The following is a 230,686-nucleotide window of genomic DNA, read 5'->3' as shown; positions in this document are numbered from 1 at the left end:
GTAACGATAGGATAAAAAAGTCAAAATAAATAATTTTCGTTATAATTTTACCGCTTAACCGGAAAAAATGTAGCGAAAATACTATTTTGTGTTTGTTATAATTTAATTGAGTTTTTTATGAACTGTATTGTATTTATTCAAGTTCAGTATCTTATTCACTGTGTTTTAAAAAGCATTCACTTGTAATAAAAGTGAATGCTTTTTAATTTGTAGTTCTATTAAAGAGAACTTAATTAGCATGAAACGATTTAAAACCCTATAAAATCGTTTCATGCATATTTAAAGGAGGAAAATCATGATAAACAAAGCAATTGCTGAATGTATTGGTACATTTGTATTGGTACTATTTGGAACTGGAACAGCTGTAATAGGTGGAGGAGTGGAAGGAATCGGTATTTTAGGAATTGCGATGGCCTTTGGATTATCAATTGTTGCTATGGCATATAGCATTGGAACAATTTCTGGTTGCCATGTTAATCCTGCGGTATCTATTGCCATGTTTATAAATAAACGAATGACGGCTAAGGAGCTTGCGTATTATATAGTAGCACAAATCTTAGGTGCTTTATTAGGAACTGTAACCTTAGTAACCATTTTAAAATCATCGGGAATGACATTAAGTAACTTAGGTCAGAATAGTTTTGGAAATTTAGGGGCATCGGGTTCATTCATAGTTGAATTCGTGTTAACATTTGTCTTTATTTTAGTTATTATCGCTGTAACTGGTAACAAGGGGATTACTAATTTAGCTGGAATTGTAATTGGTCTTACTTTAGTGTTAGTGCACTTATTAGGTATCTCATTAACAGGAACTTCTGTTAATCCTGCACGTAGTTTTGCACCAGCATTATTTGCTGGTGGAGAAGCTATTTCTCAATTATGGGTATTCATTATTGCTCCAACCTTAGGTGGAATCGCTGCTGCTATGGTGGGGAAATCTTTATTGAATACTGAGAAATAACATTATCTATTTTTAATAAACACGTTGTCTTATAATGTGATAAAGATAGCTTGATGTGATAATTAATAGTATCCACTTCAAGTAGTAAGAGAAAACGTTATATTTTGCCATGATTTGAAAATGCCTCCAATTGGAATTGGAGGCATTTTCATTTAATATAAGAAAATATGTAGAGTCAATAAAATTCATTAATTTAGTGAGTCTTCTATATAAATACAAAAATAGCCGGTACTCGAATTGAGTATCGGTTATTTTTCCGTGTCATAATATCTATTATTGCTTTCCCATCTTTGCAATTATATTATAACTTAATGGGATTTGTTAAACGTTTTCATTTTTTCCTCTAATAAGGAAATTTAAGAAAACTTATTGAAAAGGATCTGTGTAATAATAATAACTGACAACTAAATAGGTTGTCTCCTTAAAAATTGCAAGAGCAAGATCCCTTATTGTAAACCTCTTCTGCATTCCTAGCCAGAAGAGGTTTCTTCCAATATAAATAGAGAATCTATCTTGCTTCCTCCTTTACTTTTGCTAATATGAAAAACTCAGATATTCGAAATTGATTATTATTAGAATCAATGATGTACCTTTGTGTATTATTAAAAAATGATTTAAAAAATAAGAATAATGTGATGCGAAATTTCCGTATCAAGAGAAAAATCATTAATTTTTTTGAAGAATTACTTTGATAGAATAAATATAAGAAGTTTTTCTTTGGTATTCGTCTCATGTGCCTAAAGAATTTGTATACAAAAAAACAAACATATCCAATGTATGTTTGTTTTTTTTGTAGCTAATTAAGAAATATTTTTGACTAGATTAATAATAGGTATTTAAAATAGGTTCAATACAATTAATGAGAATAGTAATGCTTGAAATATAAACATGCATTTTAACACATAAGGATAAATTTTAGGAAACCTATTTTTGCTTGTAACAGGAAATTTTATATTATTTTTAAAGTTTTTTTCATGAAATAATAGATTTAATCCTTAAGTATCTCCATGTTTTCATAGGAGATGTATACTTTCTGATTATAAGTGTTAGTTTATGAACTGTTTACTAAGAAAACTCCTCAATACTATTGAGGGGTTTTCTATTTAAAAAGCGGGATGTAAACTACTCGCCACTTAGCAAAACTTAAAGTGGGAGCTTCTCAAGTTCCGAGACGAAAGTAACCTTTCGTCTCCCTGAGCGTTACTTCGGGGTGTTCCAACCCTAGATGTTCAACGCATAGGCGCTCTTTTGGTACGGTTGATATTTTACGGAGGAACCGAATGGCTTGGTTTTCGCACTCTATTTTCTTCCTGCAACCTTCTATATCAAGTTATCAAAGAACTTCATATAGCTAATTTATCAAAAGTTTTTGGCTATGCCAAACCGAAACAATTATCCCACCTATCGTTGGGCTACGCTCTTCACATGCTTGAGGAAGGAGAATTCTTTCGGGGAATACTTTAAAAATTAAAGTCTCTATATTCACCATTTTTAATTTGAGAATTAGAACAGATTATACGGTTCTATTGAAATCTAAACGATAATAATTCATTTTAATATCATCGGCAATTCAACTATGTATATAGAAATACAAATGCAATGACTAAAATTATATGTTTTGTTACGCTATAACTAGCTTGATTTGTTTTCAGCTTAAACATAATAAAGCTTATTTGAATATTTTTAGGAGGTTTTTTTGAATGAAGTTATGTAAGGTGAAAACCTGGTTACCACTATCTGCAGCAATGATTACAATAATATCAAATCCAGTAGGGGCTGCAGCTTCAACAGTCTATACGGTTCAAAAGAATGATACTATGGAAGCGATAAGTAAACAATATGGAGTATCCGTACAATTACTTAAACAAGCTAATAGCAAAGCAAATGATCAAATTAATATTGGAGAACGTTTAACAATACCAAGATCGTCAACTGCAAACGAGTATGTTCAAAAGAATACTTCAACAGCTTCAACTAATACATATCAAGCAATTTACCAGGTGAAAAGCGGAGATACATTAAGTTCTATATCACAACAATATAAGGTTTCAATAGAGTCTATAAAACAAAACAATAAAATAGACGGAAATCATATTTTTGTCGGTCAGCACTTAAAGATCAATACTGGTATTTCATTACAAGAAGTGGACTTAATGGCTCGATTAGTAAATGCAGAAGCAGGAGGGGAACCTTATGCAGGGAAGGTTGCGGTTGCAAAGGTAGTGTTAAATCGGGTTAACACTAATGGCTTTCCAAATACAATTAAAGACGTAATTTATGAACCCATTAAAAACGGTTATGCATTTACTCCTGTTACAGACGGTAGGATTAATCAGCCTGCTACTCAGGAAGCAAGAATGGCAGTAGAAGAGGCTCTCACTTCCAAAGAAACAAATTCGGATTGGCTCTATTTCTATAATCCTCAAACATCCACTGACAAATGGATTACAACACGTCAAACTGTGGCACAAATTGGAAATCATCTGTTTGCTAAATAATAAATAATAATTGAAGTTTATTAAACTGTGACTATCTTTCATTTATATGCGTTTGCGTGTTAAAATTCATTTCATTATGTCAAGAATAAACCGACTCACTTTGTTTTTTTGCGTGAGTCGGTTTATTTGGAAGAAAATCAGGGTTTGCTACCCCATGTTGTTATGGCATGAACTTTTAATCAAATAGTAAATCATTAATATCTTGGATATCTTTTTTAGTAATAAATTGATGAATGAAATAAACCGGTGAATCATTAGGGTAAGAAGTTGTTCTATCATTGGTAATTATAAGATCGTATTTTGTTGAATTGTCTAGGTTTAAATGAATATTTATAGACTCTTCAAAGTGTGCCTTTAAAGTCATATTGGCAAGTTTTGCATACGCTGGATTTCCTGAAAAAGAAAATAATACATTCTTTCTGGAATAGGTGGAGTAAAGAATATGAATTGTGTGTTGTGCTAGGTGACTAATGTCATTTTCATTAAATTTATTCTCGTTGATGGTAGTATTCCACTTAGAAATAATAAGATGATTTGTATCATACATTTCTTTTAAGCTGGGAACTAGGTAATCTGGCTGTGTATAAAAGCAGTCCATTGAGAATTTATACTGTTTAGCAACATAAAGTTTATAAAAATAGATACATAATTCCGATTTTAAATAGTCACTTTTGATAGTATGTCTTTTATTATTAGAAATAATCATATCCACAAGCTTTAAAAAATCTTGATAATAGTTTTCGTTTTTTTTCTCAAGATATTTAAGAGTTTTGACTTTTTGTTGCGTAATACTAGTTGAACAAAGAAAGAAAGCAAGATTTAATGTGTCTATTTCGTCCTGAGGTAGGTTCACCATACAGTAATCCTCAATGATCGAAATTATTTCATTGAAACAAAGTGATTGTTCGAATGTAAAAATAACAGGGAACTTAATTTTAGTATCTGCGAAATGCTTGCCAATAATTCTCTGAATAGAGACATAAATAATTACTTTTAATAAATTAGAATCTATTTTTACATTATGCGAATTAAGAGTGTTGTTAATATTTTCCGTTAAATCGTTTGGTAGTGAAATTACATTTGTATACTGTTCTATACTAAAGAAAAAAGCTTTATAAAGAAATCTTATATTGATTTCTTCTCCGTTAATTTTAATCAAGCCTAGTTTAAATTCTAAATTATTGGGAGTTAATATAGATTTTTCAAAATCCTTTAAATTACTCCGTAATGTGGATTTATTTATATATAAAATTTGTGACCACTTTTCTAAAGAATAATACTTATTTATGAATATTTCTGTAAGGATTTTGAAAACCATACTGTCTTTTATGGATGACATAATAATTGGAGAAAGACTGTCAGTTGTTGGTTTTTGTAACATGTAGCCCCTAGATTTTTCTCCGATTATATCCCAAGTTTCAGGAAGCGAAATATTAAGTTCACTAATTTCACTTGTAATAGTCCGATTTGAACAGTTAATTTGTTTTGCCAATTCAATGGAGGATATGGATTTTTGTTCTCCACTTAGTATTTCAAGGATTTGAATTTTTCTTTTTGCAGATTTGTTATAAATTAAGCTTGATACAAGTATATTCATAGATTGTCTCTCCTAAAGCTATTCCTAAAAATTTACATAGCTTTACAAAATACCCTGAATTTATTTTACAAACATAAGATTGTAATGGCTAGTAAAAAATCTTCAATTTATTTATGTTGTAATTTTCGTTTTTTTTATAAATTGTCATATTTTTTATAGTGGAAATTTACAGTTAATTATACTTTTGAAATCTACAAAACTGTAATTACTTTCTTTTATGGGGAAGTGATGTGACTTTATAGAAAGAGTCGCTGAGATTGTGATTCAGAACTGTTTATCTTTTGTGTTGTGTATGTCCTATCATTAAACTGCTTGAAATACCTGATTAGGGGATACGTGAAAAAGAAAGATTTAGAAGAGAAAGGTAATATTAAGTTGCTGTAATGCTTTAGAAAACAATTGTAATTCATCAGAAATCGATAAACTCATACAAAAAACGCGACTCTTTCTGTATATTTCTACAAAAAGAATCGCGTTTTTGTGTTTTATGGATACAATTTTTTAGCTTGATGGAGATGTGGTGGTACCCCATTTATGGAATGAATATGTTTGGTTATCCGGTAATATCGCTGTAAAATATGTGTTAATAATATATTATGTCTAGAAAAGGAGATTGTTTTTTGAAATATATATTAAGAAAAAAAGTTAAGGGTATTTTTATAGGGTTATTAGTATTGGTGATAATTGCTTCCATTTTTGTTTATTATAAATTTTTAACGCCTTCAGCAGATATTAAGCAATACAAGGAATATTATGCTCCAAAGACAATACAAAAAGTATTGAATCAAGGAGAGGTAAAGGTCACATTTTTAGGAACATCATCATTATTATTTGATGATGGTAATACACAATTAATGATTGATGGTTTTATTTCTAGGCCATCTTTACCAAGGATAGTGTTTAGCAGTTTAAAAACAGATGAAGATACTGTAGATAGAGTTTTTAATAGAATAGGGGTTGATAATAATAAACTTAAGGGATTGTTTATCGCACATACACATTATGATCATGCATTTGATTTAGCTTATATTGCTAAACGAACTAATATGTATATGGTTCAGAATCAACAATCAATGTAGGTCTTGGTGGTGGTATAAATAAGAAACAGATGTCTGTATACGAGATAAATAAGGCTATAGAGTTTGGTGACTTTACTATCACTGTCCTTCCGTCAAAACATTCACCAACCTTTGACGAAGGGGAAAAAATAACGAAGCCATTAAAACAACCAGCTAAAGCTTTAGATTATCATGAGGACTCTTCATATGATTTCTTAATTACACATAATAATAAAGCTTTCCTTGTTAAACCAAGTGCTAACTATATAGAAGGGGGATTAGATAATATTCAAGCTGATGTTTTATTTTTAGGAGTAGGGGGATTAGGAAAGCAGGAAAGTACGTTTCTAAATAGGTATTACGAACAAACGGTAGGAAAGGTGCAACCGAAACTTGTTATTCCAATACATTGGGATGATTTCACTAAACCATTGGCAGATACTCTGGAAGTAATGCCTAAATATGCAGATAATGTTAATAATGTATTGGATTTTATAATTCAAAGGACAAAAGCAGATAAAATTGATTTTCAAATACTTCAAGGTTTTCAAAGTATGTATTTCTAAAAGGAGGAGCGCCCATTAATAAAGAAAAAATGTTTTTAAATTTACCTTTAAAGTTTGTTAAAATAGAATTGCTTTTCAATGATGGGTAATTTGCGATATGTTACTTATTTCTTTATGTAGGGAATAACACCACTATCCTATGTGCATAGTGGTTTTGTTTAGTGAGCTATCAAAATTAAAAAAGAATGATAAAATTTATCTATATGACAACGGTACAGAATAATAACATATCGTGACGAGAATATTAAAAGTTACACCTGAACAGTGAAAAGTGATAGAAGATCATGGTAAGACAGAAGTAACTCTTGTGACATGTATATCTGTTTTAGATAATTCGAAGAGTATTATCATAACGGATGAATTGGTACAAGTAAAAAATATAAATTAGTGTAAAGGAAAGGGAAAAACCTTTCCTTTTTATTTTGAGTTTTCTCTAGATATACAGTGATCGCTTGTATGTAAAATACAAATTTTGCACAATTAATGTAAAAAAACATGTAATCAATTGAATAAATTAAAATTCTAATAATAAATTCTATTTTTGCGTATATTAACGAAAAAATAGATAAAAACTCACAGTGTGATTATGCGATAATCGATATATTAAGTTCATTTGAGTCTACAACAAGATGAAAAACATGTGAGATGTCAGCATATTCTTCTGTACGCTGAAAGGTGTTTAAATACCCTACCCTAGTGTATTTATTATACATAGCACTACTTTTGATGAAAAGCTCTGTTTATCCAAGGCAGGGCTATTTATCATTTAAGTCGATTAACTGAGTGCTTTCGTTCTATTTATACTCTTTATAAAATTTGCAATGGATCCTTATGATGGTTATTTTGTTGGAATGAAAGTGTAGAAAAAGTAAGCAACAGAAGAAACTCATTAAACATGTAAGAAATAATAGCTTTTATGATAGTCTAATGTGAGGGTCAAGGGGAAATGAATTTTAGAAACTAATGAAAAAATATGAAGTAGAATTGGATTTGTCAATGATGAGGCTTATATGCACTCAATTGGTGTAGGGAAGTTAGAATAACACCAAACTACTATAAAGATTATCCTAGATGAAAGGATAGAGGAATTTTACGGTGTGATTCACCTATTAACGTATTTATCATAAAAAGTACGAGGAGAGATATTATGGAGAAAGTATTAGATACCTTTAAAAATCGTTTAGGAAAATCAGTAGGTTCATTAATTGTAATCATTATAGGTATTGTGGCGATTTTTGGATTTCAAGAAATAAGAATAGAAACAGTAAAAGGCTTTTATAGCAGTATATTTAATGGCCGGGGAAGTTTAGACATGATGTGGACATTGGCTATAAATCTTTTAAGTTTAGTTTTTAATATTGTAATGATATGGCTATGGTTAAAAGATATATTGAAAGATAACTATGAGGATATGGATCCTACAACTGTAAGAGTTGTATCAATAATTGTAGCAATGATTCATGTTATATTTTCACTTATGTTCATTACCTATGTTTTTTCTAACTTATTGGGAATTGTGGTAGGTATTTTGATCTTCGCTGTAATTATTTGGGTACTTTATTTAGGAGTTAAAAGAAGAAGAAATAAGGACCGAAAATAATGAGGATAATTTCATTATAAGCAGTATACCAAAGAGAACCTAACCGAAACGGAAGGGTTCTTTTTGGTATCCAAAAGTAGATACCTCTATTAGGATGAATCACTTTGAATGGCCATGAGTTTGGTGAATAGATAAAGTTTATTTCATGTTTATAATCGCTATGAAATCGGTATATTAAATAAATAGAATAGCATCTAGGGCAACGGCAGGTAATGGATTTGTGATTGCTCATGGGAATAGTGCAGACGGTATTGCAAAGTTTCAGTCTGGGGATATATAATTTTAAATTTATATAAAAATGAAGAGACACATGAACTGGTTGCTTATGCAGCTGTAATTGATGGTCAGTACTTAGATGGATATGTGAAAATTAAAAAGTCTAGTAACATTTTGATATGAGAGTTAAAAAGAGCAATAGCTATACATTGCTCTTTTTTTTCTATGTATCTCTAACATATGGTGACATGAAGCGAGAGGGAGGATGATTTAGATATACGTTTTGATTAAAAACGGTATTTAGACGAATGCCTTCTTACTAATGTGCATATTTCAGAAGTATTATGTTGCTATCGAGTTAAGAGTGAGTAAGGATGTTTTAGAGTAACTATTTTATACCTCCGCATTTTCAAGAGAGAGATCTTCTGTCGGAAAATGAGAAGGTATAAAATTAGAACTTTAGGTAAGGGATAACTGCCTTATAATCGTAAGTCCTAAGTCTAAGTTTTATAGTATACTGTATGTATCCTATATAATATGAGTACATATATATGGTAAAGGCGGTGAATATAGTATGTATAAAGTTGGATTAATCGGTTTAAAAACTTCTATAGATCAGATTCTAGGCATGGTAGAAGAATACAAACATGAGTTGGAATTTACCTCTTATTCCTATGAACAAATAGAGGAAATAGAGAGAATTGTAAATGAATATACTCCTCATGTCCATGCGTGGCTTTTTTCTGGCCCGCTTCCCTATGAAATTGCAAAAAAATATATAGGCACCGATAAAATAATGGTTTATGTTCCTGCTACAGAATCAGGCTTATATAAATCTCTTTTAGAGATGATTTATGAACAGGGGAGAATTATTGAGAAACTAAGTATCGATACAATGTCTTTAAATAATATTAGTGAAGAAGCTTTATCACAGTTACATATAAAGAAGCCACAGATTTATACGAAAGTATTTGATTTGGATATTGATATGGAGGAATTATTAAATTTTCACATGGATTTATGGGAAAAAGGAAAAATATCAGGAGTCTTAACTTGTTTCCCGTCAGTATGTGATTCCCTAAGAGAGCGTGGAATTCCATCTTATAGAATGTCGATGAGTAAGATGGAAATTCGCCAGACACTCAGAATACTTTCTGAGAAAGTAAAAGCCGCCTATTTTAAAGATGCACAAATTGGTGTCGAAATCATTGAAGTTGAGTATTTTAATAAAGTTGCGGAGGAAATGAAGACTCCATATCATTTGCAATACTTGGAGATTAGATTGAAAGAAATAATGATTCAGCTTGGTGAAACAATTAACGGGTCTGTTTCAGATAAGGGCAACGGTAGATATATGATTTTTAGCTCTCGTGGTGCAATTGAAAGAGAAATACAGATGCTGCAAGATGCTATTCAGAGATTAGCGTTTGAAGCAGATACAACTGTTGCCGTTGGAATTGGTTTTGGTGAGACTGCATATTCGGCAGAAATTAATGCTTTTCGTGCAATTCAGCATTCTAAGGGAATGAAAAAGCGTGGGATTGTAATTGTTCAAGATGATGGTACAATTGTTGAATCGCCGGGTGATAAAAAAGAATTAAGTTTTACAATTCGTACCCAAAGTGAATTCCTTTTAGAGAAATTAAAAAAAGGAAATATAAGTGTGAAAACGTATAAAAAAATATCGGCTCTTATAGATAAAATGAAATGGAATTGCTTCACAACAAAGGAATTAGCGACACATCTTGAGATGACAGAACGGAATGTGAGACGTATTGTTACGGATATGTGCGAGGTTGAATTGGCACAATGTATCGGGCAAGAGACCTATGCAACACGTGGGAGACCAAGTAAAATTTATCGATTGTTATAAGCATCCATTAGGGGTGCTTATTTGTTTTGTAATTCATACAAGATTTTATTTATCTGAAAATATTGAAATTTCTTTCAATAACTAATATACTTCATTTAAGGAATTTTTTCCTTAAATACACCTAAAATAGAATTTCTAATGAAGTTTAAATTGAAAAGGAGTTGAAATACATGTCTCAAATAGAAAGAGTTCATAATTTAATTGAAAATATTCAAGGTGAAGTTGTTAGTTGGAGGAGGCATTTGCACAAATATCCGGAACTATCATTTCAAGAAGAAAATACTGCACAATTTGTTTTTGAAAAGCTACAAAGCTTTGGTAATCTAGAAATTTCACGTCCGACAAACACAAGTGTTATGGCTCGTTTAATTGGTAAGCAGCCAGGAAAGGTAATTGCATTACGGGCAGATATGGATGCGCTTCCAATTGTGGAGGAGAATGATTTTGACTTTGTGTCACAGAAGAAAGGCGTAATGCATGCTTGTGGACATGATGGACATACGGCAATGTTACTGGGTACGGCATGGGTTCTTGCACAATTAAAAAATCAAATTAAAGGGGAGATTCGTTTTATATTTCAACACGCTGAAGAACTTCCACCTGGTGGTGCTCAAGAGTTAGTACAAGCTGGTGTACTAAATGGAGTAGATATGATTGTTGGAAGTCATCTGTCGTCGGCGCTTCCTGTGGGTAAGATCGGCTTAAGTTACGGTCCAATGATGGCTGGAGCAGATACTTTTAATATTACGGTGTTAGGTGAAGGAGGACACGCATCGCAACCTGAATTAACGATTGACCCCATTGTAATTGGAACTCAAATTGTTACTAATCTCCAACATATTGTTTCGAGATATCGAGACGCTCAGGAAACACTTGTAATTTCAGTGACTCAGTTTAATGCAGGAGGTGCAATTAATGTTATTCCAGATAAGATAAGCATAGGGGGATCTGTTAGAAGTTTTAATCCAGAATTAAGAGAAAAAGTTCCAACTTTTATCGAACGAATAGTAAAGGGAATTACAGAAGCACATGGAGCTACATATGAATTCAATTATCAGTTTGGCTATGCTCCGACTATAAACGATGAAGAAGTAACAAGATTGATGGATGAGACAGTATGTGAAGTATTTAGTGAAGACAATCGAGAGATTTTAAAACCAATTATGGGGAGTGAAGATTTCTCTGCCTACCAATATATGACTCCATCATCTTATATTTTTATAGGGGCTCGTAATGAAGAAAAAGGAATTATCTATCCTCACCATCATCCCAGATTTACTATTGATGAACAAGCTTTACGATATGGAGTACAGTTATTAGTTCACGGTACTTATAAGATGTTAAACCTAGCGTATTAGGGGGATAAAAGTATGAAAATCATACATTGGCTTAGCTTTATTCCATTCTTAGGGTTTATTGTAGGGGCTTTATTTACAAATAAGGTAAATCCTTATGTTTTTGGAATGCCATTCTTCCACTTTTGGATTGTACTTTGGTCACTTATAACTACAGTTATCTTATCGATTATTTATAAAATAGATCCCACTAACCGGAAAGGGGATTCAAGATGAATATTTCAGTGTTATTCATTTTATGTTTTTTCGTCATCCCTATTTTGATTAGTATTCGTGCTAAAAAGGGGCAAGAAATGGATTTAGAGCAATGGTCGGTTGGAGGTCGTGGAATGGGAGCCCTGTTGATTTTCCTTCTGTCTGCAGGCGAAATGTATACGACCTTTACCTTTTTAGGGGCAAGTGGTTCAGCTTATGGAGAGGGGGGATCTATTTTTAGTATCATAACATATGGTTGTTTAGCAACGGTAATCTCCTACTGGACCTTTCCTGTTATTTGGAGGTATGCAAAGAAACATAAGTTAGTTTCACAGTCGGACTTTTTTGTGAAAAAATATCAAAGTCCTTATCTTGGGGTACTTGTTGCAGTTATTGGTGTAATAGCCTGTACATGCTATTTAGTACTGCAATTGAAGGGACTAGGATATATCGTTTCTGCAACATCTTACGGTGCTATATCTTCTACAACAGCTATTTGGTTTGGAGCGATAGGGGTAACTGTTTTTGTGATGGTTTCTGGTATTCATGGCTCTGCGCAAACATCGATTTTAAAGGATATTTTAATTCTTGGGATTGTCGTATTTTTAGGACTTTATTTTCCTATTCATTATTATGGTGGGATTCAACCTATGTATGAGGCAATTGAAAAAGTAAAACCGAACTTTACCATACTGCCTGAACAGGGGATGAGTATATCATGGTATATATCAACAGTAATATTAAGCTCTATTGGATTTTATATGTGGCCACATGGTTTTTCACCCATTTTTGCTGCATCAAGTGAAAAAGCATTACGAAAAAATGCAATTTTAATGCCAATGTATCAATTAATTTTACTATTTGCCTTTTTCGTTGGATTTGCTACAATCTTGCGGATGCCAGGATTAAATGGTAGTGATATTGATACTATCTTGCTGCAACTGTCTAAACAAGCTTTTGACCCATGGTTTGTTGGTGTAATTGGCGGAGCAGGAGTGTTAGCGGCACTAGTACCAAGTTCATTATTATTAATGGCAATATCAACATTGCTTGCCAAAAATATATATCAAGTATTTAATCCATCTGTAACGGAAATGCAGCTTGGCAAATTGGTAAAATACTTAGTCCCATTTATTTCTCTTGTAGGAATTTATTTGACCTTTAAAGGAGGGAATACCCTGTTTAGTCTAGCTCTAATTGCTTATAATTTCATTACACAACTGGCTCCTCCATTTTTTGCGAGTTTGATGAGAAAGAACTTTGTGACTAAACAAGGGGCATTTGCTGGGATTATTACAGGAGGGTTGTTAGTCTCAATTATGGACTTAGGAAATATTAGTATTGGTAAACTATTCCCTGGTTTTCCTCAGGTTATTAAAGATTTGAATGAAGGGATTATCGCTTTATTTGTGAATATTGTAGTTTTAGTAATAGTCAGTTTGATGACCAAAAATATTTCAAATGTTCATCGGGACAAGACAATTGTAATTGAGAGTAAGACCTAATTTGATTCTAAAGGGAATTACTGTAAAAATATAAGAAATTGACGAAAGTACAACTGATGCATGGTTACTCTTTTGTAATATTCATTTTCTGCTTAAAAGGAAAAAATATAAATATTTAAGTGGTGAAATTATGTAAAAATAAATAAGTGGGCTCATTCCACTTTTTAATAGTAACTTCATATACGGGGAAGGGTTTTCCTTTCCTTTGAGCGTACAGCAAATGAAAGGCAGTCGGGTAATATTATATTCTTCTGCTGTACGTTGAAAGGTGCGGAAACACCAGAATAAAGATTATTTATGATTTTTATAATTCCTATTTTTTAAAATCCTGTATATTCCTATATCTTAGGATGCCAGTTTTTTTGTCATTTAAGAGTAACTAATGGGTTGCTCTTTTTTGTCATAAAAGTAACTTTTAATTATATTATAGATATATAATGTAAGCTTAATGAAGCCATAAAGAGGAGATGATAAAGTTAAATAATAAAAATCAAGATATTTCTTTGGTAGCATCGAGTGCTCTTCAAGAAGTTTTAAAAGCTATTGCCGAAAGTGAAGATAACAAACTTTATTTTTAAGTGAAGACTTCGAAAATATTAAACTAGTTACAGTAATATTTGAGTAAATTTAAAAGCATCCATTCGGGTACTTTTTATTTTGGAGGAGGATGAATGATGAGTGAACAGAAGAGTGCATTATCAGTAAGGGGGGGCGTGGATACGAAATAAGCGAATGAAAGCATGTAAAGAATTTACTGCTTTGGTTAATGAATGTGTGGAAGCATTTGAAAAGTTGTTTTTTTTATATTAGAATTTCTTTATCGTTGTAAATCCGCATTTTCCTGTCGGAACTCTTGATCAAGTCTTTTAATTTTAATGTTTTAATGAAAAAAGCTATACTGTAAGTAAAATTAAAAATTGGAAAGGAAATACTAGAACATGGAAAATTATCTATTATTTATTCTTACAGCAATGCTAATCATAATAATGCCTGGTCCTGGTTTTGCACTAGTTACAAAAAACACTATCTCGCATGGTAAAAATGGTGGGATAACGACTGTTTTAGGAACGATATCTGGAATGATGATTCATACAATAATGGCTACGCTAGGACTCTCTGCCATCCTAATGAAATTTGCTATGTTATTTACATTTATAAAATATGCTGGGGCTTTTTATTTAATTTACTTAGCTGTAAAGTCAATTAAAAGTGCCTTACATAAAAAAGAAGATATGTCAGGTTCAGTAGAAATGTACTCTAAGGATATTGGGGCAATTAAAAGCTTTAGACAAGGATTTACTACGGCAATTTTAAACCCAAAAACCGCTGTGTTTTTCCTTAGTTTTTTACCCCAATTTATTGTAAGTAATCAAAATCATTTCCTACAATTTCTATTATTAGGAGTCACATTTACGACTTTGACAGCAATATGGTATTTACTTTATATCTCACTCATACGTCAATTAAGAACTTTTTTAAGAAAAGAAAGAGTGAACCGTACAATAGAGGGTATTACAGGCGCGGTATTATTAGTATTTGGAGTTAGATTGTTTTTCCAAAAATAAATATGTAAATGAAAAGAGAAATAAATAATGGTGGTTATTTATTTCTCTTTTCATTTATTCTAAAGCTACTATTTTATAATTGATTTCACACCTTCATACTAATTTTATATACATATCTAACTTGAGCCTCAAAAATGAGTTCCTTAATCACTTGATATAGTTTGCTGTATAAGAAAAAATCAAGGTAGTTTAGATACTTTAAGCAAAATTGATACTTCATCTTTTCTCTTAACTAAGCAATTTAATTTTTATGTATTATAACTTAAGGGCTGAGGAACAAATTTTTCTTCAACTACTAACTCGCTAATAAAATTCTGGATATTTTCCAAAAATGTTTACTGTAATGGGATATAAGGAGAACATATATTAGTCATGGTATTTCCTTTTTTAGTTTAATTGTGATGCAGTGGGCCCCCCTATATAAAAGAAACCGCAGTTTACATCCAAACTGCGGTATTTCGACGTACAAGGAATTTCATAAATCATTAGTCACTGTCTAAATTGTACTCCTCATTTATCAATATCTGTTTCTATTTTTTTACTTTGCAAAAGAACTAAGTCTAATTTCTTATAGAATGAAACCAAGGCAATTGTTTAATATATGTATCGCTATTACATATGCAATGGATCTTTTAGAAATAAGATAAGCCACAGTAAGTATCACCGAGCCAGGTAAATAAATAGCAATATCCGAAAGCTGGTTTGTATGAAGAAGTGTAAAAATAATGATCGAAATGATAGATGCAATAGCAGTACCAATATGATAAGAAAAACGATTTATTAATATGTGACGAAACACAATTTCTTCAAGTATTGGTCCCAGAATACCAAATATAAACAATGTAAATATAATAGGTACCTCTGCACCCGTTTCAAGAAGCTGTTCTTGGTTCTCTGGCTGACCAGTTGCTAGAAAACGCATAATAGACTGTTCCACAATTACCGTAAATAAAACCACCATAGGAATACTTACTATTTTCAAAATTGTCTTCTCTTTAAAATAAGTAAAACTTTGAATGATTTCTTTCCTAAAGAAAATTATTCCTATAATAGCAGGTACAGTAAAACCGATGGCACTAAGAACAAATTCTGATTCAACTAAATTGACATTAGCTAAAAGTGATATGCCAAATAATATGTACAAGCCAATTTGAAATGGTACAAACAGTGTAAAGATTATTAGCATAGTAAGTTCTTTTTTATTCATTTTTATAAAGTTCATTTTATTATCCTCCTAATTAAATTACCTACAATCTTTGAATTTTCTTTCTGCATTAAGTTCTCCTTCTAAATATATTTATATAAGATTCAAAACCGGACGGTTCGGTCCGGAAACTAATAATACTATAAGTTTCTAGTTTTGTTAATCCTTTTTACAAAGTATTAACAAAATCAAAATGACAAAAATACAAAATACTTATATGTGAGTTTCTTATTTACAATTAAATTTCAGTACTCATTAATTATTAACGATTTCCTTTTTAAAGAATGAAGTGATAAGGCTTTTAACCGCAAGGAATGCGGTAGATATCCTAATATATGAAGTGAAAGTGGGGGTAGTTCAAACACTTTAGCTAAACATATTAATAGAGATTATATATAATAATCATATGTCTATACACTAAAATATATATTTTTACATCTTCTACGATTTTAGGTAAAATTAGTTGAATAAAATGACTGAATTAAACAATTGGTCATGTTGTTTTTGGCAGAAAATTCACTCTAATGATATGGATAATACAATTTGATTAACCTCTTTTCAAACTGTATTGTTTGAGGTTTCCATAAGATATTTCTGTTCCAAATTTATTTATACTTACAAAAAAATTAAGAAAATAGAGGGTAAACATTACCTGGAATATTAAGATCGTTTTTATTAGGAGGATTACAAAGCATGACTAAAGTTGATAAGGTAAAAGAAAAAATTATTGAAACATCTTTATATTTATTTAATACAAATGGGATAACTCGCACATCCATCCAGGATATAATGACAGCTACTGAACTACCTAAAGGATCTATTTATCGTAGATTCAAAAATAAAGAAGAAATTGTCCTTGCTGCCTACGACAAAAGTGGTGAGATTATGTGGAGTCATTTTCATAAAGCAATGGAAAATAAAAAGACAGCAATCGATAAAATCCTTGCAATATTCCTTGTATATCAAGATGCAGCTAATAATCCTCCTATTGCTGGAGGCTGTCCATTACTTAATAGTGCAATTGAAAGTACTGGAGTATTTCCAGAATTACAAAAAGCAGCAGCAGAAGGTTATGACGATACAGTAATGTTAATGGCTTCTCTCATAAAAGAAGGAATAGAGAAACAAGAACTTAAAGAAGATATAGACATTATATCACTTGCTTCTTTTCTTGCATCTTCAATGGAGGGAGCTATTATGGCAAGTCGAGTATCTAACGATAATATACACCATCATTATTTTATTGAACAAATAAAACATCATCTTGTCACTTATTCTAAATAAGTGAAAACTTGCATTGTATTTATCCAATTTTTATAGACTTAAATTGAATAAATACCCCTCATAAATAGTATTTTCTGTTTATGAGGGGTATTTGAATAGTTATTAGTAAAGGTAACTTTTTAGAAGATGTTTCATGTTTCTTATTGAAAGGCTTTGTTATCGTTACTACAGAAAAAGCAAAAAAGAATGAATTACATATAAATCGATTTATATGTTTCAAGTGTATCTATGTTGAGGTTGTAAATATATACAATAAAGTTTCATTTTAAATACTAAGTGTAGTAGAAGTTCAGTTAGATAAAATTCGGTAGTCGAAATTTCTTGCATAAAGCTGTATAATGCTTGTAACGAAAAGGAAATACAGGAAAGGATATGTAATGAGTTACTATGGATAAAGATAAACAACAATTAAGCGTTGAAGTTGCAAGATTATACTATCAGTCAGATTATAGTCAGCAGGAAATTGCTAATAAATTAAATATTTCAAGGCCGACTATTTCTAGATTATTAAAGTACGCGAAAGAAAAAGGATTTGTTCAAATTAGCATAGCCGATCCATTTGCTGATTTAGATAACGTTGGAAATTTACTGAAAGAAAAGTACAACTTGTTAGAGGCACATGTCGTATTTTCTCCAGTACCAGAATATGCAACGATTACAGAGTATATTAGTAAATATGCAGCTGAGTATATGGAAAAGACGGTTAAAACTGGTGATATCGTTGGTGTAAGCTGGGGAATGACGATGTATGAAATCGCTAGAAAAATTGTACCACAACATGTAAAAGGTGTAGAAGTTGTTCAGTTAAAAGGTGGTATTAGTCATTCGAGTGTAAATACATATGCGAATGAAACGATTGCTTTATTTGCAGATGCTTTTCAAACGACACCAAGAAATCTACCCCTTCCAGTTATATTTGATAATGCAGTGACAAAAGAATTAGTAGAGCAGGATCGACATATTCATCACATTATCGAAATGGGGAAACAAGCGAATGTTGCAATTTTCACTGTAGGAACAGTGAGAGACGAAGCACTATTATTCCGATTAGGTTATTTCGATAAGGATGAAACGAATTTGCTCAAAAAACAATCGGTCGGTGACATTTGTTCACGTTTCTTTGATGGAGACGGAAAGATTAGTAGCGAAGAGATTAATCAGCGTACAATTGGAATTGAGTTAGAAGAACTGAAATTAAAGAAACGTTCTATTTTAGTTGCTGGTGGTAATAGAAAAATAAAAGCAATTGATGGTGCGTTACGTGGCGGGTATGCAAATGTATTAATTATCGATCAGCATACAGCAAAAGAATTGTTACATTATTAAAAAGGTTAGAAATAAAAGGCTTTCTCAAGATGTTAATTTTGAGAAAGCCTTTTATTTTGTTATGTATGAATTATGGGAGTGTTTTTTGAATACAAATTGCCTTTTTAAAAATAATTATGGATATTGAGATACATACTACCATTGTTAATATAAAAGTTTTGATTTTAAATATGAATTGTTTCTTAGTTAGAATGCGCTTTATTTACTATTGAAAAATTCCTTTTCGAAAAGAATGAACAAAATTTCAAAAGTGTATTTACATTTGTTCAACTAAGAGTTAGAATGAAGTTGTTAAAAGATATGAGGAGTGAAGATAATGAATATTGCAAAGTTAATTGACCATACAATTTTAAAAGCTAATACTACTAAAGAAGATGTTATGAAAGTAATCGAAGAAGCAAAGGAATATAAATTCGCTTCTGTTTGTATTAATCCTACATGGGTGAAGCTAGCTGCTGAAGAGTTAGCTGGACATGATGTAGATGTTTGTACTGTAATCGGTTTCCCATTAGGAGCAAGCACTACTGAAACAAAAGCTTTCGAAACAAAAGATGCTATCGCAAAAGGTGCAACTGAAGTTGACATGGTAATCAACGTAGGCGCTTTAAAAGATGGCGATAACGAGTTCGTTGAAAAAGATATTTATGAAGTAGTACAAGCAGCAAAAGGAAAAGCTCTTGTAAAAGTAATCATTGAAACTTGCCTATTAACAGATGAAGAGAAAGTACGCGCTTGTGAATTATCAGTAAAAGCTGGTGCTGACTTCGTAAAAACTTCAACTGGATTCTCAACTGGCGGAGCAACTGCTGAAGACATCGCATTAATGCGCAAAACAGTTGGACCAAACGTTGGTGTAAAAGCATCTGGTGGCGTTCGTACACGTGAAGATGCAGACAAAATGGTAGCTGCTGGAGCTTCTCGCGTTGGAGCAAGTGCTAGTGTTGCAATCGTATTAAATGATGCAAAAGGTGCTACAGATAACTACTAATCATTAATGAAGTTAAAAGCAATAGATACACAAAGTAAAGTGTATCTATTGCTTTAACAATTGAAAAAAATGTAAGCGGATACGAATGGGAGGAGACGGCTTATGAAATATTTAATCGGTATTTTTGGCCTCGTATTGATTTTAGGTATCGCTTGGCTTGCTAGTAATGATAGAAAGAAAGTCAAATATCGCCCAATCATAACGATGGTTATATTACAATTCATTTTGGGGTTTTTATTATTAAATACAAGTGTAGGGAATATATTAATTAGCGGAATAGCAGATGGTTTTGGAGAGCTATTAAAATATGCCGCTGACGGTGTGAATTTCGTATTTGGTGGATTAGTAAATCAAAAAGAGTTTTCGTTCTTTTTAAGTGTATTAATGCCAATCGTATTTATTTCAGCTTTAATAGGTATTTTGCAACACATTAAAGTATTACCTATTATTGTGAAATCTATTGGTCTAGCATTAAGTAAAGTAAATGGAATGGGGAAACTAGAATCATATAACGCTGTTGCTTCTGCGATTTTAGGACAATCTGAAGTGTTTATTTCAGTTAAGAAACAACTAGGATTATTGCCAGAGAAAAGAATGTATACATTATGTGCATCTGCAATGTCTACCGTTTCAATGTCTATCGTTGGATCATATATGGTGTTATTAAAACCACAATATGTTGTAACCGCTTTAGTGCTTAACTTATTCGGTGGTTTTATTATCGCTTCTATCATTAACCCTTATGAAGTTACTGAAGAAGAAGATATGTTAGAAGTACAAGAAGAAGAGAAAAAGACTTTCTTTGAAGTATTAGGGGAATACATTATAGATGGATTTAAAGTTGCAATTACAGTAGCAGCTATGTTAGTCGGTTTCGTTGCTTTAATCGCATTCATTAATGCAGTATTTAAAGGTGTAATCGGTATTTCATTCCAAGAAATTCTTGGTTATGTATTTGCACCATTTGCATTTATTATGGGTGTACCTTGGCATGAAGCAGTTAATGCCGGAAATATTATGGCAACAAAATTAGTATCAAATGAATTTGTCGCTATGACAGATTTAGCACAAGGAAACTTTAATTTCTCAGATAGAACGACAGCGATTATATCTGTATTCTTAGTTTCATTTGCAAACTTCTCTTCAATTGGAATTATTGCAGGGGCAGTTAAGAGCTTAAATGAAAAGCAAGGGAATGTAGTCGCAAGATTTGGTTTGAAATTACTTTTCGGTGCAACATTAGTAAGTTTCTTATCAGCAACAATCGTAGGCTTATTATTTTAACAGATTCATATCATATAAAAAGGAATGGTGATTGTAATGAGAATGGTAGATATTATTGCGAAAAAACGTGACGGCAAAGAATTAACGACTGAAGAAATCAAATTCTTTATTAATGGATATACAGACGGAAGTATTCCTGATTATCAAGTGAGTGCACTTGCAATGGCAATCTTCTTTAAAGATATGACAGATCGCGAACGTGCAGATTTAACGATGGCGATGGTTGAGTCTGGAGAAACGATCGATTTATCAGCAATTGAAGGAATTAAAGTAGACAAACATTCAACTGGCGGTGTTGGTGATACGACAACATTAGTATTAGGACCATTAGTAGCTGCTTTAGATGTACCAGTAGCAAAAATGTCTGGTCGTGGTTTAGGACATACAGGCGGAACAATTGATAAATTAGAAGCGGTAGAAGGATTCCACGTTGAAATTACGAAAGAGCAGTTCATTGATATTGTAAACCGTGACAAAGTAGCTGTTATTGGACAAACTGGAAACTTAACACCTGCAGATAAAAAGATTTATGCATTACGTGATGTAACAGGAACAGTAAACTCAATTCCTTTAATCGCGAGTTCAATTATGAGTAAAAAAATTGCAGCTGGTGCTGACGCAATCGTACTTGATGTAAAAACAGGTGCTGGCGCATTTATGAAAACAGAAGAAGATGCAAAAGAATTAGCACATGCAATGGTGCGTATCGGAAATAATGTAGGACGTCAAACGATGGCTGTTATTTCAGATATGTCACAACCGCTTGGATTTGCAATTGGTAACGCTCTAGAAGTGAAAGAAGCGATTGATACGTTAAAAGGTGAAGGTCCAGAAGATTTAACGGAATTAGTACTTGTATTAGGAAGTCAAATGGTCGTACTTGCGAAAAAAGCAAATACGTTAGAAGAAGCTCGTGAAATGCTAATTGAAGTTATGAAAAACGGAAAAGCAACTGAGAAGTTTAAAGAGTTCTTAAGCAATCAAGGCGGAGATAGTTCAATTGTAGACAATCCAGAAAAAATGCCACAGGCGAAGTATGTAATTGATGTACCTGCAAAAACTTCAGGTGTTATTTCTAACATTGTTGCAGATGAAATTGGTATCGCAGCTATGCTACTTGGTGCTGGCCGTGCGACAAAAGAAGATGAAATCGATTTAGCAGTAGGATTAATGTTACGTAAAAAAGTTGGCGATGCAGTAAAAGAAGGCGAGCCATTCGTAACGATCTATGCAAATCGTGAAAATGTAGAAGATGTAAAAGCAAAAATTTATGAAAATATTTCTATTGCTGAAACAGCAGTGGCTCCTAAATTAGTTCATACAGTTATTACTGACTAATCATAATTACACATACTTTAAGGGGGAAATAATATGGATAAGAAAAAATATATCGAAGAAGCAAATAAGATGTTAGCAAAAGCATATATTCCGTATTCGAAATTTCCTGTTGGCGCAGCATTAGTTACGAAAGAAGGTAAAATCTATACTGGTTGTAATATAGAAAATGCTTCTTACGGTTTATGTAACTGTGCAGAAAGAACAGCGATCTTTAAAGCAGTATCAGAAGGGGAGCGCGACTTTAGTTACTTAGTTATTACAGGCGAAACGGACGGACCGATATCACCATGTGGTGCTTGTAGACAAGTAATTGCTGAATTCTGTGAACCGAAAATGCCAGTTTTACTAACGAATGTAAAAGGTGATGAAAAAGAAGTGACTGTTGAGCAATTACTTCCAGGTGCTTTCTCGATAGAAGATTTAAAATAAGTTGAAAAGTCATTCCGCAAATATTAATTGTGGAATGGCTTTTTTATTTTCAAAAGTTGAATGTAATATTTTGTTCATATTCCGTTCATAAACTTTGTGTAAAATGATTGCAGCGAATATGGAAAGTTTACAGCAGGAGGAATAAAATGAAGAAATTATATAATGCAGCATTTATTTACTTAATTATAGGTTTATTATATAGATAGGAGTGGATAGTATGATAGCACTTTTATCAAGTATTGTAGCGGTTTGTATGGCTGTTGGTGTCATGTTTCTTCGCTTTAAAGCAGCGAAAAAACCGGTAACGAAAAAGAAAATTATATTACCGCCAATTTTTATGAGTACTGGCGCAATGATGTACTTCTTACCGGAGTTTCGATTAACATCGTTAGAAATAGTAGAGGCGATTAGTATAGGACTTATTTTCTCTATATTTCTTATTAAAACAACTAAGTTTGAAATAAGAAACGAACATATATATATGAAACCGTCAAAAGCATTCATATTTATTTTAGTGGGCTTATTGGCTGTACGAGTAGCGTTAAAATCGTATTTAAGTCAATCAATTGATTTAGCAGAGTTAAGCGGAATGTTTTTCTTACTTGCATTTGCGATGATTGTGTCGTGGAGAATTGCGATGTATCGCTCATATGTTAAATTGGAAAAGACAATAAAAAGAGCTGGAATTTCTAAATAGGAATTCCGGCTCTTTTTATGTTTTATACGATTGTTTTTTTAGCTTTGATTTCATTTGCTTAATTTTAAACGTATTTGAGCATCTTGTAATGCGGCTGGTGTAACGTTAAGACCATGTTGATCAACAATTTTTGTGTTTAATAAAATGGAATCTAAGCTTCCACGAAATGTTTTTGTATAGTTTTGACGCAGCATTTGTTGTTCTTGTTTTTCATCAACTGTTAATCCATATGCTTTTTCTTTTTTTGACAATTCGTTAATACGGAATAAAATGTTTTTCATTTGATTCACCTCTAGTTTCAATTAATTACATTAGTTACTTACTAATATATAGTTATTGTAACGTATCTTTTAATAAGTGTCAATGCTTATAAACATTCATTGTTTTGTAAGTGTGTGGGGTGATAAAGAATGAAAAAACCACAAATACTTGAAATAGGGAAGATGTTAATATACGATACCTAAGTAGGGTATATAAAGTTATTATTTTACTTTATGAGAGTAATAAGCAAAAAGGAGTATGTAATAATGAATGCAGTAATTTCAAAGAAAGAAACAATCATCTCATATACGATTGCTATTTTATTTATTTTAGCCATGGTAATAGCAGGTGTGTTATTAAATGATCCAGAAGTCATTTTGCCGGAAATAGCGGCAATGGCAATCGCTTTATGGGCATACCGTGAGCCGGGATGGCTAAGACAACCAGAAAAAATCTTTATTGCACCGTCAATAACAGCTGTAATTGGTTTTATGGTGAATCAAATGGATATAGCCTATTTAGGGAAAGTAAGCTTAACGCTTGTATTGATGATGCTGTTTTTACGTGTTATTCAGTCCAATTTAGCACCATCTATTGCGACAGGTTTATTACCATTAGTAACAAATGCGACGGAATGGTCATTTGTTATCTCAGTCTTCGTTTTGACATTTATTTTAATGATGGGTGTTCTTATTTTTAAATTGAATAACGGTATTGAGCGAAAAGTGAATATACAGTATAAATATATGACTGTATTTCTAATACTAAATTTCGTTTGGATCAGTTTATGTTGGATAACTGGTTATGAACAATTAGCGGTTATTCCGCCAATTCTAGTCGTTGTGTATGAATCACTTCAAAAACCGATGTACAATGAAAAAATGGCATTTAAACAAATAGTAGTATTAACTACATCAGCAACTATTGGAACTTTATTGTATTTTGCAATTGATTCATGGATTGTAGTTACTTTATTCAATATGATATTAATGCTTATTTTATTAAAAATAGTTGGAGTACGTATTCCAGCAGCGTATGCATTTCCCTTACTTCCGCTCGTATTTCCTGATGAAATGATAAAAATGTTACCAGTAGGTTCATTCATTGCAGGGGTATTTTTATTTGGTGCAGTACTATTGTATAAGAAGTGGGAGATGAAACAAAAGGGCATGCAGAAGAGTGAAATATAATTTGTAAAAAAGGTAAGTTCAAATCACTTGAACTTACCTTTTTTATTTATACCCAATATAAGGATATATCATAAATTCCGACTAAAATGAGTAGTCCCCCTGCTATAAGTTGAATGTGTTTTCCTATTTTTCGGCTCTTTTTAAGTAGTGCTCCATTTAATCCAAGGTAGGAAATGATGAACATTAATATAACGATAGGGAGAGCAGTTCCTATCGAAAAGAATGTCGGAAACAAGTAACCATAATTATATGAGAAAGATAAAGGGATTAACGTTCCGAAAAATAGAACGAACATAGTCGGACAGAAAGCTAAGGAAAAGAAGAATCCAAGTAAAAATGAGCCAACCTCATTTTGTTTTCGTATAAATTTGATCGAGAAGAAACTTCTTCCTTTTATAATACCTGCCAACATTAGCCCCATTAAAATTAATAAAGGTCCAATTATTTTTCGTAACCATGGGAAATACAAAGTTAATATTTGCTGAATCTCTTTTCCTAAAAACCATACTAATAGTCCAAGTGTCGTAAAAGCTATTATTTTTCCTAAAATGAATAACAATATATGTTTCCATGCATGTCCCTTTTGTAAAGATTGATTCCCATAAAGTGTAATAGCGCTAATGTTTCCTGTTAATTGGCAAGGAGCAAGGGTACCTACAATGCCTAATAAAAATGCAAATAAAAGAGGAATTGATTTCGTAGCATTCGCGACATCCATTAAAGGAGACATGAGTTGATAACTCCACTCGCTAATTGTTGAAAACACGTTATATTCACCTTTCTAATTAAATTGAAATGCTCCTTCTTTCGTAATCTGCTTCCAAGTTTTCCCCTCATCTGTAGAAAGGAACACATTTGCTTTCATTGTAGCAAATACTATTTCAGATGAATTTTGAGGATTTTGTGATATGTACATAATTGCATCTTTAGAATCTAAAGATGGAGTTTGTATGTTTGTTTCTTCATTTGTAGCAATTGATTTCTTCGTTATCATTTGCTTATTGATAGGGGCGTAAAAAACATCTTCATTACTTAATGTAACTGCTGTCGATTCAAGTGATGTAGAGAATAGTTCAAATGTATTTCCGTAATCTGTAGATAAGTAAACACCATCTTTAGCACTTACCGCGACTACACTAGATTGATCAGGATGTACGGAAAAGGAATGAATTGTACTTGAAAGACCTTTTAACTTACTATTTTTCCAATCTTGTCCGTTGTTCGTACTGAAATAAAAACCTTGTTGTAATTTAGAATTTGGACGCTCATTGTATAAATAAATTGCTTCCGTATTATATCCAACAGCAAGGTTGTGAAAATCAGATTCTCCATAAAACGCTAGCTTCTCGAGGGTATTACCACCATCAGAACTTTTCATTAATCCTAAAGGATTTTTTAAATTTGCACCTGGTTCAGGATGGCCGCTGGCAAAGAATCCGTTCTTCGTTGCCTGAAACCCCATATAATCATGTAGCTCAGTCTTAGTTTCAAACCATTTTCCATTATGATAAACTTTTATACCACTGTGAGTGGCAATAGAAACTCCGGGCATATTTCCTGCATAGCCAATTCCATGAATGTGCTCGATTTTTCCAGATGTAGTTTCCTTATAGAAGTTTTGCGGACTCGTATTTACTGTTTCTGTATGTTTTCGTTGAGATTGCACCGTGTCTTTCTTCACTGGTGCTGTTTCGGCGTTGCTAGAACATCCTGTAATGATGAATAAAGAAGTAATTGCTATCCCTGTTGCTACATAATATTTCAAAGTTGTAGCTCCTTTCCTATATATGAGATTTTAAGTATATGAAATAAATGTCAAGAAATTGTGGAGTGGTATGCATCATTTAGATTGGAATGGGCTCTAGTAATGAAAATTTTCCTTTTTATATGAGTACTATCAATTGACGAAAAATTATAACAATAATAAAATGAATTGTATTGGGTAATTAGATTTACAAGTATACATAGAACGCTAGGGGGATTATTATGAAATCAACATTTTTTGCTCAAAATAGAGAACGATTAGTAAACACATTACCAGATGAATCTATTACTATTTTATTTGCTGGACAAGCACCTCATATGTCAGCGGATGCACATTATAAATTTGTGCCGAATCGAAATTTTTACTATGTAACAGGAATCGAGGAACCAAATGTTATTTTCATGTTGAAGAAGTTTGGAAATAGTGTTGAAGAAACACTGTTCATTGAAAAATCGGATCCAGTCATGGAAAAATGGGTCGGTAAAACAGTTTCTAACAAAGAAGCAGAGAAAATTTCAGGTATAAAGAAAGTTGTATATTTAGATAGCTTTGAAAAGACAATGTCAAATATACTTTTTACAGAAAATGTGAAGCATCTATATTTAGATTTAGAGCGTCGTGAGTGGAATGGTACGGAGACAAAAACGCTTGCTTTTGCTAAACATGTAAGAGAACAGTATCCACACGTTTTAGTTGGTAATGTATATCCGAATATTTGTGAATTACGAGTGTTTAAAACAGAAGAAGAAATTGAAATCATAAAAGAAGCAATTGCTGTAACGAAAGAGGGTATTTACAACGTACTTAAGCATGCAAAAGCAGACATGATGGAGTATGAATTAGAAGCTCAGTTTGATTTCACATTGAAGTCATCTGGTATTAAGCATCATGCATTCAATACAATTTTGGCAAGTGGGAAAAATGCTACAGTTCTTCATTATGAAGACAATGATGCACAAATTCAAAATGGTGATTTAGTACTGCTAGATTTAGGCGCTCAAAAAGACTACTATAACGCTGATGTTAGTTATACATTCCCGGCAAATGGAACATTCTCTAGTCGCCAAAAACAAATGTATAATATTGTATTAAAAGCATTGAAAGAAACAACGAAACTCATTAAGCCAGGAGTAAAGTTTGCTGCATTAAATGAGCATACAAAAAAGGTACTAGCAGAAGAGTGTAAAGAAATTGGTTTAATTCAAGAAGACGAAGAGTTATCAAAATACTATTATCATGGTGTTAGCCATTTCCTTGGTTTAGATACGCATGATGTAGGAACATATAAAGATAGAGTGTTAGAAGAAGGCATGGTTATAACAATTGAACCTGGTCTTTATATTGAAGAAGAAGCAATTGGAATTCGTATTGAAGATGACATTCTTGTAACGAAAGACGGACATGAAAACTTGTCAAAAGATATTATTAGAGAAGTTGAAGAGATTGAAGCGTTTATGAGAGAAAACAATGTAAATATAAAAAAAGATGAAGTTGTTACGAAATAATCATTAGAAGAGGCGCTCAATTTTGGGCGTCTTTTTATTTAGCTCATTGCATATCTCCATATTTTCTTGAAAATCATTTTTTATAATGATTTTGAAAAAGAAAAAGGAGGGGTTTCCATGAAGAGATTTGTGTTAACAGCAGTTACAGTCTCTGTCATATCTTTAATTGCTGCATGTTCTGCGACCACAAATGCAACAAACGATCATAAAAATATGAACGATAAAAAAACACCACAGACTGAAACGGCTACAAAACCATTGAAAGTTGAAATAGGACCAGAAGTTACTTTAATAGCGAAAGAAGAAAAGCAAAAATTAAGTAACGGTGTTATTGTTCCAGTCTGGACATTTAATGGCTCATCTCCTGGTCCAGAAATTCGGGTGAAAAAAGGCGAAAAGGTGAAAGTGACATTAAAAAATGAACTATCTGCACCAGTATCTATTCATTGGCATGGGTATCCTGTCCCAAATAATATGGATGGAATTCCAGGTGTGACGCAAGATGCGGTTGAATCTGGAAAAAGTTTCACCTATGAGTTTGAAGCGAACGTACCAGGAACGTATTGGTATCATTCACATCAAGATTCTGTAAATCAATTAGATAGAGGTTTGTATGGAGCGCTCATTGTAGAAGATACAAAGGAAAAATATGATAAAGATTACACATTAATGTTAGATGAATGGGTAACAGATAAAGAAGAGATTAATAAACAGTTAAAAGAAATGACAAAAGGAAAAACAGAAAAAGCAGATGGTAATAAATCTAGTAAGGATAATGAAAATACGAAAAAGAATGATGATAGGAACGACATGGATCATTCCGGTATGGACATGGGCAGTGATAAAAAAGACTCTAGTAATATGGCAGGAATGGACCATGGAAATATGAAGATGGAAGGTCATGATATGAGTATGTATGATTTATTCACAATCAATGGTAAAAGCGGGGATTTAGTAGAACCATTAAAAGTGAATAAGGGGGATAAAGTCCGTCTTCGACTCGTTAATGCTGGTTATCTATCACATGATATACACGTTCACGGTCATGATATAAAAGTAATTGCGACAGATGGTCAACCAATAAACGATCCAAAAGTTATAAAGGATCAAGTAATTTCAATCGCACCTGGTGAACGTTATGATATTGAATTTACTGCTAATAATCCTGGGAAATGGTATGTTGAAGACCATTCAGCAAATAAAGGTGCAAAAGGAATGAAAGCTGTTATTGAATATGATGGCAGCAAAGAGATGAAAGATAAAGCAGATGAAAAAGAAAAATTATCGAAATTAGATATGACGAAATATGGTGCTAAAAAACTAGGTAGTTTCACGTTAGATCAGCAGTATACTGCCACATATAATATGGACTTGAATACGCAAATGAATGGAAATGAAATGGTATATACAATTAACGGAAAGGTATTTCCAGATATTGACCCGATTCCAGTAAAAAAGGGTGATTTAGTAAAAGTAAAATTGGTAAATCGTTCTAAAATGGACGATCATCCGATGCATTTACATGGTCACTTCTTCCAGGTGTTGAGTAAAGATGGAAAACCGATAGAAGGTTCTCCAATTGTGAAAGATACTTTGAACCTAAAACCAGGTGAAGAATATGAAGTAGCCTTTGTAGCAGATAATCCGGGTGATTGGATGTTCCACTGTCATGATTTACACCATGCTTCCGCCGGGATGGTAACAGAAGTGAAATATACAGATTATAAATCTGATTATGTTCCAAACCCAAACATTCCTAATAAGCCAGAATAATATAAAATTTATGGAGTTGATGATAATATAAAACAGCTATCTTAGGGATAGCTGTTTTAATGATTTTTAGCATGAAAAAAGCTGTTTTTAAATGTAATGTTGTGTATTGGGCATATTATTTTTATAAAAGTTTAGGCAGCGGAAGCGATAATGCCTTGTATAAGAGTTTACAAGATAAAAAATGCGATTTTTGTTATTTAGGGATTTAAAAAACATATTCGTTTCTGGTTTGGAAGTAGATAATAGAAGAAATCGCTAATTTTTTGTATAATCAGTTGATAAAATTACAGTGGTAAATTTAATGTGTTGTAGTTCAAAAAGGATAGATAATAGCCCCTTACATTTGACCTTTTTTTTATTTTATACTACAATTCGTAGTGCGAAGGGAGGGCGGGTATGTTCAAGCAAAACTATAAGTGAAATGAATAAGGCATAAATTATTTTTTTGACCGCTTGAAGCAAAAATAATAGAAATTATTTGGTGCTCAGAAGGTATCACACTGAAAGGTGTGCAGAAAAAATTAATGTTACAACGTTACAGCACATATCAAAAATTGTTAGCTGATCAGTAGTACAGTATGTGATAGATAAAATAAAGTCACCTTTTGGAATGGGAAGTGCTTTGCTTAAGTTTATTGGAATGAAAAAAGCTTCCAATGAGCTTGTGACCGCATTTTTTGGAAAACAGCGACTAACTTATGGGTGAGTGTTTGTGGCTTTTTTTAAGAATTTAAACTACACAGTGTAGTGTTTTGTGAAAAGAAGCAAAATGAATGCAGCAGATTAAAAGATATGGATTGTACTAGGAACGGGGATGCTTTCATTTGTCTCACCGTGCATCAGTCCAATTTTGACCGCATTATTAATGCTTGATACAACGAATCCAGATCAAGCATTTATTTACATTACAGTTTACAAACTGGGATTTGCGATTCCTTTTTTCTTAATTGCCTTCGTACGTTACGAAAGAATGGAATAACACCTCCGTTGAATATCTAGAAATAGAGGTTGATAGAAAAGAAGAGTACAACATGAGTAGAAAAGCATTTGATATAAAAAATAATAAACTAAAGATATGATGATACTTAAATGTATTTATGGGAAGGTGTTTAATACCTATGAAAAGAATTTTAGCTAGTGTGGCAGTAGTTTCTGTTACAGGAAGTACATTTATTGGTACTGCTCAAGCGCAAACTTCTATAGTGCCAAAAGACAAAAAACATGAGCAACCTACTGATACAGTAACATATGAAAATCCAGTAACAGTAAACACGAATGTTCTACGTGTTCGCACACAGCCAAATACGTCTAGTGCAATAATGGGGCGCGTGTATGAAGGGAAAGTTTTACAAGTTATTGGAGAAGATAACGGTTGGTTGAAAATTAATCATAACGGAAAAATTGGCTACGTAAGTGGTGAATTTGTTTCGAAAAATGGTATATCAGCGAAGACGAATGTAAGTACGAGTCGTAGTAAAACTGTAACTGCTAATATATTACGTGTTCGCACACAGCCAAATACGTCTAGTGCAATAATGGGGCGCGTGTATGAAGGGAAAGTTTTACAAGTTATTGGAGAAGACAACGGTTGGTTGAAAATTAACCATAATGGAAAAGTAGGTTATGTAAGCAGTCAATTTGTAATAGACGATAGCTCAAATGGAAGTGACAATAACAATGGAAAAGTTCAAGTAGCGAGTGGGAATTACAAAGTTAATGTATCCTCCCTCCGTGTTCGTACAGGTCCAAGTACTTCCCATACGATTTTAGGCTCTATACATAAAGGACAAGTTGTTCAAGTAACTGGTGAAGTTCAAGACTGGGTCAAAATTAACTATAGTGGACAAACTGCTTATATTAGTAAAGATTACATTTCAAAGAGTGGCTCTAATGCAAATGTAGACCAAACAAATGAACAACAAAATAATGTTACGGTTCAAACTGACGGTACATACATTGTAGACGCTACTTCTTTACGTGTGCGTACAGGTCCTGCTACTTACCATAGTGTAATTGGTGGTGTATTAAACGGACAAATATTGCAAGTAACTGGCGGTGAAAATGGCTGGTTGAAAATTAATCATAATGGCAGAACTGGTTATGTGAGCAGTGAATATGTAAAATTCGTTAAAGAGGGTACACCATCAAAACCTGAAACAAGTAATCCATCTACTGGGGCAACAGTTGGTGACTACTATGTTAACGTAAGCATGTTAAATGTAAGAAGCGGTGCTGGTACAAATCATGGTGTAATCGGTGCTTTATCAAAAGGAATAAAAGTACAAGTTCTATTTGAACAAAATGGATGGGGGAAAATTAATTACAACGGTAAAAACGGTTATGTATCAAGTAAATTTCTATCAAAAACAAATGAGACTGATACAGAGGAGCAGCGACAATCCCAAGAGGTAAATACAACTAATGAAATTAAAACAAATGACTTTATTCAACCAGCTGCAGGAAGATATACTTCTGGATTTGAGAAACGTGGTGGGCAAATGCACCACGGATTAGATATTGCTGCTTCAGGAACAGTGCCAGTTGTTGTTGCGGCAAAAGGTGTAGTCACTCGCTCATATTATTCCACAAGCTACGGTAATGTGGTGTTTATTTCTCATAATATTAACGGACAAACATATATAACTGTATACGCTCATTTAAAGAGTCGTTCTGTTACTGCAGGTCAAAAAGTGAAGCAAGGACAACAACTTGGCATAATGGGGAATACAGGACAATCTGAAGGACAACACTTACATTTTGAAATCCATAAAGGTGAATGGAATGCACAGAAGAGCAATGCTATGGATCCAAAACAATATATTAGTTAAGTAAGAATTTTTTATTTCAAGATGGGGGTATTGTATACCTCATCAAACTAAGAGAATTGAATATCTATGAGCTGAAAAAATATACTATCAATCATGTAGATTTAGAAGGTTCATTAAGTGTAGAAAAGTAGAAAAATAATTGATGGTGAAGATTACGACATGAATTAATTTGAAAAAGAGAGGTCACAGCATTGTAATTCTGTGACCTCTTATTATATAATGCAAAGCTATTATTTATTAGTTTTCTGTATAATTATTAATCCTGATCCCATGCCAGAAGCTAAACTATAGTTATTATCTACAAATACTCCAAATAATAAGTAAGTCGCATCCGTAAACCACATTTCATTTGGGGCTGACGATTCAAAAGTGTTTTTTATTTTCATTTGTTAAAAAATAAAATTATCGATTATAGCTGCTAGTGTTTATGGATAGGTTGTTCATGTTCAGAGGGGAGCGGTAGGGTATGATCTGGGAATGTTACGAATACAGTAAGAACAATTACTACGCTGATCGAAAGTAATAATAAAAAACGCCGTTCGATAAAAGTAGAAAAGGTGTCTGATAAAAGTTGAATTATACATGACATAGTTATTGTTATCGTAAGTAAAAGACTAATAAACAGTATACTATGAGCTTGTTGAGCGTTTAACATTTCTGTAATCATTGCTCCCATCATACTTGCCATTAATCCAGAGAACATTCCTTCTAAAGCAGTAAATAGGTGAAAACGTAGACCGACTAAAAAACCGATACAACCACTAATCAAAATCGCAAGCAATGTAGAATATAATAATTCACCTTTAAAAAGAATACCTAAATAAAAACCTATACTTAAACCGATACTCATACTAAAAGACATAATAAATACCATATACCCCATTAGGGTACCGTTACGTTTAGAAATATATGATGTAATAAGAATCGAGATACAACAAAGTGTTAAGGCAGTCGATGTGTAAACGAACATTATGATACCTCCCTGTCCTATCGTTCATTTCATCATATGTTCGTATGGAGATTACTTATGCTTATTTATATCTGCATATTATCTGCACAATTTAATAAATGTAAGTAAGTAGGTGCTTGATTTTTTGAGCATCTTTTTTATTTGTGAGCATGAGAAAGAAATTGTTATATAATGAGTTTCTATTGTGAAGCCATAAAGAATCAGCGTATAATATTATAGTTATCCCATTACTGGGAGTAACCCGCGAATGATAAATAAGATTGTTCTTTTATCATCGCCTCTAAACAGATAGACAATGAAAGTAACACCGGAATACAGATAGGGAGTTATAAAATGAAATTAATTATTGCCGAGAAACCAGATCAAGGTTTGGCTCTTGTTTCACAATTTAAATATCGCCGGAAAGATGGATATTTAGAAGTAGAAGCGAATGAGTTATTTCCAAATGGAGCGTACTGTACATGGGCAATTGGTCATTTGACGCAGTTATGTAATCCAGAACATTATCACGCTGAGTGGAAGAAATGGTCACTAAATACATTACCGATGATTCCAGAGCGTTTTCAGTTTGAGGTAACAAAGTCAAAGTATAAGCAATTTAACGTTGTGAAACAGTTGTTACATAACCCTCAGGTAACAGAAATTATTCACGCGGGCGATGCTGGTCGCGAAGGGGAATTAATCGTACGAAACATTATTAATCTTTGTAACGTGCAAAAGCCGATGAAACGTCTTTGGATTTCATCTTTAACGAAACAAGCTATATACCAAGGATTTAAAAATTTATTAGATGAAGCAGATACAATTAATACGTACTATGAGGCATATACAAGGTCATGTGCGGACTGGGTCGTTGGTATGAATGCATCGCGTGTCTTTAGTATTTTGCTAAAGAAAAAAGGAATGAACGATGTATTTTCAGCTGGTCGTGTACAAACACCGACACTCGCATTAATTGTAAAGCGTGAAAAGGAAATAGAAAACTTTAAGTCTGAGCCGTTTTGGGAAGTGTTCGCAACCTTTAATATAGAAGGAAAGAAGTATGAGGGGAAATGGGAGAAGGATAGTGAATCCCGCTTAAAAGACCCTGATATGGCAAATAAAATTGCAGCATTTTGCCAAGGTAAACCGGCTGTAGTAAAAGAAATGAAAACGGAGCGTAAAGAGTTTCAGCCCCCGTTTTTATTTAATTTATCAGCACTGCAAGCGACAGCTAATAAAGCTTTTAAATTTTCACCGAAAAAGACGCTTGATATAACACAAGCACTATATCAAAAAGGGATAGTTTCTTATCCGCGTTCGGATTCTAACTATGTTACACAAGGAGAAGCAGCGACGTTCCCTGATATTTTACAGAAGTTAAGTCAGTTTGATGAATATAAAGGTTTATTGCCAGCACCAATTGAATCGATTATGAATAATAAGCGTTATGTGAATGAAAAAAAAGTTACAGATCACTATGCAATTATACCGACAGAGCAAGTTACAAATCCAAGCAAACTATCAGGTGATGAAAAGAAAATTTACGATATGATCGTAAGAAGACTGATTGCGGCGCATTATGAAGTAGCAATCTTTGACTACACAACGATTACAACTCTTGTAGACGAACGTGCTGAATTCATTTCAAAAGGAAAACAGCAAATTCAAGAAGGTTGGCGTAAAGTTATTTTCCAAGACGATAAAGATGACGAAACAATTCTTCCAATTGTCGCAGAAGGTGAACAAGGAAAAGTTGTAAAGGTGAAAGTGAAAGAAGGAAAAACACAGCCGCCGAAGCGTTATACAGAAGGACAACTTATTACGTTAATGAAAACGGCCGGTAAGTATTTAGAAAATGAAGAGCTGGAGAAAGTATTAAAGAAAACAGAAGGTTTAGGTACTGAGGCAACGCGTGCAGGTATTATTACTATGCTGAAAGACCGTAAATATATAGATGTGCAGAAGAACCAAGTGTATGCAACCGATAAAGGGAAAGTATTAATTACCGCAATCGGTGATAAAATACTAGCTTCACCAGAAATGACAGCGAAATGGGAGCAACGCCTTGCGGAAATTGGTGAAGGCACAGCATCACCAGCTACATTTATGGAACAAACGAAAAAGCTATCAGCTAAAATTATTGAAGATGCAGTGGAAATGTCAGAGAAATGGGATTTTACTGGATTACATGTTGAATCGATTGAGCGAAAAGGATCGAAATTTACAACAGGTAAAAAGGTTGGTAGCTGTAAAAAATGTGATGGCGATGTGATTGATAAGTCAACGTTTTACGGTTGTTCTAATTACAACACGACACAATGTGACTTTACAATCTCAAAGAAAATATTAAGCAAAACAATTTCGCAAAAGAATATGACAAAACTTTTAAAAGGTGAAAAGACCGATTTAATTAAAGGCTTTAAAAAAGGCGAGAAAACGTTTGATGCGATGTTAGAGTGGAAAGATAATAAGATTAATTTTGTGTTTGAGAATTAAGTTGTTCAACAAATAAAAAAATATGATAATTAAACTGTATCCTATAGAATAGACACTAAAAAAGTCTATTCTATAGGATATTTTTTTGAATAAGTAGTACTATATATTTTTATTTAAAATAAAATATACAATAAAAAAATCTTTGTAATTGATAAATATTTATTGTAAAACAATAAATTGTGTATTAAAATCAATATCATAATAAATCAGTGAGGTGCTTTTTATAGAAAGTTAACAACGCTGTTTTTTATTAGAGGAGGTAAAACTATGAACAATCACAATTTGATTATTGAAAATATGGATAACCCTCATGAGTTGGAGAGAATGTATAGAAAAGACCCGAAAGCTTTTAAAAAGTCATTCTCACAAGCATGGGATGAAAACCCTGATTCTCAGCTTCTAGCTGCTTGGTATGAAAGATTGAATTTCAAGGAGACGGCAAATAAAGAAAAAATATCGCTGTTTCAAAAAGGTTTCTTATTCATGGGCATGTTAGCTATTCTAGCTGGGCTAAGCACTAGAATCATTTTCCACTTTGTCGAGCAGGAAGCAATTGCTCCAATTAACTTGGCTTTTGGTGTAATTCCCTTTATTGCTGCTTATTTTATTTACAATAATACTCCGAAAAAAAGTATTATTTACTTACTTGCAGCGTTGTTCCTAATTGCCGGGTTGTATCTTAATATGTTGCCATTAAATTATAAAGACAGCAGTATCCTTGCGTATTTACATCTTCCTATATTGTTATGGGTCTTATTGGGACTTGCGTTTACGGGAAATGAATATTCAAAAGGTAGTACAAGATTAGCGTATATTAAATTTAATTTAGAATATGGTCTTCTCTACGCGAGTATGGCAGTGAGCGGAATGATACTAGCATTATTCACCATGCGATTATTTAGCTTCGTTGACTTGGATATAGGAGAGTTCTATTTTAGTAATGTTGTTTTATTTGGAGCTGCCGCTCTCGCTGTAGTGGCTGCATACTTAGTATCATTGAATCTTAAACTTGCTAAAAATATTACACCATACATATCTAAAATTTTTAGTCCGCTTGTCTTGATCACATTGTTTATCTATCTAATAACGGTAATTTGGGTCGGGAAAAATCCATTCTTGGACCGCAATTTCCTAATGGCCTTCAACGGAATACTCCTTGGTGTATTGGCTGTTACTATATTTTCTATCGTTGAGAGTGATTCAGACGAGAAAAAGAGCATTTCAGATTATATAAATTTTGCCTTAATTGTTCTGGCGCTTATTATTGACACTGTCGCATTGTCAGCCATTGTATTCAGACTTTCTTCTTACGGGATTACACCTAATAGACTTGCTGTTTTAGGCGTAAACATACTGATTTGGGCAAATCTCATTTGGATTATGTTTTCCTATATGCGTTTTCTACAAAACAAATCAGGACCGACAGCTATCCAAGATGCTGTTACGAAGTATTTGCCAATCTACGGACTTTGGGCAGCTTTCGTTATATTTACTTTTCCTATAATGTTTAATTAGAAAGGTTTTGTTAATGTAACGACAAGCTAATTTTCTATAACGTATAAAATCCTTAGAGCTGATAATTATCGTTACTTCTATAATTTCTCGACAATAAAAAAACGTCCTAAAGTAGGACGTTTTTTTATGTATATTACTGTTTTTTCTTAATAAGTAACAACACTTGTGAAACACAAGCAAGTACTGGCAGTTCAATCAACGGTCCAATAACGAGTGCAAGTGCGATAAGAGGCTCGTCCGGAAAAGCTGTTACAGCGATGGCGAGTGCAACAGGTGAGTTTCTTGCTAATGTTGTTAAGTTTAAACTTACTGTATCTTTATAAGATAAACGCATTATGCGTCCGATAAATTGTCCCAGTACAAAATTAATGATGAAGAACAATAGAACAGGAATGAGTAGTAATAAAACGACATTCATATTTTGTAGTAAATATTTTCCTTGTGATGCAAACATCGCTACGATTGCTAAACTTAAAAATACAATTTGAGCAGAGCTGAAAAACGGAATGAGTTTATTCTCGAGTGTTTCAGCTTTTTTCAGTTTATTCATAATGAATTTTGTAGCGTGTGCAAGTACAAATGGTAAGAAGATTACGATAACAATACTTTCTACTAAAACAGAAACCGCTACAGTCTTCATGACACCAGCAAATAAAAATAAATAAATGGGAAGGAGTAGTACTTGCAAAATTAAATTTACAGGCAAAATTGCAGTAGAAAGTGCTACATTTCCTTTCGCTATTTCAGTAAAGATTAAGTACCAATCTGTACATGGAGTAACCATTAACATAATAAATCCAACCCAAAGTGCTGGGTGATCTGAAAGAAATAGTGCTCCTAATCCCCAAGCGAGTAAAGGTGTCCATACAAAATTAATAGTAAGGCTTGTTCCAGCGAATTTTAAATTGCGGAATCCATTTTTTATTTCTTTCAATGGAATGCTGAGAAATAATCCATACAGCATGAAAAATAAGAAGGGGACAATAAATTGCTCTGCATACATATGTATCAAATTAAATTGTCCGAGTACGATGCCGCATGTAACAGCAAAAAGAATAATAAAAGTTTGAATCTTTTCTATAGTGCTCATGAGTAAATCCTTTCTAAATATGAATTGCCCTCTCAACATCCATTATACAAATAATAAAGTTACAATGGATGTTTTAATTGTATCGAGGTTTTTATTTTTAATTCGAGATATTATTTTTTATTTAAAGTTACTTGACTAAAGTAAGTGAAGTGTATTACAATCACTTACATAAGGTAATTAAATAACAAAAAGTATTAATTGTTTTACTTAAGGTATCAATTGGAACTTTTTATCCCGCATTAATGGGCAGTAAGACCCCCACCTCAGAATTCAGCGAAAGCAAAGAAGTTAGGCGGAGATCAACTGCCCATAAAAGCCCGATTGGTTCAACTAATAATCAGTGGGGGATGAAGAACTCCCCCACTGATTAAAGTTTCACTTTATTAGAATAAGAATTTTTATGATGATGAATAATGAATATGATAAGAAAGTTTAGGTGAAGAAAATGGGATTATTTAGCTCTTTATTTGGTAAAAAAGAAGAAAATACAAAAGTAGAGGGGAATAAAACAATGTCAAAAGTATTATTTGTAAAAGCAAACGATCGTCCAGCGGAGCAAGCAGTTAGTTCAAGAATGTATGAAACATTTGTAAGTGCTTATAAAGAAGCCAACCCAAATACAGAAATTACGGAGTTAGATTTATTTGCATTAGATCTTCCGTATTACGGAAATATCGCTATTTCAGGTGGATATAAACGTAGTCAAGGAATGGAGTTAACAGCAGAAGAAGAGAAGGCTGTAGCAACGGTAGATCAATATTTAAATCAGTTTTTAGAAGCTGATAAAGTTGTATTTGCGTTCCCACTATGGAACTTCACAGTACCAGCGCCATTAATCACATATATTTCATACTTATCTCAAGCTGGAAAAACATTTAAATATACAGCAAATGGCCCAGTAGGTTTAGCTGGCGATAAGAAAGTCGTTGTATTAGGTGCGCGTGGTTCAGATTACTCTTCAGAACAAATGGCTCCTATGGAAATGGCAGTTAATTATGTAACGAATGTGCTTGGGTTCTGGGGAATTACAAATCCAGAGACTGTTGTAATTGAAGGGCACAATCAATATCCAGATCGTTCACAACAAATTGTTGAAGAAGGTTTAGAGAACGTTAAAAAAGTAGCGGCGAAATTTTAATTGATAGTAAATGTAAAAAACCAACATGGATGACCATGTTGGTTTTTTAGTCTATTTCTATGTTAAAAAATGTATATTTATAAAATAAAAGAAAAGTTTGAAAATAGTATTGCAAAATATTATATGACAAACTATAATGAGTTCAAGAATAGTTGATAGTCGAATTTAATATTCAGAAAATTCAATTAGTTAAAAATGGAAAATGAGATAAGGAAATTTGAATGGGGGTTATATTATGGCGAATAAAGTACCGTTTTCGTTCATAGTAGTTATTGGATTAATGTTATTTGCACTATTTTTTGGAGCAGGAAATTTAATATTCCCGGCAATGCTCGGTCAATCGGCAGGAGAGAATGTATGGATTGCTAACGCTGGATTTTTAGTAACGGGTGTTGGATTACCATTACTAGGTGTACTGGCATTTGGTTTTTCGGGTAAAGATGATTTACAGTCATTAGCAAGTCGTGCACACCCAGTATTCGGGATTGTGTTTACAACAGTTTTATACTTAGCGATTGGCCCGTTATTTGCAATACCAAGAACAGGAAATGTTTCTTATGAAATTGGTCTTAAACCGTTTATGCCAGAAGGATTAGGTTCTACACCTTTAATTCTTTTCACAATTGTATTCTTTAGCATCACTTGTTTTTTTTCGCTAAATCCTGCGAAAATTGTCGATATTGTTGGAAAAATCTTAACGCCAATTAAGTTAACTTTCATTGGTATTTTAGTAATCGTTGCTTTTATACATCCGATTGGAGATATGCAAGCACCAGTGGAAGCTTATACATCACATGCATTCTTTAAAGGATTCCAAGAAGGATACTTAACAATGGACACGCTTGCATCATTCGTATTTGGAATCATCATCATTAATGCAATTAAAGAAAAAGGTGCGAAAACGAAAACACAGATTATGATCGTTTGTGCAAAAGCGACAATCATTGCAGCATCTATTTTAGCAATTATCTATACAGCTCTTTCTTATATGGGTGCTTCAAGTGTTGCAAAGCTTGGACATTTAGAGAATGGTGGAGAAGTATTAGCGAAAGTTTCTAATTACTATTTTGGATCATATGGTGGAGTATTATTAGGATTAATGATTACAGTAGCGTGTTTAACAACTAGTGTGGGACTTGTATCAGCATGTTCTTCATTCTTCCATAAGTTATTCCCAAATGTTCCTTACAAAGCGATTGCAATCACGCTATGTGTATTTAGTGCAATTGTTGCAAACGTAGGATTAACACAATTAATCGCAGTTTCTGTTCCAGTACTAACAGCAATTTATCCACTAGCAATCGTATTGATTTTCTTAACGTTTTTCCATTCATTATTCAAAGGAAGAGCTGAAGTTTATCAAGTGAGCTTAATCGTAACATTTATCATCAGCTTATTCGATGGTTTAAGTGCAGCTGGAGTTAACATTGAAGTAGTAAGCCGAGTGTTCACTAAATTCCTTCCGATGCAAGAAGTAGGATTAGGATGGATCTTCCCAGCGATTATCGGTGGATTTATCGGATATGGCATTAGTGTTTTAAAAGTAAAAAATCAAGTTCAACCAGCTAGTGCGAATAAGAAAATAGGTTAAATAAAAAAGTTATAGAATTTGATTCTATAACTTTTTTTGTTACTATTGATTAGGATAAAAAAATAATGTAGTAGGGGAAATATAATGAAAAAAACAATTGACCATATCGGCATCGCAGTTCGAGATATAGATAGTACGATACGTTTTTATGAAAAGGTGTTGTTAGGAACTTTAATAGATCGTTACGTAAGTGAAGCTCCTGGTGTTGAAAGCGAAGTAGCCATTCTTGAAGTGGATGGAGATAGAATTGAATTACTTGCACCGACGAATAATACGACATCTCCAATAGCACGCTTTATTAAACAAAAAGGTAAAGGTGTTCATCACGTCGCATATCGTGTCGATGATTTAGATGTGGCTCTAGAAGAGTTAAAAGAACAAGGTATTCGAACGTTAGAGCATACACTTCGAATTAATAAGCACGGTAGAAGATTAATATATCTTAACCCAGCGGATACAGAGGGAACAATCATTGAGTATTGTGATTATCCAGAAGAGAAGTAAAGAAATTTTATGATGGAAGAAGGGTATTGCGTAATAACGTAATACCTTTTTTATTTATGTATTTCACACTTTTTTCACAAATGATTCACGATAACTTTTCTTCTTTAGGAACTTACATAAATATATTTTATGATATAATAACAATCTGCTTTAAAAATGTAAGTTGTATCCATGAAGGTAGTTACTATTGTATTGGAAGTTAAGAGGTGAGATAGAAATAAAAAGTTACACTGTATAGAAATTTTTATTTAATCAGGTTAATATTTCGTCGGAGAAGGAAACTTGGGAAGTTTAAGGAATGAAAAGATAGTGATGAGGAAGAAGTGAAATGATTGTGAAAGTAATGAGAAGGTTAGGGGCATGGCTATTAATTGCGTGTGTACTTATCATATTGATACCAAAAAGTGCATCTGCTCATGCGTACGTTGTGAAATCAAACCCTGCTGAAAATGAAACGTTGAAGAAAGCACCATCTGTAGTGAAAATTGAATTTGATGAGGATATACAAGTTTCGCATTTTAATACATTGTTTGTAAGAGATACCTCAGGTACAAGAGTAGATTTAAAAGATGCTCATATCGATAAGAAAAACAAAAAAATATTAGAAGTAGGCTTAAAAGAAAACTTGAAAAACGGACTCTACTCTATTCAGTGGAAAGTGATTTCTGCTGACGGGCATCCTATTCAAGGAGTTATTCCGTTTCGAATTGGGTCAGAGGAAGCGGGAGCAGACGATATACAAGTAGAAGAGATGGGGTATTTCCCGAAAATAGATATGATTATGGAACGTGGAGTTTTATATACAAGTTTCTCACTATTTATAGGAGTGCTATTCTTTAATCTTATTATGTATAAAGGGAATGCAACCTCGGTTCGATCAAGGAGTAAGAACATAATATGGATCTCATTATTGGGTATATTGATTAGCTTATTATTCAATCTGCCATTGCAAGCGAAAATAAATGCTGATGTTTCATGGTTAGAAGCATTCGATCCATTACTATTAAAAGAAACATTACAGCTTTCTGTTTTTGGATATGTATGGATTACTCAAATGGTTCTTATTAGTTCGCTTATAATTGTTACTTATTTTGCGATGAAGTGTGAGAAGTTGTCGTCGTTTAAAGTATGGAGCATTCCAATACTATTGTTTATCGGGATACTTGTTATGAAAGCCTTTAATAGTCATGCATTTGGTTTAAAGTTTAAAGAGATTGCGGTCGTTATGGACTTTCTACATTTATTCGCAGCTTCGTTATGGGTTGGAGGTCTATCATCCATTATTCTTCTTTTACGTAAAGAGGAAGACAAGTGGAATATGTATTGGGATATGATTAAGCGTTTTTCACCGTGGGCAACAGGTGCTGTCATCGTGATTTTAATAACAGGTCTTTTTAACAGTACATTCTTTATACCAACAATCCACTCGTTATTTGATACGAAGTATGGATTAGCTTTATTAGCAAAGATACTTTTATTCATTTTCATGGGGATATTGGGATTTGTTCATTATGTAAAAGGGAAAATGAGAGCGGAGCAAGGATTAGGTGCTACGGTGAAAGTAGAGTTTATCATTGGAATTATCATTTTCGTAATCGTAGCTTTTATGACAAACGTACAAACACCGCCGATGCCTCCAACTGGACCTTTTACAGAGAGTAAGCAATTAGATAATGGATATGAACTTACTTTACATGTAAGTCCTAATAAAGTAGGACAAAATAAATTCCATATTACTTTAAAGGATGAGAACGGACAACCTGTTACTGATATGGAGCAAATTATTTTAACCACGCAATCATTGGATATGAATATGGGGAAGGGGTCATTTAAAGTTTCGGCCGTGTCACCAGGAGAATATGAAGCGGAAGGTATGTATATTAACATGACAGGAAACTGGAATATACAAGTGCACGGATTAACAAAATCTCTTGATAGTTTTGATACGGATTATAAATTTATTGTAGGCGGCAGATAAAGTGAAACTTTAATCAGCCCTCATCAATCGGGTTATCCGGCGAATAGCCGGGATAAAGAGAAGGTATAGATAAAAAGGAGCTAATAGAAAATGAAACGTATAAAAAAATTTGGCACAACAATGATCGCAACAATAATTGCAATGGGGATTTTTTCGTTACCTGTTAGTGCGCACGTCACTGTGAAACCAGAAGCTTCGGACGTTAATTCTTGGGAGACTTACACGATAAAAGTACCAGTTGAGAAGAATGTAGCAACGACAAAAGTTACATTGAAAATACCGTCTGGAGTAGAGTTCCAACAGTATGAACCAGTGACAGGATGGAAAGTGGAAGAGCAGAAAGATAATGCTGGAAAAGTTAGAACTGTAGTATGGGAAGCAACAGGAGAAGGGATTTTACCCGGTCAGTTCCAGCGATTTACTTTCGTCGCTAAAAATCCGGATAAAGAACAAAAAATAGCTTGGGATGCATATCAACAATATAAAGACGGAGAAATTGTTGAATGGACAGGCGATGAAAAAGCTGAAAAACCACATTCACTTACTACAATTGCAAAAGGTATGTCATTAACAGGGGAACATGGTGAAGTGTCTAATGTAGAAAAAAATGAAGGTACTAGTAATTTGCAATTGATAGCGATTGTTTTATCTATTTTGGCGATTGTATCTTCGGTAGTTGCGTGTGTTTTTGTAGTACGTCGTAAAAGGTAAGTAAGGGTGAAAAAGAGCCTACAAACAGCAGGCTCTTTTTTATTTTTATTTCACTTCAACCTGCTGCCTTACAGCAAGTGTTTTCGGCTTTATATTTACGAAACAAATACTCACCACAATAAATAATAGTCCGATGAATAAGCTAATAGTAATGGCCTCATGTAAGAAAATTGAACTTACAATAATAGCGATTAGTGGAATGAGGAATGTATAAGCCCCAACTTTACTTGCTTCACCGGCTCCAACAAGAGTGAAGTATGCAAGCCATCCCATTGCAATAACAAAGAATGAAATAAAGAGTAGAACACTAACAAACGGTATACTCCAAGCAATACTAGACCAGCTTTCAAACTCTGATCCAAATCCAATTAAGCAAAGCCCGCCAATAATAAGCTGCAGTGTTACCATCCAAATAGAATTAACGCGGTGCCCAGTCTTCTTAATAAATACTGTTCCAAGTGCCCAGCCAATCGCGCATCCTATCGCGAGAAGGATTCCTATAATAGAAATATGTCCAGTTAAACTACTAGAGCTAATGACACCTACGCCAATAAATCCAAGAACAAGCCCGAAAATTTTTAAGCCGTACATAGATTCTCCAAGCCAAATCCATGAGAAAATGCCGAGTAAAACAGGTTGTAGAAATACAATGGCGGAAAATAACCCAGCGGGCATATATTGAAGGCCTACAGTTTGTAATCCGTAAAATATAATGATGTTAAGTAAAGAAGAAATAACGTATAAATGCCAAGTTTCTTTTAAGTGTAACTCTTTGTATTTCGGTAATGCGAAAAGAAGTAAAATGAATCCTCCAATTAAAGTTCGAACGCCTGCAAATAAAACGGGTGGTGTATAATGCAGGGCAAACTTAGATAAAGGCCAATTGATTCCCCACATGAAAACGAGAAAGGTAAGGATTATGGCCGTCTTAGTTCGAGAAAGTTGTGTCACGGTAAGACCTCCTTGTTGTTATTCATTTCACTATGATATGATATCGACTGTAATAAATAAAATGAATCTTTTTTATAAGGAGTATAAGTGATTAGTTATGACCATTACACAACTGCAAGTATTAATAAAAACTGTTGAGTTAGGTAGTTTTACGAAGGCTGCTCGGGTGTTAAATATGACGCAGCCAGCTGTAAGTCATGCGATTTCAAGTATTGAGTCAGAGTTAGGAGTTACGATTCTTATACGTGATAAACGAAAAGGGCTAATCGTTACGGATGTAGGAAACAGAATTCTTGTGCATATTAGAGAGATTTTGAACGGTGTAGAGAAGATTGAACAAGAAGTTGCGATGGAGAAAGGACACGAAGTTGGGACGATTCGAATTGGGAGTTTTCCGAGTGCTTCTGCACATTTCTTACCCAAAATGATAAACCTTTTTAAGGAGAAGTATCCGAACTTAGAAGTCGTTCTTTGTGAAGGAACGATTAAAGAAGTTGAAGATTGGTTAGTATCGAGGGTTGTTGATATAGGAATTGTCATTTTGCCTAATAAAGAGATGGAGATTGTCCCATTAACGAAGGGGAAAATGGTTGCTATCTTAAGAGATGATCATCCTCTTTGTAAGAAGGACTCTATTGCAATTAGTGATTTAGAGAATGAACCGATCATATTATGTAAGGGTGGATACGAACCACCCATTATTGATATGTTTAAACAAGCCAACGTACCACTTCGGGCTGAGTATGTAATATCGACCGTTACTACAGCTTTAAATATGATTCAAGAAGGGTTAGGTATTGCAATATTAGCCGAATTATCTTTAACGAATTTACCACAGAATGTGCAAACGAGAGAATTGGAACCACAAGTATGGAGAGAAATTGCTTTAGCTGTTCCTTCATTAAAGGATTCCTCAATCGCTGTGCAGCTATTTATTGAAGAATTTCAAGCGCTATTTGCAGAATAAAAAGAGGTGTCTCATATATCATAATGGGACACTTTTTAATTTGCTTATAAAAAATCTATGAAAAGGATTGACTTATCTTTTTGTTGTAACTATAATGATTACATCGAGGTGGTGATCACGATGAAAATTAGTAGCCGCTTTTCTATAGCTGTTCATATTTTATCTATTTTGAAAAACAATCCATCTTCACTTTGTACTTCAGACTATATAGCTGAAAGTGTAAACACAAATCCAGTAGTCATTCGTAAAATGATGTCGTACTTGAAACAAGCTGGTTTTGTATATGTAAATCGCGGTCCAGGTGGTGCCGGATTATTAAAGGATTTACACGAAATCACATTGTTAGATGTATACCATGCAGTAAATGTAGTCAAAGAAGACAAACTATTTCATATTCACGAGCAACCAAATCCAGATTGTCCAATTGGAGCAAATATTCAAGCGGTGTTAGAAGTTATATTAATACAAGCGCAATCTGCGATGGAAGAAATTTTGAGAAATATTACGATGGGGCATTTGTTTGAAACTTTGCAAGAAAAAATGAATGCTTAAATCATATTTATATTTTTTTGTTATTAATGTAACTAATTTAATTACAACTATAAAGGTAAGGTGTAAAAGTATGACTATAAAAATGAAAGTATACTCAGATTTTATATGTCCATTTTGTTTTTTAGCAAAAGGTCCATTAGATGAAGTAGCGAAAGAGAAAGATGTAGAAATTGAATGGATGCCATTTGAATTACGTCCAAGTCCATATTCAAAAATAGATCCATGGAATGAGCCAGAAAAATTAGGCTCATGGGATGCTTTTATTCTTCCAACTGCGAAGAAGTTAGGAATCGATATGCGTTTGCCGCGTGTTTCACCGCATCCATATACACATTTAGCTTTCGAAGGATGTCAATTTGCGAAAGAACGTGGACTAGGAAATGAGTATCATCACCGCGTATTCACCGCATTTTTCCAAGAAGAGCAAAACATTGAAGATATTAATGTTTTAACAAAATTAGCGGTAGAAGTAGGTCTTCCTGAAGCTGAATTTAAAGATGCTTTAGTAACTCGTAAATATAAAGAAAAGCATCAAGAAGCAATTCAGCATGCATATGATGAAGCAAATATTATGGCTGTTCCAACTGTCATGATTGGAGATGAAGTCATTCAAGGGCTTGCTAGTAAAGAAACGCTACAAAGAGTCATCGATAAAGAAATTGAAAAGGATAAAACAAATTCATTTGAAGGTATGCAATGTAATACAGATGGATATTGCTAATTCGCTTGTTATGAAATAACAAAATAAATTATAAAACAAATATTTGGAGGAATTAAAATGTCAGCAACTACAACAAATTTAAAAGAAGCAATCGTGAACCGTCGTTCTATTCGTAAAGTAACAAAAAACGATGCAATTACGAAAGAAAGAATTGAAGAAGTTTTACAAACAGCTTTACACGCACCAACATCTTTCAATATGCAAAGTGGTCGTATGGTTGTATTAATGGATGGAGAACATGAAAAGTTTTGGGATATTGTTAAAGAAACACTAAGAGCCCGCGTACCAGCAGAAAACTTTGAAGCGACTGTAGAAAGATTAAAAGGTTTCCATGCAGGTGTTGGGACTGTGTTATTCTTTGAAGATCAAGCAACAGTAGAAAAAATGCAAGAAAATGCACCATTATATAAAGATCAGTTCCCATTCTGGTCTCATCAAGGAAATGCAATGTTACAACATACTGTATGGATGTTATTATCGGCTGAAGGAATTGGTGCATCCCTGCAACACTACAATCCAATCGTAGATGCTGAAGTGAAAGAAACTTGGAACATTCCAGCAGAGTGGAGCTTAGTAGGACAAATGCCATTTGGTGAGCCAAATGAACAACCAGGAGAAAGAACTTTCTTACCTACTGAAGATGTAGTGAAATTTTATTAAGAAATTTAATATATAAAAAGTAAAATAAAAGGAGAGTACGTATTAGTCATATATGTACTCTCCTTTCGTATGCAATGTTAAACTCTTACTGCAAGAACGATTTCCTTCATATGAATCGAAGTTTTTCCTTACAATTAAAAATCTGTTATGTTTATTGTTTTGTAATGACAGTAAACATCCCCGTCATGTTTGGTGAGTAATCCTTAAAATCAAATTTTTCATAGAACGATTCTTTACCTTCTGATGCAAATAAACCGACAAACGCCTTATCAGGGGCATTCTCATGTAAGTATGCAACTAAACGATGCATGATTTCTTTCCCGATACCATGTTTCTGATAATCCGGATGAACTACTATATCTTGAATATAGAAATAGATAGATCCGTCACCAACAATTCGCCCCATGCCAATTATTTGTTCATTATCTTTCACTGTGATGCAGTGAATAGAATTCTTCAGTGAAGTATCTGCTACATCAAAATTCATATAATCAGTCCACCCAACAGAATCACACAAATATTTGTACTCTTCTAATGTTGGAATGTTATGTTCAAACTCATATGTTTTCAAAATGTACCCTCCAAGCCCTTAAATTTAACAAGTATATACATTCGACATTTTTTTATCTTTTCCTCTTATGTAACTGAATTCCCTTTAGCTATTGAATTTCGTCCAGTTTCCGTATTTGTATTTGTGTTAATTAATAAGAGTTTAGGGGAAAAATATAAGAAATAATCGAAAGGGAAGTGGGAAAATGAATGATGAGAAAAAGTATACAGTGGTAGGTACTGATGTTGAAGAAGTAAAACGTTTAAATGAAAATTCGGGATTATCATATAATCAAGTGAAAGAATTATTAGCGAAGCAAATGCAAAAAAAGAAGTAATGAAATTGAAATCCTTTATTTTTTCATTTAGCATTCTAATTAGAGAGAGTTATGAGGATAACTCTCTTTTTCAATACAATGGAGCAACTTTTAGAGCGGAGGAAACAGCATGAAAAAGTGGATAAAGATAACGCTGTCAATTGCTGGGGGTATCGTCCTATTGACATGTGCCGGAGGATATTACGTGTATAAAAATTATTTTCCAAAGGAACCTGAGCGTATCGTATATGATAAAGATAGAGTGTTAAAACCGATACATAATCAGTTGAAAGGGATTAACATAGATAATTTGAAGATAAAAGAAAAAGAGGTTGTAAATGCGACTGTGAACGAGCTTCAAAAAATGATTGATGATGGAAAATTATCATATGAGGAGTTAACGAGTATTTATCTTTTTAGAATACAAGAACATGACCAAAATGGAATATCATTAAATGCTGTTACAGAGATTAATCCAAATGCAATGGAAGAAGCGCGAAAGTTAGATAAAGAAAGGTCTTCAAATAAGAAATCGAACTTATACGGCATGCCGGTTATCGTAAAAGATAATGTACAAACAGAAAAGGTGATGCCGACAAGTGCGGGCACGTATGTGTTAAAAGATTGGATTGCAGATGAAGATGCGACAATCGTGAAGAAGTTGAAAGAAGAAGGTGCTTTTGTTTTAGGAAAAGCGAATATGTCTGAATGGGAAAATTATTTATCCTTTACAATGCCTAGCGGATATAGCGGGAAAAAAGGACAAAATTTGAATCCGTACGGTCCGATTACGTTTGATACATCAGGATCAAGCTCTGGATCTGCTACAGTAGTTGCGGCAGATTTTGCGCCGCTTGCAATCGGGACAGAAACGACTGGATCAATTGTAGCACCAGCGACGCAGCAATCAGTAGTTGGATTACGTCCAACACTAGGTATGGTGAGTAGATCAGGGATTATTCCGTTAGCTGAAACGCTTGATACAGCAGGGCCGATGGCAAGAACGGTAAAGGATGCGGCAACGTTATTTAACATAATGGTAAGTTATGATGAAAAAGATACTATGACAGAAAAAATGAAAGAAAAAGAAAGAATTGATTATACGAAGGATTTATCAATAGATGGATTGAAAGGGAAAAAAATAGGGGTTCTTTTTTCAATAGATCAACAAGATGAGAATAGAAAGAAAGTAGCAGAAAAGATTAGAAAAGACCTTCAAGATGCAGGTGCGATATTGACTGATGATATTCAGTTAAACAGCGAGGGTGTAGATAATCTGCAAACATTAGAATATGAATTCAAACATAATGTTAACGATTATTTTTCACAGCAAAAAAATGTACCGGTAAAATCGTTAGAAGAGATTATAGCGTTTAATAAAAAGGATAGTAATAGACGAATAAAATATGGACAAACATTAATTGAGGCGTCTGAAAAATCTGTTATAACGAAAGATGAGTTTGAAAAAGTAGTGCAAACGAGTCAAGAAAATGCAAGAAAAGAGCTAGATAGATATTTAGTAGAAAAAGGTTTGGATGCTTTAGTTATGATTAACAACGATGAAGTTCTTCTGGCTATCCAGAATTAGCGGTGCCAGCAGGATATGATAACAATGGAGAGCCAGTAGGTGCAGTGTTTGTCGGGAAGCAATTCAGTGAGAAGGAACTATTCAATATTGGTTATGCGTATGAACAGCAGTCTAAAAATAGAAAATCACCTAAATTGTAAAAGGGTAAACGAAAAAAAGAGCTCCATTGAAGTAAGTAGGTGGCTAATGTAAATAGAATCTAACAATATAAAAAGAAAAAAAGGATTCTTTCTAATTAGTAAGAAAGATTGTCTATAGAAGTTCATAAAATGTAATATATTCAATTTCCATCCACTGAAGGGGGAGGTTAAATCTTAATGAATGAAGTGAAAAATTTCTTTCGAAGTAGAGGGTTTCAACGGTTTCTCGTTTTAATAATAGTAGCGTTAGTATTATATGGATTAAAAAGTATGATCAATTTAATATTAATTACGTTTATACTGACATTTTTAATGGATCGTTTTCAACGTTTTATTTCAAAGAAATTGAAAGTGAACCGGAAAATTGTTATCGCCTGTTTGTATATCATATTAGTTTCCTTTATTGGCACGACATTATATAAATATTTACCTATGTTAACGATACAAATTTCACAATTGATTTATCAATTTAAATTGTTTTTTCAAAACCCACCTGATAATGAAATCATTAAATATGCACTTTCGACAATTAACGGAATGGAAGTATCAAAATATATAGAACAAGGTGTAGATGTCATATATCAATCGATTGCAAATATAGGAAAAGTCAGTTTGCAAATACTCCTTTCTCTTATTTTAAGTTTATTTTTCTTATTAGAAAAAGAACGCATCATATCATTTACTTCGAAATTTAAAGATAGTAGTCTGAAGGTTTTTTATGAGGAGATTGCATATTTTGGTGAAAGGTTTGCAAGATCGTTCGGTAAAGTAATTGAAGCGCAGTTTTTAATTGCAGTTGTAAATTGTATTCTTACTGTCATTGCATTAATTGTTTTAGGATTTCCGCAGCTTCTCGTATTAGCTGTCATGATTTTCTTACTTGGATTAATCCCTGTTGCCGGGGTAATCATTTCCTTGTTTCCACTTTGTATTATTGCATATAACGTAGGCGGAGTTATGTACGTTGTATACATACTTGTGTTCATTACAGTAATCCATGCTCTTGAAAGTTATTTTTTAAACCCGAAGTTTATGTCTGCGAAAACGAATTTGCCAATCTTTTATACATTTATGATTCTCATCTTCTCAGAACATTTCCTTGGAATATGGGGGCTTATTATCGGGATACCAATCTTTATCTTTTTATTAGATGTACTTGATGTAAACAATGAGGAACAGTTTAAAAAATAGGAAATGATAGAAAATAACTGATGTTTTCAAGGAACAATCAAAAAAGCAATCCAAAATAAATTGGATTGCTTTTTTGCATACACAATTAAAGAACTGGAGCCATTGTTTCTTTTAATACTTGAACAGAGTGATCGAATTTTAATTCTTCTTCTTCACTTAATTCCACTTCTAAAATTTCACGAACACCGCCGCGATTTAAAACAGCAGGTACGCCGATATAAACATCTTTTTGACCGTATTGGCCTTCTAAGTAAGCTGATACTGTTAATACGCTATTTTCGTCGTTTAAAATCGCCTTTGTAACACGTAGAAGTGACATACCGATACCATAGTAAGTTGCACCTTTTCGCTCGATAATATGGTAAGCTGCATCACGAACGTTTATGAAGATTTTGTCTAAATCTTCTTGCGTGTATGTGTTGTCTTTATCAAGAAGCGTTTGTAGTTTTTGAATACCGACTGATACGTGACTCCAAACAGGAAGTTCCGTATCACCATGTTCACCGATTATATAAGCATGAATGTTGTGTGGACCAATATCGAAATACTCACCTAACATATAGCGGAAACGAGCAGAATCAAGTGTTGTACCAGAACCGATTACGCGTTCTTTTGGTAAACCAGATTCTTTCCAAGTTACGTAAGTTAAAATATCGACAGGGTTAGTTGCGATTAAGAAAATACCATCAAATCCGCTATCCATAATGCTACGAACGATTTGTTTGAAGATTTTCGCGTTTTTCTCAACTAAATCTAAACGTGTTTCGCCTGGTTTTTGTGGTAATCCAGCCGTAATGACTACAAGATCAGCATCTTTACAATCTTCGTAGCTGCCTTTCCATACTCTAGTTGGAGCTGGAGCAAATGGAACTGCATGACTTAAATCCATGGCTTCTCCTTCAGCTTTTGCCTCGTTTACATCAACTAAAACAAATTCTTCAGCTACAGCTTGGTTAATCATGCAGTAAGCATAACTACATCCAACTGCTCCTGTTCCTACTAATACAACACGGTTAATCCCTTTTTTCATTTCAAAATTCCTCGCAATTTCATTGATTTTATTATGTAAGATAATACGTCTTACTTCTATAGAGTCATATCTAGTTTATTACATTTTATAAAAGATATTCAAGTATTTGAAAATGTATCCTTGCAATTTCTTGCATGAAACATAGGAAGTAAGTTAAAGGAATATAATGCAATAAAATCCTTTATCAAAGGGGAAAAGGGTATGATGCAGCCATTAACGATGGGGAAAATGCTTCATATTATTAATGTGGGGCTCGTTAAAACGAAGAATCCAAAGCAAATTATTATTGCTGGTGCAGGGATTTCAGGATTAGTTGCAGCATCGTTATTGAAAGAAGCAGGGCATAACATAACAATTTTAGAAGCAAATAATCGAATAGGCGGAAGAATATATACGATTCGTGAACCATTTAGCTCTGGTTTATATTTTAATGCAGGGCCGATGCGAATTCCTGGAACACACGAGTTAACTTTAGCTTATATTCATAAATTTAAATTACCGTTAAATCTGTTTATAAATAAAACCGCTTCAGATATTATTTATACGAATAATATTAAAACGAGATTGAGCATATTCGAAAAAAATCCAAGTATACTTGGATATCCTGTTTTAGAGAATGAAAAAGGGAAAACGGCAGAAGAGTTAATGTTAGTAGTATTAGAACCCATACTAAATTTTATAAAAAAAGATCCTAATAAAAACTGGATTATCGTTGAAAAAAAGTATAAAACATATTCGCTCGGCTCATTTTTAACTGAATATTATTCAGACGGTGCAATAGATTTGATTGGGGTACTTCTTGATATGGAAGCTTATATGGGAATGTCTTTAATTGAAGTATTACGGGAAATGATTTTTTTTACTTCAACGACGAAATATTATGAGATAACGGGTGGAATGGATGTATTACCCAATTCATTTTTGCCACAGCTAAAGGATAATATTTTTATGTCATATAAAGTAGAGAAAATTATACAAGAAGATAATAAAGTAATGTTACAAGGAAATCGTGAGCAAACGTTAGAGCGATTTACTATAACAAGTGATATTGCTATTATCACAATTCCATTTTCAGCGTTACGATTTGTAGAAGTTCGGCCGTATCATTTATTCTCTTATTATAAAAGACGAGCAATTCGTGAATTAAATTATATTGCTGCAACTAAAATTGCGATAGAGTTTAAAAGTAGATTTTGGGAAAGAGTGGGGCAATGTGGCGGTAAATCTATTACAGATTTACCTATACGGTTTACATATTATCCGAGTTATGGCATTCATACACCAGGGGCAGCTACCGTTTTAGCGAGTTATACGTGGGCAGATGAGGCGTTAACATGGGATAGTTTACCGAATAGTGAACGCATTCGTTATGCATTAAGAAATTTAGCGGAAATATACGGTGACATCGTTTATAGTGAGTTTGTTACAGGGGCATCTTTTAGCTGGAGTCAAAATCCGTATTCTTGCGGCGCATTTACAGCTTTCGAACCGGGCCAAGAACTCGAGTTATTTCCGTATATTACACCACCATCTGGGAAAGTGCATTTTGCCGGAGAGCATACGACATTAACACATGGGTGGATGCAAGGAGCAATAGAGTCTGGAATTCGAGTTGCTCATGAAGTAAACGAAAAGTGAACATATATTTACAAATCACCACTCTTTTAATAAAATAATAAATATAAATCGTAATTATTACGCTTTGAATACGTTTGAAATAAAGAAATGGATGGTCGATCAAGTGAAAAAAGTAGAAATTCATATATTAGGTGGCTTTTTAGGTAGTGGAAAATCAACATTATTACAAAATTTATTGTTAGCGGAGAAAAAGAAGAATAGAAAAGTTGCAGTATTAATGAATGAAATTGGTGAATACTCGGTAGATACAGATATTATTGGAAAAGAGAATGTTTTAAGAGAGCTTCTGAAAGGATGTATTTGTTGTACGCTAAAAGAAGAGCTTGAAATACAATTACATTCGTTATATCAGCAAGAAAGACCAGATGTCATTTATATAGAAACGACAGGTGTTGCGCATCCAATTGAAGTGTTAGATGCATGTGTATCACCAATTTTAGCGCCTTTCCTGGAAGTGAAATCAATTGTAGTCGTTTTAGATGCAGTAAGGTGGTTAAATCGAAGTGTATTAAGTGCAAACATTCAGCAATTATTACATGAGCAATTGAAGTTTGGTAGCCATATTTTAATTAATAAATCAGATTTACTAACAGATGCGGATAAGAACAAAGTAATTGAAGAAGTGAAAACAATAAATAATCATGCGAAATTGTTTGAAACAAAGTATTGTAATATATCTTTAGAGGATATAGAAGAAGTTGAATTTACGAATGATGGGGAACATGAGACACTACATGTAAAACAGCATTTGCATATACAAACGATGACATATCAATTTACGAAATCAATTGATCAAGATAAATTATACGAATGGCTTTCGAATTTACCAGATAGTATTTATCGTGTAAAAGGTTTTGTGAAATTTCATGGGGACAAATATCCTCACTTATTCCAATACTCGTTCGGGGTACCGACTTTATTGGAACAAGACTTCGGTTTCCCAACGAACTTGGTAGTAATAGGAGAAGGGCTAGATAAGAAACAATTGGCTGAAGGGTTAGAGAAAGTGGAACTTAATTCTAATTAAGATTAAAGGAGCTGCCCCACAAGTCGTTGAAACCGACTTGTGGGGCAGCCTTTTTATTTCTTATGAGTAACCATTTAGCTACTTGTATTCATGTTAAATAGTCACTCTTTTAGTATTTTCGTTTTCCAAGATAAACATTTACTCTAGTACTAGAGTCTCTACTAAATTCAATTTTGCGACCATCTAATTCTATTGTTCGAGAGCTTGCAGTAGGATTTTTAATTAGACTATACAGATAATCTGCTTTAGTTGGTAGTAGTGTATTTAGGATTTTTCTCACCGGCTCGTTTAATACAGGATCATCACTATGAATAGACATTCTATATGCACTGTCATCATAGGGAGAAAAATTAAAATGCATAATGCCATCATATGTTTGACCAGTTTTAGTGAATACATAGTTATAATCGGTTTTTAAAAACCCAGAATCAATCAGTATATTCTCAATTTCTTTATACTTATCCTCATCTTTCGCAGGAATAGAATCAGGAACAAAATAAGGACTTACATTAATTGCGCTATACATAAACCTTGCAAATTGTTCTCTTGTTACATTCAGTTTTCCGCCATATTGATAGTTTCCAATTCCGTTTGTAATACCATTACTATACAATGAACGAACAGAGTTTGTTGCCCAATGATTATTTGGAACATCATAGAAAAGGTCGTTTGTTTTTACAGGTAAATGAAACGCTTTTTGTAAGATAACAGCCATTTCATATCGAGTTAATGTATCATCAGGTCTAAACTTGTCAGTGCTATTGTCCCCTGTCATGATTCCTTTTTGAGCAGCTGCTTTAATATTGTTTTCAAACATATGCCCATGAATATCAGAGAAATGTTTACTTGTAGATCCGGTATTTTCTAGTTTTAAGTATCTTGAAATAATCGCAGCTACTTGCCCACGAGTTACATTGTCCCCAAATCCAAATTTTCCGTTACCATAACCATTCATGACATTTTGTTCAGTTAAATGGTCAATCGAATCTTCAGACCAATGCCCTTTTGGTACATCGATGAAACGTTCAGTTTGTGCATGAGCATTCGTTGCACCGAATAATGTGGCGGTAATTAAGCCTGTTGCAAGTACATGTTTAAAATTCATTATGATTCCTCCTAAGTATATAAAACAATATTTTCTCACTCATATCCGTTACTTTTAAGTGATAATCACTTATTTATTATATTAGTATATTTAGTTTTTGTAAAATATGGATTTACTTTCGGAATATTGCTTAAATATATTTGGTGTTATAAGAGGGAGGGAAGTATAAAAAGTTAACTGACGGGGCGTTGACTCATTTTGATCATGAAGATGTTCGTATCCCAGCTGGTGGATCGAAGCAGGTTGCGAGCTATGATACTGTTGAGAATCGACAACATTATTATTGATGTAATAGATCCTATTAGTATGAAAGAACGTCTAGACCGGGTTTCAACTCCTAATTTTGACAAGGTGATTCGGGAGGCGTTAAGAAAAAGTGGATTTACTCCTAAAGATATTAAAGTATTGTTACCACTGCATACAAAACGTTCTATGTTAATAGAATTGATACAGGGGCTAGGGCTAGCAGAAGAACAAGTTGTATATTTAGATCATTATGGACATATGTCAGCGCTGGATCCTTGCATTGGTCTTCACTTTGCAAATGAACAGGGAAAATTACAGGCCGGAGATATTGCAGTAGTAGTTAGTGCAGGGACTGGATATACGTGGGCAGCGACTGTAATTAGGTGGTGAAAAATGCTAGATGAATATATGGTAAATGGAGGTATTTGGAAAGAGGCGGCGAATGTAAAGGTACTTCATTAAATTTTTTTAACAGATTTGTTTGTATGATCAAAGAAAAGTCATAATTACGGATGGGCAACTTTGGCGTGTTTGACTCTATCAGAAAGTAAAGTATGGGGAGGATCACAATGTCGATGAAAAAACGTAAATGGCTAAGAACGGTGGCTACTGGTTGTATTTTAAGTTCGTTATTAATAACGGCAGCTTGTTCAGGAAAGAAAACAAGTACAGAGGATGAAAAGACGATTAAGGTAGGGGTTCTTGCTTCATTAACAGGTCCATTAGAATCATATGGAAAACAAACAGTGAACGGATTTGAATTAGGGTTAGACTATGCAACGGGTGGAACTGGGAAAGTGGAAGGGAAGAAGATTAAGTTTGTTGTAGAAGATACGGAAACAAAAGCAGAGGTGGCGGTTAAAAAAGCTACGAAGTTATTAGAAGAAGAGAAAGTCGATTTTTTAATCGGATCATCTAGTTCAAGTGATACATTAGCGGTATTACCACTAGCTGAAGAATATGAAAAAATAATGGTTGTTGAACCGGCAGTTGCTGATAGTATTACCGGAAAGAACTGGAATAAATATATTTTTAGAACAGGAAGAAGTTCTTCGCAAGATGCGATTGCAGGAGCAGCGGTAATTGCAAAAAAAGATGTAAAGATTGCGACGTTTGCTCCGGATAATGCATTTGGCCGTGAAGGGATTGCAGCTTTTAAAGCTGGAGCGAAGAAATTAGGTGCGAATATTGTAAACGAGCAATATGCTGATACGAATTCGACTGACTTCACTGCAAATATTCAAAATATCATTAGCTCAAAACCAGATTATTTATTTATCGTTTGGGCAGGGGCAAACTCACCTTGGAAACAGTTAAAAGATATGAATGTGGAAGCACAAGGTATTAAAATTTCTACCGGTGCACCAGATATACCGGCATTAAAAACGATGGATGCGTTAGTAGGAATGCAAGGTTTTTCTGTTTATTATCATACACTCCCGAAAAATAAGGTGAATGATTGGTTAGTGGAAGAACATAAAAAACGATTTAATGGTGCGGTGCCAGATTTATTTACAGCAGGTGGAATGTCAGCGGCAATTTCTATTGTAGAAGCTTTAAAGAAAACAAAAGGTGATACAGATGTTGATACGTTGATTAAGAAAATGGAAGGAATGGAATTTGATACACCGAAAGGAAAGATGAAGTTTAGAGAAAAGGATCACCAAGCGATGCAAACACTTTATTCTATCACATTGAAAAAGCAAGATGGTGTTGATTATCCGGTGCCAGTATTAGAGCGAGAATTAACGATGAAAGAGACAGAACCACCAGTTCAAAACAAATAAACTGAATTTTCTGTTGTTTTTGTATAAAGAGGGGGATGCCCTCTTTATACGTATTTCTTTCATACTTAAAGCTTTAAAGGGAGGGATTTCGTGACACATTTGCTAGAAACGAAAAATCTTAGCGTATCTTTTGGCGAGCATCATGTTATTAAGGATGTGAATTTAACGGTACAAAAAGGAAAACTTATTTCCATTATTGGACCAAATGGTGCAGGAAAGACAACGTTATTTAATTTACTAAGTGGACAAATTTCTCCAACAAAGGGTGAAGTATATTTTAAAGGACGAGAGATTACAAAATTATCAATTTCGGATCGAACTCGATTAGGAATCGGCCGTTCTTTTCAGCTTACAAATATATTCCCAGAGTTAACGGTACTTGAAAATGTCCGTTTAAGTGTTCAATCATTTGTTCAAGATTACTATAGTTTTTTTCCGAGTTCGGCAAAATTTAAGCAACAAGTGGGAGAGGCGAGACGTTTCTTAAAAACAGTCTTACTTCACGAGAAAGAACATGTATTAGCGAAAGATTTAGCACATGGGGAAAAACGAAAGTTAGAGCTTGCGATGTTACTAGCTTTAAAAACGGATGTATTACTACTTGATGAGCCGACGGCAGGTATATCAGTTGAGGAAGTACCGGCTATTTTACAAGTGATTGAAAATATTAAGAAACATCCAGAGAGTACAATTGTACTAATTGAACACAAGATGGATATGGTACTAGGTTTATCAGACCATCTTATCGTTTTGTTCCATGGAGAGTTATTGGCTGAAGGTTTGCCTGAAGAAATGATGAAAGATGAGCGTGTACAAAGTGCTTATTTAGGGGGATTATATAGTGGCACTATTACAAGTGAATAATATAGAGACGTATTTAGATCAGTTTCATATTTTACAAGGGGTATCTCTTGCTGTTGAGAAAGGAACGATTACTGTACTGTTTGGAAGAAATGGGGCAGGGAAGACGACGACATTACGTTCGGTTATGGGATTTCACCATATCGCACATGGTGAAATTTATTATGATCGTACACAAGTAAATGGATTATCTACACATTTAATTTCAAGGAAAGGAATAGGTTATGTACCAGAAAATCAAGGTATTTTTCACGATCTGACAGTAGAAGAAACATTCGCTCTTGCTAGGGGTAAGGGAGAAGAAGCAGAAGAGAAAATTGAGTGGATGCTTGAACTATTTCCAGATTTAAAGCAGTTTTGGCACAAAAAAAGTGGACTCTTAAGCGGAGGACAAAAACAAATGCTAGCAATTTCAAGAGCATTTATTAATAGTGATGGTTTATTACTTATTGATGAGCCGAGTAAAGGCTTGTCCCCTATTATGATAGAAAAATTAATGATAGCCATTTTGAAAATGAAGGAGAAAACAACAGTTTTACTCGTTGAACAAAACTTTATGATGGCTAGTCAAATTGGTGATTACTTTTATATTATGGATAACGGAAGAATTGTTCATAAAGGTTTTATGCATGAATTAAAAGAGGATAAGGAAATGTGTCACAAATATTTAGGAATCTCTTAACATGAATCCGAGGTGAGAAGGATGGATGTGTTAATCAATTTATTTGTAAATGGGATTTCAACAGGGATGCTCATTTTTTTATTAGCATCAGGACTTTCACTTATTTTCGGTTTAATGAGCGTTCTAAACTTCGCACATGGTGGTTTATTTGCCTGGGGAGCGTTTACAGGTGTTTGGATATTTAATATGACAGGTAGTTATGTATTAGCGTTAATTGGAGCAATTGCTATGGGGATGTTTCTTGGATTCATTTTAGAAAGATTCCTTATTAGACCGGTATATGGAAATCATGTTCGCCAGCTTCTTGTGACGCTTGGAGGAATGCTTGTACTTAGTGAATGTATTAAAGTATTTTGGGGGCCAAATCCAATTGGTGCTAAATTACCGTTATGGTTACAAGGTAGTTATACATTTGAAGGTATTATATTAATTAAATATCGTCTATTCGTAATTTTAATTGGGATCATCATTTATATTTCCTTACTATTATTGCTTAAAAAAACAAAGATAGGTCTAATGATCCGTGCAGGTGTAATGGATAAAGAAATGGTTCAAGCGCTCGGTATTAACGTAAAAGCGATATTTTCTTTCGTCTTTTTATTAGGAGCAGGGATGGCAGCGTTGGGAGGCTTCTTATTAGCACCGTATTCAGGAGTTATTTTCGCCGAGATGGGTATGCAGTATGCGATTTTAGCTTTCATAGTAGTAATCATTGGAGGATTAGGAAGCGTACAAGGTTCAGCAATCGCATCTTTAATTGTCGGATTAGCGGGTGCTTTTACAGCGTATTTTATACCGGATTTATCACTTGCAATCAATATGTTAATGTTACTATTTTTCTTAATAGTGAAGCCAAATGGACTTGTTAGTGAAAAGGGGTGAAATGGTGAACAGCACATCAAATCGAATTAAAGTATACTTCGGAGTATTTATGTTCATTTGTTTAAGTGTATTTCCATTCGTAAATGATTCACGGAGCTTGTTAATTTTGTTCACTCAAATCTTCATCTTTGCTATTTTTGCAATGAGTTTTGATGTATTGCTTGGGTATACAGGAATTGTATCGTTCGGCCATTGTATGTTCTTTGGAATAGGAGCGTATGGGGTAGCACTTTTATTTGATCGGCAAGGAGTATCCATAACGAACTTTTTAATAGGGATAGTAGCTGCAATTATCATTTCAGCAATTGTTAGTTATATAATCGGTTTGCTTTCGTTACGGCTGAAAAGTCATTTTTATGCAATGTTAACACTTGCTATTTCACAGTTATTTTTCGTACTTGCTGAAAAATGGCGTGGACTCACTCACGGAGGGGACGGTTTTACATTTGGTGTACCAGACTTATTCCGTGATCGTTTTACGTTTTATTATGTAACACTTATATGTTTAATTGTCATTTTTATTCTGTTACGTCTTTTCACAAAATCTTCTATTGGAAAAGTATTAAAGGCAATTTCACAAAATGAGCAACGTGTTGAAGCATTAGGATATAAAGTTCTTCATTATAAAATTATTGCTAGTATTGTTGCAGGAGTAGTTGCTACGATTAGCGGTGGTTTATTTGTTATCACACTACGCTTTGTTAATACGACTGTATTTTCAATTGAAATGACATTAAATGCATTATTGATGACAATGATTGGAGGCGTTGGAACGTTAATTGGAGCAATTGCTGGAGCTGGAATTATTGAATCACTGAAATATTATTTATCAGAACTAGCCACAGCGTATCCGATTTTTGAAAGATGGACAATTATTCTTGGTTTATTGTACATTATCGTCTTGCTAGTTTTTCCGAAAGGATTAGTTGGCACGATTAAGAGACTGAAGAATGTGAAACAGAGTAAGAAGGAGAAAAGTGCAGAAGTGGAGCAAAATGTGTGAAAAATCAATTGTATAGAATATGAAAATCCCTCTTTTAAATTCGTAAAGGAGGGATTTTTATTGGTGTATGTAATTAGTTTATAGCTATTCTATTAATCAAATAGTTCATCAGGGATTTGTTTTAAAGAGTTTTCATTTGTAAAAAAATGAACAGCTAATTTCTCGATTGGAACATTTTCAATTGGTACCAATGTATCATTTCTAATCGGCAAAAAGGCTATTCCTTTTCCGTCCTGAATAAACTCTTCCATAAGCGAATAAGAATCTAATTGTTGAAGTTGACGCTGAGATAAATGATTTTCTTTTAGAAATTGTATCGTCTTATTTCTAAAAGGGCACTTTTTGTCATTACTAACGAAGAAGAGTTCCTGCGAATAGTCAATGGTACGTGTTTCTTTCGTTTTTAATAAGCCTATAGAAATTGAAGTAGTAAATACTTTTTTAAAAGCTGCGTCGGGATCATCCTCATAAGTGATGACCATATCAACTTTTTGTTGTTGCAGTAATTTTTGTAAATGACTACTATTTTCTACATATATTTGATAATTCCTGAAATTTTCTTTAATACGCTTACTTACATAATTAGTCAAAATAGATTGTGACGTCGCGATTATATAAGAAGAACCACTCGTTTTAATTTTATCTTTCGCTTCTTCTACTAAAGTTAATATTTGATTCGTGTAGCCTAATAAAATGTCACCAGAAGGTAACAAGGAAACGCCTTTGTTATCTCTATGTAGTAAAGGAGTTTCTAATTCTTGTTCTAATTTTTTGATTCGCTCAGTTACGTTTGGCTGAACATATCCTAACTCTTTAGCAGCTTTACTAATAGAACCTTCACTAGCTACAGTTTTGAATATAATAAGATCATTTATTTCCATTTATCACAGCCCCTTATAGGGTATCATTATAAATGATAACAAACATAATTTATACCTATTTTACGTTAGTCAATCACCGGTTTATCATTGTGTATATAAGATAGAAAGTGAGTGATAAACATGATTGGAATGCAATATAAAGTCATTTTGCCAAAGGATTATGACATGGAGATTATTAAAAAAAGGGTAAAGGATAATGGGCATAAAACGGATGGTTTTCAAGAATTGAATTTCAAAGCATATTTAATTACTGAGGTAGGTATGGAAGGGAATTTCTATAACTGTTATGCACCTTTATATATTTGGAATGGTCATGAAGGAATGAACAAATTTATCTTTGAAGGGTATTACGATAATATTTTACAATCTTTTGGGTGGCAACAAATAAATATAGGTGTTCCATTAGTTGTTAATCTAAGTGGTGATTTTAAGAAATGTAAGTATGTTGTTGAATATGTGGGAAGTATTTCTCAAAAGAATTCATTGATTGGGACTCAATTTAATATTTTTAATAAGAATGTCCAGAATACAGAAAATTGTAAAGGGAATGTAATAGTGTATAACCCAGATAAGTGGGGATATAGTCAGTTTGAATTTTATGAAGTAAAGCCTGAAATTGAAGAGATGGAGGATATTACAATATATGAGGTTTTACACATTTCACAGTAGATGAGGAATTGAAATATAAATAAATTATTTATAAAAAATCCATTTTGAGTCAAGTAATAATGTTCAAAATGGACTTTTCTTAATTATCTTATGTATATTCAAAACAAATTACTGCTTTTCTTAATTCTTTATTAAAGAATAAGTAAATACGATCGGCACCATAAGCTTGAAAATAATATCCTGTAACAAATCCAACATATGTAAATGGATGTCCATATTCATCTTTTGGTACATATAGAAGATTCGTAAAGTCAAAAATTTCGTCTTCGTTATCGCAGTCTTCTAATAATTCTTTACCTTCTTCTGTCATAAAACGAACATCATTTAGGATACCATTTACCACGGGATAATTTAATCCCCAGCCATTTGTTTGTTTTTCGGCAAACTCTCGTTCTAATACTTCTACAGATGTAAATTCTTTTCCAAAGCTAGAATAAGGATAAATTTTTTGATTACGTTGAAAATAATCTTTACGGATTTGATAATTTCTTTCATTACTCTCGTAGGCTTGTTCTATTATGTCAGAATTATTTTGTTCGATTTCGAAATAATTCCAATCCGCTTCAAATTTATATTTTCCATTAATGACATTGAATCCTAATGTATCTGCTTTCGTAAAATTTGTGTGAAATGGTTTGGTGAAATCACCCACGCAACCATCATGGATTTCTTTTGCTGACACAATATGTAACCATTCGTCCAATTCCGGTTCAATACATTGTAAGTTTATAGAACAAATGGGTAAAAAGTGCTTTTTATGTTGTTCTAAATCATCATAAAATATGTCTTCATATTCAGGAAATGGTTTTATAAATTGTTTAGAAATATGCATGTTCTGCCCACCTTTATACTAGTGCTTTGTTTAATTTTATCATTTTATTTGAATTTTTTCTTATTTAAAACTTTATGATACTCATAGTTATGGGAAGAAAGAGTTCGTAAGTAAGGTAGATATCTATTGTTAAGATTTTATCATATGTCGAACAGTTGAGAGATGAAGCAAAGTAAGACTTCATACTTATACATAGCCTTACTACATTCGACACATAGCGACAATATAATGTTCGTTTATCTGTTAGTATAGTATATAGTTTTTGGGGATTTTTATCATTTTCACATTGGGGGAAGGGAATTTATGTTTAAAAAAATCGCGACAGTCACTTTAGCAGGGACGTTAGCTTTCAGTTTATCGGCATGTGATGAGAAGAAAGAAGTAGCTAAAACTGTATCAAATGATACTAAGGAAGAGCAAAGTAGTGCCAAAAAAGAAAATACGAAGAATGAAGATACAAGAGAATATAATGTTGAAAAAACTACTGAAATTAGAAATCAAAAATTAACAGTCCATAAAGTACAAATAGCACAAGTGGCAGAATATGATAAGCTGGAAAAAGGTAATGAGTTTGTTATTGTTCATGTTACAGTAGAGAATATTGGTCATCAAAAAGTTAGAATTAACCCATTGGATTTTTACCTTGAAAGAGGCGATGGAAGTATTGTGGACCATACATTTTCAACTAGCAATAAAAATATTTTTAAAATTAAAGATGTAGATCCAAACGGTAAGTTAACAGGAGCTATAACATTTGAAGCGAAAAAAGGTGATTCTAATCTTGAATTAATTTATAGACCTGATGTTATGTCTAAAGAGGAAGTAAAAGTAGAGCTTAAATGATTTATCCCGTAAAAGTCCGATTGGTGTAAACAAGGGCCTTTTATGCAAACTTATACAGGTTTTACATGAAGACGGTATGCTCAAATGAATTTACGGTACGATAAAAGAAAATAATAGATTAGATGGTGTGAATTTCAAATATACTGTTTTGAAAACGAAAAATAAATGCATGATAAGGATTGGCGTTGGAGCTTAATCCTTTTTTTATGGAGATGTAGAGAATGGCAAGTAGACCTAATACTACACGATTGATGCCTTTAGTTAAGTACAAGTAAGTTGAGTTATATAAAAAATGTAATTATTTCTTGCATTACTATCACTTGAGTGGTAAAGTGATAGTAAGATTCACGATAGGAAGTGATCAAATATGCGTGATAATACGATAGGGTCATTAATATGGTTACGTTTAATACGATTTACGAACCAAAGTAATCAGATGTCAAATGAGTTTTTAAAACGGTTTGATTTAACGACAGCTCAATTTGATGTGCTTTTGCAAATACGTACGTATCAGCCACTCACACAAATGGAGTTAGCTGAAAAGGTAACTGTTACACAAGGCGGTATTTCTCGAATGTTAACTCGTCTTGAAAAAGAAGGATATATTGTACGAAAACAAGATTGGAAAACGAAAACAATTAGTCTTACAGAGCAAGGGGAAGCAGCTTTAGAGCGAGCATTGCCAGAGCAACTTGCATTTCAATCATCGTTTTTTGATGATGTATTAAATGAAGAAGAGCAGAAAATATTATACGAGCTGATGACGAAAGTTCATAAGCATAGTGAAAAAAAAGAATTGCCGCAAGAGTAATTTTTTTTACACTATCAATTGACTAATCAAGTGATGGGTGATTGAAGAAAATGAATACGACTGAATTAAAGGAGAGAGCAACTATGGAAAAATACCGTATGGATACAAGTAAAGGAATAGAGTTTGGATTATATTCAATTGGGGATCATGTTTTAAATCCACATAACGGAGAGAAAATTAGTGCAGAACAAAGAATTCATGAATTAATTGAAACAGCAAAGTTAGCGGATGAATCTGGACTTGATGTATTTGCTGTCGGTGAAAGTCATCAAACGCATTTTACAACGCAAGCTCATACAGTTATTTTAGGAGCTATTGCACAAGCTACGAAAAATATAAAAATTGCAAGTTCAGCAACGATAATAAGTACATCTGATCCGGTACGAGTGTATGAGGATTTTGCTACAATTGACTTAATTTCTAATGGACGTGCAGAAATCGTGGCTGGTCGTGGATCTCGTATTGGGGGATATAGTTTGCTTGGTTATGACGTGAATGATTATGAAGAATTATTCGAAGAGAAGATGGATCTTTTATTAAAAATTAATAAAGAGGAACATGTAACATGGAACGGACAGTTCAGAGCGCCGCTTGCACATGCATCGGTTATTCCGAGAGCGAAAAATAATAACTTACCAATTTGGCGTGCAGTTGGTGGCCCGCCAGCTAGTGCGATTAAAGCAGGACGTGCGGGTGTGCCAATGATGATAACAACACTAGGTGGTCCAGCTATAAACTTTAAAGGATCAGTAGATGCTTACCGTGAGGCTGCTGAGCAAAGTGGATTTAATCCAGCAAATTTACCAGTTGCAACAACGAGTTTATTTTATACAGCAAAAAATTCACAAGATGCACTTAGTGAATACTATCCTCATATTAATGCTGGTATGCTTACACTGCGCGGTGGTGGGTATCCGAAGCAGCAATTTACAAATGCAGTAGATTACCGTGACGCATTAATGGTTGGTAGCCCGCAACAAATTATTGAAAAAATGCTTTACCAATATGAATTGTTTGGACAACAACGTTTTATGGCACAAATTGATTTTGGTGGTGTGCCACTTAATAAAATTGAGAAAAATATCGAATTAATTGCTACTGAAATTTTACCGGCTGTTAGAAAACATACAGCAAAATAATTTGAAAAATACCGAGAGTCTAATCGATTCTCGGTATTTTTTTATGTATTAATTTTGTTTGAAAAAATGACAAGAAAATGAATTTTTAGTCTAGAAAGAGGGCGGATATTTTCTATTTTTGAATAACATTATTTTGTGTTTGAATTTTAGAGATGCATTTTTCTCTTGACAAAAAAATAACTGATTTCCTCATTGGTAAAGAGGACATTTTTTCATAAAAAAGTCAAGTGTATGTAGAGGGAAATGATTGTTTTATTGATACGAAAGTAAGTCTTATATTTGAAAAATACATTTTAGTAATGAAAAAAATCTAATTCAAAAAAATGACAAAAGACATATTTCAGACAAAATGATGTCAATAATACGTCAAAAATCAGCTGAATTTACTATGCAGGTATATTATACAATTCGATTAACGGATAAAACACTACTGAAATAGTGAAAAGGTAAATTTTATGAGAAAGTTCTTTTGTAATTATCTTGAAAACTGAAAATTTATATTTTCTAAAAGTACATAAACAAATTTATCTTTCTATATTTCTAAGATTTGAGTTGTTTTATTCATACAACTCAATTGAAATTACGATATAAAAAATTATGAAGGAAGTGATTGTAGTATGGAAACGCTCGAATTGGCACGAATACAATTCGCATCAACAACGATTTTCCATTACTTTTTTGTTCCGCTGTCTATTGGTTTAGCTTTTATCATTGCGTTAATGCAAACGTTATACGTGGTAAAGGGACAAGAAATTTATAAGAAGATGACGAAGTTTTGGACACAAATATTCCTAGTTAACTTTGCGGTAGGTGTAGTAACTGGTATTTTACAAGAATTCCAGTTTGGCATGAACTGGTCAACATATTCACGTTTCGTAGGTGATGTGTTTGGTCCATCACTTGCAATTGAAGGCTTATTAGCATTTTTCATAGAGTCTACATTCCTAGGTTTATGGGTATTCGGTGAGGACAAATTACCGAAGCGAATTCACTTGTTATGTATTTGGCTCCTTTCAATTGGAACAATGTTATCAGCATTTTGGATTTTAACTGCAAGTGCATTTATGCAATCGCCAGTAGGATATGAAATGGCAGCAGATGGACGTGCACAGATGAATGATTTCTTAGCGATTATTCAAAACCCACAATTATGGGTACAATTCCCGCATACAATTACAGCTGCGATTGCAACTGGTGCATTCTTTATTGCAGGTGTGAGTGCATGGAAAATAACGAAAGCTCAAGAAACTGAAGTGTTTAAAAAGTCGTTCCGCATTTCTATCATTGTTGGAACACTTACAACGGCGTTAGTATTATTCTTTGGTCATGCGCAAGCACAACAATTAATTAAGACGCATCCAATGAAAATGGCAGCAGCTGAAGCGTTATGGAATACGAGTGAGGATCCAGCGCCATTTACAGTATTTGCGAAAATTGATGCAGAGAAGCAAGAAAATTCGTTTGAAATTCAAATCCCTTATATGCTAAGTCTATTATCATTTGATAAATTTAGTGGTCAAGTAGAAGGGATGAATCAAATTCAAAAACAATATGAAGAAAAATATGGGCCTGGAGATTATATACCGCCAGTACACACTATGTTCTGGAGTTTTAGAGCGATGGTAATGAGTGGAACATTTATGCTTCTTCTAGGAGCATACGGATGGTTCTTATCAAGAAAAGATCGTTTAGCTGAAAAAACTTGGTATTTAAAATTAATGGTGTATGCAATTGCACTACCGTTTATCGGTAATACAGTAGGATGGATTATGACTGAAATGGGACGTCAGCCTTGGGTAGTTTTCGGTGTTATGAAAACGGAAGATGCTGTATCTCCAAATGTTACGTTCGGAGAAGTATTATTCTCTTTAGTTTCATTCACATCACTATATTTAATTATAGGTGGAATCACTATTTACTTATTCGTTCGTATTATTAAAGGACATGAGAATAAGAAAGCGAAACAGGATTCTCAAAGCCATGATCCATTTGATAAGGAGGAAGAGTATGTTATCTCTTAATGAGTTGTGGTTTATCATTATTGCAGTTTTATTCGTAGGCTTCTTTGTACTTGAAGGTTTCGATTTCGGTGTAGGTATAGTTTCAAGGTTTTTAGGGGAAAACGATTTAGAGAAAAGAATTTACTTAAATACAATTGGCCCATTTTGGCACGCGAATGAAGTATGGCTTGTTTGTGCAGGTGGGGCTATGTTCGCAGCATTCCCGCACTGGTATGCAACTTTATTTAGCGGGTTTTACATTCCGTTTGTATTTATGCTTCTTGCTTTAATTATAAGAGGGGTTTCCTTTAAATTCCGTGCGAAAATAGACAATCATAAATGGAAAGGTTTTTGGGATTGGGGTATGTTTTTAGGAAGTTTACTACCGCCTGTTCTTTGGGGAGTTGCAATTGCTAACTTTATGGTAGGTATTCCAATTGATGAAACGAAAAATGCTGTAGGTGGATTCTTACCATTACTTCATCCATTTGCATTACTTGGAGGAGTTATGTTCCTTCTGCTATGTATTGTTCACGGATTGCAATTCCTTACTATACGTACAACTGGTAAGTTAAGAGAACGTGCACGTATTGCTGCGTTGAAAATTGCACCGCTTGCAATTATAGCACTTCTTATTTTTGCCGGTGTAGGGTTATGGAAAACAGATATTTTCACTGGTCATGGTACAGAGTGGATTATGGTTCCGATTGGAGCTTTTGTAGCATTATGTGCGTCAACATTATTAAATAAAAGAAGAAGAGATGGTTGGGCTTTCGTTATGACGAGTTTAACAATCATTTTACTAAGTGCGAGTGTGTTTGCCGGCATGTTCCCACGTGTCTTAATTAGCTCGTTAGGGTCAATATACGATTTAACGATTTATAATGCAGCATCGGGAGATTATGCACTAAAACTGATGACGTATTTTTCAATTGCTATATTGCCATTTGTTTTGGGAAGTCAAATATGGAGTTTCTATGTGTTTAGACAACCTGTTAAGTCAGATAAAGATTTGGAGTACTAATGAAAAGAAAAAGAGGACTTCCGTCGTATCCTGGTAGCCGAGTTTTATATGTAGTGTTAACAATCATTAGCATTTTAGAAGCTATAAGTATTATTGGGCAAACAGTGTTTTTAGCACGGGCTATTACGTTTTTATTTCAAGGAGAAACAGTGCAATCTGTGTTAAATGAAACGGTTTATTTTGGAATCACGTTTGCAGTACGTCATATGCTAGTTCGAATTTCGCAAATATTAGTGGAACGTTTCGCTGAAAAAACAGGATCGCTACTGCGAAAACAATTAATAGAGGCGTATTTCACATTAGGTCCACGGTATGTTCAAACTGCTGGAACAGGTCATCTGGTTACCTTATCGATTGAAGGTATTGAGAAATTTAAAACATATATTGAATTAACAATTCCTAAAATGATTAGAAGTAGTATCGTACCGGGACTAATTGTACTATATGTTTTTACGTTAGATATTGAGTCTGGAATCATCTTAGTTGTAACGATTCCTATCGTAATTACATTTATGATCCTACTAGGATTAGCAGCGCAGAAAATGGCAGATAGCCAATATGAAACATATCGAGTACTTTCTAATCATTTTGTAGATACGTTAAAAGGATTAGAAACATTAAAGTATTTAGGGAAAAGTAAACAACACGAAGGAAAGATTGAAAAAGTAAGTAAAAGGTATAGAAAAGCAACGATGCGTACTTTGCGAGTTGCTTTTCTTTCTTCTTTTGCATTAGATTTCTTTACGAGCTTATCCATTGCATTTGTGGCGGTCGGATTAGGGATACGTTTAATAGATGGGACAATTGTACTATTGCCAGCCCTTACGATTTTAATTTTAGCTCCGGAATATTTTCTGCCAATTAAACAAGTTGGAGCGAATTATCATGCTACGTTAGATGGACAACTTGCAATGGAGCAAATAGAAGAGATTTTACAGCAACAAAAAGAAATAGGAACGAAAGAATCTAATGTAGGTTTAATATGGAATGCCTCTAGTAACTTGAAATTACAAGATGTAAAAGTAAAGAATAATGAATCTGAAAAAGCTATATTAGAAGGAATTGATTTTACTTGGAAAGGCACCGGCGCTATAGGTGTAATTGGTGAAAGTGGGGCAGGGAAATCGACGTTAATTGACGTATTAGCAGGATTTTTAACTCCTTCGGGTGGAAAGCTGATAATAAATGGTGTGAAAATTGACGGGTCTACTCGAGAAGATTGGCAAAAGAATATTGCTTATATTCCGCAGCAACCTTATATTTTCCCGCTTTCATTAAAAGATAACATTTGTTTCTATGAAACAAATACAACTGATGCAGAAGTGGAAAGAGTTATTAATGAAGTTGGTCTTCGTTCACTCGTTACATCGCTTCCGAACGGGATGTATGAAAGAATTGGAGAAGGTGGACGTATGCTTAGTGGCGGGCAAGAACAACGTGTCGCTATGGCGCGTGCACTTTTAAGCAAAAAGCCAATTATTTTATTAGACGAGCCTACAGCACATCTTGATATTGAAACTGAATTTGAAATAAAGCAAGCGATGTTACGTCTGTTTGAAGGTAAGCTAGTATTTCTTGCAACACATCGTCTTCACTGGATGAAACAGATGGATCATATTCTTATTTTAAATAAAGGGGAAATGATAAAAAGCGGCACGTATGAAGAACTTTTAAAGAATGAGGCATTACATTTTCAAAGGAAAGAGAGGGGATAGAGATGAGTAACTGGATTAAACCTTATATACAGCAAAATAAAGGTAGAATGACTGTAACTATTTTCCTTGGTCTTCTTGGAGTTAGTTCAGGTGCGATGTTACTTTTCATTTCAGGTTATTTAATCTCTAAATCTGCTCTTAGACCAGAAAATGTAATGGCTGTATATGTTCCTATTGTTGCAACACGTGCGTTTAGTATAGGACAAGCGGTATTTCATTATTTAGAGCGTTTAGTTGGACACGATGTCGTACTACGCATATTAGAAAAGATGAGAACGAAACTATACAGAATAGTAGAACCGCAGGCGTTATTTTTCCGCTCACGATTTCAAACGGGCGATATGTTAGGTATATTATCCGAAGATATAGAGCATTTGCAAAACCTATATTTACGTACAATATTTCCTAGTCTATTAGCATTAGTTGTATATAGCATATTCGTACTTGTTATCGGAGCATTTGACGTAGTATTTGCACTTATTGCAGCATGTATGTTGGCTATTATCGTTTTTCTTCTTCCGTTTGTATCATTACTTTTAATGAAGCAACATCATGTTACTTTAAAGCAAGGAAGAAGCCGTTTGTATCAACAACTAACAGACGCTGTTTTTGGGTTATCTGATTGGCAAGCAAGTGGTAGAAAAGATGAATTCATTGATAAGTATGTAGAGCAAAATGCTCAGTTGTTAAAAACGGAAAAAAGAATGAAGCGCTGGAATCATATTCGGGACAGTATCATTCAATTAGTAGTGGGAATCGTAGTTATTTCAATGATCATATGGACTGGAAATGAGGCAGCAAGTGAACAGATTGCATCTACCGTTATTGCGGCTTTCGTCTTAATGACGTTATCTGTGACAAATGCGTTAATTCCACTTTCAGATGCTATCGATCGAATTCCATCATATGTAGAATCTGCTCATCGTCTAAATAAAGTAGAAGCTAATGATGTTTTACAGGATGAAAAGGAATTACATGAGGATAAAGATTATGTTGTATCAAAATATATAGACATTGAATTAAATAATGTATCGTATAGTTACCCAGATAGTAATGAATTTGTATTGAAAGAAGTATCACTGCAAATAAAGGCAGGAAAGAAAATCGCCATTTTAGGAAGAAGTGGAACAGGAAAATCTACTTTGTTAAAATTGTTAGCAGGTGCGCTAAGCCCGTTACATGGTGAAGTTTTATTGAATAGTGAACATGCTCATACGAATCTTTTATCAAAATATATTTCTGTATTGAATCAAAAGCCGCATTTATTCGATACGACAATTGGAAATAATGTGCGAATCGGTAAACCAGAGGCTACGGATGAAGAGATATGGACAGCTTTAGAGAAAGCACAATTAGCTTCGCATATAGCTTCTCTTCCAGATGGATTGCAAACAAAAATGCATGAAATGGGAAAAAGGTTTTCTGGTGGAGAAAGACAACGGGTTGCTTTTGCTAGAACGCTAATGCAAGAGGCTCCAATTATTGTACTTGATGAACCTACGATCGGCTTAGATCCAAAGACAGAACTATCTTTAATAGAAACAATGTTTTCTGCAACAGAAGAAAAGACTGTTATTTGGATTACACACCATCTTGTAGGAATTGAACATGTAGATGAAGTTATATTCCTTGATCGTGGTCAAATTGTGATGCAAGGCAGTCATGAACAACTTCTGAAAGAAAACGAGAAGTATCGTAAGCTGTATGAGTTAGATAAAGGAATATAGTTTGAATAAGTAATAATTGTAAAATAGCTACGCCAAATGGTGGAGCTATTTTTGTTTTGAAATGAATATTCTATTCTTTTTTAATGTTGGATTGCAGATGTATATGATCATTATGAATGAAAAATGAATTTCATATTATACATATAATGGAGGGGGATATACATGAAGGAGCAGTATAAAATTATTGTTTTAAGTGATGAAGTATCAGGGGGAAGGATTCAAAATGCATTAGACAAAAATAAATGTAAAACAATAGTTCATGTTGTAGACGTTTCAACTATTGTTCGTATAGAAAATTCTTTTCAATATATAGTCATTTGGAGAGTGGACGCAGAAAAACTTACAAATGAATTGATAAACAAGGGCGTGCAAAGTAAAAAAATTATTAATTTAACAAAATACATGTATGAATGGAGGAATAAATTAATTTCTATATATCAAATAAATCCGGATCTTATGTTTTTATACATGTCTATGAAAAAAGTAAAGAGTGATCCCACATATGAATTGTTTTCTACCGGTTTGTCTTATCCGCATTGTGGCATAAGTACGGAGCTCCTCTCAAAAAAGTCAATAAAATTAACACTTCCATCGCAAGATCTATACTATGATTATTTAATAGCGTCACAACTTCTATCAAACGATCATTCATTTCAATATTGTTTGATAGGAATAGCCTATTTCTCTTTTTACTTTGACATGTCGTTATCATCTGAAGCATATAGAATTCACAAAGTATATTATCCATTGTTTCAAGACGGTCATCATACTGTAGTTCATTCTCCTTTACCCACTGATGGATTCTCACATCTAGATAGTCCGAAACCACTTTTTTCTATTTTTACTTTGCATTTTGAATATATTTTATTAGACGAACTAAAAGATGAATCATTGATACTACCTTGGATAAATGCTGAATGGAATACCACTCCCCTTCATATTCCTTTTGAAGAACATGGGAAAATGAGAGCAGCTTCACATGCTAAATTGTCGTATCCTCATACTTTAGTTGAAAATAAAACGATTTTTAAAACATATTTAGAATTACTGTTAAAAAATGATATAAAGCCACTAATTGTTGTCTTCCCTGTTACTTCACATTATTTCAATTGTAGTAGTAAGAAATTAAAAGAAGATTTTTATAAAGTTATAAATGATTTTCAAGCACAATATTCTTTTCAAATCATAGATCTATTTGATTCACCATTATTTTGTGATGAAGATTTTTATGATAGTGATCATATGAATAAAAAAGGTGCAAATAAAATGTCCGCGTTATTAAATATGTTTATTCAGGAACGAAAAGTATGATATTTCGATTCATATTTGCATAAAAGTATATAGGCTCCATACAGTTAAAGTAATGTGATTTTTGCATCGCGTATACAAATAATATGCGAAGAGGTGAGAGAGTAAAATGAGAACTCGTATTGAAAGAACTGTAGAGGTGGTAGATCAACTTCCGTTGGTAAGTGTGTTAATTCCTACGTATAATCGACCTCGCTACTTTGAAAAGGCATTATGTAGTGTGTTAGAACAAACGTATCCTAATATAGAAATTATAGTTGGAGATGATAGTACGAATGACGAAACAGAAAAGGTGTTACAAAAATACTTATGTAATCATTCAAATATTATTTATATAAAAAACAGGTCAACTCTCGGACAATTTGAAAATGCGCTAATGTTATTTAATGAAACGAACGGTGAGTATGTAAATTTTTTAATGGATGATGATATATTTCACGTGAATAAAATTGAAAAAATGATGAAGTATTTTTTGAATGATCTAGATAATGAAATTAAGCTTGTAACATCTCATCGCCAAGTAATTGATGATAAAGGGAAAGAACTACGACATATTTATTCAACTGTCCGTTTATTTGAAGAGGATACGATTATAGAGGGAATAGAATTAGCAAATAGGGTAATTGTGGATCAAAAAAATTATATTGGAGAACCGACAACAGTTTTATTTCGTAAAAATGATTTAGAAGAACCGTATGGGATTTTTGATAAGAGGCGGTATCTATGTAACGTAGATATAGCTTCATGGTTATCTTTATTAAGTAAAGGAAAAGCAGTATATATAGCAGAGACACTTAGTTACTTTCGATTACATCCAGATCAACAGTTAAATGAATCTAATAAAATGATGGATGGGTTAGAAGATTTTTCACATAGTATTATAGCAGGAAAAAAATATGGTTTCTTATCCGACGAAAAAGAATTAGACAAAGCGATAACTAATTTTCTAGAATATGCAAGAAGGATAGTTCCATCATCGATATTGTATACATTAGACTATTATCAAAAAATTAGGAGAAAGAAAATAAACATAGAAAAGAAAAAACAACATATAAATAATAATTCTCCTTTACCAAAAGTAAGTATACTTATTCCCGCGTACAATAGACCTTATTACTTGGAATTAGCGCTCAATAGCGCACTGAATCAAACATATGAAAATATTGAAATTATTATTTCTGACGACAGTACAAATAATGAAGTTAATGCTATGATTCAACCGTATTTACGTGAATATGAGTGTATTACATATGCTAAAAATGAAACTCCGTTAGTTGCTGAAAACTTTAATAAGTGTATAGAACTTGCGAACGGGGATTATATAAACTTTTTATTAGATGATGACTTATTTCATCATGAAAAGATCGAGAGAATGATGAAATACTTTTTGACGTTAGAAAATATTTCATTTGTGACGTCATATCGTGAACTGATTGATGAGAATGGAGAGATATTACCACCCTCAACATTGAATATGAAAATTGCGAAAGAAACTACACTTTTTGAAGGAAAAGAATTAGGAAATTACATATTAAAAAATTTAAAAAATATAGTTGGTGAGCCGACAACTGTTCTGTTTAATCGAGATTTGTTTGAAGGGAAGTTTGGGTATTTTAAAGGAAAGGCTTATTCTTCTATTAATGACATTGCAACTTGGCTAGATATGATGAGGAAAGGAAAAGTAGTTTATATACAAGAACCTCTTAGTTATTTTAGACAACATAGTGGACAAAATCAAAAACAAATACATTTTATTTTAATGACAATTGAAGAGTGGATTGAATTAATTATAGATGCATATAATAGTGGATTTTTAAGTTCTGAGAGAGATTATAAAGAGAGTTTATCTTATTGTTTAGAAAATGCGGGATTTATAGTTAAGGATGCGGTAAGAAATGGGGAACTAGATCAAATTTATAATGAAAAGATAAAAAAAGGGTTAAACAAGCTAGTCGCTCATATGTTTGAGAAAGAATCTTGTTATTGTCAATATTGCAATCAGCAATTTGAAAAATTTTCACCTTGGCCAGCACATTATGATTTTCCGAAATATAAATTTGAGATGTGGAATAAAGATACAGGGATATGCCCAGTTTGTAGTTCAATGGATCGTGAAAGGTTGTATCGTGCGTACATTGAAATGGAAACGGACTTGTTAAGTAGAGAATACACTATGCTTCATATTGCACCTGAAGAGAAGTTAAGAGATTGGTTTAACGAGTATAAAAATATTACGTATGTATGTGGGGATATAGAACCAAAGGATCCATTAATGAAGGAAATTGACGTTACAAGCATTACATATGATAGTAATACTTTTGATGTAATTTTATGTAGCCATGTATTAGAACACGTTCTTGACGATGACAAAGCAATGCGAGAGTTATATAGAGTATTAAAGCCAAATGGATGGGGAATTATTCAAGTACCAATCGTAATGAATGTAGATTCTATTATAGAAAATAAATTAATTGTAACACCACAATTGAGAAAATTAGCTTTTGGTCAAGAAGATCATGTGAGAATTTATAATCAATCGGGATTCATTCAACGATTAATGAATGCAGGGTTTAAGGTGGAATTATATAACGTAGCTGAAAGAAAAGGAATGAAAAGTGCTAGGAAATTTGGATTATCTGAAACAGATACGCTCTATATTGTCCGAAAATGATAGGAAGGAATAGATAGATATGGAGAATATTCCTTTTTTGCGTGCTTCAACTGTACCTGTAATTGAGTATTTGGACGAATTGAAGGAAATAGATACATCTCACATATATACGAATTATGGACCTATAAATCAACGTTTTGAAGAAACAATTATGTCGGAATTTTTTCAGAACAGGGGCGCTGTTACAACGGTGGCAAACGCAACATTAGGGTTAATGGCCGCTATTCAACTTAAGAAAAGAAGAAAAGGAAAATATGCCCTCATGCCTAGTTTTACATTCCCTGCGACTCCATTAGCGGCTATTTGGTGTGGATTGGAACCTTATTTTATTGATATTTCAATAGATGATTGGTATATGGATAAAACAGTACTTTGGGATAAGATTGAAGAATTAAAAGAAGAGGTTGCGATTGTTGTTCCGTACGCAACTTTTGGATCATGGATGGACTTAGAAAAATATGAAGAATTAGAGAAAAAGGGTATTCCGGTTGTCGTAGATGCGGCACCGGGATTTGGGTTAATGAATGGGAGTATGCATTACGGTCAGGATTTTAGTGGTATGATCGTATATAGCTTTCATGCAACAAAGCCGTTCGGAATTGGTGAAGGAGGGCTCATATATAGTAAAAAGGAAGAAGATATACAACGTATTAAAAGAATGGGTAATTTCGGATTTGATAAAAATCGTGAATGTACGATGATGGGGTTTAATTGTAAAATGTCTGAATATGCGGCAGCTGTTGGGATTGCGACTATGAAAAAATGGAATCAAAAATTAAAAGAACGCACCCGTATTTCTGAATGGTATAAACAATTGTTACAAAGTAATGGATTAATGAAAAAAGGATGGAAACTCCAAAAGACAGAAGCAGTTATTCAACAATTTATGCCTATTCTTTGTCCGGAAGAAGTTCACAACATACAAGTAATAGAAGAACTGAAAAAACAGAAAATAGAAGCTAGATTATACTTTTCACCATCATGCCACCAACAAGTTCTTTTTAGAACTTATAAGTCTACAGATTTAATAGAAACGAATAAAATAGCCAAACGAATAGTAAGTTTACCTTTATGGGAAGGAATGACGAAAGAAATAGTAGAACAAATTGTAATCTGTTTAGGGCAGAAGGTGGTGTCGGCAGATGAATAGTTTTTATAGTCAAGAAGAGCTAAAGAAAATTGGATTTTTATCTGTTGGGGAAAATGTATTGATTAGTAAAAAAGCAAGTATATATAATCCAGGTGTTATATCAGTTGGTAATAATGTAAGAATTGATGATTTTTGTATTTTAAGTGGTAAAATCACAATTGGAAGTTATTCGCATATATCAGCGTATACAGCGTTATATGGAGGGGAAGTTGGGATTGAAATGTATGACTTTGCAAATATCTCAGCTAAAACAATCGTATATGCAGTACTAGATGATTTCAGTGGAAATACATTAATGGGGCCAACTGTCCCGAATCAATATAGGAATGTGAAAACAGGAAAAGTTATTTTAAAAAAGCATACGATTATTGGTGCTGATTCTATTATTTTTCCAAATGTAACTGTAGGAGAAGGCACAGCAGTTGGTGCGATGAGTATGGTAAAAGAGAGTTTAGATGATTGGTATATTTATGCTGGAGTTCCCGTAAGAAAAATAAAACCTCGTCAAAAAAAGATGCTAGAGTCAGAAAATGATTTTTTAAAAAGCATTAATTCTTAACAAAAAAGAATTAATGTTTTTTATTTTTAAGATACAGCAAAGTTGTATCTTAACTTATTATGTTTTAAATTTAGCTGACAAAGGCAATACTGAGCCATAGTGAATGTAAAGTTGGAGGGCGAGCATATATGTTTGATGAGGATGGGATTGTTTTAATTATGGAACCAGCTGATGAAAGTAACTTGAGGAGGTTTATTTTTTCGGTGCCAAAGTCAGTGTATGAAAAGAAGGGGCTTACATTACACTATGGAACAGCTATAGGACAAGGATATATGGATATAATTGAAGATATTATTAGCGTAAATATAGAAATAGATGCTGTAACGATAATAGGGCATGTAAGAGGGTAAATAGCTATTTGAAAAAGGTTATAAGTAATTTAGCTAGAAGTTATGCATAGAGAAAATTGCAGACAATTATAAAGGCGAAGGGAGTCTAAAATGAAAATCAAATCAATTTTATTAGTATGTATAGTTTCAATTGGTTTAATGGGATGTTCACTAGTAGAGCAAGGAAAGAACTCCATAGATTATGCTCAAAAAGCGACAGACTATGTAAATGAAATAAGTGCATTTGCAAATGATGCACCAGCATTAGCTGAAAAGGCTGTTAATGATAGCGAAGCTCGAAAAGAGTTAGAAACGAAGCTTAGTGAAATTAAACAAGATATACCCGCTTTCAATGAATTAACACCACCTGATGTAGCAAAGGATCTTCATCAGCAAATCGTCGGATATAACGAAAAGTTAAATACATTAATTGATACGGCAATGACGAAGATAGAAGAAGGAAAAGTGGATGTAGAGCAATTTAAAAACTCTGAGCTTATGCAGACGATTGATCAAGTTCGTGATTTGAAAGAGAAGGTTCAAAATTTAGGACAATAATAAAAAAGCTCCGTTTGTGATGAACGGAGCTTTTTTATGTTTTCTAATGGAAAAGTTTATAATATTTTCTTCCTATAATATAAGTGTTTTTTTATATCTTCCATTGTTCTAAAATATGTATTGTTTTATTAGTTGCATCCATGTTCACTTGAGCACCTATCGGCATAGTGATCATCGGATGGGTATGACAACAATCAAAGTCAGCTAATAAAGGAATTCTTTGATTTTGCAGTACTTCTAATAATATTTCATAAGGTTTGCGATTTGTACCACAATCATCAAACTGCTCATGTTTTCCAAGAATAATACCTGAAACTTTATCAAATACGCCGTTAACTTTAAGTAATGAAAAGCTTCTTTCAATAGTAGCTGCATCTTTTGAACTATCCTCAATAAATAAAATATCCCCATTTTGAATACATGGCATATAAGGACTACCCCAAATTCCTTCTATTGTATTTAAGTTCCCTCCAATAATACGTCCAGTAGCTTGTCCATTTGTTACGGAAATCCAATTATTTGGTTTAAGTTCTTTTTCTTTCGTTTTCACTTCCCAATTAATAAATTCATCTGACCAAAATAAAGGCTGTTTTATGTTGTAAGGAAGCGATTGATCATGTAGTAATGTTTAATTGTATGTATAATCTACAAAAGGCTCAAATTCTCCAAAGGAGGGGACGAGTGCCGGACCGTAAAATGTAGGGATTCCTGTTTTGGCATAAATCCCTAGCAATAAAGCTGTTGCATCTGAATAGCCAATCATTATTTTAGGGTTATTTTGAAAAGCATCATAATCAATATAAGGTAATAAGGAATTGGAATTCATACCGCCAATTGTTGACATAATACAAGATACATTAGGATTCCTTATTAAAGCATTCAGTTCCTCGGCACGCTCTTGTATACTGCCGGAGCGATAATAATCATATCGACCTGTTAGTGAACCTTCTAATATGTGAAACCCTTTCTGTTGTAAATAAGATTTCGCTCGTTCAAATCTTTTAGGAGAAGTGTAGGTTGCTGGTGAAGAGGGCGAATAAATGCCGATTGTGTCTCCGTATTTTAATGGTTTTGGAAGTAGCATCGTAAGAATCCTTTCTATTGAATTATGAGTTTCTAATATTACCATTGAATATTCTTATATTTCGGTATTATTAGTGTAACATAAATGTATTAGATGAATAAATATGCTTTTTACCTTGACGATATAAAGTAATTATTGTTATGGTTAAACGTGAGTGTATAAAAGGTTTGCTAAAGGAGTTTTGAAATGAAGCGGTTAAAATGGGGAAGGCTGACGATCCTAGTAGTCATTATTTTAGGGATATGTTGGTTCTTATTCCAAGGAACTCAAAAGAGTGCAACAAATATAGAGGGACAACCTTTACAGGTGGCAGAACTACCTAAAACAGGATTAGCTGAAAAAGTAGTGCCACCAAAGTACATACCACCGAAAATTGATGCAAAAGCAGCTATGATTATTGATGCGAATAATGGAGAAGTTATTTATCAACATAATGAAAAAGAAGCTTTTGCGCCAGCAAGCATGTCTAAGATGATGACAGCGTATCTTCTATTAGAAAATGTACATAATGGGAAAGTTCGCTGGGAAGATCCGGTGAAAATGAGTATGAAAGCGGCACAAACAGAGGGTGCGAGAATCCCAGTCCAAGTGAATGACACATTGACTGTTAAAGATTTGTACCATGCATTAATGATTGAATCGGCAAATAATTCGGCTGTAGCTTTAGCAGAACATATGGCTAAGACGGAGAAAGATTTCGTTCAGCTTATGAATGCAAAAGCGAAGGAGTTAAAAATGTCGGATTATGCTAAATTCGCAAATGCATCAGGACTACAAGAACCTGATGGAAGTGAGACGAAGATGACGGCTGCTGATGTAGCAAACTTGGCGTATCATCTAATAAAAGACTATCCAGAAATATTAGAAGTGACTCACTTACGTCAAAGTCAGTTAGCATTTAATAATATTAATGTTATAAGTACAAATGATATGTTAAACAAAAATAATAAAGCTTTATATATAGAAGGAATAGACGGATTAAAAACAGGATTTACAGATAGCGCGGGGTATTGTTTTACGGGTACAGCAAAACAAGGTGATACTCGTATTATTACTGTTGTAATGGGAACGAAAGGTAAAACGCAGCGTTTTACAGAGACGAACAAGCTAATGTCTTATGCTTTTGGCTTAGTTAATTAAGTGAAATACTGAGTTGGATCATCATATAAGCAAGGCAATTTGTTGTTACTTATTATCGGTAACAATAAATTGCCTTTTTATTGTTAGTATTAGGAAGTAAAAAGGTAAAAAATGTGAGTGTTATTATTTGAGTTTATTATTGTTTGTTGATAGTATAAAGTTAGAAGCTTATTAATGATAAGTTTTAAGAGGCGGAACATGATGTATACATATGAAAAAGCCTCAAATGAAAATTGGAGGGAATTATGATGGCAAAAGATTTTTACACAGCAATTGAAGACAGAAGATCTATTTACGCGATTAGTAAAGAGCAAGTAGTTTCTGATGAAAAAATTCAAGAAGTGATTTATCATGCTGTAAAACATACACCTTCAGCTTTTAACTCTCAGAGCGCCCGCGTTGTCGTCTTGCTAGGAGAACAACATGATAAGTTATGGGATATTACGAAAGAAACGTTACGAAAAATTGTACCTGAAAATAACTTTGCATCTACTGAAGAAAAAATGAATGCATTTAAAAGTGGTTATGGAACGGTTTTATACTTTGAAGACAGTCAAGTAGTGGAAGAACTGCAAGAAAACTTTGCATTATACAAAGAGAATTTCCCAACGTGGTCACAGCAATCCTCAGGAATGTTACAATTTGCAATTTGGACAGCTTTAGAAATTGAAGGATTTGGTGCTACATTGCAGCATTACAATCCATTAATTGATGAAGAAGTGAGAAAAGAATGGGAAGTTCCAGAAAGCTGGAAACTTACTGCGCAAATGCCGTTTGGTAAACCGGTGGTACCTGCAGGTGAAAAAGAATACCAACCTTTAGAAAATCGTGTGAAAATTTATAAATAATGCGAGATAAAAGGTGAACAGGGATACAACCTGTTCACCTTTTATAAGTAATAAGGATTTTTTTGATAGGAATTTTTCATCTGATCTTTTAATTCGTTTTTACGTGTTTCAATAGTTGATATTTTTTGTAAGGTAATAATTGAAACGAATTGAAAAAAAGCAGAGTACAATTCTATATTTTTATTTATAGGATCATCTATTATGTTTTTCATAAATATACCTCCTTTTTTAATCCCATTATTTGCGGGCAATAAGACTTCCATCTCAAAATTCAATGTACCGCCCTGTAAAAGTTCCATAGGTTTCAGTGTAGGGTAAATAAAATTTGTATTGGTTAAAATACCACTATATATATGATAATATAAATATCCTATAAATTCCATAGTTAGTGAAAAATAGGAAGTGGTGTGTGTGTTTTCGCCAAATTAGAACAGAATTTTTGAAGTTAAATCTTACAAATCGTCAAATCTTTTATAAGTGATAGATAGTATCAAAAAAAGTTTTCTGAAAATATTATACTATTGATTAAAAAAGCATTTTTTGTCATGATAAGAGTATGCTTTATGTAAGGGACTTTACTAGAAAATACATTCTTTGCATTGGATTCGATGAATAGAGTTTTTCAAAGTGGATAGAAAATGTATATTAAGATAATGAATGAAATGTCGAATTTTCAATGAAATACATAAGAGAATTGAAAAAAGCATTGCAAAAACAATAAGTTTAATGGTAAAGTTCACATGAAGTTCACACGGAATTCACTTCATTCATTTAAAATGAACTCTGTGTGAAAAATAAAACTCTTGTTAAAAAATGGAACTTAATGAATATTTTACTTTGATAATATTGTAATGTATTAAGTTTATAAGTTTTTTTAAGAGGATAGTAGGGAAAGGAAGTAAAGACAACTTATGAAAAAAGTAATTGCAGGTTTAGCAGCAGCTTCTGTAGTGGGTGTTGCAGTTCCAGGTATGGATTCTGCTCAGGCACAAGTTTCAAATGAGGCGCTAAAAGAAATTAATGGACAAACTCAAACTCAAACGACTGTAACTGAAACAAAAAAGGTAGAAACAACTTCTGAATTAAAATACACGGTAACAGCTGATGTATTAAATGTACGTTCAGGTGCTGGTACAGGACATAACGTTATTTCTAAAGTGAAATCAGGTCAAGTACTACAAGTAATTGGACAAGAAAACGGTTGGTTCAAAGTAACTGTAAACGGTCAAACTGGTTATGTAAGTGGTGACTTCGTAACGACTGGTGGTAAAACAGGAACTACTGTTCAACAAGGAACTGGTACTTACACAGTAAACGTTTCTTCACTAAACGTACGTACAGGCCCAAGTACATCTCATACAGTATTAGGCTCTGTAAATAAAGGTAAAACAGTACAAGTTGTTGGAGAAGTACAAGATTGGTTTAAAATCAACTTCAATGGTGGAACTGGATACGTAAGCAAAGACTTCGTAACAAAAGGTGGTTCTGCTGTATCTAACGAAACAAAACAACCAACTACAAACAACAATACTACTACAGTTCAAACTGGTGGTTCTTATGTTGTTAACACTGGTGCTTTAAAAGTACGTACAGGCCCAGCTACATACAACGCTGTAATCGGTGGCGTAACACAAGGTAAAGTATTAAACGTTACTGGCGCTGAAAATGGTTGGTACAAAATTAACCATAACGGCCGTACAGGTTACGTAAGTGCAGACTTCGTTAAGTTTGTAAAAGGCGGAGTAAACAACGTTACAAATAACAATAACGTTACAAATAACGTTCAACAACCAGGTAAAGACGTACAAAAACCAACAACAGGTGGAGATACATCTTCAATCGCTGGATTCGCTAGATCATTAAATGGTTCACCATACAGAACTGCTGGTACAACACCTGCTGGTTTTGACTGCAGTGGATTCATTCACTACGTATTAAATCAAACTGGTCATAAAGGCGCTCGTCAAACAGTCGCTGGATACTGGAGCTCTAAAACAAAAACTAGCAATCCACAACCAGGTGATTTAGTATACTTCCAAAATACTTATAAATCAGGTCCTTCTCACATGGGTGTTTACTTAGGAAACGGTCAGTTCATTAGTGCAGAAACTGATGCAACTGGTGTACGTATTAGTTCTGTAAGTAACTCTTACTGGAGCAAGCACATGTTAGGTTACACAAAAGCATACTAAGAAAAAGTAGTTTATATACTTTTCGTATAGAGAAAAGGCTTTCCAGGGAAACTTGGGAAGCCTTTTTATAGTTGAGTAAATTGGGAATGTAGTAGTTTTTACTGTAACTTCCCATTTAAAAATCGAGCGTATAGGTCATGAAAGTAGTTGGGACGAAATAAGTTTGCTGCATGTCCTGCTAACGGTATTTCTTTATATAAAACGTTAGGAAGAACGGACTTTAAATCAAAAAGACAAGATTTATAGAGATGATCATGTTCACCCATTACCCATAATATAGGGTGGGGAAGTGATTTTAATTTAGATTTTAAATCGAATTCTAAACGATGCCGTAATGATTGGGAAATAATTGATGAATGTAATTGCAATCCGAAACGGTAATAAATATTTCTTGAAATGACTGCGAACGGATTTGCCTTTAGTATGCCACTTGGAAAAATGGTATTTGCATATTGAGAGAGCCATTTAGAGTATTCGTCTCCGCGCTTCTCCCAAAATTTTTGAAATACGTTATATAAAAGGGATGGATTATTATAATGTCCACCAATATGACAAATGCTTAATACTTTTTCTGGGTGCATTTGTGCAAAAATTGTAGAGATATAACAGCCATAACTTAGAGCGCAAATATGAGCTTTTGTAATACCTTCTTTTTCATATAATTTCAATAGTTGATCTACGAGGCGCTGTAATGAAAATTCGATAGCTTCTCCTTTATCGTCGCCGTGACCTAATAAGTCATAAGTAATAATGTTGTAAGAGGCGGAAAATCGCTTATGCTCTTTTTTGAAGGCACGACGATTGCCGACTAATCCATGAATAAAAATGATTGTTTCCTTTTCGGAATGTATATTTGTTTGCAAAAAGGATACTCCTTTCAATAACGGGAGATTTATACAGTATTGTAAATTAGTTATCTATAATTCACATAGAATAATATTAAGTACCAGGTAATAATATCAGATGTTTATATCTGTTGTAAAGATGCATTTGTATGTATATTTTGTAAAAACAGAAAAAGTGTGTTTACATTCAGTTTACATTTGTATTGTATTCTACTTTTAGAAAGAACAGTTTGGTTGAACACGAGGAGATGAACAAAAATGGAAGTTAGAAATGAGATGGAGAAAAAAGGGAGATGGAGGCAGTTTTTACGCCTTATTCAAGATACAAATCCTCCAAAGGGGATTCTTGCTTTTGCGTTATTAATGAGTTTACTTTCTACTGGAGCAAGTTTATTTATACCGATGTTAACGAAGGGCTTAGTAGATAATTTTTCACTTTCGTCAATTAGTACAGGACAAATTGTTGGGCTAATTGCATTCTTTATTATGCAAACTATAGCCGCGGGATTGTCTATATATTTACTAAATTATATAGGACAGAAGATTGTAGCTGGACTGAGAGAACGTTTGTGGAAAAAGGTGCTTATTTTACCGGTAACTTATTATGATCAAAATAGAACAGGCGATACAATTAGCCGTATGACAAATGATACAGGAGTTGTGAAAACGTTAATTTCTGAGCATTTGTCAAATTTATTAACAGGCGGTATTTCAATTGTTGGATCATTAATTGTACTATTTGTTTTAGATTGGAAAATGACACTTTTACTTTTAACGGTTATTCCGTTATCAGTACTCATCTTAGTTCCACTTGGACGAAAAATGTATAAGATTTCAAAAGCACTTCAAGATGAAACGGCTTCTTTTACTAGTGTATTAACACAAGTATTATCAGAAATTCGTTTAGTGAAATCTTCGAACACAGAAAAAAAGGAATATGAAACTGGAAATAAAGGTATTGAAAAGCTATTACAATTTGGCTTGAAAGAGGGAAAAGTGCAAGCGTTAATTTCACCAGTTATGTCGTTTGTTTTAATGGCATTACTTGTTATTATCGTAGGGTATGGTGGAATGCGAGTTTCTAGCGGTGCATTAACAACAGGAGAACTAGTAGCATTTATTTTATATTTAGTTCAAATTATAATGCCGATGAGTCAATTATCTATGTTCTTTACACAATTCCAAAAGGCAATTGGTGCAACGGAAAGAATTAATACAATTTTAGAATATGAAGTAGAAGATCATGAAACTGGTGTGAAAGTCACAAATGCTAAGCAGCCAATCGTTCTTGAAAATGTATATTTTGAGTATAACGAAGAAGAGAAAGTTTTAAAGAATATTGATTTCACAATTGAATCAGGAAAAGTAACAGCGATTGTAGGACCAAGTGGTAGCGGGAAAACGACGTTATTCTCACTATTAGAACGTTTTTACGAGCCAACTAGCGGTGCCGTTAAATTAGGAAAAGACTCAATTACGAGTTATTCATTGCAATCATGGCGACGTCAAATTGGTTACGTTTCACAAGATAGTCCGTTAATTGATGGGACAATTCGTGATAATATTTGCTACGGTGTTGAGGGTGAAGTAACAGATGAAGAAATTGAAAAAGTAGCAGCGATGGCATATGTTGATGCATTTATTCATGATTTGCCAAACGGATATGCAACAGAAGTTGGAGAGCGTGGTGTGAAGCTTTCTGGAGGGCAAAGACAGCGAATTGCAATTGCTCGAGCGTTACTTCGAAATCCACAAATTCTTATGTTAGATGAAGCAACTTCCAGTCTAGATAGTAAATCAGAGTCTGTCGTTCAGAAAGCGTTAAATAACTTAATGAAAGGCAGAACAACATTAGTTATTGCACATAGACTTTCTACTGTTGTGGATGCAGATAAAATTATCTTTATAGAAAAAGGGAATCTTACAGGAAGCGGTACACATGATGAATTATTACAGACACATGATATGTATCGTGAATTTGCAACGCAACAATTGAAAATTAAAGAGGGCGTATTATAAAATGAATCATCAGTGGGGTTTTTACTCCACTAATGATTCATTTTTAAAAGTTTTATAAAGGATGCGAATTAGAAAGGAAATGGTTTCTTTGATACCTAACATTTTAATAGTGGACGATGATCCGCACATTAGGGAACTTGTTTCTGTATTTTTAGAACGAGAAGGTTTTCAAACATATGAGGCAATTGATGGACTAGATGCACTTCAGAAAATAGACGAAGTAAAAGTTGATATGGTTGTTCTTGATATCATGATGCCAAATATGGATGGATTTGATGTATGTTTTGAATTAAGGAAGTACTATGATATTCCGATTTTGATGCTAACTGCTAAAGGGGAAACGTCTCAAAAAGTAAAAGGATTTCACCTTGGCACGGATGATTATCTTGTAAAACCATTTGATCCTATAGAACTAGTAGTGAGAGTTAAGGCGTTATTGAAACGTTACCAAATTACAGTGTCGCAATCGATTCAAATTGGGAATGTACTGTTAAATCGTAAAACATTTGAAGTTACAGCCGGAGAACAAACAGTCACATTACCGCTAAAAGAATTCGAATTGCTCTTTACTTTAGGTTCTAAAGCAGGAAGAACTTGTGCGAGAGAGCAGTTAATTGAAGATGTATGGGGATATGATTTTGAAGGGAATGAACGTACACTAGACGTTCATATTAATCGACTACGTGAGAAGTTTCAAGAAGAGAAGTCGAAGTTTAGTATTAAAACGATAAGAGGATTAGGGTATCGCTTAGAGGTAAGTAAATGAGGAAAAGAAAACGAATGAGTAAGTTGAAGATGTTGAAAGTAACGGGAGCGGTATTAGCGCTTTTTTCTTTTCTCACTATAATTTGGTCTATCGCATTTTATGTAGCAACTAGTATATTGAATGCTTTTGAAGTAAACGTATCGTCGTTTGTGGCCTTTCTAATTAGTGATATGGTCGGTTTTGTATTTATTGTTCTTATCTGGACATTGATTGGGATATTAATGAGACCAAAACGAGAGGCAATGATTTGGACTATTATTGAACCGATACAAAAAATTGCAAAAGGAGACTTCTCCGTAAAAATACGAAATGAAGAAAAGTATGATGGAGAAATTGGTGTACTCGTAAAAAGTATAAATGATATGACAGATGAACTGAATGCGATGGAGAAAATGCGCCAGGAATTTGTATCGAATGTTTCTCATGAAATACAGTCACCATTAACATCTATAAAAGGATTTGCTAGAGCGCTACAAGATAACAATCTTTCCGAGGAAAAACGAAAGCATTATCTTACCATTATTGAAACGGAAACGACGAGATTATCTAAACTAAGCCAAAATTTACTGAAACTAACTCTTTTAGAGTCGGAAGAGTATACACCAGAAAGAGTGACTTATCGATTAGATCAACAGTTAAAGCAAACTGTGTTAAATAGTGAACCGCTCTGGGCTGAAAAAGAAATTGAATTAGATCTTGATTTAGAAAAAGTGTATATAATTGCGGATCAAGAAAGTATGAGTCAAGTGTGGATTAATTTAATTCATAATAGTATTAAATTTACGCCAAGTCGTGGCACAATTACAATTCAGTTAAAAGAATATGAGAAATTCGTAGAAATACGTATCCATGATTCGGGAATTGGTATATCTGAAAAACAAAAACAACATATTTTTGAACGGTTTTATAAAGCGGATTCTTCACGAAATCGTGCTTATGGAGGAAGTGGCTTAGGCTTGGCCATTGTAAAAAAGGTACTTGACCTTCATCAAGGAGAAATAAAAGTCGAGAGTGAGGAAGGGAATGGAACAGAATTTATTGTGTGTATTCCGAATTATGAAGAGAAATAGTGTTAGGAGGATATCTTCTAACACTATTTTTCTTTAAAAATACATTCCCCGTTACTGCAACTATATTGATAAGCTGTTCCTTGGCCATTCATACGGTATGAATAATCTGATTCTTTATCTTTCTTAAAGTCAACATATGCTTCTGCACCGTTTGTATCATCATCGATATCAATGAATTGAACATAGCGTATAGAATAATCTTTCTTTTCGCTTAAACCTCTTTCTTGCAAGTTAGTATGGATACCGTCTACTAACTCGTCAAACAATGACCAGTTTAAATTAAGATTTTTAAATGACTCAGTATGTCTTCCTAAAATGCCGTTGTCTTGTATTATTTTCTTATTATTATCGTATGTATAAGAGTATGTAAAATAAGGTTCGTCTTTATATACTACCTCTGCATAATAGCCGATATTATAAATGGGAGTATATTTTCCGGTTATGCTTTGTATTTCTTTTTGCTTATAGCCTTGTATAGTATAGAGATAGTCGCTAGTATCTTTTTCTATTACTTTATAATGTAGTGGATTACCAAATATAAAGTACATAGCCAAAAATATGATACATAGTCCGACTGCAGTTAGTGACAAGAACCATTTTTTTCTTTTCATACACATACACTCTCCTATGCTGGATTTATTTTTATTTTACATGAATTATGGCAAAAACATGAGACTTATCAATAAAAACTTTCCATAGTTACCTATAAGTAACCTACGCACATGAAAGTGCATCATTGCCTTTTTACATAAACACAGATACAATTTTAATATAATACATAACTGAGATGATTAAGGAGTGTTATACTTGGCAGAATTATTACAAGGTAAAAATGCTTTAATTACAGGAGCAGGTAGAGGAATTGGTCGCGCTGTAGCAATCGCATTAGCGAAAGAGGGCGTAAATGTAGGTCTTTTAGCTCGTTCAGAAGAAAACTTGAAAGCTGTAGCGAAAGAAGTAGAAGCAGAAGGCGTAAAAGCTGTTATTGCGACTGCTGATGTATCTTCATATGAAGAGGTAACGACTGCAATTGAAACGTTAAAAAATGGTTTAGGGTCTATCGATATTTTAATTAATAACGCTGGTATTTCTAAGTTCGGTAAGTTTTTAGAATTAGACGTTGCTGATTGGGAAAAAATCATTCAAGTAAACTTAATGGGTGTATACTATGCAACTCGTGCAGCTTTACCAAGTATGATTGAACAACAATCTGGTGATATTATTAACATTTCATCTACAGCAGGACAAAAAGGTGCACCTGTAACAAGTGCATACAGTGCTTCTAAATTTGGTGTTCTTGGCTTAACAGAATCGTTAGCGATGGAAGTTCGCAAACATAATATTCGTGTAACAGCTTTAACTCCAAGTACAGTAGCAACTGATATGGCTGTAGATTTAGGGTTAACTGATGGAAACCCAGATAAAGTAATGCAAGCAGAAGATATTGCAGAGTTTATCGTAGCGCAGCTGAAATTAAATAAACGTACATTTATTAAATCAGCAGGACTTTGGTCTACTAATCCGTAAGGGATAATTTCATAAACAAAAGAAGGGATATTTATTCTGTAATGGAGGAGATGTCCCTTCTTTATTTTTGTTTACGAGACAGAATTTTCTGTATAATATGTGAATAGTAGAAAAATATTGAAAGGGATGGTATTTACATGAGTACGATTGAGAAATGGACGGCTGTTGATCAATATGTGAGTGATGTATTAATACCGAAAGATTCTACATTAGAAGAAGTACTTCAAGCAAACGCTGCAGCTAATTTACCAGCACATGATGTATCGCCAACGCAAGGGAAGTTTTTGCAACTATTAGTACAAATTCAAGGAGCTCGAAACATTTTGGAAATTGGTACTCTAGGCGGATATAGCACGGTATGGCTTGCAAGGGGATTGCCATCAGGAGGCAGAGTTGTTACATTGGAGGCAAGTGAAAAGCATGCTGAAATTGCACGTAGCAATATTGAGCGTGCCAATTTGAATGATAGAATTGAAGTGCGAACAGGATTAGCTTTAGATTCTTTACAGCAAATCGAAAATGAGAATTATGAACCATTTGATTTTATTTTTATAGACGCCGATAAACAAAATAATCCTACTTATTTTGAATGGGCACTGAAACTATCACGCCCTGGTACTATAATTATTGGTGATAACGTAGTACGTGAAGGAGAAGTTATTGACAATACGAGTAACGATCCTCGCGTACAAGGGATACGTCGCTTCTATGAATTAATAGCTGCAGAGCCACGTGTAAGTGCTACTGCGCTTCAAACTGTCGGAAGTAAAGGATACGATGGGTTTGTAATGGTAGTCGTAAAAGAATGACGGAAGGTGGTAAAAAGATGAAAAAGATGTTTCAAAAATTATAACATGTATCGTGTACAACACAGCTAGCTCGTGGACCTCCAACATAATTGGAAATATAAGTTTATATAAAAATTGGAGGTTAGGAATAGATGAGAACTGAAAAAGAAATGTTAGACTTAATTATTAGTACAGCAAAAGAGGATGGAAGAATTCGAGCTGTCATCATGAATGGGTCACGTGTAAATCAACATGTGAAAAAAGATTGTTTTCAAGACTATGATATTATGTATGTTGTAAATGATATACAATCTTTTACGTCTAATCATAATTGGATTCATAGATTTGGCGAAATAATGATTGTACAAATGCCGGAAGAAATGTCATTAGTTCCACCAGATGAAGACGGGAAATTTCCGTATTTAATGCAGTTTATGGATGGAAACCGAATTGATTTAACGCTCGTTCCCTTTGATTTGATAAATAAGTTCATTGGACAAGATAGTTTAAGTGAACTGCTTCTGGATAAAGATAATTGTATTGACGAATTTCCACCAGCAAGCGATAGGGATTACTTAATAAAAAAGCCTACAGAAAAAGAGTTTTTAGATTGCTGTAATGAATTTTGGTGGTGTAGTACGAATGTGGCAAAAGGACTATGGAGAGAAGAACTTTCTTATGCGAAAGGAATACTTGATGGCCCGGTGCGGGATATGTTCATCGTAATGTTAGAATGGCATATTGGTATGAAAACAGACTTTACAGTTAATGCAGGAAAGTTTGGAAAGCTTTTCGAGCAATACATTGAAAAAGATATGTGGGAGCAATTTAAAAGGACCTATTCGAATGCTGAATATGAAGACATTTGGGAGTCGTTTTTTGTAATGGGCGATTTATTTAGAAAAGTTGCGAACGAAATTGGTAACACATATGGGTATCAATACCCGCAAGGTGATGATGACAGAGTGACAAGCTATTTAAAACATGTAAAAGCTTTGCCGAAAGATAGTGCATCGATTTATTAATTGTATATAGCAGTAAGACTGTCCTAATTATGGACAGTCTTATTTTTGTTCATGAATAATAATTTCTCTAACAAAGTGCAGATGAATCACATATGAAATTTTAGGGAGGTTTTTATTATGTATTATTTTTATTCGTCAGAAATGTTTGCCCCATATGAATGGGGACTAGAACGAGATGTTTCGTACGCCTATATGCCATATCACTCATTTTATTATGGAGACTATATGAGTTCATTGCCATACACATATATCCCTCAAAAATATACAGTACAAATGAAAGCATATGAGCGTGGATCGTGGACGCCATTTTCGTGGGTCGAAAAATATGCGTACGCATTTTCAGGTCCGTACAATAAAGCGGAAGTCGCTCTTACATTTGATGATGGACCAGATTTAGAATTTACGCCGAAAATTTTAGATAAGTTAAAACAACATAATGTGAAGGCGACTTTCTTCTTGCTTGGTGAAAATGCAGAAAAGTTTCCGAATGTAGTAAAACGTATTGCGAATGAAGGGCATGTAATTGGCAATCATACGTATAGCCATCCAAATTTAGCGAAAGTAAATGATGCTGAGTACCGTAATCAAATTATGAAAACCGAAGAAATATTAAATCGTTTAGCTGGTTATGCACCGAAATTTATTCGTCCGCCATACGGTGAAATACTTGAAAATCAATTGAAGTGGGCAACAGAGCAAAATTTTATGATTGTACAATGGAGTGTTGATACGGTTGATTGGAAAGGAGTAAGCGCTGATACGATTACAAATAATGTGTTAGGGAATTCATTTCCTGGCAGTGTTATACTTCAGCATTCAACACCAGGTGGGCATTTGCAAGGATCTGTAGAGGCACTAGACAAAATTATTCCGCAGTTAAAAACGAAAGGGGCACGCTTTGTAACGCTGCCAAGTATGTTCCAAACATCGAAAGAGAGAAAATAAACTGGAATTTAAATCAGTCGGGTATTGTCAATCATCCACTATAAAGAATAGGACTCCCAAGTACTTTAAAATGGGAGTCCTATTTTATTTATAAACTATTATTTTCTAGTAAGTTTTTTCCTTTTTCTATAACAAATTCATAGTATGCAAGATCATATGGATAAATATCTTCAAATGTTATTGTTATCGGTGTATTGCTTAAAACAGAAATAGCCGTAAAAGATGAAATCTCTCTTTTTAATAGTTGTAGAAAAGAAGTTGCATGTATTTTCATCACATCGTCTACTCCTTCACCTGGTGCAAATGAAAGTGTATTGATGACATTGTGAAAATACATATGACAAAATTCACGATCAGTAAGATTTGAAATTTCATAATCTATTTTAAAGATACCTTTGTATGCTAAATCAGTAGTTTGAAAGGAAAGTCCTAATTCTTCTTCAATTTCACGAAGACCGCCAATTTGTACTTCTTCATCATGCATAATATGTCCAGCTGAAGTAATATCCCATATACTCGGTGCTTCTTTTTTATTTTTAGAGCGTAATTGAAAATATAAAAACATATCTTCAGCATCTTTTTCTACAAACCAACAATGAAATGTTTCATGCCAATCACCGTCACGATGCACTTCATCACGTAATTTCTTCCCAAGTATATTTCTTTCAGTATCAAATATTGTTAACCACTCTGTCATTTAAATTCCCCTTTCTGCAAATTTTATTATACAATATCTGTATTGAATTTTGGGAAAATAAAGAAAAAGGGGTAGGTATAAGTGGGGATAGAGAATAAGGAAATAAAATCGATTATTTCAACAGAGGAAGAGTTACGAAAAATATTGGGGCGACCAAGTGAGCGAGCTTTGAAAAAAGTTATTTCATCATTAGACCATCATTGCATAGATTTTCTGTCTAAATCTCCTTTTCTAGTATTATCTACTGCAAATAAATTAGGAGAGTGTGATGCTTCGCCGAGAGGAGACGCACCTGGATTTGTATACGTATTAAATAATAATAAAATTATTATTCCAGAAAGACCAGGCAACCGTCGTATAGACTCCATTTTGAATATTATTTCAAATCCGCACGTAGGGTTACTCTTTTTGATCCCTGGTCTTGGGGAGACACTCCGAATAAACGGCCGAGCATTCATTACAAACGATGAAGAAATTTTGCAAGAAATGCAGGCAAATGGACGCAATCCGTTACTTGGAATTGTTGTTGAAATAGAGGAATGCTATATTCATTGCGCAAAAGCTTTTATTCGTTCTAAGATGTGGGATTCAGAATTTTGGTTAAATAAAAAAGAATTACCTTCAGCAGCAAAAATGTTGCTGGAGCATGCGAAAGTGAATGCTTCAGAAGAAGATGTTGCACGTTCTTTAGAAGAAAGTTATACGAAAAGATTGTATTAAAAAACTTTATTAATATATCTTTGTAAGGTGAATATGTACACATTTTAGAATGGGATATTTATATATGAACTGTTGATTTACAAAATGGAGAAATAGCAAAATAGGTAAATCGAGCGGCAATTGTAAAATGTTATTGTGAAATATAATAAAAAAAGATTTTGAAAATAGTTAGTAAAAATAGGCTTGCTTTTTAAAAAGTTGATAACTATAATAAGTTAACAAATAGACATGAACGAAAAGTAATGATAAGGACATGAAATCATTTTTACGGTTTACAGAGAGGGAAGCCAAGAGTGTGAGCTTCCTAACACGAGAAATGGTTTTACCACCTTTGAACTTCAATAGTGAACGAGTAATCTAGTAATTATTGACGGAATCAGCCGTTATCTGAACTTGAGCAATCTAGAAGGAAATAAGTCTGGATTGGAACAAGGGTGGAACCACGAAAACACATTCGTCCCTTTCCTAGGGATGAGTGTGTTTTTTTTATTGAATTAGGGATTGAAAATTAAAAATAATTAAAAAATAGTATTGATTTTGTTGTTTATACGAGTATAATGAGTTAACAAATAAACATGAACGAAAAAGTAACGATAAGGACACGGAATCATTTTTACGGTTTACAGAGAGGGAAGCCAAGGGTGTGAGCTTCCTAACACGAGAAATGATTTTACCACCTTTGAACTTCAATAGTGAACGAGTAATCTAGTAATTATTGACGGAATCAGCCGTTATCTGAACTTGAGCAATCTAGAAGGAGTTAAGTCTGGATTGGAACAAGGGTGGAACCACGAAAACACATTCGTCCCTTTCCTAGGGATGAGTGTGTTTTTTTACTTTGAAAGGAGGTGCAGTAAAATGAAACGATTTGTACGTACGGAAATAACCACCACCTGCATGATTAAAAAGCAGAGCAAGGTGATTGATAGAGATAAAAAATAAAATTGTAGGAGGAGATTAGAAAATGAATAACGTTATTAATGTTGGGGTGTTAGGCTTAGGTACGGTCGGAAGTGGTGTTGTCCATATTTTGAAAGAACATTATAAAAAAATTACACTTGATACAGGGTATGAAGTGAAGGTAAAGACAGTCGTTGTACGTGACTTAGAAAAAGAACGTGATGTTTGCATTGATGAAATCGTAGTAACAAGTCATGTCGATGAAGTTCTAAATGATCCAAATATTGATATTGTAGTAGAGGTAATGGGCGGAATTGAAGAAGCAAAGCAACATATTGTTAAGGCTTTACGAAATAAAAAACATGTCGTAACAGCAAATAAAGATTTAATGGCTGTATACGGTGCAGAGCTTCTCCAAGTGGCGAACGATAATGATTGTGATTTATGTTATGAAGCAAGTGTAGCGGGCGGTATTCCGGTGTTAAGAGGATTAACAGACGGATTAGCTTCAGATCAAATTGAAAAAATAATGGGAATTGTAAATGGAACAACAAATTACATGTTAACAAAGATGAGTCAAAATGGATGGTCGTATGAAGAGGCTTTACAGGAAGCACAAAAATTAGGTTTCGCAGAATCGGATCCAACAGCGGATGTAGATGGGTTAGATGCGGCGAGAAAGGTAGCCATTCTTGCAAACTTAGGTTTTTCGATGAATGTTTCTTTAGATGATGTGCAAGTAAGAGGGATTCGAAAGGTCGAAAAAGAAGATTTACAAATGGCTGAAAAGTTAGGATTTACTATGAAATTAATTGGTAAAGCAGAGAAACAAGGGTCAGCCATTCATTTAAGTGTAGAACCGACTCTTTTACCAAGTCATCATCCATTATCGAATGTAAATAATGAATTTAATGCAGTATATGTTCATGGTCAAGCAGTAGGAGAAGTAATGTTTTACGGACCTGGAGCTGGGAAGTTACCAACTGGTTCTGCTGTAGTAAGTGATATTATTTCAATCGTTAAAAATATGAATCAAGTTCAGAAAAATAAAAGCGCATTAAAAGAACCAGAACCGTATGAATTACAGGGGGATGAAGAAGTCGTTTCGAAATATTTCTTACGTATTTCATTACGAGATGAACCTGGGATGTTGCAAAAAATAACAGAATGTTTCGTTAATTATTCTGTAAGTTTAAAAGAAGTTATTCAATTACCTTTAAATCGTGAACTTGCAGAAGTCGTTGTTGTGACACATCAAACTTCAAAGTATCAATTTGAACGAGTTCTAGGAGCGATAGAAAGTGTCGCAAGTGAAATAAACAGTTATTACATTATTGAGGAGGAAAAACAATATGTATAAAGGATTATTAAAACAGTATGCTTCTTATTTACCGGTGAATGAAAATACACCTGATATTAGCTTAATGGAAGGAAATACACCTCTTATTCCGCTATTAAATATATCAAAACAATTAGGGATTCAGTTATACGGTAAGTACGAAGGTGCGAATCCGACAGGTTCTTTTAAAGATCGTGGTATGGTAATGGCTATTGCGAAGGCGAAAGAAGAAGGTTCGGAGGCAATTATTTGTGCATCAACAGGTAATACTTCGGCATCGGCCGCAGCATACGCGGCACGCCTTGGAATGAAATGTATAATCGTAATCCCGGAAGGAAAGATTGCACATGGAAAATTAGCGCAAGCAGTCGCTTACGGAGCTGAAATCATTTCAATAGAAGGAAATTTTGATGATGCACTTAAGGCTGTAAGAAATATTGCTGCGGAAGAGCCGATTACATTAGTAAACTCAGTGAATCCTTATCGAATTGAAGGGCAAAAGACAGCAGCATTTGAAATTTGTGACCAGTTGCAAAGTGCACCAGATGTTTTAGCGATTCCTGTTGGGAATGCCGGAAATATTACAGCATACTGGAAAGGTTTCTGTGAATATGAGAAAGAAAAAGGCTATAAGAAGCCAAGAATTCACGGATTTGAAGCGGAAGGAGCAGCTGCTATTGTAAAAGGACATGTCATTGAAGAACCTGAAACAATTGCAACAGCGATTCGTATCGGTAACCCCGCAAGTTGGTCATATGCAGTAGAGGCTGCTGAACAGTCTCACGGTGAAATAGATATGGTATCAGATGAAGAAATTTTACATGCGTATAGATTATTAGCAAAAACGGAAGGGGTTTTCGCTGAGCCAGGATCAAATGCTTCATTAGCAGGTGTAATTAAACATGTTCAATCTGGAAAAATCAAAAAAGGAGAGACAGTTGTTGCAGTTTTAACTGGAAACGGTTTGAAAGATCCTGATATCGCAATTTCTTCTAATACATTAGATATTGCAAGTGTTTCAAATAATATAGAACAAATTAAAGAACATATTAAAGGGGTGATTATGTCGTGATACCATTAAGTATTCGTGTTCCTGCTAGTACAGCGAATGTTGGACCTGGATTTGATTCAGTAGGAATAGCTTTGTCATTATATTTAGATGTGGTGGTAAAAGAAAAAGCTGATAGATGGCAAGTAATCCATTCCTTTGAAGAATTAATTCCGACAGATGATAAAAATTTAATCGTTAGCACGGCATGTAAAGTATGTCCTTCTTTATCACCTCATATAATAGAAGTTACTAGTAATATCCCGCTTACAAGAGGACTAGGAAGTAGTGCATCAGCAATTGTAGCAGGGATAGAGCTTGCGAATCAACTTGGCAATTTAAACTTAACGACTGATCAAAAAGTTCAAATTGCAACAAATTTTGAAGGGCATCCAGATAATGTTGCGGCTTCTATATTAGGAGGAACTGTAATCGGAGCACTTGATGGAAAGAATGTTTCGGTTGTAAGAATTGAAAGTAAGGAATTAGGTGTAATTTCTCTTATTCCAAATGAAGAGTTAAATACAGAGGAAAGCCGATCTGTATTACCAGATGTGTTTCCGTTTCATGAAGCAGTTAAGGCTAGTGCAATCAGCAACGTATTAGTAGCTGCGTTTTGTCAAAAGAAGTGGGAAGTTGTAGGTGAAATGATGGAAAGAGATCATTTTCACGAGCCGTATCGTTTAGAACTCGTACCGCTATTACCCTCAATTCGTAAATGTGCAAAAGAGTTTGGAGCATACGGCACAGCGCTTAGTGGTGCAGGTCCATCCATTTTTATATTAACGCCATATGATAAGCGTCAAGAAATTGCTGAGCAATTAGCGAGAGTATTTACGTCTATGAAAGTGTGTGTGCTAGAAATCGATCATAGAGGAATTACTGTAAATAAAGAAGAACATATAGAACTATAAAAAAGCTAGCATTGCTAGCTTTTTTTGTTGTAAATATCTTTTCAGTTGGCATATAAAAGAAAAGTAATAATGTATAATTTAGTAAAGCGTGTATTAATTTGGAGGTGATCGTATGAAAAAAGAGTCACCAGAAGAAAACAGAGAACGTATAAGGCAAAGTGAATTGAAAAATAATCCTACCGGTTCTTTAAATGATGGATTCAACAGAGCTGAATCAGGTAGTCCAGTTGATATGACGGGTGGTATGAATTGGAAAGGTACAGCGCTAGTAATTTTAGTGCTAGTTTTAGGGTATATTATATACACTTATTTTTTTAGTTGAAAAATAAGTGTTAAGGCTTCGAATTATTTGCTTTTATATTTAGTGGGGATGAAAAAACACGGTTATTGTACTACATATACTTTAAGCAGATTATAGTTGTTCATACACACTTATTTATAATACTCAAAATAGAGCTAGCGTTATGCTAGTTCTATTTTTTTGCCACATTCCTGTAACAAAGCCCCTGTATATTCAGTGGTGGAGGTGCAGAAGATGAAAAAAATGATAGCAATATGTCTTCTTACAACGATGTCATTTTCGACTTTAGTCGGGTGTGATGTAAAAGGTAACAAGGCTGTACAAGATTCTAAAGTAAAGAAAGCGACGTATAAAGAGTTTACTTACGATGTAAATCCAGAGACTTTCATGTTAACTGTAGAACATGATGGTGTAAAGGAACAGGCGTCACAGCCGTTACCGAAAATGAAGGTGTCGAATGTAAAAAAAGACAAGGATCGAACATCTTGGGAATATCCAGATCAAAAAGTAAAAGTGAATCTAGAAAAGAAAAAAGATCACTTAAATATTGAAGTGGAATCGACTGGTGCAGAAAGCTTTACGTGGCCGAAAGTACAAGCTGAAAATTATACACTTCCGTTATGGGAAGGTAAGCAAATTCCGAGTAATGATGAAAATTGGAAGAAGTTTTTAAAGGATGATGCATATTCATTTGCTGAATCATTTTCTATGAAGTTTTTTGCGTTAAATGGTTCGAAATATTCAATTGTATTTATTGCGAACAATATGTTTAATAATGAATTGAAATTTCATTCGGATCCGAAAATAGGATTTGATTTTATACATGAATTCCCGAGTATAAATAAAAATAAAGCATATGGATTTCAATTATATGTGACAAATAATGATGCAGTCAGTATTGCTAAACTGTATAAGGATAATATTGCTCAAAAAGGTGAATTTAAAACATTACAAGAAAAGGCTAGAAAAAATAAAGAGATTGAAAAACTTTATGGTGCTGCTCATTTTTATTTTTGGAATCAAAATGGTTTGTCTGACAGTAACGTAAATTGGCCTAAAATAAGAGAGCAAATAAATAGCCCTGTATTTAGTCATATAAAAGGGCTTATTCAAAAGAATAGTTCGGAGCTTGGAGAACTGAGTGTGTTTGAGCAAGTAAGTAAACAAGATTTCATTGATAAGTACCAAAAAAATGTTATTTTACGTTATGTAAATGAAGTATTATCAATGAAGGAATTGTATAAAGATGATATTTTTCAAAAGGTTGATCAGAACGCTAGTGAGTTATTAAACAAAGGGATAGACCATTTATCGAAGATGGAGTTATATAACTTAAATAAGCATGTATTAAAGTCAGCGCTCGGTGATGCGGTTGAAGAAGTAAGTAAATGGGGTAAGGCAGATGGAACGGATATTATAAAGGAAATGAAAGAATCAGGAATAGACAATGCATGGATTGGGCTACCGAACTGGGAACAAGGGTATATGCAGCCTGATTTCGTGACAGAAGCTAAGAAAATGGGATATTTAGTTGGTCCGTATGATTCTTATCATTCTATTCACGAAAAAGCTGATAAAAATTGGAATACAGCTTCTTTTCAGGATCCATCGTTATATGAAGAGGGAACTGTGACGAAGAAAAATGGAGAAAAAGTGCAAGGCTTTTTAGGTAGAGGGCGAAAGTTAAATCCAACTTTATCTCTTCCTAGTGTAAAAGAGCGAATGAACGATATTTTACAAAATGGACCTAAATATAATTCATGGTTTATTGATTGTGATGCAACAGGTGAAATTTATGATGACTATTCAGCCAAACATATAACGACACAAGAACAAGATTTAAAAGCAAGATTGCAACGAATGGATTATATTGCGCAAGAAAAAGGTATGGTAGTTGGCTCAGAAGGCGGAAATGACTTTGCAAGTAGCACGATTGCATTTGCTCACGGTATTGAAACACCGGTTATTAAATGGGACGATGAAGATATGAGGAAAAATAAAACAAGTCCGTATTATGTGGGCGGATATTGGTCACCGAATCAAAATGTTCCAGAAAAATATGCAAAACAAGTACCGTTAAAAGAAGAATATAAACAAGTGTATTTAAACCCTGTATATTCAGTACCATTATATAAATTAGTATACAATGATTCTGTAATTACAACGCACCACTGGGAATGGGGAAGTTTGAAAGTAAAAGATGAGGTAGGGAACCGTATGCTATACGAATTATTGTATAATGTTCCTCCGTTGTACCATTTAGATGAAGTAGAGTGGAATAAGCATAAACAAGAAATTACGCAGCACCTGAAAGTTTGGAATGACGTTCATGAAAAGGCAGTAAAAGAAGAAATGACGAACTTTGTATATTTGTCAGAAGATAAATTAGTTCAATCTGCTTCTTATGGAAAAGATATTAAAATTATTGTGAATTTCTCGAATGAAGATATAGAAATAGAAAAGACGAAACTAAAAGCAAAATCCGCTTTCATTAATAATCATGGGAAGAAAACAATGTATACACCGCTTGAGAGATAATATGAAATGTATTGTTGCATTACTAATTTTTTAGGTGAAAATTGAAGGATTCGAAACGAATAAATTTATAAATCTATAATTTCGAATGTTGCGAAGTGCTAAATATTTGAAGTTGGAAAATAGTGACTTGCCAAAAATAAGCACGAGAGTATAATGTGAGATGGAATACATATTGGATTCATCATGTAACCTTACAAAAATGTAAGGTGTTTGAAAGGAAATTCAATATGAAGAATACTAGACATACATTATACTAGGGAAAGAGAAAGAGAGGCGAATGAAGATGAGCTCTGAATTAGAACAAAATACGAGAAGCAATAAAAAACGTTCTAAAAGAAGGTCAATAAAATGGTTCATTTTAATTCCATTTTTCCTACTTATTTTTGGAGGAGTAGGATATGGATCATTAATATATAATAAAGCAAAAGCTGTTGTAAGTGATGCGTATGCACAAATTGATAAATCATCAAAACGTGATAAAGAAGTTGAGCCTTTAAAGGATAACATCTCTATTTTAATTATGGGTGTAGATGGTAGTGAAATGCGAAAAAGTCAATATGGTGAAGCTGTTCGCACAGATGCACTTTTATTAGCAACAATTAATAAAGATGATAAATCAGTTAAATTAGTAAGTATTCCGCGTGATTCACGTGTATATATTCCATCTAGAAAGAAATTAGATAAAATTACACACGCACACGTATTTGGTGGTGTTGAAAGTACACGAGATACGGTGGAAAGATTTTTAAATGTTCCTGTTGATTATTATGTGAAGTTTAACTTTGAATCATTCGTACAAATTGTCGATTCACTTGGTGGTATTGATATTGATGTACCTGTTACTTTCACAGAGCAAGATAGTAAAGACCAAGCGGGTATGATTCATTTAGAAAAAGGCTTCCAACATTTAAATGGAGAACAAGCACTTGCACTTGCAAGAACGCGTAAAATTGATAGTGACGCAATGCGTGGACAAAGACAACAACTTGTAATAGAAGCAATTGCAAAAAAAGCGATGTCTGTGCAATCAATTAGCAAAATGGGCTCTTTACTTGATGCGGTTGATAAAAATATGAAAACGAACTTAACTTTCGATGATATGCTTGCGATTACAAAAAATATGGCAGGATCTAATTTAGAAATGGAAAAAATGCAAATAGAAGGTACGGATAAACGTATCGGAGGTATTTATTATTACATTCCAAACGAAAAAAATGTAAAAGATATTTCGAAAAAATTAAATGAGCATTTAGGTGTAACACCAAAACCAGTTCGAAATGAATAATAAAAAAAGATTGGCCTTTGCCAATCTTTTTTATTGAGATGGATTTGTAACTTTTCTGTAACGATTTTTTATTTTAGAAAACTTATACTTAAATCATTTCAATTTATATAAACAAAAGGTGCAATTATACGATATACTAGAGGAGACGATTTGGCAATTAACTCCTAATGCTGAAGAGAAGCAAATGCAATTCATCAAAACTATAGAACGAATTGAATTGATAGGAGATCGAAATAGGCTAAAGCAAGTTTTCTTGAATATTGTTCAAAATGCCATTAAATATTCACATAAAAATGGTAAAGTATATATTGAAGCGACTAAAAAAGAAGGACAAGCAGTGATAAAGGTGAAAGACGAAGGGATTGGAATTGCTACAGAGCATTTACCATATATAGAACAGTCATTTTACTAGATTAATAACCGTGCTACAGGTGTTTTAGCTATCGTTAAAAAATGGTGGAGCTTCATGGAGGTACACTTAGTTATTATAAGTAAAGAAGGAAAAGGAACAACCATTTTGATAAAACTCCCATTATAATACATATAAAGTCTGTTTATATAGTGTAATAAAATAAATAGATGTATAATTATATTGGGTGATTTATATATAAGATTAATAGGGAGAGGAATTCGATAGAATGGAAAAAGCTTTTAAAGTTAAACGAGTAGTAGTCGGCTTAATAGCGATTGCAGCAGTAGCTATTGGGTATTTCATGTTTCAATCCATTACTTCACCAGCAAAGGCTGTTGCAAAACAAGAAAACGTAGTACAGCTTGCAAGTGAACAACCGAAAGTAGAAATGAATAAAACGGCACCAAGTCGTTTTAATGGAAAAGAAAGAAAAGTTGCTTACCTTACATTTGATGATGGCCCAGGGAAATATACGGCTGAATTGTTAAATACGTTAAAACAGCATGATGCGAAGGCGACGTTCTTTTTAATTGGAGCGAATGTAAAAGGATTTCCGGATTTAGTGAAACGTGAAAATGCAGAGGGTCATTATGTAGGTATGCATAGTATGACACATAATTTTGCAAAGTTATATAAAAATGGCGAGTATGTAAATGAAATGAAAGAAGATCAAAGCTTAATCGCAAATATTATTGGAAAATCACCTAAATTAACACGTCCACCATACGGTTCGATGCCTGGATTAAATGAAGGTCTTCGAAATAAAGTAGTAGAGGGCGGTTTTAAAGTATGGGATTGGACAATTGATTCATTAGATTGGAGATATAACAAAATGCAAGTTGATGCAGCGGCAGCACAAATTGCTCAAAATGTAATAACAAATGCAACAAAACCACAGGAAGTTATTTTAATGCATGACATTCACCCACAATCAGTTGCTGCTGTGCCAGCAATTTTAAAAGGGTTAAAAGAAAAGGGTTATGAGTTTGAAGCTTATCATGAAGAGAGTCACTTCCCAGTGAATTTCTGGCATGATAACCGTATGTAATGGAGGAATGAACGTTGAAGTATGGAAAAGTAGCAGTAGTTGGAGCACTATCAGTAGGACTATTAACAGGTTGTTTCGGTGAAAAACCAGAAGAAAATCTATATACAGCTTTTGAAACAGCAGCGACACAAGAAAAATTATTAGTTGATGAAGCGAAGAAGTTAGAGAAATTAGAGAATGAAGGTCAAGAACTATATTCTCAAATTTTACAAGAAGGTAAAGATCATAATGACGCTGTTATGAAGAAGATAGAGCAAGCTACTGCAAATGTAGATGACCGTGAAAAAGTATTAAAAACTGAGAAAGAAATGCTAGAAAAAGCTCAGAAAGAAACAAAATCTGTTCAAGGAAATATAGAGAAGCTTGAAGATAAGAAGTTACAAAAACAAGCGAAAGCAGTAGAAGAGTCGTATAAAAACCGTTATGATGCATTCCAAAAGATGAATGAAAATTATACGAAGGCGTTAGCGACTGAAAAAGAACTGTATGAAAAATTAAAAGTAAAAGAAACGAAATTAAAGGAGATTGGTGAAAAAGTTAAGGCTGTTAATGAATTAACTGTGGAAGCACAAAAATCAAAAGAGCAATTTAACAATTTTACAAAAGAGTATAATGACAGTAAATTAGCATTCTACAAAGATGCAGAGATTAAGATTAAAGATCAGAAATAAAGAAGAATCTTAAGCATAATAAAAAGCCGGAGAAACATCGTTACAAATGTTTTTTCGGCTTTTTATGTTAAATGAATAGAAAAGACTGGAATTGATATCATAAAAGAGTTATAGTGAATTATTCCAAGGGAAACATTGTAAAGTAAGGAGAATGGAAATATGTCATATGAATTTTTACTCAAATTAGGTTTAGCACTCTTTTTAGGATTATTCATCGGGATAGATAGGCAGCTAAAGAATAAACCGCTTGGTGTGAAAACAAGTATGGTTATTTCTGTAGCAAGTTGTTTAATTACGATGGTTTCAATTGAAGCCGTACATGTATATTCTGTTCCAGGGCATACAAATATGGATCCAATGCGTCTAGCTGCTCAAATTGTGAGTGGGATTGGTTTTCTTGGGGCAGGTGTTATTTTACGAAGAAGTAATGATGTTATTTCTGGATTAACGACAGCTTCTATGGTGTGGGCTGCTTCAGCTTTAGGTATAGCAATTGGGGCGGGCTTTTATTTACAAGCGACGGTTGCTATGATTTTAATTATTTTAGCAATTAACGTACTTCCACAACTTGTGAAAATTGCAGGTCCGTATTCATTAAGACAAAAGGATTTATCTATAAAAATTACTGTAAAAGAGCATCATGAGTTAGATGGTATATTTAAGCAAATTAAAAATTTAGGTATGCATGTGAAACGAGTGAAAATTAAAGATATAGATAATGGAGCATTTCAGCAACTGGAAATGGTTATTTTAGCTCCAGAAGATTTATATACAACAGAGTTATATAGTTCCCTGAAAGAGATTGATCGTGTTGTTTCAGTTGAAGTGGAAAGTAGATAATTGTGATAAAAAAGAGTGAAGTGCATTCGCTCTTTTTTTTATTTGGATTTTTAAGGAAATAAATTGATATAATGATGAATAACAAGGGGGAGAAATGATGGAAATACATATTAGAAGAGCGATAAAAGATGATATACGAGGTATAGCAAAGGTGCATGTTGATAGCTGGAAAACAACGTATAAAGGGATATTTGCTGACGAATTTTTAGAAAATAWAACATATGAGCAACGAGAAAAACAATGGGAAAACATTTTTCAACAAGAAGATAAATACCAATATAGATTTGTAGCAGAGACGTCAGATGAAACAATAATCGGATTCATTGACGGGGGAGTGGAAAGAAGTGGTACATATAATTGTGATGGGGAATTATATGCAATCTACCTTTTACAAGAGTATCAAGGAATGAAAATAGGACAAAAGTTATTTCAAGCTTTATTATCGGAATGTATAAACAATGATATGCAATCACTTTTAGTATGGGTTGTTACGAATAACCCTTCTAAAAATTTTTATGAAAAATTTAATCCAGAAAAAATTGATACGAAATTTTTAGAGAGAGTACAGGTAGAAGAGACAGCCTATTGTTGGAGGGATATAAATAATATTATTATGTAAACTTTATGTTTGAAAGAGGTATACGAATTAATGTATACCTCTTTTGTTTAACTATTTTGAAGGGGATTACTAATGAAATAAATAAGTATTTAGTTTGAAAGTGAGAATTTTTCTTGTGTATTTTTAATTAGATTAAAGAAAGGCTGAAAAAAAGAAATATTTATTCGGATTTAAAAATTCTGAAATAAACTATTTAATTGATAATGATAATCAATTAAAATTTTAATTGATAACGATATTCAATTATCGATTGTAATATGAAATTACGATAGTGTTCATATAAAGAGAAGGACAAGTATGCAGCGTGCGAAACAAATCGCGGAACATGCAACAATACAAAGTTTTTTAAATTGTTATTTAAGAGAAACAGGAAGTGGAGAATGGATTACAGCGGATAAAAGGATAGAGGATATTTTCTACAATTCATTTCAAAGAGATACTGGCTCTACTTATTTATGTTGTCGGTTATCGGCACAAAACATTACTTTGTATGGAGAAGTTATATATAAATCAGCAACAGATCGCCATTTGTTTGGAGAACAATTTTATTATCAAATGGGAGAAAATAAGAATGTTATAAAAGCAGATTACGTTACTGTTATTACATTCTTAATAAAAGAGATGTCTATCAACTACGGAGAAGGGACGAATCCTGCTGAACTTATGCTTCGAGTTATTTGTAGTTGTCAAAATATTGAAGAATTTACAAAGGAGAGAATAGAAGATACATCTGCATTATACGGTTTCCATACATCCTTTATAGAAGCGGAGCAATCTTTATTATTTGGACATTTAACGCATCCAACCCCAAAGAGTAGACAAGGTATTTTGGAATGGAAAAGCGCAATGTATTCTCCAGAATTAAAAGGAGAATGTCAGCTTCATTATTTTAGGGCACATAAAAATATAGTAAATGAAAAATCATTATTGTTAGATTCTACAACAGTAATTCTAAAAGAAGAGTTACGTAATGATGAGATGGTTTGTAAAGAATTTATATCGAAGTATTGTAATGAAGATGAATATTCATTACTTCCAATTCATCCGCTTCAGGCAGAATGGCTATTACACCAATCATACGTACAGGAGTGGATAGATCAAGGAGTACTTGAATATATCGGTCCTGTCGGTAAGTATTATATGGCAACAGCATCACTTAGGACGTTATATCATCCCCAATCAAAATATATGCTTAAGTTTTCATTCCCAGTAAAAGTAACAAATTCAATGCGTATTAATAAATTGAAGGAACTAGAGAGTGGTCTTGAAGGAAAGGAAATGCTAAATACAGCAATTGGTGAAGTGTTAGATAAGTTTCCAGGTTTTGATTTTATTTGTGATCCAGCATTTATTACATTAAATTACGGGGCAAAAGAATCTGGATTTGAAGTAATTATACGAGAGAACCCTTTTTATGGTGAACATGCAAATGACGCTACTTTAATTGCTGGACTAGTTCAAGATGCAATACCTGGAGAACGTACTCGTTTATCGAATATTATTCATCGACTAGCAGATGTAGAAAGTAGAAGCTGTGAAGAAGTAAGTTTAGATTGGTTTAGACGATATATGAATATTTCTTTAAAGCCGATGGTATGGATGTACTTACGTTATGGTGTTGCAGTAGAAGCGCATCAGCAAAATAGTGTTGTTCAGCTAAAGGATGGTTATCCGGTCAAATATTATTTCCGTGATAATCAAGGGTTTTATTTCTGTAATTCAATGAAAGAGACGCTTAATAATGAGTTGGCTGGCATTGGAGAACGTACTGGAAATCTATATGACGATTATATTGTAGATGAGAGATTTCGTTACTACTTAATTTTCAATCATATGTTTGGTCTCATTAACGGTTTTGGCACAGCAGGATTAATTAAGGAGGAAATTCTTCTCTCTGAATTAAGATCTGTACTTGAAGCGTTCCTTTCGTATAACCGTGAACCTTCTACCTTTTTAAGAGAATTGTTAGAAGAGGATAAGTTGGCATGTAAAGCAAATTTATTAACGAGATTTTTCGATGTCGATGAGTTAAGTAATCCTTTAGAACAAGCAATTTACGTACAGGTACAGAATCCGCTTGTTAGAGAAGTGGCTGTCCGTTCATAAATAACGTTAAAATTTCACGTAATACAAATAATGGTATTTTTCATAAGGTGGAGGAGTTATGAGAGTGGACATGTATCATACGAGAATATTGAAAGCGTTTGAATCAAAAGATTACATTTCAGTACGAAGAAGAGTGTTACGTCAATTAGTAGAGTCGTTAATTTATGAGGGGATTATTACGCCAATTCGCATAGAAAACGAAGAACAAATTCTTTTTCTTATTCAAGGACTTGATGAGGACAACAAAAGTGTCACGTATGAATGTTACGGAAGAGAACGAATGACATTTGGACGTATCTCTATAGATTCATTAGTAATAAGAGTTCAAGAGGAAAAACAAGAAATACAATCAGTTTCGCAATTTTTGGAAGAAGTTTTTCGAATTGTTAACGTAGAACAAACGAAATTAGATTCTTTTATTCATGAATTAGAACAAACGATATTTAAAGACACGATTGTACAATATGAAAGACATAATAAGGTGAAATATACCCAAAAATCGTACGATGAATTTGAAAGCCATTTAATAGACGGTCATCCATATCATCCTAGCTATAAAGCACGCATTGGGTTTCAATATCGTGACAATTTTCAATATGGATATGAATTTATGAGACCAATAAAAATTATATGGATTGCAGCTCATAAGAAGTATGCGACTGTAGGTTATGAAAATGAAATGATCTATGACAATATTTTAAAAGGTGAGATAGGCGAGCATACATTAGAAACGTATATGGAACGAATTCACAGTGCGGGATGTAATCCAAAACAGTACGTGTTTATACCTGTTCATCCTTGGCAGTGGGAGAATTTCATCATTCCAAATTACGCTGACCATATACAGGATAAAAATATAATTTATTTAGGACAATCGGCGGATGATTATTGCGCGCAACAATCGATGAGGACGTTAAGAAATGCTACGAATCCAAAGAGACCATATGTAAAGTTATCGCTGAACATACTTAACACTTCAACACTCCGTACGCTGAAACCATATTCAGTTGTGAGTGCACCAGCTATATCGAATTGGTTAAGTGATGTCGTAAGTCAGGATTCTTATTTAAGGGATGAATCGCGCATTATTTTGTTAAAGGAATTTTCGAGTGTAACGTATGATACGAATAAGAAAGCCACATATGGTTCATTAGGGTGCATTTGGCGTGAAAGCGTTCATAAATATTTAGATGAGCAAGAGGATGCGGTTCCCTTTAACGGCTTATATGCAAAGGAGAAAGACGGGACACCAGTTATTGATGCATGGTTAAACAAATACGGGATAGAAAATTGGCTACGATTACTGATTCAAAAAGCGATCATACCAGTTATACATCTTGTTGTAGAGTATGGAATCGCATTAGAATCACACGGACAAAATATGATTTTAGTTCATAAAGAAGGGCTACCTGTCCGTATTGCATTAAAGGATTTCCATGAAGGACTTGAGTTTTATCGTCCATTCTTAAAAGAAATGAATAAATGTCCAGACTTTACTAAAATGCATAAAACGTATGCGAATGGGAAAATGAATGATTTCTTTGAAATGGATCGTATTGAATGTTTACAAGAGATGGTATTAGATGCACTGTTCTTATTTAATGTAGGAGAATTAGCTTTCGTACTTGCAGACGAATATGATTGGAAAGAAGAAATTTTTTGGATGATAGTTGTCGAAGAAATTGAAAATCATTTTAGAAAATATCCACACTTGAAAGATAGATTTGAAAGTATTCAGCTATACACTCCTACATTCTATGCTGAGCAATTAACGAAGCGACGATTATATATGGATGTGGACTCGCTTGTTCATGAAGTTCCAAATCCATTGTATAGAGCAAGACAACTTATCAAACAAAAATCAGTTGTTACAGGGGGAAATTATGCTAATCGTTAATAAACAAGAGTATAGCAAAAGTGATTTTGATTTGAGATTACAAGTTTATGAGGAAATGGAACAATTTCAAAAAGCAGCAGGAAATAGATTCGCGCTTTGTCTGAAAGATCCATTCGATATTATTACGCTTGTGTTTTTCTTAAAAGAAAAGAAATCATCAGTATTGCTTATACATGAAGATACGCCAAAAGAAACGGCTATTAAAATGGCAAAGCGTGCAAATTGTATCGGGATATTACATGGAGAATATCCCGATTTTATGAAATTAGAAGTAGTGAACGTTTTACTAGAAGAGCCTTCTTTATTGCAATATAGTTCTGGAACAACAGGAGAACCAAAACTGATTCGTAGAGCATGGGCGGAAGTGGATACAGAAATTACTGCTTATAATGAAGCTTTAAACTGTGAAGTAGATGAAGTGCCGATCGTTATGGCTCCTGTTTCACATTCATACGGACTAATATGTGGTACGTTATCTGCAATTACGCGAGGAAGCAAACCTATCATCATTACGAATAAAAACCCTAAATTCGCATTAAATATAGTTCGCAATACAGAAAAACATATCATTTATGCAGTACCGCTTATGTTACATATTATGGGGAGTTTCCCGCAAGGAACGTTTCAGTTTCATAAAATTATGACATCCGGAGCACCTTTACCAGAAGCATTATTTTATAAACTAAAAGAAATGACAACATATATGATGCAGCAATACGGTTGTTCTGAAGCAGGTTGTATAAGTATATGTCATGATATGAAAAGCCATTTAGATTTAGGTAATCCACTACCTCATGCGAGTATAAGTATAGGTTCAGATGAAAATATGCCCGAAGAAATCGTAGTGAAAATGAAAGATAAGGAAATTTTCACGAAAGATTTGGGGTATAAATCTGAGCATGGTCTTCATTTTATGGGGCGCATGGATGATGTGATTAACGTTTCAGGATTAAAAGTCTTTCCGATAGAGGTAGAAGAAACAATGCTTCGACTAGAAGGCGTTCAAGAGGCAATTGTATATCGGGGAAAACATCCTGTGATGGGCGAAGTTGTTAAAGCGAAAGTAATCTCTCATGTTGATCCAGTGCGAATAAGAGAATGGTGTATGCAGCATTTACCATCTTATAAAGTTCCGCATGAGATTGAAAGTGTAACTGAAATTCCGAAAAATAAAACTGGAAAAGTAAGTAGAAAATTACTAGAGATGGGAGAGGTTACAACATGAGACGTGAAACATTAAAAAATGAAGTGTTGAAAATTATGACAGAAAAAATGGAGCTAAAAAATGTAACGCATTTAGAAGAAACGATGCGTTTAAACCAAGATTTATATATAGATTCGGTAATGATGTTACAACTCATAGTCTACATAGAAATGGATGTAAAGCTATGCGTTCCAGAGGATGAGGTAGACCCAAAAGCATTTCTTACTGTAGGATCTTTGCTTGATTTTATGGAGGAGTTACAGCCGGTATAAGTAGTAAATGTGAATAATTAACCTTTAGGAAAGTGGATGAGAATATGACTTCAATTAAAGTTCACTGTTTAGTGAGTTGTTTTTGTGAAATTATAAAAAGGCGTAGCGATATAGATTTCCGTCCATTTTATTTTGGATTATGGGACGGAGATTTTGATATAACAGAAGGCGGCATTATCTCGTATCACTCCGAAAATATTAACCATGATAATTATTTATTATGGTATGAAAAATTGTACGGTATGAAAGTGAACGAATGGTATGATCATGCAAAAGGTAAAGATAGCAATGTAGAAACGTTTTTACAATTAGTAGAAAACAAGCCAGAAAATCGCTATGTCATTGTAATGGTTGATATGTCTCTATTGCCAGAGAGGGAAAATAAATTTCATCAAAAACCGTTTCCGCATTATTTAATGATATCGAAGACAGAGAAAGATGAAGAATGGTTCATGCTAGATCCTGATTTTCGCTGGGAAGGGAATATGGAAAGAGAAAAAGTGCTTCACTCTGTTCAAGATAACCCATTTGGTGGAGGGTATTTCATTGATGTAGAAGAAATTCAGGAGCCAACAGAAGAAATGGTAGCGAGTTATTTCATAGAAACTTTCAAAAGAAATGACAATGAACTGACTATGGAATTGAAAAATTTAATTATAAAAATGGCAAATGAAGAAGAAGGTTATTCGCTTTCTGGTCTTGTAGCGGGCAGTGAAGCAAATACCAGTACTTGCAATTCGTAAATATAGTTATGAACATGCCTTTGCATACTTCCGTGAAACGTTACAATATTCGGAGCAAGAGTTTGATTATTGGTGTGATCGGGTAGAGGATATTGTACAAGGATTTACAAATGTACAGTATCGAGCAATTAAAATGGCGATGACGAATAATAAAGGCATGTTATTATCAATTGTTGAAAAGTTGGATGAAATGAATGCAATTGAACTGCAAATTAAGGCTGAATTAGAGAGACAGTTTTTATCATGGAAAGAAATGAAAACAAACGAGTCTGTCTTAGCATTTTAAAAACCTAACTGAATTTAAGATAAGGGAGTTCAAACCTATGAAATATTCATTATGTACTATTTCCTTTCGTCATCAATTAATTTCATTTACTGATATTGTTCAATTTGCATATGAAAACGGTTTTAAAGGAATTGAATTATGGGGGACTCATGCACGAAATTTGTATATGCAAGAGTATGAAACGACAGAACGAGAATTGAATTGTTTAAAGGATAAAAACTTGGAAATTACGATGATAAGTGATTACTTAGACATATCATTATCGGCAGATTTTGAAAAAACGATAGAGAAATGTGAACAACTTGCAATATTAGCTAATTGGTTTAAAACAAACAAAATTCGTACGTTTGCTGGACAAAAAGGTAGCGAAGGTTTCTCGGAACAGGAGAGAAAAGAGTATGTGAATCGTATTCGCATGATTTGTGAAGTATTTGCTCAGCATAATATGTATGTACTTTTAGAAACACATCCAAATACGTTAACGGATACGCTGCCTTCTACTTTGGAATTATTAGGAGAAGTAGATCATCCGAATTTGAAAATAAACCTTGATTTTCTTCATATATGGGAGTCTGGTGCAGATCCAATAGACAGCTTCCATCGACTAAAGCCGTGGATACAACATTACCATTTTAAGAATATATCGTCAGCAGATTATTTGCATGTGTTTGAACCAAATAATGTATATGCAGCAGCGGGAAGTCGAATTGGTATGGTTCCATTATTTGAAGGTGTGGTAAATTATGATGAGATTATTCAGGAAGTGAGAGATACTGACCATTTTGCTTCACTCGAATGGTTTGGACATAATGCGAAAGATATATTAAAAGAAGAAATGAAAGTATTAACAAATAGAAATTTAGAAGTAGTAACTTCTTAATATAAAATGATGTAAGAGTCTCTCATTGTAGAGACTCTTTTTTTTAAAATATAAATAACCAAAAATTACCATGTATTTAAATTGAAATTTAACACAATTTATATATAAATAAGGAGGTGATTGGTAATGGCTAGAAATCGTAACTCTAATCAATTAGCATCACATGGAGCACAAGCAGCTTTAGATCAAATGAAATATGAAATTGCACAAGAATTTGGTGTACAACTTGGCGCTGATACTTCTTCACGTGCAAACGGTTCTGTAGGCGGTGAAATTACAAAACGTCTAGTAGCGATGGCAGAACAACAACTTGGTGGCGGATATACTCGCTAATTGTAGAAGGTTATAGGAGAAAGGAAGGATTCTTCCTTTCTTTTTTTTTCAATTAATTGGTATGAATATATTGCGAACTGGATTCAAAGAATAGGAATAATACTATATTTTCCCCAATTTCTTTTGTTGTAAATGGGAAGTAGTAAAGATGTAATAGCCCTGGTGGAATGAAAAATTACGTTCCAGCAGGGCTATTATATGGTCAGAAATATATGATGAAAGGGTTCCGAAGCCAACATGTTAAAAAAAGAAAACTGTTGTTTAATTGCGCTTGCATCAGTTCCACTTGTTATGACATTAGGGAATTCAATGCTCATTCCAATTCTACCGACAATCGAAAAGAAATTACATATTTCATCGTTTCAAGTATCCATGATTATTACAATTTACTCTATCGTAGCCATTCTTCTTATACCGATTGCTGGTTATTTATCAGATAGATGGGGACGAAAGATGATAATGGTTCCGAGTTTGCTGATTGCGGCTATAGGAGGAGCGATAACTGGTTGGGTATCATGGAAAGTTGATAATCCCTACACTTGGATATTGGTCGGTAGAGCGATTCAAGGTATTGGTGCTGCTGGTGCAATGCCAGTTGTTATACCATGTGTTGGTGATTTATACAAGGATGAAAAACAAGTTAGTACAGGTTTAGGAATCATTGAAACATCCAATACATTTGGAAAAGTGCTGAGCCCTATTTTAGGATCTGCTCTTGCTGCCATTGTATGGTTCTTACCATTTTGGGCAATTCCAGTTTTATGCATAGTATCAATTGTTTTATTACTTATTCTAGTAAAGGCAAAGAAACAAGAAGGAGAAGTGCCACCACTTAAAGAGTTTATAAAATCGATTATCTCTACATTTCGAGAAAAGGGAAGATGGTTAATTGCCATTTTTGTATTAGGTGCAATTATTATGCTTATTTTATTCGGAATTCTCTTTTATTTGTCGACGATACTGGAATCAAAGTATGACATACATGGTATATGGAAAGGTTGTGTACTTGCTATCCCGTTACTTGTACTGTCACTTAGTTCATATATGGCGGGTAAAAAAATTGGAGATAATCAAAATGTAATGAAGAAGTGTATTTATATTGGTTTTTTAATGGCAGCTGCATCAGTCATCATTCCTTTATTTATAAAAGGGATTTATTTACTACTTCTTTGTCTCGTTATCATGGGGATAGGAATTGGTATGGCACTCCCATGTTTAGACTCCCTAATTACACAAGGAATTGAAAAGGAGCAAAGGGGAACGGTTACATCTTTTTATAGTTCCATGCGATTTATCGGTGTAGCAGCCGGCCCACCTCTATACTCTTTTTTCATGAAAGGTGCTGACCATGAAGTGTTTTATGTAACAAGTATTTTCGCTGGTATCGGTGCTGTTATAGCAATGATTTGGATTAAACCAGCAAAAGATGCAAAGAACGTAAAACAGAAACCGGAACCTACTTCATAATTTGAAAGAGAATTGCATGATGTTTTCAGTAACATGCAATTCTCTTTCATTCATTAAGAATACATAACTTGTTTTAACATATAAAGCGCGACGCCCCATATGATGAGGCCAGAAAATTTATTTAATAATACGATTGTCTTTCCGGTTGAGTCTATTCTTTTTAGAAATTTCCCCGCTAAAGCTAAGCTTATAAACCAAATCCACGAAACGATAATAGTTGCAAGTGTGAAAGCCCATTTTTCACTTCCTATGTATTGAATAGAATTTGTTCCGATTACACCGATTGTATCTAAAATTGCATGTGGATTTAATAACGAAACCGATGCAGCGAAAAGGATTTGCTTTTTTAATGGCATACTGTTTTCTTTTTTTATATCGTTGGAAGGGTTACTTCTCCAAATAACAAAGCCCATATATAGGAGAAAGAAAAATCCAATTATATATAACGTGTTAGTTAGCCAAGAAAAAGTAAGGAGTACAAGGGAGACACCCTGCACTGCAATCAATATGAGTAACGTATCACATATAGAGGCAGTTAATACTACAGGGGCTGCCCTCCAAATGTTTGGTTGGCTCGCACCTTGGTTAAAGACGAAAACATTTTGGACACCTAATGGAATGATAAGACCAAATGCAAGAATGATACCATGAATAATTGCTTCACTCATCATATTACCTCCTATTTTAATTCAGTATGATAGTGTATATTGTATAGAAGAAATGAAAATTTGTATCCATCCATATGGTTGGAGAGGTTACCAACCAAAAAGAATATAAGGTGATATGATGGAAAGATTTGTTTGGAAACCGAATATGTCTCTAGCGACTCCTCTGTATAAACAAATAGAAACGTATATAAAAGAAAGAATCGTTAATGGAGAATGGACTGTTGGAACGAAATTACCTTCACAAAGAGATTTGGCACATACATTCGGTGTGAACCGGAGTACAATTGTAATGGCTTTCGATGAACTAGTGGCAAAGGGATACATTGAAGGGAATGGCAGGAAAGGAACAATTGTTGTAAATAATAATGAGAATGCTTCAACGTACGCGCCCCCGCCTAATTGGCAGTCTTATGTAGAAACAGGACTTCATTATCCGAATCTGCCTGCTATTCAAGAGATTAATCAAGCTGAATTTTATCCGCATGTAATTCGTTTAGGAACAGGTGAGCTCGCGCCGAGTCTTTTACCTGAAAAAAAGATGAAAGATATTATGAATAAGCTTTTAAAGTCGAGCATGATACTTGGGTATGAAGAACCAAAAGGGAATTTCTATTTAAGGAAGAAAATTGCGGACTATTTAAAAGGACATGGTATAGATGTAACTCCTGATTCTATATTAATTGTTTCAGGAGCAATTCAAGCGTTGCAACTTATTTCTATGGGACTTCTTCCAAAAGGGGCATCCATCTTATTAGAAAAACCATCTTATTTATATTCTCTTAATGTTTTTCAATCAGCAGGAATGCGTTTAATTGGTATACCAATGGATGAGAACGGTTTACATGCATCATATATTACGAAATATAAGAAGCAATTTAATGCATCTATTTTATATACAATTCCGTCTTTTCATAATCCGACGAACTTTAGTATGAATGCGAAGAAACGAATAGAAGTGATGGAAATATGTAACGAAATTGGTTTGCCTATTATAGAAGACGCGGTGTACCAAGACTTATGGTTTGATGAGCCTGTTTCAAAGCCTTTAAAAGCATATGATAAAAACGGAATTGTACTACATATTGGGAGTATGTCTAAAGTCATTAGTCCAGGATTAAGAATTGGATGGATTGTTGGATCTGAGCCAGTCATTCAAAGATTGGCAGACATAAAAATGCAAACAGATTATGGTTCAAGTTCTATATCCCAGCAAATTGCAGCGGAATGGTTTGCAGATGGATTGTATGATGAACATTTACAGTTTGTAAGAACTAAGTTGAAAAAACGTAGAGATTTTATGTTGCAAATGTTAGAGAAATATTGTCGTGATATAGCAACATGGTATGAACCGACAGGTGGTTTTTATATTTGGTTACATATGAATGTACCCGTTTCGAACCGTAGCTTATTTGACAAAGCTTTGAAAGAAAAGATTTTATTAAATCCAGGTACTTTGTATGATAGAAGTGCAAACCAATTTTTGCGTCTATCCTATTCATACGCAACGTTAGAAGAAATTGAAATAGGTATAAAAAAGCTTGCACAACTAATGAAAAAGTAAGAGGAGAAAGTAATGAAACAATACGTAATTTGCCAAATTATTAATGGAGAAAAATATTTAGCTGCTTATGCGGAGACGAAGCAGGATGCAATTGAAAAAGCAGAATTGTTAGGGTTACGAACGGGAAATCGATATACCGTTATTACTGCGGAAGAAGCTAAAGGGTTAACGTATCCTTAAGAGACGTATAATAATTTATGCAGGAAGTAAATAAGCCTCGTAATCTATGATATTACTAGGCTTATTTTTTTTGAAAGCGTTACGTGTTCTCGTATGAAAAATAATAGTATTATGAGTCAAGTTGACGGAAATACCGATTTGTTTTTCGGTCCTGATTTCCGTTTCTATAGTCATCAATATATTGTCTGAAGTTCCAAGATTGTAAAAACTTATTTGCGGCGTTATAACCAGAATTGTAAAGCCACTCTTTTTCTTCCTTTGTTAACTCAAAGTTGGCACTTGTAATGGATCCTGTTGGAATTGTAATCGTTCTTGCTTTTGATTCCTTATCTAAATGACGTAAATCATGGGCTTGCATCATTGTTTTAAAAAGTCCTTTGAACATGGAGATAGGCTCGTTATAATGGGCAGGATCAGCTTGAATCTCATCTTTTACGAAATGAAATCCAAATGTTGGCCAGCGAGGAGAGGAAGGTGAGTCGAAAATCCAAATTGGGTAATTGCTTAAAATCCCTCCATCAACCATATAACAAGGTTGCTTCCATTTAGGGGTTCTCCATTTTACCGGTTCAAAGAAGAAGGGGATTGTACTACTCATTCTTACAGCTTTAGCAATAGAGAAGCGATAATTTAAAAATCCGTAATTTGGTAAGTCATCAGGAAAGATAACCATTTTACCATTACTTATATCAGAAGCAATAATTTTAAGCTTATTTAAATCAGGTAAATCTGTGAATAAGTGAACTCCTTTTTTGCGAAGTAATTCTTCAATCCATTCTTCTATAAATATATTAGAGTAAATACCAAGAGTAGTCCATGCGCTTAATCCTTTTCCGATAAAGGGGATTCTGTCAATAAAGGTTCTCTTCGTAAATTTATTATAATCGATATCAGTTATAATCGTTTTTAACTCTGAACAAGAATATCCTGCTGCTAGGAGCGCAGCGATAATGGAACCAGCTGATGTTCCAGCTACACGTTCCCATTCATAGCCTTTTTCAGCTAACGCGCAAATTGCCCCTACATGCGCAATTCCGCGTACACCGCCCCCCTCAAAAACACCATCAATCTTCATTAATCATACTTCCTTTCGAATAAAAGATTTGAAAATGGCAAAAAAGCACGTATTGTACGTGCTTTTTTACAATAGTTTTTAAATTTACTAGCAGCCTACAAAGCCGCCCCAACAGCTAGCTCCGATGATGATTAGAAGGATAAATAAAACGATTAATAAAGCGAAACCTCCATAACCACATCCACCACCGTAACCGCCGTAACCGCCGCAACTACCACCGTAACCGCCGCAACTATATCCGTAACCCATGTGGAATTCCTCCTTAAATTAAAAATAAAAATGAACGAGGGGAAAATGTACTGGAAGAAATAATGAACTATCGTGTTTGTAGGAACAATGTATACTATGCTTTTTTAAACTTGTTCGCGTATGGAGGAAGAGCCCGTTTTTTTGGAGGCTTGTTGTTTTTACAAAGAATGGAGTATAATTTTTGTGCGATGATACAAATAAGTATGTAAATATAAGGAGAATTTATGAATAAACAAATTGAAGTATTAATTGATAAATATGGGCTGACACATTTAAAAGAGGAACTTATTCACACTGTATTTCCTTGTGTAAAAGTTGTGCCAAAGCAGGAGGAAACAGTTGCGGTAGGTAGTTCGAAAATGGGAGGAGTTCCTGACTTGCCAGCTACATTGGAATACCCAATGCACAAAGGAAATCCATTACAATTTATCGCTCAATTTAATTTAAATGATTTACAAAATGTTGGTATGGGTCACAATCTTCCTAAGACAGGGATGTTATATTTCTTTAGCATTGAAAATTACTTTGAAGAAGATGTGAATCCAACTGAAGCGGGGCGTGTACTTTATTATGATGTTCCTGTAGAGCAATTACGAAGAGCAGATGAATTGCAAACAAATTATAACCAGTGTGCAACTACTTTTGAACTGACATATAAATTGCCAGAGCTTTTCATTGAAGATGAGGCTGATTCAGATCGTTTCTTACAATTGCTTGAAGAACTAATCCCAGACAACTATGATAACCATCAAATGTTTGGTGAACCATTCTCTGTACAAGAGGAAGTATTATATGAGACAGGAGAATATATGGGGATAGACCCGCAGCAAATGACGCTTTTATTCCAAATCGATTCAGATACTAAAAATTGTAATATGATGTGGGGAGATTTAGGAATGCTTTATTTCTGTATTGGAAATGAAGACTTAAAAAATCGACGTTTTGAAAATGCGTGTTGTGTATTACAAACTTGTTAATGAAAAAGGTTGTTCTTGTAAAAAGAACAACCTTTTTACAATGTTAAATATGCATAATCTCATATGACCTATACGGAAAAGTATTGTATACTCTGAAACTATACGATACTTTTTCGTATAGTTATAGAATGTAAGGAGTGACGAGATGAGAAAGACAAGTAAGTATGTGACAGCTACCCTGCTTTGTTCAACTATAGTAATGGGAGGCTTACACGCGTCAACGGTATCTTATGCAGCTACGAATCCGTCTGTAGCGACAACACAATCAGATGCAAAGCTATTAGATGATTTCCGAAAAGAATTAAAAAAACAGGTTGATAATCGAGAAGAAAATATTACAATCACATATAAAAAGAAAGATAGAAATGCTAGAAATGTTATGGACCAATTGTATGGCGAGTTTAATAAAATTGTAGATGCAGATGAGTATGTAAAATATAATGTAGCGTCTACTAAATATTCTATTAAAGGGTTACCAGGAAACTATACGTTTACATTGCAAGTGAAATACCGTGAATCAAAAGAGCAAACACAATATGTAAAATCTCAGGCAAAAGCAATTATCGGTTCAATTGTAAAAACAGGGATGGATGAGCATGAGAAAGTAAAAGTTATTCACGATTATGTTGTAAAACATGTATCTTATGATACGTCTTATAAAGCGTATACAGCATATGAAGCATTAGCGAATCGTTCTGCCGTTTGTCAAGGCTATACGTTATTAACGTATGAGTTGTTAAAAGAAGCAGGTATTCAAAATCATATTGTAACAGGCACAGGGAATGGACAAGCTCATGCATGGAATTTAGTAAACATTGAAAACAAATGGTACCACATTGATACGACATTCGATGATCCAGTACCAGATAAAGCTGGGCGTGTAACATATTCATATTTTAATATGTCTGATGAGCAATTAAGTAAAGATCATGAATGGGATCGTAGTAAATATCCGGCGGCAACTGCAAGTTACTTTAATGAATTAACAAACAAAATAAAAACGGGTAGTTCAAAGACTGCTGCGTATGAACAAATGTTAAAAGAAACAAATTTAAAATATTTGTCTGCACAATACGGGGCAGATAATTATAGTGAATTTAAGAAAAAATTACAGCAACAATTCGCTTCTAAGCCAGAAAAGGTAGAAGTACGATATAAGCAATCGATGGATGGAACAATGCAAGATATAAAGAAAGTGTTAAATGAAATAAATTGGCCAAAAGGTGCAAAACGTGTATCTTATGAAGTAGCACCATATAGTGCGATGGCAGATTATTCATTAGCGACAATTACATTTACTTATTAATTAAAAAGAGCATCTGTAAAAGGTGCTCTTTTTATTATGTATCACTTCAAAAAACAGAATTGTGTGATAAAATATAAAAAGGAAGGATGTGGGATTTGAATGAATTTGTTCGAAAGTAATATTTTTACATTGATATATACTTGTTTAGTAATCGGACTTATCGTTTTGTTTTTCCTATCATTTACTTTGTTCCTTAGAAAATTATTGCAAAAACAGCGCTGCAAAAAAACAACATGTAATTAATATGAATAATAAGCTAGATCGAATGATTGAATTGCTTGAAAAAGATAAGAAATAATGATAGAAGATGTATGAAAAGGGGAAGAGGATGGCTAATTATATAAAAGAATTACGTGAAAAAGTAGGTCACGACTGTGTTCTCATAAACTTTGCGGGTGGTTGTGTGTTGAATGAACATGGAGAAGTATTACTGCAAAAAAGAGGTGATTTTAACGCTTGGGGATTTCCTGGCGGTGCAATGGAAATTGGAGAATCTGCCGCAGAAACCGCGATTCGAGAAATAAAAGAAGAAACAGGTTATGACGTGGAAATAAATGAGCTTATCGGGGTGTATACAAAATATTTTCAAGCATATCCAAATGGAGATAATGCCCAGTCAATTTTAATATTCTTTTCATGCTCAATTGCCGGTGGAGAGCAAAAAGTAGACGGTGATGAAACGTTGGAATTGAAGTTTTTCCCGCTAAACAAAATGCCACCATTGTTTAATCAACAACATGAGGATTGTTTACAGGACTTACTAGAGAAAAGAGTAGGGGTGTATCGTTAACATAAAAAAGAAGCTAATGAGATTAGCTTCTTTTTTATGTTTTATTTATTTCCACCAATCATCAAACATTGATGCTGGAACTTGTCTTTTATGTTCGCTCACTGTGTAACGTTTTTCAATTTTTTCTGCAACGTCAGTTGGAACTGCTTTACCTTCTAAATAATCATCTAGTTGATCATACGAAATACCTAACTCCGTTTCATCAGCTTGACCTGGTTTTTCATCCAATAAATCAGCAGTTGGCATTTTTAAGTAAAGTCGCTCATCCGCACCTAATTCTTGTAAAAGAGCACGTCCTTGACGTTTCGTTAAACCCGTTAATGGTAATAGGTCTGCACCACCATCTCCGAATTTTGTAAAGAATCCTGTAACAGCTTCTGCCGCGTGATCAGTTCCGATAACAAGTAGACCTTTTTGTCCTCCAATTGCATATTGTGTAACCATACGGATACGTGCTTTCACGTTACCTTTATTGAAATCTGTTAATGATTCACCTAATAAGTTTTCGTATTGGTTTGAGAAGGAGTCAACTGTTGAAGCGATATCAAATGCAACAGATTGATCAGCTTGAATAAATTGTAATGCTAATTGTGCATCATCTTCGTCTTTTTGCACTTTATAAGGAAGACGCACGGCGATAAACGTTGCGTTACCACCTTCATTACGAATTTCCTCCACTGCAAGCTGAGCTAAACGTCCAGCTAATGTAGAGTCTTGTCCGCCACTAATGCCAAGTACAAATCCTTTTGCACCTGTTTTTTTCACATAATCTTTTAAGAAATCAACACGTTTACGGATTTCTGCTTTCGGATCAATTACAGGCTGAACATGTAATGCTTTCATAATCTGTTCTTGTAATGTCATTATGTTTCCTCCTATTCATATTAAAGCGGTAAATAAGTTTATATGTATATTGGTACATACTTCTATCCTTTATTATTTCGCAAAACTAACGAATATACAATAGGATGCGTGTATGAATATGAATGTAGTCATTATAATGAAACTCTTTCGTTTAAGCAATTTTTTTTAAACCTTTCAATAATGTAAGGTTTTTGTCATTTGAATCGATGGAAGGTATTTCCGGACTTTACTAATATAAGAACATAGTTAGTAGAAGGGTGGAGAAGGAATATGAACATTAGAGAACTCGCATATCGAAATGTAACACGAAATAGACGAACATACTCAGCATATTTTTTAAGTAGTGCATTTGCCATTATGGCCTTTTTTGTTTATTCATTTTTTGCGTTTCATCCCGCATTAAGTGCTGGAGAATTGGGACGATACGTATTCGTAAGTATGTCTTTTGCACAGTCCATTATTTACTTATTTACGTTTTTCTTTATTTTATATTCGATGGGAATGTTTTTAAAAACGAGAAAGCGTGAATTAGGAATTTTAATGATGTTAGGTATGACGAAATATCAATTAAAGCGTCTTATCTTCTTTGAAAATATTATGATTGGGATAGGGGCTATTATTTTTGGAATACTTGCAGGAATGCTATTTTCCGGAATGTTAATATTTGTAGCTCCGATGATATTAAAATTAGATATTTCCTTAGCTTATTACATACCAATGAAAGCCATTGTTGTAACGAGCATTATGTTTTTCGTATTATTTATGATCATTTCATTGTTTAGTGCAGGAATGATTCGGAAAAATAAAATTATGAAATTGTTTAGAGGATCAGCAGAAGCGAAGCCGGAACCGAAAGCTTCCATTATTTCTTCTATATTAGCGGTCATATTGCTTAGTGCGGGATATGCGGGAGCGCTTATGTCACACGGTGCAATGGTATTTGTCATGATGATTCCTGTTACAACGGTAGTCATTATTGGTACATATTTGCTGTACAAGCAGTTGAGTGTCTTTATTATTAGACTATGTAAAAAAAGTAAACGTTTCTATTGGACACAGACAAATATTGTTACGTTATCAGATTTAGCTTACCGTATGAGAGACAACGCCAGAATGTTCTTTATTGTAACTATTATTTCAACTGTAGCATTTTCAGCAATAGGTACATTAGTAGGTTTCACGTCCATGACGAAAGGGATTATGGAGAGACCAATTGCGTTTCAGTATCATTCTAAGCAAGGAAATAGTAATGAATCACAGCATTTGAAGATGATTGATGAAGGATTAAAGAAACATAGTATAACAGCTTCTAAAGCTACTATTTCAACGAAAAGGGCGGAGGAGCAGTCGTTAAGAAGTGCTATTTTCATAAAAGAATCAGATTATAAGGAATATGCGAAGTTAACAGGAGAACCATTTCAAACTGTAGCAAATAAAGAAGCTTTATTTTTATCAGTCGATATACCAGGCCCACCGATGAAAGAAAGAAAAGAAATTACTTTACCACATTTGAATGAATCTTTAAAAGTGAAAAAAGTTAATACTTCTTCATTAAGTAAAATACTAAGAGGTAACGTTTATGTAATCTCTAAAAATCAATATGATGCATTACAAGATGGATTTAAAGAGGAAAAAGATTATGTGTACAAAACAGAAGGAACGAAAGATGAAATAGAGGTTGGTAAAGAGCTTACTCATCAAATGAAGACTTATGAAGAACATGCAACGTTTAGTGCAGAAGAGTACGAACAAAACCAAAGTTTACAAATAGCAGGACCAATTTTATTTGTAGGTTTCTTTATTGGTATAGTATTTTTCGTATGTGCAGGAAGCTTCCTTTACTTCCGTTTGTTTTCTGATTTAGAGGATGATACTCGTTTGTTTGAAATGATTAGAAAAGTAGGTTTAACGAGCGGAGAATTATCGAAAGTAGTTACAATTCGATTAGCACTATTATTCTTCGTTCCAATAGGTGTTGCAACATTACACGGGGCAGTAGCGTTAACTGCACTGGGACAGATGTTTGAGTACTCATTATTTAAAGAAAATGCGATTGTATTAAGTGTTTTCGTAGGAATTCAAGTTGTATATTTCTTATTCATACGATCTCGTTATTTAAAACAATTGAAAGAGAGATTACGTATTAGTTAAATGTGTATTTTTAACTTGAGTACAAAATTTTCTAAAAAGATACAAGTATTACCAAAAAGTGATAAAATGGAAAGAGCGAGGTGGAAAAATTAATAGAAAGTAAGGGGGGAGTAATATGAAAGCAACAGGAATTATTCGAAAAGTAGACGAATTAGGACGAATTGTTATTCCTAAAGAGTTACGAGAAGTATTAGGAATACAAATCAAATCACCACTTGAAATTTTCGTAGAAGAAGATAAAGTCATTTTACAAAAATATCAACCTTACAATGCTTGTCAAATAACAGGTGATGTTTCAAATCAAAACATATCATTAGCAAATGGAAACATTACTGTTAGTATAGATGGAGCGAAACATTTAATAAAAGAAATAGAGAAGTTTTTAAATAAGAGTGAGGTTTAGTCTTAATTTATTTTATTTTTAAAATTTCATATCATTCTTTAAAAACTATGAAAGGACCATTAAATTGGTCCTTTTATTTTGGTTATTGGTTGTACCAATCGAATTTTTGGTGAATAAAAATTACGAGATAAATAAAAAGAGTAGTATAGAATTAGTAAGCTATATTGAGAAATATTTTTAAGGAAGGAAAACGAAACGAATAAAACGAATGTTACATTTAAACCTTTTCAAAAGTGGTCTGAAATGAAAATAATATATTTTCAGGAGGGATTACGATGAATAGTAGTACAGCGAATAAACAAAAAGGTATACAATTGATTCCTTTTACAGTAGATAAGGTGGTTGAACAAGTAAATGAAATTCCACCAGGTGTACAACTCATTCATGCTCCACAAGTATGGGAGAAGAGTGCGAAAGGAAATGATATTGTTGTTGCCGTATTAGATACAGGTTGTGATGTGAATCATATAGATTTAAAGGATCGCATTATCGGTGGAAGAAATTTCACGAAAGATTACGAAGGGGATCCAAATATTTATCTTGATAATAACGGACACGGTACTCATGTAGCGGGGACAATTGCAGCGACTGAAAATGGTGTCGGTGTTTTAGGAGTTGCACCACTTGCTAAAATGTTAGTGTTAAAGGTTTTAGCGGGAGATGGTTCTGGAAGTTATGAGCAAATTATTGAGGCGATTCATTATGCTGTAAATTGGAGAGGGCCTAATAAAGAAAGAGTTAGAGTTATTTCAATGTCACTTGGTGGCCCGCAGGACGTTCCAGAATTACATGAAGCGATTCAAAATGCAGTAAAGCAAGATGTTCTCGTCGTATGTGCTGCTGGGAATAATGGAGATTGTAATGATAATACAGAGGAACTAGATTTCCCAGGTGCTTATTCCGAAGTAATTGAAGTCGGCGCTGTCAATTTAGAACGGAAAATCGCATGTTTTAGTAATTCGAATCAAGAAATTGATTTAGTGGCGCYAGGTGATGAAATATTATCTACGTATCCTGAAGGGAAATATGCGGTATTAAGTGGAACTTCTATGGCGACACCGCATGTCGCTGGAGCGCTGGCATTGCTCATTAAGCAGTGTGAGAGAGAATATGGTAGAAAGTTATCAGAGCCAGAAATATATGCACAACTTATTAAAAGAACTGTACCTTTAGGGTATGAACGTACATCTGAAGGGAATGGATTAATAGATTTATTAAAAGAATAGCAAATACTAAAAACATCTCATAATTTTATGAGATGTTTTTTTGTATGGCTTTGTCGAATATATCGTGGAATCTAGTATTTATTTCTTTTTCATGAAATGTTTATTAGGGTGGTGGTTATCCCATAGATCTGTTCATAAAATGATAAAAGGTACATAGAACTGGCATCGTAACAACGAAAACCGCTATAAGGTTAGAGGAGGTATATACTGATGATATATCAAGCTATCCAGCAGTTAATTGATCGTGCTATTGAAGTTCAACTGATTGAAAAAGAAGATGAAATATATACAAGGAATCAAATCCTTTCCTTACTTCGTTTAGATGACTTTGTAGTGGAAGCGTCAGCGCCCGCGCCCGCAAAGAAAGCAATTTCGGAGTTATTGGAAGAGTTAATTGAATATGCTTGTATGCATAAAGTCATTGAGACAGTAATGGACGAGAAGGAGGTTTTAGCAAGTGCAATTATGGATGTTTTTATGTCCAAACCGTCCGTTATCAATTCTCTATTTTATGAAAAATACGAACAAAATCCGAAGGCTGCGACAAATTACTTCTATGAGTTAAGTAAAAACAGCAACTATATCCAAATGAAGCAAATTGCCAAAAATATAAATTATAAAGTAAATACGGAATATGGACCCATTGATATAACGATTAACTTATCAAAACCGGAAAAAGACCCGAAACAAATTGCTAGAGAGAGAGTATTGGAAAGTACAAATTATCCAAAATGTTTACTCTGTATTGAGAATGAAGGATATAGAGGCAGAATTGGACATCCAGCACGCACGAATCATCGTATGATTCGTATGAATCTTACAGATGAAAGCTGGTTTCTACAGTATTCTCCGTATATATATTTCAATGAACACTGTATTGTATTGTCTTCAGAACACCGTGATATGAAAATTGACCGTCAAACATTTTTACGTTTGTTAAAATTTGTAGAAAAATTCCCGCATTATTTTCTTGGTTCTAATGCTGATTTGCCTATTGTAGGAGGATCTATTCTAACACATGACCATTATCAAGGTGGAAACTATGAATTTGCTATGGCAAATGCATCAAACGACCTAATTTTTGAACTAACTAACTTTCCAGAAATGCAATGTTCTATTATTAAATGGCCTATGTCAGTTATTCGCTTAAGAAGTAAAGACATAGAACAAATAGTAAATGCAGGGGAGTACATATTAGAGAGGTGGAAGGGATATAGTGATCCATCTGTTAATATATTTGCATTTACGAATGATATTCCACATAATACGATAACTCCGATTGCTCGTTACCGGAATAGTATGTACGAATTGGATCTTGTTTTGCGGAACAATCGTACAAGTGAAGAACATTTGTTAGGTATTTTCCACCCTCATGCGGAAATACAGCATATTAAAAAGGAAAATATCGGTCTAATTGAAGTAATGGGGTTAGCAGTACTTCCGGCGCGTTTAAAAACAGAACTTCAGGAAGTGGAAAAATTCTTACTTAACATTCCAAGTGATATTCCAACGCTTCATATACGATGGGCTGAACAATTAAAAATCAAATATTACCATCGGATACATGAACAAAATGTACAGGAGATAGTAAGAGCAGAATTAGGACAGAAATTTATACAGGCGCTTGAAGATGCTGGCGTTTTTAAACGAGATGACGAAGGGATATCGGCATTTAAACGTTTTATTCAGAGGTTAAATAAGGAATGAACTTAGTAGTGATGGTGATTACAAAATGACCTAATTATATGATAAGGGAGGTAATAATATGGAGGAGTGTGAGCATAAGCAACTACAGGAATTGAAACAGATAGGCGGCCCTATATTAATGATGTGTATAAAATGTAATCAAATAATTAAAGTGTCCAAAGGATCCAGTACAAAAATAAAGTGAAAAAGAATGAAGCGTATATATTTCTAGTGTGTGATGAACAAAGTTCCTTCTGATTAAAGTTGCATTTTATTAAAAGAATAGAACCATACTAAAAAACATCTCATATGAATATGAGATGTTTTTAGTATGGTTCTGTCGCATGTAATACGACGTCTAATAAACCAGGGAATCTAGCATGTAAGTCATCTTCACGAATTGAAATGAAACGTTGTGTTCCTTCAATGCGTGTATACATAACACCGGATTCACGTAAAACCTTGAAATGGTGAGATAAAGTTGATTTCGCAATTGGAATGTTTAACGCACCACAAGATTGTTCATTTTTCTCTAATAGCATTGTTACAATTTGTAAACGAATTTGATCGCTAAGTGCGTATAAGACTGAAGAGAATTGAATTTCTTCTCGGTTTGGATGATAAAGAGTACGCATTTTTTTCACCTACTTGTATCAGTTAATATAGTTTGCACTATAACATATAAAGTGGTATATTTCTATTGTTCGAATATGTTCGAACAATAGAAATATAGGGGGAGAAAAAATGAAATATACAAAATTACAAAAGGCAGGGTTACATATTTCGAAGTTGGGGTTAGGAACAAACGCTGTAGGGGGGCATAATTTATATGCTAATGTGAACGAAGAAGAAGGAAAACGATTAATAGAAGAAGCTATCCAGCGAGGGGTTACATTTTTTGATACAGCGGATTCATACGGTCTCGGTAGATCAGAGGAATTGGTAGGAGAAGTATTGAAAGGAAAACGTCAAGAAGTTGTACTTGCTACAAAAGGTGGAATACAGCCGTTATTAAATGGAGAAGTTTATATTAATAATGAACGAAGCTATTTAAGAAATGCTGTGGAAAATAGCTTAAGAAGATTACAAACTGATTATATTGATTTATATTATTTACATTTTACAAATCCAGAAACAAGTTACATAGATTCAATTGGAGAGCTTGCTCGTCTAAAAGAAGAAGGTAAAATTCGTGCAATTGGAATATCTAACGTAAACGTAGAGCAATTAAAAGCAGCGAATCAGCACGAACAAATAGATGTTGTACAATCACCGTATAATATGTTGGATCGTACTGCTGGAGAAGAACTTTTGCCGTATTGTATAGAATCAGGTATTTCATTTATACCATACGGGCCTCTTGCTTTTGGGATACTAGGTGGAAAATATACAGAAGATTTTAAATTAAACGAAGGCGATTGGCGTCAAAGTGTAAATCTATTTGAAGAAAATACATATAAGAGTAACTTTAAAAAAGTTGAGAAGTTAAAAGGTTTAGCTAAAGAAATGAATCTTGAAGTATCACATTTAGCTTTAGCATGGCTATTAAATAAAAAAGGCATTGATACTGTTATTCCTGGTGGGAAACGAGCGGAGCAAATAAGAGAAAGTGTAAGAGCGGTGGAAGTTTCATTGAATGAAAAGGTTATGGAAGAAATTAAATCTATTTTAGAAGATTAGTTGAGAAGAGGGGGACTTCCCTCTTTTTATATAAAAGGAGAAGGTTTAAATGAAAAGAGTACTAGCTGTATTCTTTACGATCATGTTTATGATAGGTACAGATACTTTCTTAATTTCACCACTTTTACCGACATTACAGAAGGTGTATCATGTTTCAACTGAGCTGTCAGGGTGGATGGTGAGTTCATATGCTTTAGGATACGCTGGATTTGCGCTTATTGCTGGTCATATATCAGATGGCTTAAACAGAAAAAAAGTGATGGTAATAGGAATGAGTTTTTTTGCGTTAAGTACGTTTTTATGTGGAATGGCACCGAGTTTTCTATGGATGCTAGCATTTAGATTTTTAGCAGGTGTAAGTGCAGCCTTTGTATCTCCACAAGTGTGGGCATCTATTCCGCTCCTTATAGAGAAGGAGCAAATTGTAAAGGCAATTGGAATTGTAACAGCAGGGTTAGCAATCTCTCAAATTTTAGGGTTGCCAGTTGGATCGTATTTGGCAATGATACACTATACAACACCATTCTTCGTCATTGGTATATTATCAACACTACTTGTAATTCTTATCTATATAGTATTACCAGAAATACAACCGGTTCATATAGGTGGAAGTAAAACAAACATCTTAAAGCGCTATAAACAATTACTTACAGATTCAAAGGTTTCGATTTCTTATTTTGCATATTTTGTTTTTCAAACTGGTAATTTTGCTGCATTTTCATTTTTTGGTGTATGGCTGTCCATTCAATTTGGCTTACAAGTTCATGAAGTAGGTACAACTATGCTTATATTAGGATTAGGGAATTTAGCTGGTAATATTTTTGGCCCTAGAATCACAAATAAAATTGGTTATAACCTTTCTTTCTATGGTGGAATTATATTTACAGCAGTGCTATATGTATTACTTCCTCATGTAAAGAACATTATATTGGTGGAGTTATTGTTCTTTGTTTTGTTTTTTGTGACAGGAATTTTGTTTGTATTAATGATGAGGCACTTACAAAACATATCTAGTGTAGCAAGAGGAACAGGAGCCGCGCTTGCTAATGCTTCTATGTATATTGGTCAAATGATTGGAGCGGCAATAGCAGGACTGCTATTTGCAGCATCTCACAATTTTATACTTATAGGTAGTTTTACTGCGTTACTATATATAGGAGCTTTATTTTTGTTTAGAAAAAGTGAAAAGCTTAATGAAGATAGTGAAACAGGAATTGTATCATAAAGCCTGTACAAATAAAAAAGAGCTATATCTCCTCTTTTGAGGTGACATCAAATAAAGCGAGTGCAAGAAGTGCAGTTAGTCTATAAATGAAAATAGCAGTTAGAAACCACATATGAAATCAATATTAGAAGAGTAATAATACAAAGGGATCTTTGAGTGCAGAGATTAAAGAAAATAGACAAATAGTATAAAGGTATCGTAATAAAGTTATGAGGAATCCAAAAATAAAAAATCCCTACAGAGATAGGGATTCATATATCGGCATATAGTTCCTTGGAAAAGGATATACTTAGTTTAGCATATAGGACTACTTATATTTGTGAAATAGATGTGAAATAGCTGTGAAAAAATTCTAAATAAAAAGCACTGTTTTAGCTAATGTAACTAAAACAGTGCTTTTCTCTTTGATTGAACTGTTGCTGCATTTTCATCATGTATGCCTGCATCTTTAATAATTCGTTGTTTTGCTTTATTTAATAGATGGTCTACTGCTTCACCAAAATAATTAGCTTCGCTTTTTGTGCGGGCTTCTCGTAAACATTTATAGTTTTCTAGCAGTTCCTCTTTTTCAGTGTTTGTTAAGAAATCTTCTATTTTCTTTTTTGTCATACGAAACACCCTTTCTTCTGACAAACGACGCAATAGAAAATATTTATTGTTTATTATAGCAATAATTTTTAAAGAAAGTATAGACTAACGTCGTAATAATTTGTCAATTTCTTGAATCTTCTCATCAGCTTTCCCAATTTGTTTATTTTTAGCCTGCTCACCACCAAGCGCTTGGTGCAGTAAGAAAGTCTGACCGGAAATAGCAGTCACAATGGATACTTTAATAATTTCTTTTATTAAGGTAACATCGAATAAAACGAGTCCAAGAAGTGCAGCTAGACTACCAGTGAAAATATCAGTCAAAAACCCAAAGTGAAAAAAAGTTTTCAAACGGCGTGGAAGCAATAACTTACCTTGGTTATTGATTAGATGGGAAACGAAACCGGTAATGCCACCAACGAGTATAGCGGTTAGCCATTGATACATTTCCATCGAATCCACTCCTTTTAGTGAATAAGATTCGATTCTTTTATATTGATTCCTTTTAATATTTCATAGAAGCATATTGAGAAAGTTTGTTTGGGTTTATTACGTATTCAATTTAATTATAACAGAAAAATCTGACATATTTCAGTCTATTATATGAAGCGGTTATTCCTTAATATGAATGTAGAAAGGGGTGCGTGAGATGAATATAGATTATCGAATAAGAAGTATGGATGGTTATACAAAAAATATAGGGGAATTAGTAAGCATGCTGGAGCATACGAGGGCTGTAACATTACAGGAAATAAACGATCTATCAGTTGAGCAAGTAGATTTCATTATGACGAGTGGAGGGAATTCCATCGGAGCGTTACTAAAGCATATAGCAGCTATAGAAAAAGCCCATCAACTTATTTCATTTCAAGAGCGCGACTTTACAAAAGAAGAATTAGAAATATGGGAAGACGCACTGTATTTAGGGAAAGCGGGGAGAACAATCCGTGGTAATGAAATACAGTATTATATACAAATTCTACAAAGTGTTCGAGAAGAATCTCTGAAGTATTTGAATGAACAAGATGATGAATGGCTTATGTCAGAAAGAAAGTGGCCTAACGGTGTAGCGTATAACCAGCACTATCTGTGGTTTCATGTGCTAGAAGATGAGATTAGTCATCGTGGACAAATTAGAATGATGAAAAATAAAATGTTTGAAAATTGCGTTAAACAAGGTAGCTTTTTAAATAAATATTCCATATAATGAGAGTAATTAAAATGAGAACGGGGTGATGTATTATGGTGAAAATAACGTATATGAATCATAAACCAAATACAAAGGTGGATGGAAAGGGCGAGACTGTATAAGTGAGCGCACGATCCTTCCGCTTAGCTTAAACTAGGGAGGATATCAATTTGAATCAAAATATTTTAGAATCATTCGGCTGGGATTCTTTTTTTGAAGAACAAGCTGTAGAGAACTTTGAAGTAGGGCGTATTTTACTAGAGCATAAACATATATATCGAATTATTTGTAATGATGGTGAATATATGGCAGAGCTGTCTGGAAAGTTTCGGCATGAAGCAGTAACGAAGGGAGATTATCCAGCGGTTGGTGATTGGGTGTATATAAAGAAAATAGAGAATGAAAAGAAAGCAATTATTCATCGTATTTTTCAAAGAAGAAGCTCTTTTTCTAGACAAGAGGCTGGTAATCGAACGGAAGAACAAGTAATAGCAGCAAATGTAGATTATCTATTTTTAGTAAATGCACTTAACCATGATTTTAACGTAAGAAGAATAGAACGTTATTTACTATTAGCGTATGAAAGTGGTGCAATGCCTGTTATTGTTTTAACAAAGAGTAGCTTATGTGAAGACGTGGAACAGAAAATTGTTGAAACGGAAGCTGTGGCAATTGGTGTTCCGATCTTCGTCGTTGATAGTTTAAAGCATACTGGTATTGAATCGCTGCAGCAATTTGTTTCTTCAGGAAAAACAATTGCTTTAGTCGGGTCATCGGGGGTTGGAAAATCCACTTTGTTAAATGCACTCATAGGACTTGAAGTAGCAAAAACGGGAGATATTCGTGAGGAAGATAGTAAAGGAAGGCATACGACAACTCATCGTGAATTGTTCCGATTACCGAGTGGTGGTTTAGTTATTGATACTCCGGGTATGAGGGAGCTACAGCTTTGGGAAGGAAGCGATGCAATTCAAACAACATTTTCTGATATTGAAGAATTAGCAAAAACGTGCCGTTTTAGGGATTGTAAACATGAAAATGAGCCAGGGTGCGCAGTGCATAGTGCAATTGATAACGGAATTATTACGATAAATCGTTTGCAAAGCTATAAAAAATTACAAAGAGAACTGGCGTATTTTATGAGAAAACAAGATGCTATTCTTGCGAGAGCAGAGCGTGATAAGTGGAAAAAGATTTCTAAACAGCATAAAAAAATATGAAAAGCCAAAGGGTGGTTCCCTTTGGCTTTTTTTGTATTTGTAAATTTTATAATAATATTATTCAAATATATAGACAAAGAGAATTTAATTGTTTAAACTTTACAAAGTATTCATCGTAATAGATTATGAAAATAATAATTTAGGGATGGGAAATGTTTACAACTCGCTAGATTTAACTATTGAAATTGAAAAGCAGGAGGTTTGTAATGGGTAGACTATTAAATTGGTTTCGTGATATGAAAGTAGCAAAAAAACTACTAATTTCGTTTTTTGTCATTTTAATTGCAGCTGTCTCTATTATTGGAGGCATGTCTTATCAAACAGCTAAAAAGAACTTTGAATCACAAATTACGAGCAGTGCTCACGACAATATAAAAATATTAGATAATTTAATCAATCAAATGATTGAGGCGAAATTTAATGATGTAAATAATTTTGCACGGGTGATTCAAGGTAATATGTATCAAGGGGATAATCAAGATGAATTAAGAAAAATGTTATCTCAATATATTAATTTGAATAAAGATGTTGAACAAGTATACTTTGCTGGGAATGATAAGAAATTTGTGCAAGAACCAAATATACAAATGGCAGCAGACTATGATCCAACAGAACGTTCTTGGTATAAAGATGCAGTGGCAAAACAAGGGGGTATTGTCGTTACTGAGCCATATAAGGCGCAAGGAAATGGACATATTGTCGTAACGATTGCAAAACAAGCAGAAGATAAAAACGGTGTTGTAGCAATAGATTTAAGTTTAGATAATTTATTAAAAACAACAAAGTTAATCAATATCGGTAAAAAGGGATATGCTTTCATTTTAGATGGAAAACAAAAAATAATTGCACATCCTCAAGAAAAATCAGGAGAAAAAGCAGCTGATTCTTGGGCGAAGAAAATTTATGAAGATAACCATGGTGCTTTTTCATATATGTATGATGGCAGCGAAAAACAAATGGTATTTGCTACAAATGTAAAAACAGGTTGGAAAATCGGTGGAACGATGTACTCAAATGAAATAATTGAAGCTGCGCAGCCTGTATTTTATAATATGTTAATTGTTATGTTCATTTCATTAGTTATAGGCGGAGCACTTATTTATTTTGTGACACTTTCTATAACGAAGCCATTAAAAAGATTAGTTGCTACTTCTAAAGAAATAAGTGAGGGAGATTTAACGCAAACAATCGAGATTCATTCTAATGATGAAATTGGCCAACTTGCAAAAGGATTCAATGAGATGACAGATGCATTGCGAACGTTAATTGGAAGAATTAATACGTCGGCTGGACATGTTGCAGCAGCATCAGAAGAGCTAACGGCAAGTGTAAGACAAGCGAGTGAAGCAACTGAGCAAATTACAATGGCAATGGATGAAATATCGAGCGGGGCAACAACGCAAACAACGAGCGTAGAAAATGGTGCAATGTTATTATTTGATGTAACAGAAGGAATTCAGCATGTAGCAAATAGTTCATCATCAATTAGTACGGCTTCTGCTCATACTCGTGAAAAAGCAGAAGATGGCGGGAAACTAGTAGGAAAAACAGTAAATCAAATGCAGTCTATTGCAGAATCTGTTTCACAATCAGATGAAGTTATACAGTTGCTAAATAATAAATCAAAACAAATTGGTGACATACTAGAAGTCATTCAAAATATTGCAGATCAAACGAATCTTCTAGCTTTGAATGCGGCAATTGAAGCTGCAAGAGCAGGAGAGCACGGAAGAGGATTTGCGATTGTTGCAGATGAAGTACGTAAATTGGCGGAGAAGTCTAGTGTATCTTCTAGTGAAATTAGTAAATTAATATGTGAAATACAAGATGACATGAGTAAGACGGTAAAATCAATGGGGCATGTAAATGAAGAAGTTCAATCTGGACTTGTTATTGCGAATGAAACGAAGCAAAACTTTACTGAGATTTTACTATCTACAAATGAAATTGCAGATCAAATTAAAACGATGGTTGAAACGGCTAACGGGATGTCAAAAGGTGCAAATGAAGTGTCTATTTCAGTAGGTCAAATTGCAATGACAGCACAGAACAATGCGACGAGTACTCAAAACGTTGCAGCATCAGCAGAAGAACAACTAGCGTCCATTGAGGAGATTAGTTCGGCGGCTGGTACATTATCTCAAATGGCTGAAGAGTTACAAGGGTTAATTGAAAGATTTAAAGTTTAACAGAGGACAGACTATCTCCAAAATAGCAGTATGCTATTGGAGTAGTCTGTTTTTATTATGTAAAATGAAATGAGATTGAGAGTATCTTTATAATATTTAAAGGTATATTTTGTATGATATTTGTCGAAAAATAGAGGTATTTGTTTGCTTTGTGTATAATTATAATCGTATAAAATGCAAATAAAGGAGATTACTATGGGAGTTTATTGGGGTACCAAAAGACATTCTTGGCTTAGTTATGTCTCATTTTGGTTAAGTATTTCATTTTTTATTGTCTTTCTAATTGAAGTGTTTATTTTAAAAACACTTTCGAATAGTTCGGTGCAAATTGTTAAATATTTTTATTTTATACTTGTACCAGTAAACATCTTTCTTAGTTTAAAGTTACTCTTTAAGAAGAATGAAAAGAAAGCATTACCTATTTTTAGTTTCATCGTATCATTATTATTTACAATTTTAATACTAGTATTAGCGTTAGTAGCTACGGGGAAATTCTTTTAAGGGGAGTGATAAAAGTCACTCTTCTTTTTTGTGATTGTAAGGAAATACTAAGCGGAGGATGGACAAAGAGTGCATTTACTTATGTTTGATATGATTGGAAAGCGTTAGAAGCATATTAAGAAATATAATGAGAGACAATTCATATAATAATGAAGAGAATCAGGTGTTTTACATGCAATTATGAAGCAAATGAATACGGTAAAAACGACGATATATGGTACAATACATATGGATAGTGATAGAGATAAAGGGTATATAAAATACTCATCGTTTTTTAGTAAGAGAGGGGTTATCTTATGCTATACGAGGATTTGATGACATTATTTCAAGCAGCTCCGAAAGAAGAAGGTAGAGGCGGCTGGAAATATATAATCCAGGAACGAAATGATAAATATGAAATTGTTGATGAACTGTTGAAAAATCAAATGAGTGTTGAATTGTATTTTAATGAATATGATGAGGTGAAAATCACTTTATATAAAGATGGAATGCCTATTTCTACTATGCAAAGAATTGCGATTTCAAAAGTTGAATTAGACGAAGAGGAAGAAGGAATTCAATTCGTTTTAGAACGTATGCCTAGTCGGATGATTCGGTTGCAATTAAAGCCATATTTAGCACTCGAAATGGGGCCGTACTGGGAAGTATGCGATGATTGTGAATGAACATAAAAGAAGCATCCAATAACATGGATGCTTCTTTTATGTTTTTTGAAGTTGTTTAAAAGCAATAATTGGCAGTAAAATGATGCTGACCCATCCAATTATAGGATATAGAATGTGGAGTAATTCACTGTAACCAATGTAACTAAAGCAATAACTAATTAGTAAAATGAAGAAAATAATATTGTTACTTTTCCATCTGGTGATGGATTGAATTTGTTTTGTCATTCCGAACACATTACCAACTAAAGTTGTGAACACTTCACCGAAAATGATAAGAACAAAGAAAAAGTGAAAAGTTGCATTGAATTTTCTTATGACTTCAGCCATTGGGATATTATATTGATAAAATTGATCGACTGATAAAATAGCTAAATGGCTACATAATAAAATTAAAGAAAGTCCTGCACCGCCTAAAATACCGCCCCATAAAATGGCCTTTCGATCTTTTACTTCACTGGCTAACGGGACGAGAACGCTTTGGGCGAGAGAAAGATTTAAGGCGACATATGTAATAGGACTAGTAATCCACTTCATATTCCAGCTTTCTGCAGGAATAGTGTCACTAATAGGAGTTGTACCGTGAAAAAAAGTTGTAATAGCAAGTCCGATAATAAAAATCATCATAATAGGTACGACAAGTGTATTAACTTCAAAAACCCCTTGTAATCCGCGACTACCTATAATGAGACAGGCGATCAATATAATGAAAATACCAAGTTGTCTTGGTAAACGAAGTTGCTCTTCAAATACCGCCCCAGCTCCTGATAACATAACGCTCGTTACACCAAATAATACGAGTAATAATAGTGTGTTTACAACATTGCCAACTACATCCCCAAATAAATATTTGTTAAATTCTTGCGCTGAAAATGCACCGATTTGTGATGAAAGTAACATCATCTTTGTGCCAAGCCAAATAAAAAAAAATCCACTTACACATATGCCAATTGTTCCATATAATCCGTTCACTGTAAAAAATTCAACGATTTCTCGTCCAGTAGCAAATCCAGCTCCAACGACTGTTCCAATATAAGTAGCAGCGACCTTCTTTGCTACTTGCCATTGTTGATTGTCCATGTTATCCCTCTTTCTACTACGATGAGCTTGATTTACTATTATGCATATGTATGAGCTTGGACAATTAGACGTATGAAGTGTTTGAAAACATACATGAATTAAAAGATATTAGGGAAGTATTAAAGGTGTTAAAACTTTGTTACATATGAGCCAATCGTTCGAAAGGATAGGAAATGTATGGTAACATGTAACTAGGTTATTAAAAGATAAACATTATGAAATGATAAGAGGAGTGGATTGTATGAGTACGAAAACAAATGTTGTTGAAGTATTAAACAAGCAGGTAGCAAACTGGAATGTGTTATATGTGAAACTACATAATTATCACTGGTATGTGACAGGACCACACTTCTTTACGTTACATGAGAAATTTGAAGAGTTTTACAATGAAGCTGGAACAAATATTGATGAATTAGCAGAACGTATTTTAGCGTTGGAAGGTAAACCGCTAGCGACAATGAAAGAATATCTTGCAACATCTAGTGTGAGTGAAGGGACAAGCAAGGAATCTGCAGAAGAAATGGTGCAAACATTAGTGAATGATTACTCTGCACTTATTCAAGAATTAAAAGAAGGTATGGAAGTTGCTGGCGAAGCTGGCGATGAAACATCAGCAGACATGTTGTTAGCGATTCATACAACATTAGAACAACATGTATGGATGCTAAGTGCGTTCTTAAAATAAATATAAGTATATAAAGAAAAAAGTCATTGAAAAATTCTTTCAATGGCTTTTTTTGTCATTTTTCAGTTTTCTTTTATGCTATAATATAGTAAAAAGGAGGCGATGCAATGTTTCGCTTTTTCAGAACTGGAAAAGAAGAGCGTGAAATTACGAAAGATGAATTAGAACAAGCGATGGCTAAATTTCTAGAAACGAATGCTAATATTGTTTATACAGTATTAGTAAATGATGATTATACAGTAAATTATGATTTGTTAAAGCCGTATTTACTTGCATTTCCAACAAATAGTTTTCTTATTACGAAGGAAACGCTTGAGGTATTTGAACATACAGAAGAAAATCTAAACCTAGTTAAAGAAATTGATATCGTACAAAAAGCAGTAGATCAATACGTAACAGAAAAAGAAATGTTTCCAATTGTTGAAGGTAGTGAAGATCGCCTTATATGCGGGATGAAATTAGGGCCGTATTTAAATCGTATATTAAAAAGAGACTTATATATTTCAGAAAAACACTATTTAGTTTCAAGTAAACCAGACAGAAAAAAACAAAAGAGTGGGTAGATGTATTGAAAACAACAATAAATATATTGTTGTCTTTTTTTGTTTAGTAAAATATTGATTTTTCAGTTTATTAAATTTTATACTAAACTTATTGGACGAAGAGAAGTAATGATTAAGTATTGTTAGCGTGAGTTATATACAGTGATTACAGAATGGTATAAAGGTTTGAGAAATAAATATTATAAAAGATTACGGGGGAATGGATGTATGAAAAATAGTATGACTTACATTCAATTATTAAATGAAACGTTACATTGTTACGCAAATAAAGGGAGTTTGGAAGCGTACACTTATATAATGGAGCATGCTAAAGGTGTAGTGGGGAATAAAGCGCAAATATATAATTTTAAATATGCGCTAGCGAGTGCAGCGGGGCTTGAAGAAGAAGCGTTACAGATAATGAAGGAAGCTATTATAGACAATGGATTTTGGTACGGAAATGAGTATTTAATTTCGGACGATGATTTAACACCACTACATAAATTTGAAGAGTTTCATAAAATGGTTCAATTATGTAAAGAAAGAGAAGAATTAGCAAAGAAAACAGAACGAGCAGACGTGAAATATTTAGACAGCAATAAAGAAGGAAAACTATTTATTGCAATGCACGGGGATCAAGAAAATATAGAAATAATAGAACCATATTGGAAATCTGTTTTGACACAAGATTATACGTTAGCTTTACCACAATCTTCGCAAATTCAGTTTTCAGATGGATTTGTTTGGGATGATAAACATAGAGGGAAAGAGGAATTAAAAGAGCATTACGTTATGTTTATAGAAAATCATACAGTAGAAAGTGTAATAATTGGTGGTTTTTCTGCTGGCGCAAGAGTAGCTTTGTATACAATTTTACAAAAAGATATAGATGTAGATGGTTTTATTTTTGTGGCGCCGTGGCTTCCAGAGATTGAAGAATGGAATGAGTTGTTGGAAGTGTTACAGAATAAAAATATAAAGGGATATATAGTGTGTGGGGATCAAGATGAAGATTCTTTCGAATGTACGCAGCAATTTGTACAATTATTAAGAGATAAGAATATAGAACATGAGTTTAAAGTTATACCCAATTTAAATCATGATTATCCTAAGGATTTTGATGAACTATTAAAAGAAGCTATTGAATATATAGACGACAAAAATAATAAGTAGTAAAAAAGGGAGATGCATCATAATTGATGTATCTCCCTTTTGTCATTATAAATGAAAAGCATTTGCTAGTAAGCGATAAGAATTCAATTTATCTTCAAATCGATGAGTAATTGTGACAATCATAAATTCATCAGTATTGTACGCTTTGCTTAAGTTTACGATTTGTTCTTTCACAGAAGATGGATCACCGACGATCATACGTTGACGATTTTCTTTTATACGGAATAAATCATAAGCGCTGTATGAATAATTTTGTGCAGTTTCGATAGAAGGAGTACCAGTTGTACGCTTTCCTTGTTCTAGTAATAAGATTGATAAATCTAAACTAGAAGCAATTTTTTCCGCCTCTTCATTCGTTTCTCCGCAAATAACAAAAATAGAGACGATTGATTTTGGTTTATCTCCTAAATAAGAAGGTTGGAACTGTTCTTGATAAGCATTCATTACTTCAGGGCCACCGTATCCGTTAATGAACTGTGCGAATGCAAAAGAAGCACCTTGTTTTGCGGCAATCATTGCACTCTCTCCGCTAGAACCAAGCATCCACATCTCGGGAGATGTTGGAATGACAGGAGTAGCCTTTAAATTTGCATAATGATGGTTTTCTGGTACTTGATCATGTAAGTACATTGCAACATCTGCAATTTGTTCTGGGTATTGATCAAGTGAGACCATTTTGCCTTCTTGAAGTGCGCGAGTTGCAATTGGCATACCACCAGGTGCTCTGCCGACACCAAGATCAATACGATTTGGATAAAGCGCTTCTAAAACACGGAAATTCTCAGCAACTTTATATGGGCTATAGTGTGGCAACATAACACCACCTGAACCCAATCTCATACGATCTGTTTTTGCTGCAATATGTGAAATAAGTATTTCAGGACTTGAACCAGCAAGGCTGACAGAGTTGTGATGCTCCGATACCCAAAAGCGTGTATATCCGAGTTTTTCAACTTCTTGCGCAAGTGTAACTGTATGTGAAAAAGCTTGGGCTGCTGTACTACCATCTGAAATAGGTGATTGGTCTAATACGCTTAATTTGATCATAGAATATACCTCTCAATCTTAATGTACATCCTATTATATATTTACTTACGAAAAATGCGTAATAAAATGCTCAAAATAAAAAGTGGATAAATTCTATATTTACTTTTAACGAGAAAATCCTCGTTCATAATGATTCATTTCGGCTAAATTTAATATATATTCGTAGTTATCAATCTCAAGTTTTAGTTGTTCACGCTCTTTTTTAGATAGATGCTTACAACTAAGTTTGTTGCATAGTTGTTGTTTCTTTTCTTCTAAATACTTCTTTGTAGCGTGGTAGTCGTAAGTTTGTTTCATTTTTAACCACTCCTTCTTTGCTGTTGCTATATTATACGAAGCGTGAAGAGGTGTGAAAGCTAACTCTTATGTACTTTTAGTGAATATTCCTCTTTCTATGTTGTTATGTTTATAGGAATTTATGAATAAAATGCACTAAACCACTAATGCCCATAAAAGCCCGATTGGTTCAACTAATAATCAGTAGGGGAAGACCCCCCACTGATTATAGTTTCACTTTATGAAGTAAGGGGTGGAATTGTGCAGAAAGATATAATGTATAACACTGAGATGGATGAAACGTTAAAAGTTATAAATAAAGGGTTAAAGAAGACGACTCGTCCGAAGCGAATTATAGTAGTAGGGGCCGGTATGGCTGGGTTGGTTTCGGCATCTTTATTAAAAGCTGCAGGACATGATGTGAAGATTTTTGAAGCAAACAACCGGGTAGGTGGCCGCATAGAGACGGTTAGAATGGAAGATACCGGATTATATTTAGATGTTGGGGCAATGAGAATTCCGTATTCGCACACATTAACGATGGCATATATAAGAAAATTCGGGCTACAGGTAAGCCCTTTTATTAATAGGAATGAGACAGATATCGTTTACGTAAATGGCCGAAAAACGACATTAAAACAATATGAAAAAGATCCAAGTATATTAAAGTATCCTGTGGAAATGAATGAAGTTGGGAAAACGTCTGAGGAGCTATTAATGTTAGCGGTGCAGCCCATTATAAATTTTATAAAAAAGAACCCAGAGAAAAATTGGGATATTGTAGTAAAGGATTTTGGGAGATACTCTACAGGACAATTTTTAAAGTATTACCCTTATCAATATAATACTTACTTTTCACCAGTAACAATCGAGATGATTGGTGTTTTATTAGATTTAGAAGGTTTTTTGGAAAGGTCATTTGTTGAGACGTTACGCTTTTTATATATTATGCAAGTGGAGAGTGGATTTTGTGAAATAGTAGGCGGGAATGATAGATTACCGAAGTCCTTTTTACCACAATTAGAAGAAAATATTATATATAATCAAAAATTAATGAAGCTACAACAACATGATAATGGTGTGACAGCTTTCTATCGAAACGAGGAAACTTTTGAGTATAGTAGTATTACAGGGGATTTAGTTATTATTACAATTCCATTTTCGACAATGCGCTTTGTGGAGGTAGATCCATTTAATTCTATATCTCATGAAAAATGGAAAGCGATTCGTGAATTGCATTATATGCCAGCGACGAAAATAGGAATTCAATTTAAAAGTCGATTTTGGGAAGAACAAGGACAATTAGGTGGCAGAATTATAACGGATTTACCAATTCGTTACGCCTATTATCCAAGTCACGGAATTGGAGAAAAAGGACCTGCTATGATGTTAGGAAGCTATACATGGTCTTATGATGCGTTGTTATGGGATGGGTTATCAAAAGGTGATCGTATTTATTACACACTACAAAATTTAGCGACCATATTAGGCGGTCAAGTATATGATGAGTTCATGTCTGGCATATCAAAAAGTTGGACATTGGATCCATATGCACTTGGAGGATTTGCGCTATTTCAGGCAGGTCAAGAATCTGAGCTACAACCAGCGATTATAAAACCAGAGGGGAGATTATACTTTGCAGGTGATCATACAACGTTATATCACGGATGGATACAAGGTGCAATTGAATCTGGAGTTCGTGTAGCGGTAGAGGTAAATAATTAAAATGTATAAAATTCAGAAATTTCTTTACTGTATAGTTTGAGATGGATATTATTATATATAAAAGAATTAAAAGGAGTGTTGAAAGTGAATCCGTTATTATTTGATTTTCCTTCTGAATTTTATACTGATAGGCTATTTATTCGAATGCCGAAACCGGGTGACGGTAAATCTGTATACGATGCAATTCAAGCTTCTATGAAAGAATTAAAACCTTGGATGGTTTTTGCACAAAAAGAGCAAACAGAGGAAGAAGTAGAAGTGAGCATTAGAAAATCGCATATTCAATTTTTACAGCGTGAGGATTTAAGATTACTAGTTTTTTCGAAAGAAACAGGTGAATTTATTGCATCAGCTGGATTGCATCGTATTAATTGGGATATACCTCAATTTGAAATTGGGTATTGGATTGATTCAAGGTTTAGTGGAAAGGGTTATATGGTAGAGGCTGCAAAGGGTATAACAGATTATGCTTTTTCTGAGCTGAAAGCAAATCGCGTAGAAATTCGATGTGATTCTTTAAATAAGAAGAGTAGAGCGATACCTGAGAAATTAGGATTTAAGTTAGAAGGTACATTGGAAAGTGCGAGTGTAGCGGTAGATGGAAATGGATTAAGGGATATGTGTGTATTTGCCATGACTAGAAATACATATGAAAAAGAAGAGCTGTAAAGAAACAGCTCTTCTTTTTGTGTATTATGGTACAGGATGTCCATTAGAGCTTTCGAAAATTGTAAACCATTGTTGACGATCTAAATTAACTTTTGTAGCAAGGGCGGCTGTTTTAACACGATCTAATTTACCAGATCCAACGATTGGCATCATGTTAGCTGGATGAGCAAGCAGCCATGCATACATAACTGTATCGATGCTAGTAACATCTAGTTCAGTAGCAACCTTCTGTAAAGTTTCACGTAAACGTACAGCACGTTCTGATTGACCAGTAAAGATTTCTCCGCCAGCAAGAGGCGACCAAATCATAGGATTGATTCGCTTTTCTTGGCATAAATCAATTGTCCCTTTTTCGAAATGTTCAAGCTGCATCGCAGATACTTCAATTTGATTTGTAATGAGCGGGAAATCTAAATAAGAACTTAACATATTAAACTGTGAAGGTAAAAAGTTAGATACACCGAAGTGACGGACTTTTCCTTCTTGCTTTAAGCGTGAGAACGCTTCTGCTACTTCATTTGGATCCATAAATGGATCAGGGCGATGAATGAGCAGTACATCAATATAATCTGTATGTAAGTTTTGTAGTGAGTCTTCCGCGCTTTTTATTATATGTTCAGCACTCGTATTGTAGTGCGCAACATATCTCTCTGGAAATTTTGGTGATGGGGGAGCGATTCCACATTTTGTGATAATTTGCATGTCTTCGCGTAAGGAAGGCTTGAGTTGTAACGCTTCTCCAAATAATCCTTCACACGTATATCCGCCATAAATATCAGCATGATCGAAAGTAGTAATTCCCATATCCATACAAGCTTCCATAAAAGAAAGTAACTCTTGCTTTGGCATATTCCATTCTGCTAAACGCCAAAAACCTTGAATAATACGAGAAAATTCTAGTGTTTCGGCCATTTGAACTCGTTCCATTATAAGTACCTCCTTGATGAATGAATCATTTTTTGAAAAGGCTTTCTTGCTACATATTATTATATAGTTACAGTGTCGTACATACAATAAATATGTTTTGCTACAAAAACGATTTTCTCTATATGCTATAATGTAAAAACATATAGCTATAAGGAGATGTACGAAATGATTCCAGTAACAATATTAACTGGTTTTCTTGGATCAGGGAAAACGACATTATTAAATCGCATTTTATCAGAAAATCACGGTCATAAATTAGCAGTGATTGTAAATGAAATAGGACAAATTGGTATTGATAATCAGCTGATTATGAATGTCGAAGAAGAGATTATGGAGATGACGAATGGATGTTTATGTTGTACTGTACGTGAAGATTTACTAGTCGCTTTAAAACAATTACTGGACGTAAAAGCAGAAGGTAAAATGGAATTTGATGGATTAGTAATTGAAACGACTGGTCTTGCAAATCCAGGTCCGATTATTCAAACATTCTTTTTAGATCCTGTGATTCAATCTGCATACCAAATTAACGGCGTTGTAACAGTAGTAGATAGTTATCATATACATAAACATTTTGAAAAAGGACTAGAAGCAAAGGAACAAATTGCATTTGCTGATGTCGTTTTAGTAAATAAATTAGATTTAGTGGATGAAAGTGAAAAGGAAAATCTATTGCAGGAACTGCAAGGTATTAACCCAACTGCAAAGTTAATCGAGGCGACTAACTGTGATGTAGATATTCCATCGTTACTACAAATTCAAACGTTTAAAACGAAAGATACGTTACAAATTTATCCTCATAAAGAGCATAATCATCTAGAAGGGGTAAAGTCGTTTGTACTACGCGAAGAGCGACCGTTAGATTTACAAAAACTAAATGAGTGGATGTCAGCTGTCGTTCAAGAGCTAGGGGAGTATTTATATCGCTACAAAGGAATTTTATCGATTGATGGAGTAGATAAACGTATCGTTTTCCAAGGTGTGCATACACTGTTTGCTGCATCATATGATAGAGAGTGGCAAGAGGGCGAAGAACGAGTAAGTGAAGTTGTGTTTATCGGAAAAGATATTAATAAAGAATGGTTCCAAGAACATTTCGGGGAGTGTGTGAAATAAGTCTGCATATATTGCAGGCTTATTTTTTTAACTTAACTAAGTATTTTGTAGAAAAATGCTAGATTGCAAAAAACGAAGGATAATAAAAAGCCTGTTTTCACAGGCTTGTATGTTCATCTAATAGTAACTCCATTACAACACCTACAACTGGACCTTCGTCATCAATATCACCATTTAAACGGAAACCAAATGACTCGTATAATCCCATTGCGAGTTTGTTGTCTGGATGTAAACTTAAATAAATTATTTTACATTCAAATTTATCTTGTAAGAATTGAATGAGTATGCGAAGGAAACGTTTTGCGTATCCTTTTCCTTGATATTGCTCGTCAATCATAAAGCGATCTAACCACACACTTTTACGTTTTTCCCAATACCATCCATACATTGCGTATCCTACAAGTGTTTCTCCATCATATAAACCTACTGACGTTCCGTTTCCCTCATATAATGATTCTGCTAGAGAAAACGCATTGCTTTCAATAAATTGCTGCTGGTCTTTTGCGACGTTTAAAGCAGCTACCGAACGCCAATTTTTTGCTGTAACTTCACAAATGTGAAGAGTCATAATTCCAACTCACCTTCTAAATTAATATAGCTTAAAAGCTAATATGGATAATTTTACTTGTTATTTTGGTCAAGTCAAGTAAGAACAAATAAAAAAGAAGCTGAATGACATATTCAGCTTCTTTTAAAAATTTGATTAGTTAGTAGCTTCTTTTAATGTATTTACGTTTTCTTCCATTAAAGTGAAGTAATCTTTATTGCTCTTCGCATCATCTTCAGAAATAGTAGCAAGATGATTTAAGCGTAAAATTTTTGTACCCGTCTCTTTTTGAATTACGGACGCTACCTTTGGTGTAGAGAATGTTTCAAATAAAATATATTGTAGATTATGTTCTTTTACTGTTTTTGTAATGTCAGCAAGCTGTTTTTGAGATGGTTCATTAGAAGCTGAAATACCAGCGATAGCAATTTGTTTCAGGCCATAGCGTTGTTCCCAGTATCCATAAGCCGCATGAGAAACTAAAATGTCTTTCGTTTTTGCATTCGCAACAGCTGCTTTAAATTGATCATCTAAATCAGTAAATTTTGTTTGCAGTGCTGCGAAATTTTTTTCGAACTCTTGTTTATGATCAGGCTGTAATTCTACAAGTGCATTTTTAATTTTTTCTGCCTGTTTCATTGCTAGAGTAGGGTCTAACCAAATGTGTGGGTCTTTATCGTGATGATGTTCATCCTCTTTATGGCCGTCTCCGTGATCATGATGCTCTTCTTCAGTAGAAGTACGCAGTTCAATACCTTTTGATGCATTTACAATTTTAACATTTTCTTTTTGTAATGCTTTTTCCATTTTTTCAGCAAATGGTTCTAATTCAGCGCCGTTATAAACGAATAAATCGGCTTTTGCAACTTGTACTGTTTGTTTTTGACTTGGTTCAAATGTATGTGAATCTGCACCAGGTGGGTAAATCGCTTCAACAGTTACATAGTCGCCACCAATTTTTTTTGCAAAATCTGCAAGAGGAAAAATAGTAGTATAAACAGTTAGCTTTCCGTCTTTCTTGGCATTACCTTCTTTTTTATTTGAGCAGCCAGTAAAAATTAAAGTGAAAATAAGTAAGAATGAAAATATAGTCAATCTTTTAGGCATGAAGTTCTCCTCTTTTCTTTTTTTACGGATATATTTTCCCCAATTATAGAAGAAAAATATCATTTTAATACAAAACGGAATAATTACGTTTTAGTTTGCGAACTTAGTATAATACATCTTTTATAAAGTTGCAATAAATAATAATCATTCCGATTTGTTTTTGTTATAAAGTTGTCAAATTTGGATGTATTATTTTTAGGAATGCATGCATATGTGACAACGCTACGTTCATATATTTGAAAGGAGGGTGTAGAGGGGGATGAGTGTTTGGGTTACTTAATGGAAGCTATTTTATTGATATTAGCGGTAGTATTACCATTAGCATTAGTCTTAATTTTTTTAAGAAGATTAATAAGTAATTTAGGAGATGCATCAACAGTAACAAAATTGCGAGAGAAAGATGAGAAAAAAGAGTGAGTAAAGCACTATGCGTACGCATAGTGCTTTACTTGTGGTAAAATGAGAGCAGGAAACTCCTAAAAGTTGTATTTTACTGAAGGAGAGAAAAGTAAAATAAGAGGTATATGCATATATGAATAAGCGAACAGCGTTAGTACTTGGTGCAAGTGGTTTAGTTGGACAAGAGATAACGCGTCTATTACTTGAATCAGATTACTACGATTCGGTTACTATTTTTGTAAGGGAACCAATGCAATGGCAACATGAAAAATTACAGCAAAAGCAAATAGATTTTTCGATGTTAGAGGAATATAAAGAGTTTTTTGCTGTAGATGACGTATTTAGTTGTCTAGGAACAACAATCAAAAAAGCAAAAACAAAGGCAAATTTCAAAAAGGTAGATTATGAATATACGTTACGAGCTGCTTGTTTAGCTGAAAAACAAGGGGTACAAAATTTCCTTGTTGTGTCTTCAATGGGAGCAAAACCTAAATCGTTTTTCTTTTATTCGCAAGTTAAAGGGAGAATGGAAGAGGAATTACAAAAGTTAGTCATTGGTGGTATTCACATTTTTAGGCCATCTTTATTAGTAGGAAATCGACAAGAATTTCGTTTCGGTGAACGAATGGCTGAAAAGTTATCTCGTATCATTCCTTTTATATTTAAAGGGGCTTTCAAAAAGTATAAACCAATTTCAGCGAAAGATGTGGCGAAAGGGATGTATATAACTGCATTGAGAGAAGAAACGGGTATTTATATTTATAACTCAAATGAAATTACAACGATAGAATAAAAAACGTGAAAAATGGCATGTATTAAAAATCAAGTTTGAATCTTGAATGAATAGTAAATACATGTAGTTTAGCAATTATAAGAAAGTAAAAAAGGAGTGGGAATCCCACTCCTTTTTTACGATAATTTATTATGCAAATCGCATTCTTATCCCGCTATTTGTGGACAGCAAAACCCCCGCGGATTAAAGTTTCACTTTATACGTCTCCAACTCTAGTACGACAAGTGACCTCGTTTATTGCAATGCTATTTTTAGAGTCGTATTATACTAACGGATGATTTCGTCTTATAAGAATGTTTCACTTCATTTGAAAATATACTACTATCATATATCCATTGTTTGTAATGCCAATAAATCAAATAGAATATACTTTCTATTTGGAAATAATCTGTTTGAGTAAAATCTGAAGGGAATTGGGTTCCGAAGGTATAAAAGTCCTATATGTACTACTCCGTATTTTTGGGAGATTTGCAAAAGGAGGATATAAGAATGAGTAAAAAAGAAATGTTGCAAAATGGAATTAAGCAAGTGTTTTACGAAGAAGAATGGTATCCACCTTTATCAGACGCGTTAAAGCACCTTACTGCTGCACAAGCATGTTGGCAACCAGAAGGAGAGGCTAGTAATACGATTTGGGAAAATGTAAACCATTTACTTATCTTTAAAGAACGCTTACTTGCCCGCTTGCATCAAGATGAAACATTTGTGGCGCCACAAAATAATGATGAAACGTTTGTCCAAGGTGGACGTAATGATGAGGATGCTTGGCAACAAACAGTGTTGCGAACAATTCAAGTGCATGATGCCTTACAATCTGCATTAATATCCCTTCAAGAAGCAGAACTAAATCAATTAACTCCTTCTCTACCAATTTGGCAACAATATATGAACATCCTTTTGCACGATGCTTATCATACCGGGCAAATTGTGCAACTTCGCAAGCTTCAAGGTTCATGGCCAGCGCATCGTTCTTATTTGTAAATGATACTTAAAATTGTTGGAGTTATAAACGAAACAAACGAATTAATATGTAGAATACTACTATATGAAAAAACAATTTCTCACTTAATCTGAGGAATTGTTTTTTTTCGTAATCATGATTGTGGAATTCGATTTTTAACCCTGTCACATATTCAGAAAGGGAGATAAATACATAAAAAAATAGGTGTATCAAGCAAAATGTTGATCCACCTTAAAACGATATTATGAAATAACATACGTTATCTTATAGTATACTTTTTATTCCTCTAGATTCAGTAGTACATATTATTCTCGGTTTTATTTATTTGTATGGAGTTTCCCCGGTGCTCGTTTGTATTGATACGGTTCTTCTAACTCAAAACTAAGTTCATTGGCGGCTATTCTTGGAAAGTAAGGATTGCGAAGTAACTCACGTCCGATAAAAATTAAATCTGCTTCGTTATTATTTAAAATTTGTTCTGCCTGTACTCCATTCGTAATCAAACCAACAGCCCCAGTTGCAATGTTAGCATGTTCTTTAATATGTTTAGCATATTGCACTTGATACCCGGGATATACATCGATGTGTGCCGGAACAACAGCTCCAGAACTACAATCAATTAAATCTACTCCTTGTTCTTTCATCCAGTTTGTATATGGAACGTAATCTTGAACCGTTAAACCGTCAGGATGATAATCGTTTGCTGAAATACGAACAAATAACGGTCCGTTCCAAACTTCATTTATTGAGTCAATGATTTCACGTAAGAAACGATAGCGATTTTCAGGTGAACCTCCATATTCATCGGTCCGTTTATTAGAAAGTGGAGAAAGAAATTCATTAATAAGATAACCGTGAGCGCCGTGTATTTCAATAACGTCAAATCCAGCTTGTTTGGATCGTATTGCAGCCTCTTGAAAAGCTAATATGGTCTTTTTTATTTGCTGTATACTCATTTCTACTGGGATTTTCATAGTTTCATTAAACGGAATTGCGGATGGAGCGAGAGCATCCGTTTCTAATTCAGCTTTTCTTCCGGCGTGAGCAAGTTGAATGGCGGCTTTTGCGCCGTTATCATGTATAAAAGTTGTCGTTTTATGTAAGCCTTCAATTAGGCTATCATCCCATATACCTAGGTCTTTATTAGAAATTCTTCCTTCAGGTAACACGGCTGTTGCTTCGATCATAACTAAACCAACTTGACCAGCAGCTCTTGTTCCGTAATGAACGTGATGGAAATTAGTTACTTGGCCATCCTCGTTTTCTGATGAATACATGCACATAGGTGACATAACGATACGGTTTTTTAATGTAACGTCCTTAATTGTATAAGGTGAAAAAAGTTCAGAATTCATCCAATAGCCTCCTAGATTGAATTTTCTTACATTGTATCATTCTTGTTTTTGTTTCCCTAATAAAACGCTTATACGAAAAATTTTGTCTATTCGTGTTACAATAATTAATATGAATTGAATTGGAGGATGACATATGTACCAGGCTTATTATGAAAGTGAATTAGGCTTGCTGGAAATTACAGCGAACGATAAAGGAATTACGTCTGTTATATTTGTTGATGAGAGACAAGAAGAACATAAAAATGAAATAATAGATCAATGTATAAATGAGCTAGATGAATATTTTAAGGGGAAAAGAAAAGAGTTCACAGTCCCGCTATCTGCTGAGGGAACAGTATTTCAAAAAAATGTATGGGATGCGCTTTATACTATCCCTTATGGCGTAAGTGCTTCATATTTAGATATTGCAGAGAAGGTTGGAAATACGAAAGCTGTACGGGCGATAGGAGGGGCAAATAGTCGGAATCCAATTTCAATAATCGTTCCATGTCACCGTGTAATAGGAAAGAGTGGAAAGCTTGTTGGATATGCTGGTGGTTTATGGAGGAAAGAGTGGTTATTAAAACACGAAGGTATTTTGAAATGACGTATGGATGGGAAGAGGGATTGTTTTGAAATGTATAAATTGTGGGCAACCTTGCGAGGAGGAACAGTTAAATTGTGCAAGTTGTCAGCGAAAGTTGGATAATGAACAAGGTGAAAGTAGCTCGTTAATAGATAAAGAACTAGAAGTATATGTAGGGAGACAATATCCGTATTACAAAAGGAAATGGGAGCTTGAGAATAAGCGGATTGCTAGGTGGAGCTGGAATGGTTGGGCAACTATTTTCAATATAGGTTGGCTTGGATATCGTAAGTACTATTTACCGGCAGCATTATTTGTATTGTTATTAGTAGCGTGTGATGCGTTTTCTTATTATATGGGTTTAAATGTAGCACTGCCAATCATTAATATGGTGCCTCTTACGTTTTTATTACTCATTTTTATTCTGTTTGGAATGGGGATTTTTGCAAATGGATTATACTATCAATTTGCGGAAAGACGTATATACCGAATAAAAGCAAGAGAAATAAAAGATAAATCAGTTGAAAACTATCTTATCCATGATAGCGGCGGAACGAGCAAAATGGGAGCGACAATTGTTACTATTTTAGCAGTTGCTAGCATATTTTTTAGTCATTTCTTTTTTCCGACTGATCGAGACGTTATACAAAAGGTTCGTACAAGCTCGCTTTATGAATATCCTTTCTTTTCAATAGGTGAATCTTTCGAAAATTATTTTCAAAATTCAGGTTGGATATATTATCGTGGAACGGAAGGGTTAGAATTAGTAGAATTCCAAGGATATAACGCGGGAGCACCAAAACAAAAGGTGACGATTCAATTTGTTGTCGATTATAAATTGGGTGAAGTGGAACCGTACTCGCTTACGGTTAATGGTGAATCTAAAAATGAAGAAGAGTTTTTGAAGATGATGGACGAAATATTTAAGGTTCAAAATCCATTTGATATAGAGGATGGATTACAAGTAAATGCGATTCAAAAAAGCGGCTGGAAAGAAACTTCCGACCGCTTTTTTCTATGTTTGTTAAAATAAATATTTAAAATAATCAGAATCTTTTGTATAATGAAATATATTATACAAGATTTAACTTATACATATAGATTGGGGGAAGGAAGAATGAAGAGAAAGACAACAACAATTGCTGCACTTGCGTTAACGACGAGTGTATTGGTTGCAGGATGTGGGAATGGTGAGAAGGCTTCGACAACGAAGAAAGAATCGAATAAGGAAATGGCAGATAAACAAGTTTTAAATTTGCTAGAAACAGCTGAAATTCCTTCAATGGATACATCTAAATCAACGGATTCTGTATCTTTCCGTGTATTTGTAAATGCAATGGAAGGTTTATATCGTCTAGATAAAGATAATAAACCAACACCAGGCATGGCAAAAGATGTGAAGATTAGTGAAGATAAAAAGACATATACATTTGAATTACGTGATGCGAAATGGTCAAATGGTGATCCAGTTCGAGCACAAGATTTTGTATATGCATGGCAACGTACATTAGATAAAGCAATAGCGGCAGAATATGCATTCATTTTATTTGATGTGAAAAATGCACAGAAAGTAAATAAAGGAGAATTACCATCAGATCAATTGGGTGTTAAAGCGAAGGATGATAAAACGTTGGTAGTAGAATTAGAGCAACCAGCACCTTATTTTCTTGAGCTTACGTCGTTCCCTACATTTTTCCCATTAAATGAAAAATATGTGAAAGAGCAAGGAGATAAATACGGATTAGAAGCAGATAAATTATTATATAATGGACCATTTACAATGAGTCAATGGAAACATGAACAAAATTATCAGTTAAAGAAAAATCCTAATTATTGGGATAAAGATACTGTAAAGTTAGACGAAATTAATGTAAGTATTGTGAAGGAAACAAGCACTGGAGTAAATTTATATGATAGTGATCAAGCAGATCGAGTTATTTTAACTTCTGAATTTGTTGATAAATATAAAAAGAATAAGCCAGATGAATTTAAAACGAAGTTAGATCCACGTATGTATTTCTTGCGTTTTAACCAAAAAAATGCAACATTTAAAAACCAAAAAGTACGTGAAGCGATTGATTTAGCATACGATAAAAAAGGAATTGCTGATGTCATTTTAAATGACGGTTCTTTGCCAGCATATTTCTTAGTACCTGAAAAATTCACGACAGGTCCGGATGGAAAAGACTTCCGCTCTGTAAATAAAAACTTCCGTGATAGTAAAGATAACGCAGCGAAAGCAAAAAAATTATGGGAAGAAGCTAAGAAAGAGCTTGGTCAAGATACAATTACGGTTGAATTACTAAATGATGATAATGGTAGCCGTAAAAAAGTAGGCGACTTTATTAAAGAAGAATTAGAGAAAAACTTACCTGGTATTAAAGTGAATTTGAAACAGCAACCATACAAGCAGAAGCTAGATTTAGAAAAGAAATTCGAATATGAATTCTCATTATCTGCATGGAGCCCTGACTATCCAGATCCAATGACTTATATTGATATGTTTGTTACTGGAAGCTCATTTAATGAAATGAATTATTCTAATCCGAAGTATGATGATTTAGTAGCGAAATCAAAAGGAGAGCTATTAAAAGATGATAAAGCACGCTGGAATGCACTTGCGGAAGCTGAAAAAATCTTAATTGGTCAAGATGCTGCCATTTCTCCTACGTATCAACAAAGCACAGCTTATTTAGAGAAGCCGTTTGTAAAAGGTATTGCTAATCATACGTTTGGCGGGGACTTCAGTTATAAATGGGCATATATTACAAAAAAATAGTATAATAAAAGGTGAGTGAATTTTCGCTCATCTTTTTTGTATAAGGAGGAATTATAGTTGTTAAGGGGAATCAATCATCTTTGTTTTTCAGTGTCTAATTTAGAAAACTCTATTATGTTTTATGAAAAAGTATTAGGGGGAGAATTATTAGTTAAAGGGAGAAAATTGGCGTATTTTAACATATGTGGAGTATGGATAGCACTTAATGAAGAGAAACATATTCCGAGAAATGAGATTCATCAATCTTATACGCACATTGCATTTTCTGTTGAACAAGAAGACTTTGAACGTCTAATACAGCGATTAGAAGAAAATGATGTTCATATTTTACAAGGAAGAGAACGGGATGTAAGAGATTGTGAGTCTATATATTTTGTTGATCCTGATGGACATAAGTTTGAGTTTCATTCAGGGACATTGCAAGACCGAATTAATTATTATAGGGAAGATAAACCTCATATGACATTTTACTAAGGGGGGAAGAAGTTGCATGCGTTAGTAATTGGTGGAACGGGAATGCTAAAGAGGGTGTCTATGTGGCTTTGTGAGCAAGGGTTTCATGTTTCTATTATTGGAAGAGATGAAGTGAAATTAGAAAATGTTAAACGGGAGAGTACCACACCTGAAAGTATCACATGCCTTCCGTTAGATTATCATCATGATGACGATGTAAAGTTAGCTATTAAAAACACAATTGAGAGGAATGGCCCAATAACATTGGTTGTCGCATGGATACACTCAAGTGCAAAGGATGCATTATCACTCATTTGTAGAGAATTAGACTTGTCGTCTGAAACATACAACGTTTTTCATATTTTAGGCAGTAAAGCGTCGAGAATAGCCTCACAAAAAATAGGCGGTACGCGATGTAGCTATCATAGAATAATATTAGGTTTTATATTAGAAGATACATACGGAAGATGGCTTACTCATGAAGAAATATCGGATGGAGTAATAAAAGGAATTGAAAGTAAATGTGATGAATGGATTGTAGGACGAGTAGAACCGTGGGAATTGCGGCCGACATGGTAAGGGGGAATTGAAGTGAAGACAACGGTATATGTAACAAGGCATGGTGAAACGGAATGGAATGTAGAGAAACGAATGCAAGGCAGGAAAAATTCTGCTTTAACTGAAAATGGTATGTTACAAGCTAAGCAATTAGGAGATCGAATGAAAGATTTATCTATCGATGCGATCTATAGTAGTCCGAGTGAAAGAACCCTTCATACTGCAGAGTTAATAAAGGGCGAACGTGATATACCGATAATCGCGGATGAGCATTTCTATGAAATTAACATGGGTATATGGGAAGGACAGACAGTCGATGATATAGAAAGGCAGTACCCAGACGAAATACAGTTGTTTTGGTATGAGCCACATCTTTTCCAGTCAAAATCGGGAGAAAATTTTGCGGCTGTTCATAAAAGGGTAATGGATGGGATACAGCTTCTTTTAGAAAAGCATAAAGGAGAAAGTATATTAATTGTTTCCCATGCGGCAGCGGCAAAACTACTTGTAGGACATTTTGCGGGTATTGAAATAGAAAATGTATGGGATGATCCATTTATGCATAGTGCTAGTCTAAGTATAATAGAATTTGAAGAAGGGAAAGGTGAAGTGAAGCAATTTGCAGATATAAGTCACTTTCAATAAACGTAAAAAAGGCCGCAAAACGGCCTTTTTTTGTAGGCATAAAAACTAGCAATTACGTTTTTTATACCAGAAGTGATCGAATTTCTTGTTTTTGCAAGATGGGAATTTATGTCCGCCTTTGCAATCATTCCATTTGTGCCCGTCATCGTGACAGTCTTTACCATGATCACATGAATCATCGCAAGAGTGACCGTGTCCGTGAGGAAAGAATTCGCATTTTTTACAGAAACTTCGTTTTGTCCAGAAAAATTTCTTTTCAAAGCGTATGCATTTTGTAACGAAAGTACAATGTTTTCTGCGAGTACGTTTTGTAACTAAAACGCATTCTTTTCTACGCGTTACTTTCGTAACAAATGTCCATTTTTGAACACGTACACGAGTACATTTCGTAACAAATGTCCATTTTTTTACATGCGTACATTTTGTAACGAAAGTACAATGTTTCACGCGAGTACATCTTGTTCTTGGACATTTACCCCCAGTTGTACATTTACATCCAGTTGTACAATTATGATGAGTGAATTTATCATCATCGCATTCAAAAGTACTTGGATCTTGGTGTAAGAAATCCTCCATCCCAGCACTTTTGATTTCTTCAACCGCTTTTCTAATATCACGTTTCATAGAAATCCTCCTTATCATGTATTAAGTTGAAAAGGTATTCTTTTTCCTTAACATGATATGAGATATGACGTCTTTCTGAACAGGACAAGAGTGTAATTTTATATAAATAGATGATAGCGGATGTATGGACAAGGCAAGGTGCATACATTGAATGAAGAGAACTGAGAAGGGATGGGGAAATATGCTACCTTCATATGATTTTTTTATTCATCCAATGAACTTAGTGGAGTTGAAAAAAGAAATTTGGTCAGATAGTCCAGTGCCAGCAAAATTAACTTATGGAAAAAAGAAGTATGACATTGATATCGTATACCGAGGCGCTCATATTCGTGAATTTGAGAAAAAGTCTTATCATGTTATGTTTTATAAACCGAAAAAATTTCAAGGTGCGAAAGAGTTTCATTTAAATTCTGAGTTTATGGATCCGTCTCTTATACGAAATAAATTATCTTTAGATTTTTTTCATGATATTGGTGTACTTTCACCAAAATCACAACATGTATTTATAAAAATTAATGGTCAAATTCAAGGTGTATATTTACAGTTAGAATCAGTTGATGAAAACTTTTTGAAAAATAGAGGATTACCGAGTGGTTCTATTTATTATGCAATAGATGATGATGCGAATTTTTCTTTAATGAGTGAGAGAGATAAAGATGTTAAGACTGAGCTCTTTGCGGGTTATGAATTTAAATATTCGAATAAAAATAGTGAAGAACAGCTGAGTGAATTTGTATTTCAAGCGAATGCTTTGTCGAGGGAAGCTTATGAAAAAGAAATTGGAAAGTTTTTGCATGTTGATAAATATTTACGATGGTTAGCTGGCGTTATTTTTACACAAAACTTTGATGGTTTCGTTCATAACTATGCACTATATCATAACGATGAAACAAATTTATTTGAAGTGATACCGTGGGATTATGATGCGACTTGGGGGCGAGATGTACAAGGGAGACCACTTAATCATGAGTATATTCGTATCCAAGGTTATAACACGTTAAGTGCAAGATTGTTAGATATACCTGTATTTAGAAAACAATACCGAAGCATTTTGGAAGAAATATTAGAAGAACAATTTACCGTTTCATTTATGATGCCGAAAGTAGAAGGTTTGTGTGAATCGATTCGCCCATATTTACTACAAGATCCATATATGAAAGAAAAATTAGAAACATTTGATCAAGAAGCTGATATGATTGATGAATATATAAATAAAAGAAGAAAGTATATACAAGACCACTTACATGAATTGGATTAATTTTGAAAGAGATTGGAACATTATCAATCTCTTTTTTTGTATAATAAAGATGTATCAATTGAATTGAAGTAATATTTACTTAATAAAGAATGGAGATGTGGAAACATGACAGTTAAGTGGGTTGATTGGGTAAAACAAATACAATCTATAGCTCAAGCGGGTTTAACGTATTCTAAAGATGTGTATGATATAGAGCGTTTCCAACAATTACGGGATATTTCCATTTCGATGATGTCACATTATACAAAGACAGATTGGGAAATAGTAGAGAAGTTATTTGCAAGTGAGACAGGCTATCAAACACCTAAAGTTGATATAAGAGCAGTCATTTTTCAAAATGAAAAACTATTATTTGTGAAAGAAAAAAGTGATGGGAAATGGGCATTGCCAGGTGGATGGGCTGATATCGGTTATACGCCGACAGAAGTAGCAGCAAAAGAAGTTTTAGAGGAGACGGGTTATGAAGTAGATGATTTTAAGCTACTCGCTATATTTGATAAAGAAAAACATCAACCATCGCCTTCAGCAACACATGTATATAAAATTTTTATTGGCTGTAAGATTGTTGGTGGTGAAAAGAAAATTAGTATTGAAACAGAAGATGTGGAGTTTTTTGGTGAGAATGAATTGCCTAATTTATCGATTGCTAGAAATACAGAAGAGCAAATTAAAGAAATGTTTGCCTACATGAAAGAACCTCAAAAAGAAACATTAATAGATTAATAATGCTTATGCCGATGATATTGTTGAAATGAAGATATTGGCAGAATGCAACCTTTATGTAATAATGGGATGGTATGTGAAGAAAAAAGGAGATAGAAAATAAAATGTTAGCAAGCATAATAGATCAGTTATTGCAATTTTTTGCAAGCTTAGGTTACTTTGGAGTAGCGCTAGCTTTAATGATTGAAATTATCCCGAGTGAGATTGTACTTTCGTATGCTGGATTTTTAGTAGCGGATGGTAAAATTAGTTTTGTTGGTGCAGTTATCGCCGGAACTATTGGTGGTACTTTAGCCCAAATCTTTTTATACTGGCTTGGATATTACGGAGGGCGTCCGGTTGTAGAGAAATATGGGAAATATCTACTTATTAATAAACACCATTTAGACATAGCAGAAGGTTGGTTTAAGCGTTACGGAGCAGGAGTAATCTTTTCTGCACGCTTTATCCCAGTCGTACGTCATGCAATCTCTATTCCAGCAGGATTAGCTAAAATGCCGTTAAAACTATTTACACTATATACAGTAGTTGCGATTATTCCATGGTCAATACTATTTATATACTTAGGTGAAAAGCTTGGTGGAAATTGGCGACACATTAAAGAGTATGCATCTGATTACACACATTACATAATTATAGGAGCTGTTCTCTTTGTTGCTCTATACTTCGGTTTAAAGTATTTAAAAAAGAAAAAAGCAGCGCGTTAAAGTCAATGATTTTTCATTGGCTTTTTTATTTGTTTCGGTTCTAAAAAAAAGGAGTTGTCCATAATGTGTAATAATAAAGCGTAGCGGAGGAATGTGATGAAAGGGTCACCGTTTATACGTGGAACGATATTTTTAACGATGGCAACGATGATATCTAAAATGTTAGGATTTATATATGTTATACCATTTACAGCAATGGTTGGTACGAGTGGGTACGTTTTATACACATATGCATATCGTCCTTATACGATTATGCTCAGCATTGCGACGATGGGACTACCACTTGCCGTTTCAAAAATGGTATCAAAATATGATCAACTGAATGATTATCATACGGTTAAGAGAGTGCTAAAGAGCGGTATCTTTTTTATGTTAATAATGGGAGTAATCTCATGTTTTACGCTATATATATTAGCTCCACATTTAGCTAAACTTGTAATCGATGGAAATGATCAAACAGGGAATAGTGTAGCAGCGGTCACTACTAATATCCAAATTGTAAGTTTTGCGTTAATACTTGTACCGGTAATGAGTTTATTAAGGGGATTCTTTCAAGGGTTTCAATCGATGGGGCCTTCTGCTTTAAGTGTAGTTGTTGAGCAGTTTTTTCGGGTCTTAACCATTTTAATAGGAAGCTTTGTCGTTTTATATATTTTAAAAGCTTCTATCTCGCTAGCAGTTGGTATTTCAACGTTCGGTGCCTTTATGGGAGCGATAGGTGGATTAACTGTTTTAAGTGCGTATTACATAAGAAGGAGAAAGCACTTAAAGAAAAAAGAAATGGCGAGTATTCCGCAAACAACGAAATCTTTCTTCTCACTGTATAAGGAGCTCTTTACATATTCAATACCGTTTGTTGTGGTTGGTTTAGCAATTCCGTTGTATCAGACGATTGATACATTTACAATTAATAAACTACTTATACAAATAGGGTATATGCAAGGAGAAGCGGAGAAGATAAATGCAATAATTGGTCTTGTTCAGATGGTTGTACTCATCCCAGTTTCCGTTGCGACTGCTTTTAGTATGTCTCTCGTACCTGAGATGACAAAAGCCTATACAGCAGGGAATGTGAAGTTACTGTACAAACATTTTACGAGAACGAATGTATTAGTAGTAGGTATTACGGTACCAGCGGCGATTGGAATGATGTTGTTAGCAAAACCAGTATATACTCTTTTATTTGGTGCCGGAAATGATCCGGAGATGGGGAGAGTTATTTTACAGTATTATGCTCCTGCCTGTATACTATTTTCGCTTTTTACAGTAACAGCTGCGATGTTACAAGGAATTAACCAACAACAGAAAACAGTGCTAGGATTAGTAATTGGCATTATTGTAAAGATAGTTTTAAATATCGTATTGCTTCCGTATTTCGATTATGTAAGTTTTATTATTTCAACATACGCTGGTTATACGATTTCAGTTGGCTTTAACTTGTGGATGCTTTCTAAATATGTTATAAAGGCAACATAAGCTTTTTAAGGCAGAGAGCACTCTGTCTTTTTCTTTGTTTAGAATATTTTTCTTATAAAAACGTTTTCAAAATAATTTTTCTATTGAAATTTAAACGTATGTTTCATATGCTGAGAATGGCGGTTCAAAAACTGTTATGTAAGAGAGGTAGATTCCTACATGTAAAAAGAATCGGGGTGATAGTATGTTAAATATTTATTTAACAGACCGAAACGGAAAACTACAAGAGGTTGAGGAAATGCAAAAGGGTTGCTGGATTAATGTACTTCATCCAACGGAAGAAGAAATTCAATATCTAGTACAAACTTTAAATGTAGACTTAGATTTCATTAAAGACCCTTTAGATGATGAAGAACGCTCTCGTATTGAAAAGGAAGACAATAATACCTTAATAATCGTGGATATTCCAACAGTTAGACATGATGAAGAAGGAAATTCGATTTATGACACGATTCCAATAGGTATGATTGTAATGCCAGATTGCTTTGTGACAATTTGTTTAGAAGAAAACCCAATTTTCGAACGCTTTATTAATCAACGTATTAAAGAATTTTATACGTTTAAAAAGACACGCTTTGCACTTCAGCTCTTATATACGATTTCTACTTATTATTTAAGATACTTAAAGCAAATTAACAGAAAAACAATCGATTTAGAGCATCAATTAAATAAGTCGATGAAAAATAAAGAGATTTTCACATTGCTAGGCCTTGAAAAAAGTTTAGTTTACTTTACAACATCATTAAAGGCGAATAAAATTGTAATTCAAAAATTAATGCGTAACAGTACATTTTTAAAAATGTATGAAGACGATCAAGATTTATTAGAAGATGTATTAATTGAAAATAAACAGGCTATTGAAATGGCGGAAATATATAGTCACATTTTAAGTGGAATGATGAATACTTTTAGCTCCGTTATATCAAATAATTTAAATAGTGTTATGAAACTGTTAACGTCTATTACAATCATTTTATCATTACCAACGATGGTTTCTAGTTTCTTTGGAATGAACGTAAAGGTTCCGTTTGAAGGGGAAGCACATGGTTTTGTAATTGTACTCATAATATGTGTAACACTATCTTTCACATTAGCATTTGTTTTTTGGAAGAAACGTTACTTTTAACGAGAAGAAAGCTGCTCTAGCATAGTTATATAACTGCGCTAGAGCAGCTTTTTTGCTATGAAATCGAAAGTTTTGAATAGAATATAACTTATAAAATGTAATGTATATGAAGGAAGTGAATTCCGTATAAGCCTTGTCCAATTCATAAAATGGGGTTAAAATTACATATTGTTAATGAAAAGTTGGAGGAAATACATCATGGAATTGTTTCAATTACCGAAAGCATTCCTGCAAATGAATACAATCTTTATCTCCATATTGATCGAAGCACTTCCTTTTGTGCTCATTGGTGTATTTATTTCAGGATTCATTCAAATGTTTGTGACAGAGGATATGGTAGCAAAATGGATGCCGAAAAACCGTTTTCTGTCTGTTTTAATGGCTACTTTTTTAGGTATGATGTTTCCAGGTTGTGAATGTGGAATCGTTCCGATTGTAAGACGGTTAATCGGAAAAGGGGTTCCACCATATGCCGGGATTGCATTTATGTTAACTGGGCCAATTATTAATCCGGTCGTATTATTTGCAACATACGTTGCCTTTGGAAGTAGTATGCACATGGTATGGTATCGTTCTATCGTAGCGATTATCGTAGCAATTATCGTTGGAATTATATTATCATTTATGTTTAAAGAACATCAATTACGAGATGATCACTTCCCAGAAGTGAATCATAAGCGTCCATTACGTAAAAAAATGTGGGATGTATGTACGCATGCTGTTGAGGAATTTTTCTCGATGGGAAAATATTTAGTATTAGGTGCGTTAATTGCAGCGGCAGTTCAAACGTTCGTACAAACTTCAACACTTCTTGCTATAGGACAAGGGCCGTTCTCTTCACCAGCTGTTATGATGGGACTAGCTTACATTTTATCACTTTGTTCAGAAGCGGATGCGTTTATTGCTTCGTCATTCCAAAGTACATTTTCAACAGCATCACTTGTCGCGTTCCTCGTATATGGACCGATGGTGGATATTAAAAATATGTTTATGATGCTTGCGACATTTAAAACGAAATTTGTAATTGTCGTTACAGTTACAGTTACACTTGTTGTTTATGCAAGCTCACTACTCATTTATGCGATGGGGTGGTAGGTTATGTTTCGAGCATATATATTATTAGGTTTTACAATCTTAATTGCGCAGCTTCATATTTCAGGTAATATTACGAAGTATATCAATATGAAGTATGCCTATTTATCAAAAACAGCAGCTATTATTTTAGGTTTTTTAACGGTCGTTCAAATTATTATCGTTTTCCAAAAAGAACATCAAAAAGAAAAAGAACATCAAAAAGAAAAAGAACAGCACAATTGTGGTTGTGATCATAGCCATTGCGGGCATGATCATTCAAAAGATGAGAATACATGGTGGAAAAAAGCATTTTCGTACTCATTGTTTTGTTTTCCGATTGTCTCAGGGCTGTTTTTCCCGATTGCAACGTTAGATTCAGATATCGTTAAGGCGAAAGGATTTCATTTTCCTGTTGCACAAGCAGAAAGTACAGATCCATTTATGACAAGGCAATTTCTAAGACCTGATACGAGCATTTATTACGGGAAAGAAGGATACCGTGGTGTAATGGAAAAGGGGAAAAAAGAGTTTGTTACGAAAGATAGTATTACTTTAAAAGATGAAGATTTTCTAAAAGGGATGGAAACAATTTATAATTATCCTGGCGAGTTTACTGGGAAAAAATTATCTTTTAAAGGGTTTGTTTTCAAAGATGACTCTTCTCAAAAAGAACAATATTTCTTATTCCGTTTCGGGATTATACATTGTGTAGCGGATTCTGGTGTATATGGTATGTTAGTGAAAAAACCAGAAGGTGTAGAATGGAAAAATGATGATTGGATTCAAGTTGAAGGAGAAATATCAACGGAATTTTATCAGCCATTCCATGCGAATATCCCTGTATTAGAAGTAACGAAATGGAATAAGGTTGAACCGCCAAAAGAACAATATGTATTTAGAGGAGCCGATTGATAACATCGGTTCTTTTTTGTGGACTAAGAGTTCTGAATGTTGTTAATATTAAACGTGTAGTGATAGTAAGCTCATACCGTTCTAGTGTTAATGGGAAATGGAACTCTTACCGAACTTCTTTGCTCCAGCCGAATTTTGTGGTGGGAGTCTTAATGTCTGCAAATAGCGGGTTAAATAATCAAAGAGGTGATAACAATGACTGAAGTAAAAGGGAAAACAGCTAATGAGTCTAGAGTGTTTAAAACGAGCCGAGTATTTCCAACAGATTTAAACGATCATAATACGCTATTTGGTGGGAAGATATTAGCCGAGATGGATATGGTTGCTTCTATTTCAGCAACGAGGCATGCAAGAAAAGAATGTGTCACAGCATCTATGGATTGGGTAGATTTCTTACATCCTGTTCGCTCTTCAGATTGTGTTAGTTATGAATCTTTTGTAATTTGGACGGGTAGAACTTCTATGGAAGTATTTGTGAAGGTAGTAGCAGAAGATTTAATTTCGGGTGAGAAACGTATAGCAGCAACGTCATTTGTTACTTTTGTTGCGCTTAGTAAGGAAAATAATCCGGTTCCTGTGCCGCGAGTTATCCCTGAAACAGAAGAAGAGAAAGAATTACATCGCATTGCAGTGTTACGTGCAGAACAACGCCATATACGTAAGGCGGAGAGTAAGAAAGTAGCTACATTATTAACTTTTTGAGTTGAATATGTAGTCGTTAAAGGTACAATAACAAACGGAAATGTTTTTCATATGAAAAGCGGACACCTAAAAATAGGTGTCCGCTTTTATAGTTTTTTCATCCACATATCATATGACGATAACTACTTAGCAGAAGCAAGCAGCACCGACGATGATTAAGAGGATAAATAATACGACTAATAGCGCGAATCCATTACCATGTGCAAAGCCCATTGTTATTTCCTCCTTTTATTTTAAGATACAACATACAATATGCAAATGAGCTATCGTTTGATATGGACATATATCATGTAATGACATATTTTCTTGAATGATATTGTATTAAAAAAGGGAAGATATAGAAATAACGGTAAGTGGAGGAAGGAAAATATCCATGAAACACTTTTTCGTTGTAATCCTTTGTTTAATAGGTATATTCATTTGGATGAACATCGATGTGGAAATGGGGAAAAAAATGGCTAGTGAATATGAATTAGGGCAAGTTCGATTAGGTGAATTTCAACTATATACGAACGGTGAAGAGTTATATACGAAATTATTTGAGGATATACGTAATGCAGAAAAGTACATATATATCCATTTTTATATTGTAGGTAAAGATGAAATAAGCAAAGAGTTTTTGCAGTTACTCGAGAAAAAGGCATCGAGTGGAGTAGAAGTAAAATTGTCAGTTGATCGAATAGGTGGATATAAGCTGAAGAAAAAGATAATTCGTCAACTAAAAAGCAAAGGTGTCCAGTTTACGTTTAGTAAAAAACCTAAATTGAAACATTTATTCTATTCGTTGCATCAACGAAACCATAGACGCATTGTTACGATTGACGGAAAAGTATCATATATCGGCGGCTTTAACATTGGAAAGGAGTACCTTGGACAAGATCCGAAATTTGGCCCGTGGCGTGATTATCATGTACGAGTTAAGGGGAATGGTGCCACGGATATGGAAAGAAAGTTTGCTGCTGACTGGAAAGAAGATACGGGAGAAAAAATGCCTATACATAAAAGTCTACCTGCAATTGGGCATGTAAAATATCAATATTTATTTTCAGATGGAAAAGGGTTATGGGAAAAATATGGAGCGCTTTTAAAGCAGGCTAAAAAGTCTTTAATTATTGCTACGCCATATTTTGTACCAAGTAAAGAAATGATGAAAGAGTTAAAAGGTGCATTAAACCGAGGTGTCAATGTGAAAATTCTCGTACCATTTAAAAGCGACGCAGTATAGTTAAAACAAGCTGCCTATCCGTATTTGAGAGAGATGAACCATGCTGGAGCGGAGATCTATCAATATCGGAATGGTTTTTTTCACGGGAAAGTAACAATCATTGATGGAGAAATTGTTGATATAGGTACAGCGAATTTTGATAATAGAAGTTTTTATTTAAATTGTGAATCTAACTGTATCATATATGATACAACAGTTGTTGCTGACGTATGGAACCGATTAAAAGAAGACTTTCATAAATCAAAAAGATTTTCAGAAGAAGACTTTGAGAAAATTAGTAAGTGGGATTGGTTTTTAGCAAGAATAGCAAATGTTATAGCATCATATTTATAACATATAGACAAAAGAGAAGGGAGGTATTTTCATGGATTGTATGAAAGAATTAATGAGGTATAGTTATATGCTTATTTATAAGGTTGGGGAGTATACAGGAGAGGTAAGAGACGAAGAATTAAAAGAGCTATTACAGCATCATTTACCATATATGTTGCAAGCGTATAATGAACAAGTGAATTTTCAAGAAGGAGAGAATGTACAGCATATAACTTGTGAACCAATTTCATCTCATTTTCATGAAATGGAAAAGGAAACTGATAGTAAATATACAGGGGATATCCATATTGCAACTTGTTATATTTCGCATTTAAAACGGTTAGCACTAAAGTTCGCTCAAGTGGCAGTTGAAGTTGCGAATCCAGAATTCCGCTCGTTCTTAGAAAATTGCTTCCTGAAAATGAATCGTTATGCCTATAGTGTATGGCAATATGTTGTGAAGAAAGAGTATAAGATTAAACATGTATATGAAAATGAGAAGTTTGCATAAGAAACTAAGGCGGAAAGATAGGCGCCTTAGTTTTTTACTTTTCATGGAGAAAAAAGACTAGGTGTACATATCTATTATTAGAAAATTTACAAATATTTACCGTTTATTTACTATTTTTCAATCTTTCCTTTAAAAATAGAGAGTAATATGGGGGTTGTACATATTCTATCTAAAGGAGGAAACGCAAATGAACAAATGGGTTAAATCATTAACTGCTATGGCACTTGCAAGTTCTTTATTAATGGTAGGTTGTAGTAAAGGTGAGGACAAGAAGAAAGAAGACGATACAACAACACAACAAGAGGACAAAAAGGATAAAGAAACAAGTGGAACTGAGAAGTCTACAGATTCTAAAGAAAAGAAATAAAGTGAAACTTTAATCAGTGGGGCATCCCCCACTGATTATTAGTTGAACCAATCGGGCTTTAACGGGCAGTTGATCCCCATCTAACTTCTTTGTTTTTACTGAATTTTGAGGTGGGGTCTTACTGTCCGTTAAAGCGGGGTAAAATAATAATAGAGCTTCCTCTTATATATGAGGAAGCTTTTTTGTTGTAAATTGATTGAGATTATTGAAAAATAGAGGGAGAATGAAATAGGGGGAAAACAAATGAAAGTATGTATATTAGGAGCAACAGGTCGAGTAGGTTCAAATATAATAAAATTAGCATTAAAGGATGCAGCTGAAGTAACTGCATTAGCACGTGATTTAAATAGAATAGAAATACAACATGAAAGGTTACGAGTAATAGAAGGTAATGTACTAAATGAAAATGATATAAAGAAAGCGATAGAAGGAAGCGATATAGTAATTAGTGCACTTGGAACGGATCAAAATGGGACATTGGCGAAGAGTATGCCACATATTATAAAGAAAATGGAAGAAGTAGGGGTTCATAAAATCATTACAATAGGAACAGCAGGTATTTTACAAGCAAGAACAAATCTAAATTTATATCGTTTTCAATCAGCTGAATCAAAAAGGAAAATGACAACAGCAGCAGAAGATCATTTAGCTGCATATAAGATACTTAGTAGTAGTAATTTATGTTGGACGGTCGTTTGTCCGACGCATTTAATAGACGGTGATGTGACAGGAGTGTATCGAACTGAAAAAGATGTATTACCAGAAGGGGGAGCGAAAATAACAGTTGGTGATACAGCACAATTTACGTGGAATCTGTGTAGTGAAAACAAATATGAGAATAGTCGAGTAGGTATTTCATATTAAAAAAACCATCCCGAAATTGGGATGGTTAAAAGATGATATAACATACAAATATGAGAATCATAATGATTTGGAGAATAGCTTTCGCTACTGTGCTGCTTAAAAAACCAACTACAGTAGCAACTCCTACTAGAAAGGCGTCTTTTGGCGCTTTTTTATGCATGAGTTCTGTAATAAATACCGATAAGAACGGTATGATAATTAAACCGAATGGTGGGAAGAAGAAAGATCCGACAATGATAGAAATCATACCGACACGTTCTCCCCATTTAGAACTTCCGTATTTCTTTAAGAAATATCCATTTGCAATAAAATCAGCCACGAAAATAAATAGTGTGAAAATGACTTGAATAATCCAAAAGGAAGTTGTTAGTTCTCCGCCATTTATACCAAAATGGTAAATGAAATATCCAGTCCAAACAGCAAGGATGCCTGGAATGATAGGATAAATAAAGGCGAGAAATGAAACAATGAAACAGGCAATGATACAGATTGTTAATAATACTGTCACTTTATAACTCCTTCTTCGTGTCTAATTTATGTACCGCAATTTTTTTCACTTGATGTCCATCAAGTTCTAGTGCTTTAAATTGAAAACCGGCAAATTCAATGGAATAACCAGCTTCAATATTTAAATCAACTGCTTGAGAGAGGAGCCAGCCTCCAATTGTATCTAAATCGCTATCATCAATATGCAGGCCAAACATATCATTTACTTCAGAAATGAGCACCTTCCCATCTAAAACAGTAAGCTTCGGCGTACGTTTTTCAATCATAGGTGATTCATCCGCATCAAACTCATCTTGAATTTCTCCAATGATTTCTTCAAGAATATCTTCCATTGTTAAAAGTCCAGCAGTACCACCATATTCATCCATAATGATTGCCATCTGAACGCGATTCTTTTGTAGATGTACTAATGTTTTGCGAATTGGAACAGTTTCAAATACAGTTAGTACTGGATGTATGTAAGATTCAAGTGGTTTATGAATGCCTTTCGTTTGATCGTGAAATACTTCTTTCGTATTGATCATACCGATAATATCATCTTTATCTTTTTCGATGATCGGATAGCGTGTATACTTTTCAGTTGCGACGATATCCATATTCTCTTCTAACGTATTTTCAGTAGATAAGCAAATCATTTCTGTACGAGGGACCATAATTTCTTTCGCGACCCGGTCGTCAAATTCAAAAATATTATTTACATATTTATATTCGGTTTGGTTTATTTCGCCGCTTTTGAAACTTTCACCTAAAATGAGTCGTAGTTCCTCTTCAGAATGGGCAAGTTCATTTTCTTTCGCAGGCTCTAAACCGAGTAGTTTTGTGAAAAAGATTGCCGTACTATTAAGTAGCCAAATGAATGGATACATAATTTTATCAAATAAAATAAGTGGTCGTGCAAACTTAAGTGTGATTGCTTCAGCTTTTTGAATGGCGAAAGACTTTGGAACTAATTCACCTAATACAACATGGAAAAATGTAATAACACTAAAAGCAATAATAAAGGATAAAGTATTCGCCATTGTTCCAGTAATATTAATCTTTTCAAAGAGCGGTCGTAGTAAATGTTCCACAGTCGGTTCACCAAGCCAACCAAGCCCTAAAGAAGTAATCGTAATCCCGAGCTGACAAGCTGATAAATAAACATCTAAATTAGATAGGACACTTCTTGCAGCTAAAGCTTGTTTATTGCCTTCATTTGCAAGTTGGTCAATGCGACTTTTTCGTACTTTTACAACAGCGAATTCTGATGCAACGAAAAAGCCGGAAATAAGGATGAGCACAAAGATGAGAAAAATATTTAATATGTCCAAGTGTGTTCTCTATTCCGTAGTTTGGAATAAAGATGTCACCTCCTGCGATTATGTTATACTTTTATAATAAATCCAAACGAAAAGAATAGTCAAAGAAAAAGGGTAAATATTGGTATGTTTCTGCAATAGTTTTTGAATTTGCTGTTATTTTGTCCGCTATACAAAAGGAATAACCCCCTACTTTCATATTATAGAGGGTTATTTCAAATTAAGGTTTTGGAATACTTCTCGTTAAAGCGTATGATTGTTGTTTAACGTGATTTGTCGTCCATAGTGTTTGAAGGAAAGAGAGTATGCAATACGGGATATACAAAAGTAATAAGCTAATTGTAACAATAACAGGTGCATTTCCACCGAATTGAACGACAAATTGCAATAGTCCGCTTGCATGAAAAACGCATTCCATAATAACGAATGAAAGAATAATGGAACCTAGAATAGATTTATGATTCGAAGTAAGCGCTAAAAACAATGTATCTACAAGGAAAGAAGATTGTTTTATTTCATATTCATTGGTGTTACTTAAGAAAGGAACCCACTTTTTTATTGCTTGCATAACGATAATCATGGAAGTACTACCAACGATGATAAAAGATGAGTAGTAAGGAAGCTTTATCAATTTTGCGATGTATAGGAGTAGTAATAAGACCGAACATTGTAATAATACAGTACAAAAAGAGTAGGGTATCCATTTTAATAAATAAGTGAACTTCTTAACCGATTGAGGTGCTTTAAAAAATAAATGGCCGATCCCTAAGCTGATAAAGAATCCAATCGCAAGAGTAAAGGTAAAACGAACAATCGATAAAAAATATATTTCCCATATGTAAGGGAATAACGGTGTTGAATGATTAGAAGTATGAACCATTTGATTTGCTGAGAAAAAGATAGATTCGTGCATCCAATCAATCTTTGGAATTGTCATAGAAGAAAGTTGTGCGAAGTTATGAAAAATGCTTATAAAGCCAGTTATGTATGAGTATTTATGTGTAATGAATAATGCAGGAATAGGACTAATGATAAATATAATGAGAACACCAACGATAAATTTACATATATGTGAGCGCAATAAAGACATGTAATCACCTACTCTTAGAATATTCAGAAAATTCTTATTCTTATTTTAGCTTTTTTCGGCGTAAGTTACAATATATTTTTCTTAAAGAAATTTAGTATTGTAGGGGATATAAGTGAATGAAACGTGAATAAATTATGACAAGAAAATAAATAATTTTCAGAAAAGTAAAATAAATTATTTATTTTTTTCTGAAAATATAATATAGTTATGGCACAGAAAGTATTTTAACATAAGGAGGCTGTTTATGAGGATTAAAGGGAATTATGTGCCGAAAAAGGAAGTTTTATTTTGCTCAAGTTCAATTACGATAGGGGAAGCACTGGAGCATTTAAATAAAACTGGGTATCGTTGTGTACCAGTTTTAGATGAAAAAAAAGAGAAATATTTAGGGAATGTATACAAAGTAGATATTTTAGAATATAAAGGTTCGCTGGAAGAGAGTGTAGTACAATTATTAAACGATAAAGAAGGTTATGTTAGAGAAGATTCTTCGTTCTTTAAAGTATTTTTTACAATAAAAAAATTACCTTATTTATCAGTAGTTGATGAAAATGGAGTCTTTCTTGGAATTTTAACGCATAAAAAGGTTTTCGAGTTATTAGAAGATGCTTGGGGCGTTCATTCTAGTAAATATTCTGTCATGATTGGGACACAAGATTATAATGGGGCCATTCAAAAATTATCGACAGTATTAAAGAAATATACAGGTATCCAAAGTTTAATGACTTTTGATAATGATGCCTTATTAGTTCGGAGAATTATGTTTACATTAGGAGAAGAGTTTAACGACGGTGAATTAGAGACGTTACTGAAAGATTTAGAAGATCACGGATTTAGAGTTGTGTATGTGGAAGAGATGAAAAATCCACGCGAAGTTGAAACGATAGAGTAACATGCAAAAGCCATCTAATTATGTTGGATGGTTTTTGTTATGTTACTTGAATAAAGTTATTTAAAAATAATGATAGGATAAAAGTCGAGATTGTAACAATATTTGTGTAAAAGAATAAAAAATGTAGATAATTTTGATTTTCAAAAAAATCAATTTGAAAATATGTTTTTATTTTTCAACTAAATATGTTACTATATGTGTGATAAAAACAAAGAGGTCTGACAACTATACTCCACGCAATAACACTCTAATGAGTTAAATATTCAAAAAAATCAAAAATTAATAATTAGAGTGAAAATAAGGGGAATGGAGAAATTATGGAGAAAGACACTGCTTTGTAAGGGGCATATTTTATCAGCTTGAGCAGAGAGGAGGATGCATAGCATATTGTGAAAATAGAGATAAACAATGAAAAAGTGCTATGCAAATGAAAAGTATGAAGGGACGTTTAAGGCCAGGTGATACGGTAGCAATCGGTTTAATGTTATTTGCACTATTTTTAGGAGCAGGAAATTTAATTTTCCCACCAGTTTTAGGGCAACAAGCTGGAGAGAATGTTTGGATTGCTACAATTGGATTCCTTGTGACGGGAGTCGGATTACCCCTATTAGCTGTAACAGCTGTCGCGTTTGTAGAGGGGGACTTGAAAGCGCTATCTTCTAGAGTTCACCCAATATTCGCGTTTATTTTCCCATTGATTAGTTATTTAGCAATTGGACCATTTTTCGCGATTCCGCGTACTGGAGCCGTTTCATTTGAAATGGGTATGAAGCCATTTTTATCAGAGGCATTGGTTTCCGAATGGTACATGCTATTTCTTTTCACGATAGTTTTCTTCGGAATAACTTGGTATTTATCATTAAATCCATCTAAATTAGTGGATTGGTTCGGAAAATTTCTTACACCATTGTTAGTATTGATTGTTGCTGTTATTGTTGGAAAGGCAATTATTGATCCAATTGGAGAACCAGCTGCGCCGCTAGCAGCATACAAAGAAAATGCTTTCTTTGGTGGATTTATACAAGGATATTTAACGATGGATGCAATTAGTGCGCTTGTATTTGGAATTGTCGTTGTACAAGTTATCCGTTCTAAAGGAATAAAAGAAAGTAGTCAAGTTGCAAAAATAACAGTAGTATCAGGTATTATTGCAGTACTTGGTTTAACGTTAATTTATTTATCACTTGCTTATCTTGGTTCAACAAGTACATCACTTGGTGTATCAGAGAATGGTGGACTTATTTTAACGAATGTTGTAAATGAGTTATATGGAACAAGTGGTAAAATTTTATTAGGGCTCGTTATTATACTCGCTTGTTTAACAACTTCTGTTGGATTAACATCAGCTTGTGCTGGCTTCTTTACAAACTTATTCCCTAAACTTTCGCATAAAGCGATTGTAACGATGGTATGTGTGTTTAGTTTAATTGTATCTAACCTAGGTTTAACACAATTAATCACAGTTACTTTACCAGTGTTAATGATCATTTATCCAGTTGCAATCGTATTAATCGTACTTTCTTACTTCCATAAATGGATTGGGAAGCGTAATACCATTTATATTGGAGCTATTTTAGGCGCATTGTTAATTAGTTTCTTTAACGGTTTAGAAAGTGCGAACATTAAAATTGACGCGATTTCTAACGTACTACAAATGTTACCATTATATAATGAAGGAATAGGATGGTTAATCCCATCATGTATTGGCGGGATTCTTGGTTTCTTCTTCTATAAATCAAATGAATCAAGTGAACTACAAAAGAAAGGTGCTTAGGCGCCTTTCTTTTTTTAAAGGGGATTTTATTGTTTTGTCTAAGTAATAAATGGGAGGAATGATAAAATGGCTAATTTTGAAGATTTTTTAGCTTTGGATTTACGAATTGGAACTGTAACACATGCAGAGGAATTTAAAGAAGCAAGAGTTCCAGCGATTAAACTAGAAATTGATTTTGGAGAGCTTGGAATTAAGCAGTCAAGTGCTCAAATTACGAAGAGATATACCCCAGAAGATTTAATCGGTCAGCAAATCGTTGCTGTTGTAAATTTTCCGCCAAAACGTGTAGCTGGATTTAAATCAGAAGTGCTTGTTTTAGGGGGAGTACCTGAAGCCGGTGATGTCGTATTACTTCAGCCCAATATGGAATTACCAAATGGAACGAAAATTAGTTAGTGTAAAGGCGGGGGAACATGGATATTGGACGAGAATATTTACAATGTGCTATTTCGAATTTTGAAGCAACAAAGAAACAAGGGGAACGGGTGCTTTCTCAATTATCATATGAACAGATTGAATGGTCTTCTCATGAAGCAACAAATAGTATAGCGGTTATTATAAAGCATCTGCAAGGTAATATGCGTTCTAGATGGACGGATTTTTTAACATCTGATGGTGAAAAAATAAATCGTAACCGAGACGCTGAATTTGAAGATGGTTATCATTCTAAGGAAGAGGTTCTCGCAGCATGGAATGAAGGATGGGAATATGTTTTGAAAACGATGCATGTGCTAACGCCAGAAGATTTATTACAGACGGTATATATTCGCGGTGAAGCACATACTGTCATGCAAGCAATTGAAAGACAAATTTCTCATTATGCTTTGCATATTGGACAGATTATTTACATTGGGAAGATGTTAAAAGAAAATGAGTGGGAATGTCTAAGTATTCCTAGAGGACAGTCTGCACGTTATGTAGAGAAAAAACGTTCAACATAATAATAGGAAAGAAACCGATATAAAATGGGAAATAAGAAAATCACCCAAATAATAGATGGTTCTGTAATCATAAGCATGCTGCCAAAAATAAGTCCGTATATAATAAGAAAGAAATTAAAAAGCGTATTTACAGGGATAAATCGTGAGATGAACACTTGCTGTCGTTTAAAGCAATCACTGTGAAATAAATAAAAGCGGAAGTACGATGTGGCAATAATAAGATCTTTCTTTCGCACAATTCTTTTTTTGCATGTATGACAGATGAATGGTGGTTGCATTTTATTACACTCCATTTTTTATTTTCGTAATAACGTAAGACAAGATTAAGTGCAAGGTGTATATCCCTATATATGCTCCTGATATAAGAAAAAATGGATTTAGTAAAATTCCATGAATGCTTGTCATGAAAACTAAATCTTGTATTAAAACATCATATATATTAATAGAAATAATTGTACCGAGTACATAAAGTGCTAAGTACGCTGAAATATGTAAAGCAACACGGATTGTAGGATGCTTAGCAAGCCGATAAAAAATAAATGATAGTACAATGGGTAATGTTCCTATTAGTAGCTTCAATTCATTTCACCTCATTAACAATATAGCCGGAATTTAGACGGTCTATTCTCTAGAGCTTGTACATAACTTGAAATAGAGAGGGTGATAGTATGAATCGAGGCTTTTTTTATGTGAAGTTCACAAGTGTACGTAAGTTAGTTTTATTTATTATTACTACAGTACTAGCGACTTTTTTTCTTATTAGTATGATGGTAACCTCTATGAAAGAGACAAAGTCAACGTATTTATATAATTGGTTAAATGAGTTATCGATGAATGGTTACATGTACGTTCTTGGGAAAGAGAATCATTATTTTACACAGGAGTATCGAAATTTAAATCAAGATTTTTCAATTTCTTCGTTTCTCTTTTCTATGGCTACGAATATTCGTTTTAATGATGTACGCAGTTTTGTCGGAAAAGAGCTACCTGGTTTTGGAAAGTACGATACAGAAATTGTTATTGCGGGTGAAGGGACAAATTACTCTAACTTACCGATAGAGTCGAGCGTTCCGCTTGAAGAAGTGGTAAAAGAACGAACTGGTGAAGGTGGACAGGCTCAAAAGCCGAATACGAACAAAGAGAAAAAGCAACCGGCTCAAACAACAGGAAAAAGACAAGTTGCGCTTATTTATCATTCGCATAGTTGGGAATCTTATTTGCCGTTACTAAATTTAGCAAACAATCCAAATCCGAATAAAGCAACAAGTTCCGTCACTAATATTTCAATAGTGGGCGATCGATTTCGTGAACAATTAGAAAGTGAAGGGATAGGAGCTACTAACGACAAGACTGATGTCGGCCAAAAATTGATTAGTAAAGGGTTAAATAGTAATAGTTCTTACAAAGTGTCACGGGAAATTGTACAAGAAGCAATGACAGGTAATAAAGAACTGCAGTACTTCTTTGACTTGCATCGTGATAGTGCTCGGAAAAATGTCACGACAAAAGCAATTGGAGATAAATCATATGCAAAGCTTGCTTTCGTAATAGGGAAAGGCAATAAAAATTATGAAAAGAACTTACAATTAGCAACAGCTCTTCATGAGGAAATTAATAAGAAATATCCAGGAGTGAGTCGTGGTGTCATTCAAAAAGGATTCCAAACAGGAAATGGTGTCTACAATCAAGACTTATCAGGACAAGCGATATTAATTGAAGTTGGTGGCGTAGATAATACGGAGGAAGAACTAAATCGATCGATTGATGCCCTTGCTAAAGCATTTGGTGAATATTTCTGGCAGGCAGAAAAGGTGAATGGATAAAATGAAACATAAATTTGTGGGAGAGTCTGAAAAAACGTGAGTGTAAAGCTTGCGTTTTTTGTCATGATGAGACGTCACAGAATAGACATAATTTGTCGTTGTTATAGTAATATCGAAATTTGTCAAATTATACTGGGAGATTTACAAAGGGATTTTCGGGAAAGTAGAGAAAATCTTTTTACAAGGAAAACTTTTTATTATAAAACGGGTAGGGTGATAGAAGTGATTAGGGAGATCAAAATAGAAGATGCAGCACCATTTTTGCAATTAAGTAAGCAATTAGATGAAGAAACGAAATTTATGCTATATGAACCAGGCGAAAGAAAATTTACAGCCGAGCAACAAGAACAAATGATTCATCGCTTTATAGAAAATGAATATGCAACAATATTCGTAGCAGTTGAAGAAGGAAGTATAGTAGGGTTTATTTTAGTGAATGGAAATCATATTCAAAGAAAGAGACATGTAGCAAGTATTGTAATTGGTATTTTGCAAGAGTATAGCGGGCGAGGTATTGGGACGAGATTGTTTAAAGAGGCTGAGAAGTGGGCAAGATTACATGATGTATGGCGTTTAGAATTAACGGTAATGGCCCACAATACAAGAGCTCAGGCACTATATAAAAAAGTTGGATTTGAGAAAGAAGGTGTCAAAAGAGCAGCTCTTATTATCGGTGGAGAGAACATCGATGAGTATGAAATGGCCAAATTATTAAAATAAGAGGTCGTTATATGAAAAAAAGATGGATACTACTTGGTATCGTAGCGATGATACTCATTGTTGGAGTAGCAGGAATCAATTATAAAATGTATAAGGATAAGCAGGCGCGCGAGGTAAATGTGAATAACATATTTCCGAAAGCGAAAGAAACGATTGCCAATATGGATGGTGATATTGCGGTAATTAGTAATCCGAATTCGATGCTTGTGCTTGTGAATAAAAGTAGACGTTTACCAGATGGATACAGACCGCCAGATTTAGTTATTCCGAAAGTGCGCTACTCAAGTGAAGGTGATCAAGAAAAGAAAAAAATGAGGAAAGAAGCAGCAGGGGCGCTAGAGGAAATGTTTCAGCAAGCTGATAAGGAGCATATTTTCTTATTTGCAGTATCGGGATTTAGATCTTTCGATCGACAAAAAGCATTAAATACGATGTATAAAAAGCAAGATGGAGAAGTAAAAACAGCGATGTCGAGTGCGGTTCCTGGTACGAGTGAACATCAAACAGGGCTTGCTATGGATATTACATCTCAAGCTGCTAAGTTTCAGCTAGAGACAATTTTTGGTGAAACGAAAGAAGGGCAGTGGCTGTCTGAAAATGCCCATAAATTTGGGTTTGTAATTCGATATACAAAAGAGAAAGAATCGCTTACGGGCTATCGATATGAACCATGGCACGTAAGGTATGTGGGTAACCCACAAGCTACATATTTATATGAAAATCAGCTGACGCTTGAAGAAGTAACGCAGTGAGCAATTGAGGGGAGAGAAGGATTATGACGGTGTTATATAAGAAAAAAGTACACGCATATGTGACAAGAGAAAAAGAAGGAGTTATGCAACTGCTTGTTTTTAAACATCGTGATATACCTGAAGCTGGTATACAAGTACCAGGGGGAACAGTTGACGAAGGGGAAACGTTAGAAGCAGCAATTTTACGTGAAGTACAGGAAGAGTCTGGATTACGTCATTTATGCATAGAAAGATTCCTAGCCGATTACATCATACTTGTGAAAGAGAAAAAGGAATATCAAAAGCGGCATTTTTTCCACGTAACTTTACTAACAGATGTAAAAGATGATTGGGAACATATTGTAAGTGCCGGTGAGGAAGATCAAGGGTTAGTATTTTGCTACGAATGGATTGATATTGCAAAATGCCCTGCACTAGCTGGGAAACAAGGTGAGTTTTTACATTTGTTAGATGAGGTATATGTAAAGTAATAAAAGAGTCTGAAGCGGAAAATTAATCGTTTCAGACTTTTTTATTTTTCAGGAAATAAAAGGTTTTTACATTGGTAAGTTGAACTCTTTGAAAGGGATTGTAGTTGTATATGCGAGGAGCGGAGAAAATGAAAAAGTAATAGATACACGTTATCAATAAAAGCTTTTAAAGAAGGAGAATGAAGATGGAGATTCAGTTCAATGCTCGATTACAAAAAGAATTAACAATTCATGATATACAAGTAGCGATGGAAGCTGGGCAATTAACTTCAAAAGAATTAGTTATGTATTATCTTCATAGAATCGCGAAATATGATCAAGAAGGGCCAAAAATCAATTCTATTTTAGAAATCAATCCAGACGCTATTTTTATTGCAGAAGCGTTAGATTATGAAAGAAAGACAAAAGGTGGACGGGGACCATTACATGGTATACCTGTTTTACTTAAGGACAATATTGAAACGAATGACTCTATGCATACAAGTGCAGGTACGATTGCCCTGGAACAAAATATAAGTAGTGAAGATGCATTTCTCGTTACGAAACTTCGAGAAGCAGGAGCAGTAATAATAGGAAAAACAAATATGACAGAATTAGCAAATGCAATGTCTTTTGACATGTGGGCTGGATATAGTGCAAGAGGTGGACAAACAATCAATCCATATGGGACGGGCGAGGATGATATGTTTGTTGGTGGCTCTAGTACGGGGGCTGCGATTGCAGTTGCTGCTAACTTTACAGTAGTATCTGTTGGAACGGAAACGGATGCTTCTATTTTAAGCCCGGCTGTTCAAAATTCTGTAGTCGGTATTAAACCGACTGTTGGTCTAATTAGTCGTAGAGGCATTATTCCGTTCACGTATTCGCAAGATACAGCTGGTCCATTTGCTAGAACGGTTACAGACGCTGCTATTTTGCTAGGGAGTTTAACTGGGGTAGACGAGAAGGATGTAGCTACTCATAAAAGTGAAGGTATAGCAGAACATGATTATACAAAATATCTTGATGTTAACGGTTTACATGGAGCAAAGATTGGTGTATATAGCAATGCACCAAAAGATTATTATGAAACTGGTGAATATGATGAAAAATTGTTTAAGGAAGCGATTGAAGTATTGCGTAGTGAGGGAGCAACAGTAGTAGAAAATATTGATATTCCGTCTTTTCATAGAGAATGGAGCTGGGGAGTATCGCTCTATGAATTAAAGCATAGTTTAGATAACTATCTTTCTAAATTACCTTCTACTATGCCAGTACATTCTATTTCAGAGTTAATGGCGTTTAATGAAAACATAGCTGAAAGAGCTTTAAAATATGGACAAACTAAGTTAGAAAGAAGAAAAGATTTTCCTAATACGTTAAGAAATCCAGAATATTTAAATGCAAGATTAGCAGATATATATTTTTCACAAGAACAAGGTATTGATTTTGCACTGAAAAAATATGATCTTGATGTGATTCTATTCCCTTCCTATATCGGCTCGACTATATGTGCGAAAGCAGGTTATCCGTCTATAGCGATACCTGCGGGATATATGGATAACGGAAGACCGTTTGGAATTACTCTTGCAAGCACTGCTTTTTCTGAGGGGACCTTGATTAAACTAGCATACGCTTTTGAACAAGCGACAAAGCATCGGAAAATCCCTAACTTATCATGAATAAAATAAAGTGAAATATCTTTTTTCTCTGTTTTATCATATTTTAATAAGTTAAATGATAAACAAGCAGAGCACAATATAAGGATAGAAGCGAGAATATAAATAGTACGAACACCGAACAGGTCGGTAATAATGCCAACGCTAAGCATAGAAAGACCAGAAGCTGTTGAAAGAAGTGCGCCGTGTGCTGTATACATTTTGGATAATAAAGAAGGAGCGACGCTGGATTGTAAAACCGTCGTTTGAGAAATATCTCTAATTTGATAACATGGCCCCATTAGAACGCATAGAAAAAGCGCAATAAACCCGCTACTTGTCATACCATATAAAAATGTAAGAATACTAAACATAAGGGAGCCTATCGCCATGGAGCGTATTAAATTGTTTTGAATGTATGTACTCATTTTCCACGCTAATATCCCGCCAATTAACGTCCCCGCATAATAACTTGTGTTAATATATCCCCACCATTCTTCTCCTTTATGAAGGGCAGTTGTTACATAAGCCATCGTAATAGCGCCGATCCATATCGTCCCTGCGAAAGTCTCAATTAAGTCCATACATGTAACGGTACGGAGAGAGGGGTTCTGAAATAAGAGTTTCCAACCTTCCAGTAAAGCAGCGCCTTTTGAAGAAGAAGGTTCAATTACTCGTTCAGTATGTATGGAACGTAATGAAACGTGTAGTGCAACACACCCAAAAATTATCAAAATGTTATTCATCATGAGTGTAGAAGTAGCACCGATAAGAAGAACTATAACACTTGTAAATGAATAAGCAGCGGCTTGCGCAATTTGTGTGGAAAAGGAAAAAATATTATTTACTTTTACTAATTGTTCTTTTCGTGTAAGGCGAGGAAGGATACCGTATAATAACGGTGCGCTCCAGCCGCTACATAAAGAAATGAAAAAAATGAAAATGAATAGTGTTACAACGTTTGAGGAAAGGGCTGGGAATAATATCATTAATAAAAATAATAGAACAGTTTTTGTCCATTGTAGTGTGAAAAGTAAGGAATAAGATGAAAAACGATTCATGATAAGTGGTGCAGATGTATTTGCTATAAGATTAGTTATGACTTGTACTAATGGAAAAAGCGCGGTTAATGTAGCTGATTTCGTTGTGATATACATATGAGTTGTAATAATCATGATGTATACGATGTCAGCGAGAGTAATGCATATTTTAGAGCCTAAATAGTAAATTAGTGAACGATTTTGCAATAAGTACACAACCTTCCTGAGGAAAAACCTTCCAATAGTTAGGATAATTATAATTTGAAAGTTGGAATTGTGAAAGAATTTAATTTTTTGTCATTTTTTGAAAGGAAATGTCATGTATAATGAAGAATATATTAATATAGTATTTTATTGATGCTTTTTATAACAGTGAATATGTACAATAGCTTGTAGTAAATGCCCCGGTATAAGAAAGGGCGGATAAACCATTCTTTTCTTCATATACATATAGAAAATGAGAAAGAAAGCGAGGGTTGCATATGGCTGCTTGGGTAATTTGGTTTATAATAGCTGGTATTTTATTTATTGCGGAACTGTTGTCGATTACGTTTTATATGCTTTGGCTTGGAATTGGAGCTGTTGTCGGAGGTCTAATTGCTTTGTTTGCCCCTGAAGCACTACTGTTACAAGTTGTTGCTGGTGCGATTGTAAGTTTAACATTGACTTTCTTTACGAAAAGAATTTCAAAAAACTTTCGAGAAGCAAAAGGTTTTACTGATACAGTAGATTTGCTTGTCGGTAAAAAAGGCATTGTTATGCAAGCGATTACAAATGAAGCGAATGGTATTGTGAAGGTGGATGGAGATACTTGGACAGCTATTGCAGATGATCCAATTGATGTTGGAGAAAAAGTTATTGTTATAAAGAGGAATAGTACTATATTACAAGTTAAAAAGGAGAGTGAATAAATATGGCAGTAGCATTAACATTAACGATTATTTTAGCACTAATTGTTGTTACATTTATCGCGTTAACAATTAAAATTATTCCACAGCAAAAAGTTGGAGTCGTTGAAAGATTTGGTAAGTTTCAACGTGTTATGCAGCCAGGATTAAATTTATTAATCCCGATTGTAGATCGAGTTCGTGTATATCATGACTTACGTATTCAACAAACGAATGTACCACCCCAAAAGGTAATTACGAAAGATAATGTACAAGTAGAGATTGATACAATTATTTTCTATCAAATTGTGGAACCGGAACTTGCGACATATGGTATTTCAAACTATGAATATGGTGTTCGTAACATTACTTCTGCAACGATGCGTCAAATCATTGGTAATATGGAACTGGATGAAACGTTATCAGGTCGTGAAAAAATTTCAACAGAAATTCGCTTAGCACTTGATGAAGCAACAGAAAAATGGGGCGTTCGTATTGAACGTGTTGAAGTTGTTGATATTAATCCGCCGAAAGATGTGCAAGCATCAATGGAAAAACAAATGAAAGCAGAGCGTAATAAACGTGCAATCATTTTAGAAGCTGAAGCTGCAAAACAAGATAAAGTTCTTCGTGCTGAAGGGGAAAAGCAAAGTAAAATCTTAATGGCTGAAGGTGATAAAGAAGCACGTATTCGAGAAGCTGAAGGTATAAAAGAAGCAAAAGAATTAGAAGCGCAAGGGGAAGCAAGAGCGATTGAGGAAATTGCAAAAGCAGAACAAAATCGAATTGAATTACTTCGTGCAGCAGATTTAGATGAACGCGTACTTGCTTATAAATCATTTGAATCATTGATTGAGGTTGCAAAAGGGCCAGCAAATAAAGTCTTTATTCCATCTAATGCAATTGAGACGCTTGGTACTCTCGGGGCCATTGGAGAAATCTTTAAAGAAAAACAAGCGAAGAAATTGCCTTCTTCAGATACACAAAAAGAACAATAAGAGTGAAAAAGAGAAATGGAATGCCGTTTCTCTTTTTGTTTTTATCTAGATAAAAAATATTAGCCTCTTTGCTACTATGAAGATGGATTTTCTTTTCACTTTTAAAAGAATTATAAGTTTAGAGTGCTTGTAATTGTTAAGTGGAATAACTCGTTTATTAAAACGGGTTGAACAACTGTACAGTAATATATTTTTGTAATAGAAAATTCAGAGTATGATATAATGGGATTTTGTGGATATTAAACGAGGGAGTGGAGAAAAAATGCAAATACTGCTAATACGCCACGGAGAATCAGAAGCTGATATCTTAAACGTACATGAAGGGCGAGCTGACTTTGAATTAACAGAAAAAGGAAGACAGCAAATGCAAAGGCTTGTACAGAAAGTGAAAGCAGATTTTCCACCAGATTTCATTTGGGCAAGTACATTAAAGCGTGCTCGTGAAACTGGTGAAACGTTAGCTGAAGGAATTGGATGCCCAATTCAACTAGAAGAGGAATTAATGGAGTTTAATAACGGAGTGCAAGCAGGCTTATCTTTTGAAGAAGCAAAGAAATATCCAGAGCCAAAGTTTCTTCATGACCGTTTTGAAAATGGGGAATCATTTATTGAATTTAGAATGAGAATAGAAGGAATCTTTTCTAAAATCGTGACAGAGAATACGTATGAACGGATAGCAATCGTTGCACACGGTGGTGTAATAAATAGTCTATTACGTGCGTTTTTCAAAATGCCCATTTCAATGGACTATTATTTTAAAATGGGAGATACGGGAATAAGCTTAATTGAAATTGATGGCGAACAAAAAACGGTACATTTCATTAATGATACGAATCATTTGGACGGGATGTAAAGACCCGTGTACAAAGTAGTGTTTTTTGATGTTGACGGTACGCTTTTAAGTGAGATTGATAGAAGTATGCACGAAAGTACAAAAGAAGCGATACAAAGATTAATAGATAAAGGAATTCACGTAGTTGTTACAACAGGGAGACCATATAGCTTATGTTCACAATTTAAAGAGCTGGGCATACATACAATTATTTCTGCAAATGGTGCACATATTAAGTGTAGGGAAACAGTTCTACATAAATCGGTACTTTCAAGTGAAATCGTTCATGATATCTCAGAGTTTGCAGAATTACATGGTCACGGCGTTTCTTATTTTACTGAGGGTTTTACAATGAACGGAATAGCCTCAGATAATGAGCGTGTAATGCAAGCACTTAGCGAGACGTTAAATTTAGGGGAGTACCCTGAAAAAAGCAAGGATTTGTCTGAAGAGATCTATTGTTTATGTTTGTATGCGGATGAAATAGAATCTCAAAAATTTATTGAAAAATACCCAATGCTTACATTCGACCGTTTTCATGGTTATGTCATAAATGTATTGGAAGATAATAAAGTATCGAAGCTCACCGCAATTCAAAAAGTATTGGATCACTTAAACATTTGTAAATCAGAAGCAATTGCTTTTGGTGACGGTGGAAACGATATTGAGATGTTGCAATATGTAGGATTAGGAATTGCGATGGGGAATGGCGGAGAAGTACTAAAAACAAAAGCTGATTTCGTTACAAAGAAGGCGAGTGAAGGTGGTATTTTATTTGCTTTAGAGAATTTTCATGTCGTCTAACATACCTTTATTGGAATAAAGGTATGTTAGGATCTTTAATGTGCTCGCACAATAAAATATGAATTTGCCCACGATGATGATAAAAGTGGGCAACAATTTCAAGTAACCATTCAAAGCGGGAATAAGAAATACCCCAATAAGCAGTCTTCATTTCCGCTAATTCTTCATTGGAATAGGATAAAAAAGTTTTAGAAAGTACATCGTAGCCCTGTAGCATCGTTTTTTGCATTTGCGTAATTGTTTCGGGTGTTTGTTCTTTATAGAAAGTGTGTAGTTGTTTTTCAGTACTACCATTTAAAATGAGTAAATCCGCATGGCAAATCAGAGAAAGGTGTGCACACATTTCAAATAAAGCTCGCTTCGAGTGAATTGGTTGTATTTTTAAACTATCTTCATTATATTGGTTAAGCATTTGAATAGAAGTATCAACAGCAACTTGTAGTTGATGCAATGCAGATTGTACAAACATTGTAATTCTCCTCTTCTCCGTATATAATAGTTTCTTAAGGGTATTATATCATACTCAAAATTCCGAAAATTCTAGTAGTTTGACTAGCATATTGAAAAGTATTATATTGTAAAAGGTCATATGAAACGTGAAATAGAATGGAATGCAATTATTGAGTTAGGAGTTAGACCAATGAGTTTGAAATATGGAAGAGATACAATTATTGAAGTTGACTTAAATGCAGTAAAACATAATGTAAAAGAATTTAAAAAGCGTGTGAATGATGAAAATATTGCAATGATGGCTGCTGTAAAAGCAAATGGGTATGGTCACGGGGCGGTTGAAGTTGCGAAAGCTGCTATTGAAGTAGGAATAGATCAGCTTGCAGTTGCATTTGTAGATGAAGCGATAGAGTTAAGAGAAGCAGGAATTAACGTGCCGATTTTAATTTTAGGTTATACATCAGTAGCAGCTGCGGAAGAGGCAATTCAATATGACGTTATGATGACTGTTTATAGAAGTGAAGATTTACAAGGTATAAATGAAATCGCAAACCGTCTTCAAAAGAAAGCGCAAATTCAAGTGAAAATTGATACAGGAATGAGTCGTATCGGTTTACAAGAAGAAGAGGTTAAACCATTTTTAGAAGAATTAAACCGTATGGAGTATGTAGAGGTAGTAGGAATGTTTACACATTACTCTACGGCAGATGAAATTGATAAATCATATACGAATATGCAAACAAGTTTATTTGAGAAAGCTGTCAATGCAGCAAAAGAATTAGGAATTCATATTCCATATATTCATAGTTCAAATAGTGCAGGTTCAATGGAGCTTAGCAATACATTTCAAAATATGGTTCGTGTAGGTATTGGAATATATGGAATGTATCCTTCAAAAGAGGTAGATCATGCAGTCGTTTCTTTACAGCCTGCGTTGTCATTAAAATCAAAAGTAGCTCATATTAAACATGCGAAGAAGAATCGCGGTGTAAGTTATGGGAATACGTATGTAACGACTGGTGAAGAATGGATTGCAACTGTACCGATTGGCTATGCTGATGGATATAATCGTCAGTTATCTAATAAAGGGCATGCATTAATAAATGGAGTTCGAGTACCTGTTATTGGCCGTGTTTGTATGGATCAACTTATGTTAGACGTTTCAAAAGCAATGCCAGTACAAGTTGGGGATGAAGTAGTATTCTACGGTAAACAAGGTGAAGAAGAAATTGCGGTAGAAGAAGTAGCGGATATGTTAGGTACAATTAACTATGAAGTTACTTGTATGTTAGACAGAAGAATCCCGCGAGTGTATAAAGAAAATAATGAAACGGCTGCTGTCGTAAATATACTAAGAAAGAACTGAATCGTTATGATTCAGTTTTTTTATTTTTGACAAATGAAAAATGTTCTGTTTGTACCGTGTAATTGAATGTTCTTAAAACCTACAGATTCCAATGAAGAAATTATTTCTTCATTGGAATAACAAGCTTCCTCAAAAGAAAAGTCACTTCTTTTCCAATTATTATCTATGTTATGTTGAAATAGTATAAAGTTCATTTCTGCTTTTTTATTTTCTTTATCATATGTAGAATCAATTGTACATACATATTCTTCCGCTGAAATATGAAATGAAGCAATCCAATTTTCAAGAAAACATTTCTCCATATTCATATCAAATACGAATGTACCTTCGCTATGTAATACGGAGTAAACATTATGAAAAACATTTTTTAATTCATCTAATTTTAAAATATGGTTTAAGCTATCGCCAGTAGAGATAACATAGTGAAATAACGAGCATCATCGACGATAAAGGTTGCGTCTGGCGCGTTTTGACGTGCGTATTCAATCATTTGAGCAGAACCATCTATACTAGTTACTAAAAAAGTATTATCAATTAATTTCTTAGTAAGGTGACCAGTCCCGCAGCAAAGATCTAAAATATGAGAATGTGGTGGTGCATATTGTAAAACGAGTTTTTCCAAAAGTAGATAGGAGTGTTCAGCATAATGCCCCCAATGTTTATTATAAATGGATGCGAAAATATCATGATCAGAATAAATTAGTTTTTTACACATATGTATTCACCTCAAGATTCATTACATTATAATAGTCATGCTTCTTTTTCATTTCAAAACCACATTGTGTATATAGTTTTAAAGCGTGGTTATTTTTCGTTTCGACGTCTAATTCAATTGTTGAAATTCCTTTTGTAATAAGGGTATGTACCATATAACTAAGAATATCTTTTCCGTATCCTTTACCTTGATAAGAAGGATGAACGGCGAATCCTGATAGTGTAGTAGATTGTTCTTGCTCAGAAACTGTAATCGTTCCTATCACTTTTTCGTCGATAAGAGCACAGTAAACTTGATAGGAAGGGGAATTCATCATTTTTTGTAACCATGTAGCGGTATTTTTTGCTGAATCTCCAAAAGCTTTACTGGAAATTTCAATAAGATCAAGAAGTGACCCTGAAGATGCAAGAGTAAGCTGTATAGAATTCTTTGTTGTTTTTTGAACTTCTTTAGCTTTGAACTCCATACTATATTCACTATATAAATAAGGTAACTTCATATGTCTTGCAAATTCTTTCCCAGAAGCAGAATCCCCATTCATAATAAGAAGAGCTTCATCTGCCGCTCTTATTCGTATTTCTTTCATTGCGGTTTGTAAAAGAGTAGTGCCTATATGTTGTTTCCTATAGTTCGGATGAACAAACCCTATTAACTCCAGTTTTGTCGGTCTTTCAAAATCATACATACTTAATGCACCGATTAATTGAGTATTATCATAAAATAGGAAATCATATACCTCTTCATTATTGCGAGCAGTTAAAAAGTTTATATGTAAATCTGATGAGTAATCAATTTGATCGTGTTGCCCACAAATATGAGCTAAATTTTTCATTTGCTGAATTTCGTTTGCTATTAAAGATTTCTTTTGTTCAATATTCATTTCATAACCCCTCTCATTCGTATTTAAAAATAGGATGGATGACTAAGCCACTTTTTTAACTCCACACTGCCCTGAACAGATAATAACCGGTACAAATATCGATAGGGAGGTCTACATTCTGCAAGATGAGGAAGGGGCATAATGGTTTCGTAACCTTGTTTAAAAGCATGTGCCTCTTTTTCTGTAAACACATATTCTAAGCCGATAAAATCAAACTCCCGGGGAGCAACGGCATAGGCTTCTGTATCTACTAATCCCGTAATAGTTGTACCATCTGATAAAAACTGAGTAGGGTCCATATCAATTAAAACGAGCGTTGATTCCTTTGGTGCTGGTAAGGAAGAAAGTTGTGATTCAAAAGTAGGAAATGCATTTTGTATGCTTTCATTATCGGAATAAAACATATTCACAAGCTCTTTACTCACATTTAAAATGTGTGATTGGAATTCATCTAGTGTAATTTGGAAGGAACCTGACACATTTCCTATGTAATCGGCTTTAAATGTATGTATTTCTGCAAGCCCTTTTCCTAGACTGAATAAAATAGAATCTGGTTGCCCGATAAAAGATTGAACTGTGTTACCTACTAACTTTTCGGCTACAACGAATTCACGGCCATTTAAAATATGTTTTTCTAATATTGTTGGGATAGGAAGATTAGTATGTTCTTGCAGCAATGTATGTACAGCTTTTAAATGATGTACGTTCCTTGGATCAATTCCAAATAGGTTTTTACATCCCCACCAAAAATCATTATTTGGCTCTTCATTCATTTTAGAAGAACGAACGATGACTTCTGCATCTTCTGTTCGGACGAGAAACACATCGCTTGCATGGTCTTCATAACCTGGGTGTAAAGCTTGAATAGATAAAATAGGTGAAGTGAATAGTTGGTGTAGCATGAAGTTACCTCTTTTTCTGTAAATTCTATAAATTCATTATATAACAGAATATGTTCCAAGTGGATAATGATGAGGACAACTTAGAACTTAAATAAATTTATAGTGAGAAATCAGTGTGGAAATTATATTTTTCTACTTTTGTATGAATTATCAAAATAATGTTTCTGATGATAAATCTGTAAAAATGCCTGAATATAACTCCCGTATTTTTCAATAAATGAAAGGTTAAGCATACTTTTATAAGAGTTATAATGTAGGTTATGAAAAATATTTCTCAATAATAAAATGAAGTGAAAAATATGAAGAAGTAGAATAGATTCCTTTATAATAGTTTTAAATTAATTAATATAATTAACTATTAATATTGTTAGATAGGAGAGAATATGATGGCAAATGTACTCGTAATAAATTTTCCCGGAGAAGGTCATATAAATCCGACTTTAGCTATTGTAAGTGAGTTAATTCGGCGAGGGGAGACAGTTGTTTCGTATTGTATTGGAGATTATAGAAAGAAGATTGAAGCAACAGGTGCAGAATTCCGAGTGTTTGAGAATTTCCTCTCTCAAATTAATATTATGGAACGAGTAAATGAAGGTGGGAGTCCTTTGACGATGCTATCTCATATGATTGAAGCATCAGAGCGTATTGTGACTCAAATTGTAGAAGAAACAAAAGGGGAAAAGTACGATTACTTGCTATACGATAATCATTTTCCCGTAGGACGTATTATAGCCAATATTTTAAAATTACCTAGCGTTTCTTCTTGTACAACATTTGCTTTTAATCAGTACATTAATTTTAATGATGAACAAGAATCAAGACAAGTAGATGAAACGAATCCGTTATATCAATCTTGTTTAGCGGGAATGGAAAAATGGAATAGGCAGTATGGAATGAAATGTAATAGTATGATATTATGAATCATCCTGGTGATATTACTATTGTATATACTTCAAAAGAATACCAGCCGCGTTCAGATGTATTCGATGAATCGTATAAGTTTGTCGGCCCATCAATTGCTACTCGAAAAGAAGTAGACAGCTTTTCTATGGAAGATTTAAAAGATGAAAAATTGATTTTCATTTCTATGGGAACAGTTTTTAATGAACAACCTGAACTATATGAAAAATGTTTTGAAGCGTTTAAAGATGTAGAAGCGACAGTCGTATTAGTTGTTGGTAAGAAGATAAATTTAAATCAATTTGAAAACATTCCGAATAACTTTAAGTTGTATAATTACGTACCGCAATTAGAAATATTACAGCATGCTGATGTATTCGTGACACACGGTGGTATGAATAGTTCGAGTGAAGCACTATATTACGGTGTCCCGTTAGTTGTAATTCCGGTAACAGGAGATCAGCCTTTAGTTGCGCAACGAGTGAGTGAAGTAGGGGCTGGAATAAGGATTAATCGTAAAGAATTAAGTTCTGAATTGTTACGTGAGACTGTAGAAAAAGTAATGGATGATGTGACATTTAAAGAAAATAGTCGTAAAGTTGGTGAGTCCCTTAGAAATGCTGGTGGGTATAATAGGGCAGTTGATGAAATATTAAAAATGAAAATGAATTCATACTTAAAACTTAAATAAATGTTTGGAGCACACTTACTGTAATACGTAAGTGTGTTTCTGTAAATAAATTACATAAAAAATCACTGTAAAGGTGAAACTTTTGTGTATATAAACTCATATCTTTGAATTAGTAGTAAAATTACGTTAAAATAATACTAAGAAAATATATAAGTTTTGGGGGTAATGAATGAAAAGAGTATTTGAATACGTATTATTAACAATTGGATCGATTATTGTAGCGGGTTCATTAGAGCTTATTTTAGCACCTAATGGCTTAGTAGATGGTGGGGTAACGGCCATTGCTATTATGGCAAATAAAGTTGCTGGATTACCGCTTTACGGAGTGTTTTTAGGACTTAATATTCCTATCCTGCTATTTACCGCAAAAGTAATGGGGAAGAAGTTCTTCATCCGTACATCTTATGCAAATGTAGTTACAACACTTGGATTAATCTATTTAAAACCATTTCCGGCGATTACAACTTCTGAATTATTAATTGTACTTTATGGTGGCGTACTGTTTGGAATAGGCGTTGGGATTGTTGTTAAAATGGGTGGCGCAATAGATGGATCAGAAATGTTAGCGGTTTGGATGAACAAACACTTTAAAGTACCGATTAGTACATTTTTACTTGCTGTAAATGCAGTTATTTTCACATTTGTAGCGATTTTATTTTCAATCGAACAAGCGATGTTCTCATTAGCAATTTTCTATATTGTTACGAAGATGATTGATTTCATATTAGATGGTATTAACCAAGGAAAGAGCGTCATGATTATTTCTGGTAAAAATAAAGAAATAGGCGATCTGCTTATGAAAGAATTGCAATTATCCGTTACGTATCTACATGGAGAAGGTGGTTTTTTAGGAGAACATAAGAGAATCATTTATTGTATTACAAACCGTTTCATTTATCCAAAAATGAAAGATCTCGTTCTCTCTGTAGATCCAACTGCTATCATTGAAGCTTCCTATTCAACAGAAACAACTGGTGTTAAGCGGCCAGGAAGGGCAGCGAGATCAGAAAAATAGTGAATGAAAATAGCTCCACGTAAGTATAACTTACGTGGAGCTATTCTTATTTAGGGAACCAGGCCTTTCTCAGTAATTGAACTACAGTTTCGATACGATCCTCTGGAATACTGCCAAAACCGAGCAATACATACGATTCATCCATTACATTATGAACAGAATCGTATGTGGAGAGAGGGTATAACTTAATACGTTCTTTTGCGGCTGCATGAATAAGTTCTTGTTCATTCATCCCGTTATGAACGTGAAGTACAATATGAAGTCCGGATTGTTCACCGAGTATATGAACGTTATTTCCCATCTCGTTTGTAATAGATTTAATTAAAGAAATATGTTTTCTTTTATATAACGTCCGACTTCGGTTAATATGACGTTCCCAATCACCATTTTGAATAAAGGTGGCAAAGGTAAGTTGCTGCAGCGTAGAAACAGTTTGTTTAAACATACCACCAAGCTCTTCATAGGCTCTTAACAGATGAGGTGGTAAAACAATATATCCCATTCGTAAAGAAGGTAAAAAAGATTTCGAGAAAGTTCCCATATAAATAACACGTTCATTTGCATCTAGTCCTTGTAAAGAAGGAATAGGTTTTCCTATATAACGGAATTCCCCGTCGTAATCATCTTCAATAATATAGCCCTTACAATCATTCGCCCATTTTAATAACTCGAGTCTTCTAGATAATGGCATAATGATTCCAAGTGGAAATTGGTGAGATGGAGTGACATACGCTACATTGCAACCCGATTCACGTAAAGCGGAAATATGAATTCCTTTATCATCTAAAGGGATGGGGTGAACGGTAAGACCAGAACTTTGAATCATAGCAGGAATACGGTGAAATCCAGGGTTTTCGATTCCGAATTCCTTTTTTGAACCAAGTAGTTGAAGTAGTAGCCAAAGAAGAGGCTGCGTACCTGCTCCAATAATAATTTGATCAGGTGAAGAATGTACCCCGCGAGCATGATATAAATACTTTGAAATATGTTCTCGTAGAACGAGCTCACCTTGTGGATCTTCCTTAGCAAATAATTCATTTTCATACTGAAATAAAGTTTCGTGTATTGCTCTTTTCCAGTTTGTTATCGGAAAAGCTTTTTGATCAATAAGTCCTTGACTACAATCATAATCATATTGTTCGTTTTCTTTATTGTTAGCAATGTTTGACGCAATTTGCTGTTTCTTTTGAATGACATCCATATCAACTTCTGCAACAAAAATCCCACGTTTCGGTTTGCTTTCTACATACCCTTCAGCTAGTAATTGTTGATAAGCGGATTCCACTGTAATACGGCTCACATTAAGTTGTACTGCTAAATTTCTGTGAGAAGGAAGGCGTGTACCGGCACATAGTGATCCATGAGAGATTTCTCGTTTCATATATTCATAAATTTGTAAGTAAAGGGGTGTTTTACTTTGTAATAATAATGGGATAGTCAGATCCATTCGTAGACGCTCCTTTTCATACTGGCCTTATAAAAAAGGATAAAACTGTCACTTAAGCTAAGGGCAGTGGCTTTCTATAATGATGATATAACATTTAGAAAATTTTATAAATAGTAAGGGGAGAATCAAAATGAATATTAGAGAAGTAGTAACAGAAACGGATTTACATGATGTATTTCCCGTATTACAGCAGTTACGAACGAAACTTTCAAGAGAAGAAGCAAGTTCTTTGTTTCAAAAAATGAAAGAAGAGAATTATAAACTATTTTCGCTACGTAATGAAGAGGATGAAGCAGTTAGTCTAGCCGGTGTAGCGATTTGTACGAATTTTTATAATGAGAAACATGTTTTCGTATATGACCTTGTAACAGCAGAAGCACATCGTTCAAAAGGGTATGGGAATGTATTACTCTCCTATATAGAGAACTGGGGAAAAGAAAACGAATGTGAGTCCATCGTTCTTACATCAGCGTTTCCTAGATTAGACGCTCACCGCTTTTATGAAAGAGAAGGTTATGATAAGGTAAGTTTTTCTTTTTATAAAGAATTATAAAGAAGGATAGGTTCTATATGACATAATATATAGAACCTATTTCATTTAGAAAGGTTTATAATTTATGTTGTTGAATTGTTTTTTTGTAAATAATACAGAGAATGATTGGAGCGCTTACACTTGGAAAAAATAAAGAAACTATCAATCCCTAATGATGTTAGAGTAATCGTAATATCTGATATTCATGGAGAATTACTTCTTTTAAAAGAATTACTACAGAAAGTTAACTTTAAAGATGAAGATTATTTAATTATTAATGGTGATCTTTGTGAGAAAGGAGGAGACAGCATCGGCGTCGTAAACTACGTTATGAATCTTGTAAAGAACAATTCAAATGTTCACGTTGTTGAAGGGAATTGTGAAGTTTTAGTTGATGCGCTTTTAAATGAAAATCCTGGTCTTATCAATTATTTATGTACGAGAAAGCATTCGATTTTTAATGAATGGTTAGAGTGTGTGCATTTCTCTATTCATGAAGGTACGCCTATTCAAAAAGTAAGGGAAGTATTAATGAGCCATTTTTCAAAAGAAATAAAGTGGCTGACAGAATTGCCAACAGCGCTTGAAACAGAAGATTATATCTTTGTACATGCTGGCCTTGATGATAAAGAAGATTGGAAAGAAACAGAGCGCAAAAATGCGATAGCAATGCCAGAGTTTTTCAATAAATCACATAGAGCAAATAAGTATGTAGTTGTCGGTCATTGGCCTGTTGTAAACTATTCAGATAAGGCACCGTCTAACAATCCAGTTATTGATGAGGAGAAAAAGATTATTGCGATTGATGGGGGAAATGCGATTAAAGAAGCAGGACAATTAAACGCATTTATCATTCAAAGGAAACCAGCAGGTGATATGTTTTCTTATACATATGTAGACTATTTTCCAGAATATGAAGTGATAGCAGATTTTAATGCGAATTCAGAAATGCAAGGCGGGGTAACATATCCATATTATTACATAGAGCCGATGGAGAAGGTGCAAGAATACACAATATGCAAGCAAAAGGAAAAGAATACATTACTTTATGTGAAAAATGAATATATTAGGCAGCTTGAGTCAGGTGATTACACAGTGAAAACCGATATTTCTTGTGCACAAATATGTGTAAGGAAAGGGGACATTGTTTCTCTCATTGATGGAAGCTGTTCAGGATATGATTTAGTGAAAAGAGATGGAATAGAAGGCTGGATAGAGAAAGGGATTTTAGTTGAGATAGAAAAAATGAAAAAGAAAACGTTTAGCTGAAATAGGAGGTATAGAACCTCCTATTTTTTTATTACCTTTTTAAATGAGTAGATTGCTTGCTGTCTTTCATAAGTAAGTAAATCGTACTCGGTAAAATGGCAAGCGTCATTCCTAAAATAATTGCGATTATAGCATAACCTCTATACGGAACAGGAACGATAAATGGAAGCCCGGCTAGGAAAATACCTGCTATTATCATTGAAATACTACAAATATTTGAAGCTCTTTTTTCAAGATGTTTATCATTCCATTCCAATGAAACCGTTGATTTACTCGTATCGATTTTGGAACTGAAATAGCCTATTAATATAAATAAAAGCCCTAATGCTAAAAATATTAAATGATCAAGAGGAAGAGTGAAGCCAAGAGCGATGAGAGCAATGACAATATCGACAAAAAATAAAAATAGTAAAATTGTGTTGCCAATCCAAAGGAGAAATTTCTGGTTACTCGCTGCTTTAGATAAAGCTAAAAATAAAAAGAATAAGAAGGTACATATAATTATATTTACGATAACAAAAGTGCTTTTATCCATTGTTGATGTAGGCGTTCCATTGAAGTCCCATTTAGTAACAATACGTAATGGTAAGAAGAAATAGAGAATAATATTTGTTGTAATAATAGTGAGAAATAAAGTAATACTAAATCGATTATTCATTGAATCACCAGCTTTCCACATGAATAATTGGTATCTTATAACAAAATTATACAATATAATAAACGATATTTGTTTTGATTTTTCTGAAAAAACATTATAATTATATATGAAATAAAGAGGAGTGTAGGAGGAAATTATGCAAAACGTAAGAGTAAAAGGGGATAAAGTTACAATTCGTGCAATTGAAGAATCAGATATAAAAACATTATGGGATCTCGTATTTAAAGAAGAAAATCCAGAATGGAAAAAATGGGATGCACCGTATTTTCTGTTTTCAATGCAAGAATACTCGTCTTATAAAGAGAAGATGAAAACTCGTTTAAAAGAGGAACCTCTATCCAATTTAATTATAGAAAATAACGGTCAAATTATAGGGGCAATCGGGTTTTATTGGGAATATAAACCGACGCGTTGGTTAGAGATAGGGCTTGTTATTTATAATCCAAATTACTGGAATGGTGGTTATGGTACAGAGGCGTTAACGTTATATCGAGATTTACTATTTGAAAAGATGGAGATTGGCAGAGTAGGAATCACGACTTGGTCTGGCAATGAACGAATGATGAAAGTAGCGGAGAAAATAGGAATGAGCTTAGAAGGTAGGATGCGAAAATGTCGTTATTATAACGGGACGTACTATGATTCTATTCGAATGGGAATGATTCGTGAAGAATGGGAAGCGTTATATGTAACGAAGGGGTGAGAAAGTATGTACGCTATTATTGCTACATTTGATCGTGTGTTTACTAATAAAATTATAGAATTACAAAATGAAATAACAAATATCATTGGCACAAATCAATTAGCCGGAGTAGAACCTCATATTACATTAGCTGATTACAATGAGGTAGATGTTAACTTATATACTAAGAAATTAGAGGAGTTTGTAGCTGTTCAAGAAAATATGGCTGCAATAAATTTTCCTTCTGTTGGAGTTTTTCCTACTAATGGAACGATCTTTTTAGCACCGACCATTACAGATGAATTGTTAAAACTTCATCATTCTTATCATGATAATTTTAAAACTTTTCATGATAATTTAAATTCATATTATGTACCAGGAAAATGGGTTCCGCATTGCACGATTGCAAATAAGTTACATGCAAATCAGTTTTTAAGTGTAATGGAATATATATATGAAAAATTTGATTATGCAACAGCTTCAATTGAGAAATTAAAATTAATTAAAGTGAATTATGAAAATGGTTCTGCCATTTCTTCTAGTATATTAGCAGAATATAAGTTAAAGAGAATGGAGACAACGAGATGACATATGTAATTAGAGAAATGAAGCAAGAAGATATTCACGCTGTACAATCCGTAGCGAAAATAGCTTGGCATGATACATACGAAAGCATTATTCCGAGAGAGATTCAAGACAGATTTTTAGACGAGGCCTATTCTGATGAAAAAATGAAATATCGTCTTGAAAATACACATTTATTCGTTGCGGAAGAAGAGGGAGAAGTAATTGGCTTTGCGAATTTTTCACCTGTTAGATTGCAAAACGAAGCAGAATTAGGAGCGATTTATTTGTTACCAGATCAGCAAGGGAAAGGGGTAGGAAGTGCTTTATTACAAAAAGGGTTAACGGAATTAAAAGGAATTCGGAAACTATACATTCATGTAGAAGCAGCGAATGAAAAAGGAAAACGTTTTTATGAAGCGAAAGGTTTTGCACAATTAGAGGAATTTGAAGAAGATTTTGAAGGACATATGATGCAGACAGTAAGGATGGTTTTATACGTATAGGGAGGATTAGTAATGAAAATTTTTGATTTTAGTGAAAAAGTGGGAAAGAAAATCTCAGCATTTCAATCTAATTTCATAATGTCAAAAATATTAAACCATAAAGGAAATGTACATATTGGTGCTATGCATTTACGAGAGAATGGAATAATTGGATATCATGAAGCAGTTGTATCACAGCTGCTTCTTATTGTGGATGGAGAAGGATATGTATGCGGAGCAGATAAAGAAAATGTGAAGGTGGAAGCGGGACAGGCTGTGTTTTGGGAGAAGGGCGAATTTCATGAAACGATTACGGAAAAGGGATTGCTGGCAATTGTGATTGAGTCGGAGGAACTTGAACAAGCGATAGTAATGCCTATTAATGAGTGGAGTTGTGAAAAATGTTAGAAAAGGCGAATCGAGAAGAAACGAATGAAATCTTACAGTATGCAGCTCAATCACTTTTTGAAGGGACAAGAGGGAATTGTCGATTAAGTATAGAGAAAGCGATTGAAATTACAAAGCCAATAGTGGAAAAGGGAGCATATTATTTAGTTATTAAAGAAGAAAAGAAAGTAATAGGATGGGTATTAATAGGGGAAAATACAGACTATTTTTCTCGTGAAAAACTTGGATTTATATATGAGTTATACGTTTTTCCAGAATATCGAGGGAAAGGACTGTCGAAAGAACTGATGGAAGCTGGTATTAAGGAATTGAAGGAGACGTATTCAGAAATTCGCTTAAATGTATTTGCCGGGAATTTTGCGAAAGAGATGTACGAAGAGTTTGGTTTTGTTGAAAGACAGGTAATTATGACTTTGAAGTGAGAACAATAGGCTTGAACGGGAGAGGGGAAAGAATGAGAAAAGAAAATGAGTATGTTTCGTATTTACAAAGAGTGTGTCCTGAATTACAAATAAGATCAGCTTATATAAATGAAATTGGCCAAAATAATGATGTATTAATTGTAAATGATAATGTAGTATTCCGTTTTCCGAAATATGAAAAAGGTATTCAAAAACTTCGAATAGAATTAGCTAGTTATGGAGAGGAGTTTTTACAACTATTTTCAGCTCATTATCCTAATTTAGAAGCAGTAAAGGAACGAATGTATTTTTATAAAAGTACATTTGCGCTTCAAGAAGCATTGTTTGGTGTACTAAATAATGATAAAAAAGCCTTTGAAGCTGGATTAGCACAATATGTATAAAAAGCCGATTTCAAATCGGCTTTTTATTATCGGTACATCGTCCACATCCCTATATCTTTAAACCCTAATCGTTTATAAATTCGTCCAGCAGCCGGATTATTATAAAACAAGCAAAGTGTTCGGCCTTCTTTCGTAAAGTCTTGAATCATTTTTTGCAATATGAGTGAAGCAAATCCATTTCCGCGGTAGTTCGGATGCGTACATACGCCAACTACCATAGCGGATAATGAATTTTCAGCAGATGTAGAGGCGGATGCAATAATAGCGCCGTCTTTTTCAATATAGTATGTACGTCCTGTGTTTGTTTCGAGAGCTTGTCTTAATATTTTCTCTGATTCATTAGCAGTCGGAAATTCAACGATGTTACTTCGTAATTGCATTATTCGCTTTACATCATCTAGTGTGGCAAGTTTAATTGTTTCTTGGACAGGTGTAATAGGTAAGTTGTTGTCATTTAGACATTCACAAAAATACATTTCATTTTTGACACCTAGTTGTATGCTCGGAGCGGTTTCAAATCTTTCTACAATAGTTGATTTGCCAGAGAGTTTAAGCGGCTTATAGGCGGAAATAAGTGCCTCATAATCAATGGTAATAAATTCTTCTTTACTATAGGGTATAAATGCATCATGGAAGCGGAGTAAAATCGATTTTAATGTTCCATTCTCTTTAAATACGCCCCATAATTCTTGAAAGTCTGTTTCATAACCGAAAGCTTCTAAATCCCCAATAATAAACAAGTTAAGGGCTGCTTCTTCTTTTAGGTAATCGAATACTTGTTCATGATCTTTCTTTGTTAACTTTCGCATCATAACGAATCGACCTCTTTTTTACTTTTCTAAATATTACAACTTAAGTTTTTTGAAATCAATATAAAATTTTATGTTTAGTTCACCAACTTTCGGAAAAACTAGGAAAGATATGACAAAGGAGGTTATGAACGGTGGATCATCCAATTCAAGGGTTAATGAAAGCGGCAATGGAAAATTTAAAAGAAATGGTCGATGTAAATACGATTGTTGGAGAGCCTGTTCAAACGGCTGACGGTGGTGTGGTGTTAACGGTTTCTAAAGTGGCGTTCGGTTTTGGAGCAGGAGGTTCTGATTTCCAAACGAATGATGGCCAAAGAGCGAACGGTAACCCTGCATTTGGTGGCGGTAGCGCGGGTGGTGTTTCTATTACACCAGTAGCATTTCTTGTAGTGAATAAAGATGGAGTAAATATTCTGCATCTACAAAATGCGACACATTTAGCAGAAAAAATGATTGAATTAGCTCCACAAACAATTGATAAAATTCAATCGATGTTCCAAAAAGATGAAAAGAAAGAGGGAAATCATCATCCTCAAAACCCAGATGAAATCCTTTAAAAACACCTGCTCACGAGCAGGTGTTTTTTCTTGTAATCACTATGTAATAAAACACATGAAATTGTAAATAGTTTTTGAATTTTTTTCTATGTTTCTAAAATTTTTCATGTTAAAATATGCTATAGAATTGAAACATATAAAACGAAGGTGGCTAGGTGCTTTGTCTGGAGGATCTGACCAAGTAAAAAATATGATATATATTAATGGTAATCGTCGGGGTCATTGTTTTATTACATCAGGAATTACGTTTAAAGAGTTTGCAAGTAACATCCCTTCACCGCTTCATCAAGTGTTGCTTTTGAAGCATAACTTTGAATGGACAGATTTTCATTATCATACTTTATTTGAATATGTTGAGGAAGAAAATATACATAAGCTAATTCAAGCAGAGATTGATGAATTTGATGAATTTTGTTGGGTAGATTTTGATGATGCAAGCGATTTAGATGAATTAGAGCCAAAAGAAATTGCAGAGCTTTTATATTTGGCTCACAAAAAAGAACCACTTGCAAGAACATTCTTTCCGCTATTGAAAAATAGATTTGTTTATTTTTCACATGATGACGGATGGTACAACAAAGTGTATTATCGTAGAATTGCTGACTTTGTAGGGATGTTAAGTAAAGTCATTCCTTATAAACTCGGTGCTTTTGGTAAGAAACGTTTTTCTTTGTTCCAAAAATCAAAAATTTTCCCAGCAATTTCGAAAGAAGTGATCATGGGGCTTCTTCCATTAATGGAGGATGGTCTTTATATTGATCTAGCAGGGAAAATTGAGTCAAGAAGAGGTCTTGAAATTCCGGTATATGTAGTTGGTTCGTATGAAAGTACGGATGAGGTGCTAGATAATATCGATGAATTGAAAGAAGAAGCAACAGAGACAGGCTGGCTTATTTTTGATAAGAAAGAACAAGAATGGCAATGGGTTGTGGACTAAGAAAACTTGGCGCATGAAGTCAAGTTTTCTTGTCATTTGAAAGGAGTACAAATGAAGAAATATTATACAATTGTGGGTATTGTAAGTATTATTCTCGTAGCGATTTTACTTATTACTTGTCCGAAAGAATCGGATTTTAAAGTATATGTAGAGGATAAGTATGCATTGAAATGTGATGAGAGTAGTTTTGAATGCACACAAAATGTAGATGGTAAAAAAGAAAAATTACAATTTGAAAGTACAGATGCACGAAATGGTGTATTCTTTATGACTGCAAAGCAAACATTTAAAACAGAAGCTGGTGTTACGAAAGAATATAGCGGAGTAGGAATGTTTGGTACATTTCTTTTTGTTTCAGAGAAGACTTTCTAGTAATAGAAGGTCTTTTTCTTATGCTTATGTTCATATAGATGAAGTAAGACAAGCATAGGAGGGATAGTAATGAAGAATACATGTATCGTTTGCGGTGGTGAGGAGTTTTTTTCCTCAACTTTGTATGCACGTACGAAACAAGATTGGGCATATGCGCCAAACATGTACCGTTTTGAAAAGGTGTTTATTGAACATAGGGATGAAGAAAATTATCCAGTGTTTCAAGAAATTACAGCGAAACATTGCTGTGGATGCGGTCATATTATGTTGTATCACGAATGAACACACCAAGTATAACTTGGTGTGTTTTTTTAAAACGCTGACAAAGAAAGCGGATAGAGTAAAGTAAATAAAACAGAAAAACTACCAAAACCAATTGCTGTATATCCAAGTGTTCTTGCTCCGAAATTGACAGCTAATAAGCCGACTAAAATCGCAAGAGAGCCGAGTGTAACTGGATAAAATGCAATTGAGAAAAGCGAAAGAAATAAAGCGACATAGCCTACCATTGCACCGGTGTTTGTACCTTCTATTTCATTTGCAATTTCTTTACGCTTATGTCTAATTGGTATGCCAGCTGGTGATATTTCAGCTGCATACTCTTCGTGTTTTTCACCACTTTTAAAATGATGATTTCTCTTTCTTCGCATGTACATCCCTCTCTTTCAATTGGGTGTACCTATAGTATCTTACACAAAGAGAAGAACATGAGTATGAGTTAAACCCAAGTAAAGCAAAAATTGGAGAATAAAGATTCCGTTATTAGCTTGTACATCTCCTAATGAAGATAAACAGGAATTTTGGAAAATGATGTAGAATGAAATGAATGATAAAACGTGAAGGCAGGGGAATGTATGACGAAATTTAATTGGCATGAATCAGCAGAGAAAAAATGGGATAGTAGTGCAGAATTTTGGAATCAAAATAGTCAAGAGATGTGGGACAGCGGGAGTAGGAGTACAATTATTCCGTTTTTTGAACAGTATGTGAAGAAAGAAGCTCAGGTGCTCGATGTTGGTTGTGGGGATGGATATGGTACATATAAATTAAGTCGCGCGGGCTATAAAGCAGTTGGAGTAGATTTATCAGAAGTGATGATTCAAAAAGGGAAGGAGCGTGGAGAAGGACCGAATTTATCTTTTATAAAAGGGGATCTTTCTTCCTTACCATTTGAAAATGAGCAATTTGAATCAATTATGGCAATAAATTCTTTAGAATGGACCGAGGAGCCATTACGAGCATTAAATGAGATAAAGCGCGTTTTAAAAAGAGATGGGTATGCATGTATTGCAATTTTAGGACCGACAGCAAAGCCTCGAGAGAACAGTTATCCTCGTTTATATGGCAAAGACGTTGTTTGTAATACGATGATGCCTTGGGAGTTTGAACAGTTAGCGAAAGAACAAGGTTTTGAAGTTGTAGATGGCATCGGTGTATATAAGCGCGGAGTAAATGAGAAGATGCTAGGTCAACTACCTATCGAGTTACAACAATCGTTAACATTCTTATGGGTATTTATGTTAAAAAACGCATAAAGAAATGAAAGAATTTTTAGGGGGTAAATAAGTGCAGAAAATACAAAAAACTGATACAATATCATCAGAACCAATTAAAGGGGGACTAGGGTATATGACAACTACTACAACAGTTAAATCCGATATTGAAATCGCGCAAGAAGCGAGTATGAGGAAGATTCAAGAAATTGCAGCTGAATTAAATATTTTAGAAGATGAATTAGAGCCATACGGGCATTATAAAGGTAAGTTATCTCTTGATATTTTTAAGCGCTTACAGGATGAGAAAGACGGTAAAGTTGTTTTAGTAACAGCGATTAACCCAACTCCAGCTGGAGAAGGTAAATCAACAGTAACAGTTGGTTTAGGTCAAGCTTTTAATAAAATTGGTAAGAAAACAGTAATTGCACTTCGCGAACCATCTCTTGGACCAACGATGGGACTAAAAGGCGGGGCAGCAGGTGGCGGTTTTTCACAGGTTGTACCTATGGAAGACATTAACCTTCACTTTACTGGAGATATTCATGCGATCACAACTGCTAATAACGCGTTAGCGGCGTTTATTGATAATCATATCCAACAAGGGAACACACTTGGAATTGATACGCGTAAAATCGTTTGGAAACGCTGTGTTGACTTAAATGATCGTGCCCTACGTAACGTAGTAATTGGTCTTGGGGGACCAGTTCAAGGTGTACCACGTGAAGACGGTTTTGATATTACAGTAGCATCTGAAATTATGGCCGTATTCTGCCTTGCAACAGATATTCAAGATTTAAAAGCTCGTCTATCTCGCATCGTAGTTGCTTATAACTTTGCAAATCAACCTGTAACGGTTAAAGATTTAGGTGTAGAAGGTGCGTTAACATTATTATTAAAAGACGCATTAAAACCAAACTTAGTGCAAACGTTAGAAAATACACCAGCTATCATTCACGGTGGACCATTTGCGAATATCGCTCACGGTTGTAACAGTGTTATCGCTACAACAATGGCCGCAAAATTAGGTGATTATGTTATTACAGAAGCTGGATTTGGTGCTGATTTAGGTGCAGAGAAGTTTTTAGATATTAAAGCTCGTGCAGCTGGCATTAAACCAGAAGCAGTTGTTATTGTTGCGACTATTCGTGCGCTTAAAATGCATGGCGGCGTAGCAAAAGATCAATTAAAAGAAGAAAATGTAGATGCATTAGCAAAAGGTATGGAAAACTTACAGAAGCATGTTGAAACAATTCAAAGCTTCGGTGTGCCTTTCGTAATTGCAATTAATAAATTTATTACAGATACAGATGCAGAAGTTGCATACTTACAAGATTGGTGCAATGAGCGTGGCTATGCAGTATCCTTAACGGAAGTTTGGGAGAAGGGTGGCCAAGGCGGAGTTGACCTTGCTGAAAAAGTATTAAAAGAAATTGAAAAAGGTGAGAACAACTACGCACCACTTTATGAATTAGAATTACCATTAGAAGAAAAAATCCGTACAATTGCTCAAAAAGTGTATGGTGCAAAAGATATTGAATTTGCTCCGAAAGCACGTAAGCAATTAGCTCAATATGAAGGAGAAGGATGGAGTAACCTACCAATTTGTATGGCTAAAACACAATACTCTCTTTCTGACGATGCAACAAAATTAGGTCGTCCGTCTGACTTTATCGTTACAATTCGTGAGCTAAAACCATCAATTGGTGCAGGGTTTATCGTTGCGTTAACAGGAACAATGTTAACAATGCCAGGCCTTCCAAAACAGCCAGCAGCACTACAAATGGATGTAAATGAAGATGGAAAAGCAGTAGGTTTATTCTAAAAGGTTGTAATTCATCTCGTTTATCTGTAAACTATATATACATCAAGTGGCGCCTTTCCATCGAAAGGCGCCTGTTTTTTGGAGGAAATTATGTTTGATCCAACTGCTTTTGATAATTTAAAAGTAATCGTAGAAGGTGCTGTTTATGATTTTGATTTACATGGAGATATTCTTGTAACAGATCGAAAAGATATGATGAACCTTGCCTCATTAAGTCGTATATACCATATTTCATTTCAATTAACAGAACCGTTCGAACCGGTAGTAAAAGCAACATTTTCACTATCTGTAGATGCAAAGAACTTGTCTGGTGAAATATTGGAAGTACCACAATTTACACCAGGTTGTGAAATGAAGTTAGCATTTTCATTCCCGATAGAAAAGCCAGAGGTAGTGTGTGAAGAAATTGAAAATTTCATGCATTCTATATGGGGAAAAGAAAGAATGATTACGCAGAAAATTTCATACGAATATAATAAGCAAGCGATTTCATATCATAATAAGGTAGAGGTTATATTTCAAAAAGCGATTACAGAAGACCATGTTGATGATTTAATAGCTGTTATTTCACACATGATAGAAACGGTGCGAACAATACAACATTTTCTTCAAAAATAGAGATAAAGGAGAAAAACAAATGATAAAAGATATGCAACCATTTTTACAACAAGCTTGGGAGAAGGCTGGTTTTAAAGAATTAACTGAAATTCAAAAACAAGCGATTCCAACTATTTTAGAAGGACAAGACGTTATAGCTGAATCTCCAACTGGAACAGGAAAAACATTAGCGTACTTATTACCCCTTTTACATAAAATTAATCCTGAAGTAAAACAACCACAAGTTGTTGTTTTAGCGCCAACACGTGAGCTTGTAATGCAAATTCACGAAGAGGTTCAAAAGTTTACAGCAGGGACTGAAATTTCAGGGGCATCTTTAATTGGTGGTGCAGATATTAAGCGCCAAGTTGAAAAATTAAAGAAACATCCGAGAGTAATTGTCGGTTCACCAGGACGTATTTTAGAATTAATTCGAATGAAAAAGCTAAAGATGCATGAAGTAAAAACGATTGTATTTGATGAGTTTGATCAAATTGTAAAACAAAAGATGATGGGCGCAGTACAAGATGTAATTAAATCTACAATGCGAGATCGTCAATTAGTATTCTTCTCGGCGACAATTACAAAAGCGGCAGAAGATGCTGCACGTGATTTAGCAGTTGAACCACAATTAGTACGTATAACACGTGCAGAGTCAAAAAGCTTAGTTGAGCATACGTATATCATTTGTGAGCGACGCGAAAAAAATGATTACGTAAGAAGAATTATGCATATGGGCGATGTAAAAGCAGTTGCTTTCTTAAATGACCCATTCCGTTTAGATGAAATTACTCAGAAATTGCAATTCCGTAAAATGAAAGCAGCGGCTCTTCATGCAGAGGCAAGTAAGCAAGAGCGTGAAGCAACGATGCGTGCTTTCCGCGGCGGGAAATTAGAAATTCTACTTGCTACTGATATTGCAGCACGCGGTATTGATATCGATGATTTAACACATGTAATCCACTTGGAGTTACCAGACACAGTAGACCAATATATTCACCGCTCAGGACGTACAGGACGTATGGGTAAAGAAGGAACAGTCGTTTCTCTTGTAACACAACAAGAAGAGCGTAAATTACTTCAATTTGCAAAAAAACTAGGCATCGTATTTACGAAGCAAGAAATGTTCAACGGATCATTTGTAGAAACGAAACCGAAAGCACCAAAGAAAAAGAAACCAGCATTTACTGGGAAGAAAAAGCCTAGATAAATAAAGAGAAAGACGTAACTATTTGTAGTTACGTCTTTTTTGTTTGTAATTGAATGAAAGAGGAATAATAATAGTACCTGTAGAAACCTACATAGAATATAAAAACCATTAGGGGGAAATGAAATGATTCATAAAGTTGGACAAATTATGTTATATGTAAACAATCAAGAAGAGGCAGTACATTTTTGGACGGAAAAGGTAGGGTTTCATGTAGTTGCAGAGGAAGATAATAAGCAAGGAATGAGATGGGTTGAGATTGCTCCGACTAGCGGTGCAGAAACGAGCATTATATTACATAATAAAGAAGTGATTTCTAAGATGAGCCCAGAATTAAATCTTGGTACACCATCTTTAATGTTCTTCTCAGAAAATCTTGATCAATTATATACAGATTTAAAAAATAAAAATGTTACTGTTGGTGAAATGGTAACAATGCCTTCTGGTAAAGTATTTAACTTTGCTGATAGTGAAGAGAATTATTTTGCGGTTATGGAAAAGAACAAATAATAATATTGCTATGTGAAAATCCCCCTCAAATATATTGAGGGGGATTACATGTTTGAAGTGGATTTTTCATTAGAGAGTTGATTAATAAAAAATGCCCCTTTTTCAATAGCTGTTTCAATATAACCAACGATTTGATCGAACGTAAATACTTGTAAGTTTTCATGTAAATGTTGCTCTGGATACAACATATCTTCAAAAAGATACTTTCGAAAAGCTAAAACGTTTTCTTTAGAAACCTCTTCAATATCTATAATGTGAGCCTCTTGATTGAGAAGAGAGAAGAGCCGTTGTTCTTTATCGTAATGATAAAGTAATTTTGCGTTCAATAATTTAAAGTCGTTGTAGTACATAGGCGCGATAGTTTCGTCATTTTCGATTCTGTTTTTAAGCCAAGGTAGAAAAAAGCCGCTTAGCCAATTATCATCGGCAATGAGGTGGGTGCAATAGCCTAGGAGAAAAGGGGACTCCATATAATCTTTATATTTATGAATAAATGATCCATAATCAATTCGTCTCGTATAGTCTTTTGTTGAGCCGGCGTAAAAATGTGAGGTGACTTTTTCTATCTTTGAATGCACAGCATCGGGGGCTACGCCTCCAAGTATAAAAGAAGTTTTATCTTGAATCGATAATTTCTCGGCAATCCTGTTAGCGATAATAGCATGCATAATTCGTGATCCCATGAATGACACCTCGGTTTCAAGTATTCATTTCAGGAAGGGGACTGAACAGTTAGTATTACTTTCCCTGTACTTTTTCTACTTTCGACCCATTCATGTGCTTTCCCTGCATCTTGAAGTGGAAAAGATTTCGCAGCTTTCATTTTCAGACGGCCATCACGTAAATAACGGAAAACTTCATTTGCAGTTTTTTGGAGTAGTTCAGGACGTTTTTTTCGTGTAGTACCAAAACTAAAACCGAGTATAGAGCGGCAACTTGCGTGTAAATCTTTCGTTTGGAAGTTACCAATTTCACCGCTTGCATTTCCGAAATGAACGAGGCGACCATAATAAGCAAGACATTTTAAACTTCTTTCCGAAACCGTTCCAGAAATAGAATCTAAAATTACATCAACCCCTTCACCGTTGGTCAGCTCATTGACTTTCTCTACAAAATCTACATCTTGACGACAAATAACATAATCAGCTCCAGCGTCTAAAGCGATTTTACTTTTCGCTTCATTTCCGACAGTACCGATAACAGTTCCAGCCCCTAATAGTTTAGCGATTTGAATTGCTGTCGTACCAATCCCACCAGCCGCTGCATGAATGAGTACAGACTCATCTTGTTGAAGCCTTGCTACATTTGCGAGTAAATTATAGCTTGTAAAAGATACAATCGGACAAGCAGCTGCAGTTTGAAAATCGACTTCATCAGGCAAAGCAAAAGTAAGGTTTTCGTTTGCGACAACGTATTCTGCGTAAGAGCCATCTTGAGGAAAAGCAATGACACGTTGTCCAGGATAAATATTTTTCACATGAGAACCGACTCGTTCTACAACACCAGCGGCATCTATCCCTGGTATAAAAGGTAGTGCTTTATTTCCTTTTTTACCATAACGGGATTTAATATCGGCGAAATTTATACTAGTAGCAACAACGCGAATCAAAACTTGATCTTTTGAAATAGCCGGCATATCCACATCTGTATATTTCATCACTTCAGGACCACCGAACGACGTTACAATGATAGCTTTCATTATATATCCTCCTAAATTTGACTATATAAATCATTTTAAATGTTCATTAGAAATTGGAAAATTATATAATAGTTATGTGTGATTATAAGTGAAGCTTATGAACATATTGAATCATTATATTGTGATTATAAGTGAAGCTTATGAACATATTGAATCATTATATTAATCTATATAAAAAAACTTTTGAAAAAATCGAACGAAATGTCAATTACTTGCCAATATATAGTGTAAGACAAAGGAGGGATGGTATGTGAAGGGTGAAACAGAGTATACAGATTTGATCCAATTAACTTTATCAGGCAATAAAGAAGCATATAGCAAGTTGTATGATAAAACGATTCAAGAAGTATATAAAACAGCACATTTTTTAATTGAAGATAAAACGGATGTAGATGATGTCGTTCAAGAAATATACATACAGTTATATGAATCGCTTCGTAAGTATGATAGCAAGAAGCCATTTAGACCTTGGCTAATTGGGCTTACGATTAAACAAATTCATTCTTATAGAAGAAAGAGGTGGATGCGACTACGAATTATAAAAAAAGCAGAAGAGCAAAGAAAACCAGTACAAATTGATTTTTCTAGCGATGTTGTAAGTAAAATATCAAATCAAAAATTAATCGAACTCATTCATAAGTTACCGTATAAATTGAAACAAGTTATTATCTTAAGATACTTACACGATTACTCTCAAGAAGAAGTAGCACAAATATTACATATTCCAATCGGTACAGTGAAGTCTAGAATTCATGCGGCACTAAAGAAACTACGTCAAAAAGAGCAAGTAGAAGAAATCTTTTTAGGAGAGGTAGGGAATGTGAAATGAGTTTAGATTGTAGAGTTAGAAAATCTATACAAGAAGAAGCGAAGGGGATTATTGCCCCGCCGGGGTTAAAAGAAAAAGTAATCGTTCAAATAAAAATGAATCACGGCGGGAGTAAGATGAAGAAACGCCTTATTGCAGGAGTGCTTGCAGCAGCATTTTTAATCCCAACGACTGGTTTTGCTTACCAATCTATTATGGCGGATGGTATATACGGGTCGTTTGAGAACTTAAAAAAACATGCCGGAGCGATGACATTAGAAGCGTATATGCGTTTTAATGCAAAGTTATCAGAAGCGAAAGACGAAATGGGTGCGAAGGAATATGAAGAGTTTACAAAAGAACTAAAGAAATTAACAAATGCAAAGCTTGCGTACGGGGATTCGAACGGTAATATTGATTATGATCAATTATCACCAGAAAAAAGAGAAGAAATGAAAAAGGTAAGTATGGGCCTTCAACCATACTTTGATAGATTAAATGGTCATAAATCTAGTAAAGAAATATTAACGCAAGAAGAGTTTGACCGTTATGTGGAAGCTTTAATGACATATGAAATCGTACAAGTAAAGACAAAATCAACTGGTGGGATGAAAGTAGAAGAAGTACCTGAGGCGTATAAAGAAAGATTTATTAATGCGGAGCAGTTTATGGAGTATGTAGATGAAAAGGTGAGATAAGTAAAAAGCTCAAAGCCTAAGCTCTGAGCTTTTTTATTGAAACGTAAAATTATTAACCACCTATTCCTTTTGCTAGCGATAAGAAATATACAAATACTAGTATTACTGCATTTAATGCTGTACCACCTATTCCGAATAACCAATTCTTTGATGCGATTGCAAAAATAATACCGAGTAATGAAAGTATAGCTAGAATCACAATAATTAAAGTTAAGTTTGCATTAGGTCCTCTTAAAATAAAGAAAGAACATATACTTGCAAGAAACGTTAGAAACGAGAAAGCACCTAATTTATACATAATAAGTCTCCTCTGGATAAAATGCATTGTGATCTAAATACAACCAATTTAATTTTAACATAATTCCCCTTTTTGTTTATATCGGCTTTTACAATTAATATCAGATTTATAAACAAACTGACCTAATTAGCAACACTTAAAAAATGGTTATCAATTATATTTTTTCATATTTGCAGTATCTTTTTGTATAAAACAATCTAAAAGTGAATAACCAGCTATTAAACTAATTATCGTAACAAAAGTTGTATTTATAAGAATAATATTAGCTAAATAAGGTAAGTATTGGCCAAGTGGTGAAAAGAGTAGAGCTGGGGAAAAGGAAATTAATATTGTAGGCACTGTAATAGCGATAAACTTATCCGGTTGAAAGCTCCAGTTTTGTTTACTCGTTTCGCGATTAATCGATTGAAGGAATCGTAATAATATGCCAACTATAAGAGGGAAGATTGTAAAGTAGAATAATCTTGGATAAACGTTAAAATTCACCTGCGCATCTGTATCTAAATAAAATTGAATTTTCACTCCGACAAATAATAATAAGACGATAAATAATGTAAAGCAGAGGTATAGCATTACTTTTTGCATTGCATTCCACCATCCTTTACTCAAAATATATTCAAAGAAAAAAGAGATATACAATAACTACTGTTGTATATCTCTTCTTTTACGGTTATTTAATAGTGGAGTTTGCTTTTTCTTGCTTCGTGAAATAATCAATAATGCCCATAGCGCTAATTTCTATATCTAGATGTAAAATGTTGTAAACAGAATGATCTGATGGAACGTTTAACTTTGTAAGATGAGAAGAGATCTTATCCATTAATACAGTTTGTAAAGCTTTAGTCGCTTCATTGAAATCCGTGTACTGTTTAAAGATCTCTTTTCCAGTATGAACGAAAATAGGTAGCCAATGTTCCAGTTGGTTATATACTTCTGTAACATTAGAGGATGCACCGTAATGACCGAAATAAATAGTATCTACATTCATACTTTGAATGTGATTTTTAGAAGCAATCATCGCATCTGGTTGGAATTGTGAAGGGGACGTTGATGGTAAATATAGTTCGACACCAAGGTCTGCGAGTTCTCTATAATAAATTCCAATTGTATCGCCAGTAAAAATGCCGTTTGTTAATGAATCGTGAATGCTAATATGGTGTTTAGCATGTCCCGGTGTATCGTAAAATGTAAGTGTACGGTCTGCGGCAATTTTTAACGTATCACCATTTTGTACAATATGAACACGTTCTTCTTCTATAGGAAGAATTGGATCAAATAGTTTATCGAAATCTTCTTTGTATACAGCTTTTGCGCCTAAAATGAGTTTTGTTGGATCAATCATATGACGAGCACCGCGAGAATGCACATATAAAGTAGCGTTTGGGCATTTTTCCATCATTAAACCAGCAGCACCGGCGTGATCTAAATGAACATGTGTAACGATAATGTTTTTAACTTCGTTTAAATCAATATGTAATTGTTGTAAGCCGTCTAAAATATACGGAAGAGAAGGGGCTGCACAAGTTTCAATTAAAGTAATATCGTCACCTACTAAAACGTACGTACCAGTTCGTTCATTATGTTGTAAATCAAAATCATCAATAAGATATAGGTGAGAAGATAATTGCTCTACTTTTTTCATCATTACCACTCCTTAGTTACTGTATGTTTCTATTATACGCTAAAATAGAAAAAAGGCAGAAAACGAAAGCTCGTCTTCTGCCTTTTTAAAGTGTTATTATTTCGTTTGGTCTTTATTGATAGACATAACGAACAGTCCAACTATGCCACCAACGATTGGAAGCATAATTTCTCCTGCTAAATTAAAGTAGGAGCTTAAAAATAAACCATTTACATCGATTACCCAGCCAATCACATACAATAACATCATATATAGTACGAAATAAAACTCGCGATTTGAAATCGTTTCATGTTGTGCAGTTTTCATAATGAACACCATCCTTTTCTTTTATAATGGAATATAAACTGTCACATTTTGTTCACAATTTAATTGTAAAACTTTCCATCATAAAAGTCTAGTAGTTTGTGTCGAATTTTCGAACAGAAATAAAGCGCTATCATATCGGGGTGTAAGTACGTAATAAGAGCTGTATATTCATGAATGTAGTATAGTATAGTATAAACATAGAATGATAGTGAAGAGAGGGGTAAGGAAAATGACAGTTTATGATTTTTCAGCTAAAACGATAACAGGAGAAGATAAATCGTTAAAAGATTACGAAGGAAAAGCACTTCTTATTGTAAATGTAGCTAGCAAATGTGGTTTTACACCACAATATAAAGGATTACAAGAAGTATATGATAAATATAAAGACCAAGGACTAGAAGTACTCGGTTTCCCTTGTAACCAATTTGGAGGACAAGAACCAGGTACAGAAGCAGATATTACTAGTTTTTGTGAATTAAACTACGGTGTGAATTTTCCGATGTTTGCAAAGGTTGATGTGAAAGGTGATAAGGCACATCCGCTTTATACATACATGACAGAACAAGCTCCAGGTTTACTCGGTATGAAAGCAGTGAAATGGAATTTTACTAAGTTTTTAATTGGAAAAGACGGGAAAGTAGTAGGGCGTTTTGCGCCGCAAACGAAGCCGGTTGATTTAGAGGTTGAGATTGAGAAGGTACTAGGAGAATAACTAGAAGTTTCACTTTATTAAAAAAGCCTCAAAGAACAGGGTAGTTCTTTAAGGCTTTTTCTGTGAACTCACATTAACAAGATTAAATCGCTGAATGGAAGTCATTTGATTTAGGCGGAGAGGCTGCTTTTTTCATAAGAATTTCCCATAAGTGTACGGATTTCTTCCATTCTGCTACGGCCTGTCCCTTTTGATACATAGCGTTCTCATAACTGAAAGTAAGTTGTTGCATATGAGCCGAGTTGTAAAGTGTATCAATGTGGAGAGCATATTCTCGGAATGTTTGACTGTCCCCTCGTGGTATACCAATTCTGCCAAATTGTTTTAAAAGTGCACCGTAAGCTTTGCTATAAACAGCATCATCTTTTCGGTATTTGTAGAAAAGAATAATAAAAAATGTAATCCATTTCATTCTAGTAGCGAAGAGAATGTATCCGATGATACTAATTAGTATCGTAGAGAGGAATACGTACCACCAAGAAAATCTATTTTTGGAATTTGTAAGCTTTTTAGTAGGAGTTTCTTCTGTATCTTCTATTAAACTTTTAAGCTTTGCTTCATTGTTTTTTTTGTACATTTCCGCGTTTTGAGGATTAGTTTCTTCACTATTTTGTAAAGTAGGAGCAGGAGTATTATTTGTGAAATTATAGGGATTGGTAAATCCTTTTGTTGGTTCGAATGGAATCCATCCGTATCCTGGGAAATATACTTCGACCCAAGAGTGTGCGTTATCGTTCGCGATTTTATATACATCCTCACCTTCTGCACCAACTAGTGTGTTATCAAGAGTTCCTTCTGTATAACCTTTTACCCATCGAGCAGGAATCCCAGCAGAACGAAGTAACACAATCATAGATGTCGAAAAATTATTACAGTAGCCGCTTTTTGTATCAAAAAGGAATTGATCAACATAATCTTGATTTTTGGCAGGGAACAACACATTCATTGTTTCATATACGAAAGAATGGTCGGTGAAGTAATTTTCAATAGCTAATACTTTATCATATCGGTTGTCTTTATCATTTGTTAGATTAACAGCTAAGTCTCTTACTCGCTGCGGTAATGATTCGGGAAGTTGCGTGTACTTTGTCATGAAATAAGGATTTGTTTCTTGGCCTTCATTCGTGTTTACAGCTTTCAATTTTTCTATGGAAAACTCCGGGATCTCATACGTTACTTTATATGAATTTAAAGTAGTAGAGGAGTCTCCGTGCATCGTATAGATTTTTTCTGAAAAGGGGTCAACGCTGTATGATATATCTGAAGAAGCCTCAACTGATATTAACCCTGCTGGATAGGTAAGATGAGGATATCTTTTTTGCATGTTGATTGTTGCCTTAGTTGTCTCCGTTTTTGTATTTTGTTCGTACCAGCTCACGACGTCGTTTTTATTTTTAAAAGAAACCTTTTTTTGATTTTCAGAAACTTCCCAGCCTTTTCCTGTATAAAAATCTTTCGTTTCGACTCTCCAATATTGTTTATTTTGCGTTTGTGCTGTGAAAACAATTGTAGGATCTGCCTTAAAAGGACCGCCTAATCGTGAGTCATCTAAACCATACCCAATTTTAGAAACTTCTTGTTTTTTACCTGCTTCGGATGTGTTGAATTTTAAAAAATCCATTGGGTTTAGCCATTGAGGGCCAAATTTTGGAGCAAAGTATGCGATAGTTGCTGACAATACAATAAATATTGTAAGAGGTTTAAGTAATTTTGAGATTTCTCTAGCATAATTTTGTAAGTGTTCCATCTCTTTTATTCGTTCTATGCGAAGAAGACTAAGCATAAAAAAGCCGATGACAACAGTACGAATAATAGCGTAGTTTGCATTGTATAAATGTAAGTTATGAAAAATGGTGATATAAATAATAGTCAATATAAGAAATAACAACCCACGTTTTTTATGAATCATCCAAAAAGAGATGAAAGCACTCAAAAACCAAAAGGATAAAAAAAATAAAAGTGTTGGAAAAACTGGAGAGATATCCAACAAATTCCCCTGAAATAACAGGGAGGAATTTCGAGAAATATCAGTGGAAAATTTCGTTAGCCAAGATGGATTTATAAAAGCGTTTTTATAATATAGGAAATGAATGATGAATAAAATTGTGACGATCTTTATTGGAATCTGCCACCTTGTTTGAAAAAAAGAGAGCGTGAAGCAAATCCCTATAAATATTACGAAAACATCTAATCTACCTACGTTTGTAATACCTACGAGGGGCCTTAGCCATTCTAGTAAAAGTAGAAATGCGCATGCATGCATGAAAAATCTAGTCATATCCCATTGTTTTTTTGCCTGTAATGTTATCATGTGCTCACCTCAAAAAACACGTTTGTATACTGGTTTCCATAAACCACATTTACAAATATTTGTCGTTTTTGTAGAGTTTCTAGAATACTGAGTTCTCGGTGTGAGAGTTGATTTGCTTTTTCTTTTACGACAAACACCATTAATTTTCTATTTTTTATAGCAGCAAAGTCAGCCGCCTTTTGAATATCGGGAGAAAGATCGCTTATCACGAGTATAATCGTGACGGGCTCATAAATTTTTCTTAATTCCATTTCTACACTCCGGGAGAGCGGGAATACACTATCTGCTTGTACTTTCGCTAAATGACAAAAGATTTGATGTAACTGACTATCTCCATTGTCTAAAGGGAAAAAAGTTCGTTCTTTTCCGACAGATACGAATGACGCCGGTGAATTTTGCTTCAAGACAGACCTGACAATAGAGGCAGTAAATGTGACGACTGATTCGAATAGAGGGGATGGGGTTCTGTCCATGAATATCATAATATTATGGCTGCGCTGTTGTTCAAACTCTTTCGTCATAATGTTGTTTGTTCGTGCAGTTGCTTTCCAATCAATCCACGAAAAGCGATCACCAGGTTTATATTCCCTGACACCGACAGAAATGGTAGAGTCTTTTACTAAATTTATATTTGCTGAAAGTGCTCCTTGTTCGAAATGATTTTCCATTTGTCGATATGTTATATCTACATACTGAGGGTAGACTAAAAATGTATCTGGAACTGAAAAAGTTACTTCTTTCTCCATCATACCGAATAGATCGCCAGTTTTGACACGTACGCTTGAAAAAGAGTGCTCTCCTCTAGGGATTGTGTCAATTGCATATTGAAACGAAATATTTCGTTTCAATCCTGGAAAGAGTATTACTTTATTCATCTTCGTTTGTTTACAATTTGTAAATTGTGATGGCAGTTCATCTTCTATAATTAAATAAAGTAAGGGAAAAGGGAAACTTCTTTTTATTGTAATCGTACTTAAAAATGGTTCTCCTGCTACATATTCGCCTTGATTTGTTATTCGTTTTACCTCGGCGTTCCGTAAAGCAAAGAAGGGAAGCAATAGTGAATAAAGGCCAATAGGAATCGCACTGTAAAACAAAAACCAACTTACAAATCCTCCTTGAAGCATAGCGTATACAAATGTTAAGACTAGGCATAACGGAATGAGTGATAACTTAGTAAAATGATAGAGTGCTCGTAGTATCCGTTTCATCAAAGGTTCATCTTCCTTTGAGTAGGTACGGTAGTTCGCGCAACGATTTTTGCGATAACTTGTTCTCCTGTTATTCCTTCAAATTTTGCCTCCATTTTTAGAATGAGTCTGTGAGCTAACACGTAGGGAGCTAAAAATTTAACATCGTCTGGAATAACATAATTTCTACCATGGATGAATGCATAAGCTTGTGAAGCTTTCATTAAAGCAATCGAGCCACGTGGACTTGCACCTAGTTGAATAGAACTATAAGAACGAGTCTGACTAACAAGCTTTACAATGTAATGCTTGATTGCTTTTTCCATGCTTACTTCCCGTATGCTTTGTTGTAAATAAAGTAATTCTTCTATTGTTGTAATAGCTTGTAAATGGGAGAGGGGATTTGTTTTTTCCATCCTGTTTAAAATTTCAAATTCTTCTTCTTGTGTAGGATATCCCATTTTTAGTTTCAATAAGAAACGATCGAGCTGTGCTTCTGGTAAAGGATATGTTCCCTCATATTCGACCGGATTTTGCGTAGCCATTACAAAGAACGGTTTTGGTAACGGTCTTGTTATGCCATCTATTGTAATATTGCCTTCTTCCATACTTTCAAGTAAGGCAGATTGTGTTTTTGGAGATGTACGATTAATTTCATCAGCAAGTATAAAATTCCCCATGATTGGTCCAGGCTTGAACTCAAATTGGAGCTCTTTCGGATTATAAATAGAAACACCTGTAACATCTGACGGCAGTAAATCAGGTGTGAATTGAATGCGCTTGTAATCAGCATCAATTGATTTAGAAAGTGCACGTACTAACATTGTTTTCCCAACGCCAGGCACATCTTCTAATAGTACATGACCTTCAGCTAAGAGAGCTGTCAAAGCTAAGATCGTTTCTTTTCGCTTTCCGACCATTAACTTTTCAATATTGGTAATTATTTTTTCTATAATGGGATGTAATGAATCAAGCTGGTGCATCGTAATCCTCCTAATGTGTTATTATCGTTTTCTAATCTATTTAGTGAAAAATAGAATGTATCCGTCTAATTGCGGGCAGTAAAGATTCTATCTTTAATTCTGAGAATATTCAGATTATTTATCGCGATTACATCTAGTATAATTGTTTCCGTAACTTAGGGCAATATGGTAAATAATGATTTCTCGTTTTATGGGAAATACGTTTTGATATAGAATAGTATCGTCGGTAAAAGTAGAAGAGGGGAAGGAAAGGAAAGATTGACCTCAATGAGCAAAATAAATAGCGTAGGAAACCCTACGCGTAAAGTTTGGAACATATATTAATACGCCTTGTGATTAAAATGTATATGAATAAAATAAAGTCGGCTTCACATGAAGAGGCCATCTATTTAAATTATTACACTCCTTTAATTTTTATCTTTTTTATATTCTTTTCGTTTATTTAACCAAATATGAATCAATTCTACCAATTCCATTGTTTCAATCTCACAATATTCTCCTTTACCATCTTCGGCTAAATTGTCTAACACAGTAGTTGTGTCGTTCCGGATTTCTAAACCGCAAATGTTGCCATTTACTACTACATAATTTTTATCTCCGTTTAAAACACTATGTATTTCTTCTAAAATCCAATCTCCAAAAGCTGAAACTTCAATTCCTAAAAAAGTTTCAACAAGTTTTATTTCTTGAGGAAGTCTCATAACTAAATCACTACCGTTAAGTACTTCAAAACTATATGGATATTTCATGACTATTTTACTCCTTTATTTCTGGCTTTAGTGACTCTATTTACTTCTCTATTAAGGTAATAAATTCTTATACTATCATTACTCTTGTCCTACTTACATTTATAGTAAAAGTAGATTGTTATTAAACTTATTTATCCAATATCTCTCTGATGTAGGTATGAGTTCAGTGAAATCTTCATATGTACCTATCCAATCTTTTGGTACATAGTTTTCGTATGATGCCGGTTCTGGAAACATTGAATATAGTATTTTATTATCAAAGTTAATTAATAAGACTGGACTATAATCTAATAGATCTTCTCCTGCATTCTTCCTTTTAATATTTTCAAGTAGTAAATAATTTAATTCTTCTTTAGTTGTTTTATATTGATTAATCCTTACTAAAAATACTTCTACATTTTCATGATCTAATACTTTTATTCCATTTCTTTCTTCCGTTTCATCATTATCTTCAATGCTTATACCTAAATTTTTATATGCATTATCTAATTTATTATAATCTAAAAACCATAGTTCTTTATCTGTTACATACCACCTAAACTCATTTTTATATATGACGGCTACTATAATGTTTTCTGCATAAAGCGGTTCTAATATCATAATCTACTCCTTTTATTATTATCTTAATATCCTGCCATTCTGGTGTATTCTTCTCTTCATTCAATCCAAGTTGCTGGCAAATCATATGGATTTCCTGGCGTTTTTGGTTCAACTATTTTCAGGATACTTACCCTTAGTATGGTGGATTGAAAGTATTGTATTTTCATTTATAAACTTATCTTACGATTTAGGCAAATCAAATTTAACTATTCCCAAATTACTTCCGTTATTATATAAGAAATTTTTTGCACGCTCATTTTAATCTGTACTACATCTTAAACTTTGCTAGAAGCAAGGAAGTAATTTAACAGTCAGTGAAGGATGTGAACCCTCCACAACGATTAGATTTTCACTTTTTTATATTTGTTCCGGAATTTTTGACAATCTCTTGAACTGTGCGAAATGTCACATCTGTATTTTACAACCTCTCTTATAGTAAGGGTATGGAAGAGAGACGTATTAAAGGAGTGAACAGTATGAAGAAGAAACCTTCAGCACTAATGAGACGTTTAAAATATTTTTCACCAATAGATCGTTATAACGATAATCATACACAAGAAACATATGAAGATCGTGAATGGGAGAATGTGTACAGAAAGCGTTGGCAGCATGATAAAGTAATTCGTTCTACACACGGCGTGAACTGTACTGGCTCATGTAGTTGGAATATTTATGTGAAAGATGGAATTGTAACTTGGGAAGGGCAGGAGCTTAACTATCCGACTACAGGTCCTGATATGCCTGATTTTGAACCGCGAGGATGTCCGCGTGGAGCAAGTTTTTCTTGGTATATTTACAGTCCACTTCGTGTGAAATATCCGTATGTACGTGGTGTCCTTTGGAATATGTGGCAAGAAGAATTACAAAATAACGAGTCACCACTAGACGCTTGGAAAAGCATTGTGGAAAACGCTGAGAAGGCACGTACGTATAAGCAGGCGCGTGGTAAAGGGGGATTCATTCGTGCGAATTGGGATGAAGTGTTACAACTCGTTTCTGCTTCATTACTATACACAGTAATGAAATACGGTCCAGACCGAAATGTTGGTTTTTCACCAATTCCAGCTATGTCGATGTTAAGTCATGCAGCTGGTAGTCGCTTTATGCAACTTATGGGTGGACCGATGCTTAGTTTCTATGATTGGTATGCAGATTTACCACCAGCTTCTCCTCAAATTTGGGGCGATCAAACAGATGTACCAGAAAGTAGTGACTGGTATAACTCTGGTTACATTATGACATGGGGTTCAAATGTACCGATGACGAGAACACCAGATGCACACTTTTTAGCAGAGGTTCGATATAAAGGAACGAAAGTCGTTTCTGTCAGTCCTGACTTCGCTGAATCTACAAAGTTTGCGGATGATTGGATTAGTGTGAAACAAGGTACAGATGGTGCGCTTGCGATGGCAATGGGGCACGTAATCTTACAAGAATTTTACGTAGATAATCAAGTGGAATACTTCACAAAGTATGCGAAACAATATACTGATTTTCCTTTCTTCGTCACATTGAAACAAAAAGGGGATCAATTCGTTGCTGATCGTTTCTTAAATGCTTCTGATATTGGACGCGAAACGAAGTTAGGGGAATGGAAACCTGTACTTTGGAACGAGAATACGAATGATTTTGCAACACCGCACGGCACAATGGGGTCACGTTGGGATAATGAAAAGAAATGGAACTTACGTTTAGAAGATGAAGAAACAGGTGAAAAGATTGATCCACGTCTTTCTTTACTTGGAATGGAGGATAGTGTTCAAACTGTACAAATTCCGTACTTCTCTGATGATGGAAACAAAGTATTAGAACGAACAATTCCAGTGAAAAAGGTTATGACAGAAGAAGGTGAAGTGTTCGTTACAACTGTATACGACTTAACGTTAGCAAATTACGGTGTGAACCGAGGACTTGGCGGACAAGAGCCGAAAGACTTCAATGATGACGTACCGTTTACACCTGCATGGCAAGAGAAAATGACAGGAGTAAAACGTGAGCTTATTATTCAAATCGCTCGTGAGTTCGCACAAAATGCTGTTGATACGAACGGTCGCTCAATGATTATTGTCGGAGCTGGTATTAACCATTGGTTTAACTCTGATACGATTTATCGCGCAGTTTTAAATCTTGTACTTCTCGTCGGAGCGCAAGGTGTAAACGGCGGTGGTTGGGCGCATTACGTTGGTCAAGAAAAATTACGACCAGCGGAAGGATGGCAAACAATCGCGATGGCAAAAGATTGGCAAGGGCCACCAAAATTACAAAACGGTACATCTTTCTTCTATTTCGTAACAGATCAATGGCGCTATGAAGATACACCAGTGGGACATTTAGCATCACCAGTGGAAGGCAACTCTCGTTATCAACATCACGGTGATTACAATGTATTAGCGGCACGACTTGGCTGGTTGCCTTCGTATCCGACATTCGAGAAAAATGGGATTGAATTATATAAAGAAGCTGTTGTTGCTGGTGCAACAACGCAAGAAGAAATCGGGAAATACGTTGCACAAAAATTAAAAGAAAAAGAACTGAAATTTGCGATTGAAGATCCAGATAATAAAAATAACTACCCGCGCAACTTATTCGTATGGCGTGCAAACTTAATTTCAAGTTCTGGTAAAGGACATGAATATTTCTTAAAACATTTGTTAGGTACGACAAACGGATTAATGAATGACGATAGTGATTCGTTACGACCAGAAGAAATTAAGTGGCATGAAGAAGCACCAGAAGGGAAGTTAGATTTACTCATTAATTTAGATTTCCGTATGGCTGGAACAGCACTTTATTCTGATATCGTCTTACCTGCTTCAACTTGGTATGAAAAGCATGATTTAAGTAGTACAGATATGCATCCATTTGTACATCCATTTAATCCAGCAATCGGTTCGCCGTGGGAAGCGCGCTCTGACTGGGACATTTTCACTTCTCTTTCTAAAGTTTTGTCTGATTTAGCGAAGAAAATCGATCTTGAACCAATGAAAGAAGTTGTTGCAACACCACTTCTTCACGATACACCACAAGAATTAGCGCAACCACTTGGCAAGATTAGAGATTGGAGCAAAGGTGAGTGTGAACCGATCCCAGGTAAAACGATGCCACAAATTCATGTTGTCGAAAGGGATTATAAAACGATTTATGACAAAATGACTGCGCTAGGACCAAATACCGGAAAACAGCCAATTGGTACGAAAGGGATTTCTTGGTCTGCGGAAAAAGAATATGAGCAATTAAAGAGCCGATTAGGAGTCGTTCGAACGGATTCTATTGCGAAAGGTTGCCCAGACATAAAAGAAGCAATTAATGCTGCTGAAGCGGTATTAACACTTTCTTCTACAACAAACGGTCATATGGCTGTAAAAGCATGGGAAGCACTTGAAAAACAAACGGATTTAAAACTACGTGATTTAGCAGAAGAACGTGAAGAAGAATGCTTCACATTCGAACAAATTACAGCGCAGCCGAAAACAGTAATTACTTCTCCAGCATTTACAGGTTCAGAAAAAGGTGGACGCCGTTATTCACCATTTACTACAAATGTGGAACGTCTCATTCCTTGGAGAACAATCACTGGACGACAATCTTTCTATTTAGATCATGACATGATGAAAGAATTTGGTGAAACGATGGCAACATTTAAACCAATTCTGCAACATAAACCGTTCCGTAAATCACGGCCTGAAGTAGAAGGAAAAGAGATTACATTGAATTATTTAACACCGCATAATAAGTGGTCGATTCATAGTATGTACTTCGATTCATTACCGATGTTAACGCTGTTTAGAGGTGGTCCAACTGTTTGGATGAATAAAGAGGACGCTGCAGAAGCTGGCGTTGCAGATAATGATTGGATCGAGTGCTTTAACCGTAACGGTGTTGTTGTAGCGCGTGCTGTTGTAACGCACCGTATACCGAGAGGAATGGCATTTATGCATCATGCGCAAGATCGTCACATTAACGTGCCTGGTACGAAATTAACAAGCACCCGCGGGGGAACGCATAATAGTCCAACCCGTATTCATGTGAAACCGACACATATGATTGGTGGATATGGCCAATTAAGCTACGGATTTAACTATTATGGTCCAACAGGGAACCAGCGTGACTTAAACGTTGTAATTCGCAAACTGAAGGAGGTAGATTGGCTTGAAGATTAAAGCACAAGTCGGAATGGTAATGAATCTAGATAAATGCATTGGCTGCCATACTTGTAGTGTAACGTGCAAAAACACCTGGACAAATCGTCCAGGTGCTGAATATATGTATTTCAATAACGTAGAAACGAAACCTGGTATTGGTTATCCAAAGCAATGGGAAGATCAGGAGAAATATAAAGGTGGCTGGGAATTGAAAAATGGTGAAATTCAGCTGAAATCTGGTTCGAAAATGAAGCGCCTTATGAATATTTTCCACAATCCAGATCAACCAACAATTGATGATTACTTTGAACCTTGGAACTATGATTATGAAACGTTAACAAATAGTCCTCAGCGTAAGCATCAGCCAGTTGCTCGTCCGAAATCAGCAATTACGGGTGAATTTATCGACAAAATTGAATGGGGTCCAAACTGGGAAGATGATTTAGCTGGTGGACATATAACAGGATTACAAGATCCGAACGTAAAGAAAATGGAAGAAGAAATTAAAACAGATTTTGAAAATGTCTTTATGATGTATTTACCACGCATATGCGAACATTGTATGAATCCATCTTGCGTATCTTCTTGTCCATCTGGTGCGATGTATAAACGTGAAGAAGATGGGATTGTTCTTGTAGATCAAAATGCATGTCGTGCATGGAGATTTTGTGTATCTTCTTGTCCGTATAAAAAAGTGTATTTTAACTGGCAAACGAATAAAGCTGAAAAATGCACAATGTGTTTCCCACGTATTGAAGCGGGTATGCCAACAATATGTTCGGAAACATGTGTAGGACGTATTCGATATATTGGGGTAATGCTATATGACGCTGATAAAGTAAAAGAAGCGGCGTCTGTTGAAGATGAAAAAGATTTATATGAATCTCAACTTACTGTTTTCCTAGATCCAAATGATCCAGAAGTAGCAGCTGAAGCGAAAAAACAAGGGATTCCTGAAGAATGGATTAAAGCGGCACAACAGTCGCCAATCTATAAAATGATTATCGATTGGAAAATTGCTCTACCTCTTCATCCTGAGTATCGTACAATGCCAATGGTTTGGTATATCCCGCCGCTTAGCCCAATTATGAACATGGTGGAGGGGAAAGGTAGTAACTGGCAAGCAGAAGAGATTTTCCCTGCTATTGATAATATGCGTATTCCAATTCAATATTTAGCGAATTTACTCACTGCAGGAGATGAATCACATATTCGTCTTACGTTGAAAAAAATGGCTGTTATGCGAACGCATATGAGAGCATTGCAAATTAATAAAGAACCAAATGAAGCGGTATTAAAAGAACTCGGCTTAACGAAACAGGATGTAGAAGATATGTATCGTCTTCTTGCTATCGCGAAATATAAAGATCGCTTCGTCATTCCGGCCACTCATCGCGAGCAAGTTGCAGATTTATATAACGAACAAGGGAGCTGTGGTTTATCTTTCGCAGGTGGCCCAGGCTCTTGCACGACAATTTCTTAAATAATGGGGGCGGAAAAATATGAAACAAAGTTTACAAACTGCTTTTTCATGTTCTTCATTCCTTCTTTCCTATCCGGAACTCGGGTGGAGAGAAGCTTTAACTGAATTGCAAGAAGAGATTGAAGCGATTGAACAGGAAGACGTTAAAGCATCACTTACAGCATTTATAAAGCAAGCGCTGGATAAAATGGATGATCAATTAATTGACTGTTACGTATATACATTTGATTTTGGTAAAAAGACAAATATGTATTTAACTTATATGAACACCGGCGAACAAAGAGAAAGAGGTATTGAATTACTAGAGTTAAAGCAGCATTATAAAAAATCTGGTTTTGAAGTAACAGATAAAGAACTACCTGATTATTTACCGTTATTACTCGAGTTTTTTGCAAATGCAAATGAGCAAGACAGTGAACCAATTATGAGTAAATACAAGGAGAACATACAAGCATTACACGTTCAGTTAAAAGAAGCAGGTAGTATGTATGAACCAATTCTTGCGGCTGTTCTACTCGCTATCGATACATGGGGTGTACAGACAAATTAGAAAGGAGAGTTGTCAAAATGATGGATCAATTTCTATGGGTATTGTTTCCCTATATCATTTTTGCGATCTTTATCGGTGGGCATATTTTCAGATACAACTATGATCAATTTGGATGGACATCAAAATCTAGTGAACTATTAGAAAAGAAAATGCTCCGAATCGGAAGTCTATTATTCCACTTTGGGATCATGTTCGTAATTGGCGGTCATGTTATGGGGATTTTAATTCCAGAGGCTGTATACCGTTCAATAGGTATTTCGGAGCATATGTATCATGTAGTAGCAATTAGTTTCGGACTTCCGGCAGGTGTTGCTTCTATCATCGGTTTAATTATATTAACGTACCGCCGCGTAACAGTAAAACGTATCATTGCAACGAGCACAAAGGGAGATTATATTGCGCTTATTTTATTACTTATCGTAATGCTAGCAGGGCTTTCCTCAACATTTTTAAACATCGACTCAAAAGGGTTTGATTATCGTACAACGATCGGTCCGTGGTTCCGAAGCCTCTTCATTTTCCAACCGAAAGTTGAATATATGATGGAAGTACCTGTATGGTTTAAAATTCATATTCTTGCAGGAATGGGGCTTTTCGCAGTATGGCCATTTACAAGACTAGTACATGTATTTAGTGCCCCAATTAAATATATAAGCCGTAGTTATGTAATTTACAGAAGACGTATTCCAAATGAATTGAAAAAATAATGTTGTTTTATATGTTTAGTAACTTATAAAGAAAGCCGAGATCTAATTGGAGACCTCGGCTTTCTTTATAGGTATAAGTATCTAAATAAGACGCTAATCAATACTACAAACAGAAGCAGAGCAATCTTCACAAGCAATTTCACGTTTTAAAAATTGTAAATCGTGGATTGTAATCTTTCCTTTATGAATAGAAATTGTACCTTGCTTTTTTAATTCATTTAACATTCGATTTACACTTTCGCGTGAAGTTGCACAGAAATTAGCGAGTTCTTGATTCGTTAACGGTAAATCGATGAGAATACCATTTTCTTTTAATACACCGTAACTATTTGTCATTCGAATGAGAGTAGAATAAAGGGCACCTTTTTTGCCGTGTAATACTAAATCTCGGAACTTCGTTTGCATTCTTCTTAAATGTTCACTAATCCATTTCATAAATTCAAATACAAGTGCGGGCTTTTGGAGTAATTCTCTTTCTAACGCTTCACGCTTGATAACGCCTACTTCAACATCTTCAAGGCATTTTGAATTTAATAAATACTTCGCATCGTCCGTGAACAATGTTAATTCTCCAATAATGTCATATGCCGAACAAATTCGAAGTGTTAATTCTTGTCCGTCAGCACTAAGTTTACTAATTTGTACTTTTCCTGAGTGGATAATATAGAGTTCGGTTGCCTCCATACCTTCTTGAAAAATAAAACTACCTTTTTTTATCTGCATTTTATATTCAACAGATGCAAGTAATTCCTTTAAATCTTGAGATAATTTCATACTGTTTGTCACAGCAATCACCTTTCTTCTTATAAGCAATCCATTTCCTATTTTGAGTGTAAGTATGCTGGAAATGCAAGAGCTATTTTAAAAATATAAGTGAAATTTCAATGACCGTAAGGAGTAGGCACTGAAGATGTGAACAAAATTCGAACGGATTTGTGAAGAATTTTTGAATGGGGAAAGTGATGTGAGAAAAGTCACATTGAATATGTAGCTTCTTTTTTATAATAAAGGCAAATGAAAAATTGAAAACTTACTAAGGATTGCAGCAGAAAAGAAGGGATATAGATGTACGAGAAAATGAAAGATTCTTTAGAACGTCCACTTCAAGATTTACGTATTTCAGTTATTGATCATTGTAATTTTAGGTGCACATATTGTATGCCTGCTGAAGTGTTCGGACCTCATTACGCTTTTTTACAGGAAGAGTTTTTATTATCTTTTGATGAAATAGAGAGACTAGCTAGGTTATTTATAAGTATGGGAGTTGAAAAAATTAGGCTTACTGGTGGCGAACCGTTATTGCGTAAAGACTTACCGGAATTAATTGAAAGACTTGCAAAGCTAGAAGGCTTAAAAGATATTGGGCTCACAACAAACGGTATTCATTTAGCAAAACAAGCTCAGGCGTTAAAAGACGCGGGATTAAAACGTGTAAATATTAGTTTAGATGCGATAGAGGATCACGTCTTCAAAAATATAAATGGCCGAAATGTAAGCACAAAACCTGTATTAAAAGGAATTGAAGCAGCAAAGGCTGCAGGATTAGAAGTAAAGGTAAATATGGTCGTAAAAAAAGGAATGAATGATAGCCAAATCCTACATATGGCTCGTTATTTTAAAGAACAAGAAATTCAGCTTCGTTTTATTGAGTTTATGGATGTGGGCAGTACGAACGGATGGAACTTTGAACAAGTGATTACGAAGGAACAATTAATAGAGAAGATTAATCGCGTATATCCAGTTGAGCCTGTTACACCTCGTTACTTTGGAGAAGTTGCGAAATTGTATCGATATGTAGGGAGCAATGCAGAAGTTGGGTTTATTACTTCAGTATCAGAGTCATTTTGTTCTTCTTGTACGAGAGCTCGTATTT

At 34.1% G+C, this 230,686-nt stretch carries 221 protein-coding genes, 14 pseudogenes and 2 other annotated features (1 of these 237 cut by a window edge); of the genes and pseudogenes, 175 read left to right on the top strand and 60 right to left on the bottom strand.

Features of this window, described 5'->3' with window-relative positions; genetic code table 11:
• The first annotated feature begins 295 nt into the window (after positions 1-295).
• Entirely contained in the window at positions 296-961 is a 666-nt protein-coding gene (locus AC1DMU_RS14385; RefSeq protein WP_088063013.1) for an aquaporin, read from the top strand.
• Positions 962-2,661: 1,700 nt separating this feature from the next.
• Entirely contained in the window at positions 2,662-3,459 is a 798-nt protein-coding gene (locus AC1DMU_RS14380) for a cell wall hydrolase (protein ID WP_088063015.1), read from the top strand.
• A gap of 175 nt (positions 3,460-3,634) precedes the next feature.
• On the opposite strand, the gene AC1DMU_RS14375 is transcribed toward AC1DMU_RS14380, so the two are convergent.
• Complete coding sequence (locus tag AC1DMU_RS14375) at positions 3,635-5,056, bottom strand: AcpB/EbpR/MafR family transcriptional regulator (RefSeq protein ID WP_088063016.1); 1,422 nt, start codon at positions 5,054-5,056, stop codon at positions 3,635-3,637.
• Between the two features lie 620 nt (positions 5,057-5,676).
• Between AC1DMU_RS14375 and AC1DMU_RS14370 the strand changes: the two are divergent.
• The 8 genes and pseudogenes from AC1DMU_RS14370 to AC1DMU_RS14335 all read left to right on the top strand — a co-directional run bounded on the left by AC1DMU_RS14370 (position 5,677) and on the right by AC1DMU_RS14335 (position 14,989).
• Positions 5,677-6,680, top strand: a pseudogene (locus AC1DMU_RS14370) (MBL fold metallo-hydrolase).
• Between the two features lie 151 nt (positions 6,681-6,831).
• Positions 6,832-7,068, top strand: a pseudogene (locus AC1DMU_RS14365) (sortase); the annotation flags it as partial.
• A gap of 759 nt (positions 7,069-7,827) precedes the next feature.
• Entirely contained in the window at positions 7,828-8,280 is a 453-nt protein-coding gene (locus tag AC1DMU_RS14360) for a hypothetical protein (RefSeq protein WP_088063017.1), read from the top strand.
• 790 nt (positions 8,281-9,070) lie between these two features.
• Positions 9,071-10,369, top strand: coding sequence for a hypothetical protein (locus AC1DMU_RS14355; protein WP_088063018.1), 1,299 nt, complete (start codon positions 9,071-9,073; stop codon positions 10,367-10,369).
• Positions 10,370-10,539: 170 nt separating this feature from the next.
• Positions 10,540-11,727, top strand: coding sequence for a M20 family metallopeptidase (locus AC1DMU_RS14350; protein ID WP_088063019.1), 1,188 nt, complete (start codon positions 10,540-10,542; stop codon positions 11,725-11,727).
• 12 nt (positions 11,728-11,739) lie between these two features.
• Positions 11,740-11,940, top strand: a complete 201-nt coding sequence (locus tag AC1DMU_RS14345) for a DUF3311 domain-containing protein (RefSeq protein WP_088063020.1) — start codon at positions 11,740-11,742, stop codon at positions 11,938-11,940.
• On the top strand, positions 11,937-13,424 hold the full coding sequence (locus AC1DMU_RS14340; protein ID WP_215559029.1) for a sodium:solute symporter family protein: 1,488 nt from the start codon (positions 11,937-11,939) through the stop codon (positions 13,422-13,424). The genes AC1DMU_RS14345 and AC1DMU_RS14340 overlap by 4 nt, the downstream gene beginning before the upstream one ends.
• 938 nt (positions 13,425-14,362) lie before the next feature.
• Positions 14,363-14,989 carry a LysE family translocator gene (locus AC1DMU_RS14335; RefSeq protein WP_088063022.1) on the top strand — a complete coding sequence of 209 codons (627 nt, stop codon included), beginning with the start codon at positions 14,363-14,365 and terminating at the stop codon, positions 14,987-14,989.
• Positions 14,990-15,557: 568 nt separating this feature from the next.
• On the opposite strand, the gene AC1DMU_RS14330 is transcribed toward AC1DMU_RS14335, so the two are convergent.
• Complete coding sequence (locus AC1DMU_RS14330) at positions 15,558-16,211, bottom strand: CPBP family intramembrane glutamic endopeptidase (protein ID WP_088063023.1); 654 nt, start codon at positions 16,209-16,211, stop codon at positions 15,558-15,560.
• A 675-nt stretch (positions 16,212-16,886) separates the two neighbouring features.
• On the opposite strand from AC1DMU_RS14330, the gene AC1DMU_RS14325 reads away from it, so the two are divergent.
• The 7 genes from AC1DMU_RS14325 to AC1DMU_RS14295 all read left to right on the top strand — a co-directional run bounded on the left by AC1DMU_RS14325 (position 16,887) and on the right by AC1DMU_RS14295 (position 23,539).
• Complete coding sequence (locus AC1DMU_RS14325) at positions 16,887-17,477, top strand: TetR/AcrR family transcriptional regulator (RefSeq protein WP_088063024.1); 591 nt, start codon at positions 16,887-16,889, stop codon at positions 17,475-17,477.
• 387 nt (positions 17,478-17,864) lie between these two features.
• Entirely contained in the window at positions 17,865-18,803 is a 939-nt protein-coding gene (locus AC1DMU_RS14320) for a sugar-binding transcriptional regulator (protein ID WP_088063025.1), read from the top strand.
• Positions 18,804-19,119: 316 nt separating this feature from the next.
• Entirely contained in the window at positions 19,120-19,791 is a 672-nt protein-coding gene (gene deoC / locus AC1DMU_RS14315; RefSeq protein ID WP_001017444.1) for a deoxyribose-phosphate aldolase, read from the top strand.
• Positions 19,792-19,893: 102 nt separating this feature from the next.
• Positions 19,894-21,075 carry a NupC/NupG family nucleoside CNT transporter gene (locus tag AC1DMU_RS14310; RefSeq protein WP_000876170.1) on the top strand — a complete coding sequence of 394 codons (1,182 nt, stop codon included), beginning with the start codon at positions 19,894-19,896 and terminating at the stop codon, positions 21,073-21,075.
• A gap of 36 nt (positions 21,076-21,111) precedes the next feature.
• The gene (locus AC1DMU_RS14305) at positions 21,112-22,413 is read left to right on the top strand and encodes a pyrimidine-nucleoside phosphorylase (RefSeq protein ID WP_001983022.1); all 1,302 of its coding nucleotides are present in this window, start codon (positions 21,112-21,114) and stop codon (positions 22,411-22,413) included.
• 33 nt (positions 22,414-22,446) lie between these two features.
• Entirely contained in the window at positions 22,447-22,842 is a 396-nt protein-coding gene (locus tag AC1DMU_RS14300) for a cytidine deaminase (RefSeq protein ID WP_000358522.1), read from the top strand.
• Positions 22,843-23,059: 217 nt separating this feature from the next.
• Positions 23,060-23,539: a CcdC family protein gene (locus AC1DMU_RS14295; protein WP_088063026.1), complete on the top strand. Its 480-nt coding sequence runs from the start codon at positions 23,060-23,062 to the stop codon at positions 23,537-23,539.
• A 50-nt stretch (positions 23,540-23,589) separates the two neighbouring features.
• Here the strand turns inward: AC1DMU_RS14295 and AC1DMU_RS14290 are convergent, their stop codons facing one another.
• Positions 23,590-23,820: a DUF896 domain-containing protein gene (locus AC1DMU_RS14290; RefSeq protein ID WP_088063027.1), complete on the bottom strand. Its 231-nt coding sequence runs from the start codon at positions 23,818-23,820 to the stop codon at positions 23,590-23,592.
• 246 nt (positions 23,821-24,066) lie between these two features.
• Here AC1DMU_RS14290 and AC1DMU_RS14285 point away from each other — a divergent pair, with 246 nt between their 5' ends.
• Positions 24,067-24,990, top strand: a complete 924-nt coding sequence (locus AC1DMU_RS14285) for a hypothetical protein (RefSeq protein WP_142291713.1) — start codon at positions 24,067-24,069, stop codon at positions 24,988-24,990.
• 46 nt (positions 24,991-25,036) lie between these two features.
• On the opposite strand, the gene AC1DMU_RS14280 is transcribed toward AC1DMU_RS14285, so the two are convergent.
• Entirely contained in the window at positions 25,037-25,756 is a 720-nt protein-coding gene (locus tag AC1DMU_RS14280; protein ID WP_222930853.1) for an urease accessory protein UreH domain-containing protein, read from the bottom strand.
• Between the two features lie 15 nt (positions 25,757-25,771).
• Positions 25,772-26,755, bottom strand: a complete 984-nt coding sequence (locus AC1DMU_RS14275) for a F510_1955 family glycosylhydrolase (RefSeq protein WP_087982980.1) — start codon at positions 26,753-26,755, stop codon at positions 25,772-25,774.
• 221 nt (positions 26,756-26,976) lie between these two features.
• Here AC1DMU_RS14275 and AC1DMU_RS14270 point away from each other — a divergent pair, with 221 nt between their 5' ends.
• The 5 genes and pseudogenes from AC1DMU_RS14270 (at position 26,977) to AC1DMU_RS14250 (ending at position 32,861) form a co-directional block, all read left to right on the top strand.
• Complete coding sequence (locus AC1DMU_RS14270) at positions 26,977-28,260, top strand: aminopeptidase P family protein (protein WP_088063030.1); 1,284 nt, start codon at positions 26,977-26,979, stop codon at positions 28,258-28,260.
• Positions 28,261-28,377: 117 nt separating this feature from the next.
• On the top strand, positions 28,378-30,033 hold the full coding sequence (locus AC1DMU_RS14265) for a multicopper oxidase family protein (protein WP_215559030.1): 1,656 nt from the start codon (positions 28,378-28,380) through the stop codon (positions 30,031-30,033).
• A 432-nt stretch (positions 30,034-30,465) separates the two neighbouring features.
• Positions 30,466-30,557 (top strand): annotated as a pseudogene (locus AC1DMU_RS14260) (BlaI/MecI/CopY family transcriptional regulator); the annotation flags it as partial.
• A 290-nt stretch (positions 30,558-30,847) separates the two neighbouring features.
• On the top strand, positions 30,848-31,012 hold the full coding sequence (locus AC1DMU_RS14255) for a cytochrome c biogenesis protein CcdA (RefSeq protein WP_088063032.1): 165 nt from the start codon (positions 30,848-30,850) through the stop codon (positions 31,010-31,012).
• 139 nt (positions 31,013-31,151) lie between these two features.
• Complete coding sequence (locus tag AC1DMU_RS14250) at positions 31,152-32,861, top strand: SH3 domain-containing protein (protein WP_215559031.1); 1,710 nt, start codon at positions 31,152-31,154, stop codon at positions 32,859-32,861.
• A 418-nt stretch (positions 32,862-33,279) separates the two neighbouring features.
• On the opposite strand, the gene AC1DMU_RS14245 is transcribed toward AC1DMU_RS14250, so the two are convergent.
• The gene (locus AC1DMU_RS14245; RefSeq protein ID WP_088063033.1) at positions 33,280-33,831 is read right to left on the bottom strand and encodes a hypothetical protein; all 552 of its coding nucleotides are present in this window, start codon (positions 33,829-33,831) and stop codon (positions 33,280-33,282) included.
• A gap of 333 nt (positions 33,832-34,164) precedes the next feature.
• Here AC1DMU_RS14245 and topB point away from each other — a divergent pair, with 333 nt between their 5' ends.
• A complete protein-coding gene (topB, locus tag AC1DMU_RS14240; RefSeq protein WP_088063034.1) occupies positions 34,165-36,309 on the top strand; it encodes a DNA topoisomerase III in 2,145 nt (714 codons plus the stop codon).
• Between the two features lie 267 nt (positions 36,310-36,576).
• Complete coding sequence (locus AC1DMU_RS14235) at positions 36,577-37,824, top strand: DUF4153 domain-containing protein (RefSeq protein ID WP_088063035.1); 1,248 nt, start codon at positions 36,577-36,579, stop codon at positions 37,822-37,824.
• A 133-nt stretch (positions 37,825-37,957) separates the two neighbouring features.
• Here AC1DMU_RS14235 and AC1DMU_RS14230 read toward each other — a convergent pair whose 3' ends face one another.
• Positions 37,958-38,914 (bottom strand): arsenic resistance protein, encoded by a 957-nt coding sequence (locus tag AC1DMU_RS14230; protein WP_088063036.1) that lies wholly within the window; start codon positions 38,912-38,914, stop codon positions 37,958-37,960.
• A 445-nt stretch (positions 38,915-39,359) separates the two neighbouring features.
• Between AC1DMU_RS14230 and AC1DMU_RS14225 the strand changes: the two genes are divergently transcribed.
• The 5 genes from AC1DMU_RS14225 to AC1DMU_RS14205 all read left to right on the top strand — a co-directional run bounded on the left by AC1DMU_RS14225 (position 39,360) and on the right by AC1DMU_RS14205 (position 44,836).
• Positions 39,360-40,052: an FMN-dependent NADH-azoreductase gene (locus tag AC1DMU_RS14225; RefSeq protein WP_088063037.1), complete on the top strand. Its 693-nt coding sequence runs from the start codon at positions 39,360-39,362 to the stop codon at positions 40,050-40,052.
• A gap of 235 nt (positions 40,053-40,287) precedes the next feature.
• The gene (brnQ, locus tag AC1DMU_RS14220) at positions 40,288-41,643 is read left to right on the top strand and encodes a branched-chain amino acid transport system II carrier protein (RefSeq protein ID WP_088063038.1); all 1,356 of its coding nucleotides are present in this window, start codon (positions 40,288-40,290) and stop codon (positions 41,641-41,643) included.
• Between the two features lie 84 nt (positions 41,644-41,727).
• On the top strand, positions 41,728-42,147 hold the full coding sequence (locus AC1DMU_RS14215; protein WP_000750833.1) for a VOC family protein: 420 nt from the start codon (positions 41,728-41,730) through the stop codon (positions 42,145-42,147).
• Positions 42,148-42,475: 328 nt separating this feature from the next.
• Positions 42,476-44,125: a copper resistance CopC/CopD family protein gene (locus AC1DMU_RS14210; RefSeq protein WP_142291714.1), complete on the top strand. Its 1,650-nt coding sequence runs from the start codon at positions 42,476-42,478 to the stop codon at positions 44,123-44,125.
• 90 nt (positions 44,126-44,215) lie between these two features.
• On the top strand, positions 44,216-44,836 hold the full coding sequence (locus tag AC1DMU_RS14205) for a YcnI family copper-binding membrane protein (RefSeq protein ID WP_088063039.1): 621 nt from the start codon (positions 44,216-44,218) through the stop codon (positions 44,834-44,836).
• Between the two features lie 45 nt (positions 44,837-44,881).
• On the opposite strand, the gene AC1DMU_RS14200 is transcribed toward AC1DMU_RS14205, so the two are convergent.
• Positions 44,882-45,787: a DMT family transporter gene (locus AC1DMU_RS14200; protein ID WP_088063040.1), complete on the bottom strand. Its 906-nt coding sequence runs from the start codon at positions 45,785-45,787 to the stop codon at positions 44,882-44,884.
• 97 nt (positions 45,788-45,884) lie between these two features.
• Here AC1DMU_RS14200 and AC1DMU_RS14195 point away from each other — a divergent pair, with 97 nt between their 5' ends.
• The 4 genes from AC1DMU_RS14195 (at position 45,885) to AC1DMU_RS14180 (ending at position 48,687) form a co-directional block, all read left to right on the top strand.
• Positions 45,885-46,754, top strand: coding sequence for a LysR family transcriptional regulator (locus AC1DMU_RS14195; RefSeq protein ID WP_088063041.1), 870 nt, complete (start codon positions 45,885-45,887; stop codon positions 46,752-46,754).
• Positions 46,755-46,874: 120 nt separating this feature from the next.
• A complete protein-coding gene (locus AC1DMU_RS14190; RefSeq protein WP_088063042.1) occupies positions 46,875-47,306 on the top strand; it encodes an Rrf2 family transcriptional regulator in 432 nt (143 codons plus the stop codon).
• Positions 47,307-47,376: 70 nt separating this feature from the next.
• Positions 47,377-48,027 (top strand): DsbA family oxidoreductase, encoded by a 651-nt coding sequence (locus AC1DMU_RS14185; RefSeq protein WP_088063043.1) that lies wholly within the window; start codon positions 47,377-47,379, stop codon positions 48,025-48,027.
• Between the two features lie 57 nt (positions 48,028-48,084).
• A complete protein-coding gene (locus tag AC1DMU_RS14180; RefSeq protein WP_088063044.1) occupies positions 48,085-48,687 on the top strand; it encodes a nitroreductase family protein in 603 nt (200 codons plus the stop codon).
• Positions 48,688-48,838: 151 nt separating this feature from the next.
• On the opposite strand, the gene AC1DMU_RS14175 is transcribed toward AC1DMU_RS14180, so the two are convergent.
• Positions 48,839-49,258 (bottom strand): GNAT family N-acetyltransferase, encoded by a 420-nt coding sequence (locus tag AC1DMU_RS14175; RefSeq protein ID WP_088063045.1) that lies wholly within the window; start codon positions 49,256-49,258, stop codon positions 48,839-48,841.
• A gap of 184 nt (positions 49,259-49,442) precedes the next feature.
• On the opposite strand from AC1DMU_RS14175, the gene AC1DMU_RS14170 reads away from it, so the two are divergent.
• From AC1DMU_RS14170 to AC1DMU_RS14160, 3 genes and pseudogenes are all read left to right on the top strand, one after another.
• A complete protein-coding gene (locus AC1DMU_RS14170) occupies positions 49,443-49,574 on the top strand; it encodes a hypothetical protein (protein WP_000997338.1) in 132 nt (43 codons plus the stop codon).
• Between the two features lie 109 nt (positions 49,575-49,683).
• A pseudogene (locus tag AC1DMU_RS14165) lies at positions 49,684-51,281 on the top strand (amidase family protein).
• Positions 51,282-51,458: 177 nt separating this feature from the next.
• Positions 51,459-52,472: an AI-2E family transporter gene (locus AC1DMU_RS14160; protein WP_476941522.1), complete on the top strand. Its 1,014-nt coding sequence runs from the start codon at positions 51,459-51,461 to the stop codon at positions 52,470-52,472.
• Positions 52,473-52,557: 85 nt separating this feature from the next.
• On the opposite strand, the gene AC1DMU_RS14155 is transcribed toward AC1DMU_RS14160, so the two are convergent.
• Complete coding sequence (locus AC1DMU_RS14155; RefSeq protein WP_000715320.1) at positions 52,558-53,502, bottom strand: L-lactate dehydrogenase; 945 nt, start codon at positions 53,500-53,502, stop codon at positions 52,558-52,560.
• Positions 53,503-53,703: 201 nt separating this feature from the next.
• On the opposite strand from AC1DMU_RS14155, the gene AC1DMU_RS14150 reads away from it, so the two are divergent.
• Together AC1DMU_RS14150 and AC1DMU_RS14145 are read left to right on the top strand one after the other, a co-directional pair.
• Complete coding sequence (locus tag AC1DMU_RS14150; RefSeq protein ID WP_088063047.1) at positions 53,704-55,140, top strand: flavin monoamine oxidase family protein; 1,437 nt, start codon at positions 53,704-53,706, stop codon at positions 55,138-55,140.
• Between the two features lie 103 nt (positions 55,141-55,243).
• Positions 55,244-56,167, top strand: coding sequence for a CobW family GTP-binding protein (locus AC1DMU_RS14145; RefSeq protein WP_088063048.1), 924 nt, complete (start codon positions 55,244-55,246; stop codon positions 56,165-56,167).
• Positions 56,168-56,276: 109 nt separating this feature from the next.
• Here AC1DMU_RS14145 and AC1DMU_RS14140 read toward each other — a convergent pair whose 3' ends face one another.
• Positions 56,277-57,272, bottom strand: coding sequence for an S-layer homology domain-containing protein (locus AC1DMU_RS14140; RefSeq protein ID WP_088063049.1), 996 nt, complete (start codon positions 57,270-57,272; stop codon positions 56,277-56,279).
• A gap of 203 nt (positions 57,273-57,475) precedes the next feature.
• On the opposite strand from AC1DMU_RS14140, the pseudogene AC1DMU_RS14135 reads away from it, so the two are divergent.
• The 6 genes and pseudogenes from AC1DMU_RS14135 to AC1DMU_RS14110 form a co-directional block, all read left to right on the top strand.
• Positions 57,476-57,908, top strand: a pseudogene (locus tag AC1DMU_RS14135) (3-oxoacyl-[acyl-carrier-protein] synthase III C-terminal domain-containing protein); the annotation flags it as partial.
• A 179-nt stretch (positions 57,909-58,087) separates the two neighbouring features.
• Positions 58,088-59,305 (top strand): substrate-binding domain-containing protein, encoded by a 1,218-nt coding sequence (locus AC1DMU_RS14130; protein ID WP_088063050.1) that lies wholly within the window; start codon positions 58,088-58,090, stop codon positions 59,303-59,305.
• 90 nt (positions 59,306-59,395) lie between these two features.
• Positions 59,396-60,169: an ABC transporter ATP-binding protein gene (locus AC1DMU_RS14125; RefSeq protein ID WP_088063051.1), complete on the top strand. Its 774-nt coding sequence runs from the start codon at positions 59,396-59,398 to the stop codon at positions 60,167-60,169.
• Positions 60,147-60,848, top strand: coding sequence for a branched-chain amino acid ABC transporter ATP-binding protein (locus tag AC1DMU_RS14120; RefSeq protein WP_088063052.1), 702 nt, complete (start codon positions 60,147-60,149; stop codon positions 60,846-60,848). The genes AC1DMU_RS14125 and AC1DMU_RS14120 overlap by 23 nt, the downstream gene beginning before the upstream one ends.
• Positions 60,849-60,869: 21 nt before the next feature.
• Positions 60,870-61,730: a branched-chain amino acid ABC transporter permease gene (locus tag AC1DMU_RS14115; protein ID WP_088063053.1), complete on the top strand. Its 861-nt coding sequence runs from the start codon at positions 60,870-60,872 to the stop codon at positions 61,728-61,730.
• Positions 61,731-61,779: 49 nt separating this feature from the next.
• Positions 61,780-62,733 (top strand): branched-chain amino acid ABC transporter permease, encoded by a 954-nt coding sequence (locus AC1DMU_RS14110; protein WP_142291733.1) that lies wholly within the window; start codon positions 61,780-61,782, stop codon positions 62,731-62,733.
• 92 nt (positions 62,734-62,825) lie between these two features.
• Here AC1DMU_RS14110 and AC1DMU_RS14105 read toward each other — a convergent pair whose 3' ends face one another.
• Positions 62,826-63,614 carry a LysR family transcriptional regulator gene (locus AC1DMU_RS14105; protein ID WP_088063055.1) on the bottom strand — a complete coding sequence of 263 codons (789 nt, stop codon included), beginning with the start codon at positions 63,612-63,614 and terminating at the stop codon, positions 62,826-62,828.
• Positions 63,615-63,734: 120 nt separating this feature from the next.
• On the opposite strand from AC1DMU_RS14105, the gene AC1DMU_RS14100 reads away from it, so the two are divergent.
• Entirely contained in the window at positions 63,735-64,283 is a 549-nt protein-coding gene (locus tag AC1DMU_RS14100; protein WP_088063056.1) for a DUF4865 family protein, read from the top strand.
• Positions 64,284-64,371: 88 nt separating this feature from the next.
• Here AC1DMU_RS14100 and AC1DMU_RS14095 read toward each other — a convergent pair whose 3' ends face one another.
• On the bottom strand, positions 64,372-65,115 hold the full coding sequence (locus AC1DMU_RS14095) for a siderophore biosynthesis protein (RefSeq protein WP_088063057.1): 744 nt from the start codon (positions 65,113-65,115) through the stop codon (positions 64,372-64,374).
• A gap of 303 nt (positions 65,116-65,418) precedes the next feature.
• Here AC1DMU_RS14095 and AC1DMU_RS14090 point away from each other — a divergent pair, with 303 nt between their 5' ends.
• The 13 genes from AC1DMU_RS14090 (at position 65,419) to AC1DMU_RS14030 (ending at position 80,949) form a co-directional block, all read left to right on the top strand.
• Complete coding sequence (locus AC1DMU_RS14090) at positions 65,419-65,958, top strand: DUF4352 domain-containing protein (protein WP_088063058.1); 540 nt, start codon at positions 65,419-65,421, stop codon at positions 65,956-65,958.
• Between the two features lie 367 nt (positions 65,959-66,325).
• Positions 66,326-66,769, top strand: a complete 444-nt coding sequence (locus tag AC1DMU_RS14085) for a MarR family winged helix-turn-helix transcriptional regulator (RefSeq protein ID WP_001205523.1) — start codon at positions 66,326-66,328, stop codon at positions 66,767-66,769.
• 83 nt (positions 66,770-66,852) lie between these two features.
• Positions 66,853-67,908 carry an LLM class flavin-dependent oxidoreductase gene (locus AC1DMU_RS14080; protein ID WP_088063059.1) on the top strand — a complete coding sequence of 352 codons (1,056 nt, stop codon included), beginning with the start codon at positions 66,853-66,855 and terminating at the stop codon, positions 67,906-67,908.
• 617 nt (positions 67,909-68,525) lie between these two features.
• Complete coding sequence (cydA, locus tag AC1DMU_RS14075) at positions 68,526-69,929, top strand: cytochrome ubiquinol oxidase subunit I (protein ID WP_000448888.1); 1,404 nt, start codon at positions 68,526-68,528, stop codon at positions 69,927-69,929.
• Entirely contained in the window at positions 69,916-70,932 is a 1,017-nt protein-coding gene (cydB, locus tag AC1DMU_RS14070; RefSeq protein WP_000950075.1) for a cytochrome d ubiquinol oxidase subunit II, read from the top strand. The genes cydA and cydB overlap by 14 nt, the downstream gene beginning before the upstream one ends.
• Complete coding sequence (cydD, locus tag AC1DMU_RS14065; protein ID WP_087982922.1) at positions 70,932-72,647, top strand: thiol reductant ABC exporter subunit CydD; 1,716 nt, start codon at positions 70,932-70,934, stop codon at positions 72,645-72,647. The genes cydB and cydD overlap by 1 nt, the downstream gene beginning before the upstream one ends.
• Before the next feature lie 2 nt (positions 72,648-72,649).
• Positions 72,650-74,374 (top strand): thiol reductant ABC exporter subunit CydC, encoded by a 1,725-nt coding sequence (gene cydC, locus AC1DMU_RS14060; protein ID WP_215559032.1) that lies wholly within the window; start codon positions 72,650-72,652, stop codon positions 74,372-74,374.
• Between the two features lie 162 nt (positions 74,375-74,536).
• Positions 74,537-75,685: a hypothetical protein gene (locus AC1DMU_RS14055; protein WP_088063061.1), complete on the top strand. Its 1,149-nt coding sequence runs from the start codon at positions 74,537-74,539 to the stop codon at positions 75,683-75,685.
• Between the two features lie 106 nt (positions 75,686-75,791).
• On the top strand, positions 75,792-78,353 hold the full coding sequence (locus AC1DMU_RS14050) for a glycosyltransferase (RefSeq protein ID WP_088063062.1): 2,562 nt from the start codon (positions 75,792-75,794) through the stop codon (positions 78,351-78,353).
• Positions 78,354-78,372: 19 nt separating this feature from the next.
• The gene (locus AC1DMU_RS14045) at positions 78,373-79,503 is read left to right on the top strand and encodes an aminotransferase class I/II-fold pyridoxal phosphate-dependent enzyme (protein WP_088063063.1); all 1,131 of its coding nucleotides are present in this window, start codon (positions 78,373-78,375) and stop codon (positions 79,501-79,503) included.
• Positions 79,496-80,062, top strand: coding sequence for an acyltransferase (locus AC1DMU_RS14040; RefSeq protein WP_088063064.1), 567 nt, complete (start codon positions 79,496-79,498; stop codon positions 80,060-80,062). Before AC1DMU_RS14045 ends, AC1DMU_RS14040 begins: the two co-directional genes overlap by 8 nt.
• A gap of 128 nt (positions 80,063-80,190) precedes the next feature.
• Positions 80,191-80,412, top strand: a complete 222-nt coding sequence (locus AC1DMU_RS14035) for a hypothetical protein (RefSeq protein ID WP_087982911.1) — start codon at positions 80,191-80,193, stop codon at positions 80,410-80,412.
• Between the two features lie 90 nt (positions 80,413-80,502).
• On the top strand, positions 80,503-80,949 hold the full coding sequence (locus AC1DMU_RS14030) for a DUF6376 family protein (RefSeq protein ID WP_087982909.1): 447 nt from the start codon (positions 80,503-80,505) through the stop codon (positions 80,947-80,949).
• Positions 80,950-81,040: 91 nt separating this feature from the next.
• Here the strand turns inward: AC1DMU_RS14030 and AC1DMU_RS14025 are convergent.
• A pseudogene (locus AC1DMU_RS14025) lies at positions 81,041-82,033 on the bottom strand (S66 family peptidase).
• Positions 82,034-82,219: 186 nt separating this feature from the next.
• On the opposite strand from AC1DMU_RS14025, the gene AC1DMU_RS14020 reads away from it, so the two are divergent.
• Together AC1DMU_RS14020 and AC1DMU_RS14015 are read left to right on the top strand one after the other, a co-directional pair.
• Entirely contained in the window at positions 82,220-83,173 is a 954-nt protein-coding gene (locus AC1DMU_RS14020; RefSeq protein ID WP_088063065.1) for a D-alanyl-D-alanine carboxypeptidase family protein, read from the top strand.
• 245 nt (positions 83,174-83,418) lie between these two features.
• Positions 83,419-84,021 (top strand): nitroreductase family protein, encoded by a 603-nt coding sequence (locus tag AC1DMU_RS14015; protein ID WP_170968397.1) that lies wholly within the window; start codon positions 83,419-83,421, stop codon positions 84,019-84,021.
• Positions 84,022-84,062: 41 nt separating this feature from the next.
• Here AC1DMU_RS14015 and AC1DMU_RS14010 read toward each other — a convergent pair whose 3' ends face one another.
• On the bottom strand, positions 84,063-84,233 hold the full coding sequence (locus AC1DMU_RS14010; RefSeq protein ID WP_048543210.1) for a hypothetical protein: 171 nt from the start codon (positions 84,231-84,233) through the stop codon (positions 84,063-84,065).
• Positions 84,234-84,932: 699 nt separating this feature from the next.
• Here AC1DMU_RS14010 and entFM point away from each other — a divergent pair.
• A complete protein-coding gene (gene entFM / locus AC1DMU_RS14005; protein ID WP_000755539.1) occupies positions 84,933-86,213 on the top strand; it encodes an enterotoxin EntFM in 1,281 nt (426 codons plus the stop codon).
• A gap of 98 nt (positions 86,214-86,311) precedes the next feature.
• Here entFM and AC1DMU_RS14000 read toward each other — a convergent pair whose 3' ends face one another.
• Positions 86,312-87,076 carry an alpha/beta fold hydrolase gene (locus tag AC1DMU_RS14000; RefSeq protein ID WP_088063066.1) on the bottom strand — a complete coding sequence of 255 codons (765 nt, stop codon included), beginning with the start codon at positions 87,074-87,076 and terminating at the stop codon, positions 86,312-86,314.
• Positions 87,077-87,316: 240 nt separating this feature from the next.
• Between AC1DMU_RS14000 and AC1DMU_RS13995 the strand changes: the two genes are divergently transcribed.
• The 3 genes from AC1DMU_RS13995 to hitS all read left to right on the top strand — a co-directional run bounded on the left by AC1DMU_RS13995 (position 87,317) and on the right by hitS (position 90,913).
• Positions 87,317-89,077, top strand: a complete 1,761-nt coding sequence (locus AC1DMU_RS13995; protein WP_088063067.1) for an ABC transporter ATP-binding protein — start codon at positions 87,317-87,319, stop codon at positions 89,075-89,077.
• Positions 89,078-89,165: 88 nt separating this feature from the next.
• Positions 89,166-89,843, top strand: coding sequence for a response regulator transcription factor (gene hitR / locus AC1DMU_RS13990; RefSeq protein WP_217993520.1), 678 nt, complete (start codon positions 89,166-89,168; stop codon positions 89,841-89,843).
• Positions 89,840-90,913, top strand: a complete 1,074-nt coding sequence (gene hitS, locus AC1DMU_RS13985) for an envelope stress sensor histidine kinase HitS (protein WP_098082534.1) — start codon at positions 89,840-89,842, stop codon at positions 90,911-90,913. The genes hitR and hitS overlap by 4 nt, the downstream gene beginning before the upstream one ends.
• Before the next feature lie 23 nt (positions 90,914-90,936).
• Here hitS and AC1DMU_RS13980 read toward each other — a convergent pair whose 3' ends face one another.
• Positions 90,937-91,524 carry a DUF3139 domain-containing protein gene (locus tag AC1DMU_RS13980; protein ID WP_131933543.1) on the bottom strand — a complete coding sequence of 196 codons (588 nt, stop codon included), beginning with the start codon at positions 91,522-91,524 and terminating at the stop codon, positions 90,937-90,939.
• A 196-nt stretch (positions 91,525-91,720) separates the two neighbouring features.
• On the opposite strand from AC1DMU_RS13980, the gene AC1DMU_RS13975 reads away from it, so the two are divergent.
• The 4 genes from AC1DMU_RS13975 to AC1DMU_RS13960 all read left to right on the top strand — a co-directional run bounded on the left by AC1DMU_RS13975 (position 91,721) and on the right by AC1DMU_RS13960 (position 95,198).
• Entirely contained in the window at positions 91,721-92,440 is a 720-nt protein-coding gene (locus tag AC1DMU_RS13975) for a 3-ketoacyl-ACP reductase (protein ID WP_000818985.1), read from the top strand.
• A 137-nt stretch (positions 92,441-92,577) separates the two neighbouring features.
• Positions 92,578-93,249, top strand: a complete 672-nt coding sequence (locus AC1DMU_RS13970; RefSeq protein ID WP_088063070.1) for an O-methyltransferase — start codon at positions 92,578-92,580, stop codon at positions 93,247-93,249.
• A 131-nt stretch (positions 93,250-93,380) separates the two neighbouring features.
• Positions 93,381-94,253, top strand: a complete 873-nt coding sequence (locus AC1DMU_RS13965) for an aminoglycoside 6-adenylyltransferase (RefSeq protein ID WP_088063071.1) — start codon at positions 93,381-93,383, stop codon at positions 94,251-94,253.
• Positions 94,254-94,370: 117 nt separating this feature from the next.
• Positions 94,371-95,198 (top strand): peptidoglycan-N-acetylglucosamine deacetylase, encoded by an 828-nt coding sequence (locus AC1DMU_RS13960; protein ID WP_088063072.1) that lies wholly within the window; start codon positions 94,371-94,373, stop codon positions 95,196-95,198.
• 88 nt (positions 95,199-95,286) lie between these two features.
• Here AC1DMU_RS13960 and AC1DMU_RS13955 read toward each other — a convergent pair whose 3' ends face one another.
• Entirely contained in the window at positions 95,287-95,895 is a 609-nt protein-coding gene (locus tag AC1DMU_RS13955; protein WP_088063073.1) for an NUDIX hydrolase, read from the bottom strand.
• Between the two features lie 81 nt (positions 95,896-95,976).
• Between AC1DMU_RS13955 and AC1DMU_RS13950 the strand changes: the two genes are divergently transcribed.
• The 20 genes and pseudogenes from AC1DMU_RS13950 to AC1DMU_RS13855 all read left to right on the top strand — a co-directional run bounded on the left by AC1DMU_RS13950 (position 95,977) and on the right by AC1DMU_RS13855 (position 117,718).
• Positions 95,977-96,615, top strand: a complete 639-nt coding sequence (locus tag AC1DMU_RS13950) for a pyridoxamine 5'-phosphate oxidase family protein (protein WP_088608616.1) — start codon at positions 95,977-95,979, stop codon at positions 96,613-96,615.
• A gap of 233 nt (positions 96,616-96,848) precedes the next feature.
• Positions 96,849-97,080 (top strand) — a binding site (T-box leader).
• A gap of 116 nt (positions 97,081-97,196) precedes the next feature.
• Positions 97,197-97,428, top strand: a binding site (T-box leader).
• A 151-nt stretch (positions 97,429-97,579) separates the two neighbouring features.
• Positions 97,580-98,875: a homoserine dehydrogenase gene (locus AC1DMU_RS13945; protein WP_088063075.1), complete on the top strand. Its 1,296-nt coding sequence runs from the start codon at positions 97,580-97,582 to the stop codon at positions 98,873-98,875.
• Positions 98,868-99,926, top strand: a complete 1,059-nt coding sequence (thrC, locus tag AC1DMU_RS13940) for a threonine synthase (protein ID WP_088063076.1) — start codon at positions 98,868-98,870, stop codon at positions 99,924-99,926. Before AC1DMU_RS13945 ends, thrC begins: the two co-directional genes overlap by 8 nt.
• Positions 99,923-100,816: a homoserine kinase gene (gene thrB / locus AC1DMU_RS13935; RefSeq protein ID WP_088063077.1), complete on the top strand. Its 894-nt coding sequence runs from the start codon at positions 99,923-99,925 to the stop codon at positions 100,814-100,816. Before thrC ends, thrB begins: the two co-directional genes overlap by 4 nt.
• A gap of 112 nt (positions 100,817-100,928) precedes the next feature.
• The gene (locus tag AC1DMU_RS13930) at positions 100,929-101,138 is read left to right on the top strand and encodes a DUF6366 family protein (RefSeq protein WP_088063078.1); all 210 of its coding nucleotides are present in this window, start codon (positions 100,929-100,931) and stop codon (positions 101,136-101,138) included.
• A gap of 213 nt (positions 101,139-101,351) precedes the next feature.
• Positions 101,352-103,655: a glycoside hydrolase gene (locus AC1DMU_RS13925; protein ID WP_088063079.1), complete on the top strand. Its 2,304-nt coding sequence runs from the start codon at positions 101,352-101,354 to the stop codon at positions 103,653-103,655.
• A gap of 283 nt (positions 103,656-103,938) precedes the next feature.
• Complete coding sequence (locus AC1DMU_RS13920) at positions 103,939-104,940, top strand: LCP family protein (RefSeq protein WP_000093639.1); 1,002 nt, start codon at positions 103,939-103,941, stop codon at positions 104,938-104,940.
• An 82-nt stretch (positions 104,941-105,022) separates the two neighbouring features.
• Positions 105,023-105,478 (top strand): annotated as a pseudogene (locus AC1DMU_RS13915) (sensor histidine kinase); the annotation flags it as partial.
• Between the two features lie 100 nt (positions 105,479-105,578).
• On the top strand, positions 105,579-106,400 hold the full coding sequence (locus AC1DMU_RS13910) for a peptidoglycan-N-acetylglucosamine deacetylase (RefSeq protein ID WP_088608996.1): 822 nt from the start codon (positions 105,579-105,581) through the stop codon (positions 106,398-106,400).
• A 14-nt stretch (positions 106,401-106,414) separates the two neighbouring features.
• Positions 106,415-107,071: a YkyA family protein gene (locus tag AC1DMU_RS13905; RefSeq protein WP_087982867.1), complete on the top strand. Its 657-nt coding sequence runs from the start codon at positions 106,415-106,417 to the stop codon at positions 107,069-107,071.
• Positions 107,072-107,230: 159 nt separating this feature from the next.
• Positions 107,231-107,911 carry an MgtC/SapB family protein gene (locus AC1DMU_RS13900; RefSeq protein ID WP_000119502.1) on the top strand — a complete coding sequence of 227 codons (681 nt, stop codon included), beginning with the start codon at positions 107,231-107,233 and terminating at the stop codon, positions 107,909-107,911.
• Positions 107,912-108,008: 97 nt separating this feature from the next.
• Complete coding sequence (locus AC1DMU_RS13895) at positions 108,009-108,530, top strand: N-acetyltransferase family protein (RefSeq protein WP_476941521.1); 522 nt, start codon at positions 108,009-108,011, stop codon at positions 108,528-108,530.
• A 297-nt stretch (positions 108,531-108,827) separates the two neighbouring features.
• Positions 108,828-110,636 (top strand): IucA/IucC family protein, encoded by a 1,809-nt coding sequence (locus AC1DMU_RS13890; protein WP_088063082.1) that lies wholly within the window; start codon positions 108,828-108,830, stop codon positions 110,634-110,636.
• 58 nt (positions 110,637-110,694) lie between these two features.
• Positions 110,695-112,533, top strand: coding sequence for an IucA/IucC family protein (locus tag AC1DMU_RS13885; RefSeq protein WP_215559034.1), 1,839 nt, complete (start codon positions 110,695-110,697; stop codon positions 112,531-112,533).
• The gene (locus tag AC1DMU_RS13880; RefSeq protein WP_088063083.1) at positions 112,520-113,758 is read left to right on the top strand and encodes an AMP-binding protein; all 1,239 of its coding nucleotides are present in this window, start codon (positions 112,520-112,522) and stop codon (positions 113,756-113,758) included. Before AC1DMU_RS13885 ends, AC1DMU_RS13880 begins: the two co-directional genes overlap by 14 nt.
• A complete protein-coding gene (gene asbD / locus AC1DMU_RS13875) occupies positions 113,755-114,009 on the top strand; it encodes a petrobactin biosynthesis protein AsbD (RefSeq protein WP_001250756.1) in 255 nt (84 codons plus the stop codon). Before AC1DMU_RS13880 ends, asbD begins: the two co-directional genes overlap by 4 nt.
• Before the next feature lie 44 nt (positions 114,010-114,053).
• Positions 114,054-115,038, top strand: a pseudogene (gene asbE, locus AC1DMU_RS13870) (petrobactin biosynthesis protein AsbE).
• A gap of 37 nt (positions 115,039-115,075) precedes the next feature.
• Positions 115,076-115,918 carry a petrobactin biosynthesis 3-dehydroshikimate dehydratase AsbF gene (asbF, locus tag AC1DMU_RS13865; protein ID WP_088063085.1) on the top strand — a complete coding sequence of 281 codons (843 nt, stop codon included), beginning with the start codon at positions 115,076-115,078 and terminating at the stop codon, positions 115,916-115,918.
• 126 nt (positions 115,919-116,044) lie between these two features.
• Positions 116,045-116,251, top strand: a complete 207-nt coding sequence (locus AC1DMU_RS13860; protein WP_000113545.1) for an alpha/beta-type small acid-soluble spore protein — start codon at positions 116,045-116,047, stop codon at positions 116,249-116,251.
• Between the two features lie 237 nt (positions 116,252-116,488).
• A complete protein-coding gene (locus AC1DMU_RS13855) occupies positions 116,489-117,718 on the top strand; it encodes an MFS transporter (protein ID WP_088063087.1) in 1,230 nt (409 codons plus the stop codon).
• A 53-nt stretch (positions 117,719-117,771) separates the two neighbouring features.
• Here AC1DMU_RS13855 and AC1DMU_RS13850 read toward each other — a convergent pair whose 3' ends face one another.
• A complete protein-coding gene (locus tag AC1DMU_RS13850; RefSeq protein WP_048543181.1) occupies positions 117,772-118,386 on the bottom strand; it encodes a LysE/ArgO family amino acid transporter in 615 nt (204 codons plus the stop codon).
• Between the two features lie 118 nt (positions 118,387-118,504).
• Here AC1DMU_RS13850 and AC1DMU_RS13845 point away from each other — a divergent pair, with 118 nt between their 5' ends.
• Positions 118,505-119,947 (top strand): aminotransferase-like domain-containing protein, encoded by a 1,443-nt coding sequence (locus AC1DMU_RS13845; RefSeq protein ID WP_088063088.1) that lies wholly within the window; start codon positions 118,505-118,507, stop codon positions 119,945-119,947.
• A 12-nt stretch (positions 119,948-119,959) separates the two neighbouring features.
• On the top strand, positions 119,960-120,127 hold the full coding sequence (locus tag AC1DMU_RS13840) for a DUF3933 family protein (protein ID WP_087982849.1): 168 nt from the start codon (positions 119,960-119,962) through the stop codon (positions 120,125-120,127).
• 109 nt (positions 120,128-120,236) lie between these two features.
• Here the strand turns inward: AC1DMU_RS13840 and AC1DMU_RS13835 are convergent, their stop codons facing one another.
• Together AC1DMU_RS13835 and AC1DMU_RS13830 are read right to left on the bottom strand one after the other, a co-directional pair.
• Positions 120,237-121,202: a patatin-like phospholipase family protein gene (locus AC1DMU_RS13835; protein ID WP_088063089.1), complete on the bottom strand. Its 966-nt coding sequence runs from the start codon at positions 121,200-121,202 to the stop codon at positions 120,237-120,239.
• 87 nt (positions 121,203-121,289) lie between these two features.
• Complete coding sequence (locus AC1DMU_RS13830; protein ID WP_088063090.1) at positions 121,290-121,451, bottom strand: YjcZ family sporulation protein; 162 nt, start codon at positions 121,449-121,451, stop codon at positions 121,290-121,292.
• A 224-nt stretch (positions 121,452-121,675) separates the two neighbouring features.
• Here AC1DMU_RS13830 and AC1DMU_RS13825 point away from each other — a divergent pair, with 224 nt between their 5' ends.
• The 4 genes and pseudogenes from AC1DMU_RS13825 to AC1DMU_RS13810 all read left to right on the top strand — a co-directional run bounded on the left by AC1DMU_RS13825 (position 121,676) and on the right by AC1DMU_RS13810 (position 124,524).
• The gene (locus tag AC1DMU_RS13825; protein ID WP_088063091.1) at positions 121,676-122,428 is read left to right on the top strand and encodes a YwqG family protein; all 753 of its coding nucleotides are present in this window, start codon (positions 121,676-121,678) and stop codon (positions 122,426-122,428) included.
• 145 nt (positions 122,429-122,573) lie between these two features.
• Positions 122,574-123,734, top strand: coding sequence for a transglutaminase domain-containing protein (locus AC1DMU_RS13820; protein ID WP_088063092.1), 1,161 nt, complete (start codon positions 122,574-122,576; stop codon positions 123,732-123,734).
• A gap of 99 nt (positions 123,735-123,833) precedes the next feature.
• Positions 123,834-124,032 (top strand): annotated as a pseudogene (locus AC1DMU_RS13815) (DUF4083 domain-containing protein).
• 30 nt (positions 124,033-124,062) lie between these two features.
• The gene (locus AC1DMU_RS13810) at positions 124,063-124,524 is read left to right on the top strand and encodes an NUDIX hydrolase (protein WP_046954986.1); all 462 of its coding nucleotides are present in this window, start codon (positions 124,063-124,065) and stop codon (positions 124,522-124,524) included.
• Between the two features lie 45 nt (positions 124,525-124,569).
• Here AC1DMU_RS13810 and nadE read toward each other — a convergent pair whose 3' ends face one another.
• Positions 124,570-125,388: an ammonia-dependent NAD(+) synthetase gene (nadE, locus tag AC1DMU_RS13805; protein WP_087982839.1), complete on the bottom strand. Its 819-nt coding sequence runs from the start codon at positions 125,386-125,388 to the stop codon at positions 124,570-124,572.
• Positions 125,389-125,658: 270 nt separating this feature from the next.
• Here nadE and AC1DMU_RS13800 point away from each other — a divergent pair, with 270 nt between their 5' ends.
• From AC1DMU_RS13800 to galT, 4 genes are all read left to right on the top strand, one after another.
• Complete coding sequence (locus AC1DMU_RS13800) at positions 125,659-127,539, top strand: ABC transporter permease (protein WP_088063093.1); 1,881 nt, start codon at positions 125,659-125,661, stop codon at positions 127,537-127,539.
• A gap of 115 nt (positions 127,540-127,654) precedes the next feature.
• A complete protein-coding gene (locus tag AC1DMU_RS13795) occupies positions 127,655-127,942 on the top strand; it encodes an AbrB/MazE/SpoVT family DNA-binding domain-containing protein (protein ID WP_088063094.1) in 288 nt (95 codons plus the stop codon).
• 275 nt (positions 127,943-128,217) lie between these two features.
• The gene (locus tag AC1DMU_RS13790; protein WP_476941520.1) at positions 128,218-129,168 is read left to right on the top strand and encodes a serine protease; all 951 of its coding nucleotides are present in this window, start codon (positions 128,218-128,220) and stop codon (positions 129,166-129,168) included.
• A gap of 210 nt (positions 129,169-129,378) precedes the next feature.
• Positions 129,379-130,875, top strand: coding sequence for a UDP-glucose--hexose-1-phosphate uridylyltransferase (gene galT, locus AC1DMU_RS13785; RefSeq protein ID WP_088063096.1), 1,497 nt, complete (start codon positions 129,379-129,381; stop codon positions 130,873-130,875).
• Positions 130,876-131,180: 305 nt separating this feature from the next.
• Here the strand turns inward: galT and AC1DMU_RS13780 are convergent, their stop codons facing one another.
• Positions 131,181-131,489, bottom strand: coding sequence for an ArsR/SmtB family transcription factor (locus AC1DMU_RS13780; RefSeq protein ID WP_064474209.1), 309 nt, complete (start codon positions 131,487-131,489; stop codon positions 131,181-131,183).
• Between the two features lie 109 nt (positions 131,490-131,598).
• On the opposite strand from AC1DMU_RS13780, the gene AC1DMU_RS13775 reads away from it, so the two are divergent.
• The 3 genes and pseudogenes from AC1DMU_RS13775 to AC1DMU_RS13765 all read left to right on the top strand — a co-directional run bounded on the left by AC1DMU_RS13775 (position 131,599) and on the right by AC1DMU_RS13765 (position 134,098).
• A complete protein-coding gene (locus tag AC1DMU_RS13775) occupies positions 131,599-132,534 on the top strand; it encodes an aldo/keto reductase (RefSeq protein ID WP_088609004.1) in 936 nt (311 codons plus the stop codon).
• Between the two features lie 49 nt (positions 132,535-132,583).
• Positions 132,584-133,759 (top strand): MFS transporter, encoded by a 1,176-nt coding sequence (locus tag AC1DMU_RS13770; protein WP_476941519.1) that lies wholly within the window; start codon positions 132,584-132,586, stop codon positions 133,757-133,759.
• A 152-nt stretch (positions 133,760-133,911) separates the two neighbouring features.
• Positions 133,912-134,098 (top strand): annotated as a pseudogene (locus AC1DMU_RS13765) (hypothetical protein).
• 45 nt (positions 134,099-134,143) lie between these two features.
• Here the strand turns inward: AC1DMU_RS13765 and AC1DMU_RS13760 are convergent.
• The gene (locus AC1DMU_RS13760; RefSeq protein WP_000162604.1) at positions 134,144-134,368 is read right to left on the bottom strand and encodes a hypothetical protein; all 225 of its coding nucleotides are present in this window, start codon (positions 134,366-134,368) and stop codon (positions 134,144-134,146) included.
• An 84-nt stretch (positions 134,369-134,452) separates the two neighbouring features.
• A complete protein-coding gene (locus AC1DMU_RS13755) occupies positions 134,453-134,800 on the bottom strand; it encodes a DUF4257 domain-containing protein (protein ID WP_060490074.1) in 348 nt (115 codons plus the stop codon).
• Positions 134,801-134,996: 196 nt separating this feature from the next.
• Here AC1DMU_RS13755 and AC1DMU_RS13750 point away from each other — a divergent pair, with 196 nt between their 5' ends.
• The 5 genes from AC1DMU_RS13750 to AC1DMU_RS13730 all read left to right on the top strand — a co-directional run bounded on the left by AC1DMU_RS13750 (position 134,997) and on the right by AC1DMU_RS13730 (position 140,111).
• Positions 134,997-135,554, top strand: coding sequence for a DinB family protein (locus tag AC1DMU_RS13750; protein ID WP_088063099.1), 558 nt, complete (start codon positions 134,997-134,999; stop codon positions 135,552-135,554).
• Positions 135,555-135,706: 152 nt separating this feature from the next.
• Positions 135,707-136,756, top strand: coding sequence for a ribosome small subunit-dependent GTPase A (gene rsgA / locus AC1DMU_RS13745; protein WP_088063100.1), 1,050 nt, complete (start codon positions 135,707-135,709; stop codon positions 136,754-136,756).
• A 206-nt stretch (positions 136,757-136,962) separates the two neighbouring features.
• The gene (locus AC1DMU_RS13740; protein ID WP_088063101.1) at positions 136,963-138,945 is read left to right on the top strand and encodes a HAMP domain-containing methyl-accepting chemotaxis protein; all 1,983 of its coding nucleotides are present in this window, start codon (positions 136,963-136,965) and stop codon (positions 138,943-138,945) included.
• Positions 138,946-139,140: 195 nt separating this feature from the next.
• Entirely contained in the window at positions 139,141-139,446 is a 306-nt protein-coding gene (locus tag AC1DMU_RS13735) for a hypothetical protein (protein ID WP_000539573.1), read from the top strand.
• 296 nt (positions 139,447-139,742) lie between these two features.
• Complete coding sequence (locus AC1DMU_RS13730; protein WP_000965083.1) at positions 139,743-140,111, top strand: DUF3979 family protein; 369 nt, start codon at positions 139,743-139,745, stop codon at positions 140,109-140,111.
• A 36-nt stretch (positions 140,112-140,147) separates the two neighbouring features.
• On the opposite strand, the gene AC1DMU_RS13725 is transcribed toward AC1DMU_RS13730, so the two are convergent.
• Positions 140,148-141,188 (bottom strand): YkvI family membrane protein, encoded by a 1,041-nt coding sequence (locus AC1DMU_RS13725; RefSeq protein ID WP_087982788.1) that lies wholly within the window; start codon positions 141,186-141,188, stop codon positions 140,148-140,150.
• Positions 141,189-141,429: 241 nt separating this feature from the next.
• Between AC1DMU_RS13725 and AC1DMU_RS13720 the strand changes: the two genes are divergently transcribed.
• The 3 genes from AC1DMU_RS13720 to AC1DMU_RS13710 all read left to right on the top strand — a co-directional run bounded on the left by AC1DMU_RS13720 (position 141,430) and on the right by AC1DMU_RS13710 (position 143,588).
• Entirely contained in the window at positions 141,430-141,873 is a 444-nt protein-coding gene (locus tag AC1DMU_RS13720) for a Dps family protein (RefSeq protein ID WP_000105195.1), read from the top strand.
• A gap of 107 nt (positions 141,874-141,980) precedes the next feature.
• On the top strand, positions 141,981-142,436 hold the full coding sequence (locus AC1DMU_RS13715) for a DUF3939 domain-containing protein (protein WP_060490081.1): 456 nt from the start codon (positions 141,981-141,983) through the stop codon (positions 142,434-142,436).
• Positions 142,437-142,643: 207 nt separating this feature from the next.
• Entirely contained in the window at positions 142,644-143,588 is a 945-nt protein-coding gene (locus AC1DMU_RS13710) for an alpha/beta hydrolase (RefSeq protein ID WP_088063102.1), read from the top strand.
• Positions 143,589-143,633: 45 nt separating this feature from the next.
• On the opposite strand, the gene AC1DMU_RS13705 is transcribed toward AC1DMU_RS13710, so the two are convergent.
• Complete coding sequence (locus AC1DMU_RS13705) at positions 143,634-144,635, bottom strand: LLM class flavin-dependent oxidoreductase (protein ID WP_088063103.1); 1,002 nt, start codon at positions 144,633-144,635, stop codon at positions 143,634-143,636.
• 105 nt (positions 144,636-144,740) lie between these two features.
• Positions 144,741-144,932, bottom strand: a complete 192-nt coding sequence (locus AC1DMU_RS13700) for a DUF3896 family protein (protein WP_048543153.1) — start codon at positions 144,930-144,932, stop codon at positions 144,741-144,743.
• 240 nt (positions 144,933-145,172) lie between these two features.
• On the opposite strand from AC1DMU_RS13700, the gene AC1DMU_RS13695 reads away from it, so the two are divergent.
• Positions 145,173-146,636 (top strand): flavin monoamine oxidase family protein, encoded by a 1,464-nt coding sequence (locus AC1DMU_RS13695; RefSeq protein ID WP_098649353.1) that lies wholly within the window; start codon positions 145,173-145,175, stop codon positions 146,634-146,636.
• Between the two features lie 84 nt (positions 146,637-146,720).
• Positions 146,721-147,305, top strand: coding sequence for a GNAT family N-acetyltransferase (locus AC1DMU_RS13690; RefSeq protein WP_048543150.1), 585 nt, complete (start codon positions 146,721-146,723; stop codon positions 147,303-147,305).
• A gap of 24 nt (positions 147,306-147,329) precedes the next feature.
• Here the strand turns inward: AC1DMU_RS13690 and AC1DMU_RS13685 are convergent, their stop codons facing one another.
• Positions 147,330-148,232 (bottom strand): aldo/keto reductase, encoded by a 903-nt coding sequence (locus tag AC1DMU_RS13685; protein WP_088063104.1) that lies wholly within the window; start codon positions 148,230-148,232, stop codon positions 147,330-147,332.
• A 165-nt stretch (positions 148,233-148,397) separates the two neighbouring features.
• Here AC1DMU_RS13685 and AC1DMU_RS13680 point away from each other — a divergent pair, with 165 nt between their 5' ends.
• The gene (locus AC1DMU_RS13680; RefSeq protein ID WP_000613417.1) at positions 148,398-149,348 is read left to right on the top strand and encodes a CobW family GTP-binding protein; all 951 of its coding nucleotides are present in this window, start codon (positions 148,398-148,400) and stop codon (positions 149,346-149,348) included.
• Between the two features lie 97 nt (positions 149,349-149,445).
• Here AC1DMU_RS13680 and AC1DMU_RS13675 read toward each other — a convergent pair whose 3' ends face one another.
• Positions 149,446-149,916, bottom strand: a complete 471-nt coding sequence (locus AC1DMU_RS13675) for a GNAT family N-acetyltransferase (RefSeq protein ID WP_088063105.1) — start codon at positions 149,914-149,916, stop codon at positions 149,446-149,448.
• 135 nt (positions 149,917-150,051) lie between these two features.
• Positions 150,052-151,002: a metal ABC transporter substrate-binding protein gene (locus AC1DMU_RS13670; protein WP_088063106.1), complete on the bottom strand. Its 951-nt coding sequence runs from the start codon at positions 151,000-151,002 to the stop codon at positions 150,052-150,054.
• Between the two features lie 267 nt (positions 151,003-151,269).
• On the opposite strand from AC1DMU_RS13670, the gene AC1DMU_RS13665 reads away from it, so the two are divergent.
• The 3 genes from AC1DMU_RS13665 to AC1DMU_RS13655 all read left to right on the top strand — a co-directional run bounded on the left by AC1DMU_RS13665 (position 151,270) and on the right by AC1DMU_RS13655 (position 153,175).
• Positions 151,270-151,419, top strand: coding sequence for a hypothetical protein (locus tag AC1DMU_RS13665; protein WP_000540925.1), 150 nt, complete (start codon positions 151,270-151,272; stop codon positions 151,417-151,419).
• A gap of 115 nt (positions 151,420-151,534) precedes the next feature.
• A complete protein-coding gene (locus AC1DMU_RS13660; protein ID WP_048559679.1) occupies positions 151,535-152,194 on the top strand; it encodes an oxidoreductase in 660 nt (219 codons plus the stop codon).
• A 489-nt stretch (positions 152,195-152,683) separates the two neighbouring features.
• Complete coding sequence (locus AC1DMU_RS13655) at positions 152,684-153,175, top strand: DinB family protein (RefSeq protein ID WP_088063107.1); 492 nt, start codon at positions 152,684-152,686, stop codon at positions 153,173-153,175.
• 297 nt (positions 153,176-153,472) lie between these two features.
• Here AC1DMU_RS13655 and namA read toward each other — a convergent pair whose 3' ends face one another.
• Positions 153,473-154,510 carry an NADPH dehydrogenase NamA gene (namA, locus tag AC1DMU_RS13650; protein WP_087982772.1) on the bottom strand — a complete coding sequence of 346 codons (1,038 nt, stop codon included), beginning with the start codon at positions 154,508-154,510 and terminating at the stop codon, positions 153,473-153,475.
• Between the two features lie 133 nt (positions 154,511-154,643).
• On the opposite strand from namA, the gene AC1DMU_RS13645 reads away from it, so the two are divergent.
• The 6 genes from AC1DMU_RS13645 to AC1DMU_RS13620 all read left to right on the top strand — a co-directional run bounded on the left by AC1DMU_RS13645 (position 154,644) and on the right by AC1DMU_RS13620 (position 159,510).
• Positions 154,644-155,096, top strand: a complete 453-nt coding sequence (locus AC1DMU_RS13645) for a methylated-DNA--[protein]-cysteine S-methyltransferase (RefSeq protein ID WP_046959201.1) — start codon at positions 154,644-154,646, stop codon at positions 155,094-155,096.
• A gap of 7 nt (positions 155,097-155,103) precedes the next feature.
• Positions 155,104-156,108 carry a DUF2628 domain-containing protein gene (locus AC1DMU_RS13640; RefSeq protein WP_088063108.1) on the top strand — a complete coding sequence of 335 codons (1,005 nt, stop codon included), beginning with the start codon at positions 155,104-155,106 and terminating at the stop codon, positions 156,106-156,108.
• A gap of 84 nt (positions 156,109-156,192) precedes the next feature.
• Positions 156,193-157,854 carry a peptide ABC transporter substrate-binding protein gene (locus AC1DMU_RS13635; protein WP_088063109.1) on the top strand — a complete coding sequence of 554 codons (1,662 nt, stop codon included), beginning with the start codon at positions 156,193-156,195 and terminating at the stop codon, positions 157,852-157,854.
• A gap of 57 nt (positions 157,855-157,911) precedes the next feature.
• A complete protein-coding gene (gene fosB, locus AC1DMU_RS13630; protein WP_088063110.1) occupies positions 157,912-158,328 on the top strand; it encodes a FosBx1 family fosfomycin resistance bacillithiol transferase in 417 nt (138 codons plus the stop codon).
• A 12-nt stretch (positions 158,329-158,340) separates the two neighbouring features.
• Positions 158,341-158,886, top strand: coding sequence for a short-chain dehydrogenase (locus AC1DMU_RS13625; RefSeq protein WP_088063111.1), 546 nt, complete (start codon positions 158,341-158,343; stop codon positions 158,884-158,886).
• Between the two features lie 12 nt (positions 158,887-158,898).
• Positions 158,899-159,510 carry a phosphoserine phosphatase 1 gene (locus AC1DMU_RS13620; protein ID WP_088063112.1) on the top strand — a complete coding sequence of 204 codons (612 nt, stop codon included), beginning with the start codon at positions 158,899-158,901 and terminating at the stop codon, positions 159,508-159,510.
• A 45-nt stretch (positions 159,511-159,555) separates the two neighbouring features.
• Here the strand turns inward: AC1DMU_RS13620 and exsB are convergent, their stop codons facing one another.
• Entirely contained in the window at positions 159,556-160,134 is a 579-nt protein-coding gene (gene exsB / locus AC1DMU_RS13615; protein ID WP_088063113.1) for an exosporium protein ExsB, read from the bottom strand.
• Between the two features lie 181 nt (positions 160,135-160,315).
• On the opposite strand from exsB, the gene cotH reads away from it, so the two are divergent.
• The 8 genes from cotH to AC1DMU_RS13575 all read left to right on the top strand — a co-directional run bounded on the left by cotH (position 160,316) and on the right by AC1DMU_RS13575 (position 168,112).
• Positions 160,316-161,392: a spore coat protein CotH gene (gene cotH, locus AC1DMU_RS13610; protein ID WP_088063416.1), complete on the top strand. Its 1,077-nt coding sequence runs from the start codon at positions 160,316-160,318 to the stop codon at positions 161,390-161,392.
• 105 nt (positions 161,393-161,497) lie between these two features.
• Entirely contained in the window at positions 161,498-162,115 is a 618-nt protein-coding gene (locus tag AC1DMU_RS13605) for an NUDIX hydrolase N-terminal domain-containing protein (protein ID WP_088063114.1), read from the top strand.
• Between the two features lie 104 nt (positions 162,116-162,219).
• Positions 162,220-162,822 carry an undecaprenyl phosphate transporter UptA gene (uptA, locus tag AC1DMU_RS13600; RefSeq protein WP_000881203.1) on the top strand — a complete coding sequence of 201 codons (603 nt, stop codon included), beginning with the start codon at positions 162,220-162,222 and terminating at the stop codon, positions 162,820-162,822.
• Between the two features lie 96 nt (positions 162,823-162,918).
• Positions 162,919-164,298, top strand: coding sequence for a putative polysaccharide biosynthesis protein (locus AC1DMU_RS13595; protein WP_002071458.1), 1,380 nt, complete (start codon positions 162,919-162,921; stop codon positions 164,296-164,298).
• A 184-nt stretch (positions 164,299-164,482) separates the two neighbouring features.
• Positions 164,483-165,424: a magnesium transporter CorA family protein gene (locus AC1DMU_RS13590; RefSeq protein ID WP_000932392.1), complete on the top strand. Its 942-nt coding sequence runs from the start codon at positions 164,483-164,485 to the stop codon at positions 165,422-165,424.
• Positions 165,425-165,622: 198 nt separating this feature from the next.
• Positions 165,623-166,519 carry a permease gene (locus AC1DMU_RS13585; RefSeq protein ID WP_000418724.1) on the top strand — a complete coding sequence of 299 codons (897 nt, stop codon included), beginning with the start codon at positions 165,623-165,625 and terminating at the stop codon, positions 166,517-166,519.
• A 3-nt stretch (positions 166,520-166,522) separates the two neighbouring features.
• Positions 166,523-167,410, top strand: coding sequence for a TIGR03943 family putative permease subunit (locus AC1DMU_RS13580; protein WP_088609011.1), 888 nt, complete (start codon positions 166,523-166,525; stop codon positions 167,408-167,410).
• Between the two features lie 195 nt (positions 167,411-167,605).
• A complete protein-coding gene (locus AC1DMU_RS13575) occupies positions 167,606-168,112 on the top strand; it encodes an acyl-CoA thioesterase (protein WP_000141167.1) in 507 nt (168 codons plus the stop codon).
• A gap of 126 nt (positions 168,113-168,238) precedes the next feature.
• On the opposite strand, the gene AC1DMU_RS13570 is transcribed toward AC1DMU_RS13575, so the two are convergent.
• Entirely contained in the window at positions 168,239-168,325 is an 87-nt protein-coding gene (locus tag AC1DMU_RS13570) for a YjcZ family sporulation protein (RefSeq protein ID WP_000505094.1), read from the bottom strand.
• A gap of 160 nt (positions 168,326-168,485) precedes the next feature.
• On the opposite strand from AC1DMU_RS13570, the pseudogene cls reads away from it, so the two are divergent.
• The 4 genes and pseudogenes from cls (at position 168,486) to AC1DMU_RS13550 (ending at position 171,391) form a co-directional block, all read left to right on the top strand.
• Positions 168,486-169,670 (top strand): annotated as a pseudogene (cls, locus tag AC1DMU_RS13565) (cardiolipin synthase).
• A gap of 31 nt (positions 169,671-169,701) precedes the next feature.
• Positions 169,702-170,160, top strand: a complete 459-nt coding sequence (locus tag AC1DMU_RS13560; RefSeq protein WP_000340548.1) for a spore coat protein — start codon at positions 169,702-169,704, stop codon at positions 170,158-170,160.
• Between the two features lie 187 nt (positions 170,161-170,347).
• Positions 170,348-170,527 carry a hypothetical protein gene (locus AC1DMU_RS13555; protein ID WP_001045960.1) on the top strand — a complete coding sequence of 60 codons (180 nt, stop codon included), beginning with the start codon at positions 170,348-170,350 and terminating at the stop codon, positions 170,525-170,527.
• 243 nt (positions 170,528-170,770) lie between these two features.
• Positions 170,771-171,391 (top strand): NAD(P)-dependent oxidoreductase, encoded by a 621-nt coding sequence (locus tag AC1DMU_RS13550; RefSeq protein ID WP_088063116.1) that lies wholly within the window; start codon positions 170,771-170,773, stop codon positions 171,389-171,391.
• Between the two features lie 25 nt (positions 171,392-171,416).
• Here the strand turns inward: AC1DMU_RS13550 and AC1DMU_RS13545 are convergent, their stop codons facing one another.
• From AC1DMU_RS13545 to AC1DMU_RS13535, 3 genes are all read right to left on the bottom strand, one after another.
• Complete coding sequence (locus AC1DMU_RS13545) at positions 171,417-171,899, bottom strand: DUF456 domain-containing protein (RefSeq protein ID WP_088063117.1); 483 nt, start codon at positions 171,897-171,899, stop codon at positions 171,417-171,419.
• Between the two features lies 1 nt (position 171,900).
• Positions 171,901-173,208: a hemolysin family protein gene (locus AC1DMU_RS13540; RefSeq protein ID WP_000353742.1), complete on the bottom strand. Its 1,308-nt coding sequence runs from the start codon at positions 173,206-173,208 to the stop codon at positions 171,901-171,903.
• A gap of 208 nt (positions 173,209-173,416) precedes the next feature.
• Positions 173,417-174,286, bottom strand: a complete 870-nt coding sequence (locus AC1DMU_RS13535; RefSeq protein WP_088063118.1) for a hypothetical protein — start codon at positions 174,284-174,286, stop codon at positions 173,417-173,419.
• A 244-nt stretch (positions 174,287-174,530) separates the two neighbouring features.
• Here AC1DMU_RS13535 and cbpA point away from each other — a divergent pair, with 244 nt between their 5' ends.
• The 4 genes from cbpA (at position 174,531) to AC1DMU_RS13515 (ending at position 177,893) form a co-directional block, all read left to right on the top strand.
• Entirely contained in the window at positions 174,531-175,178 is a 648-nt protein-coding gene (gene cbpA / locus AC1DMU_RS13530; protein ID WP_088063119.1) for a cyclic di-AMP binding protein CbpA, read from the top strand.
• Between the two features lie 436 nt (positions 175,179-175,614).
• A complete protein-coding gene (brnQ4, locus tag AC1DMU_RS13525) occupies positions 175,615-176,952 on the top strand; it encodes a branched-chain amino acid transport system II carrier protein BrnQ4 (RefSeq protein ID WP_395940407.1) in 1,338 nt (445 codons plus the stop codon).
• A gap of 66 nt (positions 176,953-177,018) precedes the next feature.
• Complete coding sequence (csaA, locus tag AC1DMU_RS13520) at positions 177,019-177,348, top strand: chaperone CsaA (protein ID WP_046954946.1); 330 nt, start codon at positions 177,019-177,021, stop codon at positions 177,346-177,348.
• A 17-nt stretch (positions 177,349-177,365) separates the two neighbouring features.
• Positions 177,366-177,893, top strand: a complete 528-nt coding sequence (locus AC1DMU_RS13515) for a DUF1572 domain-containing protein (RefSeq protein WP_088063120.1) — start codon at positions 177,366-177,368, stop codon at positions 177,891-177,893.
• Here the strand turns inward: AC1DMU_RS13515 and AC1DMU_RS13510 are convergent.
• Together AC1DMU_RS13510 and AC1DMU_RS13505 are read right to left on the bottom strand one after the other, a co-directional pair.
• A complete protein-coding gene (locus AC1DMU_RS13510) occupies positions 177,866-178,171 on the bottom strand; it encodes a hypothetical protein (RefSeq protein WP_048543104.1) in 306 nt (101 codons plus the stop codon). The two genes, AC1DMU_RS13515 and AC1DMU_RS13510, sit on opposite strands and share 28 nt — an antisense overlap.
• A 4-nt stretch (positions 178,172-178,175) precedes the next feature.
• Complete coding sequence (locus tag AC1DMU_RS13505) at positions 178,176-178,472, bottom strand: hypothetical protein (protein WP_088063122.1); 297 nt, start codon at positions 178,470-178,472, stop codon at positions 178,176-178,178.
• A gap of 89 nt (positions 178,473-178,561) precedes the next feature.
• Here AC1DMU_RS13505 and spoIIP point away from each other — a divergent pair, with 89 nt between their 5' ends.
• The 5 genes from spoIIP (at position 178,562) to AC1DMU_RS13480 (ending at position 183,319) form a co-directional block, all read left to right on the top strand.
• A complete protein-coding gene (gene spoIIP, locus AC1DMU_RS13500; protein ID WP_088063123.1) occupies positions 178,562-179,716 on the top strand; it encodes a stage II sporulation protein SpoIIP in 1,155 nt (384 codons plus the stop codon).
• 222 nt (positions 179,717-179,938) lie between these two features.
• A complete protein-coding gene (locus AC1DMU_RS13495; RefSeq protein WP_141542753.1) occupies positions 179,939-180,436 on the top strand; it encodes a GNAT family N-acetyltransferase in 498 nt (165 codons plus the stop codon).
• 11 nt (positions 180,437-180,447) lie between these two features.
• Complete coding sequence (locus tag AC1DMU_RS13490) at positions 180,448-181,188, top strand: M15 family metallopeptidase (protein WP_088063125.1); 741 nt, start codon at positions 180,448-180,450, stop codon at positions 181,186-181,188.
• Between the two features lie 23 nt (positions 181,189-181,211).
• On the top strand, positions 181,212-181,658 hold the full coding sequence (locus tag AC1DMU_RS13485; protein WP_076537077.1) for an NUDIX hydrolase: 447 nt from the start codon (positions 181,212-181,214) through the stop codon (positions 181,656-181,658).
• Between the two features lie 185 nt (positions 181,659-181,843).
• Positions 181,844-183,319 (top strand): amidase family protein, encoded by a 1,476-nt coding sequence (locus AC1DMU_RS13480; RefSeq protein ID WP_215559036.1) that lies wholly within the window; start codon positions 181,844-181,846, stop codon positions 183,317-183,319.
• 8 nt (positions 183,320-183,327) lie between these two features.
• Here the strand turns inward: AC1DMU_RS13480 and AC1DMU_RS13475 are convergent.
• A pseudogene (locus AC1DMU_RS13475) lies at positions 183,328-184,542 on the bottom strand (MFS transporter); the annotation flags it as partial.
• Positions 184,543-184,817: 275 nt separating this feature from the next.
• On the opposite strand from AC1DMU_RS13475, the gene AC1DMU_RS13470 reads away from it, so the two are divergent.
• From AC1DMU_RS13470 to AC1DMU_RS13455, 4 genes are all read left to right on the top strand, one after another.
• Complete coding sequence (locus tag AC1DMU_RS13470; protein ID WP_087982739.1) at positions 184,818-185,246, top strand: NfeD family protein; 429 nt, start codon at positions 184,818-184,820, stop codon at positions 185,244-185,246.
• 2 nt (positions 185,247-185,248) lie between these two features.
• Positions 185,249-186,220 (top strand): SPFH domain-containing protein, encoded by a 972-nt coding sequence (locus AC1DMU_RS13465; protein WP_088063126.1) that lies wholly within the window; start codon positions 185,249-185,251, stop codon positions 186,218-186,220.
• Positions 186,221-186,482: 262 nt separating this feature from the next.
• On the top strand, positions 186,483-187,073 hold the full coding sequence (locus AC1DMU_RS13460; RefSeq protein WP_476941518.1) for a histidine phosphatase family protein: 591 nt from the start codon (positions 186,483-186,485) through the stop codon (positions 187,071-187,073).
• A gap of 6 nt (positions 187,074-187,079) precedes the next feature.
• On the top strand, positions 187,080-187,856 hold the full coding sequence (locus AC1DMU_RS13455; RefSeq protein WP_088063127.1) for a Cof-type HAD-IIB family hydrolase: 777 nt from the start codon (positions 187,080-187,082) through the stop codon (positions 187,854-187,856).
• Between the two features lie 7 nt (positions 187,857-187,863).
• On the opposite strand, the gene AC1DMU_RS13450 is transcribed toward AC1DMU_RS13455, so the two are convergent.
• Positions 187,864-188,325, bottom strand: a complete 462-nt coding sequence (locus tag AC1DMU_RS13450; protein ID WP_088063128.1) for a DinB family protein — start codon at positions 188,323-188,325, stop codon at positions 187,864-187,866.
• Positions 188,326-188,496: 171 nt separating this feature from the next.
• Between AC1DMU_RS13450 and alr the strand changes: the two genes are divergently transcribed.
• Entirely contained in the window at positions 188,497-189,672 is a 1,176-nt protein-coding gene (gene alr, locus AC1DMU_RS13445; RefSeq protein WP_033662679.1) for an alanine racemase, read from the top strand.
• A 20-nt stretch (positions 189,673-189,692) separates the two neighbouring features.
• On the opposite strand, the pseudogene AC1DMU_RS13440 reads toward alr, so the two are convergent.
• From AC1DMU_RS13440 to AC1DMU_RS13430, 3 genes and pseudogenes are all read right to left on the bottom strand, one after another.
• A pseudogene (locus AC1DMU_RS13440) lies at positions 189,693-190,387 on the bottom strand (class I SAM-dependent DNA methyltransferase).
• Complete coding sequence (locus AC1DMU_RS13435) at positions 190,380-191,267, bottom strand: GNAT family N-acetyltransferase (protein WP_215559037.1); 888 nt, start codon at positions 191,265-191,267, stop codon at positions 190,380-190,382. Before AC1DMU_RS13435 ends, AC1DMU_RS13440 begins: the two are co-directional and overlap by 8 nt.
• Before the next feature lie 23 nt (positions 191,268-191,290).
• Positions 191,291-192,169, bottom strand: coding sequence for a protein kinase family protein (locus AC1DMU_RS13430; RefSeq protein ID WP_088063130.1), 879 nt, complete (start codon positions 192,167-192,169; stop codon positions 191,291-191,293).
• A 386-nt stretch (positions 192,170-192,555) separates the two neighbouring features.
• On the opposite strand from AC1DMU_RS13430, the pseudogene AC1DMU_RS13425 reads away from it, so the two are divergent.
• Positions 192,556-193,760, top strand: a pseudogene (locus AC1DMU_RS13425) (macrolide family glycosyltransferase).
• 169 nt (positions 193,761-193,929) lie between these two features.
• Entirely contained in the window at positions 193,930-194,775 is an 846-nt protein-coding gene (locus AC1DMU_RS13420) for a YitT family protein (protein WP_000831975.1), read from the top strand.
• A 46-nt stretch (positions 194,776-194,821) separates the two neighbouring features.
• Here the strand turns inward: AC1DMU_RS13420 and pdxR are convergent, their stop codons facing one another.
• A complete protein-coding gene (gene pdxR / locus AC1DMU_RS13415) occupies positions 194,822-196,222 on the bottom strand; it encodes a MocR-like pyridoxine biosynthesis transcription factor PdxR (protein ID WP_088063131.1) in 1,401 nt (466 codons plus the stop codon).
• 130 nt (positions 196,223-196,352) lie between these two features.
• Between pdxR and AC1DMU_RS13410 the strand changes: the two genes are divergently transcribed.
• Entirely contained in the window at positions 196,353-196,775 is a 423-nt protein-coding gene (locus AC1DMU_RS13410; RefSeq protein ID WP_088063132.1) for a GNAT family N-acetyltransferase, read from the top strand.
• 120 nt (positions 196,776-196,895) lie between these two features.
• The gene (locus AC1DMU_RS13405; RefSeq protein WP_088063133.1) at positions 196,896-198,023 is read left to right on the top strand and encodes a metallophosphoesterase; all 1,128 of its coding nucleotides are present in this window, start codon (positions 196,896-196,898) and stop codon (positions 198,021-198,023) included.
• Between the two features lie 31 nt (positions 198,024-198,054).
• Here the strand turns inward: AC1DMU_RS13405 and AC1DMU_RS13400 are convergent, their stop codons facing one another.
• Positions 198,055-198,681 (bottom strand): DUF1648 domain-containing protein, encoded by a 627-nt coding sequence (locus tag AC1DMU_RS13400; RefSeq protein ID WP_088063418.1) that lies wholly within the window; start codon positions 198,679-198,681, stop codon positions 198,055-198,057.
• A gap of 136 nt (positions 198,682-198,817) precedes the next feature.
• On the opposite strand from AC1DMU_RS13400, the gene AC1DMU_RS13395 reads away from it, so the two are divergent.
• The 6 genes from AC1DMU_RS13395 to AC1DMU_RS13370 are packed head-to-tail and all read left to right on the top strand — an operon-like array spanning position 198,818 to position 201,625.
• Positions 198,818-199,384 (top strand): GNAT family N-acetyltransferase, encoded by a 567-nt coding sequence (locus tag AC1DMU_RS13395; protein ID WP_088063134.1) that lies wholly within the window; start codon positions 198,818-198,820, stop codon positions 199,382-199,384.
• Between the two features lie 6 nt (positions 199,385-199,390).
• Positions 199,391-199,951 (top strand): 2'-5' RNA ligase family protein, encoded by a 561-nt coding sequence (locus AC1DMU_RS13390; protein ID WP_088063135.1) that lies wholly within the window; start codon positions 199,391-199,393, stop codon positions 199,949-199,951.
• The gene (locus AC1DMU_RS13385; RefSeq protein WP_087982712.1) at positions 199,948-200,433 is read left to right on the top strand and encodes a GNAT family N-acetyltransferase; all 486 of its coding nucleotides are present in this window, start codon (positions 199,948-199,950) and stop codon (positions 200,431-200,433) included. The genes AC1DMU_RS13390 and AC1DMU_RS13385 overlap by 4 nt, the downstream gene beginning before the upstream one ends.
• A gap of 12 nt (positions 200,434-200,445) precedes the next feature.
• Positions 200,446-200,820 (top strand): cupin, encoded by a 375-nt coding sequence (locus AC1DMU_RS13380; RefSeq protein ID WP_088063136.1) that lies wholly within the window; start codon positions 200,446-200,448, stop codon positions 200,818-200,820.
• Entirely contained in the window at positions 200,814-201,242 is a 429-nt protein-coding gene (locus tag AC1DMU_RS13375; protein WP_088063137.1) for a GNAT family N-acetyltransferase, read from the top strand. The genes AC1DMU_RS13380 and AC1DMU_RS13375 overlap by 7 nt, the downstream gene beginning before the upstream one ends.
• Positions 201,243-201,274: 32 nt before the next feature.
• Positions 201,275-201,625 carry a hypothetical protein gene (locus AC1DMU_RS13370; protein ID WP_088063138.1) on the top strand — a complete coding sequence of 117 codons (351 nt, stop codon included), beginning with the start codon at positions 201,275-201,277 and terminating at the stop codon, positions 201,623-201,625.
• Positions 201,626-201,651: 26 nt separating this feature from the next.
• Here AC1DMU_RS13370 and AC1DMU_RS13365 read toward each other — a convergent pair whose 3' ends face one another.
• Positions 201,652-202,437, bottom strand: coding sequence for a GNAT family N-acetyltransferase (locus AC1DMU_RS13365; protein ID WP_088063139.1), 786 nt, complete (start codon positions 202,435-202,437; stop codon positions 201,652-201,654).
• A gap of 131 nt (positions 202,438-202,568) precedes the next feature.
• Between AC1DMU_RS13365 and ytfJ the strand changes: the two genes are divergently transcribed.
• The 4 genes from ytfJ to AC1DMU_RS13345 all read left to right on the top strand — a co-directional run bounded on the left by ytfJ (position 202,569) and on the right by AC1DMU_RS13345 (position 204,585).
• On the top strand, positions 202,569-202,994 hold the full coding sequence (gene ytfJ / locus AC1DMU_RS13360; protein WP_000349987.1) for a GerW family sporulation protein: 426 nt from the start codon (positions 202,569-202,571) through the stop codon (positions 202,992-202,994).
• A 160-nt stretch (positions 202,995-203,154) separates the two neighbouring features.
• Positions 203,155-203,931, top strand: a complete 777-nt coding sequence (locus AC1DMU_RS13355; protein ID WP_000014094.1) for an oxalate:formate antiporter — start codon at positions 203,155-203,157, stop codon at positions 203,929-203,931.
• A 51-nt stretch (positions 203,932-203,982) separates the two neighbouring features.
• Positions 203,983-204,303, top strand: a complete 321-nt coding sequence (locus tag AC1DMU_RS13350) for a hypothetical protein (protein ID WP_048540982.1) — start codon at positions 203,983-203,985, stop codon at positions 204,301-204,303.
• 69 nt (positions 204,304-204,372) lie between these two features.
• Complete coding sequence (locus AC1DMU_RS13345) at positions 204,373-204,585, top strand: hypothetical protein (protein ID WP_000798747.1); 213 nt, start codon at positions 204,373-204,375, stop codon at positions 204,583-204,585.
• Positions 204,586-204,614: 29 nt separating this feature from the next.
• Here AC1DMU_RS13345 and AC1DMU_RS13340 read toward each other — a convergent pair whose 3' ends face one another.
• The gene (locus AC1DMU_RS13340) at positions 204,615-204,953 is read right to left on the bottom strand and encodes a hypothetical protein (RefSeq protein ID WP_060488565.1); all 339 of its coding nucleotides are present in this window, start codon (positions 204,951-204,953) and stop codon (positions 204,615-204,617) included.
• A gap of 204 nt (positions 204,954-205,157) precedes the next feature.
• Between AC1DMU_RS13340 and AC1DMU_RS13335 the strand changes: the two genes are divergently transcribed.
• The 5 genes from AC1DMU_RS13335 to AC1DMU_RS13315 all read left to right on the top strand — a co-directional run bounded on the left by AC1DMU_RS13335 (position 205,158) and on the right by AC1DMU_RS13315 (position 209,935).
• Positions 205,158-205,838 (top strand): class I SAM-dependent methyltransferase, encoded by a 681-nt coding sequence (locus AC1DMU_RS13335; protein WP_060488566.1) that lies wholly within the window; start codon positions 205,158-205,160, stop codon positions 205,836-205,838.
• Positions 205,839-205,932: 94 nt separating this feature from the next.
• Positions 205,933-207,621 (top strand): formate--tetrahydrofolate ligase, encoded by a 1,689-nt coding sequence (locus tag AC1DMU_RS13330; RefSeq protein WP_087983223.1) that lies wholly within the window; start codon positions 205,933-205,935, stop codon positions 207,619-207,621.
• Positions 207,622-207,711: 90 nt separating this feature from the next.
• Positions 207,712-208,239: a hypothetical protein gene (locus AC1DMU_RS13325; protein WP_142291720.1), complete on the top strand. Its 528-nt coding sequence runs from the start codon at positions 207,712-207,714 to the stop codon at positions 208,237-208,239.
• A 19-nt stretch (positions 208,240-208,258) separates the two neighbouring features.
• Positions 208,259-209,428, top strand: a complete 1,170-nt coding sequence (locus tag AC1DMU_RS13320) for a DEAD/DEAH box helicase (RefSeq protein ID WP_000588608.1) — start codon at positions 208,259-208,261, stop codon at positions 209,426-209,428.
• 123 nt (positions 209,429-209,551) lie between these two features.
• A complete protein-coding gene (locus AC1DMU_RS13315) occupies positions 209,552-209,935 on the top strand; it encodes a VOC family protein (RefSeq protein WP_088063141.1) in 384 nt (127 codons plus the stop codon).
• 44 nt (positions 209,936-209,979) lie between these two features.
• On the opposite strand, the gene AC1DMU_RS13310 is transcribed toward AC1DMU_RS13315, so the two are convergent.
• A complete protein-coding gene (locus AC1DMU_RS13310; RefSeq protein WP_088063142.1) occupies positions 209,980-210,618 on the bottom strand; it encodes a zinc dependent phospholipase C family protein in 639 nt (212 codons plus the stop codon).
• A gap of 29 nt (positions 210,619-210,647) precedes the next feature.
• Entirely contained in the window at positions 210,648-211,634 is a 987-nt protein-coding gene (locus AC1DMU_RS13305; RefSeq protein WP_088063143.1) for a quinone oxidoreductase family protein, read from the bottom strand.
• A 250-nt stretch (positions 211,635-211,884) separates the two neighbouring features.
• On the opposite strand from AC1DMU_RS13305, the gene AC1DMU_RS13300 reads away from it, so the two are divergent.
• The gene (locus AC1DMU_RS13300; RefSeq protein WP_088063144.1) at positions 211,885-212,463 is read left to right on the top strand and encodes a sigma-70 family RNA polymerase sigma factor; all 579 of its coding nucleotides are present in this window, start codon (positions 211,885-211,887) and stop codon (positions 212,461-212,463) included.
• Positions 212,460-213,140 carry a DUF3600 domain-containing protein gene (locus AC1DMU_RS13295; RefSeq protein ID WP_088063145.1) on the top strand — a complete coding sequence of 227 codons (681 nt, stop codon included), beginning with the start codon at positions 212,460-212,462 and terminating at the stop codon, positions 213,138-213,140. The genes AC1DMU_RS13300 and AC1DMU_RS13295 overlap by 4 nt, the downstream gene beginning before the upstream one ends.
• A 52-nt stretch (positions 213,141-213,192) precedes the next feature.
• On the opposite strand, the gene AC1DMU_RS13290 is transcribed toward AC1DMU_RS13295, so the two are convergent.
• The 4 genes from AC1DMU_RS13290 to AC1DMU_RS13275 form a co-directional block, all read right to left on the bottom strand.
• Positions 213,193-213,438 carry a hypothetical protein gene (locus AC1DMU_RS13290; protein WP_088063146.1) on the bottom strand — a complete coding sequence of 82 codons (246 nt, stop codon included), beginning with the start codon at positions 213,436-213,438 and terminating at the stop codon, positions 213,193-213,195.
• 150 nt (positions 213,439-213,588) lie between these two features.
• Positions 213,589-214,023 carry a hypothetical protein gene (locus AC1DMU_RS13285; RefSeq protein WP_088063147.1) on the bottom strand — a complete coding sequence of 145 codons (435 nt, stop codon included), beginning with the start codon at positions 214,021-214,023 and terminating at the stop codon, positions 213,589-213,591.
• 85 nt (positions 214,024-214,108) lie between these two features.
• A complete protein-coding gene (locus tag AC1DMU_RS13280) occupies positions 214,109-215,080 on the bottom strand; it encodes an MBL fold metallo-hydrolase (protein ID WP_088063148.1) in 972 nt (323 codons plus the stop codon).
• Between the two features lie 96 nt (positions 215,081-215,176).
• Positions 215,177-215,386 carry a DUF3925 family protein gene (locus AC1DMU_RS13275; protein ID WP_088063149.1) on the bottom strand — a complete coding sequence of 70 codons (210 nt, stop codon included), beginning with the start codon at positions 215,384-215,386 and terminating at the stop codon, positions 215,177-215,179.
• A 229-nt stretch (positions 215,387-215,615) separates the two neighbouring features.
• Between AC1DMU_RS13275 and bsaA the strand changes: the two genes are divergently transcribed.
• Positions 215,616-216,098 (top strand): glutathione peroxidase, encoded by a 483-nt coding sequence (gene bsaA / locus AC1DMU_RS13270; protein WP_048540953.1) that lies wholly within the window; start codon positions 215,616-215,618, stop codon positions 216,096-216,098.
• A gap of 82 nt (positions 216,099-216,180) precedes the next feature.
• On the opposite strand, the gene AC1DMU_RS13265 is transcribed toward bsaA, so the two are convergent.
• The 5 genes from AC1DMU_RS13265 to AC1DMU_RS13245 form a co-directional block, all read right to left on the bottom strand.
• A complete protein-coding gene (locus AC1DMU_RS13265; protein ID WP_088063150.1) occupies positions 216,181-218,409 on the bottom strand; it encodes a transglutaminase TgpA family protein in 2,229 nt (742 codons plus the stop codon).
• Positions 218,406-219,620 carry a DUF58 domain-containing protein gene (locus tag AC1DMU_RS13260; RefSeq protein ID WP_088063151.1) on the bottom strand — a complete coding sequence of 405 codons (1,215 nt, stop codon included), beginning with the start codon at positions 219,618-219,620 and terminating at the stop codon, positions 218,406-218,408. Before AC1DMU_RS13260 ends, AC1DMU_RS13265 begins: the two co-directional genes overlap by 4 nt.
• Positions 219,620-220,582 (bottom strand): AAA family ATPase, encoded by a 963-nt coding sequence (locus tag AC1DMU_RS13255; RefSeq protein ID WP_088063152.1) that lies wholly within the window; start codon positions 220,580-220,582, stop codon positions 219,620-219,622. Before AC1DMU_RS13255 ends, AC1DMU_RS13260 begins: the two co-directional genes overlap by 1 nt.
• Before the next feature lie 407 nt (positions 220,583-220,989).
• Entirely contained in the window at positions 220,990-221,331 is a 342-nt protein-coding gene (locus tag AC1DMU_RS13250) for a hypothetical protein (protein WP_088063153.1), read from the bottom strand.
• 99 nt (positions 221,332-221,430) lie between these two features.
• Positions 221,431-221,931 carry a hypothetical protein gene (locus AC1DMU_RS13245; protein WP_088063154.1) on the bottom strand — a complete coding sequence of 167 codons (501 nt, stop codon included), beginning with the start codon at positions 221,929-221,931 and terminating at the stop codon, positions 221,431-221,433.
• A gap of 476 nt (positions 221,932-222,407) precedes the next feature.
• On the opposite strand from AC1DMU_RS13245, the gene AC1DMU_RS13240 reads away from it, so the two are divergent.
• From AC1DMU_RS13240 to narI, 4 genes are read left to right on the top strand one after another with little or no spacing between them, the layout of a single operon-like run.
• Positions 222,408-226,091 (top strand): nitrate reductase subunit alpha, encoded by a 3,684-nt coding sequence (locus tag AC1DMU_RS13240; protein ID WP_088063155.1) that lies wholly within the window; start codon positions 222,408-222,410, stop codon positions 226,089-226,091.
• On the top strand, positions 226,081-227,556 hold the full coding sequence (gene narH / locus AC1DMU_RS13235; RefSeq protein WP_088063156.1) for a nitrate reductase subunit beta: 1,476 nt from the start codon (positions 226,081-226,083) through the stop codon (positions 227,554-227,556). The genes AC1DMU_RS13240 and narH overlap by 11 nt, the downstream gene beginning before the upstream one ends.
• Positions 227,557-227,575: 19 nt before the next feature.
• Positions 227,576-228,106 carry a nitrate reductase molybdenum cofactor assembly chaperone gene (narJ, locus tag AC1DMU_RS13230; RefSeq protein ID WP_000814221.1) on the top strand — a complete coding sequence of 177 codons (531 nt, stop codon included), beginning with the start codon at positions 227,576-227,578 and terminating at the stop codon, positions 228,104-228,106.
• Between the two features lie 17 nt (positions 228,107-228,123).
• Entirely contained in the window at positions 228,124-228,813 is a 690-nt protein-coding gene (narI, locus tag AC1DMU_RS13225) for a respiratory nitrate reductase subunit gamma (protein ID WP_000969212.1), read from the top strand.
• Positions 228,814-228,906: 93 nt separating this feature from the next.
• Here the strand turns inward: narI and AC1DMU_RS13220 are convergent, their stop codons facing one another.
• Positions 228,907-229,599, bottom strand: coding sequence for a Crp/Fnr family transcriptional regulator (locus AC1DMU_RS13220; protein WP_000185186.1), 693 nt, complete (start codon positions 229,597-229,599; stop codon positions 228,907-228,909).
• A 279-nt stretch (positions 229,600-229,878) separates the two neighbouring features.
• Between AC1DMU_RS13220 and moaA the strand changes: the two genes are divergently transcribed.
• Positions 229,879-230,686 carry the 5' portion of a GTP 3',8-cyclase MoaA gene (gene moaA, locus AC1DMU_RS13215; protein ID WP_088063157.1) on the top strand. 206 nt of this gene lie beyond the right edge of the window, so the window shows 808 of its 1,014 coding nt (coding positions 1-808); it begins with the start codon at positions 229,879-229,881; its stop codon lies off the right edge, out of view.

The organism is Bacillus sp. 01N45 (assembly GCF_056399205.1).
The sequence above is the reverse complement of the archived record's forward strand: the minus strand, read 5'-3'. Positions and strand labels throughout refer to the sequence as shown.

What these genes read in the sequence shown, in the direction of transcription:
- AC1DMU_RS14385 (WP_088063013.1), top strand. Translation starts at nt 296, where the DNA reads ATGATAAACAAAGCAATTGCTGAATGTATTGGTACATTTGTATTGGTA.
- AC1DMU_RS14380 (WP_088063015.1), top strand. Translation starts at nt 2,662, where the DNA reads ATGAAGTTATGTAAGGTGAAAACCTGGTTACCACTATCTGCAGCAATG.
- AC1DMU_RS14375 (WP_088063016.1), bottom strand. Translation starts at nt 5,056, where the DNA reads ATGAATATACTTGTATCAAGCTTAATTTATAACAAATCTGCAAAAAGA.
- AC1DMU_RS14360 (WP_088063017.1), top strand. Translation starts at nt 7,828, where the DNA reads ATGGAGAAAGTATTAGATACCTTTAAAAATCGTTTAGGAAAATCAGTA.
- AC1DMU_RS14355 (WP_088063018.1), top strand. Translation starts at nt 9,071, where the DNA reads ATGTATAAAGTTGGATTAATCGGTTTAAAAACTTCTATAGATCAGATT.
- AC1DMU_RS14350 (WP_088063019.1), top strand. Translation starts at nt 10,540, where the DNA reads ATGTCTCAAATAGAAAGAGTTCATAATTTAATTGAAAATATTCAAGGT.
- AC1DMU_RS14345 (WP_088063020.1), top strand. Translation starts at nt 11,740, where the DNA reads ATGAAAATCATACATTGGCTTAGCTTTATTCCATTCTTAGGGTTTATT.
- AC1DMU_RS14340 (WP_215559029.1), top strand. Translation starts at nt 11,937, where the DNA reads ATGAATATTTCAGTGTTATTCATTTTATGTTTTTTCGTCATCCCTATT.
- AC1DMU_RS14335 (WP_088063022.1), top strand. Translation starts at nt 14,363, where the DNA reads ATGGAAAATTATCTATTATTTATTCTTACAGCAATGCTAATCATAATA.
- AC1DMU_RS14330 (WP_088063023.1), bottom strand. Translation starts at nt 16,211, where the DNA reads ATGAACTTTATAAAAATGAATAAAAAAGAACTTACTATGCTAATAATC.
- AC1DMU_RS14325 (WP_088063024.1), top strand. Translation starts at nt 16,887, where the DNA reads ATGACTAAAGTTGATAAGGTAAAAGAAAAAATTATTGAAACATCTTTA.
- AC1DMU_RS14320 (WP_088063025.1), top strand. Translation starts at nt 17,865, where the DNA reads ATGGATAAAGATAAACAACAATTAAGCGTTGAAGTTGCAAGATTATAC.
- deoC (WP_001017444.1), top strand. Translation starts at nt 19,120, where the DNA reads ATGAATATTGCAAAGTTAATTGACCATACAATTTTAAAAGCTAATACT.
- AC1DMU_RS14310 (WP_000876170.1), top strand. Translation starts at nt 19,894, where the DNA reads ATGAAATATTTAATCGGTATTTTTGGCCTCGTATTGATTTTAGGTATC.
- AC1DMU_RS14305 (WP_001983022.1), top strand. Translation starts at nt 21,112, where the DNA reads ATGAGAATGGTAGATATTATTGCGAAAAAACGTGACGGCAAAGAATTA.
- AC1DMU_RS14300 (WP_000358522.1), top strand. Translation starts at nt 22,447, where the DNA reads ATGGATAAGAAAAAATATATCGAAGAAGCAAATAAGATGTTAGCAAAA.
- AC1DMU_RS14295 (WP_088063026.1), top strand. Translation starts at nt 23,060, where the DNA reads ATGATAGCACTTTTATCAAGTATTGTAGCGGTTTGTATGGCTGTTGGT.
- AC1DMU_RS14290 (WP_088063027.1), bottom strand. Translation starts at nt 23,820, where the DNA reads ATGAAAAACATTTTATTCCGTATTAACGAATTGTCAAAAAAAGAAAAA.
- AC1DMU_RS14285 (WP_142291713.1), top strand. Translation starts at nt 24,067, where the DNA reads ATGAATGCAGTAATTTCAAAGAAAGAAACAATCATCTCATATACGATT.
- AC1DMU_RS14270 (WP_088063030.1), top strand. Translation starts at nt 26,977, where the DNA reads ATGAAATCAACATTTTTTGCTCAAAATAGAGAACGATTAGTAAACACA.
- AC1DMU_RS14265 (WP_215559030.1), top strand. Translation starts at nt 28,378, where the DNA reads ATGAAGAGATTTGTGTTAACAGCAGTTACAGTCTCTGTCATATCTTTA.
- AC1DMU_RS14255 (WP_088063032.1), top strand. Translation starts at nt 30,848, where the DNA reads ATGCTTTCATTTGTCTCACCGTGCATCAGTCCAATTTTGACCGCATTA.
- AC1DMU_RS14250 (WP_215559031.1), top strand. Translation starts at nt 31,152, where the DNA reads ATGAAAAGAATTTTAGCTAGTGTGGCAGTAGTTTCTGTTACAGGAAGT.
- AC1DMU_RS14245 (WP_088063033.1), bottom strand. Translation starts at nt 33,831, where the DNA reads ATGTTCGTTTACACATCGACTGCCTTAACACTTTGTTGTATCTCGATT.
- topB (WP_088063034.1), top strand. Translation starts at nt 34,165, where the DNA reads ATGAAATTAATTATTGCCGAGAAACCAGATCAAGGTTTGGCTCTTGTT.
- AC1DMU_RS14235 (WP_088063035.1), top strand. Translation starts at nt 36,577, where the DNA reads ATGAACAATCACAATTTGATTATTGAAAATATGGATAACCCTCATGAG.
- AC1DMU_RS14230 (WP_088063036.1), bottom strand. Translation starts at nt 38,914, where the DNA reads ATGAGCACTATAGAAAAGATTCAAACTTTTATTATTCTTTTTGCTGTT.
- AC1DMU_RS14225 (WP_088063037.1), top strand. Translation starts at nt 39,360, where the DNA reads ATGGGATTATTTAGCTCTTTATTTGGTAAAAAAGAAGAAAATACAAAA.
- brnQ (WP_088063038.1), top strand. Translation starts at nt 40,288, where the DNA reads ATGGCGAATAAAGTACCGTTTTCGTTCATAGTAGTTATTGGATTAATG.
- AC1DMU_RS14215 (WP_000750833.1), top strand. Translation starts at nt 41,728, where the DNA reads ATGAAAAAAACAATTGACCATATCGGCATCGCAGTTCGAGATATAGAT.
- AC1DMU_RS14210 (WP_142291714.1), top strand. Translation starts at nt 42,476, where the DNA reads ATGATTGTGAAAGTAATGAGAAGGTTAGGGGCATGGCTATTAATTGCG.
- AC1DMU_RS14205 (WP_088063039.1), top strand. Translation starts at nt 44,216, where the DNA reads ATGAAACGTATAAAAAAATTTGGCACAACAATGATCGCAACAATAATT.
- AC1DMU_RS14195 (WP_088063041.1), top strand. Translation starts at nt 45,885, where the DNA reads ATGACCATTACACAACTGCAAGTATTAATAAAAACTGTTGAGTTAGGT.
- AC1DMU_RS14190 (WP_088063042.1), top strand. Translation starts at nt 46,875, where the DNA reads ATGAAAATTAGTAGCCGCTTTTCTATAGCTGTTCATATTTTATCTATT.
- AC1DMU_RS14185 (WP_088063043.1), top strand. Translation starts at nt 47,377, where the DNA reads ATGACTATAAAAATGAAAGTATACTCAGATTTTATATGTCCATTTTGT.
- AC1DMU_RS14180 (WP_088063044.1), top strand. Translation starts at nt 48,085, where the DNA reads ATGTCAGCAACTACAACAAATTTAAAAGAAGCAATCGTGAACCGTCGT.
- AC1DMU_RS14170 (WP_000997338.1), top strand. Translation starts at nt 49,443, where the DNA reads ATGAATGATGAGAAAAAGTATACAGTGGTAGGTACTGATGTTGAAGAA.
- AC1DMU_RS14160 (WP_476941522.1), top strand. Translation starts at nt 51,459, where the DNA reads ATGAATGAAGTGAAAAATTTCTTTCGAAGTAGAGGGTTTCAACGGTTT.
- AC1DMU_RS14155 (WP_000715320.1), bottom strand. Translation starts at nt 53,502, where the DNA reads ATGAAAAAAGGGATTAACCGTGTTGTATTAGTAGGAACAGGAGCAGTT.
- AC1DMU_RS14150 (WP_088063047.1), top strand. Translation starts at nt 53,704, where the DNA reads ATGATGCAGCCATTAACGATGGGGAAAATGCTTCATATTATTAATGTG.
- AC1DMU_RS14140 (WP_088063049.1), bottom strand. Translation starts at nt 57,272, where the DNA reads ATGAATTTTAAACATGTACTTGCAACAGGCTTAATTACCGCCACATTA.
- AC1DMU_RS14130 (WP_088063050.1), top strand. Translation starts at nt 58,088, where the DNA reads ATGTCGATGAAAAAACGTAAATGGCTAAGAACGGTGGCTACTGGTTGT.
- AC1DMU_RS14115 (WP_088063053.1), top strand. Translation starts at nt 60,870, where the DNA reads ATGGATGTGTTAATCAATTTATTTGTAAATGGGATTTCAACAGGGATG.
- AC1DMU_RS14110 (WP_142291733.1), top strand. Translation starts at nt 61,780, where the DNA reads ATGTTCATTTGTTTAAGTGTATTTCCATTCGTAAATGATTCACGGAGC.
- AC1DMU_RS14105 (WP_088063055.1), bottom strand. Translation starts at nt 63,614, where the DNA reads ATGGAAATAAATGATCTTATTATATTCAAAACTGTAGCTAGTGAAGGT.
- AC1DMU_RS14100 (WP_088063056.1), top strand. Translation starts at nt 63,735, where the DNA reads ATGATTGGAATGCAATATAAAGTCATTTTGCCAAAGGATTATGACATG.
- AC1DMU_RS14095 (WP_088063057.1), bottom strand. Translation starts at nt 65,115, where the DNA reads ATGCATATTTCTAAACAATTTATAAAACCATTTCCTGAATATGAAGAC.
- AC1DMU_RS14090 (WP_088063058.1), top strand. Translation starts at nt 65,419, where the DNA reads ATGTTTAAAAAAATCGCGACAGTCACTTTAGCAGGGACGTTAGCTTTC.
- AC1DMU_RS14085 (WP_001205523.1), top strand. Translation starts at nt 66,326, where the DNA reads ATGCGTGATAATACGATAGGGTCATTAATATGGTTACGTTTAATACGA.
- AC1DMU_RS14080 (WP_088063059.1), top strand. Translation starts at nt 66,853, where the DNA reads ATGGAAAAATACCGTATGGATACAAGTAAAGGAATAGAGTTTGGATTA.
- cydA (WP_000448888.1), top strand. Translation starts at nt 68,526, where the DNA reads ATGGAAACGCTCGAATTGGCACGAATACAATTCGCATCAACAACGATT.
- cydB (WP_000950075.1), top strand. Translation starts at nt 69,916, where the DNA reads ATGTTATCTCTTAATGAGTTGTGGTTTATCATTATTGCAGTTTTATTC.
- cydD (WP_087982922.1), top strand. Translation starts at nt 70,932, where the DNA reads ATGAAAAGAAAAAGAGGACTTCCGTCGTATCCTGGTAGCCGAGTTTTA.
- cydC (WP_215559032.1), top strand. Translation starts at nt 72,650, where the DNA reads ATGAGTAACTGGATTAAACCTTATATACAGCAAAATAAAGGTAGAATG.
- AC1DMU_RS14055 (WP_088063061.1), top strand. Translation starts at nt 74,537, where the DNA reads ATGAAGGAGCAGTATAAAATTATTGTTTTAAGTGATGAAGTATCAGGG.
- AC1DMU_RS14050 (WP_088063062.1), top strand. Translation starts at nt 75,792, where the DNA reads ATGAGAACTCGTATTGAAAGAACTGTAGAGGTGGTAGATCAACTTCCG.
- AC1DMU_RS14045 (WP_088063063.1), top strand. Translation starts at nt 78,373, where the DNA reads ATGGAGAATATTCCTTTTTTGCGTGCTTCAACTGTACCTGTAATTGAG.
- AC1DMU_RS14040 (WP_088063064.1), top strand. Translation starts at nt 79,496, where the DNA reads ATGAATAGTTTTTATAGTCAAGAAGAGCTAAAGAAAATTGGATTTTTA.
- AC1DMU_RS14035 (WP_087982911.1), top strand. Translation starts at nt 80,191, where the DNA reads ATGTTTGATGAGGATGGGATTGTTTTAATTATGGAACCAGCTGATGAA.
- AC1DMU_RS14030 (WP_087982909.1), top strand. Translation starts at nt 80,503, where the DNA reads ATGAAAATCAAATCAATTTTATTAGTATGTATAGTTTCAATTGGTTTA.
- AC1DMU_RS14020 (WP_088063065.1), top strand. Translation starts at nt 82,220, where the DNA reads ATGAAGCGGTTAAAATGGGGAAGGCTGACGATCCTAGTAGTCATTATT.
- AC1DMU_RS14015 (WP_170968397.1), top strand. Translation starts at nt 83,419, where the DNA reads ATGATGGCAAAAGATTTTTACACAGCAATTGAAGACAGAAGATCTATT.
- AC1DMU_RS14010 (WP_048543210.1), bottom strand. Translation starts at nt 84,233, where the DNA reads ATGAAAAACATAATAGATGATCCTATAAATAAAAATATAGAATTGTAC.
- entFM (WP_000755539.1), top strand. Translation starts at nt 84,933, where the DNA reads ATGAAAAAAGTAATTGCAGGTTTAGCAGCAGCTTCTGTAGTGGGTGTT.
- AC1DMU_RS13995 (WP_088063067.1), top strand. Translation starts at nt 87,317, where the DNA reads ATGGAAGTTAGAAATGAGATGGAGAAAAAAGGGAGATGGAGGCAGTTT.
- hitS (WP_098082534.1), top strand. Translation starts at nt 89,840, where the DNA reads ATGAGGAAAAGAAAACGAATGAGTAAGTTGAAGATGTTGAAAGTAACG.
- AC1DMU_RS13980 (WP_131933543.1), bottom strand. Translation starts at nt 91,524, where the DNA reads ATGAAAAGAAAAAAATGGTTCTTGTCACTAACTGCAGTCGGACTATGT.
- AC1DMU_RS13970 (WP_088063070.1), top strand. Translation starts at nt 92,578, where the DNA reads ATGAGTACGATTGAGAAATGGACGGCTGTTGATCAATATGTGAGTGAT.
- AC1DMU_RS13965 (WP_088063071.1), top strand. Translation starts at nt 93,381, where the DNA reads ATGAGAACTGAAAAAGAAATGTTAGACTTAATTATTAGTACAGCAAAA.
- AC1DMU_RS13960 (WP_088063072.1), top strand. Translation starts at nt 94,371, where the DNA reads ATGTATTATTTTTATTCGTCAGAAATGTTTGCCCCATATGAATGGGGA.
- AC1DMU_RS13955 (WP_088063073.1), bottom strand. Translation starts at nt 95,895, where the DNA reads ATGACAGAGTGGTTAACAATATTTGATACTGAAAGAAATATACTTGGG.
- AC1DMU_RS13945 (WP_088063075.1), top strand. Translation starts at nt 97,580, where the DNA reads ATGAATAACGTTATTAATGTTGGGGTGTTAGGCTTAGGTACGGTCGGA.
- thrC (WP_088063076.1), top strand. Translation starts at nt 98,868, where the DNA reads ATGTATAAAGGATTATTAAAACAGTATGCTTCTTATTTACCGGTGAAT.
- AC1DMU_RS13930 (WP_088063078.1), top strand. Translation starts at nt 100,929, where the DNA reads ATGAAAAAAGAGTCACCAGAAGAAAACAGAGAACGTATAAGGCAAAGT.
- AC1DMU_RS13925 (WP_088063079.1), top strand. Translation starts at nt 101,352, where the DNA reads ATGAAAAAAATGATAGCAATATGTCTTCTTACAACGATGTCATTTTCG.
- AC1DMU_RS13920 (WP_000093639.1), top strand. Translation starts at nt 103,939, where the DNA reads ATGAGCTCTGAATTAGAACAAAATACGAGAAGCAATAAAAAACGTTCT.
- AC1DMU_RS13910 (WP_088608996.1), top strand. Translation starts at nt 105,579, where the DNA reads ATGGAAAAAGCTTTTAAAGTTAAACGAGTAGTAGTCGGCTTAATAGCG.
- AC1DMU_RS13900 (WP_000119502.1), top strand. Translation starts at nt 107,231, where the DNA reads ATGTCATATGAATTTTTACTCAAATTAGGTTTAGCACTCTTTTTAGGA.
- AC1DMU_RS13890 (WP_088063082.1), top strand. Translation starts at nt 108,828, where the DNA reads ATGCAGCGTGCGAAACAAATCGCGGAACATGCAACAATACAAAGTTTT.
- AC1DMU_RS13885 (WP_215559034.1), top strand. Translation starts at nt 110,695, where the DNA reads ATGAGAGTGGACATGTATCATACGAGAATATTGAAAGCGTTTGAATCA.
- AC1DMU_RS13880 (WP_088063083.1), top strand. Translation starts at nt 112,520, where the DNA reads ATGCTAATCGTTAATAAACAAGAGTATAGCAAAAGTGATTTTGATTTG.
- asbD (WP_001250756.1), top strand. Translation starts at nt 113,755, where the DNA reads ATGAGACGTGAAACATTAAAAAATGAAGTGTTGAAAATTATGACAGAA.
- asbF (WP_088063085.1), top strand. Translation starts at nt 115,076, where the DNA reads ATGAAATATTCATTATGTACTATTTCCTTTCGTCATCAATTAATTTCA.
- AC1DMU_RS13860 (WP_000113545.1), top strand. Translation starts at nt 116,045, where the DNA reads ATGGCTAGAAATCGTAACTCTAATCAATTAGCATCACATGGAGCACAA.
- AC1DMU_RS13855 (WP_088063087.1), top strand. Translation starts at nt 116,489, where the DNA reads ATGTTAAAAAAAGAAAACTGTTGTTTAATTGCGCTTGCATCAGTTCCA.
- AC1DMU_RS13850 (WP_048543181.1), bottom strand. Translation starts at nt 118,386, where the DNA reads ATGAGTGAAGCAATTATTCATGGTATCATTCTTGCATTTGGTCTTATC.
- AC1DMU_RS13845 (WP_088063088.1), top strand. Translation starts at nt 118,505, where the DNA reads ATGGAAAGATTTGTTTGGAAACCGAATATGTCTCTAGCGACTCCTCTG.
- AC1DMU_RS13840 (WP_087982849.1), top strand. Translation starts at nt 119,960, where the DNA reads ATGAAACAATACGTAATTTGCCAAATTATTAATGGAGAAAAATATTTA.
- AC1DMU_RS13835 (WP_088063089.1), bottom strand. Translation starts at nt 121,202, where the DNA reads ATGAAGATTGATGGTGTTTTTGAGGGGGGCGGTGTACGCGGAATTGCG.
- AC1DMU_RS13830 (WP_088063090.1), bottom strand. Translation starts at nt 121,451, where the DNA reads ATGGGTTACGGATATAGTTGCGGCGGTTACGGTGGTAGTTGCGGCGGT.
- AC1DMU_RS13825 (WP_088063091.1), top strand. Translation starts at nt 121,676, where the DNA reads ATGAATAAACAAATTGAAGTATTAATTGATAAATATGGGCTGACACAT.
- AC1DMU_RS13820 (WP_088063092.1), top strand. Translation starts at nt 122,574, where the DNA reads ATGAGAAAGACAAGTAAGTATGTGACAGCTACCCTGCTTTGTTCAACT.
- AC1DMU_RS13810 (WP_046954986.1), top strand. Translation starts at nt 124,063, where the DNA reads ATGGCTAATTATATAAAAGAATTACGTGAAAAAGTAGGTCACGACTGT.
- nadE (WP_087982839.1), bottom strand. Translation starts at nt 125,388, where the DNA reads ATGACATTACAAGAACAGATTATGAAAGCATTACATGTTCAGCCTGTA.
- AC1DMU_RS13800 (WP_088063093.1), top strand. Translation starts at nt 125,659, where the DNA reads ATGAACATTAGAGAACTCGCATATCGAAATGTAACACGAAATAGACGA.
- AC1DMU_RS13795 (WP_088063094.1), top strand. Translation starts at nt 127,655, where the DNA reads ATGAAAGCAACAGGAATTATTCGAAAAGTAGACGAATTAGGACGAATT.
- galT (WP_088063096.1), top strand. Translation starts at nt 129,379, where the DNA reads ATGATATATCAAGCTATCCAGCAGTTAATTGATCGTGCTATTGAAGTT.
- AC1DMU_RS13780 (WP_064474209.1), bottom strand. Translation starts at nt 131,489, where the DNA reads ATGCGTACTCTTTATCATCCAAACCGAGAAGAAATTCAATTCTCTTCA.
- AC1DMU_RS13775 (WP_088609004.1), top strand. Translation starts at nt 131,599, where the DNA reads ATGAAATATACAAAATTACAAAAGGCAGGGTTACATATTTCGAAGTTG.
- AC1DMU_RS13770 (WP_476941519.1), top strand. Translation starts at nt 132,584, where the DNA reads ATGAAAAGAGTACTAGCTGTATTCTTTACGATCATGTTTATGATAGGT.
- AC1DMU_RS13760 (WP_000162604.1), bottom strand. Translation starts at nt 134,368, where the DNA reads ATGACAAAAAAGAAAATAGAAGATTTCTTAACAAACACTGAAAAAGAG.
- AC1DMU_RS13755 (WP_060490074.1), bottom strand. Translation starts at nt 134,800, where the DNA reads ATGGAAATGTATCAATGGCTAACCGCTATACTCGTTGGTGGCATTACC.
- AC1DMU_RS13750 (WP_088063099.1), top strand. Translation starts at nt 134,997, where the DNA reads ATGAATATAGATTATCGAATAAGAAGTATGGATGGTTATACAAAAAAT.
- AC1DMU_RS13740 (WP_088063101.1), top strand. Translation starts at nt 136,963, where the DNA reads ATGGGTAGACTATTAAATTGGTTTCGTGATATGAAAGTAGCAAAAAAA.
- AC1DMU_RS13735 (WP_000539573.1), top strand. Translation starts at nt 139,141, where the DNA reads ATGGGAGTTTATTGGGGTACCAAAAGACATTCTTGGCTTAGTTATGTC.
- AC1DMU_RS13730 (WP_000965083.1), top strand. Translation starts at nt 139,743, where the DNA reads ATGCTATACGAGGATTTGATGACATTATTTCAAGCAGCTCCGAAAGAA.
- AC1DMU_RS13725 (WP_087982788.1), bottom strand. Translation starts at nt 141,188, where the DNA reads ATGGACAATCAACAATGGCAAGTAGCAAAGAAGGTCGCTGCTACTTAT.
- AC1DMU_RS13720 (WP_000105195.1), top strand. Translation starts at nt 141,430, where the DNA reads ATGAGTACGAAAACAAATGTTGTTGAAGTATTAAACAAGCAGGTAGCA.
- AC1DMU_RS13715 (WP_060490081.1), top strand. Translation starts at nt 141,981, where the DNA reads ATGTTTCGCTTTTTCAGAACTGGAAAAGAAGAGCGTGAAATTACGAAA.
- AC1DMU_RS13710 (WP_088063102.1), top strand. Translation starts at nt 142,644, where the DNA reads ATGAAAAATAGTATGACTTACATTCAATTATTAAATGAAACGTTACAT.
- AC1DMU_RS13705 (WP_088063103.1), bottom strand. Translation starts at nt 144,635, where the DNA reads ATGATCAAATTAAGCGTATTAGACCAATCACCTATTTCAGATGGTAGT.
- AC1DMU_RS13700 (WP_048543153.1), bottom strand. Translation starts at nt 144,932, where the DNA reads ATGAAACAAACTTACGACTACCACGCTACAAAGAAGTATTTAGAAGAA.
- AC1DMU_RS13685 (WP_088063104.1), bottom strand. Translation starts at nt 148,232, where the DNA reads ATGGAACGAGTTCAAATGGCCGAAACACTAGAATTTTCTCGTATTATT.
- AC1DMU_RS13680 (WP_000613417.1), top strand. Translation starts at nt 148,398, where the DNA reads ATGATTCCAGTAACAATATTAACTGGTTTTCTTGGATCAGGGAAAACG.
- AC1DMU_RS13675 (WP_088063105.1), bottom strand. Translation starts at nt 149,916, where the DNA reads ATGACTCTTCACATTTGTGAAGTTACAGCAAAAAATTGGCGTTCGGTA.
- AC1DMU_RS13670 (WP_088063106.1), bottom strand. Translation starts at nt 151,002, where the DNA reads ATGCCTAAAAGATTGACTATATTTTCATTCTTACTTATTTTCACTTTA.
- AC1DMU_RS13660 (WP_048559679.1), top strand. Translation starts at nt 151,535, where the DNA reads ATGAATAAGCGAACAGCGTTAGTACTTGGTGCAAGTGGTTTAGTTGGA.
- AC1DMU_RS13655 (WP_088063107.1), top strand. Translation starts at nt 152,684, where the DNA reads ATGAGTAAAAAAGAAATGTTGCAAAATGGAATTAAGCAAGTGTTTTAC.
- namA (WP_087982772.1), bottom strand. Translation starts at nt 154,510, where the DNA reads ATGAATTCTGAACTTTTTTCACCTTATACAATTAAGGACGTTACATTA.
- AC1DMU_RS13645 (WP_046959201.1), top strand. Translation starts at nt 154,644, where the DNA reads ATGTACCAGGCTTATTATGAAAGTGAATTAGGCTTGCTGGAAATTACA.
- AC1DMU_RS13640 (WP_088063108.1), top strand. Translation starts at nt 155,104, where the DNA reads ATGGGAAGAGGGATTGTTTTGAAATGTATAAATTGTGGGCAACCTTGC.
- AC1DMU_RS13635 (WP_088063109.1), top strand. Translation starts at nt 156,193, where the DNA reads ATGAAGAGAAAGACAACAACAATTGCTGCACTTGCGTTAACGACGAGT.
- exsB (WP_088063113.1), bottom strand. Translation starts at nt 160,134, where the DNA reads ATGAAACGTGATATTAGAAAAGCGGTTGAAGAAATCAAAAGTGCTGGG.
- cotH (WP_088063416.1), top strand. Translation starts at nt 160,316, where the DNA reads ATGCTACCTTCATATGATTTTTTTATTCATCCAATGAACTTAGTGGAG.
- AC1DMU_RS13605 (WP_088063114.1), top strand. Translation starts at nt 161,498, where the DNA reads ATGACAGTTAAGTGGGTTGATTGGGTAAAACAAATACAATCTATAGCT.
- uptA (WP_000881203.1), top strand. Translation starts at nt 162,220, where the DNA reads ATGTTAGCAAGCATAATAGATCAGTTATTGCAATTTTTTGCAAGCTTA.
- AC1DMU_RS13595 (WP_002071458.1), top strand. Translation starts at nt 162,919, where the DNA reads ATGAAAGGGTCACCGTTTATACGTGGAACGATATTTTTAACGATGGCA.
- AC1DMU_RS13590 (WP_000932392.1), top strand. Translation starts at nt 164,483, where the DNA reads ATGTTAAATATTTATTTAACAGACCGAAACGGAAAACTACAAGAGGTT.
- AC1DMU_RS13585 (WP_000418724.1), top strand. Translation starts at nt 165,623, where the DNA reads ATGGAATTGTTTCAATTACCGAAAGCATTCCTGCAAATGAATACAATC.
- AC1DMU_RS13580 (WP_088609011.1), top strand. Translation starts at nt 166,523, where the DNA reads ATGTTTCGAGCATATATATTATTAGGTTTTACAATCTTAATTGCGCAG.
- AC1DMU_RS13575 (WP_000141167.1), top strand. Translation starts at nt 167,606, where the DNA reads ATGACTGAAGTAAAAGGGAAAACAGCTAATGAGTCTAGAGTGTTTAAA.
- AC1DMU_RS13570 (WP_000505094.1), bottom strand. Translation starts at nt 168,325, where the DNA reads ATGGGCTTTGCACATGGTAATGGATTCGCGCTATTAGTCGTATTATTT.
- AC1DMU_RS13560 (WP_000340548.1), top strand. Translation starts at nt 169,702, where the DNA reads ATGGATTGTATGAAAGAATTAATGAGGTATAGTTATATGCTTATTTAT.
- AC1DMU_RS13555 (WP_001045960.1), top strand. Translation starts at nt 170,348, where the DNA reads ATGAACAAATGGGTTAAATCATTAACTGCTATGGCACTTGCAAGTTCT.
- AC1DMU_RS13550 (WP_088063116.1), top strand. Translation starts at nt 170,771, where the DNA reads ATGAAAGTATGTATATTAGGAGCAACAGGTCGAGTAGGTTCAAATATA.
- AC1DMU_RS13535 (WP_088063118.1), bottom strand. Translation starts at nt 174,286, where the DNA reads ATGTCTTTATTGCGCTCACATATATGTAAATTTATCGTTGGTGTTCTC.
- cbpA (WP_088063119.1), top strand. Translation starts at nt 174,531, where the DNA reads ATGAGGATTAAAGGGAATTATGTGCCGAAAAAGGAAGTTTTATTTTGC.
- brnQ4 (WP_395940407.1), top strand. Translation starts at nt 175,615, where the DNA reads ATGAAGGGACGTTTAAGGCCAGGTGATACGGTAGCAATCGGTTTAATG.
- csaA (WP_046954946.1), top strand. Translation starts at nt 177,019, where the DNA reads ATGGCTAATTTTGAAGATTTTTTAGCTTTGGATTTACGAATTGGAACT.
- AC1DMU_RS13515 (WP_088063120.1), top strand. Translation starts at nt 177,366, where the DNA reads ATGGATATTGGACGAGAATATTTACAATGTGCTATTTCGAATTTTGAA.
- AC1DMU_RS13510 (WP_048543104.1), bottom strand. Translation starts at nt 178,171, where the DNA reads ATGCAACCACCATTCATCTGTCATACATGCAAAAAAAGAATTGTGCGA.
- spoIIP (WP_088063123.1), top strand. Translation starts at nt 178,562, where the DNA reads ATGAATCGAGGCTTTTTTTATGTGAAGTTCACAAGTGTACGTAAGTTA.
- AC1DMU_RS13490 (WP_088063125.1), top strand. Translation starts at nt 180,448, where the DNA reads ATGAAAAAAAGATGGATACTACTTGGTATCGTAGCGATGATACTCATT.
- AC1DMU_RS13485 (WP_076537077.1), top strand. Translation starts at nt 181,212, where the DNA reads ATGACGGTGTTATATAAGAAAAAAGTACACGCATATGTGACAAGAGAA.
- AC1DMU_RS13480 (WP_215559036.1), top strand. Translation starts at nt 181,844, where the DNA reads ATGGAGATTCAGTTCAATGCTCGATTACAAAAAGAATTAACAATTCAT.
- AC1DMU_RS13470 (WP_087982739.1), top strand. Translation starts at nt 184,818, where the DNA reads ATGGCTGCTTGGGTAATTTGGTTTATAATAGCTGGTATTTTATTTATT.
- AC1DMU_RS13465 (WP_088063126.1), top strand. Translation starts at nt 185,249, where the DNA reads ATGGCAGTAGCATTAACATTAACGATTATTTTAGCACTAATTGTTGTT.
- AC1DMU_RS13460 (WP_476941518.1), top strand. Translation starts at nt 186,483, where the DNA reads ATGCAAATACTGCTAATACGCCACGGAGAATCAGAAGCTGATATCTTA.
- AC1DMU_RS13450 (WP_088063128.1), bottom strand. Translation starts at nt 188,325, where the DNA reads ATGTTTGTACAATCTGCATTGCATCAACTACAAGTTGCTGTTGATACT.
- alr (WP_033662679.1), top strand. Translation starts at nt 188,497, where the DNA reads ATGAGTTTGAAATATGGAAGAGATACAATTATTGAAGTTGACTTAAAT.
- AC1DMU_RS13435 (WP_215559037.1), bottom strand. Translation starts at nt 191,267, where the DNA reads ATGAATATTGAACAAAAGAAATCTTTAATAGCAAACGAAATTCAGCAA.
- AC1DMU_RS13430 (WP_088063130.1), bottom strand. Translation starts at nt 192,169, where the DNA reads ATGCTACACCAACTATTCACTTCACCTATTTTATCTATTCAAGCTTTA.
- AC1DMU_RS13420 (WP_000831975.1), top strand. Translation starts at nt 193,930, where the DNA reads ATGAAAAGAGTATTTGAATACGTATTATTAACAATTGGATCGATTATT.
- pdxR (WP_088063131.1), bottom strand. Translation starts at nt 196,222, where the DNA reads ATGGATCTGACTATCCCATTATTATTACAAAGTAAAACACCCCTTTAC.
- AC1DMU_RS13410 (WP_088063132.1), top strand. Translation starts at nt 196,353, where the DNA reads ATGAATATTAGAGAAGTAGTAACAGAAACGGATTTACATGATGTATTT.
- AC1DMU_RS13400 (WP_088063418.1), bottom strand. Translation starts at nt 198,681, where the DNA reads ATGAATAATCGATTTAGTATTACTTTATTTCTCACTATTATTACAACA.
- AC1DMU_RS13395 (WP_088063134.1), top strand. Translation starts at nt 198,818, where the DNA reads ATGCAAAACGTAAGAGTAAAAGGGGATAAAGTTACAATTCGTGCAATT.
- AC1DMU_RS13390 (WP_088063135.1), top strand. Translation starts at nt 199,391, where the DNA reads ATGTACGCTATTATTGCTACATTTGATCGTGTGTTTACTAATAAAATT.
- AC1DMU_RS13385 (WP_087982712.1), top strand. Translation starts at nt 199,948, where the DNA reads ATGACATATGTAATTAGAGAAATGAAGCAAGAAGATATTCACGCTGTA.
- AC1DMU_RS13380 (WP_088063136.1), top strand. Translation starts at nt 200,446, where the DNA reads ATGAAAATTTTTGATTTTAGTGAAAAAGTGGGAAAGAAAATCTCAGCA.
- AC1DMU_RS13375 (WP_088063137.1), top strand. Translation starts at nt 200,814, where the DNA reads ATGTTAGAAAAGGCGAATCGAGAAGAAACGAATGAAATCTTACAGTAT.
- AC1DMU_RS13370 (WP_088063138.1), top strand. Translation starts at nt 201,275, where the DNA reads ATGAGAAAAGAAAATGAGTATGTTTCGTATTTACAAAGAGTGTGTCCT.
- AC1DMU_RS13365 (WP_088063139.1), bottom strand. Translation starts at nt 202,437, where the DNA reads ATGATGCGAAAGTTAACAAAGAAAGATCATGAACAAGTATTCGATTAC.
- AC1DMU_RS13350 (WP_048540982.1), top strand. Translation starts at nt 203,983, where the DNA reads ATGAAGAAATATTATACAATTGTGGGTATTGTAAGTATTATTCTCGTA.
- AC1DMU_RS13345 (WP_000798747.1), top strand. Translation starts at nt 204,373, where the DNA reads ATGAAGAATACATGTATCGTTTGCGGTGGTGAGGAGTTTTTTTCCTCA.
- AC1DMU_RS13340 (WP_060488565.1), bottom strand. Translation starts at nt 204,953, where the DNA reads ATGCGAAGAAAGAGAAATCATCATTTTAAAAGTGGTGAAAAACACGAA.
- AC1DMU_RS13335 (WP_060488566.1), top strand. Translation starts at nt 205,158, where the DNA reads ATGACGAAATTTAATTGGCATGAATCAGCAGAGAAAAAATGGGATAGT.
- AC1DMU_RS13330 (WP_087983223.1), top strand. Translation starts at nt 205,933, where the DNA reads ATGACAACTACTACAACAGTTAAATCCGATATTGAAATCGCGCAAGAA.
- AC1DMU_RS13325 (WP_142291720.1), top strand. Translation starts at nt 207,712, where the DNA reads ATGTTTGATCCAACTGCTTTTGATAATTTAAAAGTAATCGTAGAAGGT.
- AC1DMU_RS13320 (WP_000588608.1), top strand. Translation starts at nt 208,259, where the DNA reads ATGATAAAAGATATGCAACCATTTTTACAACAAGCTTGGGAGAAGGCT.
- AC1DMU_RS13315 (WP_088063141.1), top strand. Translation starts at nt 209,552, where the DNA reads ATGATTCATAAAGTTGGACAAATTATGTTATATGTAAACAATCAAGAA.
- AC1DMU_RS13310 (WP_088063142.1), bottom strand. Translation starts at nt 210,618, where the DNA reads ATGGGATCACGAATTATGCATGCTATTATCGCTAACAGGATTGCCGAG.
- AC1DMU_RS13305 (WP_088063143.1), bottom strand. Translation starts at nt 211,634, where the DNA reads ATGAAAGCTATCATTGTAACGTCGTTCGGTGGTCCTGAAGTGATGAAA.
- AC1DMU_RS13295 (WP_088063145.1), top strand. Translation starts at nt 212,460, where the DNA reads ATGAGTTTAGATTGTAGAGTTAGAAAATCTATACAAGAAGAAGCGAAG.
- AC1DMU_RS13290 (WP_088063146.1), bottom strand. Translation starts at nt 213,438, where the DNA reads ATGTATAAATTAGGTGCTTTCTCGTTTCTAACGTTTCTTGCAAGTATA.
- AC1DMU_RS13285 (WP_088063147.1), bottom strand. Translation starts at nt 214,023, where the DNA reads ATGCAAAAAGTAATGCTATACCTCTGCTTTACATTATTTATCGTCTTA.
- AC1DMU_RS13280 (WP_088063148.1), bottom strand. Translation starts at nt 215,080, where the DNA reads ATGAAAAAAGTAGAGCAATTATCTTCTCACCTATATCTTATTGATGAT.
- AC1DMU_RS13275 (WP_088063149.1), bottom strand. Translation starts at nt 215,386, where the DNA reads ATGAAAACTGCACAACATGAAACGATTTCAAATCGCGAGTTTTATTTC.
- bsaA (WP_048540953.1), top strand. Translation starts at nt 215,616, where the DNA reads ATGACAGTTTATGATTTTTCAGCTAAAACGATAACAGGAGAAGATAAA.
- AC1DMU_RS13265 (WP_088063150.1), bottom strand. Translation starts at nt 218,409, where the DNA reads ATGATAACATTACAGGCAAAAAAACAATGGGATATGACTAGATTTTTC.
- AC1DMU_RS13260 (WP_088063151.1), bottom strand. Translation starts at nt 219,620, where the DNA reads ATGAAACGGATACTACGAGCACTCTATCATTTTACTAAGTTATCACTC.
- AC1DMU_RS13255 (WP_088063152.1), bottom strand. Translation starts at nt 220,582, where the DNA reads ATGCACCAGCTTGATTCATTACATCCCATTATAGAAAAAATAATTACC.
- AC1DMU_RS13250 (WP_088063153.1), bottom strand. Translation starts at nt 221,331, where the DNA reads ATGAAATATCCATATAGTTTTGAAGTACTTAACGGTAGTGATTTAGTT.
- AC1DMU_RS13245 (WP_088063154.1), bottom strand. Translation starts at nt 221,931, where the DNA reads ATGATATTAGAACCGCTTTATGCAGAAAACATTATAGTAGCCGTCATA.
- AC1DMU_RS13240 (WP_088063155.1), top strand. Translation starts at nt 222,408, where the DNA reads ATGAAGAAGAAACCTTCAGCACTAATGAGACGTTTAAAATATTTTTCA.
- narJ (WP_000814221.1), top strand. Translation starts at nt 227,576, where the DNA reads ATGAAACAAAGTTTACAAACTGCTTTTTCATGTTCTTCATTCCTTCTT.
- narI (WP_000969212.1), top strand. Translation starts at nt 228,124, where the DNA reads ATGATGGATCAATTTCTATGGGTATTGTTTCCCTATATCATTTTTGCG.